The organism is Micromonospora sp. CNB394 (assembly GCF_000374985.1).
Taxonomy (GTDB): domain Bacteria; phylum Actinomycetota; class Actinomycetes; order Mycobacteriales; family Micromonosporaceae; genus Micromonospora; species Micromonospora marina.
In genome coordinates, this window is sequence record NZ_KB895827.1 from 1 (window position 1) to 227,913 (window position 227,913).

Below are 227,913 nucleotides of genomic sequence, written 5' to 3' on the forward strand. Positions count from 1 at the left end.
CACCGCGGCGGGCACGGGGATCCGGCAGGTCGGCCAGCGCTGCGGGCAGTCCAGCAGCGGTTTCGGGCACGGTGACATCCGGTGCGCTGGACACAGACGATATCAGCGATGATGGCAGGGCGGGCATGACTCACTTCGGACGATCAACAAGGCGTAGAGAACCTCGATGATCATTTAAACGAGTCATGCCCGCCCTGCTACCACCAGCACGGGCGCGTCTACACCAAGCGGATCAAGCCGGACACCCTCACGACTTTGCCGGGGCCCTGCCCGGACCCCCAACCCGTCCCACCGGCCGCCGTACACGGCCCCCGGCGCGGTCACGGCCGGCAGGCCGATCGCGCAACGCACCGCCCCGGTGCCGCCGACCTGTCGGGGCGCCCGGCTAGGCTCGCTCCGGCGCGCCGCGCCCGGCGATCATCGTTAGGGGATCACACGGTGAACGGCACCACACCGCCGAGACCTGGGAGTACGACCAGTTGACCGCACAGCCTGAGACCCTCTACGGGGCCGACGACCTGACGCATCTGGAGGGCCTCGACGCCGTCCGCAAGCGCCCGGGCATGTACATCGGCTCGACCGACAGCCGTGGCGTGGGTCACCTCGTCAATGAGATCCTCGACAACTCGACCGACGAGGGTGTCGCCGGTCACGCCACGACCGTCGACGTGATCCTGCACGCCGACGGGTCGGTCCAGGTCGACGACGACGGCCGGGGCATCCCCACCGACGTGCACGCCAAGTCCGGCATCTCCGGCGTCGAGCTGGTGCTGACCCGCCTGCACGCCGGCGGCAAGTTCGGCGGCTCCGGCTACAAGACCTCCGGCGGCCTGCACGGCGTCGGCGCGTCAGCGGTCAACGCACTGTCCCGCCGCTTCGACGTCACCGTCCGGCGCGGCGGCAAGGTCCACGCCATGTCGTTCCGCCACGGCGTGCCGGGCGTCTTCGACGGCGACGGGCCGGACGCGCCGTTCACCCCCGGCCCCGGCCTCCAGATCGTCGGCGCGATGAAGCGCGGACAGCGCACCGGCACCTCGATCCGCTGGTGGCACGACCCGCGCTACTTCGAGACCGGCGCCGCGCTCGACACCGAGGCCGTCCGGCTCAAGCTGCGCAACACCGCGTTCCTCGTCCCCGGCGTGGCCTACCGGCTGCGCGACGAGACCGGCGAGGAAGCCGTCGAGGAGCGCTTCCACTTCCCCGCCGGGCTCACCGACATGGTGGAGTTCCTCGCCCCGGCCGGCGACCGGCCGGTCTCCGGCACGCTGCTGGTCACCGGCGAGGGCACCTACCGGGAGAACGCCGCCGACGCCAACGGCGTGATGCAGTCCAACGTGCAGCGCCGCGCCGAGGTCGAGGTGGCGTTCCGCTGGGGCACCGGCTACGAACGCACCGTCGAGTGCTTCACCAACACCATCCGCAACGCCCACGGCGGCACCCACCGCAAGGGCTTCGAACGGGCGCTGGCCCGTACTCTCGCCGAGGCCGCCCGCAACGCCCGCGGCCTGCTCAAGCCCAAGGAGGACGCGCCCACGCTGGACGACGTCCTGGAGGGCATGACGGCGGTGGTGCACGTGCGCATCCCCGAGCCGCAGTTCACCTCGCAGACCAAGGACGAACTGTCCACCGCCGGCATCACCAAGGTGCTCCAAGGGCTCGTCGAGGCGCACCTCAAGAGCTGGCTGGACGACCGCCGGACCAAGGCCGAGGCCCGTACGGTGCTGCAGAAGATCGTCGACGCGGCCCGGGTCCGGCTCACCCAGAAGCAGCAGAAGGACGCCGCCCGCCGCAAGACCGCGCTGGAGGGCGCGGCCATGCCGGCCAAGCTCGTCGACTGCCGGGCCGCGGGCATCGAGAGAAGTGAGCTGTTCATCGTGGAGGGGGACAGCGCCCTCGGGACGGGGCGCCTCGCGCGGTCCTCCGAATACCAGGCGCTGCTGCCGATCCGCGGCAAGATCCTCAACGTGCAGAAGGCCAACCTCCAGCAGGTGCTGGACAACGCCGAGTGCGCCGCGATCGTGCAGGTGCTCGGCGCCGGCTCGGGCCGCACGTTCGACCTGTCCGCCCTGCGCTACGGCCGGGTGCTCATCATGGCCGACGCGGACGTCGACGGCGCCCACATCCGTACCCTGCTGATCACGCTGTTCGCCCGCTACATGCGGCCGCTGATCGAGGCCGGGCGGCTCTACGCGGCGATGCCGCCCCTGCACAAGATCACCACGAAGGGGCGCAGCCCGCAGACCGTCTACACCTACACCCAGGCCGAGATGGAGGCGACTGTCCGCAAGCTGGAGAAGGTCGGCAAGCAGATCGTCACGCCGATCCCGCGCTTCAAGGGCCTCGGTGAGATGGACGCCGACGAGCTGTGGGAGACCACCATGAACCCGGCCACCCGGGCGGTCCGCCGGATCACGCTCGACGACGTCGAGGCCGCCGAACGGATCCTCGAACTGCTCATGGGGGAGAAGGTCGAGCCCCGCCGCAACTGGCTGATCGACTCCGCCGACCGGGTCGACCGCGACGCCATCGACGCCTGACCAACGGGTTCGTCTGGAAGGAAACGCACACCATGGCACGCCGCAAGGACGACCGCACGAAGGCGGACCTGGCCGCCTTCGACCAGGCCGGCGCCCGCGTCTTCGACAACCCGCTGGTCACCGAGGTCTCGGACTCCTACCTGGAGTACGCGTTCTCGGTCATCCACTCCCGCGCCCTGCCCGACGCGCGCGACGGGCTCAAGCCGGTGCACCGGCGCATCCTGTGGTCGATGTACGAGCAGGGCCACCGCCCGGATCGCAGTCACGTCAAGAGCGCCCGCATCGTCGGCGACGCAATGGGCAAGTACCATCCCCACGGCGACACCGCCATCTACGACGCGATGGTGCGGCTGGCCCAGGACTTCTCGCTCAACGTCCCGCTCATCGACGGGCACGGCAACTTCGGCAGCCCGGATGACGGCCCGGCCGCGGCGCGCTACTGCGTCGTGGGTGACACCCGGATCCGCTTGGCCGACGGCAGCAGCCCACGGATCGGGGATGTGGTCGACCTGCCGCCGAACAGCGAGGCGGAGGCCGATTTCGAAGTCCTTGACAAGGACGGCAAAGCGGTCCGGGTCAACAAGGTCTTCAACTCGGGCGTCCACCCGACGCTCCGCATCACGACTGAGACCGGATTCTCCCTGCGTGGTAGTGAGAATCATCTGGTTCTCTGCCTCGAAGCTCCGGTGGGCGTCCCTGTCTTCCAGTGGCGTCGGCTCGACGAGGTGACGCCGGGCTCGGTGGTCTGTATCGCTCGGAACGCATGGAACCAGGTCGTCCCCGCCGCCCGTGAGTACATGCTCGGCGTGCTCGGTGGTGCCTGGGTCTCTGAAGGCTTCGCGAGCGAGTCGCGGGCAGGATTCAGCAATACCGACGAGCACTTCTTCGGCGAGGTCCTGCATGCCTACGACCATGTCGTGGCTGGACGACGCTACGTCAGCGACCGGCACACGCGCCGAGACCGTCGCCGCATATACGAACTCGACGTCCAGGACGTCGCCGGCGGGATGGAGGCCTTCCGAGCGAGTCCACTCGCCGAGCTCATCGGTCACCAGGCGAGGGACAAGTTCGTGCCCGAGTTCGTCTGGGCAGGGGGTTGGGGCATCAAGCGGGCCTTCCTGATGGCCCTCTTCGAAGGTGACGGCGGAGTCCGCGTCGCCAACAACAGCTTCACCATCCAGTACACGAGCTATAGCGAGCGTCTGACTCGGGAGGTTCAAGAACTGCTCGCGGAGTTCGGTGTGATCGCCTGTCGGCGCCACTACACCCGGCCCAGTGGCTCGGTGGAGCACCGCTTGGTGATATCCGGGACGCGAAACATCGGGGCGTTCGCAACTCGTGTCGGCTTTCTCCGTACCAAGCAGGCGGTGCTGGCCAAGATGCTGCGGCACGCGCCGCTGCGCCCGCATCGGCTCAGTCAGGACCATGTCCCCTTTGTGGCCGAGTACGTACGCAGCAGCATCGACTTCGATCGTCGGGGCAGCGGACGTAAGTGGCTCACCAGCCACAACTTCGATCGTGTCGAGCGGTGGGAGACCGAACGACTCCGCATCATCGATCGCATCAAGGACACCGAGATCCTTGCCACGATCCTGCCCGTCATGGATGCGGGCTATCGGTACGAGAAGGTCGCCGCGGTCTCTTCCGACGAGCCGGCGGAGGTCTATTCCGTTCGAGTCGAATCCGCCGACCATTCCTTCCTGGCCGGTGGTTTCGTCAACCACAACACCGAGGCCCGGATGTCCCGGGAGGCGATGCTGCTCGTCGGCGAGCTGGGTGAGGACACTGTCGACGTCGAGCCGAACTACGACGGCTCGCTGACCCAGCCCACGGTGCTGCCGGCGGCGTTCCCGAACCTGCTCGTCAACGGCGCGTCAGGCATCGCGGTCGGCATGGCCACAAACATGATCCCGCACAACCTCGGTGAGGTGGTCCAGGCCGCCCGCTGGCTGATCAACCACCCGGACGCCACGCTGGACAAGATCATGGAGTTCGTGCCCGGCCCCGACCTGCCCACCGGCGGGTTGCTGCTCGGCCTGGACGAGGTGCGCCGCGCGTACGAGACCGGGCGCGGCGTGGTGCGCATGCGCGGCCGGGTGGAGATCGGCCCGCTGGAGGGCAGCCGCGGCCGGCAGGCCATCACGGTCACCGAGTTGCCGTACGGCGTCGGCGCCGAGAAGGTCATCGCGGCCATCACCAACGAGGTGAACAAGACCAAGCGGCTCACCGGAATCGCCGACGTCAAGGACCTCACCGACCGGGAGAACGGCACCCGGCTGGTGGTGGAGTGCAAGGTCGGCGTGAACCCGCAGGCCCTGCTGGCCGACCTCTACCGGCTCACCCCGCTGGAGCAGTCCTTCGGCGTGAACAACCTGGTGCTCGTCGACGGCCAGCCCCGCACGCTGGGGCTCAAGGAACTGCTCGACGTGTTCCTGGCGCACCGCTACGAGGTGGTGACCCGGCGCAGCGCGTATCGCAAGCGCAAGCGGGAGGAGCGCCTGCACCTGGTCGACGGTCTGCTGATCGCCCTGCTCGACATCGACCGGGTGGTGAAGCTGATCCGCGCCAGCGAGGACGCGCAGGCCGCCAAGGACGGCCTGATGCAGAAGTTCAAGCTCTCCGAAATCCAGGCGAGCTACATTCTGGATACTCCGCTGCGCCGGCTGACCAGGTACGACCGGCTGGAACTGGAGGCCGAGCAGGAGAAGCTGCGCGGCGAGATCGCCGAGCTGTCGAAGATCCTGGACGACGACAGGGTGCTGCGGAAGGTGGTCTCCGACGAGCTGGCCGCGGTGGTCAAGCAGTTCGGCGCGCCGCGGCGCACCACGCTCGTCGACGGTGACCTCAAGGAGGTGCTGGCCGCCTCGGTGCCCGCCGGTCCGCTGGAGGTCGCCGACGACCCGTGCCAGGTCATCCTCTCCGCCACCGGGTTGGTGGCACGCACCGCGGCCGAGTCGGAGGAGGCCGCCGAGGCGCGGCGGCGCAGCGGCCGGGTCAAGCACGACGCGGTACGCGCGATCGTGCACTCCACCGCCCGCGGCCGGGTGCTGCTGGTGACCAGTGCCGGCCGCGCGTTCAAGATCGACGTGCTGCCGTTGCCGGTGCTGCCGGAGCAGTCCGGCACGGTGTCGCTGCGTGGCGGCATGTCGGCGGCGGAACTGGCGCCGCTGGAGCCGGGCGAGACGGTGGTCGGGCTCGCCCCACTGGGTCCGTCCGCGCAGGGGTCGCCCGGCCTGGCGCTCGGCACCCGGGCGGGCGTGGTGAAGGTGTGCGCCCCGGACTGGCCGGTCCGCTCCGACGAGTTCGAGGTGATCTCGCTGCGCGACGGCGACGAGGTGGTCGGCGCGACGTGGCTGACCGACGGCGCCGAGACGTTGGCGTTCGTCTCCTCGGAGGCGTCGCTGCTGCGCTTCGCCGCCTCCGTGGTACGCCCGCAGGGGCTCAAGGGCGGCGGCATGGCCGGCATCAACCTGCCAGGCGACGCCCGGGTGGTCTTCTTCGGCGCGATCCGCACCGACGACACGAAGCACGGTGAGCCGATGGTGGTCACGTCGACCGGCGCCACGGTGAAGGTGACGCCGTTCAAGGCGTATCCGGCGAAGGGGAGGGCGACCGGCGGCGTACGCGCGCAGCGGTTCCTCAAGGGTGAGATGGAGCTGTCGGTGGCGTGGATCGGCCCGCGGCCGGTGGGTGCGACGGCCACCGGCGACCCGGTGGAGCTGCCCCCGGCCGACCCGCGCCGTGACGGCTCCGGTTTCGCCGTGATGCTGGGCCCCACCGTGGTGGGCCACCACATCGACCGCGACTGACGAGGTGGGGGCGGGGCGCCTGGCCCCCGCCCCACCGCGCAGTCGCGCCCGCTCGTCTTTCGCCCTCGCCCGCGCACCCGGCCCGGCGGCCCAGCCTCCGGCCCCGACCTGCCGGCCTGCCCTCCTGACCCGACCCCACCCGTCTCGGCCCTGCCCGACCCGGTTGATCAAGGAGTTTGCGGCCCTTTCCCGGCTCCCGCCGACCACAAACTCCTTGATCACCGCAGCGGGTGCGGGTGCGGGTGCGGGTGCGGGGTGAGGGGTCAGAGTTCGGGGGCGGGGGACTGGCGGGACTCGGGGGTGGTGCCGCGCAGGCGGGCGATCAAGCGCATCCCGTGGTAGATGACCAGGGCGGCGGCGGTACCCAGCGCGATGCCGTTGAACGACAGGTCACCGGCGGCAAGCGTGTAGTTGGCGGCGCCGATGATCACCGCCACCGCGGCGGTGAACAGGTTGATCGGGTCGTGGAAGTCGACCCGGCTCTCGATCCAGATGCGGGCGCCCAGGATGGCGATCAGGCCGTACAGGGCGGTGGTGGCGCCCCCGAGCACACCGGCCGGCACGGTCAGGATCAGCGCGCCGAACTTCGGGCAGAGCCCGAGCAGGATCGCGGTGCCGCCGGCCACCCAGTACGCGGCGGTGGAGTAGACGCGGGTCGCCGCCATCACGCCGATGTTCTCCGCGTACGTGGTGGTGCCGGAACCGCCGCCGGACCCGGCCAGCACCGTGGCGACGCCGTCGCCGAGCAGCGCCCGGCCCATGTCGCGGTCCAGGTTGCGGCCGGTCATCGCGGCGACCGCCTTGACGTGCCCGGCGTTCTCCGCGATCAGCACCAGGATCACCGGGATGACCAGTACGACGGCGCGCGCGTCGAAGCTCGGCGTGTGGAACTCGGGGAATCCGATCCAGTCCGCCTGGCGCAGCCCGCTGACGGCCTGCTGGTCGAGGTTGCCGGTGAACGCGGCGACCACCCAGCCGACCACCACGCCGACGAGGATCGACAGCCGCGCCGCGAAGCCGCGGAACAGCACAGTGGTGAGCAGGATCGCGGCGAGGGTGATCACGGCGATCAGCGGCTGGGCCTTCACGCCGGTGCCGGAGCCGTCGCCGTCCCAGGCGACCGGCGCGAGGTTGAGGCCGATCAGCATGACGATCGCGCCGGTGACCACTGGCGGCATCAGCGCGTCGATCCAGCGGGAACCGGCCACCTGCACCACCACGCCGACGATCGCCAGCGCGACGCCCGCGACGACGATGCCGCCGAGGGCCGCGCCGATGCCGCCGTCGGTCTTCGCCGCCAGCACCGGCGCGATGAACGCGAACGACGAGCCGAGGTACGAGGGCAGCCGGTTGCCGGTGATCAGCAGGAACAGCAGCGTGCCGAGCCCGGAGAACAGCAGTGTGGTGGCGGGCGGGAACCCGGTGATCAGCGGGACGGTGAAGGTGGCGCCGAACATGGCGACCACGTGCTGCACGCCCACGCCGATGGTGCGCGGCCAGGAGAGCCGTTCGTCGGGCGCGACCACGTCGCCGGGGCGTACCTGGCGGCCGTCGCCGTGCAGGGTCCACGGGGACCAGCGGGGGGTGGGGGACTGGGTCATCGGTCGCCCTTCGCGTCATCGGGTGACGGGGGCGTGATCGACCCTGGGAGTTGTTTCTAGCACGTACCCTGCCCGGATGTGGGCCCGCCCCGGGCTCAGGCGACGCCGGTGGGACGGAACTGGACACTGACCCGGGGGCCGACCGGCCGGGTGGTCTTCGGCACGGCGTGCTCCCAGGTGCGCTGGCAGGAGCCGCCCATCACCACGAGGTCGCCGTGGCCGAGCGGGAACCGCAGGCCGCCGCCTCCGTCACGAGGTCGCAGCAGCAGCGCGCGCGGGGAACCGAACGAGACGATCGCCACCATGGTGTCGGTGTGCGCGGAGCGGCCGTGGGTGTCGCCGTGCCAGGCCACGCTGTCGCGGCCGTCGCGGTAGAGGCACATGCCGGCGGTCACGAACGGTTCGCCCAGCTCGGGCGCGTAGTGGCGGGTGAGCGCCTCCCGGGCCGCGGTGAGCACCGGGTGCGGCAGCGGGCGGCCGGCGGCGTACCAGCAGAGCAGCCGGGGCACGTCGACCTCGGTGTCGTACATGGTCCGGCGTTCGGCCCGCCACGGCACGTCGTGGCGCAGCGTGTCGAGCACCTCGTCGGAGCCGCGTACCCAGCCGGGCAGGTGGTCGACCCAGGCGCCCCGGCTCAGCTCGTGCCGGCGCAGCGCCCCGGCGAGCGGGCCCAGGGCCGGGCCCTGCTCGGCCAGGTCGAGCATCGAGGGCTGGTACGCGTCGGACACGCAGCCGATCGTACCGTGCCCTCGAACAGGCGTACGACGATCAGCGTCGCAGCATCCGGCGGACCGTGCCCGGGACGGCCTGCTTGATCCGCTCCCGGAGCTGCTGCGAGCGGACCGCGTCGACGGTGGCGGTGAGCTTGGCGTTCTCGTCGCGCAGCCGCTCGATGCGGGTCAGCAGCTCGGCCGGCGGGGTGGCGGCGGCGGGCCGGACGGCCGGCGGGAACACCGTCTCGGCCACCCGGCGGTCGAAACGCGCGGCGCTGTCGCCGTCGCCGAACGAGGTGCCGAGGTCGTGCTTGGCCAGGAACGCGGTGATGGTCTCGAAGCGGGCCTTGTGGCCGTCGTTGAGCGCGGTGTAGTCGGCCTCCGCGTAGAGGTCGGCGGCGTCGACGTCGGCCGGCACGTCCCGCATGATCCGGTGCGGGATGCCGAAGTAGCGGGCCAGTTCCAACGTGCGCGAGTCGTGGGCGAACAGATAGCCGGGCGTGCCGGCGACGAGCGCCGTGATGGTGCCGTGGATGCGGGTGCCGAACGCGAAGTCGTACCCGGACAGGTGCGACATCCAGGTCCACGGGTCGACGAACATGCGCACCTTGTCCTCGGCGAACAGCGGGTGCGAGGTGTGCAGCGGGATGTCGCTGCTCTGGCCCCGGTGCTCGGGCGCGTCGCCGTAGAGCAGGGTGCCGAGCGTCCGCAGGTCCTGCGGGATGTAGCAGAGGTTCGGGTAGCGCTCCTGGTGGTGGCGGACCACCGAGGCCATCGAGCGGACGTACGGGGAGATGGTGAGCGCGACCTTCGAGTCGGCGGTCAGCTCCGGCCGGGTCTTCTCCAGGCGGAACTCCTCGCCGTGCAGGAACATCGACGGACAGCCGATCTGCTCCACCGCGGAGAAGCCCAGCGCGTTGAGGTAGCTCTCGGTCACCTCGCCGCGTACGCCGATGCTGTGCGACCGGTCCAGCACGGCCTTGCAGAACGCGCGGACCGGCTCGTCGATCGGCCGCAGGTACTCGCGGTCGCCGTCGACGTTCGTCTGCACGCCGACGCCGAGCACCACCACCGGGATCTTCAGCCGCTCGATCAGTTTGGTCAGCGGCGTCAGGCGGTGCACGAAGCTGCGCCGGAACGCGTTGGCGAGCGGTACGACGAACACGTCGTGCCGCTCGTTGATCTCGTCGGCGAGGCGCGGCCCGGCCGGGCTGCGGGTCGCGGTGATCTCGGCCGTGGAGGTGGCGAGCAGCTTGTGCGCGGCGTGGCTGAAGACCAGGTTGCCGCTGTTGTCCCCGATCCAGTTGCCGGCGAACGTCTCCTCCGGTGTGAGGACGTCGAACGGGCCCTTGCGGGCGCGGAGCAGGATCCGCTGGTGCATCCGGTTCGCTCACCTTCCGTACGGCCCGGTGTGCGGGCGGGAGCCGGGTGGGCTCCGGCGCGTGCAGGAACAGGAATCCTATCCGCCGCCCCGGCGGAGCCGAGCGGACGTCGGCTCGCCGGGAACGTCCCTGTTCTCCCGGGGTAGGGTGCCCGGAATGACCAGCGCGCCGACCGTCACCCGTGCCCCACGACTGCCGTCGCTGACCGGATTGCGGTGGGTCGCCGCGCTGCTGGTCTTCGGCTTCCACGCCGGCACCATGGGGATCGTCGCCGAGCCGCACCTGAAGACCGTGGTGGACAAGGCGTTCAGCCTGGGCCTGTCCGGCGTCGAGTTCTTCTTCATCCTCAGCGGGTTCGTGCTGGTCTGGTCGTACCGGGACGGGGAGCGCGCGTGGACGTTCCTGCGCCGCCGGTTCGCCAAGATCTACCCGAACCACGTGGTGACGTTCGTCGCGGCGCTGGCGGTCGCGGCCTGGTTCGCCGACCCGGTGGTGCCGTGGGCCGCGATCGCCAATTTCTTCCTGGTCCAGGCGTGGATCCCGCTGGGCGGCTACTTCTACAGCGTCAACAACGTGAGCTGGTCGCTCTCCTGCGAGCTGGCCTTCTACCTGTGCCTGCCGCTCGTGGTGCCGTGGCTGCGCCGGGCCCGTACCGGCGTGCTGCGCACCGTGCTGGTCGCGGCGCCGCTGCTCATCCTGGCGCTGTGGCCCGGCCAGCACCTCGTGCCGGAGGAGCAGCGGTGGTGGTTCACCCAGATCTTCCCGGTGACCCGGTCGCTGGAGTTCTGGATGGGCGTGGCCGCCGCCGAGCTGATGCGCCGGCACCGCTGGCGCGGACCGAACCTCGCCGCCGCCACCGGGATCTTCGTCGCCACCTGGGTGGTCGCCGCGCTGTGGATCCCGGCCGAGTTCTGGGCGGCGCTGCTCGCGGTCGCGTACCTGCTGGTCATCGCCGCCGCGGCGGACGCCGACGTGCGTGGCCGGCGCACCCCCTGGCGGTCCCGGGCGATGGTCTGGCTCGGTGAGGTCTCGTTCGCCTTCTACCTGGTGCACGTGCTGGTCATGGTCACCGTGCTGCGGCTGACCGGGCACTGGGGGACCGGGCTGCCCGGCTGGCGCGGCCCGGTCGCGGTGCTCGGCTTCCTGGTGGTCACGCTCGCGCTGGCCGCCGCGCTGCACCGCTGGGTGGAGGTGCCGATGATGCGCCTGCTCGGCCCGTCCCGCCGGGCCCGCGCGGCGTCGCGCGCACCGGCCGTGCCGGCTCCGCGCGAGCCCGCCGAGGCAACCGCCGGCCCGGCCGCCGACGACGGCGCGAGGCCCGTCACCGGTCCGGCCGAGGGCATCGAGTACGCCGGGCGGCGTCGCCCGGACTGACCCGCGCACACGTCCGCCGGTCGATCCGCGACACGCCGTGCGGCGGTGTGCTCGTGAGGGATCGGCGGTAGTTTGTACCCGTGCTTCCGATCGCGCTCACCTGCCCCGTGTGGTGGGTGGCGCGCTGGACCGCCCGGATGCTCGCCAGTCTCGCCGTGGTCGTCGCCTGTTCGTCCGGCGCCGCCACGCTGCCGGCCGGTGTCGCCGCTGCCGCCCCGGCTCCGGCGGTCGCCGCGTCGGCGTACCCGGTCGTGGACGCCCCGACCGCCGCGCGGCCGGAAGTCGACCGCGTCGCCGAGCGGCACGCCGGTCCCGCCGGGGTTCCGGGGCCCGCGCCCCGGGCCGCCGCCCCGGCCGTCGCGGAGCCGGTCCCGGCCGGCCGGACCGCCGCGCCGGCCGGCCCACGGGCCCCGCCCGCCCGCTGATCCGCCCACGGGCCGCGCCCGTTCCCCGCACCCACCGAACTCATCTCCGCACCCGCCCCCGGCGCCCTTGCACCGGCCGCCCGGCGAGGTCGTGCGGGCCCTCCCGCCAGGTCCTTCCGATGAGGTGCCGACCATGTCGCAGACCGCTCTGTACCACTTCCTCACCTCCGTGCCCGAGGCCGCCGCCATCTGGTCCTTCCTGCTGCTGCTCGCCCTCGGCCTGCTCGCCGCGCTCGTCGCCCGCCCCGAACGCGACCCCGTACCGGATGCCGTCGCCGAACCGGCCGACGCCGACGCCGCCCGCCGCGACGACCTGGTCCGGTACGCCGAGGAGGTGGCGGTGGCAGCCGCCGGGGCCGCCCAGACGGCCGGTCGCCGCCGGGAGCGGTGGCTGGCCGAGCAGGACGAGGCGGACCGGGCCTGGACCGCGTACGACGAGGCGGACGCCGCCGCCCGCCGCCTGGCCGGCGCCGCCGCGCTGGCCGCCCCGCGCACGCCTCGCACCCCGGCGGAGTACGCGGCCCGGGAACGCTGGCTGCACCACGCCGCCATGACCGCGCACTGGCGGGGCGACCTGACCGCCCGCCAGCTCGCCGACGTGCTGGCGGGCCGCAACGGGTGGGATCCGCGCCGGCACCCGGCCGAGCAGGAGATCGTGCTGGCCCGGACCATCAGGGACGGGCGCCGGGCCGGATGGGAGAGCGCCGCCGCGCGGGAGCGGGCGGCCTGGCGGGACGCGGAACTGGCTGCCGAGGCCGCCCGGACGCTCGCCGCCGAGGCGTACGCGGCCGCGGCGGCGCTGCGGCCCGCCCCGGCGTACGAGAGCGCGACGACGAGCCCCGTGCCGGTGCCCGCGTCGGTCCGCAACGCCCGGTGGCGCCCGGCCCGGGTGGGCTGAGACGGCCGTCTCGACCGAATCGTTACCCGGAAGGTGGTGAGCCCGGTCACCCGCGTTACCGAAACGGGCGCCGGGCGCAGAACGGGTCATCGAGTCGCGCAATTGCCGGCCCGGTGGTCGCGGTCTGTCCGCTTTTCGCCGCGCGGTGCCGTCGAAACTGCTTGTCCCATTGAGTGAAGTGAGTAACAGGGTGTTCCGAAATCCGTTACCGCAGATCACGTTTACCCAGGTGGGAGCGCTTGGCATCGGACATACCCACCGGTAGTGTCGGCGCGGTCCGATGCGGTAATCGATCGCCGACGGCGACGCCGCACCGACCCGCCTAATCGTGTTCCACGAACCGGGGACCCACGAGCAACATCGGGGTGAATCCGCGAGCCCACGGCCCGCGGTAGGGCGTACTTCCCGCCCGAATCCGTCAGCTAACCCGGTCGGCGGCCACGGAAGGAGTACCCCTCGTGCCCATCCCTCGATCGTCCCCCCGCCTCCACGGCGACGCGGTGCCCGCGCCGGCCTGACGCGCGACCGGCAAAACCGCCCCCTCGGGCGCCCGGCATCACGGGCGTTCCCGATCCCCCGGCCATCCGGCCCATTCAGCACGTGTGAGTTCCTCCGCGTGCCGGGCCGGCCTGCGCCACACACCCCGTGGAGGATTTCGTGAAGCACCACCTGAAGCGTCAACTGCGACGGATCGTCACCGAACGTCCGTACCGGATCATCGCCGGATCGGCCGCCGCGCTGGTGCTGGCCGCCGGCGCCGGCACCGTCGCCACCGCCGGTGACGACGCCCCGGTCCAGGAGAACACCGCGGCGGTCGCCGATCTCGGCGCCGCCCGCCTCGGCGAGCAGCCCGCCGCCCGCAGCGAGGCCCGCATCGCCGTACCGCAGGCGTCGCCCAGCGTCTCCGCCGCGCCCAGCGCCTCCGCCGTGCCCAGCGCGTCGCCGACAACCGCCCGGCCGGCCAAGGCCGCGGCCGACCCGGACACCACGCCCGAGGCCGAGCCGAAGCCGCCGTCGAGCAAGTCGCTCGACTACGACTACCAGGCGCAGATCAACTACTTCTACTGCGGCCCGGCCGCCGTGCGCAACGCGCTCAGCGCCGCCGGCATCGAGCGCACCCAGGACGCGCTCGCCGGCCCGCTCGGTACCACCGAGATGGGCACCAACTCGGCCGAGGACACCACCCGGGTGCTCAACCAGCAGGTCAATGGCAACCCGTACCGGACCCGGATGATTCCCGGCTCGGCCACTCCGGCCCAGATGGACCGCCTCCAGGCCGACGTGGTCGAGGCGATCAACGACGGCCGCGGGATCGTCGCGAACGTCGCCGGTACCGCCACCGACACCAACGGCGGCTGGCACTCGTTCCCGGGCGGCCACTACGTCGCGGTGGTCGGCTACAAGGACGACGGCCGGACCGTGCGGATCGCCGACTCGGCCGACCCGTCGCTGCCGTCGTACTGGGTGACCACTATCGACCTGGCGCACTGGATCGCCAGCCGCGGCTACTCCGCCTGACCGTCCTGACACGCCGGAGGCCGGCACCCCGTTCCGGGGTGCCGGCGCGGCCCTCGCACGCGCCCTTGCGCGCCGATCTTGGACTTGTGGCGCCCAGTGTGTCCGGCTCGCCCGCGATGGAAGGTGCCACAACTCCAAGATCGCAGAGGTTTCGGGGCGGCCCTGGGCGCAAGATGGGATCGGTGGAGATCTTGGTGGAAAAGGGCCCCTATGCGGGCCGTTTGGTACCAAGATCTCTCGGAGCCGGGAGCCCTTGACAACTCCACTCACAGGCCGATGGTGAGGGTGGAGCGTGGGCGGGGCGGGCGGGTTCGGTCTCGCCTGACCGGTGCGGGCGGTGGCAGACTGCGCCAATGGGCGATACGACGGGGAAGCGGCACCTGATTCTCCTGCACGGCATGGGCGCCACCGGCGAGGTGTGGCTGCCCTGGGCACCGCTGCTGGAGCGCCGCTGGCCCGGCCGCTGGCTCGCCCCCGACCTCGCGGGTCACGGCTGGTCGCCGCCGCTGCCCGGCTACTCGTTCGAAGCCCTGGCCCAGCGCGTCGCCGACGGGCTCGGCCCGGTCCGGCTCGGCCCCGACGACCGGCTGGTGGTGCTCGGGCACTCGCTCGGCGGGGTGGTGGCACTGGCGCTCGCGGCCCGGCAGCGGGGACATCCGGTCGACGCGGTCGTGGGGCTCGGCATCAAGGCGGTCTGGTCCCCGGCCGAACTGGCGAAGTCGCAGGAGCTGGCCGCCCGGCAGGTCACCTGGTTCGCCACCCGGGACGAGGCGGCTCGCCGCTACCTGCGGGTGTCCGGGCTCGCCGGGCTGTTCGCCCCGGACCACCCGGTGGTGGAGGCGGGGCTGCGGCGGGAGGACGGCCGCTGGCGGCTCGCCATGGACCCGGCCGCGTTCGCGGTCGGCGAGCCCCGGTTGCCGGTGCTGCTGGCCGCCACCGACGTGCCCGTCCTGCTGGCCCGGGGCGAGCTGGACCCGATGGTGACCGACGCGCAGCTCAAGGAACTGGGCGCACCGGTGGCCACGCTGCCCGGGCTGGGCCACAACGCGCACGTCGAGGACCCGGAGGCGGTACTCGCCCTGCTCGACCCGTACCTCTGAGCGGGCCTACACCTCGGCGCGCGGCGCCGGGACCGCCCAGTCGGGTTCCAGCTCGCGGCGGGCGGCGGCGAGGAACGCCTCGGCGTACCCGTCGGCGGGGAAGTCGCCCAGGTAACGCGTCCGGGCCGCCCAGCGTTGCGCCGCCTTCGGGTCGGCGTCGAGCAGGCCGGTGAGCACGTCGTCCACGTTGGACATGTCCCGCCGCAGCACGTAGCCGGACGCCGCGAGCGGGAACCGCTCGACGAAGTGCTCGCCGTCGGCACCGGTGTCGGTGACCGCGTACGGCTTGCCGGAGTAGAGCCAGTCGGAGATGACCCCTGATACGTCGGAGACCAGCGCGTCGGCGCGGTTGACGCACTCGGTGAGCGTCAGCGCGCGGCTCGCGGCGGCACCGAACAGGTGCGGCCGGCCGGTCTTCGCCCGGTCGGCGGCGAGCAGTTCGGTGAGCCGGGCGAGCTGGCGGGCCGAGGCCGGGTTCTTGTCGGTGTACGGGTGGGCGCGCAGGATCACCGCGGCGCCCCGGTCGATCAGCCGGCGGATCAGCGTCTCGGCCACCGGCAGCGAGCAGTAGTTGGCGTCGGCGTGGTGCCCGGTCCAGGTCGGGGTGTAGAGGACCGTCGGGTGCGCCGGCGGGGTGACCGGCTCCCGGCGTACCTCGATGGCCTCGACCTGGGGGCGGCCGACCACGACGAACTTGTCGGCGGGGATCTCCACGCCGGCGCGGGCGTACCTGTCGATCGCCGCCTGCCCGGCCACGAAGATCTTGTCGAAGATGGCCGAGACCGGGTTGGCGCTTGGCGCCTTGTCGCTGTCGCCGTGGTGCAACTGCACGTGGGTGAGCTGGTTGAACCGGATCACGTGGGCGTTCTTCGCGCCGTGGTTGACGTAGAACGCCACCCGCAGGCTCGGCACCAGCGCCTCGTCCAGCGCCTTCAGCGTGGGGCAGAGGACCACCGGGGCGCTGGTGGCGGCGGCCACCGTCGCCAGGAACTCCGGCTCGCGCAGCACCACCACGAACGGGCGGCCGATCCGCTCCAGGTACGGCAGCCACATGGTGACCTGGTACTCCGAGCCGGGCGGGGCGGAGAAGTGCAGCAGGAACTCGGGCTGGTGGCGGCGCAGCGCCCGGCCGACCGGTCCACCTCCGGCGGGCGGCCGGAACCGGCGCCGGGCGAGGTCCAGCGCGACCGCACCGCATCCGGCGCCGACGAGCAGCGCGGCGGCGAGCGCCGTCCAGGCGGGAAGTGCCAGGGCGGCGGCGAGCGCCACCACGGCGAGCAGCACCAGCAGCGCGTCGCCGAGCCGGGCGGCGACCACGGGTGTCCACGTACGGACCGGGAGGTTCGCCGCGCGGATCTCCAGCGCGCCGGCCTGCCGCAGCGGGCCGACCAGCAGCACCAGGCCGAGCAGGACCAGCGCGGTGGCGGCCAGCGCCGGGTCGAAGCCGTCGTCGAGGCGACGCGCGTAGCCGACCAGGATGCCGGCGGCGACGAGCACCGTCTCGGCGAGCCCGTCGGCCGACGGCCGGACCCGGCGCTCCCAGGCGGTGGCGGCGAGCGCCGCCACCGCCAGGGCCAGGCCCCAGCCGGTGGCCCCGGTGAGCGCCACGACGAGGAAGGCCAGCACCGCCAGCCCGGTGGTCAGCACCCGGGCGAGCAGCTTGCGGACCAGGTCACCACGCATCTGGTACGTCCCGTTGGATTCAGGCGTCGGCGGACAGCGCGGACCGGTCCGGGCCCGGCTGGGCCGGTACGGCGGCCACCTGCTCGCCGGGGGCCCGGCGCACGTCGACCACCTGGCCGGTCAATTCGGAGATCAGCACGTCCAGGGACGCCTGCGCGACCGCCTCGGAGGAGAGCAGCGTGTGCTCCGGCTCCTCGCCGAACGCCCGCGTCCGCATCGGGGTGGCGGTGCGTTCCGGGTTGACGCAGTTGACCCGGACGCCGAACTCGGCCCACTCGTCGGCGAGCGCCTGCGTCAGGTTGACCAGCGCGGCCTTGGTGGCCGAGTACAGCGCGTAGCGGGCCCGGCCCCGGGTGTAGGAGCTGGACGTGTAGAGCAGCAGCTGACCCTTTGTCTGCTGGAGGTACGGCAACGACTGGCGCGCGATGGTGACCGGGCCGACGAAGTTGACGTGCAGGAGACGGTCCATCGTCTCGGAGTCCATCTCGGCCAGCGCACCCTTCTCCAGGATGCCGGCGGTGACCACGACGTGGTCGATCCGGCCGGTCGCCTCGAACGCGGTCTTCAGCGCGGCGGCCACGTCCTCGGCGCGCTCGACGTGCGTGCCGGTGGTGGAGCGGCTGAACGGGAAGACCTGGGCGCCGTAGCCGCGGGCCAGCTCGGTCAGGTCGTGGCCGATGCCGTAGCTGCCGCCGAAGACCACGATGGTCCGGCCGGTCAGCTCCTCGGCGTAGCTGCGGTGGTCGGTCAGGCGGGGCGCCTGGGCGGCGGCGAGCTGGAACAGCTTGTCGGCCAGGTGCACGTCGACCGGGTGGGTGACCTTGATGTTCTCGTCCGAGCCGTCGATCACCTTGATCGGCGTGCCGGGCAGGTAGCGCAGCACCACGCCGCAGTCGTCGGTGGCGGCGAAGTCGGGGTCGCCCTCGGCCCGGCGGTACGCCTCGCGGATGGTGCCGGAGCGGAACGCCTGCGGGGTCTGGCCGCGGCGCAGCCGGGAGCGGACCGGGATGTCGGTGATGCAGTCGTCCGCGTCCACCTGGATGATCGTGTCGGCGGACGGGATGGCCACGTCGACAGCCGAGTACGTCCAGAGCGCGTTCACGCACTCGCGCACGATCCGGGCGCTGACCAGCGGGCGGACCGCGTCGTGGAAGAGGATGTTGACGTCGCCCTCGCCGACCGCGTCGAGCGCGATCCGGGTGGTGTCGTTGCGGGTCTCGCCGCCCTCGATCACCTTGGTGACCTTGCGGAAGCCGGCGTCGGCGACGATGCGCTGCGCGTCCGGCACGTGCCCGGTGGCCATCAGCACGACGATCTCGTCGATCTCGGGTGCGGCCTCGAAGACGGCCAGGGTGTGCTCGATGATCGGCTTGCCGGCGATCTTGAGGAGCTGCTTCGGGATGCCCAGCCCGAGGCGCGTGCCGGTCCCCCCGGCGAGGATCACGGCCACCGTACGCGCGGGGCGCCAGGGTGCCGGGCTCGCCGGCGCGGCGTCCGGTGCGGTGGTGTGGTCCTGCGTCATTGCCGTACCTCACTCTGGGTGAAAGGGGATGGGTCCGAAAACCTTAACGCGTACGCGGGAGCGCACCGCTCCGGGCGGAACCCGGTGCGGTGCGCTCCGGGGCGCTACTTCTGGTTCTCGTACGCGTCGCAGACCTCCTTGGTGGGGCCGTCCATCTTCAGGACGCCGCTCTCCAGCCAGATGGTCCGTTCGCAGGTGTCCCGGATCGAGCCGATCGAGTGGCTGACCAGGAAGACGGTGCCGGCGCTGTCGCGCAGCTCGCGGACCCGCTGCTCGCTGCGGACCCGGAACTTGCGGTCGCCGGTGGCCAGCGCCTCGTCGATGAGCAGCACGTCGTGCTTCTTCGCCGAGGAGATCGCGAAGCGCAGCCGCGCGCCCATGCCGGAGGAGTAGGTGCGCATCGGCAGCGAGGCGAAGTCGCCGCGCTCGTTGATTCCGGAGAACTCGATGATCTCCGGGGCGATCCGCTTGACCTCGTCCGGGTGCATGCCCATGGCGAGGCAGCCGAGCACCACGTTGCGCTCGCCGGACAGGTCGTTGAGCAGCGCGGCGTTGACGCCGAGCAGCGACGGCTGGCCCTGGGTGTAGACGGCGCCGCGGGCCGGCGGGAGCAGCCCGGCGATGGCGCGCAGCAGCGTGGACTTGCCGGAGCCGTTGCTGCCGATCAGGCCGATCGCCTCACCCTCGTACGCGGTGAAGCTGACGCCCTTGACCGCGTGCACCTCGCGGATGTTCGGCGCCTTGGTGCGGGAGACGATCCGCTTGAGCGCGGAGACCGCGGTGGTGCCGCCGCTCGCGCCCTTGTGGATCCGGTAGATCACGTGCACGTCGTCCACCACCACGGTGGGGACGCGGCCCGAGTCGACAACCGGGCCGGCGTTCAGCGGCAGGGTCTGCTCAGCCACGGCCGTACTCCTTCTCTCCGCGCCAGAAGTAGACGAATCCGCCGACGCCCATCACGATCGCCCAGAGCAGGCCCATCGCCCACAGCTTCAGCGGGGAGCTGATCAGGTTCGCCTGGTGCGATTCGAGCAGCGCGTAGCGGGCCAGCTCGATGAAGACCAGCGGCGGGTTCCACTCCAGGATGTTGGCCGCCCAGCTCGGCAGGTGCTCGCGGATGAGCGCCACCGGGTAGAGCACGCCGGAGGCGTACAGCCAGGTGCGCATCACGAACGGCATGACCTGCTTGAGGTCGGCGGCCTTGGAGCCGAGGCGGGCCATGACCATGCTCAGCCCGACGTTGAAGATCGTCTGGAGCAGCAGCATCGGGACGATCAGGACCCAGCGCAGGGTGATCGGCTCGCCGGTGATCAGCACGATGGCGGCCAGCACGACCATCGACATGAGTAGCTGCTGGAGCTGGACCAGCGTGACGGTGATCGGCAGCGCGGCCCGGGGGAACTGGAGCGCCCGGATCAGGCCCAGGTTGCCGGTGATCGCGCTCACGCCGTTCGTCGCCGCCGTCTGCGTGAAGATGAAGACGAAGACGCCGGTGCACAGGTACGCGATGAAGTTCGGCACGCTCCGGCTCTGGGCCAGGATCAGGCCGAAGATCAGGAAGTAGACGGCCGCGTTGGTGAGCGGCGTCAGCACCTGCCAGAGCTGGCCGAGCTGGGTGTTGCTCAGCGAGGAGGCGACCTTCGCCCGCGAGTACGCGGTCATGAAGTGCCGGTACGCCCACAACCGGCGGGCGTACTCACCCAGAGCCGGTCGTTCGCCGGCCACCCGTAGCCCGTACCGCTGGGCCAGCTGGGCCCTGGTCAGTCCGGATTCGGGGTCGGCCACCGCGGTGTTGGCCATGTTCAGGCGCTCCGATCTTTCGTGCTGATGGGGAGCAGTGCGGTGAGATCCAGCGTGGCCGGGCGGGGAGGAGCCGCCTCGCTGCTGCATGGAAGGTAGTCCACCGAACGTCGGGACGCAACCGTACCGTCGTTGCGCTACATTGTTCCACGTGACGACCGAGAAGAGGCGTGCCCCGGCCGGTGCGGCGGTGCTGCGCGGGGAGATCACCAGTGCCATCCGCGCCGCCGTGATGCAGGAACTGGCCGAGGTGGGCTACGGTCGCCTCTCCATCGAGGCGGTGGCCCGCCGGGCCGGTGTGAGCAAGACCGCCATCTACCGCCGCTGGCGTTCGAAGCTCGACCTGGTGCTGGACATGGTCTCGGCGGTGGCGGGGCGCAACATCCCGCTGCTGGACACCGGCAGCCTCCTCGGCGACCTGGAGATCCTGTTGCACGTGATGGCGCGCGCGTTGCGTCACCGGCTGGCCGCGCAGATCATCCCGGACCTGCTGGCCGAGGCGGCCCGCAACCCGCAGATCGCGGAGAAGCTGCAGGCCGCCCTGGACGACTACCAGCAGGCCGTGGGCCGGATCCTGATCGGCCGGGCGGTCGAACGCGGTGAGCTGTCCCCGGACACCGACCGGCGCGCCGCCGTCGATCTCATCGTCGGCCCGGTCTACTGGCGGATGGCGATCTCCCGGGCCCCGCTGGAGCCCGCCGAGGTGCCCCGGATGGCGGCCGCTATCGTCGCCGCGCTGCGGGTAGCATGCGTGGGGCCTGTGCGCGACGAGGTGGAAGTGTGAGCCCCGGGCCACTCCCGGAGGTCCGTCGCCGATCATGAACAGAAGGTCACAACCCGTCGGACAATCAGTGCGAACGGCTGGTTTTCCCGACAGAGCGGTACCATCCCCCGAAATGTCTCCCATGAACCACGTGTCGACAGGAGGAAGCCCCATGGCCGGGCCGCATCCAGAGTTCATTCCCCCCGCACGGCCGATCATCGGCGAGGCCGAGATCGAGGCGGCCGTCCGGGTGCTGCGGAGCGGCCGGGTCGTGCAGGGCCCCGAGGTCGCGGCGTTCGAGGAGGAGTTCGGTGACCTGGTCGCCGGCCGGCACTGCGTCGCCGTCAACTCCGGCACCTCCGCGCTGCAGCTGACGCTGATGGCGCTCGGCTTCGGCCCGGGCGACGAGGTCATCGTTCCGTCGTTCTCCTTCGCCGCCAGCGGCAACGCGGTCCGGCTGGTCGGCGCCGAGCCGGTCTTCGTGGACATCGAGCCGGGCAGCTTCTGCGTCGACCCGGAGGCCGTCGCCGCCGCCGTCACGCCGAAGACCGTCGCGATCATGCCGGTGCACCTCTACGGCCACCCGGCCGCGATGGACCGGATCATGGAGATCGCGCAGCAGCACGGCCTCGCCGTGGTCGAGGACGCCGCGCAGGCGCACGGCGCCGAGCGCAACGGCACCCCGGTCGGCGCCTTCGGCACCGCCGGCTGCTTCAGCTTCTACCCGACGAAGAACATGCACTCCCTCGAGGGCGGCATGATCACCACCGCCGACGCGGACCTCGCCCGCACCCTGCGGCTGCTGCGCAACCAGGGCATGGAGCAGCGGTACGCCAACGAGATCGTCGGCGCCAACATGCGGATGACCGACGTGGCCGCCGCGATCGGCCGGGTGCAGCTCACCCAGCTCGCCGAGTGGACCGAGCAGCGCCGCGCCAACGCCAAGTTCCTCGACTCGGCGATCACCGGCATGGTCACCCCGCCGGTCGCCGACGGCGCCAAGCACGTCTACCACCAGTACACCGTGCGGGTGCGGGGCGACCGCGACGCCGCCCAGGCGCGCCTCACCGAGCTGGGCATCGGCAACGCGGTCTACTACCCGACCCCGATCCACCGGCTCAAGCCGTACCTCACCGCCGACGGCAAGCCGGGCCCGTGGGACCTGCCGGAGACCGAGCGGGCCGCCGCCGAGGTGGTCTCGCTGCCGGTGCACCCGTCGCTGAGCCAGGCCGAGCTGGAGCGGATCGCCGAGGGCGCGAACCTGGCCGCCGGTGCCCGGTGAGCGCGAGGAGTGAGCCGGGTCCGCGAGCCCCGCAGTCGCGAACGAAGGAGAGCGCAGTGAGTGGACGGAAGCTGCGGGCCGGTCTGATCGGCCTCGGCGCGATGGGCCGCAACCACGCCCGCGTGCTGTCCAACCTGGACGGCGTCGAGCTGGTCGGCGTGGTCGACCCGGCCGGCGACGTGACCGGCACGCTGCGCGCGCCCGTCGTACCCGAGCTGAGCGACCTGCTCGCCCTCGGCGTCGACTACGCGGTGGTGGCCTGCCCGACGGCGCTGCACGAGCCGATCGGCATGGAGCTGGCCGCCAACGGCGTCTGCGCGCTCATCGAGAAGCCGCTGGCCCAGTCCGTCGACGCGGCCACCCGGTTGGTCGAGGCGTTCGAGAACGCCGGCCTGGTCGCCGGCGTCGGGCACATCGAGCGCTACAACCCGGCGCTGCAGAGCCTGCGTACCCGCCTGGAGGCGGGCGAGCTGGGCGAGGTGTTCCAGGTCGTCACCCGGCGCCAGGGCCCGTTCCCGCACCGGATCGCCGACGTCGGCGTGGTGATGGACCTGGCCACCCACGACATCGACCTGACCGCCTGGGTGACCGGCCAGCAGTACAGCTCGGTCGCCGCCCGCACGGTCTCGCGCAGCGGCCGGCTGCACGAGGACATGGTCGCCGTGGTCGGCCAGCTCGCCGACGGCACGATGGTCAACCACCTGGTGAACTGGCTCAGCCCGCTCAAGGAGCGGTCGACAGTCGTCACCGGTGACAAGGGCTGCTTCGTGGCCGACACGCTCACCGCCGACCTGACGTTCTACGCCAACGCCGCCATCGACACCGAGTGGGAGGCGCTGCGCGCGTTCCGCGGCGTGGCCGAGGGCGACATGGTCCGCTACGCCATCCCGAAGCGGGAGCCGCTGCTGGTGGAGCACGAGCGCTTCCGGGACGCGGTGGAGGGCAAGCAGAGCGACATCGTCACGCTGCGGCAGGGTCTGCGTACCGTGCAGGTCGCCGCCGCTCTGCTGGAGTCGTCCGCCGACGGCAAGGTCGTGTCCGTCGCGGCCAGCGGCAGCGACGCGGAGCCGGCACTGCGATGAGCCCGGCGCCGGTGCGGCGGACGGTCTCCGCGGTGCGACGGCGGATTCCCCGGCGGTGGCGCATCGCGCTCCGCCGGGCTGCCGCCGGCGCGCGGCCCTGGCAGACCCCTTCGGTACGCGAACTGTGCGAACTTCCCGCCGGCACACCGCTGCTGGTGCACGCCGGCGGGATCACCGGCGACCGGGCGCTGGACGGCGTGCTGCGGGTGGTCGCCGCCGACAGTCGGGTGGCGCGCGAGCACCTCGCCCGGCACGGCGGCGGCGATCTCTTCGCGCCCGGCTCGCTGCCCTCCTTCGCCCAGGCGGTGGAGCGGGCCCGCCAGCGCGGCGGCGACGAGGTGTCGCCGGAGCAGGAGCCGCCGGTCGCGCCGGTCGAGGCCGGCACACCGGGCCGGTGGCGCGCGCTCGGCGCCGGGCCGGTCCGGCTGGGACTGGGCACGGCGAACTGCGCCGGGCAGCTCTCCGCCCTCGCCGTGGCGATCAGCGCGGCGCGGGCGGACGTCGGCATCGAGCTGGTCGTGGCCAAGCCGCCGGCCACCTACCGCTACCCGGCCGACCACTACCTGCACTTCCCCGGCGAGCACCGGCTCGACGTGCAGATGCAACAGGCCGCGCGGGTGCTCGGCTGGTACACGCACCTGATCGTGGACGCGTTCCGCCCGGTCCTCGGCCGCGCCAACGGCGACGACATCGCCGCGGACCTGCCCGCGCTGCGCCGGGCCCGGGTCAAGGTCGCGCTGCTGGCACACGGCAGCGAGATCCGCCATCCCGGTGCCCACCTGGAGCGGCACGCGGAGTCCGCGTTCCGGGACGCGCCGGAGGAGCTGCGCGAGCGGCTCACCGCGGTGGCCGAGCGGAACCGGCGCACCGCCGAGGAGAGCGGACTACCGTTCTTCGTGACCACGCCCGACCTGCTTCGGCACCTTGTCCTGCGAGGGGATGGCCGCCGGCCGGGTCGTGGTGGCATACCTGAGCGAGGGGCCGCACCGGGTCGCCGGGGTCCGGCCGCCGATCGCCGACGCCACCCCCGGCACGCTCGTCAAGACCATCGAGTCGCTGCTCGACGACAGATCCGCCGCTGCCGCCCTGGCCGCGGAGGGCACCCGCCACGTCCGTGACCACCACGACGGGCGACGCACCGCCGAGGTCTTCGACACCTTCCTCCGGTGACCCACCCACCACTCACACAAGCACCGTCGACGAGGAGAAACACCCGATGCAAGCTGGCGCTAACAGCGATGGCCGACCGACCCGGGGCCGGGTGGTGATGCTGGTCGACAACGGCGTCCACGGCGACTCCCGGGTGCAGAAGGCAGCGCGCTCGGCCGCCGACTCCGGCTGGGAGGTCTTCCTCCTCGGCATCCGCAACGCCCGCTCCGACGTGGACACCTGGCGCATCGGCGGCGCCGAGGTGCGGCTGCTGCGGGTGCCCAAGCCGCTGCACCGGCTGCCCCGGGAGTACAGCCGGTCGCTGCGCCGGCCGCTGGCGTACGCGTCCACCACCAAGGCCGCGTACCGGGTCCAGGAGATCAAGGCCTGGCAGGCCGATCTGTACGAGCGCCGCGTCCGCGCCCAGGCGCTGGGCGGCGGGGTGCCGGCCGCCGTGGGACGGGCGGCCCAGCTGCCGTCCCGCGCCGCCGCCACCGCGCTCGCCCGCTGGGTACGGTTCCGCAGCGGCGAGACCCGCCGGCTGCGCAAGGCGCAGACCGACCCGGAGGCGCTGTTCAGCCGCCTGCCCGTGCGGTTCTGGCAGGGGCTGCTGGGCGACCGCGCCTGGCGCCGGCTGGACCCGGGCCTGTGGGACTTCGAACTGGCCTTCCGGAAGACCCTCGACGAGCTCGAGCCGGACATCATCCACGCCAACGACTTCCGGATGCTCGGCATCGGTGTGCGGGCGACGCTGCGGGCCCGGGCCGCCGGCCGGCGGACCAAGCTGGTCTGGGACGCCCACGAGTTCGTCGGCGGCGTCACCGGCCGGGCCGACAACCCGCGCTGGCTGCCGGCCCAGATCGCCTACACGGCCGAGTACGCCGCCTACCCAGACGCCGTGGTGACCGTCTCCGACACCCTCGCCGACCTGCTCCAGGAGACCCACCGCCTGCCCGACCGGCCGGCCGTGGTGCTCAACGCGCCGATGGTGCCGCCGGCCGAGGCCGACGGCGACGTGCCGGACCTGCGGGCGCTGTGCGGCGTCGACGACCGTACGCCGGTGCTCGTCTACTCCGGTGCGGTGAACCCGAGCCGGGGCTGCCAGATCATGGTGGAGGCGCTGCCGGAGCTGCCCGACGTGCACGTCGCGTTCGTGACCATGAACCCCAACGGCGACAACCATTTTTCCGAGGCGCTGCGGGAGCGCGCCGCCGAACTCGGCGTCGCGGACCGCGTGCACCTGCTGCCGTACGTGGCGCACTGGCAGGTGGTGCCGTTCCTGTCCGGCGCGGACGCCGGGGTCATCCCGATCCACCACAAGCCCAACCACGAGCTGGCGCTGATCACGAAGTTCCTGGAGTACTCGCACGCCCGGCTGCCCATCGTGGTCAGCGACGTCAAGACCATGGCGCAGACCGCGCGGGCCACCGGGCAGGGTGAGGTGTTCACCGCCGAGGATCTGGCCGACTACGTCCGGGCCGTCCGGGCCGTGCTCGCCGACCCGGAGCGCTACCGGACCGCCTACGACAAGCCCGGCCTGCTGGAGGGTTGGACCTGGGAGGCTCAGGCGCGGATCCTCGACGAGGTGTACGGCTCGCTGCTGGGCACGCCCGCCGGGAGTGGGGCGCGTCTTCCGGCGTCCCGGCGTCCCGGCGACGAGCGGGAGTACGCGGCCACCGCGCGCTGACTCCCGGCACGGAACGGTTCGGCCGGCTCCCCGCGAAGGGGAGCCGGCCGAACATGTCAACGGCGGTCAGGCGGACGCGGCCGGCGGCTCCAGCAGCAGCCGGTCGAAGTCCTTCTGCGTCACCGACCAGTCCCAGGTGCTCAGCACGTGCGACGCCGCGGCCCGGCCCGCCTCACGCCAGACCTCCTCGGTGGCGGTGAGGGCCAGGATCCGCTCGGCGGCCTCCTGTGGCGTACCCACCACCCAGTCGCTCGGGAACAGACTCCGGGCGCTGTGCGGGCGGCCGGCGAAGAACGGCCAGTCGCGCACGACCGGTACCGCGCCGCTGGCCGCGCCCTCGACGAGCGCACAGTGGAAGCTCTCCCGCAGCGAGGTGCTGAGGATGACCCCGACGTCGGCGAGCGCACCGGGGACGTCCTCGGTACGGCCGGTCCGCACCACCGCGCCGGACGGCTCCAGCTCGGCCAGCTCGGCGTCGAGTTCCCGGACGTAGGCCCCGATCGCCGGGCTGAGCTCCGGGTTGAGGTCGTCGCCGACCAGCTTGAGGCGGTACCGCTCGTCGTGCCGGCGCAGCTCCCGCAGCACCGCCAGGGCCCAGCGCGGGTCCTTCGCGAGCGAACTCAACCCGACCAGCCCGAGCGTGAACCGGCTGTCGGCAAAGACCTTCGGCGCCACGTACCGGTGCAGGTCCATCGCGTTGCTGATCATGTGGGTCCGCGGGCCCTGCGGCGCGCGCAGTCGCGGCACCGCGGCCAGCGCCAGGTCGCGCAGGTGCTCGGAGACGAAGACCACGTCGTCCACACGCGACCAGTCGGTCAGGTGCGGCCACCAGCTGAACGCCTCGAAGCTGTGCAGGCGGACGATCACCCGGGTGGTGCCCGGGTCGATCATCGTCAGCATCGCGGCCCCGAGGTTGCACCAGTCCACGAAGACCGTGTCCGCCCACTCCAGGTGGGGGCCCCACGCCTCCTGGACCTCCCCGGCCCGCTTGGAGGCGCCGGCGAGCATGTGGAGCGTCACGTTGGTGCGGCCGTTGCTGAGCACCGGGAGGATCGACTCCTCCATCAGGTTCAGGCGGCGGACCTCCACCCCGGGCATGGCCTCGTAGCGCTCCAGGATCGGCCCGAGGAAGTTGTCGTTCAGTCCGGTGAAGAAGAGCATCCGGTGCGGCCGGCCGGCGGGCGGGAACGCCGCCGGGCTCTGCCGCCCGCGCGGCGTCGCCATCGCCCGGCCGGCCTCGCTGCTGTGCAGCGGCGCGAGGAACTTCTCCGGATCCTCGGCCAGCGGCGAGGTGGTGCGGTCGAACTGCACGATCCGGTGGAACATCAGGTTGAACGCGCGCAGCACGTGCGGGGCGGCCTTGCCCGGGTTGCGCTTCTTCAGGTAACCGTCGGCCAGCTTGAGCTGGCCCCGAACCACTGTCATCAGATGCTCGGGCACCTTGCCCTGGCTGAGTTCCGCGTCCACGATCGGGCCGAGGAGCTGCCCCTTGGTCGCCGGGCTCTTCAGCCGGCCCTGCGCCGCCAGCGCCAGCCGCTTCGCGCTGGCGCCGTGCCCGGTCTTGAGCATGTTGCCGGTGACCCGCCGGGCGATCTTGCCGCGGTGCCGATCCGGGAGGCCGGGCGCCGTGACGGCGGACTGCCAGAACCAGCGCACCGGGCCGAGCTTCATGGCCCGCTTGCCGGTGCTCATCTCGAACATCCGCTTGGCCAGGTCGACGGTCTGGTTGCGGGTGGCGCTCGCCAGCACGGTCGGGGCCGGGCCGACGGTGTTCAGCCGGGGGCGGCGGTAGCGCGCCGGGTCGGCGGACCGCTTCTCCACCGCCCGCAGCGCCGGGGCGATGCCGTAGACGGCGTCGGCCCGCCGGTAGCGCTGGGCGAGCTGCCAGATGGTGTGCAGGGCCTGCGCGTCGAGCGCGACCAGGACGTCGGCCTGCTTGGCGTGCCGGCGTACCCACGGGTCGCGCTGGGCGCGCAGCCACGGGCGCCGGGCCGGGGCCGCCCGCTTGACCGCCCGGCCGAAGCGGGGGCCCAGCTCGGTGGCGGTGGGCAGCAGGTGCACCTCGGCCAGTTCGGTCGCCGCCGGGATCTTCTCCACCGGGTCGAAGGTGGTGGCCACCCGTACGGTGACGCCCCTGTCGCGGAACTGCTGGAGCGCGTCGGTCAGGACCGCCACCCGTCCGGGGACGGTGCCCATAACCATCAGGACCTCGATCATGACCTACCTTCTCGGGCCAGGACGCGCGCGCCGGCGGGGGAGGGCTGTGGGGTGCCGGTCGGACCGCCGGCGCCCAGCACCAGCTCGGTCACCTCCCGGACGGCGGGGATGAGCTGCTCCTCGCGGGCATACTGCCGCGCCTCGGCGCGGGCCTTCTCCCGCTCGGCCGCGTCGGCGGTACGGGCCATCGCGGCGGCCCGCCGGAAGGCGCCGGCCAGCTCGGCCGGGTCCAGCCCGACCGCGCCGGTCCAGAGTGGATAGGTGGACAGCACCGTGGAAGCGTCGTGGTCGGCCTCGTGGGCGGAGACCACCGGCAGGCCGGTCGCCATGTACTCGTAGACCTTGCCGGAGGTCATGTACCGGCCGCCGGTCACCATCAGCACCACCGCGTCCCAGCGGGAGTAGAGGTCGACCACCTCCGCCTTGGGCACCGAGCCGCCGACCAGCACGCCGTCGACGGCGGCGGCCCTGAGCAGCTCCGCGTGCGCGTTGTCGCCGCGCGCCCAGGCGGCACCGATGTGTCCCCGCACCTCGAAGCGGGCGTCGGCCAGCGCCGGGTCCTCGGCGCGTGCCGTGCGCCAGCCCTCCAGCACGGCGCTCAGCAGCGGTACGGGAAGGTTCAGCGCACCGAGGTAGCCGAAGGTCAGCGGCCGGTCCGGCGGGGCGGGGCGCACCTGGGCCGGGATGCTCGCCGCGTCGTAGCCGTTACGCACGATGCGCATCTTGTGCGCCAGCTCCGGGTAGCGCTCGCGGTACCAGCGGGAGATCGGCTCGTTGACGTTCCAGATCGCGACGGCGTTGGTGAGCAGCTTGATCTCCCACTGCCCGGAGACCGACTCCCGGGTGAACGCCTCACCGTTGTTGATCACGTCGACCGACCAGCCGTCGCGGAAGTCAACCACGTACGGCACCTGGTGCGTCTCCCACAGCTTCCAGGTCGCGGACAGGTTGACGTACGGCGCGCAGGTGGTCACCAACAGGTCGACGTGCCGCTCCCGGTGGATCCGGAGCAGGGCCTTCTCCAGCGCCGGACGCCAGCCGCCGAAGACCGGCTCGGGGAAGACCTTCAGGTTCTGCTTGCGCAGGTCGGCCAGGTAGTCCTTGTGCGCCAGGGCGCGCTGCTCGGTGAACGTGCGGATGTCGGTCTCGAGGTCGTCCCGGAACAGCGGCAGCTTCACCACGCGCACGCTGGGATCCACCCCCTGGGAAAGGGTGTGGTCGAGTCCGTACTCCCGTTCCCAGGCCTCGTCCGCGATGGTGACCGCGGTCACGTCCCAGCCCGCGGCGGCGAACTGGTTGGCGGTCTCCCGCATGCGGTAGGCGCAGCTCTTGGCCGCCGGTGGGAAGCCGATCGCGAGGTAGACCATGTGCGGCCGGGACCCGGACCGTCGCGGCCGGGGGAGTTTCAACGAGTCCCAGAGAGTTCGCCCGTTGTTCATCGATTCCGATCCTGGGGAGGTGGGGAGATGCCGCGTCGCGGCCTGGACGGCTCGGCCGGACGCGGTACCTGCTGTGCCGGTGGCCGCAGAACGACCGCCGGAGCGCCTGCGGACACTACAATAACGCCGTTGCGCGCGCCGGACCTGCCGCCGCCCGGCGGCCCGCGGGTGCGCCGTGCTTCGGATCACGGCGGTCCCGCCCCGATGTGAACACGCCGTCTCGGCCGGTCCTCGACCGCGGCCTCCGCTTTCGTAGACTCCTACGCCATGACCGCGCCTGCGCCCGATACCCGAGACCGTGAGCCCGCCCCCACCGGCGGCGACGGTTCCGCGGCCGACGACTCGTCCGATCCGGGGTCGTCCACCCCGAACCCGACGACGACTGCGGCAGCGGAGCAGCCGGAGCCGGACACGGCGACCGAAAAGCGGCGCCGCGGCCGGTGGCGGCGGGCCGACGCGCTGGTGGCGCTGGTCTGCCTCGCCGGAGCGTTCTGGGTCACCGCCCGGGGCTGGCGCGACCACGACGGCCGGCTGCTCGGCAGCCGCCCGAACGACCAGGGCTTCAACGAGTGGATGCTGGCGTACGCGGCGCACGCGGTCACCAACCTGGAGAACCCGTTCTTCACCACGCTCCAGAACGCCCCGGCCGGCGTGAACCTGATGACGAACGTCGGGATGCAGCTGCCCGGCCTGGTGCTCACCCCGGTCACGCTGCTCTTCGGCGCCTCCTTCTCCTATCTGCTGTTCATCACCCTGAACCTGGCCGGCACCGGGTACGCCTGGTACCACGTACTGTCCCGGCACGTGGTCGACTCCCGGGCCGCCGCGTTCGTCGGCGGACTGTTCTGCGCCTTCGCGCCCGCGCTGATCTCGCACAGCAACGGCCACCCGCACATCACCGCGCAGTGGCTGGTGCCGTTCATCGTCTGGCGGGTGGTCGCGCTGTCCCGCGGCGAGCGGGTGGTCCGCGACGGCCTGATCCTGGGCGGGCTGGTGGTGGCCCAGTTCTTCATCAGCCTGGAGATCCTCTTCCTGACCGCGCTCGGCTGCCTGATGCTGGTCCTGGCCTACCTCGCCTTCCGGCCCCGCGACGCGGTACGCCGGCTGCGCCCGCTGCTGTCCGGCCTGGCGATCACCGCCGTGCTCGTGTCGGCGGCGGCGGCGTACCCGCTGTGGATGCAGTTCGCCGGCCCGCAGCACCGGGTCGGCCACCCCGGTACCCCGGACCTCTACGCCCTCAAGCTCGGCTCGTTCGTCGAGTTCGCCACCAAGTCGATCGCCGGCGGCCCGACCAGCGCGATCGGCTGGGCGCCGAACACCACCGAGCAGGCCAGCTTCTACGGTTGGTCCCTGGTGGTGCTCGCGGCGGGGGTGCTCTGGTGGCTGCGCCGGGAGACCACGGTCCGGGTGCTCGGGGCCGTCGGCCTGGTGTCGGCGCTGTTCTCCATCGGCACCACCTGGACCGTCGGCACCCGGCGCACCGACGTCCCCGCGCCGTTCGCCCTGGTGCAGGACCTGCCCGTGTTCGACTCCGTGGTGGTGTCCCGGTTCGCGCTGATCACCACGGTGGCGCTCGGCGTGCTGCTGGCGGTCGCCGGTGACCGGCTCGCCGCCCGCCGCACCGAACCGTCCGGCCGGCTGGCCGCCCGCGTCGGGGCTGTAGCGGTGGCCGCCGCGCTGCTGCCGATCCTGCCGATGCCGCTGGACGCCAAGGGCCGCACCCCGGTTCCGGACTTCGTCACCGCCGGCACCTGGCGTGACCACGTGGCGCCCGGCCGCACGCTGGTGCCCGTGCCGGTGAACGGAATGACGTCGCTGTACTGGAGTTCCGCAGCGGTGGCCGGCTTCGCCGTCCCCGAGGGCTACTTCCTCGCACCGGTCTCCGCCACCGACAACACCGGCCGCTGGGGCGTCGATCCGCAGCCCACGGCGAAGCTGCTCACCGCCGTCTCGCTCCGCGAGCGGGACACCACCGTCGGCCAGGCCGACGTCGACCAGGCGCGCGCCGATGTCCGCTACTGGAAGGCCGACGCCGTGGTGCTGCCCGACCGCGGTGCCCGCCGCCACGACGACCTGAAGACCGTGCTGGACGCGTTCTACGGCCCGGGGGAGCGGGTCGAGGACGTCTGGGTGTGGGACGTCCGGCCGTTCACCCGCTGACCGGTCACGGCGACTTCGTCCAGATCAGCAGCAGGTAGCCGCCGAAGTAGGCGGAGAACGCCACGAGCGTGGCCAGCACCGTGCCGGCCCGGGCCCATCCGGCCCGGGCCAGGCCCACGGCGGCCGGCAGCAGCAGCGGGAACGCCGGCAGCAGGAACCGCGCCTTGGAGTGGTAGTAGCCGGCCGCGCCGAGCGTGGTGACGAGCAGCAGGCCGCTGTAGAGCAGCAGCTGCCACGGCTGCCGGTCGATCACGCTCAACGCGAAGAACATGATCGACAGCAGCGCCACCACGGTGACCACCAGCAGCGGCAGCGCGGCCACCTGCACCAGCGCCTGCTGACCCCGGTCGACGGTGTAGACGCCGAAGTCGAACGTCGTCCCCCACCCGGCGGACTGGATGTGGAACCAGCCGTCCAGGCGGCCGGTCCGGGTACCCACCCAGGCCAGGTAGCCCAGCCAGCCGGCCGGGGCGAGCAGCAGCGCCGCCCACGGCCGCCAGCCATCGCGCCGCCTGACGACCGCCAGCAGCGCGGCCAGCCCCACCACCGGGATCAGCGACGAGGCGGTGGGCCGGGTCAGGCCGGCGAAGAGGCACACCACACCGGCGGTCACCCAGTGCCGGCGCAGCAGCGCGTACAGCGACCAGGCGGCCAGCGCGGTGAACAGGGCCTCGCTGTAGCCCATCGACTCCACGACGGCATGCGGCACGGCGCCCCAGAGCGCGGCGAGAAGGATGCCGGTGCGCCTGTCGTGCAGGTGCCTGCCGATGGCGTACAGACCCCAGGCGGCGGCCAGCGCGGCCAGCCACCCCACGACCAGCGCCGACTCGCGCGGGCTGAACGGGGAGAGCCGCTCCAGGGCCGCGGTCAGGCCCGGGTAGAGCGGGAAGAACGCCATGTTGCTCTGGGTCTTGTCGTACCCGTCGTAGCCGTGCTGCGCGATCCCGAGGTACCAGTTGCCGTCGGCCCGGGTGAGTTGCTCGACGGGGGACATGCCGACGCTGCGGGCCCACAGGTAGACGACGACCACGCCGATCAGCCGGATCACCGCGTACACCGCCAGCGCGGGCGCCGCGTCCCGGGCGGCGTCGCGTAGCCGCCGGACGGGGCCGGGCCGGGCGCGGTCGGCTGTGGCCGGCCCGGACAGCGGGGCCGGTGCGGGCCGGCTGGGTTCCTCGGTGGTCACCACGTCCATTGTGCGGTCCCGTTCGCGCTGAGCTGCGGTTGGCCGAAGGCCCGCGTGGCGCGGCCGGCGACCCGGCGAACGACCCGGAGCGGGCGCCGGTCGTTGAACAGGGTGGAGGGTAGCAACAGTCACAGCAGGTCGGGGGGCACCGGCGGCGGCGGGCGTCCGGGCCCGATCCGCTGTCGTAGACTCGCTCGGGTCCGCGGGCGCGGTGCTGGCGACGACGAAACGGGCAGGAATGGGATCTGACGGCACGACCGCAGCGGCGGGCACCCGGGGACGGGTCGTGATGCTGGTGGACAACGGGGTCATCGGTGACTCCCGGGTGCAGAAGGCGGCCCGCTCCGCCGCCGACGCCGGCTGGGACGTCGTGCTGCTCGGCCGCGCGCCGGTCGGCAGCCCGCAGACCTGGCGCCTCGGTGCCGCCGAGGTACGCCTCGTGCCGATGCCCGAACCGCTGTCCCGCCGCCGGCACGAGTTCCGCCGGGCCTGGCTGCGGCATCCGCTCGCCTACCCGCCCAGCGGCATCGCGGCGCACCGTACCCAGGCGGTCAAGGCCTGGCGCGCGGACCTGGCGGTACGCCGCGCGGCGCTCACCGTCGCCGCCCGGGAGTCCGGTGCGGGCCGGCCGGGCGGGCTGCCCTGGGCCGCGCTGCGCGCCGAGGAGAAGCTGTCCGGCCTGACCCGCAAGTGGGTCGGTTTCCGCAACCGTCAGCTCACCCGGGCCCGCAAGGGCCGCAAGCTGGACGGCCCCTGGGACCGCGCGTACACGCTGTTCTGGCGCAGGCTGCGCGGCGACGGCGCGTGGCGGCGCCTGGAACCGGGCCTGTGGGACTACGAGCTGGCCTACGGCCCGGTGGTCGACGAGCTGGCGCCGGACCTGATCCACGCCAACGACTTCCGGATGCTCGGCGTCGGCGCCCGCGCGAAGGTCCGGGCCGCCGCGAAGGGCCGGCGGATCGCGCTGCTGTGGGACGCCCACGAATACCTCCCCGGCGTGCAGCCGTGGCGCGACAACGCCCGCTGGCTGCCCGGCAACGTGGCGCACGAGCGGGAGTACGTGCCGTATGCCAACGCCACCATGACCGTCTCCGGCGGCCTGGCCGACCTGCTGCGCACCGAGCACGGGCTGGCCGAACGACCGGCGGTCGTGCTCAACGCCCCGGCGGTCGGCGAGCTGCCGCCGGATCCGGCCGACCCGGCGCCGGACATCCGCGCCCGCTGCGGGCTCGGGCCGGACGAGCCGCTGCTGGTCTACAGCGGGGTGGCCGCCGCCAAGCGCGGTCTCGGGGTGATGGTCGAGGCGCTGCCCCGGCTGCCCGGCGCGCACGTCGCGTTCGTGGTCAACAAGCCCGACTCGGCGTACGTCAGGGGCCTGGTCACCCGGGCTGGTGAGCTGGGCGTGGCGGACCGGGTGCACGTGCTGCCGTACGTGCCGCACCACCAGGTGGTCCGGTACCTCGGCGGCGCGCAGGTCGGCGTCATCCCGATCCAGCACTGGCCGAACCACGAGATCGCGCTGATCACCAAGTTCTTCGAGTATTCACACGCCCGCCTGCCACTGGTCGTCTCCGACGTGCGCACCATGGCCGAGACTGTCCGGGAGACCGGTCAGGGCGAGGTGTTCCGCGCCGAGGACGTGGCCGACTTCGTCCGCGCGGTGACCGCGGTGCTCGCCGACCCGCAGCGGTACCGTGCCGCGTACGACCGGCCGGGCCTGCTGGCCGGCTGGACCTGGGAGGCGCAGGCGCGGGTCCTCGACGAGGTCTACTCCGGGCTGCTGCCCGACGCGCCGCCCCGGCCGACGCCGCCGGCGCACGCCCCGGTGGAGCCGGCACAGGTGGAGGTGAGCGCGTGACCGGGCCGGACGTGACGGTGGTGGTCGCCGTCTACAACACCATGCCGTACCTGACCGCCTGCCTCGACTCGCTCGTCGGGCAGACGATCGGCCGGGACCGGCTGGAGGTCGTCGCCGTCGACGACGGCTCCACCGACGGCAGCGGCGCCGAACTGGACCGCTACGCCAAGCGTTACCCGGACACGGTCCGGGTGCTGCACCAGGCCAACTCCGGCGGCCCGGCGGCGCCGAGCAACCTGGCGCTCGACCACGCCCGCGGCCGGTACGTCTTCTTCATCGGCTCGGACGACCACCTCGGCCCGGAGGCGCTGGAGCGTCTCGTCGAAGCCGCCGACCGGTGGGACTCCGACGTGGTGCTGGGCCGGATGGTCGGCACCAACAAGCGCTACGTGCACCAGGCCGTCTACGCCACCACGCAGGAGCGGCTCGACCTGTTCGACAGTGACCTGCCGTGGTCGTTGTCCAACACGAAGCTGTTCCGGCGGGAGCTGATCGAGCGGTACGGCCTGCGGTTCCGCACGGACATGCCGATGGGCAGCGACCAGCCGTTCACGCTGGAGGCGTGCTTCCGGGCGAAGAAGGTGTCGGTCCTCGGCGACTACGAGTACTACTACGCGGTCAAGCGGGACAACGCCCAGAACATCACGTACGCCAGCCGCTTCGAAGAGCGGTTGCGCTGCGCCGAGGAGCTCGTCGGGTTCGTCGCCGGGCTGATCGAGCCCGGCCCGCGGCGGGACGCGGTGCTGGTGCGCCACTTCACCTGGGAGGTGGCGAAGCTGCTCCGCGCGGAGTTCCTCGCCCTCTCCCCGGACGTGCAGCGGCACGTCCACGACCGGATTCGCAAGCTGGCCGAGGCGTACCTGACCGACGGGGTGACCGCCCGGATGGCGTCCGAGGAGCGGCTGCGGGTGGCGGTGGCGCGGGACGGCGACCTGGACGCGCTGTGCACGCTCATCGGCCAGCAGTCCGACCGGTCGCTGCCCGGGGTGGTCGTCGACGGCGACCGCTGGTACGCCGGCCACGTCGGCTTCCGCGACCCGGCGTTCGGCTACCCGGACGACTGGTACGACGTCACCGGGCGGGCCGCCGCGATACTGGCCAAGCTGACCGCGACCGGGCTGGCCTGGGGACGCGACGCCGCCGGGGCACGAGCCCTGGTGGTCACCGCGCGCAGCCGCTGGGCCGAGCTGGCCGAGCTGCGCGCGGAGGCGCTGCGGGTCGGTGTGGGCGACCTGGCGGGTGTCACGTCGGTCGAGTCCTCCGGCACCGGTACCGTCGTACGGACGGACTTCGCGGTGGACCGGTTGCTGGCGGTCGTCGCGGGGACAGGCGAGCGTCGTATCGTACGCGCCGAGGTCTCCGCCCTGGGCGGGACGGGTTCGGCGCCGTTGCGCACCGACCGCCCCGTCGCCGCACCCCGGCTGGTGGCCCGGCGCGGTGTCCGCTGGCATCTCGTCACACCCACCACGAACCACAAGGGCCAGGTGATCGTCGCGATCACGCCGGTGACCCCCGGTCGGTTCCTTGCCCGCCTGCGCCGAATCTGGCCCTCTGGAGGAAAGTAGTTCATGAACATCTGCGTCGTCGCGCTCGGCAAGATCGGTCTGCCGCTGGCCGTGCAGTTCGCGTCCAAGGGGCACCGGGTGATCGGCGCCGACGTCTCCGAGCGGGTCGTCCAGCTGGTAAACGACGGTGCCGTGCCCTTCCCGGGTGAGGCCGACCTGGACGTCAAGCTCAAGGAGACGGTGGCCGCCGGCCTGCTGTCGGCCACCACCGACACCGCCGCCGCGGTCGCCGAGTCGGAGGCCGTCGTCGTGGTCGTGCCGCTGTTCGTGGACGCCGAGGGTGTGCCGGACTTCGGCTGGATGGACGACGCCACGCGGTCGATCGCCCGTGGGCTGAAGCCGGGCACGCTGGTCAGCTACGAGACCACGCTGCCGGTCGGCACCACCCGTGACCGGTGGGCGTCGATGCTCGCCGAGGGCTCCGGCCTGACCGCCGGCACCGACTTCCACCTGGTGTTCAGCCCGGAGCGGGTGCTCACCGGCCGGGTCTTCGCCGACCTGCGCCGCTACCCGAAGCTGGTCGGTGGCATCGACGAGGCGTCGGCCGCGTACGGCGTGCGGTTCTACGAGGCGGTGCTCGACTTCGACGAGCGCCCCGACCTGGACCGCCCCAACGGCGTGTGGGACCTCGGCTCGGCCGAGGCGTCCGAGCTGGCCAAGCTCGCCGAGACGACCTACCGGGACGTGAACATCGGCCTGGCGAACCAGTTCGCCCGCTTCGCCGACACCGTCGGCGTGGACGTCACCAAGGTCATCGAGGCGTGCAACACGCAGCCGTACAGCCACATCCACTCGCCGGGCATCGCGGTCGGCGGTCACTGCATCCCGATCTACCCGCGGATGTACCTGTGGAACGACCCGGCCGCCACGGTGGTCCGCTCCGCCCGCGAGGCCAACGCGGCCATGCCGGAGTACGCGGTCGACCTGCTCGCCGCCGCCTACGGCGACCTGACCGGGGTGGGCGTGCTGGTGCTGGGCGCCGCCTACCGCGGTGGCGTCAAGGAGACCGCGTTCTCCGGCGTCTTCCCGACCGTGGAGGCGCTGCGCCGCCGGGGCGCGGTGCCGTACGTCTCGGACCCGATGTACACGAACGAGGAGCTGGTCGCGCACGGCCTGCCCGGCTACGACGGCGAGCCGGTCGGCGCCGCTGTCATCCAGGCCGACCACGCGGAGTACCGCACCCTCGCCCCGGCCGACCTGCCGGGCGTGACAGTGCTCGTCGACGGCCGCCGGGTCACCGACCCGGCGCGCTGGACCGGCGTGCGCCGGGTGGTCATCGGGGGCTGAATCCACCGGCTCCACGGGCCCCGGTCGTCTGGGACGGCCGGGGCCCGTCGCGTGCCGAGGCCGGGGTGACGCCGTCCGGCGTTCACCTGCCGGACACCCCGGCAATACTTGTGTCACGCGACCCGTTTAAGGTCGCAGCCGTCGGAGATCGACTCGCACCGACATCGGTGCGGCGGACAGGGAGTGTCGTTGTTCAGCAGAGTACGAAGCCAGCAGGGTCTCGCCGCGGTCGGCGCGACGCTCCTCGGCTACGCGGTCATGGTCCTCGCCGGAGTCCTCGGCCTGGTGGTCCCGTACGCGGTGGCCGCGGTGGTCGCCGTCGCCGGTGAACTGGCCCTGGCCGGGCGGCACACCGGGACCGCCACGCTGCTCGACAAGGCCGGTCTCGGCGCGACCTTCCGGCGACTGGTGCGTGACCTGTCGGTGGCCCTGCTGGTGATCGCCGTGGTGCGCCCCGGCGTGGCCGGCACCGTCGCTGTCCTGCTGCTGCCCGCCGCGCTGTGGACCGTTGCCGTCGCCACAGGCGCGCTGACCAAGGTGATCGACGGCCGGGTCGACCCCCCGGCGTACACCCGCAACATCGACCTCGGCGCGCTGCGGCGGGTTCCGGTGCCGCCGGCCTGGGCGCAAGGGCTGGCCGGGCTGCGCATGCCGCTGCTCAACGTGCTGCTGGTGCCGGCCGCGGTGGTGGCCGCCGCGCTGGACCGGGTCGCCCCCGTGGTGGTCACCGGCCTGGTCACGCTCGCCGCCGGTCTGGTCATCGCCGCGGTGCTGACGCTGACCGCGCTGCGCGGCCGGGGCAGGGCCCCGGGTGTGCTGCCCGCCGTGCACGACTGGATGGCCCGGGAACGGCCCGAGGTGGCGCTGTACTTCGCCGGCCCGGCCAAGGACGTCTACCAGGCCAACATGTGGCTCGCGCCGGTGGAGGCGACCGGCCGTCGCGCGGTCGTGCTGCTGCGCGCCGCGGACGCGTTCGAGCAGCTCGCCGACACCCGGCTGCCGGTGATCTGCGTGCCGGCCGGCGTGGACTTCATGAACCTGGACCTCGGCTCGCTGCGCGTGGCGCTGTACGCCGCCAACGTCGGCGCCAACATCCACCTGCTGCGGGAGCCGGGCGTGAAGCACGTCTTCGTCGGCCACGGCGACAGCGACAAGCAGGCGAGCGTGAACCCGTACAGCAAGGTGTACGACGAGGTCTGGGTGGCCGGGCCGGCCGGGCGGGAACGGTACGCCCGGGCCGACGTCGGCGTGCTCGACCGCGACATCGTGGAGGTCGGCCGGCCGCAGCTCGCCGGGGTGCACACGTTCGGCTCCGGCGACGCCGGCCACCGTTTCACGGTGCTGTACGCGCCGACCTGGGAGGGCTGGCTCGACGGCGACCCGTACCACACGTCGCTCGTGCTGATGGGGGAGCGGATCGTGTCCGGTCTGCTGGCCGCCGGGGACGTGCGGGTGATCTACAAGCCGCACCCGTTGACCGGGACGCGCTCGCCCAGGGCCCGCGCCGTGCACGAGCGGATCGTGGCCCAGATCAAGGCGGCCGGCGGCGAGACCGATCCGTCCTCGCTGGACGGCGCCGCGCACCTGGTGGTCACCGGCCGCACGCCGGGGCTGTTCGACTGCTTCAACGTCACCGACCTGCTGGTCAGTGACGTGTCAAGCGTGGTCTCCGACTTCGTGCAGAGCGAGCGCCCGTACGTGGTGGCCAATCCGGCCGGTCTGCCCGAGGACGAGTTCCGGCGGCAGTTCCCGACCGCGCGGGCGGCGTACCTGCTCGCGGCGGACTGCGGCGAGCTGACGAAGATCCTCGACGTGACCCGGGCCGGGGACGACCCGATGACCGGGGCGCGGCGGGACCTGAAGGAGTACCTGCTCGGCCCGGCCGGGTCGAACCCGATGGACCGGTTCCGGGACGAGATCGGCCGGCTCTGCGGCTGAGGCGTACCGGAAAGGGGCGACGACCGGCGCGGTCGTCGCCCCTTCTCGTCTGCTCAGCCCTGGTGCGGCGGGTTGTCGACGTCGCGGGAGACGACCTCGCCCTTGGCGTCGACCCATCCCTTCGGGCGGGCCGGGTTGCCGGCCACCAGCTGGTACGGCTTGACGTCGCGGGTCACCACCGACCCGGCGGCGATCATCGCGTACTCGCCGACCTCGATGCCGCACACGAGCGTGGCGTTCGCGCCGATCGACGCGCCCCGGCGGACGAGTGTCGGGGTGATCGTCCAGTCCGGGTTCTGGGCGCGCGGGCGGAAGTCGTTGGTGAACACCGCGCAGGGGCCCACGAACACCTCGTCCTCGATGGTCACGCCCTGGTAGACCGAGACGTTGTTCTGGATCTTCACCGAGTCGCCGACTGTGACGCCCGCGTCGACGTAGACGTTGCGGCCGATCACGCAGCCGGCACCGACCTGGGCGCTGGACCGGATGTGCGCCAGGTGCCAGACCTTGGTGCCGTCGCCGACCTGGGCGCCGGACTCCACGTCGGCCGTCGGGTGGACGAAGACGGAGGCGGACCGGTCGTTGCTGTCAGTCATCTCAACTCGCATCATGCCAGGGCGCGTCGCGCCGTCGGGCGGGCTCGACGCAGCATAACGAGCGCTCACCCGAGCAGTTCGGCCACCGCTTCGGCGGCGGGCCGGTCGGCCGGGAGCGGATGCGCGGCGACCACCGCGTCCACCGGCAGGGCCGCGTACAGGTGCGGGAACAGCGCCCCGCCGCGGGACGGCTCCCAGCGCAGCGCGTCACCGAGCCGGTCCTCGTCGACGGCGAGCACCGTCAGGCCGGTGACCCCGGCGAAGAACCTGCGCGCGGTCTCCACCACCTGGCCGGCGGCGGAGAGGTGGACGTAGCCGTCCTGCCGGTCCATCGCGGTGCCGGCGAACCGCCCGTCCGCCCGCGCCTGCGCCCACTCGTCGTCGGCGAGAATCTTGTAGATCACGGCAGCAGCCTAGAGCGGCCTCGCGCCCGCGCGGCGCGTCTGCCACCATTCGCAGGGCAAAACGTCGAACGGAGGGGAGGCACGGGTGCGCATCCTCCTGGTCGAGGACGACCGCCGGGTCGCCGCGGCGTTGTCGTCCGCGCTGACCCGGCGCGGCTACCAGGTGGAACACGCCGCGACGGTGGCCGCCGCGCTCTCCGCCGCCCCCTGCGACCTGGTGCTGCTCGACCTGGGCCTGCCCGACGGCGACGGCACCGACCTGTGCCGCGAGCTGCGCCGGCGCAGCAGCCGGCTCGGCATCATCGCGGTCACCGCGCGCGGTGAGGAACGCGACCGGGTGCTCGGGCTGCGGCTGGGCGCCGACGACTACGTGGTCAAGCCGTTCTCGATGGTGGAGTTGCAGGCGCGGATCGAGGCGGTGCTGCGCCGGGCCGCGCACACCGCGCCGCAGCGCAACCTGATCGAGGCCGGCGCGGTCCGCATCGACGTGGGCGGCCGGACGGTGAACGTGGCCGGCCGGGACGTCACCCTCACCCGCAAGGAGTTCGACATCCTGTTGTCCCTGGCCCGCCAGCCGGGGGTGGCGGTGCCGCGCGAGCGGATCCTGCTCGACGTGTGGGGCACCACCTGGGCCGACCGGCACACCGTGGAGGTGCACGTCGGGTCGCTGCGCGGGAAGCTCGGCGACCCGACGCTCGTGGAGACCGTGCGCGGGGTCGGCTACCGGCTTCGCGACGCCTGAGGAGGGGCCCGTGCGCCGCCGGTTGGTGATCAGCTATCTGCTGCTGATGGTGCTGGTCCTACTCGCCCTGGAGACCCCGTTGGCGGCCACGCTCGCGACCCGGGAGACCGACCGGGTACGCGCCGACCGCCTCGCCGACGCCACCCGCTTCGCCTCGCTGGCCGGGCCGGCGCTGCGGGGCGGCAGTCCCGGCCCGTTGGACGGGGAACTGGCCGCCTACGACGCGCTCTACGGCATCGGCGCGGCGGTGGTGGACCGGGAACGCCGTACCGTGGTGGCCTCGTCCGGCTGGGAGCCGGGCGCGGGCGCCGGCCCGGCGCTCGACACCGCGCTGTCCGGACAGCAGTTCAGCGGCCCGGAATCGGTCTGGCCCTGGGTCGGCGGGCCGGTGGTGACGGCCGTGCCGATCAACGACGGCGGCGAGGTGCTCGGCGCCGTGGTCACGACCAGCCCGGCGGACGAGGTGCGCCGCACCGTCACCGTGTGGTGGCTGCTGCTCGCCGGCATCGGCCTGCTGGCGGTGCTGGCCTGCGTCTCGACCGCGTTCGGGCTGGCCGGCTGGGTGCTGCGCCCGGTAACCGAGCTGGACGCGGTGACGCACGAGATCGCCGAGGGCCGCCGCGCCGCGCGGGTCCGCGCCCGGCTCGGCCCGCCCGAGCTGCGCCGGCTGGCGACCAGCTTCAACGACATGGCCGACGCGGTCTCCGACGTGATGGACCGGCAACGCGCCTTCGTCGCGCACGCCAGCCACCAGCTCCGCAACCCGCTCACCGCGCTGCGGCTGCGGGTGGAGGAACTCGGTCCCAGCCTCACCGACCCGGACGGGCGCGCCGAGCACCGGCTGGCGCTGGAGGAGACCGACCGGCTCGCCACGGTGCTCGACGCGCTGCTCACCCTGGCCCGTGCCGAGCGGGAGGAGAACCAGCGGGTGACTGTGGACGCCACCGCCGCCGCCGCGTCCCGGGTGACTGCCTGGCTGCCGCTGGCCCGGCACCGTGAGATCACGCTCCGCCTTGACGCCGAGGACGCGCCGGTGCACGCCCGGACCGTGCCGACCGCCATCGACCAGGCGCTCGACGCCCTGATCGACAACGCGGTGAAGTTCAGCGGCAGCGGGGGAGAGGTGACGGTGACCGTACGCGCCGCCGGCGGCGGGACGGTGCTGACCGTCGGCGACACCGGCCCGGGCATGACGGCGAGTCAGCTCGACCAGGCCACCGAGCGTTTCTGGCGGGCGCCGGACGTGCAGAACGTGGACGGGGCGGGCCTCGGGCTGACCATCGCGGCGGTGCTCGTGGACGCCTCCGACGGCCGGCTCACCATGCGCCAGGGTGAGCCCCGGGGCCTGGTCGCCGAGCTGTGGTTCCCGGCGCACGACGACGAGGCCATCCGGCGCTGACCCGGCGTCAGGGCTTCGCGGCGCGATACCACTGCGCCGCGCCCGGATGCAGCGGCAGTGGGGTGGTGACGATCGCCGACCGGGGACTCATCCGACCCGCCGCCGGATGCGCGGCGGCCAGCTCCTGCCTGCGGTCCATCAGCAGCCGGGTCACCTCCCGCACCAGCGCGGCGGGCAGGTCGGCGCGGACGATCAGGTAGTTCGGGTTCGCCACCGTGCTGACCGGGTCGGCCCGGTACACCGAGCGCGGCACGTCCCGGGTCACGTAGACCTGCCCGTACGCCCGGCGCAGCGGCTCGGTCCAGTCGCCCAGGTCCACGATCCGCAGCGAGGTCCGCCGGGCCAGCTCGGCGACGCCGCGCACGGGCAGCCCGCCGGAGAAGAAGAACGCGTCGATCCGCCCCTCCCACAGGGCCGCCACCGACTCGTCCAGTCCCAGGTGTTCCTGACGTACCCGGTCGCCGCCGAGCTGGGCCACCGCCAGCAGACGGGTGGCGGTGATCTCCGTGCCGGAGCCGTCGGCGCCTACCGACACCCGCTGCCCGCGCAGGTCACCGAGCGTGCGGATCGGCCCGCCCGCGCGGGTGACCAGGTGCAGCAGGTCGTCGTACACCCGGGCCACCGCCAGCACCGACGGATGCTCGGGCTCGCGCGGCGGCAGCACGTCGGCCTGGGTGAAGCCCAGCTCCGCCTCCCCGGCGCCGACCAGCCGGACGTTCTGCGCCGAGGCGGCGGTGACCACCACCTCGGCCCGTACCCCTTGCACCTCGCGGTTGAGCAGCGCCGCGAGCGACTGGCCGAAGGCGTGGTAGACGGCGGTCGGACTGCCCGTGGCGATGCGGATGCGGGTCGGCTCGGACGGCTCGTCCCGGCACCCGGACAGCCCGGCGACGAGCAGCAGCACCAGCACGAGCGGGGCGGCGGTGCGCACAGGCCAGTGTCGGCTCACGGGCTGCACTCTGCGCCGTGCACCCGCCGCGGCGCAAGCCCACGCGGTGCAGGACACCGCCGTGCAGGGATCGCCGCGCCGGCCCGGGCCGGGCGCGTCAGCTCGCCGGGGCCAGCTCCGCGCTCTCGGTGATCCGCTCCCGGTACTCGCCGTTGGGCACCACCACGAGGAAACAGCCCGAACCCGGCCGCAGCGCCGCCGGCACGTCCAGCAGCGCCGCACCGCGTACCAGCACCGCCGCCAGGTCCCGGTCGGCGAGCCGGATGCCGAGGCAGTGCCGACGGACGTGCCGGCCACCCGCCAGCAGCGCCGCCCGCCAGGCCGCCGCCGCCAGCCGGGGCCGCCACAGCCGCCGTGCCGACGACGCGCCCGGGAACGGCCCGGCGAGCAGCTCCCGGCGGCCCTGCCGCCAGCCCACGCTCAGCAGATTCGCGTACGCCGCCCGGTGCTGCGGCGGCACCGACAGCCGGTGCAGCTCGTAACGGCGGCGCAGGCCACCGGTGGTCAGCTCGTGCTCCACCGGCACGTCGAGGCGGCCCAGCAGTTGCCGCATCCGCTGCGCCGCGTCCTCGCGGTTGAACTCGGCGATCCCGCCCCGGTGCGGTCCGGAGCCGACGCGGCGCGCGTCGGCGGCCGGCGGCGGCGTGCAGCGCAGCATGCAGGCGATCTCGAAGGCGTCGGTCAGGGTCAGCCAGTCCAGCGGCGGCGACGGGCGCGAGTGGTCGAGCAGCGTGGTGAGCATCGGCGCGGCTCCTCGGTCAGGATCGGGGTGCCTCTACCGTTGCCGCCGAGCGCCGGGCCGGGAACCGCTGCGCCCGAGCCTTGAGCAAAAATTGCGCGAAGCCCGCGACTCAGAGGTCGGTGACCACCAGGTCGACCTGCCGGGGCCGGCCGGTCGCCCGGGGCGCCTCCTCGACCGTGTACTTCAGCTCCCGCAGCGCCCCCACCAGCGCGTCGGCGGTACGCGGCCGGGCACCGGCGAGCAGCAGATCCCGCACCAGCCGGCCCTTCGTCGCCTTGTTGAAGTGGCTCACCACCGACCGGCCCGCCGTGCCGTCCACGATCCGCTCGTGCAGCACCCGCACGGTCACCGTGCGTTCGGCGAGCGCGCCGCGCGGCGTCCAGGTGGCCGCGTACGCGCCGGAGCGCAGGTCCAGCACCGGGCCGCGCCCGGCGGCCGGCTCCAGCACCGGGCCGAGCGCCGCCCGCCAGTACGCCGACAGCGCCCCGAGCCCCGGCAGCCGCGCCCCGATCGGGCAGCGGTACGGCGGGATCCGGTCGGCGAGGCGTACCGCGCCCCACAGGCCGGAGCTGATCAGCACCTGGCGGCGGGCCGCGCGCTGCGCGTCCGGGGGCAGCGTGTCCAGGCCGAGCGCCTCGTAGAGCACCCCGGTGTAGAGCCGCCCGGCCGGGGCGGTCGCCGCCTCCCGCAGCCGGGCGTTGCGCCGCAGCTCGCCGCGCTGCCCCTCGGTGAGGCCCAGCGCGGTCCGGGCCGCCGTCTCGTCCGGCCCGGCGCACAGGTCGACGAGCGCGGACAGGACCGCCTCCCGGGCCGGGTTCAGCTCGGTCAGGGACAGCCGGGACGGGTCCAGCCGCCGGCCGGTGCCGGCCTCGGCCTTCCCCTCCGACGGAGGCAGCAGGATGAGCACCGGCACAGCGTACGGGCCGGGGTCAGCGCCACGGCCGCACGGCACGGTCGGGGTGGTACACGCGACTGCCGCCGACCTCGGCCACCACCGCCGCGTCGGCGCGGTCGCCCAGCAGCCGCCGCAGGGTTCGCTCGGCGGGGGAGCCGACGGCCACCACGTACCCGGGCCGCTCCGCGCGCGCCACCCGCTGCCAGTACGCCGGATAGCGGTTCTGCCCCGGCGTCAGCGCGCCGTCGAGCACACCGCAGGCCACCGTCTCCCCGGTGTTGAAGATCAGCCGGTTGCAGATCCAGTAATCCCCGTACACCTCGCGCAGTCCGGCGTCCCGCACGGTTTCGGCCAGGCGGCGGGCGCTCAGCTCCTCGTCGCGTACGCCCGGCATCCCGGCCAGGAACGCCACGGTCCCGGCGACAGTCGCGGCGGTCAGCCCGGCCAGCACCACCGCCGCGGCGGCGCCGCCGAGCCGGGCGGCCCACCCGGCGGTGCCCCGCAGCGCGTGCGCGGCGGCCAGCCAGAGCGGCCACAGCACGGCCGGCAGCGAGATCTGGAGCACCGACAGGTAGCGGGCGTTGCCGAGCGGGTCGGTCGCGGCGAGCGGGCTGCGCACGTACGCCAGAAGTGTCAGCGCCGCGCCCGCGACCAGCGCGAGGACCGCCACGGCCCGGACCCGCGCGGCGTGGTCGGCGGCCCGGCGGTACGCGACCAGCCCGAGCCCGGCGGCGGCCACCAGCAGCAGCGGGTAGAGCACACCGAACCACTGCGCCCAGCGCGCGCAGCCGTCCATCGGGCACAGGCCCGACGCCAGCGGCACCCCCTCCAGCAGTCCGCCACGCAGCCGTTCGGTGAGCGACGGCGCGACCCCCTCCTTGGTGCTGATCTCGCGGAACACCGACAGCGAGTCCTGGCCGGGCGGCGCGACGAGGTTGTCCTTGACCATCGGGGCGACCCCGGCCAGGAAACCCGCCACCAACAGCACACCCGGCCAGCCGATCAGGTCCCGCGGCACGGCCACGGCGAGCACCACGCCCGCCACCAGCAGGTAGGGCGCGATCAGCCAGTCCGACCAGAGCGCCAGCCCGGCGAGCAGCCCGAACGCGCCGGTGGCCGGCCAGTGGTGCCGGACCCGCCGGCTGCCGAGGGCCACCGCGATCAGCAGCATCGCCAGCACGGCCGGTTTGACCTCCGGACGGCCGCCGACCACCGTGAGCTGGTCGCGGACCACCCGCTCCGAGCCGAGCGCCAGCAGGCCCACCACGATGACCGCCAGCCAGGGGGTGAACAGGCGGCGGGTCAGCCGGTACGCCAGCCACAGGAAGACCGCGAAGAGCGCGAGCATCGGCAACCGCAGCACCGGCCAGCTCGGCCCGGCCCAGCCGACCAGCGGCGCGGCGAGGTACGACTCCAGCACGCCCATGTAGCGCTGGCCGTAGAGGAAGACCGGCCGCTCCCGACCGGCGGCGATGTGCAGTGCGGCCAGGCCGAACGTGGCCTCGTCGCTGTTCGACGCGGGCACCGTGAGCAGCGTCAGCACCAGCCGGTACCCGACCCCCGCGACGCCGAGCAGCAACGCCACCAGCGCCGGCGCGTCCGGTCGCCGTCGTGCCGGGTCCCGCTTCGTCGTCGACACGACCAACGCCCCCGTCGTCGTCCCGACCGCAGTCTGTCACGGCGGCGCCCGGCGCCGGGGCGGATCGGCGTGGATCACTCGCGTGGCCCGGCCGCTGCGGTTGTGGCACTGTTGCCGTGTGCCGCCCACACCACCGGACCAGTTGGCCATTCCGCAGCTGCACCGCGCCGCGCGCTTCGAGGACGCCGTGCACGGCCTGGTGGAGCGCCGGTTGCGGCGCACCGGGTGGCAGCCCAACATCATCGCGTACGCGGGCTACGGCGCCCCGGGCTGGGCGCGCGTGCTCTGCCGGGTGCTGCTCGGGCGTCCTGACACGCGGCGGCGGGGCCGGCTGGACAAGGTGCGGGGCTGGCGCAGCTTCGCCACGCTGCCCGCCAAGCACGTCACCGTGACCATCGAGGCCGACGGCGTACGCCAGGAGGTGACCGCCGACCGCAGCGGCTTCGTCGACACCGTGATCGAGGCCGACTTCGCCCCCGGCTGGGGCTGCGTACGCCTCAGCGTCGCCGACGCCGAGCCGGTGGAGGCACTGGTCCGCGTCCTGGACCCGGCCGTGCGCTTCGGCATCATCTCCGACATCGACGACACCGTCATGGTGACCGCGCTGCCCCGGCCGCTGCTCGCCGCGTGGAACACGTTCGTGCTGGACGAGCACGCCCGCAACGCCGTGCCGGGCATGGCGGTGCTGTACGAGCGGCTGGCCACCGCCCACCCGGGCGCGCCGGTCTTCTACCTGTCCACCGGCGCCTGGAACGTCGCGCCGACGCTCACCCGGTTCCTGTCCCGGCACCTCTACCCGGCCGGGCCGCTGCTGCTCACCGACTGGGGGCCGACCGCCGACAGGTGGTTCCGCAGCGGCCGGGAACACAAGCGGGCCACGCTGGCCCGGCTGTCCCGGGAGTTCCCCGAGGTGCGGTGGCTGCTGATCGGCGACGACGGGCAGCACGACCCGGAGATCTACCGGGAGTTCGCCGCCGCGCACCCGGACAACGTCGCGGGGGTGGCGATCCGGCGGCTGTCCCCGACCCAGTCGGTGTTGGCCGGTAGCCTGCCCGCGCCGGCGGGACGGTCGTCCTCGGGCCCGGTGGGCCAGAAGTGGCTGAGCGCCCCCGACGGCGCCGGTCTCTGGAAGCTCCTCCGCGAAGCCGACCTGGTCTGACAGTTCCCCCTCTCCCGATAGTGCATCCGGGAACCGTTCCCAGCCCTTTTCACGCCTTTGGTGAGAGCCAGAGGACGCCCAGCGGGGGGACGCGCAGCGCCACCGACGCGGGCAGGCCGTGCCACGGCACGTTCTCGGCGTGCACCTCGCCCAGGTTGCCCACACCCGACCCGCCGTAGTGGTGGGCGTCGGTGTTCAGCGCCTCGGTCCACGTACCGCCGGCCGGCAGACCGATCCGGTAGTCCTCCAGCGGGGTCGCGGAGAAGTTCGCCACGCACACCAGCGTCTGCCCGTCCGGGGCGATCCGGATGAACGACACCGTGTTGTTGGCGACGTCGTCCCCGGCGATCCAGCGGAAGCCGGCCGGGTCGGTGTCCTGCGCCCACAGCGCCGGGCTGGCCCGGTAGGCCCGGTTCAGGTCGGCCACCAGCCGCTGCACGCCCGCCCGGGCCGGGTCGTGGGTGAGGTACCAGTCGAGGCCGCGCTCCTCGCTCCACTCCCGGTCGTCGGCCAGCTCGCAGCCCATGAAGAGCAACTGCTTGCCCGGGTGCGCCCACATGTACGCCAGCAGCGCCCGCACGGTGGCCAGCCGCTGCCACGTGTCGCCGGGCATCTTGCCGGCGAGGGAGCCCTTGCCGTGCACCACCTCGTCGTGGCTGATCGGCAGCACGTAGTTCTCGCTCCACGCGTACGCCAGGGAGAACGTGAGCTGATGGTGGTGGTGCTGCCGGTAGATCGGGTCCTTCGAGGTGTAGAGCAGGGTGTCGTGCATCCAGCCCATGTTCCACTTGGACCCGAACCCGAGCCCGCCCTCGGAGGTCGGCCTGGTGACGCCGGGCCACGCGGTGGACTCCTCGGCGATCATCAGCACGCCCGGGTGGTGCCGGTAGACGGTGGCGTTCACCTCCTGGAGGAGCGCGATGGCCTCCAGGTTCTCCCGGCCCCCGTGCACGTTCGGCGCCCACTGCCCGTCGGACCGGGAGTAGTCCAGGTAGAGCATCGAGGCGACCGCGTCCACGCGCAGCCCGTCGATGTGGAACTCGTCGAGCCAGTAGAGCGCGTTGGCGACCAGGAAGTTGCGGACCTCGTTGCGGCCGAAGTCGAAGACGTACGTGCCCCAGTCGGGGTGCTCGCCCCGGCGCGGGTCGGGGTGCTCGTACAGCGGGGTGCCGTCGAAACGCGCGAGCGCCCACTCGTCCTTCGGGAAGTGCGCCGGCACCCAGTCCAGGAGTACACCGATGCCGGCGGCGTGCAGCCGGTCCACCAGGTGACGGAAGTCGTCCGGGTCGCCGAACCGGGCGGTCGGCGCGTAGTAGCCGGTGACCTGGTAGCCCCACGAGCCGCCGAACGGGTGTTCCATCACCGGCAGGAACTCCACGTGCGTGAAGCCCATCTCCAGCACGTACGCGGTGAGCTGCTCGGCCAGCTCCCGGTAGCCGAGGCCGGGCCGCCAGGAGCCCAGGTGCACCTCGTACACGCTCATCGGCTCCTGGTGCGGTGCCTGCCGGGACCGGCGCGCGAGCCAGTCCGCGTCGCCCCACTCGTACCGTGACTCGTGCACCACCGACGCGGTGGCCGGCGGCACCTCGGTGCGCGCGGCCATCGGGTCGGCCTTGTCCCGCCACCGGCCGTCGGCGCCCAGGATGCGGTACTTGTAGCGGCTGCCCACCGGCAGGCCGGGCACGAAGATCTCCCACACGCCGCTGGACCCGAGCGACCGCATCGGCCATCCGTCGTCCGGCGCCCAGCCGGTGACGTCGCCGACGAGCCGCACCGCGCGGGCGTTGGGCGCCCAGACGGTGAACGCGACGCCCTCGTCGAACACGCGGGCGCCGAGGGCCGCCCAGAGCCGCTCGTGCCGGCCCTCGCCGATCAGGTGCAGGTCGAGGTCGCCGAGCGTGGGCGGATAACGGTACGGGTCGTCGTGCGTCGTGCCGTCCACCTCGACCCGGTAGTCCAGCACCTCGCCGGGTAGCACCGCCTCGAAGACACCGGCGTCGTGCACCCGCTTCATCGGGTGCCGTTCGCCGTCGGCGAGCACCGTCACCTCGCCGGCGCCCCGGCGTAGCGTCCGGATCGTGGTGCTCCCGTCGGCCGGGTGCGCGCCGAGCACGGCGTGCGGGTCGTGTACCTCGCCGGCGATCAGCTGGTCCATCGGGCGTCGTCCTTGTCGGCCGGTGCGGTCGGGGCGGTGCCGCCGGAGAGGTCGGCGGGTACGTCTTCCACTGTGAGGTCGGGCGCGGCCGGGTGCTCCGGTTCGGCCGGGGCCGGTGCGTCCGGCTGCGCCGGCTCGGGTGCGGCCGGCCGGCGCACGGTGAGCACGTGCGCCGGTTGCAGGTACGGGTCGAGGCGTACCGCGTTGCGCTGCCCCCAGTCGTACTCGGCGCCGGTCAGTTCGTCGCGCACGGTGAACCGTTCGTGCCAGTCCAGGCCCAGCGCCGGCATGTCGAGCGTGGTGTTGCCCCACTGCACCTCGCGGGAGTCGAACGAGCAGACCACGATCACCGAGTTGCCGGTCTCCGGGTCGTGCTTCGACCAGCACAGCAGCGCCGGGTTGTCGATGTCGTGGAACCTCAGGTTACGCAGCTGCTGCAGGGCGGGGTTGTCCCGGCGTACCCGGTTCAGCGTGGTGATGAACGGCGCCAGCGACCGGCCCTGCGCCAGCGCGGCGTCCCAGTCGCGGGGCCGCAGCTCGTACTTCTCGTTGTCCAGGTACTCCTCCGCGCCCGGCCGGGCCACGTGCTCGAACAGCTCGAACCCGGCGTACATGCCCCAGGAGGGGGACAGCAGCGCCGCCAGCACCGCCCGGATCTTGAACATCGGCGGGCCGCCGTGCTGCAGCGACGAGTGCAGGATGTCAGGCGTGTTGGGCCAGAAGTTCGGCCGCATCCAGTCGACCGAGGCGACCAGCTCCTCGCAGTACTCCCGCATCTCGGCCGCCGTCGTGCGCCAGGTGAAATAGGTGTACGACTGGGTGAAGCCGATCTTGCCGAGCCCGTGCATGATCGCCGGCCGGGTGAACGCCTCGGCCAGGAACAGCACGTCCGGGTCGACCTGCTTGACCTCGGCGATCAGCCAGTGCCAGAAGTCGAACGGCTTGGTGTGCGGGTTGTCGACCCGGAAGATCCGCACGCCCTCGCCGACCCAGTGCAGCACCACCCGCAGCACCTCGGCCCGGATGCCGTCGGGGTCGTTGTCGAAGTTCAGCGGATAGATGTCCTGGTATTTCTTGGGCGGGTTCTCCGCGTACGCGATGCTGCCGTCGGCCCGGGTGGTGAACCACTCCGGGTGCTCGGTGACCCACGGGTGATCCGGCGCGCACTGCAACGCCAGGTCCATCGCCACCTCTAGCCCCTGCTCGGCGGCGGCCGCGACGAAGTCGCGGAAGTCCTCCGGCGTACCCAGATCGGGGTGGATGGCGTCGTGGCCGCCCTCGGCCGCGCCGATCGCCCACGGCGAGCCCACGTCGTCCGGCCCGGCGGTGAGCGCGTTGTTGCGGCCCTTGCGGTTGACCCGGCCGATCGGGTGGATCGGCGGCAGGTAGAGCACGTCGAAACCCATCGCCGCGACACCCGGCAGCCGCTGCGTCGCGGTCGCGAACGTGCCGGACCGGGCGGGCGCGTCGACGGTGGCCGCTGTCGCGCCCTCGGAACGGGGGAAGAACTCGTACCAGGCGGAGAAGAGCGCCCGGGGCCGGTCCACCCACAGCGTGCGCTCCTCGCCGGTGGTGACCAGCTCACGCACCGGGTGCTCCCACAGCAGGTCGGCCAGGTCCAGCGCCGCGCTCACCCGCCGCGGCAGCTCCAGGTCGTCGTCGGCCAGCGCCCGCGCGGCTTCGCGTACGCGGTCACTGTCGGCCTTCGGTACCAGGTCGAGCGCGGCGGTCAGCACCCGTACGCCCTCGGCCAGGTCGTTCGCCAGTTCGGCCGCGCCCTGGCCGGCGGCGAGCTTCTTGGTGACCGCGTTCTGCCAGGTCAGGTACGGGTCCTGAAACGCCTCGACGGCGAAGCGCCACAGGCCCACCGCGTCCGGGCGGATGGTGGCGTGCCAGCGGTCCTGGCCGGGCTCGCCGGGGCGCATCCGGGTGAACGGCCGGGCCGTGCCGTCCGGGCCGAGCCAGACCACGTTGCAGCCGAGCGCGTCGTGGCCCTCGCGGTAGGCGCGCGCCGACACCGGTACGACCTCGCCGACCACCGCCTTGGCCGGGTAGCGACCGCAGGAGACGACGGGGGAGACGTCTTCGATCGGGAACCGTCCAGTCACCCGCTCAACCTACTGCGCGAGATCGTCTCGCGCTCGGCGACTTCACCTCAGAAGCCCCGCGTCGACGAGGGCGCCGGGCCCGGTGCCGCTCAAGCACGCATGCCGTACCACCGAACGGGTGGCGTTCAGGTTGACCGCTCGGCGATGAACACGAACTCCCGGCCGGGGCGGTCGGGGGCCTCGCGCACGTCTGTCAACCGGTATCCGGAGGCGGTCAGGCTCGCCTCGATCTCGTCGCGGTCGCGGAACCGCAGCGTGGAGTCCGACGTGAGGACCGTGCCGTCGCGCAGGAACCGGTACGTGTGCCGGAACGAAACCAGTGGCAGGTCGACCGCGGTGACCTGGAGGCGCTGCTCCACCGGCCCGACGCCCGGCACGTCCCGCAGGACAGGCGCGGTGTCCGCCCACTCCTCCCACGCGCGGCGCTCGGGGCGGCGGGTCTCGAACACGAGGCGCCCGCCGGGCCGCAGCGCGGCGTGCACGCCGCGCAGGGTCCGCTCCCAGTCGTCGTCGGTGACGAAGACCTGCGCCACGTTCCCGGTCATCGTGGCCAGGTCGGCGCGCAGCGGCGGCAGCGTCGTGGCGTCGCCGTGCAGCCAGCGGACCCGGTCCGCGCCGTCCTTGGCCCGGGCGACATCAAGCGACGCCCCGGCCGGGTCGACCCCCACGACGGTACGGCCGTGCCGCGCGAGCAGGAGGGCCAGGCTCCCGGTGCCGCACCCGAGATCGAGCACCACGCGTGCGTCCAGCTCGTCGGCGATCGCGAGGTACGCGGCCAGGTCGTCCCGGTCGCCGTCGAACGCGTCGTAGACCGGCGCGAGGCGAGGATGGGCGAAGATCGCATCCGGCATCCGGCGACTGTATCCGCCGCCCCCGCGACCGGACGTCGTGCCGTCAGCCGAGGTCGTGCTCGACCGGGGTGGTGTTGAGGACCCAGGCGAGCGGCATCGTCGCCCGGACCCGGTAGTCCGCGCCGTCCAGGCGGTGCATCGTGACGGTCTGCGCCGCGTCCTGCTCGACGACCCAGTACTGCGGGATGTCCGCCGCGGCGTACTCGCCACGCTTGGTCACGGTGTCGATGCCCTCCGAGCCGGGCGAGACGATCTCGACCACGAGAAGCACGTCAGCGGGCGGCAGCCACACGCTGTCGGCCTGCGTCTTGCTCCAGACCACGAGGTCGGGGATGCGTCCACCGACCCCGCCGTGCCGACCCGGGATGCGCAGCCCGACCGCCTGGGCGACGTGATCCGCCGGTACGCCGCCCTGGGCGAGCCACACCATGAGCCGGGTCGCGATGATCGCATGGGCGTATCCCGGCGGCGGGATGATCGAGAGAACTCCCTCAGGGCTGATCTCGTATCGATGGTGCTCGTCCGCGGCCATCATCGCGGTCAGGTCGTCGAGCGACACGGTCGACGGCATGGATCTGCCCACCGCCTCTGCGCTCATGCCGGAATCGTACCGGCCACGGCGGAGCCGTGGTGGGCACGGACACGCCCCGAGCCCACCCGTTAAGAAGGGGCCCTTCCTCTACCGGAGGCGTTAACAGGGTGCCCTTCCTTACACCCCCACCGAGCGGTACACCTCGAGCGTCTGCCGGGCGATCGCGTCCCACGAGAAGTGCTCCACCGCCCGCCGCCGCCCCGCCGCGCCGAACGCCGCGATCCGGTCCGGGTCGGCCAGCAGCTCGTTGATCCGCGCGGCCAGGTCGGCGACGAAACGCTCCGGGTCCAGCGGGGTGCCGGAGCCGTCACCGGCCTGCTCGACCGGCACCAGCAGCCCGGTCTCGCCGTCGGCCACCACCTCGGGGATGCCGCCGGTGGCGGTCGCCACGACGGCGGTCTCGCAGGCCATCGCCTCCAGGTTGACGATGCCCATCGGCTCGTAGACGGACGGGCAGACGAACACGGTGGCGTGGGTGAGCACCTGGATCACCTCGGGCTTGGGCAGCATCGCCGCCACCCACACCACCCCCGACCGCTTCGCCCGCAGCTCGGCGGCCAGCTCCTCCACCTCGGCGGCGATCTCCGGGGTGTCCGGCGCGCCGGCCAGCAGCACCAGCTGGACGTCGGCGGGCAGTTCGCGGGCGGCGCGCAGCAGGTACGGCAGGCCCTTCTGCCGGGTGATCCGCCCGACGTAGACCACGCTGGGCCGCCCCGGGTCGATGCCGAGCCGGTCGAGCACGTCGGTGTTCCGGTCCGGGGCGTACTGCGCGGTGTCGATGCCGTTGTAGACCACGCGCACCCGGTCGGGGTTCACCGCCGGATACGCGGTCAGCACGTCCCGGCGCATGCCCGCGCTCACCGCGATGATCGCGTCGGCCGCCTCGAAGGCGGTCCGCTCGCACCAGGAGGAGAGCGCGTACCCGCCGCCGAGCTGCTCGGCCTTCCACGGTCGCAGCGGCTCCAGGCTGTGCGCGGTCACCACGTGCGGCACCCCGTGCAGCAGCTTCGCGGTGTGCCCGGCCAGGTTGGCGTACCAGGTGTGGCTGTGCACCACGTCGGTGCCGGTCGTCCCGGCGGCCATCTCCAGGTCGACGCCCATGACCCGCAGCGCGGCGTTCGCGCCGGCCAGCGCGGCCGGTTCGGCGTACGCGGTGACACCTTGCTCGTCGCGGGGCGCGCCGAAGCAGTGCACCCGCACGTCGGCGAGCCGGCGCAGCTCGCGGGCGAGGTATTCCACGTGCACCCCGGCGCCGCCGTACACCTCCGGCGGGTACTCGCGGGTGAGCAGGTCGACGCGCATCGGTGCCATGCCCGCACCCTAGTGCAGAGCGCCGTGTCGCACCCGGTACGCAAGTGTGGGCGTCCGAGTGGTGAAGTCGGTTCCGGGTGGTTAGCGTCTGAGCATGGCTGCCAAGGTGCTCGCGATCGTCCTGGCCGGCGGGGAGGGCAAGCGCCTGATGCCCCTGACCACCGACCGGGCGAAGCCCGCCGTCCCCTTCGGTGGGATGTACCGTATGGTCGACTTCGTCCTGTCCAACCTGGCGAACGCCGGCTTCCTCAAGATCGTCGTGCTGACCCAGTACAAGTCCCACTCACTGGACCGCCACATCACCAAGACCTGGCGGATGTCGACGCTGCTGGGCAACTACGTCACGCCGGTGCCCGCGCAGCAGCGCCGCGGCCCGTGGTGGTTCGCCGGCTCGGCCGACGCGATCTACCAGAGCTTCAACCTGATCAACGACGAGCAGCCCGACTACGTGATCGTCTTCGGCGCCGACCACATCTACCGGATGGACCCCCGGCAGATGGTCGAGGACCACATCGCCTCCGGCGCCGGAGTGACCGTGGCCGGCATCCGGCAGCCGCTGTCGACGGCCGACCAGTTCGGCGTGATCGAGGTCGGCGAGGACGGCAAGCGCATCCGCGCGTTCCGGGAGAAGCCCACCGACGCGGTCGGACTGCCCGACGCGCCGGACGAGATCTACGCCTCGATGGGCAACTACGTGTTCACCACCCGGGCGCTGTGCGAGGCGGTCGAGCGCGACGCGGCGGACAAGACGAGCAAGCACGACATGGGCGGCAGCATCATCCCGATGCTCGTCGAGCGCGGCGAGGCCAACGTCTACGACTTCAAGGACAACGAGGTGCCCGGCAGCACCGACCGCGACCGCGGCTACTGGCGGGACGTGGGGACGCTCGACTCGTTCTACGACGCGCACATGGACCTGATCAACGTGCACCCCGTGTTCAACCTCTATAACTTCGAGTGGCCGATCTACACCGAGCAGCCGCCGTACCCGCCGGCCAAGTTCGTGCACGCCTGGGGCGAGCGGGTCGGCCGCGCGGTCAGCTCGATGGTCTCGCCCGGCTCGGTGATCTCCGGCTCGCTGGTGGAGAACTCGATCGTGGCGCCGAAGGTGAAGGTGCACTCCTGGGCGCACGTCGAGGGCGCCGTGCTGATGGAGGGTGTCCAGATCGGCCGCCACGCGGTCGTCCGGCGCGCGATCCTGGACAAGAACGTCCACGTCCCGGAGGGCGCCGAGATCGGCGTCGACCTGGAGAAGGACCGTCAGCGCTACACCGTGTCCGACAACGGCATCGTCGTCATCGGCAAGGGCCAACGCGTCGAGCCCTGAGCAGTCCCCACCGCATCACCGAGGAGGATCCCGCAGTGGCCCACCCCCGTGCCGGTCAGCCCGCGCAGCCCGCCGACCTGGTCGACGTGCCCCGGCTGGTCACCGCCTACTACGCCGAGCACCCGGACCCGGACGACCCGGCGCAGCAGGTCTCCTTCGGCACCTCCGGGCACCGCGGGTCCAGCCTGCGCAACGCCTTCAACTCCGACCACATCCTGGCCGTCACCCAGGCGCTCTGCGACTACCGGCGCGAGCAGGGACTCGACGGGCCGCTGTTCCTCGGCCGGGACACCCACGCGCTCTCCGCGCCCGCCGAGGCCGACGCGCTGGAGGTGCTCGCCGCAAACGAGGTCACGGTGCTGCGCGACAGCCGTGACGGCTACACCCCGACCCCCGCCGTCTCGCACGCCATCCTCACCCACAACCGGGGGCGCACCGGCGGCCTCGCCGACGGCATCGTGATCACCCCGTCGCACAACCCGCCGTCCGACGGCGGGTTCAAGTACAACCCCACCCGCGGCGGGCCCGCCGACACCGACGCCACCAGGTGGATCCAGGACCGCGCGAACGCCATCCTCGCCGCCGGGCTCAAGGAGGTGAAACGCATCCCGTACGCGCGGGCGCGCGCCGCCGACACCACCGGGGAGTACGACTTCCTCGCCCGGTACGTCGACGACCTGCCCGCCGCGCTGGACATCGACGCGATCCGCGACGCGGGGGTGCGCATCGGGGCGGACCCGATGGGCGGGGCGAGCGTGGCGTACTGGGGCGAGATCGCGCAGCGGCACCGCCTCGACCTCACCGTGATCAACCCGCTCGTGGACCCGACGTGGCGGTTCATGACGCTCGACGGCGATGGCAAGATCCGGATGGACTGCTCGTCGCCGAACGCGATGGCCTCGCTGATCGCCGCCCGGGACGAGTACGCGGTCTCCACCGGCAACGACGCCGACGCCGACCGGCACGGCATCGTCACCCCCGACGGCGGGCTGATGAACCCCAACCACTACCTGGCCGTGGCGATCGGCCACCTGTTCCGTACCCGGGAGCAGTGGGGCCCGGCCGCGGCGGTGGGCAAGACGCTCGTCTCATCCTCGATGATCGACCGGGTCGCGGCCGACCTCGGCCGCCCGCTGCTGGAGGTGCCGGTCGGGTTCAAGTGGTTCGTGCCCGGCCTGCTCGACGGCACCGTCGGCTTCGGCGGCGAGGAGAGCGCCGGGGCGTCGTTCCTGCGCCGCGACGGCGGCACCTGGACCACCGACAAGGACGGCATCCTGCTCTGCCTGCTCGCCGCCGAGATCATCGCCACCACCGGCCGTACGCCCAGTGAGCACTGGACCGAGCTGGCCGACCGCTTCGGCGCGCCCGCGTACGCCCGGATCGACGCGCCGGCCGGGCGGGCGGAGAAGGCCGTCCTGGCGAAGCTGTCGCCGGACCAGGTCACCGCCACCGAGCTGGCCGGTGAGCCGATCACGGCGATCCTCACCACCGCGCCCGGCAACGATGCCGCGATCGGCGGCCTCAAGGTGACCACCGAGTCGGGCTGGTTCGCCGCCCGCCCGTCCGGCACCGAGGACGTCTACAAGATCTACGCCGAGTCGTTCCAGGGGGCGGACCATCTGGCCCGGATCCAGGAGGAGGCCAAGGCGCTGGTCGACGGGGTGCTGGCCACCGCCTGACCCGGCTCACTTGGGCGGGGGCAGCTCGCGGCGGTCGAGCTGCTCCCGCAACCCGTCCGGCAACAGCTCGCGCAACTGGTCCGGCAGCAGCGGCAGGTCCAGCAGGCTCAGCTTGAGTTGGCTGCGCTCCTGGTAGCGGCGCGGGTCGAGGCGGACCACCCGGCCGGCGTCCCTGACGTACCGGACGTGCACCGAACCCTCGGTCGCCGCCTGCCGGATCAGCAGGCCGTCCATCTCCACCGCCACCGGCGCCGAGTCCGCGCGCAGCTCCAGATGCACCGTCTCGTGCGCGGAGAGCAGCACCGATCGGGAGATCCCGGCCATCGGCGCCGACGGCGTCACCACCATCGCCTCGGTGGCCGGTGAGATCAGCGGCCCACCGGCGGCGTAGCTGTACGCCGTCGAACCGGTCGGCGTGCTCACCACCAGCGCGTCGCACCGGTAGTAGCCGTACCGCTGGCCGTCCACCGCCAGCGTGGCCGCGACGAAGCCGGCTCCGGGCTGCCGGACCAGGGCGATGTCGTTGAACGCCACCACGTCGTCGCCGCAGACGTCACAGGCCAGGCAGGCGTGCGACTCGACTGTGAAGTCGTGCTCCACCAGCCGTTCCAGGGCGCGGGGCAGGTCCGGCGGCTCCACCTCGACCAGGAAGCCGAGCTTGCCCAGGTGGACGCCGAGCACCGGCTTCGGGTCGCGGACGGCCATCCGCAGCGCGCCCAGCATGGTGCCGTCGCCGCCGATGCTGATCAGCGCGGCGCAGCGCCCGGCAAGCTCGTCCGCGGCGAACGCCTCCACCGAGGCCGGTACGCGGGCGCGGTCCTCGGCGCGTACCGCGAGCGTGATCCGGTGCCGGGCCGCCCAGTCCGTGATGATCCGCACCACCTCGGAGACGTCCCGGGTCGGGTGCAGCACCAGCCCCAGCACATCGCCCGCCACCGCTACAGCTCACCACACGGACAGCGAGCGCGGTGGGCGTACGAGCGAGTGGTGACGCTTGTCCCGAGCGAACGGGTCCGAGCGCACCCGTCGGTTGCGTGGCGACACCCTGCCGGCGTTGCTTCGTTGAACCTCAGGAGCTGATCGGCCGGAAGGGCGGACATGGCACGGGTTGGGCACGGCACCGCCTTCGTCCGCGAAGGGCCGAGTGGCGCCCCGTTGCCGCGGTACCGGACTGGCACCCGCTCCGGCGCAGCCCTCCGCACAGCCGGTCACCTGTCCACCGCGCAGCTCACCGTCGCCGCGGTGAGCCTGGTCATCAATGTCGTCGCCGCGCGTACCCTCGGCCCTGCCGGTCGCGGCAACATAGCTCTCCTCCTGCAACTCGGCTATCTCGTCAACATGCTCGGCCTCGCGGGCGTGGATCGCGCCTATCCGGTATACGTCCCCGAGGGCCGCACGGCTCGGTCCGCCACCCTGGACATGCTGCGCCTCGCCGGTCCCGGTGGCGTCCTGGTGCTGATCACCGTCCTGCCACTGGTCTGGTCGATCGGCGCTGGCAGCAGTTCCGGACCGGGCCTGACCGTCATCGCGTTCACGCTGGCCGCGATCGCCCTGGTCGCCGGTGGGGCGGTCCGGTCCGCCGCAGCGGCGTCCGGCATCACCGGTCCGTTCCTCGCGGGTACGGTCGCCGCACAGGTCGTCCTGCTCGCCGCCGGCGCCCTGCTGGCGGCGTTTCGTGTCGACGATCCGAGCATCTGGCTGCTCGCCTACGCCCTCGCGCTCGCCGTCGCACCCGGACTGTCCTGGGCGTTGGTGTGCCGGCGGCGCGCCGGGAAGACCGGTACCGACACGGCGCACCTCGCGAGGTCCCGTCACCTCGGTCTCCGGCTCCTACCGGCTGGTGTCGCCAGCATGGTCATGCTGCGCGCCGACCGGTTGCTGCTGCCGTGGCTCGGGTCGTACGAGCAGCTCGGCATCTACATCGTCGTCGCCACCATCGCGGAGATGGTCGCGTGGCCCGTGCAGGCGTGGGTGGACGCACGCGCCGCCGGTTGGCACCGACGGCACGTCGCCGGTGAACTGGGTATCTCCCGACCGGTACTGTGTGTTGCCGCGTACGGCCTCGTGACCGGCGCTGCCATGGTCGGATGCGGCCGTCTCGTCATCGGGCCGGTGTTCGGCGAGGACTACCGCGACGCCACACGGCTGCTCCTGCCGCTCGCCATCGGCGCGGTGGCGTACTGCGTCAGCCGGGTCGCCGTCGGGCTGAGCGTCGCAACCGGCAGGGCACGCATCGCCCTGACCACGGACGTCTCCGCCATGGCGGTTGCGCTGGCCTGTTACCTGGCACTGATCCCCAGGTGGGGTGCGTACGGTGCTGCCGTCGGCTCCGCGATCGCGTACACGACGGGCGCATCACTGGCGGTCATCGCTCTCCTCGCGAGTACCCGCCGCTCTCACCAGGTGGCCGCGAACGCGTCCGCACTGCCCGCAACGAACGACTCGGTAGGCGCGCATGGCACATGACAGCACGCGTTCGATGACGGTGACCGGCGGTGGGAGGCAGCCACGGCGTTCGCCCGAGATCACGCCGACCGAGGCCGCCGACTCGTCTCCGACGCTGCTGACCGCCCTGTTCCTGATCGCGCTGGCCGGTCGCATCACCCCGGAGCGAGTCGGTCTGCAGGCTCTGGGAGTCGAGGATTTTCGCCGGCCGACCTACGCGATTCTTGCCGGTGGTGTCCTTATCTGGCAGCTGCGTCTGGTCAGGCGCGGTGGTGTCCGGCCGTGGCCACGGTTCCTCCTTCCGTTCACCGCCCTCATCGCGCTGCAGCTCACGTCCGCGCTGTGGGCCCCTTGGCCGGCTCGGATGCAGCAGGCAACGGAGGATCTGGTCCTCCTCTGGCTACTCGTGGTGTGCACCGCGGCTCTGACCGCCGGGAACCCCCGCCGCGCCGCTCGCGTCCTGCTGGCTCTGATGCTCCTCGCGGGCCTCGCGTACGCCGTCGCCGGCCTGAACGCGGGTGCTCAACTCCAGGGCCGCGTGTCGGCGTTCGGTGGCGGCCCCAACGTGTTCGTACGCGTTGTCTGCCTCGCCGCGATCGCTGCCGTCACCCTCGCCGTGGCGCGTCGTCGCTGGTGGTTGCTCGTACCGGTGCCTGTCCTGGCGGTAGCGGCGGTGCTGTCCGGCTCGCGAGGTGGCCTGGTGGCCGGTGTCGGCACCGTGACGGCGTTCTTCCTGTTCTTCCTCAGGCGTCGGCGCGTCGTCGTTCTCGCCAGCACTCTGGTTGTGGGCGGCGCGGCGACCTGGTTGGTGTGGCAGGTCATGGGCGGCGCGATCGCCGGGTTGGCCGCCACCCGCTACAACGCCGGTGTCCTGGAGGCCAACGGCTACTCCGCGCGACCCGAGCTGCTCGACGTCGCCTGGCAGTTGTTCCGGGACAACCTGATCGCCGGCGCCGGGATGGACGCGTTCAACGTGGCCACCGGCATGGGTTACCCGCACAATCTCGTCGCCGGTCTCGCCGCGGAGGCGGGCCTTCTCGGGCTCGGGCTCTTTGCCTGGGCAGTTGTCCGCTGGTGCCGCGACGGGGTTGCGTGGAGCACGGCGACACCCGAACAGATCGGTTGTGCGGTCTGCGCCGTGTACGTGCTTCTCGCCAGCATGTTCTCCGGCGACTACTACGATGCGCGTTTCATGTGGATCTTCGCGGTGGTAGCCGTGTCCCGGCCGCGGCCGAGCGTCGCCGGACCCGGAAGGCGGAAGGCCGTCGACCAGCCGTACGCACGTCATCCCGGCCGCCGCGCGACGGAGCGGGCGTGGCATCCGGCAGGCTGAGGGGATTCAGCCTTCTTCGACCAGAGCGTCCAGCAGGCGTTGGAGCTTGGACGCCATCACCGTCCGCGACCGATTCCCCGCCACGTAGCTGCGTCCGCGCCGGCCCATTGCCGCGAGCTTCTCGGACTCCAGTTCGGCCAGTTCCCTCAGCCCGGCGGCGAGATCATCGGTGGAGACGGTGCAACCGGCATCGGCGGCGCGCAGGATGTCTTCGGGTTCCCCAGGGCAGTTGTTGACGACCGGCAAGCCGGCCGCCATGTAGTCGTAGAGCTTGTTGGGGCTTGCGCCGAGGTCGTAGACCGGGGAGTGCGCGAGAACATGGATGCCGACGTCCGCGCCACCGAGTATGCCGCGTAGCTCCTGCTTGGATACCCCGTCCAAGAAGTGCACATTTGATAGATCCTCGGCGGCTGCCCGAGCCATCAGGGCGGGTTTCTCCAGGCCGTCACCGATGAGTACGAAGGTGTGCTCCGGCACTTCCGCGATCGCGTCCAGCAAGCGGTGCAGGCCGTTGATGGCACCATGCGAGCCCGCGAACACGAGCAGCTTGCCTTTGACCGGCACGCGCTGCCGTAGTGTGCGGTACTGGTCAGGGCGGGGCTCGAAGTCCTCCGGTTCCGCGCCGTTACTGATCCACTCGATCTTGTCCGTCGGCACACCCGTCTCGGCGAGGTGGGCATGCCAGCCGGCGGCCACGATGACGATGCGGTCGGCACGTCGGTAGAGCCATCGTTCCAGCGCCCGCAGCGCGCGATGGGTCGGAGAGTTCCGGCGAAGAAAACCGGTGCTGACCATCGCCTCGGGCCAGAGGTCGCGAACCTCGAGTACGAAGTGGCATCGCCGTAGCCGTGCGGCGGCCCACCCGGCCACCGGGGCGAGGATGTGCGGTGAGGAGGCGTACACGACATCGGGGCGGGGGCCACGCACGACCAGGCGGGCGGCATTCCAGCCGTAGGTGAGCCAGCTGAGCACGCGCCGGTGGTCGTTACTGCGGTACCGCGTTACCGGCACAGGCACGAAGTGCGTGTCGTCGACGGGAAGCTCGCGGTGGCTGAAGTGATCCCACGACGCGGTGATGATGGACCATTCCCAGCCGTGCAGCCGGCTGAACAGCTCCACGTGGCGGGTGCCCCCGGCACGGGAAAGGGGCTGCGCGTACTGGTTGAGAACGATCACTCGTGGACGACGGTGCTGGTTGGGCATGGTGAACCTTGGGAGTCAGAGGGAGGTCGCCCGGCCGTCGGCTGTTCCGCCGACGTGAGACGGCCGTGCCCGGGGAAAACCGGCCTTCGCGTCGTGTCTCGGCCCGTCGTGCAGGAAGTCGTCGATCTCCGCGCACACCCTGTCCGCTTGTTCCGTGCTCATGCCGGAGCCGCTGGGCAGGGTCAGACCGGTGGCGAAGAGCCGTTCCGCGACACCGTTGAGGACAGCATCCGCGTCGGCGAACACGGGCTGCAGGTGCATCGGTTTCCAGACCGGCCGGGTCTCGATGCCGGCTGCGGCCAAGTGGGCGGCCAGATCGGCGGACCGCCAACCGGACACCTCCGGGTCGACGACGATGCTGGTCAGCCAGCAGTTCGCCGCTTGGTCCCCGCTGCCGAGGATCCGCACACCCGCGGTTGCGCCGAAGACCTCCGCGTAGCGCGATCGGTGTGCGCGTCGTCGCGCCATCATCGCGTCAAGCCTTCGTAGCTGCGCTCGGCCAACGGCGGCGAGCAGGTTGCTGAGCCGGTAGTTGTAGCCGGTCTCGGTGTGTTCGTAGTGAGGCACCGGTTGTCGCGCCTGAGTTGCCAGGTAACGGCATCGCTCGACAAGGATGTCGTCATCGGACACCAGCATCCCGCCACCGGAGGTGGTGATGATCTTGTTGCCGTTGAACGACAGCACCCCGGCCCGTCCGAAAGATCCGGCGGGGCGCCCCTCGTGGCTGGCGCCGAGGGCCTCGGCGGCGTCCTCGATCACCGGCACGCCGGCTGCCGCACAGATCGGCAGGATCCGATCGTAGTCAGCGCAGGAGCCGAACATGTCCACCGGAAGCACTGCCGCGACCCGTCGGCCCGACGCGCTCAACTTGCGCAGGGTGCGGTCGAGCAGTTCCGGGTCGAGGTTGCCGGTGTCCGGCAGGCAGTCGACGAACACCGGTTCGGCGCCGGTGTAGGTGACCGCGTTGGCCGTCGCCACGAACGTGAGTGTGGGAACGACGACGGCGTCACCCCGCTGGATGCCGAGGGCGACCATCGCCAGGTGCAGCCCGGCCGTGCCGGACGAGAGGGCGACCGCGTGGCGGGTGCCGACCCGCTCGGCGATCTCCTGCTCGAACGCGTCGATGTCGGGGCCGATGGGAGCAACCCAGCCCGACCTCAGCGCGCGTAGCAGATAGGACTCCTCCAGCGGCCCGACATCCGGTGGTGAGAGCAGCACCCGATCCGGCCCCGCGCCGGTCGTCTGTCGAGCATCGGCATGTAGGTGTACCGCCATTCTCGGCCCTCCGGATTGTCGGCGGGCGAAGTTCCGCTCGCCACCGAGGGTTCAACGGCTGCCGCTCATCCGAAGTTCTGCCCTGAACAGAACGAATATCCGTTTCACCTATGTTGTTGCTCGCGGTGAGGGCCCGGCACCGCCTAGCGCCAGTCGTCGCCCGCGTCGAGGCGTCGGCTGAGCAGCGTCGCCAGCGGCACCGACTCGCCGTCGCGCCCGCCCCGGCCGACCACCAGCGGCGGCGCGCTGGGCCGCGGGTCGGCCCCGAGCAGCCGCGAGCGCAGGCCGGGCGGCACGGTGAGCAGATAGAAGCGCCCGTCGGTGTCCACCGCGCGGCTGTGCGCCCGGTCCACGTACCAGCCGGTGATCCGCGTGCGGTAGCGCCCGCGACCGTCGTGGCCGGTCGCGGTCAGCCGGTCGGCGCGCAGCCCGCGCCGCAGCGCCTCGGCGGCGAACCGGGTCACGAGGTCGGCGGCCTCCGCCTGCTCCGCGGCGCGCTCCCGGTCGGCGGCCTCCGCGTGCGCCCGCACCGCGCGGCGCCGCCGCTCCCGCCACCGCTCGTCGTCCTCACCGCCCACGACCGTGAGGGTACGCGGAACCGGCGCCGCCCGGCGTGATCAACTCCAGGCCGCCGAGGTGGTGGTGTCGCGGAGCCTCCGATGCCACCACCTCGGCGAGACTGTGTTGATCAAGGGTGGTGTCAGGCCAGTCCGGCGCGGCGCAGCGCCTCCGCCATTGCGTCGTTGACCGGGGCACCGCCACCGCGCCCGGGCCGCTGCTGCTGGGCACCGCGCGACGCGCCGCCCTGCCCGCCACCGCCCTGTCCGTCACCGCGTTGCCCGCCGCCGCCCGAGCCGCCGCGTTGCCCGCCGCCGCCCTGCCCGCCGCGCTGGCCGCCCCGCCCCTGGCCGCCCGGCCGAGGGCTGGCGCCGCCCCGGTCCCGTCGGCCGTCGCCGCCCGCCGGGCGTCCGCCACCGGCGGGCGCCTCGTCGTCCAGCCGCAGCGTCAGCGAGATCCGCTTGCGCGGCACGTCCACGTCGAGCACCCGGACCTTGACCACGTCGCCGGACTTCACCACGTCGCGCGGATCCTTGACGAACGTGTGCGACATGGCCGAGACGTGCACCAGGCCGTCCTGGTGCACGCCCACGTCGACGAACGCGCCGAACGCGGCCACGTTCGTCACCACGCCCTCCAGCACCATGCCCGGCGTCAGGTCGCTGATCTTCTCCACGCCGTCGACGAACGTGGCGGTGCGGAACTCCGGGCGCGGGTCGCGGCCCGGTTTCTCCAGCTCGGCCAGGATGTCGGTGACGGTGGGCAGGCCGAACGTGTCGTCGACGAAGTCGGTCGCGCGCAGGCCGCGCAGGAGGGCCGACCTGCCGATCAGCGCGCGCAGGTCCTGCCCGGTGGTGGCGAGGATGCGGCGCACCACCGGGTATGACTCGGGGTGCACGCTGGAGGAGTCGAGCGGGTCGTCGCCGCCGGGGATGCGCAGGAAGCCGGCGCACTGCTCGAACGCCTTCGGTCCGAGCCGCGGCACCTTCTTCAGCTCCCCACGGGTGCGGAACGGCCCGTTGGCGTCGCGGTGCAGCACGATGTTCTCGGCCAGCCCGGCGCCGATGCCGGAGACCCGGGTGAGCAGCGGCGCGGAGGCGGTGTTGACGTCGACGCCGACCGCGTTGACGCAGTCCTCGACCACCGCGTCGAGCGAGCGGGACAGCTTCACCTCGGACAGGTCGTGCTGGTACTGCCCGACGCCGATCGACCGCGGGTCGATCTTCACCAGCTCGGCCAGCGGGTCCTGGAGGCGGCGGGCGATCGACACCGCGCCGCGCAGCGAGACGTCCAGGCCGGGCAGCTCCTGCGAGGCGTACGCGGACGCGGAGTAGACCGACGCGCCGGCCTCGGAGACCACCACCTTGGTCAGCTTCAGCTCCGGGTGCCGCTTGATCAGGTCGCCGGCCAGCTTGTCGGTCTCCCGGCTGGCGGTGCCGTTGCCGATCGCGACCAGTTCGACGCCGTGCGCGGCGGCGAGCGTGGCGAGCGTGTGCAGCGACGCGTCCCACTGCCGGCGCGGCTCGTGCGGATAGATGGTGTCGGTGGCGACCACCTTGCCGGTGGCGTCGACCACCGCGACCTTCACACCGGTGCGCAGGCCCGGGTCCAGGCCCATCGTCGCCCGCGCCCCGGCGGGCGCGGCCAGCAGCAGGTCACGCAGGTTGGTGGCGAAGACCCGCACGGCCTCCTCCTCGGCCGCCTGCCACAGCCGCATCCGCAGGTCCGCGCCCAGGTGGATCAGGATCCGGGTACGCCAGGCCCAGCGCACCGTGTCGGCCAGCCACCTGTCGGCGGGCCGTCCCTGGTCGCTGATGCCGAAGCGTCCGGCCACGGCCGCCTCGTAGCGGCTGGGGTCGGGGTTCGCGTCGGCGTCCCCGTCGGCCTCCGGGTCCATGGTCAGCTCCAGCACGCCCTCCTTCTCACCGCGGAACATGGCGAGGATGCGGTGCGAGGGCAGCTTCGGGTACGGCTCGGCGAAGTCGAAGTAGTCCGCGAACTTCGCCCCGGCGGTCTCCTGGCCGTCGCGTACCCGGGAGACCAGCCGGCCCCGCGACCACATCTGCTCGCGCAGCGTGCCGATCAGGTCGGCGTCCTCGGCGAAGCGCTCGATCAGGATGGCCCGCGCCCCGTCCAGGGCGGCGGCGGTGTCCGCGACGCCCCTGTCCGGGTCGGCGAACCCGGCGGCGACCGTCTTCGGGTCCTGGGCCGGATCGGCCAGGAGCGTGTCCGCGAGCGGCTCCAGTCCGGCCTCGCGGGCGATCTGCGCGCGGGTGCGTCGCTTCGGCTTGTAGGGCAGGTAGATGTCCTCCAGGCGGGACTTGGAGTCGGCGGCGAGGATCTGCGCCTCGAGCGCCTCGTCCAGCTTGCCCTGGCTCCGGATCGACTCCAGCACCGCCGCGCGCCGCTCGTCCAGCTCGCGCAGGTAGCGCAGGCGCTCCTCCAGCGTGCGTAGCTGCGCGTCGTCGAGCAGGCCGGTGGCCTCCTTGCGGTAGCGGGCGATGAACGGCACCGTGGCGCCGCCGTCGAGCAGCTCGACTGCCGCCCGTACCTGCCGTTCGGCGACGCCGAGTTCTTCGGCGATCCGCTTGTGCACAGACTGGGTCACGATTGTCATCCGCCTTCTCGGGTGGTTTCCGCCCTGCATTGTGCCGTTCGCCTCCGACTGCCTGTGCCCGGCCCGCCGTCGGCTGCGCTAGCGTGGCGATCATGGAGGTACCTGCGGATCCGCGGGCCCGGCGGCTGTTCGGTGGCAGCGCCCGGGCGCTCGGCGACCTGGCCGCCGGCCCGTTCCGGGCCGACCGGGACCGGATCGTCGGTTCGCCGTTCTTCACCCGGCTGGGCGGCGTGACCCAGGTGATCAGCCCGGGTGGTTCCGGGCTGCTCGTGCACAACCGGCTCACCCACAGCCTGAAGGTGGCCCAGGTGGCCCGGGCGATCGCGGAGCGGCTGACCGCCGACCCGGCGCACCGGGACCTGCTGGAGAAATTCGGCGGCTGCGATCCGGAGGTGGTGGAGGCCGCCGCGCTCGCGCACGACCTCGGGCACCCGCCGTTCGGGCACCTGGGGGAGCGGGTGCTCGACCGGCTGGCCCGGCAGCGGCTCGGGCTGGCCGACGGCTTCGAGGGCAACGCCCAGTCGTACCGGATCGTCACCAGCACCGAGATCCGCGGCGCGGCGACCACCGGGCTGGATCTGACCGCGGCGGTCCGGGCGGCCATGCTGAAGTACCCGTGGACCCGGCTGGACCATCCCGACCCGCACCCGCGTCACCTGGACCCGGCGCCCCGGGGCGCGGCGGCCCCGCCGGAGGATCCGGAGAGCGGGTCGGTCAAGTTCGGCGCGTACCGCACCGAGCTGGACGACCTGCGGCAGGCGCGGGAGCCGTTCGCCGGGCGGATCCCGGACTGGCAGCAGACCCCCGAGGCGTCGGTGATGGACACCGCCGACGACATCGCGTACGCGATCCACGACGTGGAGGACTTCTACCGCGTCGGGGTGCTCCAGCAGGGCGCGGTGGCGGCCGAGCTGATGGCCTGGCAGCGCGAGTGCGGTCACCTGCGGTCGATCACGGCGCCGGCGCTGGAGGGGGCGGGCCGGCGGCCCGGTGCGGCGATCGAGCGGCTGCGCCGGCAGTTGCACCGCAAGGACGGCTGGATCGCCGACGACGAGGCGTTCGCCGCCGCCGTCGAGCACGTCCGCGAGGAGCTGGTGGAGGGGCTGCTGGCGCTGCCGTTCGACGGCTCGATCGAGGCGGAGCAGTACGTGGCCCGGTTCTCCGCCCGCTGGTCCACCCGTTTCGTGGACGCCATCACCGTCACCCCGGAGCCGGACGTCCGCTCCGGGTACGTGCTGCTGGCGAAGGCGCAGTGGCACGAGGTGCAGGTGCTCAAGTTCGTGCACCACCGGTTCGTGCTGGCCCGCCCGGACCTCGCCCTGCACCAGCGCGGTCAGGCCCGGCTGCTGGGTACGCTGGTGGAGGCGCTCTGGGAGTGGCTGCTGGACCCGGACGAGGAGTCCCGGCTGCCGCGCCGGCTGCACGACCTGGTGGAGCTGGCCGAGGCGGAGTTGCACCCGCGTACCCCGGACCGGATCGGCCGGGCCCGGGGCCGGGCCATCATCGACTTCGTCGCGCAGCTCACCGACGGTCAGGCGGTGGCGATGCTGGACGCGTTGTCGGGGCGTTCGGGCGCCCTCTGGACGGACGCCTTCGTGCTCTGAGGACCGCTCAGCGGGCCGGCACGCCCTTGACCACGATCTCCGGCGGTACGTCGCGGACCACGCACGCACCGGCGCCGACCGTCGCGCCGGTGCCGACCCGCAGTCCCGGGAGCACCACGGCACCCGCGCCGATCAGTGCGGCGGTGTCGAGGCGGCAGTCGCCGGAGACCGCCGCGAGCGGATGCAGGGAGACGTGGTCGCCGACCACGCAGTCGTGCGCGAGGGTGGCGTTCTGGTTGACGTGCAGATGCCGTCCGGCGGTGACGTTGGTGGTGATCCGGCCACCGGCGAACACCACCAGGCCCTCGGCCGACACCAGGTCCGGGCCGACTGTGGCATCCGGGTGGACGAGACTCGCCGCCGGCCTGCCGTACGCGTCGACCTGCGCGCTCACCTTCTGCCGGACGCGTGGGTCGCCCAGTCCGAGCACGACGTGGGTCTCCGGCGGCAGCTGCCCGAGCGCCGTCACGGTCCCCAGGTACGGGGCGCCGAACGACTCGGCGCGTTTGCGGTTCCGCTCGGACGGGTTGTCGTCGACGAAGCCGACCAGCCGCCACGGCGGCCGGATGGAGGCGTCGTTGACCGCTGCCACGATCTGGGCGATCTCCCGGCCGTGGCCGCCGCAGCCGACGACGACGAGGTCGAGGGTCACCGCGACCCGCGTCCCGCGGTCGCGGGCACCTGCCGTTCGCCGGCGGTACCGCGGAACTCGTGCGCGGTGGCGGTGCCGGGCGCGCTGATGCCCTGCCGGCGGAGCACTGCCACCGCGGTCCGGGCCAGGATGCGGGCGTCCAGGAGGAGGCTCCAGCGCTGCACGTAGTGCAGGTCGTAGGCGAAGCGCTCCGCCCAGCCCAGCTCGTTGCGGCCGTTCACCTGCGCGAGGCCGGTCAGACCGGGCCGGACGTCGTGCCGGCGGAACTCGTCCGGCGTGTAGAGGTCGCGGTAGCTGGTCGGGAACGGGCGCGGACCCACAAGGCTCATGTCGCCGCGCAGGATGTTCCAGAGGCTGGGTAGCTCGTCCAGGCTGGTCGCCCGCAGCCACCGTCCCAGGGGCGTCAGCCGCGCCTGGTCGTCGCCGGGGGAGAAGCGGTCGTCACCACCCGCCATGGACCGGAACTTCAGGATGGTGAACTCGCGGCCGTACCGGCCGATCCGCTGTTGACGGAAGATGATCGGGCGGCCCATGCCGAGCAGGACCGCGACCGCGACCACGGCCAGGATCGGCGCTGCCGCCAGCAGGGCCGTGGCCGAGACGGCGACGTCGACGCCCCGCTTGAGGGCCGCGGCGACACTCGCCTGTGAGGTGGGTGTGTGTAGATCTTCCACGCCTGGGGAGAGGCGAACCTGCATGCTGTCCTCCGGCCGCTGACTTGTCAGCGAACAGAGTACGCAAATATGCGCAGAAGCATGCCTTGTCCGAATTTTTCGGCGTGGTTCAGGCGATCGACTGCCACCACCCGTCCACCGACGGCGGCTCGTCCACCACGACCCGCTCGCCGGGACGCGGCACCGCGAGCCGCACGTCGCGCGCCTTCGCCTCCGCCCAGAGCCGGTCCACCGGCTCGGACCAGTCGTGCAGGGCCAGGTTGAACGTGCCCCAGTGCACCGGCACCAGCAGCCCGCCGCGGACGTCCAGGTGGGCGGCGACCGCCTCCTCCGGGAACATGTGGATGTGCGGCCACGCCCTGTCGTACGCGCCGATCTGCATCAGCGTCACGTCGAACGGGCCGTGTTCGGCGCCGATCGCGGCGTACCCGTCGAAGTAGCCGGAGTCGCCGGTGTAGAAGACCCTCCGGTGCGTACCGGTGATCGTCCAGGAACTCCAGAGCGTGCCGTCGCGGCGCAGCCCGCGCCCGGAGAAGTGCTGCGCGGCGGTCGCGGTGAGCGTCAGCCCGCCGGCCCGGTGGCTCTCCGACCAGTCCAGCTCGACGATGCGGTGCTCGGGTACGCCCCAACGGGCCAGGTGGGCGCCGACGCCGAGCGGCACCACGAACGGCGCGGACTGGAGGTCGGCCAGCCGGCGCACGGTCTCCATGTCCAGGTGGTCGTAGTGGTCGTGCGAGATCAGCACCGCGTCCAGCGGGGGCAGCTCGGGCAGGCGCACCGGCGGCTCGTGGATGCGCCGCGGCCCGACCAGCCCGGACGGGGAGCACCTGTCGCTCCACACCGGGTCGAGCAGCACCCGGTGTCCCTCGATCTCGACGAGCGTGGAGGCGTGGCCGTACCAGATCACGTTCAGTTCGCGGACCGGGTCGGCGGCGGGCGCGGCACCGGGGCGCAGCAGCGGCACCTGGCTGCCCGGCCGCCGCTTCTGCTTGCCGAAGATCAGCTCCCGGACGAGGTTACGGCCCGGGTCGGCGACCATCGTGGCGGTGGCGCCGGCCGGATTGTGGAAGGTGCCGTCGCGGAAGCGCGGTGACCGGGCCGCCCGTTCCGCCCGGGTGCCGGTGAGCCGGCCGCCGAGTTGGGCCGGGACGTCCCGCGCCACCCAGGCCAGGCCGGCGACGGCGGCCAGCCCGGCGAGCTTCCAGACCCGCCCGCCGCGCGTCCGGTCCGGTTCCCGCCCCGTCGATTCCCGCATGCTCGTCCCCTCCGCCGTGTCCCGTCGTACACGGTAACCACCCGGTTCCGGCCCGCCCGCGCGACGGTCAGGGCAGCCGGCGGCGTACCGCCGACGCCACGGTGGCGGCCCGCCCGCCGACCGCGCGTACCACCCGGGCCGGGTCCGGCAGCCATCCGCCCCGGACCGCCTCGCCGGCGGAGTTCGGCGTGAACACGACGCCCTCGTGCGGGGCGACCGGCGTCCGGGTCAGCCCGGCCAGGCGCATCAGCGGCCCGACCAGCACGTCGTACACGCCGGGCAGGACGGTGAAGCCGAAGCGCATGACCACGTTGAGCCGTCCCACCGACACCTCCCGGCGGGGCCGGTCGAGGCAGTGCGCGATGGCCCGGGCCACCCGTTCGGGCGACGCGATCGGGGGCGGCGGGCGGCCGATCCGCCCCAGGTAGTTGGCCGCCTGCCGGTAGACGGGTGTGTCGACGCTACCCGGGTTGACCAGGCAGATCGCGACGCCGGGCGTCTCCCGCGCCTCCTGCTGGAGCGTGCGGGCCAGCCCCTGCAGGCCCCACTTGGCGGCGACGTAGCCGCTCATGTAGGGCGCGGTGATGTGCCCGAGCACCGAGCCGGTGAGCACGAGCGTGCCGCCGCCGGCGTCCCGGAACCGGCGCAGCGCCTCCCGCGCCACCGTGGCGGCGGCCAGCAGGTCGGTGCGGACCACCTGCTCGAACACCTCGGCCGGGGTCTCGTCGAAGCGGCCGTAGGACATGACCGCGGCGGTGTGCACCCAGGCGTCCACGCCGCCGAACTCGGTCCGCGCCGCGTCCGCGAGCGCGGCCACCGCGCCGGGCTCGGTCACGTCCATCGGTACGGCGATCGCCCGCGCGCCCGCCGCCCGGCACTCGTCGCGCACCTCGTCGAGTGTGGCGGGGGAGCGGGCCGCGAGGACCAGCCGGTCCCCGCGGCCGGCCAGCTCCCGCGCGGTCGCCCGGCCGATCCCGCTGGTCGCGCCGGTGACGACCACTGTCCGGGTCACGGCGCGAGCACGACCTTGACGCAGCCGTCCTCCTTCTTCTGGAACATCTCGTACGCGCCCGGCGCGTCGGTCAGCGGCAGCCGGTGGGTCCGCAGGTCCTCCACGCCCAGCGGGTCGTCGTCGCGCTCCAGCAGCGGGATGATCTCGTCAACCCAGCGCCGCACGTGGCACTGCCCCATGCGCAGCTGGATACCCCTGTCGAACATCTCCATCAGCGGCATCGGGTCCTGCTCGCCGCCGTACACGCCGGAGATCGACACGGTGCCGCCGCGCCGCACGGCCTTGACCGCGGCGTGCAGCACCACCAGCCGGTCCACGCCGGCCTTGTCGGTCATCGCCTGGGCCAGCTTGTCCGGCAGCAGCCCGGCGGCGGTCTGCGCCACCTTGCCCAGCGGCGCGCCGTGCGCCTCCATGCCGACCGCGTCGATCACCGCGTCCGGGCCGCGCCCGTCGACCAGGTCGATGAGCGCGCCGGGCACGTCGTCGAGCTGGCTGACGTCGAGCACCTCGATGCCGTGGCGCCGGGCCATCTCCAGCCGCTCGGGCACCAGGTCCAGCCCGATCACCCGGCCGGCGCCCAGGTGCCGGCCGATCCGGGCGCTGAACTGCCCGACCGGGCCGAGCCCGAACACGGCGAGCGTGCCGCCGGGCGGGACGTCCGCGTACTTCACGGCCTGCCAGGCGGTGGGCAGGATGTCGGACAGGTAGAGCCAGCGCTCGTCCGGACCGCTGTCCGGGATCGTGATCGGGCCGAACTGGGCCTGCGGTACGCGCAGGTACTCGGCCTGGCCGCCGGGGACCGAGCCGTACAGCGAGGTGTAGCCGAACAGGGACGCGCCCTTGCCCTGGCTGGTCACCTGCGTGGTCTCGCACTGCGCGTAGAGTTGCCGCTCGCACATCCAGCACGAGCCGCAGGAGATGTTGAACGGGACGACCACCCGGTCGCCCTTCTTGAGCCGGGTCACGCCGGGCCCGACCTCCTCGACGATGCCCATCGGCTCGTGCCCGAGGATGTCGCCGGGCTTCAGGTACGGCCCGAGCACCTCGTACAGGTGCAGGTCGGAACCGCAGATCGCGGTCGAGGTGATCCGGACGATCGCGTCGGTCGGCTCCTCGATCCGGGGATCCGGGACGTCCTCGACCCGAACGTCCCGCTTGCCGTGCCAGGTCAGTGCCTTCATGCCTGTGTGTCCCCTCTCCGGTGCCGTCCATCGGACTGCTACCCGCGAGAGGCGGGTTGAATCGGCGGCGCGCCGACGCCGGCGGCCTGATACCCCTGGTCAACGGCGACCGCCGCGCCCCCGGGTGCGGGGCGCGGCGGTCGCGTGGGTTCGTCCGGCGGCGGTCAGGAGCCGGGCGTGCCCGAGCGCTTGGCCGTCGCCTTCAGGTAGTCCCGGTTGAGGCGGCCGATGGTGTTCAGCGGGATGCCCTTCGGGCAGGCCGAGGCGCACTCGCCGACGTTGGTGCAGCCGCCGAAGCCGGCCTCGTCGTGCGCGTCCACCATGCCGATCACCCGGGTGTAGCGCTCCGGCTGGCCCTGCGGCAGCAGCGAGAGCTGGGTGATCTTCGCGGCGGTGAACAGCATGCCGGAGCCGTTCGGGCAGGCCGCCACGCAGGCGCCGCAGCCGATGCAGGCCGCCGAGGAGAACGCCGCGTCCGCGTCGGCCTTCGGCACCGGCACCGAGTGCGCCTCCGGGGCGCTACCGGTCGGCGCGGTCACGTAGCCGCCGGCGGCGATGATCTGGTCGAACGCGTTGCGGTTGACCACGAGGTCCTTGACGACCGGGAACGCGCGGGCCCGCCACGGTTCGATGTCGATCGTGTCGCCGTCGGAGAACTGCCGCATGTGCAGCTGGCAGGCGGTGGTGCCGCGCTGCGGCCCGTGCGCCTCGCCGTTGATCATGAGGCTGCACGCGCCGCAGATGCCCTCGCGGCAGTCGTGGTCGAACGCGACCGGCTCCTCGCCGTCGAGGATGAGCCGCTCGTTGAGCACGTCGAGCATCTCCAGGAAGGACATGTCCGGGGACACGTCCTGCACCGGATAGGTCACCATCCGACCCTTGTCCTCGGGGCCGTGCTGGCGCCAGATGCGCAGGGTCAGGTTCACTTGTAGCTCCGCTGCGTGGGGTGGACGTATTCGAAGGTCAGGTCTTCCTTGTGCAGCACGGGCTCACCGGTGCCGGTGTACTCCCAGGCCGCCACGTAGGCGAACCGGTCGTCGTCGCGCTGCGCCTCGCCGTCCGGGGTCTGGTACTCGGCCCGGAAGTGCCCGCCGCACGACTCCTCGCGGTGCAGCGCGTCGATGCACATGAGCTCGGCCAGCTCGAAGAAGTCGGCCACCCGGCCGGCCTTCTCCAGCGACTGGTTGAGCCCCTCGCCGTCGCCCGGCACGCGCACCCGCTGCCAGAACTGCTCGCGCAGCGAGCGGATCTCGTCGATCGCCTTGCGCAGCCCGGCCTCGGAGCGCTCCATGCCGCAGTGCTCCCACATGATCTGGCCCAGCTCGCGGTGGAACGAGTCCACGGTGCGGTCGCCGTTGATCGCCAGCAGCCGCTTGATCCGCTCCTCGACGTCGGTCCGCGCCGCGACCGCCTCGGGGTGGCTGGCGTCGACCTGGTCCAGCGGGCCGGAGGCCAGGTAGTTGGCGAGCGTGTTCGGCAGCACGAAGTAGCCGTCGGCCAGGCCCTGCATCAGCGCCGAGGCGCCGAGCCGGTTCGCGCCGTGATCGGAGAAGTTGGCCTCACCGATCACGAACAGGCCGGGGATCGACGACTGGAGGTCGTAGTCGACCCAGAGGCCGCCCATCGTGTAGTGCACGGCGGGGTAGATCCGCATCGGCACCTCGTACGGGTCCTCGCCGGTGATCCGCTCGTACATCTCGAAGAGGTTGCCGTACTTGGCCTCGATGGCCTTGCGGCCGAGCCGGTTGATCGCGTCGGCGAAGTCCAGGTAGACGCCGAGGCCGGTCGGGCCGACGCCGCGTCCCTCGTCGCACACGTTCTTCGCGGCGCGGGAGGCGATGTCGCGGGGGACCAGGTTGCCGAAGGACGGGTAGATCCGCTCCAGGTAGTAGTCCCGCTCGTCCTCGGGGATGTCCCGCGGGCTGCGCTGGTCGCCCTTGGCCTTGGGCACCCACACCCGGCCGTCGTTGCGCAGCGACTCGCTCATCAGGGTCAGCTTCGACTGGTGGTCGCCGGAGACCGGGATGCAGGTCGGGTGGATCTGCGTGTAGCAGGGGTTCGCGAAGTACGCGCCCTTGCGGTGCGCCCGCCAGGAGGCGGTGACGTTGCAGCCCTTGGCGTTCGTGGAGAGGTAGAAGACGTTGCCGTAGCCGCCGGAGGCGAGCACGACCGCGTCGGCCATCTCGGTGCTGATCTCACCGGTGACCATGTCGCGGACCACGATGCCGCGCGCCCGGCCGTCGACGATCACCAGTTCGAGCATCTCGTGGCGGGCGTTCATCTCCACGTTGCCCAGGCCGATCTGCCGCTCCAGGGCCTGGTACGCGCCGAGCAGCAGCTGCTGGCCCGTCTGGCCCCGGGCGTAGAAGGTGCGCTGCACCTGGGCGCCGCCGAAGGAGCGGGTGTCCAGCAGGCCGCCGTACTCCCGGGCGAAGGGCACGCCCTGGGCCACGCACTGGTCGATGATGTTGACCGACACCTCGGCCAGGCGGTGCACGTTCGACTCGCGGGAGCGGAAGTCGCCGCCCTTGACCGTGTCGTAGAACAGGCGGTGCACCGAGTCGCCGTCGTTGCGGTAGTTCTTGGCGGCGTTGATGCCGCCCTGCGCGGCGATCGAGTGGGCCCGGCGCGGGCTGTCCTGGTAGCAGTAGGACCGCACCCGGTAGCCCTGCTCGGCCAGCGTGGCGGCGGCGGAGCCGCCGGCCAGTCCGGTGCCGACCACGATCACCGTCATCTTCCGGCGGTTGGCCGGGTTGACCAGCTTCATCTCGAAGCGGTGGCGGTCCCACCGCGTCTCGATCGGGCCGTCCGGGGCCCGGGTGTCGGCGATCGGGTCGCCGGAGGTGTAGAGATCCATGTCAGGCCACCAATCCGGTGATCACGGCGAACGGGACCAGCAGGTAGCCGCCGACGAGCGCGACGGCGAAGACGAGCGCGGCGATCCGGGCCCGGCGTTCGCCCTTGGGAGTCTGCTGGCCGAGGCTGCGGAACGCGCTGAAGGCGCCGTGGCGCAGGTGGAAGCCGAGGGTCACCAGCGCGAGGGTGTAGAAGAGCGTGACGTACCAGCGCTCCGGCGCGAAGTCGGCGACCACGTTGCCGTACGGGTTGGCCGGGTCGCCCTGCGGGTTCAGGTGACCCGTGGTCAGGTCGAGGATGTGGTAGATCACGAACAGCAGGATGATCACACCACCCCAGCGCATCGTGCGGGCCGCGTAGTTCACGTGGATCTTGCGGCGGTGCGCGTACGGCACCGGGCGGGCGGCCCGGGACCGCTTCGCCAGCACGACGGCCGCGCCGATGTGCGCGAGGACGGCCACGGTGAGCGCCGCGCGCTGGATCCACAGGAACCAGGTCGTGGGCAGCAGCGGCGTGCCGATGTCCCGCAGCCAGTGCGCGTAGTGGTCGAACGACGTCTCGCCCGTGAAGATCTTCAGGTTGCCGAGCATGTGCGCGATCAGGAACAGCACGAGGATGATGCCCGTCACCGCCATGACGGCCTTGAGACCGACGTTCGAGCGGATGGGCGATCGAGTTTTCGTGATTACCACAGGCTCGACGCTAGGAGCACTTCGATCAGGCGTCCAATGCATCGAAATCGCAGCGTTGATAGCCGTAGGCTATGTAGATGCAGCTCCATCAGCTTCGGTACTTCGCAGCGGTCGCCGAAGTACGACATTTCACCCAGGCAGCCGATCTTGTCGGCATCACCCAGCCCTCGCTGAGTAAGCAAATTCACGCTCTGGAGACCGACCTGGGGGCACCGCTGTTCGAGCGGGTAAGGGGCAACATCACACTCACCGCGGCCGGTGAGGTGCTGCTGCCGCTGGCCAAGCGGATCCTCGCCGACGTGGAGACGGCCACCCGTGAGGTGCAGGAGCTGGTGGGGCTGCGCCGGGGCCGGGTCCGGCTCGGCGCCACGCCCAGCCTGGCCACCTCGCTGGCCCCGCCGGTGCTGCGCCGGTTCCGCGACGCGTACCCCACGGTCGACCTGCGCGTGGAGGAGGGCGGCTCGCAGGACCTCGTCCGGGACCTGCTCCGCGGCGACCTCGACCTCGCCCTGATCATCATGCCGGCGGCCGGCGCCGACCCGGGGCTGCGCGCCGACCCGATCCTGCGCGAGAGCCTGGTGGTCGCCTCGGTCGACCCGCTGCCGGGCACCTCGCCCGCCGGGGAGCTGCGCATCACCGACCTGCGCGACCAGCCGCTGGTCATGTTCCGCGAGGGTTACGACCTGCGCGACGCCACGCTCCAGGCATGCCGGGCGGCCGGGTTCGAGCCGACCCTGTCCGTGGACGGCGGGGAGATGGACGCGGTGCTCAGCTTCGTCGAGGCCGGGCTCGGCGTCGCGCTGGTGCCCGGCATCGTGGTGGCCCGCCGCGCCGGCATCCGGGTCACCCGGCTCGTCCCGCCCGGCGTCCGCCGGACCATCGCGGTGGCCCGCCGCCGCGACGTGGTGCCCACCCACGCCGGGCGCGAGCTGCGCCGCATCCTCCTGGAATACGTCCACGACGCCACCGCCACCGCCGAACTCCCCCCGGGCGTGGAGCCGTTGTAGCCCCGCCCCGCCGCCCCGTCGATCTTGCACATTCGGCCCCGGAGAAAGGTGCGAATGCCCTTGCGCGGGGGCGCAAAGTGCAAGATCGGCGCGTAGGGTCAGCGGGCCTCGGCGTCGTCCATGGCTCGGTAGATGCGCTGCTCCGAGACGGGGTAGGGGGTTCCCAGGGCCTGGGCGAAGACGTTCACCCGCAGCTCCTCGATCATCCAGCGGATCTGGCGGACCGCCGCCTCCTGGCGTCGCGGCGGCGGCAGCGCGGCCAGCATGTCCTGGTACTCCTTCTGCACCACGGCGATCCGATCCTGCTGCTGCTTGTCCCGCTGCGGGTTGCCGGGCAGCCGGTCCATCCGGCGCTCGATCGCGGTCAGGTAGCGCAGCACGTCGGGCAGGCGTGCGTACCCCGTCTCGGTGATGAAACCCCTGTGCACCAGGCCGGTGAGCTGGTTGCGGATGTCGGCCAGGGCGGCCACCACCGCGAGGTTCCGGGTGGCGCCGAGCCGCTGCTCCACCGCGTACGCGGACGCGAGCACCCGGCGTACCCGCTCCATCACCTCGACGACCGTGTCCACCAGATCGGCCCGCACCCGGTCGCGCAGCGCGGCGAAGCCCTCGGCGTCCCAGGCGGGACCGCCCGCGTCGCCGATCAGCTTGTCGATCGCCGCGCCGGCCGCGTCCTCGATCAGCTCCGGCACGCTGCCGTGCGGATTGCGGGACAGCGCCAGCTTCGCCTCGTTGCTCAGCCGCCCCTGCAGGAACTTCGCCGGTGACGGCAGCGTCAGCCGCAGCAGCCGCCGGGTGCCGGCCCAGTGCGCGGCCTCCTGCTCGGCGGCCGAGTCGAACACCTTCACCCCGACCGTCGCGCCCTCGTCCACCAGCGCCGGGTACGCGGTCACCGCGAATCCGGCGCGTACCTGCTCGATGGTGCGCGGCAGCGCGCCGATCGACCACCCGGTCAGCCCGGTACGGGCGACGTCCGGCGCGGCGGCGGCCACGACCTGGCGTACCTCCTGGCGCAGCTCGCGTTGCAGCGCCGGCAGGTCCTTGCCCTCGGCGACCGGCTTGTCGTCGTCGCCGAGCACCCGGAACGTGACCCGCAGGTGCGCCGGCAACCGGCCCAGGTCCCACGCGTCCGCCGGGACGGTCACGCCGGTCATCCGGCGCAGCTGCCGGGTCAGCGCCGCCAGCAGCGGCTCCTCACCCGGGGTGATCGCGGCGAGCGCGGCGCGGGCGTAGTCGGGCACCGGCACGAAGTTGCGCCGTACCGGCTTGGGCAGCGACCGGATCAGCGCGATCACCAGCTCCTCGCGCAGCCCCGGCACCTGCCAGTCGAAGCTCTCCGCCGGCACCTGGTTGAGCAGCGGCAGCGGGATGTCCACAGTGACGCCGTCGGTGGGCGCGGCCGGGTCGAACGTGTACGTCAGCGGCAGCGTCACGCCGTCGGCCCGCCACTCGTCCGGGTAGTCCTCCTCGTCCACAGCGCCCCGGCCGTCGTTGACGAGCAGCTCGCGGGTGAAGGTGAGCAGTTCGGGCCGCTCCCGGCGGGTCTTCTTCCACCACGTGTCGAAGTGCCGGCCGGAGACCACATCGGCGGGGATGCGCTGGTCGTAGAAGGCGAAGATGGTCTCGTCGTCGACCAGGATGTCGCGGCGCCGGGCCCGGTTCTCCAGCTCCTCGATCTCGGTCAGCAGCTTCTGGTTGCCCCGCCAGAACTGGTGGTGGGTCTGCCAGTCGCCCTCGACCAGGGCGTGCCTGATGAACAGCTCCCGGCTCAGACCTGCGTCGATCCGCCCGAAGTTCACCTTGCGTGAGGTGACGATCGGGATGCCGTACAGCGTGACCTTCTCGTAGGCCATCACCGCGGCCTGCTTCTTCTCCCAGTGCGGCTCGCTGTAGCTGCGCTTGACCAGGTGCTGTGCGAGGGGCTCGACCCATTCCGGCTCGACCCGTCCGGCGACCCGGCCCCACAGCCGGGACGTCTCCACCAGCTCGGCGGCCATCACCCAGCGCGGCGGCTTCCTGAACAGGGCTGACCCGGGGAAGATCGCGAACTTCGCGCCTCGCGCGCCGAGGTACTCGTGCTTCTGGGCGTCCTTCAGGCCGAGGTGCGACAGCAGGCCGGGCAGCAGCGACTGGTGCACCTTCGGGGTGTCGATCTCCTCGGGCAGGTCCGCGCCGGCGCCGCGCCGGCCCTCACCCTTGTCGGAGGTACGGAGCACCTGGCGCAACTGGCTGACGATGTCCTGCCACTCGCGTACCCGGAGGTAGTTGAGATATTCGGCCTTGCACATCCGGCGGAACGCGCTGGACGACAGTTCCCGCTGCCTCTCCCGCAGGTGACGCCACAGGTTCAGGTACGCGACGAAGTCGGACTCGGAGTCGGCGAACCGGGCGTGCGCCTGGTCGGCCTGGGCCTGCTTGTCGGCCGGGCGTTCGCGCGGATCCTGGATGGACAGCGCGGCGGCGATCACGACCACCTCGGTGGCGCAGCCGTTGCGCTCGCCTTCGAGCACCATCCGGGCCAGCCGGGGGTCGACCGGGAGCTGGGCCAGCCGCCGCCCCAGCGCGGTGAGCCGCTTCGCCGGGTCGGTCTCGGCCGGGTCGAGCGCGCCCAGCTCGTGCAGCAGGTTGACGCCGTCGGTGACGTTGCGCCGGTCCGGCGGGTCGATGAACGGGAACGCCGCCACGTCGCCGAGCCCGATCGAGGTCATCTGGAGGATGACCGAGGCCAGGTTGGTCCGCAGGATCTCCGGGTCGGTGAACTCGGGGCGGGAGTCGAAGTCCGACTCGTCGTAGAGGCGGATGCAGATGCCGTCCGAGGTACGCCCGCAGCGGCCCTTGCGCTGGTTGGCGCTGGCCTGGGAGACCGGTTCGATCGGCAGCCGCTGGACCTTGAGGCGGCTGGAGTAGCGGGAGATCCGGGCCGTGCCCGGGTCCACCACGTACTTGATGCCGGGCACCGTCAGCGAGGTCTCCGCGACGTTCGTGGCCAGCACCACCCGGCGGTTGCTGTGCGCGGCGAAGACCCGGTGCTGCTCGGCGGTGGACAGCCGGGCGTACAGCGGCAGGATCTCGGTGCCGAGCAGCGAGCGCTTGGACTGCACCAGCTTGCCCAGCGCGTCGGCGGTGTCCCGGATTTCCCGCTCGCCACTGAGGAACACCAGGATGTCGCCCGGCCCCTCGGCGGCCAGTTCCTCGACCGCGTCGCCGATGGCCTGGATCTGGTCCCGAACGTTCTCCTCGTCGGCCTCGTCCTCCTCGTCGGCCCCGGTGACCTCGACCAGCGGCCGGTAGCGGACCTCCACCGGGTAGGTGCGCCCGGACACCTCGACCACTGGTGCCGGGTTGCCCTCGGCGTCGGCGAAGTGCTTCGCGAACCGGTCGGTCTCGATGGTCGCGGAGGTGATGACCACCTTGAGGTCGGGCCGGCGGGGCAGGAGCTGCCTGAGATAGCCGAGGATGAAGTCGATGTTCAGGCTGCGCTCGTGCGCCTCGTCGATGATCAGCGTGTCGTACTGCCGCAGCATCCGGTCGGTCTGCAGCTCGGCCAGCAGGATGCCGTCGGTCATCAGCTTGACCAGGCTGTTGTCGCCCACCTGGTCGGTGAAGCGCACCTTGTAGCCGACCACGTCGCCCAGTTCCGTGCCGAGTTCGTCGGCGATCCGGTCGGCGACCGTACGGGCGGCGAGCCGGCGGGGCTGGGTGTGGCCGATCAGGCCGGTGACGCCGCGCCCCAGCTCCAGGCAGATCTTGGGGAGCTGGGTGGTCTTGCCGGAGCCGGTCTCGCCGGCCACGATCACCACCTGGTGGTCGCGGATCGCGGCGGCGATGTCGTCCTTACGTTCGCTGACCGGCAGCTGCGGCGGATAGGTGAGCGCCGGCACGGCCGCGTGGCGTGCCGCCAGCCGCGCCTCGGCCCGGGTCACCTCGGCCCCGATCTCGGCCAGCGCGGCCTCCCGCCGCTGCGGGTCGCGCAGCCGCCGCACGCCGTCGAGCCGCCGCTGGAGCCGCCGCTGGTCGCGGAACATCAGGGGGGCGAGGCGGCGGTGCAGGTCGCGGGCGGTCTCGGGGGCGGCGGGTACGGCTGGATTCTGCATGTCGTCGCCAAGGATAGGCAGCCGCGCGGCGGACCGCCCCCGGGTTACCGGCGTCGGGCGTGCCCTCCCTGTCCGGGCCGTCCCCGCCGGATAGGGTTGCCGCCGACGAGGCCGACGGACGAGGCCGACGAGGGGCGGGGATGATCATGCGGGACACCGACCGGGCGCTCGTGCAGGCCGCCACCGCCGTCGCGAAGCTGCGCTGCCGCAGCGACAACCACACCGTCGCCGCCGCCGTACGCAGCACCGACGGCCGGGTGTTCAGCGGGGTGAACGTCTACCACTTCACCGGCGGCCCGTGCGCCGAGGTGGTGGCTCTCGGCGCCGCCGCGACCCAGGGCGCCGGTGAGCTGGAGACGATCGTCGCGGTGGGGGACCGGGGCCGGGGCGTCCTGCCGCCGTGCGGGCGCTGCCGTCAGGTGCTGCTCGACTACTTCCCGTCGATCAAGGTGATCGTCGGCCCGCCCGACGGGCTGCGCGCGATCCCGGTCGCCGACCTGCTGCCCGAGACGTACGTCTGGTCCGACCAGCAGGTCGAGGTGCCGGTGGCCGCCCGCGCCGGCGTGTGGCCGACGCCGGTCGTGCCCGGCAGCAGGCAGGCCCCGGAGGACTGAGCCGCCTCAGTCGCCGGACGCCGCCTCCAGCATCGAGCGGGGGACCGGCACCTGCTCGAAGCGGACCTGGCCCTCCGGCACCATCCAGCTGCTCACCTGCGCGACCAGCCGTCCCGCCCGGACCGCGGGGTCGTTCGCGTACAGCTCACGGGCCATCTGCGGGTCCACCGACAGCACCACGAAACCGCGGACCCGCCCGTCGTCGCCGTCCAGGAACGGCCCTGCCGCGAGCACCGCGCCCTGTTCCACCAGCCCGGCCTGGTGCGCCAGGTGGGCGTCCTGGATCCGGTCGAGTGCGTCCTGCGGCAGGTCCGGCGCGTCGTCCGGGCGGACCAGGAGCACCACCGTGTGCCTGTCGAATCGCATGTCCTCAGGCTAGGCGCTGCCAGGCATCGACACCGGCGGGTTAGGTACGGCCCTCGTGACGCTCCGGCTCGGGTCACGCTCCGGCCCGCTCCCCCGGGACGGCGAACGGCCGCCCCGGGGGAGCGGGACGGCCGTCGGCCGGGCGGCGGCCCGGTTCGCCGGATGGCAGGTCGCGGCGGTCGGTCAGGCGGCGGTGGACCAGATGGCCCGGAACGCCGCTGCCTCACCGGCCAGCCACTGCTCGATCTGCTCGGGCTTGACGTCGGCGGGCATCCGGTGCGCCTCGCCTCGCCGCACGTCGACCAGTACCGGCTCGGCATGCGGCAGCACCGCGTCCATGTGCCGGGCCATCAGGTGCAGCGTGGCGAGCGTCGCCTCCTCGCTCGGCGGCGCCTCGTCGAAGTGCAGCCGGATCGCCTCGGCCCGGCCGTCGGCGTACCGGACGCCGAACTGCGGGTTGATCTTCACGGGCAGGTCGCCCAGCATGGCCAGCGCGTCGCGGGTCTGGGCCAGGTCGACGCCGGCCGGCTCGCCGAGCGACTGCAGCCAGCGGGTCGCGCCCGGCACGAGCGCCTCGTGGAGCGGACGCCAGCGCGGCTTGACCAGATCGGCGACCTGCGCGAGGTGGGTGCCGCCGGTGTGGAAGGCGACGTCGGCCTTGAGGGCCTTGACGAACTGGCCGTGCGGGTTGAAGCCGTGCCGGCTGGCCCGCTGCCGGCGCAGCCCGCCGACGAAGGTGGCCTTGGTGGGACCGGTGCGGTCGACGTACCGGGTGAATCCGAGGAGGGTGGCGTAGGGGGTGACAGGGGTCGCGGAGGTGGGCGCAGTCACGAGCATCCTCCCAGTTCAGAAGCTCGATTAGTACACACATTCTAATCGACGGGTCTGACATCGCCCAGGGTGCGAAAGGGGTATAGCCGGCCCGTTCGCCGCCGGCCTGCCGACCCGACGGGACACCTTGAAGATCAAGTCGACGCCGGGTACCGACGGCACGATCGTGGTCGACGGCGCCACGTCCTCGACCGAGTCGAAGCCGGAGAACAACACCGCGCGCATCGTCGTCGCCGTCGGCAACGGCGGCCCGGGCACCGGTGACTCCGGAGACGGCACCGGCGGCACCGGCGGCGGCCTGCCGATCACCGGCGCGCCAGCGGCCACGCTCGCCGGGGTCGGCACCGTCGTGCTCGCGGCCGGCGCGGTCCTGTTCGTCCTGTTCCGCCGTCGTCGCGTGGCGTTCCAGGCACCGCGCGACTGATCCGGCACTGTCGCGGGGGCGGAACCGGACCGGTTCCGCCCCCGCGGCGTACGTCAGCCGGGCACCACTACAACTGGCCGACGTCGGTGATCCGGACCACCGCCGCGCCGGTCTCGTCCGAGGCGGCCAGGTCGACCTCGGCGCTGATGCCCCAGTCGTGGTCGCCGTCCGGGTCGTCCAGGATCTGCCGGACGGTCCACCTGTCGCGGCCCTGCTCGATCATCAGCAGCGCCGGCCCGCGTGCGTCCGGCCCCACGCCGATCGCGTCGTACGACTCGAAGTACGGCTCCAGCGCGTCGGCCCAGGCGTCGGCGTTCCAGCCGTCGCCCGCGTCCAGCTCGCCGAGCAGGTCCCAGCGGCGCAGCGCGGCCAGCTCGACGCGGCGGAACATCGCGTTGCGCACCAGCACCCGGAACGCCCGCGCGTTGCGGGTCACCGCCGGCGGCCGGTCGTCCAGCGAGGCGGCCAACTCGGCCACGTCCGACGGGTTGCGCAGCCGCTCCCACTCGTCGATCAGGCTGGAGTCGACCTGGCGGACCAGTTCGCCCAGCCACTCGATGAGGTCGACCAGTTCCTCGGTCTTGGCGTCCTCGGGGACGGTCTGCCGCAGCGTCTTGTACGCGTCGGCGAGGTACCGCAGCACCAGTCCCTCGGACCGGGACAGCCCGTAGAACTGGACGTACTCGGGGAACGTCATGGCCCGCTCGTACATGTCGCGGACCACTGACTTGGGGGAGAGCTGATGGTCGGCGACCCACGGGTGGCCCTGCCGGTACATCTCGTACGCGGACTCCAGCAGCTCGGCCAGCGGCTTGGGCCAGGTCACCTCGTCGAGCAGTTCGAGGCGCGCCTCGTACTCGATGCCCTCGGCCTTCATCGCGGCGACCGCCTCGCCGCGGGCCTTGAACTGCTGCGCGGACAGCACCTGACGCGGGTCGTCCAGGATCGACTCGATCACGCTGAGCACGTCGAGCGCGTACGAGGGCGACTCGCGGTCGAGCAGTTCGACGGTGGCCAGCGCCAGCGGTGACAGCGGCTGGTTCAGCGCGAAGTCGAGCTGGAGGTCGACGGTGAGGCGTACCCGGCGGCCGGTCTCGTCCGGTTCGGGCAGTTCCTCGACCACGCCGCCGGCGCGCAGCGCCCGGTAGATCGCGATGGCCCGGCGGATGTGCCGGCGCTGGGCGGCCGGATCCTCGTGGTTGTCGGTGAGCAGGTGCCGCATCGAGGCGAACGCGTCGCCGGGGCGGCCGATCACGTTGAGCAGCATGGAGTGGCTGACCTGGAAGCTGGAGGTGAGCGGCTCCGGCTCGGCCTCGACCAGGCGCTGGAACGTCGGCTCGCCCCAGCCGATCGAGCCCTCCGGCGGCTTCTTCTTCACCACCTTGCGGCGCTTCTTCGGGTCGTCACCGGCCTTCGCGAGTGCCTTGGAGTTCTCGATCACGTGCTCGGGGGCCTGCACCACGACCCGGCCCAGCGTGTCGAACCCGGCCCGTCCGGCCCGTCCGGCGATCTGGTGGAACTCGCGGGCCTTCAGCAGGCGCGTCCGCTCCCCGTCGTACTTCGAGAGGCCGGTGAATAGCACCGTACGGATCGGCACGTTGATGCCGACGCCGAGCGTGTCCGTACCGCAGATGACCTTGAGCAGGCCGGCCTGGGCGAGCGTCTCGACGAGGCGGCGGTACTTCGGGAGCATGCCGGCGTGGTGTACGCCGATGCCGTGCCGGACCAGCCGGGACAGCGTCTTGCCGAAGCCCGAGGTGAACCGGAAGTTGCCGATCGCACTCGCGATCATGTCCTTCTCCGCGCGGGTGCAGACGTTCACGCTCATCAGCGCCTGCGCCCGTTCCAGCGCCGCGGCCTGGGTGAAGTGCACGACGTACACCGGGGCCTGCTTGGTCTCCAGCAGCTCCTCCAGGGTCTCGTGCAGCGGCGTGGTCGCGTACGAGAAGAGGAGCGGCACCGGCCGCTCGGCCGAGCGGACGACGGCGGTCGGCCGCCCGGTGCGCCGGGTCAGGTCGTCGACGAAGCGGGTGGTGTCGCCGAGCGTGGCGGACATCAGCACGAACTGGGACTGCGGCAGTTCGATCAGCGGGACCTGCCACGCCCAGCCCCGGTCCGGCTCGGCGTAGAAGTGGAACTCGTCCATGATCACCTGGCCGACGTCGGCGCGGCGGCCCTCGCGCAGCGCCAGGTTGGCCAGGATCTCCGCGGTGCAGCAGATGATTGGCGCGTCCGCGTTGACGCTGGCGTCGCCGGTGAGCATGCCGACGTTCTCCGCGCCGAAGACCTCGCAGAGCGCGAAGAACTTCTCCGAGACCAGCGCCTTGATCGGCGCGGTGTAGAAGGTCGTCCGGTCGTCGGCCAGCGCCGCGAAGTGCGCCGCGATCGCCACCAGGCTCTTGCCCGAGCCGGTCGGCGTATTCATGATCACGTTCGCGCCGGAGACGATCTCGATGACCGCCTCCTCCTGATGGGGATAGAGGTCGAGGCCGCGCTCGGACGCCCAGGAGGCGAACGCGTCGTAGAGGGTGTCGGGATCGGCGGTCTTCGGCAGCGCGGCGGTGAGAGTCATGGCGGCTCCCATCGTGCCTGGATCACATCACGCCGCGCCAACCGGGTTCAGCGCAACGGGTTCAGCGCCGCCGGTGGATCAGGTCGAAGACCTCCCGGCCCGCGGTCAGTGCGCGCCGCTCGAACTTCGTCACCGGCCGGTGCGTCGGACGGGGCGCGTAGCCGCCGTACACGTCGACCAGCTCCGGGTCGGCGGTGAGCGTCTGGCGCATCGACTCGGCGTACTGCGCCCAGTCCGTCGCGCAGTGCAGCGTGCCGCCCGGCGCCAGCCGGGACCGCAGCAGCGCCACGTGCGCCGGCGCGATGATCCGCCGCTTGTGGTGGCGGGTCTTCGGCCACGGGTCCGGGAAGTAGACGTGCACCGCGTCCAGGCAGCCCTCCGGCATGGCCCGGACCAGGTCCAGCGCGTCCCCCTCGGCCACCCGCACGTTGTCCAGACCGTGGCGTTCCACCAGGTCGAGCAGGTTGGCGATTCCCGGCGTGTGGACCTCGACCGCCAGATAGTGTCGGTCCCGGTCGGCCGCCGCCATGGCGGCGGTGGCGTCGCCCATGCCGGAGCCGATCTCCAGCACCAGCGGCGCCCGTCGTCCGAACAGCACCGCCGGATCGCACGGCCCGTCGAGGGCGGCGATCTCGAGGCCGTACGCGGGCCAGAGCCGGGTGAGCGCGTCGCGCTGCCGCTCGCTCATCCGTCCGCGACGCGGATGGAAGGTGCGGATGCGGCTGGCGGCGATGTCGGGAAGGGTCACAGCGACCCGAGCCTAGCCCGCATCGGATGTGATGTGCGGCCAGGGGTGAGAGGATTCATCCCGTACGCCGGGAGGGGTCATGGGGTCGTTCAGGGTACGTGAGGCGCTGCTGGTCGCGGTCGCCGCGTGCGCCGCCCCGCTGGTCGGTGCGGTGGCCGCCCAGGCCGCGCCGCGCGCCGCCGAACCGGTGCCGGACCAGCCCCCGGCCGACGTGATCTTCGTGGAGGTCACCCCGGGCACCGTCTCGCCCGGTTACCTCGTCGGCATCCGGGCGAGCTGCCGGAACAACACCGTACCGGCGATCGTGACCTCGGACGCGTTCGGCAAGATCCAGGTGCAGCCGCAGCGCGGCCTGCTCACCGCCACGCCGATGGTCCACGAGCGCACCCGGCCCGGCAACTACCGGGTCAAGCTGGAGTGCCCCGGTGGGGAGACCGCCTCGACCATGCTCCAGGTGGTGAAGCAGGGACAGCCCACCCGGCAGCCGAGCCACGGGCCCAGCCATCTGCCCAGCCGCGGCCCGGCGACCGGCTTCGGCGGCACCGCCGGTCCCGACCTCGGTGGCCTGCTGGTGCCGGTGGGGCTGGCGGTGACTGTGGTCGGCGCCGGGCTCGGCGTGGCCGCGTCCCGCCGGCACGCCCGCGGCGCCGCCGGAGGCTGAGGCCCGCCATGGCCGAGCACGTCGTCCCGCCGCCCGCCGGATCCCGGCGCTCCGGCCGGTCGTTCCTGGCCCTGCCCCCGCCCGCCGCGCCACCCACCGACGCCGCCCGCCCGTCCCGGACCGGCCCTCCCACCGCGCCGTCCACCGAGGCGGCCCGGTTGTCCCGGGCTGATCCGGCCGCCGCGCCCCGTGCCGGCTCGCGGCCGGGAAGTGGGCCTGCCGCCGGGACGGGGTCGTCAGTCGTGCCGTCGTCAGGGGCGCGGCCGGGTGGCGGCCCGGCTTCCGGCACTGATCCGGCTGCCCGGACCGGCTCGTCGGCCGTGCCGGTCTCCGGGTCGCGGCCGTGGATGCCGCCACCCGCCGCGTCGCGACCGTGGTACCCGCCGTCGGCCGAGCCACCGGCCCTGCGCCCACGGCCCGCCGGGCCGCCGCTGGTCGAGCCGCCACCGGCGTCGCCGGGCAGGGGCGACCGGGGGCGGGGCTCCTGGTCGAAGCCGCTGGCAGTGGTGCTGGTGCTGGTCGGCGTGTTCGCCACCGGCGCCGGGCTCGGTCGCACGGCCGGGCCGTTCGACTTCGCCGACGCGTCGACCGAGTCGAGCCGGTCGAGCGGGACGGGCGCGGGGGCGGCGCCGGCGAGTGCCGCCGCGCCGGTCCGGAAGCCCGCGAGCCGGCCGGTACGCCTGGCGGTGCCGGCCATCAAGGTCAACGCACCGGTCACGCCCGTCGGGCAGGCGAGGGACGGTTCGGTGGACGTGCCGCCGCTGACCGAACACGACCAGACCGGCTGGTACGACAGGGGAGCGGTGCCCGGCGACCCGGGCCGGGCGATCATCGTGGGTCACGTCGACACCAAGAGCGGCCCGGCCGTGTTCTACCGGCTGCGCTCGCTCAAGCCCGGCGCCAAGATCCAGGTGACCCGTGCGGACCGCAGCGTGGTGAGCTTCACGGTGGACAGCGTCGAGTACTTCGACAAGGCGAACCTGCCGGCCGCGCGGGTCTACGGCGACTCGGGCCCGGCCGAGTTGCGCCTGATCACCTGCGGTGGCGAGTGGGTCGGCGGCCGGACCGGCTACCAGGACAACGTGATCGTCTTCGCGTCCCTCACCCGCTGACCACTCTCACCCGGCCGCCCCCGCCCGGGGTCGCCCTGACCGCGTCGATCATGAGGTTAGCGGCCCCGGGTGCCCGTTTCGTCACCGCCAACTCCATGATCGCCGCGCGGAGATCCGGAGCGCCAGGTCCGTGGGAGATCTTGGTAGGAAACGGCCCCTATGGGGGCGCGAATCTTCCAAGATCTCCGCGCGTCCTGGCCCTGCGCCCGTCGATCATGAGGTTGGCGGTGACGAAACGGACGCCTGGTGCCGCCAAGTTCATGATCGACCGAAAGGGAAGGTGGGTCAGGGCTTGGCGGGGACCTGCTGGACCACCTCGAACTCCAGCAGGGTGGCGCCGGTGGCGACGGGCTTGCGGGGTTCGCCGCCCTCGGCGTGCGCGGCCCGGGACGGGCCCTGCGCCCACGCCTGGTACGCCTCCTCGCTTTCCCAGCGCGTGTACACGAAGTAGCGGGTGTCTCCGGCGACCGGACGCAGCAGTTCGAAGCCGAGGAAACCGGGGGAGTTCTCCACCGCGCCGGCCCGGGCCGCGAACCGCTTCTCCAGCTCCTCGCCGGCGCCGGACGGGACGTCGATCGCGTTGATCTTCACGACAGCCATGCGTACACCCTAACGAGCGCCGCCCTCAGAACGTCTCGACAGCCGGTGCCAGGTCCGCGTCGACCACGATCGGGGCGTGGTCCGAGGGCCCCTTGCCCTTGCGGGCCTCCCGGTCCACGTACGCCGAACGGACCGCGCGGGCGAACGACGCGCTCGCGTACACCAGGTCGATCCGCATGCCCTTGTTCTGGTGGAACATCCCGGCCCGGTAGTCCCAGTAGGTGAACGGGTGCGGCCCCTTCATCGGGGTGGGCACCACGTCCTCCAGCCCCAGGTCGCGCAACGCGGCCAGGGCGGCCCGCTCGGCCGGGGTGACGTGGGTGGAGGTGGCGAACAGTGCGGGATCCCAGACGTCCGCGTCCGTGGGCGCCACGTTGAAGTCACCGCAGACGGCCACCGGCAGCGCGCCGCCCACCTCCGGTTCGAGCGCGTCGCGCAGCGCCGCGAACCAGGCCAGCTTGTACGCGTAGTGCGGGTCGGCCGGCGCGCGGCCGTTCGGCACGTACACCGACCAGACCCGCAGCCCGTCGCAGGTGGCCGAGATGGCGCGGGCCTCGGGGTCGGGGAACCCGGGCTCGCCCGGGAAACCGACCGCCACGTCGGCCAGCCCGACCCGGGACAGCACGGCGACGCCGTTCCACCGCCCGTCGCTGTGGCTGGCCACCTCGTAGCCCAGCTCGCCCACCTCGGCGACCGGGAACGCCCCGTCGGGGCACTTGGTCTCCTGCAGGCACACGACGTCGGGCTTCGTGGTGGCCAGCCAGTCGAGCAGCCGGGGCAGGCGGGCCTTCACCGAGTTCACGTTCCAGGTCGCCAGGCGCATGTCCCCAGCCTGCCGCATCCCCGCCCGCCCCGCCGCCTCAGCGCTCCGGGGTGTCGCCGGGGCGGGTCTGCTCGGCGAGGAAGCGTTCCAGCTCGGCGCCGAGTTCGTCGGCGGTGGGCAGCGGCCCGGTCTCGCCGGCGAGCAGGCTCTTCTCGCCCCGGCCGCGGGCGAACGCGTCGTACTGCTCCTCCAGCGCCTGCACCAGCGTCGCCGCCTCCTCGGTCTGGGTGACCTGGCGGTCGATCTCCACCCGGACCGCCTCGGCCGCGGTCCGCAGCTCCTCGACTGGCAGCAGCAGGCCGGTGCTGCGGGACACGGCGGACAGCAGCGCCTCGGCGGCGGCCGGGTACTCGGCCTGGGCGACGTAGTGCGGCACGTGCGCGGCGAAGCCGAGGGCGTCGCGTCCCTGCTCGCCGAGGCGGTACTCCAGCAGGTGACCGACGCCGGCCGGCACCTGCACCTTCTGCAACCACGGCTCGTGCCCGGCGACCAGTTCCCTGCGGGTGGCGTGGGCGGTGACGCCGCTGGGCCGGGTGTGCGGCACCGCCATCGGGATCGAGTTGAGCCCGACGGTGAGCCGGACGTCGAGGCGGGCGCTGAGCCCGGCGACGGCGGCCACGAAACGCTCCCACTGCAGGTCCGGCTCGGGGCCGGTGAGCAGCAGGAACGGGGTCTCGTCGTCGTCGTGCAGCAGGTGCAGCTCCAGCGCCGGGGCGTCGTAGGACTCCCAGTGGTCCTCGACGAACGTCATCACCGGGCGGCGGGAGCGGTAGTCGAACATCTGGTCCACGTCGAAGCGGGCGATCACCTGGGCGTCGAGCGAGGTGAGCAGCTGTTCCCGGGCCAGCCGGGTGGCGTTGCCGGCGTCGACGAAGCCGGTGAGCGCCTGGATCAGCACCGGCTGGCCGAGCTCGGGCAGCTCGTCGGTGAGTTCGTAGAGCTCGTGTGGATCGAGCACCGGTGGGGTCCTCCCTGTCGACGCGTTCGGGGAGCGCCGAGCGTGCGGCCTCCCGGTTCGGCAAACGTACCGGGGCGGGTGGTCCATTCCGTTACGGCCACGTCCGATGCCCGAATGATGATCACGATTCGGCTACGCCCTGGTCCGCCGACCCATATCCGGATCGTCCGAACGGACGAGTTAGTCGATCTTCGGGCGGGAGCGGGAGGTCTGGGGCGTTCCTGCCCGGCTCGATTCGCGTGCCGTCGCCCGGGTGATTGGTCCGGTCTCCGAGGTCCGTGGTCCGCCGTCCCGGGCTGGGGCGGGCGGTCCGGTTCGGATCGGCGGAAGTGTGGTGAGGGCCACCCTTTCGGCCTGGGTGATCCCGGTTTGCCCTGCCTAGCCTCGTCGGATGCGTAACGACGGCAACCTCGACGACCCGTTCGGCTCCGGCCGCCCGGCTGACCGTTCGGACGATACTCCATCCACCGACCGGTTGGCCACACTCCGGGGACTGGCCCGGCGTACCCGCTTCCGGACACCCACGAACCCCCGGCCCGGCCGGACGAAGCTGGCGGTCGCCACCGGCGCGGCCTGCTGCCTGGGCCTGGTCGGCTTCACCCAGGCCGGCTTCGGCGCACCGGACCGCGCCGCCGGCCCGGCGCCCTCGGCGGAGGTCGCCGAGCGCGCGGTGGTCGACCGGGCCTCCCGGGCCATGGCCCGGCCGAGCACCGCCCCCGCCACCCCCAGCGCCAGCCCCTCCGCGACGGCCAGCCCGAAGGCGACCGCCGAGCCCAAGCCGACGAAGACGGTCCGGCGGATCGTCCCGGTCGCCGGCCTGGACCGCACCCAGATGAACAACGCCGAGAAGATCGTGCAGGCCGGCAAGGAGATGGGCATGCCGCGCCGTGCCCTGGTCATCGCGGTGGCGACGGCCATGCAGGAGAGCACCCTGCTCAACTACGCCAGCGGCGTGCTGCCCGAGTCGCAGGACTACCCTCACCAGGCGATCGGCTGGGACCACGACTCGGTCGGACTGTTCCAGCAGCGTCCCAGCAGCGGCTGGGGCACCGTCGGGCAGCTGATGGACCCCGAGTACGCGACGAAGGCGTTCCTGTCCGCGCTGGCGGAGATCCCCGGCTGGCAGAACCTCCCGCTCTCGGTGGCCGCCCAGGCGGTGCAGATCTCGGCGTTCCCGGACGCGTACGCCCAGCACGAGTGGCGGGCCGGCGAAGTGGTGGCCGAGATCCTGGGCTGACCGGACGGGTGGTTGCCGGAGGGCCGATTCGGGTATCAGGGGCTTGCCGGTCCCAGGTACACATGAAGGGGACCGCGGGATGGAGGATCTCATGTCGCTGATGCAACGAATCACCGCCTTCCTGCGGTCGCCGCGCGGCCAGCAGTTGGTCGACCGCGGCCGGCGTGAGATGTCGAAGCCGGAGAACCAGGCCCGGTTGCGGCAGATCGCGAACCGGCTGCAGTCGCGCCGGCGCTGACCCGCGTCACCCCCTGCCGCACGAGCCTCCGGAGCCCTTCGTGACCGACCCCGCCCCCGTCGACGGGGAGCCCGACGCCGTCCCCACCGCTCCCGTCCCGCCGCCGGTGGAGGCGCCCGGAGCGCCACCGGCCAAACTGTGGGACCGGATGCGGGACGACCCGCACTACGCGCCGGAACACCTGGCCCTGGAGGCGGTACGCCGGCTCGGCCCGGAGGCCGCGCAGTGGGCCGCCCGGGAGCGGGCGCTGCGGCCCGACGCGCCGCCGGAGCATCTCGCCGACCAGGCGGTACGCAAGTTCGTCAACCACGCCCGGCTCTCCGGCGCGGTGTCCGGCGCGGCCGGGCTGCCCGGCGCGGTGATCGACGTGGGCGTGCTGGCCTGGACCCAGGCCCGGCTGGTGCTGCACGTCGCGGCCGCCTACGGCGCCGACCCGACACACCCCGACCGGGCCACCGACCTGCTGGTGCTCCAGCGGGTGCACAAGGTCGCCGAGACGGCCCGCCTGGCGCTCGGCGTGGCCGCCGGCCGGGAGCGGGCCGGGGCGCTGTTCGGCTCCGCCGGTGACCGGGCGCTGGGCCGGGTGATGCTCCAGCTCGGGGTCCGGCTGGCCCGGATGGCCGGGGTGCGCGCCGCCAAGCGGATGTTCGCCAAGGTCGTGCCGGGCGCGGCGATCGTGCTCGGCACCTGGGCCAACTCGTCGGCGACGAAGGAACTGGCCGACCGCACGCGAGCCCTCTATCGGGCCGCCGGCCCCCGGCAGCTACCCGGTCCGCGCCGGCCCTGACCGGCCACTCGCCGACCGCTCCACCGGGGCGGCCGGCTCCGGCCGGTCAGTCCGCCCAGCCGGAGGCGTTCCAGGCCACCTCGGCCAGCCGGCCCTGACCGGCGGCGTTCGGGTGGAACCAGTCGAGCGAGTTGACCTGGTCCAGGTCGAAGCGGTGGCGGTGCACCGCGCCGCCGTCCCAGCGGCAGCGTGACCCGTACGCCCGGCAGGCGGCGCGCAGCTGCCCGTCGTACGCCTCGATCCGGTCCCTGACGCGGGCCCGGCGGGCGACCGCGGCGGGCGCGGTCGACGTGGCGTCGGCGAGCAGCGACGGGCAGACGCCCCGCGACCAGGCTCGCACGGCGCGGGGTTCGGTGTGCCCGACCTGCCAGAGCCGGTACAGGTCCGGGATGCTGACCACCAGCACCCGGGCCTTCGGCCGGCCCTCGCGCAGCACCGCCAGGGCCGCGTCGACCTGATCGCGGAAGGTCGCGACGGGCGTCATGTCGCCGACGTCGCCCCGGCAGGCGTCGTTCGCGCCGATCAGCACGGTGACCAGGTCGGCCTGGTCGCGGACCGCCGATCGGGCCTGGCCGGCCAGCGCGGCAGCGCGGGCCCCGGGCACCGCCCGGTTGGACGCACGTAGCCCCGGCGCGTCGGCGCGCAGCCGCCGGTAGAGGCTCTCCACCCGCAGGCCGTCCCCGGTCGACCAGGAGTTGCGTTCGCAGCTCACCAGCAGCAGGCAGGAGCCGTAGCCGCTGGTGACCGAGTCGCCGAGCGCGGCCAGCACCCGGGGTTCCCCGGGGCGGGGTGTGCCGGACGGTCGGGGCGACGCCTCGCCGGAGCCGTCACAGGCGAGCGCGACGAGCGCCGCCAGGCAGGCCAGCGCGGCGATCCAGCGTCTCATCGGTCCCCCGTCCAGCGGCGGCAACGGGCGCGTCGACCCTATGCCCCGGCCGGGCCCCGGTGGCGGTTCTGTCGGCTATCGGCATCGACCCCGGTCGTTCACATCTGTCGTGTTGGCGCAGGCCGGCCGTGCAGCCAGCGGTGCAGCGCCCGGGTGATCCGGGGCAGCACCAGGTAGGTCATCAGCGGGGTGAGCACGAGCGTCATCAGCAGCGTCCGCCCGGCCAGCGGCACACCGGCGAGGAACCGGGTGGTCAGCAGCGTGGCGGCCAGGCTGAGCGGGAAGAACGCCAGCCAGATCGTGACCGCCTGCTTCCAGCGCGGCGGTGCGGCCGGCTCGGGCTCGGGCTCGCCGAACGTCTCGACCACGTGGTCCACCGGCGGGTCGAACCACCCCTCGATGCCGGTGCGCCGTTCCACCCGGGTGTGCTCGACGATGCCCTGCGCCGAGCCGAGCCACCAGCGCCGCTGCGGCGAGTCCTCCCAGCCGCGCAGCGTGTCCGCGTCGGCGAAGCGGTACATCACGTGCCACTCGCCGGAATCGCGGGCGCTGCGGACGAAACCGGCGCCGAGGAAGCCCGGGAAGCTCTCCGCGAGCGCCGTTCCGGCCCGCATCCACGCCACCACCTCGTCGGTACGCGCCGGGTCGGCGCGCCGGGACACGGCGACGGTCACCGGTACGGCCTGCATCGTGGTCATGCCATCCTCTCCACCGTCCGCGGGATCTCCGCCGGTACCGGCACACCGATGTAACGCACCCGCCCGCCGGGCGCATCCGGCGGCTGCCCCCGGGGTGTCCCGGATCACCGGTGTTCCCGCCCCGGCCGGTTATCCCCGCCCGTGCCGGGGTAGGCCGCAGGAATGACCCGATCACAGCCCCGCCGCGCCCGCGGCACGGTCGGCCACGCCAACAGCGCCCTGAACCTGCGGCTCGCGCTCGCCACCTTCGGTCTGGTCGTGATGACCGTCTTCGCGGTGCTCGCGTTCGCCGCGGAGATCGTCTGGCTGGGTGTCGTGTGCGTGCTGCTCGCCGTGGTGGCGGTGGTCGACCTGGTCGTGATCCAGCGCCGCCGAGCCGCGCGCCGCCGGGAGGAGCCGGGCGTGCGGCACTCGCTGTTCGAGTGACAGGAGTACGACATGCCCATCGCCACCACCAATCCCGCCACCGGACAGGTGCTCAAGACGTACGAGGCGATGTCGGACGAGCAGATCGACGCCGCGATCGAGCGGGCCGACCTCGCCTTCCGGCAGTTGCGCGACACCACCATCGCGCAGCGGGCCCGGTGGCTCACCGCCGCCGCCGACCTGCTCGACGCCGAGCGCGACGACACGGCCCGGCTGATGACCACCGAGATGGGCAAGACGTACGCCGCCGCGAAGGCGGAGGTCACCAAGTGCGCGACCGCCTGCCGCTTCTACGCCGGGAACGCGCCCCGGATGCTCGCCGACGAGCCGGCCGACGCCGCCGCGGTCAAGGCGAAGCGGGCGTACGTGCGCTACCAGCCGATCGGCCCGGTACTCGCGGTGATGCCGTGGAACTTCCCGCTGTGGCAGGTGATGCGGTTCGCCGCCCCGGCCCTGATGGCCGGCAACACCGGCCTGCTCAAGCACGCCTCCAACGTGCCGCAGACCGCGCTCTACCTGGAGGACCTGTTCCGCCGGGCCGGGTTCCCCGAGGGCGCGTTCACCACACTGCTGGTCGGCTCCGACGCGGTCGACCGGATCCTCAGCGACCCCCGGGTCCGCGCCGCCACGCTCACCGGCAGCGAGCCGGCCGGCCGGTCCATCGCCCAGATCGCCGGCCGGGAGATCAAGAAGACGGTGCTGGAGCTGGGCGGCAGCGACCCGTTCGTGGTGATGCCCTCGGCCGACCTGGACGCCGCCGCGGAGGTCGCCACCACCGCCCGCTGCCAGAACAATGGGCAGTCCTGCATCGCCGCGAAGCGGTTCATCGTGCACACCGACGTCTTCGACGCGTTCGCCGAGAAGTTCGCCGCCCGGATGGCGGCGCTGCGCGTCGGCGACCCGATGGACGACGGCACCGACGTCGGCCCGCTGGCCAGCGAGCGCGGCCGCGACGAGGTGCACGCCCAGGTCGCCGACGCGGTGGACCAGGGCGCCACGGTGCTCTGCGGCGGCGAGAAACCGGCCGGGGACGGCTGGTACTACCCGCCGACAGTGGTCACCGACCTGCGCCCGGAGATGCGGATGTGGGCCGAGGAGGTGTTCGGGCCGGTCGCCGGGCTCTACCGGGTCGGCTCGTACGACGAGGCGATCGCCGTCGCCAACGGCACCAGCTTCGGCCTCGGCTCCAACGCCTGGACCAACGACCCGGCCGAGCAGGAGCGCTTCGCCGTCGACCTGGACGCGGGCAACGTCTTCATCAACGGCATGACCACGTCCTATCCGGAGCTGCCGTTCGGCGGTGTGAAGAACTCCGGGTACGGCCGCGAGCTGTCCGCCGCCGGCATGCGCGAGTTCTGCAACACCAAGACCGTGTGGATCGGCGAGGGCGAGGCCGGCGCGGGTGCCGGCGCGCACTCCGAGTAGCGGTGTTAACAGGGGCCCCTTCCTCTACCGGAGGCGTTAAGAAGGGGCCCCTGCTTACATCTCCCTCGGGGTGGGTAGGAGTGGCGACCATGACGGCGTTCGGCTTCCACGCATCCCACGAGCAGATCCACCCGGCCCGGCTGCTGGAGGCGGTGATCCACGCCGAACGCGCCGGGTTCGACGCGGCCATGTGCTCCGACCATTTCTCACCGTGGAGCGAGCGGCAGGGCCAGTCCGGGTTCGCCTGGTCCTGGCTCGGCGCCGCGCTCCAGGCCACGAACCTGTCCTTCGGTGTGGTGAACGCGCCCGGCCAGCGCTACCACCCGGCCGTCATCGCGCAGGCCATCGGCACGCTCGGCGCCATGTACCCGGGCCGGTTCTGGGCCGCGCTGGGCACCGGCGAGGCGTCGAACGAGCACATCACCGGCCAGGGCTGGCCGCGCAAGGACGTCCGTAGTGCCCGGCTGCGCGAGTGCGTGGACGTGATCCGGGCGCTGCTGGCCGGCGAGGAGGTCAGCCACGACGGCCTCGTCACGGTGGACCGGGCGAAGCTGTGGACCCGGCCCGAGGAGCCGCCCGCGCTGGTCGGCGCCGCCGTCAGCGTCGCCACCGCGCGCTGGTGCGCCGGGTGGGCGGACGGGCTGATCACCGTCAACGCGCCCGTGGACCACCTGCGGCGGATGATCGACGCCTACCGGGACGCGGGCGGACGCGGCCCGCTGCACCTCCAGGTGCACGTGAGCTGGGCGCCCGAGCAGGAGCAGGCCGAGGCGATCGCGTACGAGCAGTGGCGCAGCAACGTGTTCGCGCCGCCGATCTGCTGGGACCTGGAGACCCCCGAGCATTTCGACGTGGCGAGCGCCGACGTGCCGATGTCAAAGGTCGCCGAGACCGTGAACGTCTCCGCCGACCTGGGCCGGCACACCGGCTGGCTGGAGGAGTACGTGGCGCTGGGCTTCGACCAGATCGCCCTGCACCACGTCGGGCAGGAGCAGCGCGCGTTCATCGACGCGTTCGGCGCCGAGGTGCTGCCGAAGCTGCGCTCCGCCGCCTGATCACACTTCGGCCCGCCGGCGGCCAGGCTCGTCGTTCGTGGAAGCTCCGTTCGAGGTCGTGGTCTTCCCGGCCATCGCGACCTTAGGTGCGGCGCTGGCCCGCCGGCTCGGCCTGCTGGCGACGCTGGGAGGAGACCGGCCGACTCAGCCGACCCGGCGCTCCAGCACCTGCCCGGTCCACGTCGGGCGGCCCGGCCGCTCCACGACGAACGGCTCGGTGGAGGTGAACCCACAGCGCTCGTAGAACCGCACGAGCGCCCGGTCCGGGCTGCGGAAGCAGTCCACTCGCAGCAGGCCGACGCCCCGTTCGCGGGCCAGCTCCGCCGCGTACGCCAGCAGCCGCTCCCCGACCCCGCGCCCCGCGTACGCCCGGTCGGTGACCAGCAGGTTCACGTACAGCTCCGGCTCGGTGGCCGGCGGCACGTACTCGGTCGCCGCGCCCACCACCAGCGCGCCCACCACAGTCGCGTCGATCTCCGCGAGGTACAGGCCGTCGCCGGCCGCCCACGCGTCGGCCTGGGCGATGCGGCGCGGGTCGATCGACGCCGGCTCGGTGCCCCACTGGTCGGTACGCCCGCGCTCGGCCAGCCAGGCGGTGGCGCTGTCGAGCAGCCGCAGGAGCGTGGGGGCGTCGCCGGGTCCACCCGGGCGGATGGTGATGCTCTGCTGGTCGGTCATGCCGCCATGCTGCTACACGCCGCTCACCCGGGCACCCCGGCGGGCCGGGTCTCCGGGACCGGCCGGTTCGCGATCGCCCGGCGGGCGAGCGCCGGGGCGGCCAGCCCGGCGGCGGCGAAGACCCCGCCGAGGACCAGCCAGCCGGCCGGACCGCCGCTGAGCACCAGCAGCGTGAGCAGGCCCCGGCCGAGTGCCTGGGCCAGCGCGCGTTCGTCGGGTCGCTGACCACCTCCGTGCCGCGCACCGTGGAGACGATGCGGTGCTGGCTGACCGGCGCGACGGCGGCGCAGGTGCCGAGGGGCGCCACCGGCGACAACTCCAGCCCGGCCACATCCGACGGCAACAACGACCAGATCCGCCCCTCCACCCGGGACAGCGCACGGAGGTCGGCCGCCGACGGCCGGACGAACCGGTCCTCACGCCAGCGCCGCAACACCTGCGCCGGACGGACGGCCGCCGCGCGGTCATGGGCGACGTCGAGGAGCAGCGTTCGCAGGTCCGCGGCCGGGAGCGCAGCGAGCGCGTCGCGGCTACCGGCTGGCATTGCCGCCCACACCCGACGTTCCGCGTCGCCGCTCACGAGGGTCACGGTCGCGCACCCGCTGACGTGAGTCCAGCCGATTCTCTAGGCAGCCGGACGCGTAGCGGACGGCGCTCGCGTCGGCCTGGCTGCGCGATGGCGGCCGGCAGTTCCCGCCGAAAGAAGGGTGAGCTTCCGAGCGGTATGACTCTGAGGCATAAATATGACCGGGAGTCATACCGTCGGACGGACGCCTCTTCTGTGCCGAGGCGACGCGCCGTGCGCCGGAGAAGCGCCGTTAACCGGTCGACCGGGGGCGCCTGCCGTGCCACGATCGCGCGGTGCCCGCCTCCGTGACCGCCCTGCTGCGCCGGCAGTTCGACCTGACCTGGGCGCTCGCCGAATACCACCTCGACCGGCTGGAGCCGGCGGACTTCCTCTGGGAGCCGGCCGCGCTCTGCTGGACGATGCGCCAGGACCCGGACGGCGGGTGGCGTCCCGACTGGGCCGACACCGAGCCGGATCCGGTGCCGGTGCCCACGATCGCCTGGCTGACCTGGCACGTCGGCTGGTGGTGGTCGGTCGCCGCCGACCACGTGCGGCAGCGCCCGGCCCGGGACCGCGACGCCATCCGGTGGCCCGGGCCGGGCGACGACACGGTCGCCTGGCTGCGGGAGCTGCGGGCGGAGTGGACCGACGCGCTGGACGGGCTGACCGAGGCCGACCTGGACCGGCCGTCCGCGTACCCCTGGCCCGCCGACGCGGGGTTCACCGTCGCGGACCTGGCCGCGTGGGTGAACGCCGAGCTGATGAAGAACGTGGCCGAGATCGGGCAGCTCCGGCTGCTGCGCGCGGCGGGGCGGCCGGGCTGAGCCCCGCCGCGCTCAGTGCGCGCCGCCGAGGTTGAGCACCACCACCCCGGCGATGACGAGTGCCGCCCCGACCACCTTCGTCACGCTCAGCGGCTCACCCAGGAACGCCGCGCCGATCGCCACGATGGCGGCGGTGCCGAGGCCGGACCAGACCGCGTACGCGACGCCGACCGGGATGTCCTTCACTGCGAGCGAGAGCAGCCCGAACGCGGACAGGTACGCCACGGCGAGGCCGAGCGTGGGCCAGAGCCGGGTGAAGCCGTCGGTGGCCTTTAGCAGACTGGTGCCGATCACCTCGGCGGTGATCGCGCCGAGCAGGAACAGGTACGCCATCGCAGGACCGTACCCGGTCCTGCGATGGCGCCCGGTCGGAGCGGGAAAGCCGGTCAGGAGACCGTGCAGGCCTTGCCGTTCAGGGTGACCAGCCCCGGATCCGGGTTGGGGAAGCGGGACGCGGTGCCGTTGAAGCCGAACGTGGTGGACGCGCCCGGCGCCAGCTTCGCGTTCCAGGACAGGTTCTTCGCGGTGACCGTGGCGCCGCTCTGGCCGAGCTGCGCCGACCACGCCTGGCTCACCTTCTGGTCGCCGAGGAAGGCCCAGCGCAGGTTCCACCCGTTCACCGCCGTCGTGCCGGTGTTGCGCACCGTCACCTGGGTGGTGAAGCCGGACGGCCAGCTCCCGTGCGTGGTGTAGGCGACCGCGCAGGACGGCGCCGGCACCGCACCGGCGTCACCCTGGTCGGCCAGGAACGACGCGAGCCACGCCAGCGCCGAGTTCCAGTTGATCGCCACCTCGTTCGTCGCGTACGAGTTGATGTCGTCGATGTAGCAGAACATCGGCGCGCATCCGGCGAGCAGGTTCGCCGCGAACGGGTCCTGCAGGGCGGCGTTCGGGCCACCGGCGAGCGAGCCGGCCGGCGGGCGCGGCAGTTCCGGGTTCAGCTGGTGGCCGAAGATCCGGCTGTGCTGGTTGCGGGCGTGCTGCTCGCCCCACCCGGTCACGTACGACATGTTCAGCGCGTTGCGGCCGAACAGGTAGTCGGCGGCCTGCACCGCGCCGTCCCGGTACTTCGCGTCCCGGCTCAGGTCGAACGCGGTGGCCAGCACGATCGCGTTGTTGACCAGGTTGCTGTTGCTGCCCCAGACGTACGCGTCGGCGCTGCCCGGGAAGGGCAGCCCGTACGCCTGGCCGGCGATCGTGGCCAGGTAGCTGTCGGCGGCGGCGGTGATCGACTCGCGGATGCGGGTCTTCTCCGCGGCCGGCAGCGTGTTCGGCACGGTGGCCAGGTCGAGGCGGCCCAGCGCGGCGACGCTCTGCCAGCCGAACGCGCCGCTCGGGGCGAACACGTCGGCGGTGTGCAGCGGCGAGCCGGTGACGTCGGCCAGGTACGCCTTGTCGCCGGTGGTCAGCCACAGCTCCGCCGCGGCCCAGTAGAACTCGTCGGTGACGTTCGTGTCGTCGTACGCGCCGCCGCCGGTGCTGTCGCTGGCCGGGGCGTAGATCGCCGGGTTGGCCTTGGCCGCCGCGTACGCGGTCTTCGCGGCGGTGCCGCAGCGCGCGGCGAACGCGGCGTCGTACGGGGCGTACAGCCGCTGGCACTGCGCCGCGACGGCGGCCAGGTTCAGCGTGGCGGCGGTGGACGGCGCGTGCAGCTCGCGCGGCTGCGGGTCGTCCTCGGGCTGCAGCGGCAGGCCGGTCCAGTTCCGGTCGTGGATCTTGTGGTGGACCATCCCGGCCAGGGGCTTGCCGGCCGGCACCTGCATGCGCAGCAGGAACTCCAGCTCCCAGCGGGCCTCGTCGAGCACGTCCGGCACGTCGTTGCCGCGCTCGGGCAGCCGCAGCGTGGAGTCGCCCAGGGCGGCACCGCCGTCGGCGGTCTCCGCGGTCTTGGTCCGCTCGAAGGTGCTCAGGAGCTGGTGGGTGGCGATGCCGCCGTTGACGACGTACTTGCCGTGGTCACCCGCGTCGTACCAGCCGCCGCGCACGTCCAGCGAGTAGTCGCAGACGCCGGCCTGGCACGGCACGTCGGTGTCGCCCTGGTTCGGCGCGACGCCGAGGTGGCCGGCCGGGCGGGCGTACTCCTCGCCGATCAGGTCGCCGTCGATGGCGATACCGCTGCGCTGGGCGTAGAAGAACTGCAGCGAGTCGGCGCGCAGCCGGTCGTAGAGCGCGCCGGAGATGTCGAACGGGTGGCTGGTCTCGCCGTCCACGGTCAGCGTGTAGCCGGTGCCCGGCGTGCGGTACGCGGAGAAGTCGGCGGTCTGCACGTTCTGCGCGGAGGCGGCGTCGGTGCCGCGCGGCGTGGTCTGCCCGCTGGCGACTACCGCGCCGCCGGCCGACTTGAGCTGCCACGGCAGCGCCTCGGTGGCCTCGGTGACGACGGTGGCGTGCTTGGGCCCGCCGGGCAGGTAGCCGACCTGGTTCACCCGCACCCGGGGCCCGGTGTCCGGCTCGTACGGCGGCGCCGGCTCCCCGCCGCGCAGCGACACGTCGTCCAGGCAGAACGTCTGCGCCTGGGCGCTGCCGCCGACCTGGAAGATGAGCTGGGCGGTGGGGTTGTCGGCCGGGGAGGTGAACGTGGCGGTGACGCGCTGCGCGGTGCCGGTGGCTGTCGCGTCGACACTGGCGTACGTGGTGTAGGGGGCGCTGCCGAGCTGGAGCACGGCCTTGACGGCCGCGCCGGGGGTCGCGGAGACGTCGAAGGACAGTTCGTACTCGGCGCCCTGGGTCAGCGGCACCGCGTCCTGGCCGATGCCGGCGTCCCACGGGTTGGCGGTGCCCGCCGCCACGGAGGTGCAGAGGCGGCCGTCGACGACCGCGAGGTCGCCGGTGCCGTACGAGAACCAGGGTGAGACACCGGCGCTGAAGTCGCCGTTGCGGAGTTGTTCGGGCGCGTCCGGCGGCACCTCGGCGCTCGCCGGGCCGGCGGTGAGGCCGGTGAGCGCCAGCGTGGTGGCCGCGAGCGCGGCGAGCCGACGACGGGATCGGGTCACGGATGTTCCTTCCGTGCTCGGGGGTGGTGGGGGAGACCGGAAGCTGGGAGCGCTCCCAATATCAGCCCGATGTTTCCACCGCGTTCCGTCCCTGTCAATCGATCCGGCCCGATGAGGGCTGCGCGCCCGCGCGCGGCGGGATTCGGCGCGCCACGTACGATGTCAGTGATCTCCTAGAGACATCCGAGCCCTCGACCTGGCAGGCTGCGACCCATGACCCTGAAGCTTCGTTCCGTCGGAGCGAGCGACCGTGGGCTGATCCGCAGCGGCAACCAGGACGCACAGCACGCCGGCGCCTGGCTCGTCGCGGTCGCCGACGGCATGGGCGGCATGGCGGCCGGCGACCTGGCCAGCCGCATCGCCATCGACGCGATCGTCCCGCTGGACGTGGAGACGCCGGAGGACGCCCTCGTCGCCGCGCTCCAGGGCGGGATCGAACTGGCCACCTCGCGGATCCGTCAGGCCGTCGAGGAGGACCCGGAGCGCCAGGGCATGGGCACGACGCTCACCGCGCTGCTGTTCGCCCGCACCGGCAGCTGCCTCGCGCTGGCGCACGTCGGCGACTCCCGGGCCTATCTCTACCGCGAGGGCGTGCTCAAGCAGGTCACCCGCGACGACACGTTCGTGCAGATGCTCGTCGACCAGGGCGTCATCACCGCCGAGCAGGCCAGCAGCCACCCTCGCCGCGCGGTGGTGACCCAGGCGTTGCAGGGCGACGAGGTGTCCCCGTCGTACGCCACGATGGTGCCCCGGGCGGGTGACCGCTGGCTGCTGTGCAGCGACGGTCTCTCCAACGTGGTGCGCGCGGACACGCTCACCGAGGTGTTCAGCGAGCAGCCGGAACGCGACGCCTGCGCGACCCGGCTGATCGACCTGGCACTACGGGCCGGCGGCCCGGACAACATCACCGTCGTGATCGCCGACGTCGTCGAGGAGTAGGCGGTCACCGCCGGCGTGGCGCCGCCCGCCGGGTCGGCTCGGCGGTGGTCGGATCCTCCGGCCAGGGATGACGCGGGTAGCGTCCGCGCAACTCCGCCCGCACCTGCGGATATCCGGTGCGCCAGAACGACGCCAGGTCGGCGGTGACCGCCACCGGCCGCCCGGCGGGGGAAAGTAGGTGCAGCAGCACCGGCACCCGCCCGTCGGCGATGCGCGGCACGTCCCGCCAGCCGAACGTCTCCTGGAGCTTGACCGCCAGCACCGGGGCGGCCGGGTCGGCGTAGTCGACCCGGATCCGAGACCCGCTGGGCACCGCCACCCGCTCCGGGGCCAGCTCGTCCAGCCGCGCCGCCTGCCGCCAGTCCAGCAGCCGCCGCAGCGCCGCCGCCACGTCCACCCGGTGCAGGTCGGCCCGGCGCCGGGCGCGGGCCAGCTCCGGGCCCAGCCACTCCCCGGCGCGGGCGAGCAGCGCCGCGTCGGAGACGTCCGGCCAGCCGTCGCCGAGCGCCTGGCGGCAGAACGCCAGCCGGCGGCGCAGCCCGGTCGCGTCCGGCGTCCAGCGCAGCAGCCCCGGCCCCTCCTGCCGCAGCCCGTCCAGCAGCGCCGCCGCGACCAGCTCCGGGTCCGGCGCGGTGAGCGGCCGGTCGACCAGTTCGACAGCGCCGAGCCGGACCACCTCGCGGGCCACCACGTCACCGCCGGACCAGGCCACCTCCCGTGCGGCGTCCAGCAGCGCCGCCCCGGCCTCCCGGGCGGTCGCCTCGTCGATCGGCGCGGCCAGCCGCACCCGGGCGGCGGGCGCACCGGGGGAGCGGTCGGCCACCGCGACGGCCAGCCACGCCGCTCCGGCCAGCCCCGACCCGGGCGCCAGCTCCGCGGCGGTCCCGCCGGCCATCAGGTACGCGGACCCGCCCGGCCGCCGCGCCCGGGCCAGCCGTTCCGGGTACGCCAGCCCGGCGAGCAGCCCCGCGGCCAGATCGTCCGGCAGACGCTCCCGCTCGTCCGCGCCGTCGGTGGGCAGGGCGGCGCGCAGGCGGCGTACCTCGGTGCGCCAGCGCGCGGTGGCGGCCGGATCGGCGCCGTCACGCAGTCGCCGCCAGCGGGCGGGCAGGTCGTCTCCCGTGCCGCCCAGCGTGTCCTCGCCGAGGATCGCCACCACCTGGGCGGCCCGCTCGGCACCCACCCGGACAGCACCGTCCAGCAGAGCCCGTGCCAGCCGGGGATGCGTACCGGCCGCTGCGACCGCCCGCCCCCGGGCCGTGATCCGGCCGTCGTGGTCCACCGCGCCGAGCGTGGTGAGCGTCTCCCGCGCCACTGTGAGCGCGGCCGGCGGCGGTGGGTCGGGCAGCGCCAGCCCGGCACCGTCCGGTGTGCCCCAGGCCGCCAGTTCCAGCGCGAACCCGGTCAGGTCGGCGGTGGCGATCTCCGGTTCGGGCTGCGGGGCGAGCCGCGCGTGCGTCGCCTCCGACCAGCAGCGGTAGACCGCCCCGGGGGCCTCCCGTCCGGCCCGGCCGGCGCGTTGGGTGGCGCCCGCCCGCGACACCGGCACTGTGACCAGCGAACCCAGCCCTCGGGCCAGGTCGGTGCGGGGCACCCGGCTCAGTCCGGCGTCCACCACCACCCGTACGCCGGGCACTGTCAGGCTGCTCTCCGCCACCGCTGTCGCGAGCACCACGCGCCGCCCGGCGGCAGGGGTGAGCGCCGCGTCCTGGGCGGGCCCCGGCAGCCGTCCGTGCAACGGCAGCACCACGACCTCGCGCAGACCGGCCAGGCGGCCCGCGACGGCGGCGATCTCACCCGCGCCGGGCAGGAAGACGAGCACGTCGCCGTCGCGTTCACGCAGCGCCCGGCGCACGGTGGCGGCCACGTGGTCGAGCAGCGCCGGATCGACCCGCCCGGCACCGGGCGGCGTCACCGGGCGCGGCGGTGGTGCCCACACCCGCTCGACCGGATGCAGCGCTGCCTCGGCGCGTACCACGGGGGCGGGTCCGCCGGTGCCGAGCAGCGCGGCGAAGCGGTCCGTCCGCGGAGTGGCCGACATCGCCAGCAGCCACAGGTCCGGGCGCAGCGTCGCGCGGGCCTCGACGCTGAACGCCAGCGCCAGGTCGGCGTCGAGGTGCCGTTCGTGGCACTCGTCGAGCAGGACCGCGTCCACGCCCGGCAGCTCCGGATCGTGGTGCAGGCGGCGGACCAGCAGGCCGGTGGTCACCACCTCGACCCGGGTACGGGGTCCGGTCCGGCGCTCGCCGCGCACCGCGTACCCGATCCGGTCGCCGACCCGCTCGCCGAGCAGGGCGGCCATCCGGTGCGCGGCGGCGCGGGCGGCCACCCGCCGAGGCTGGGCGATCACCACGCGGCCGGTGACCGCGTCGGCGACGGCGAGCGGCGCGGTGGTGGTCTTGCCGGTGCCCGGCGGCGCCACCAGGACGGCGGCGCCGCGCTCGCGCAGCGCGCCGACGAGCGCCGGCAGGACCGGGCGCACCGGCAGGTCGAGCGGGATGTCGGCGAGCACCGGCCCACTCTCGCACCGCGCCGCCGGACGGTCCGCGTCACCCCCGGGACGCGGAACGGCCCGGCCGGCGCACCGCCGACCGGGCCGGGTGGGCCGCCGCACCGGGTCCGCCGACCCGGCCGCCGCCCTCCTTGCTAGTACGTCCCGTCGAGCTGCCCGCGCAGCTTGGTGAGGGCCCGGGCCAGGAGCCGGGACACGTGCATCTGCGAGACGCCGATCTGCTCGGCGATCTGCGACTGGGTCAGGTTGCCGTAGAAGCGCAGCGTGAGGATCTTCTGCTCGCGCTGGTCGAGCGTGGCGAGCGCCGGGCCGAGGGCCACCCGCATCTCGGCCAGCTCGAACTCGCCGTCTTCGCCGCCGAGCAGGTCGCCCAGCTCGGTGGCCCGCTCGCCGTCGCCGGTCGGGGTGGACAGCGACACCGCATTGTACGCGCGGGCGCCCTCCAGGCCCTCCAGCACCTCTTCCTCGGTGAGCTTGAGGTGGGCGGCGATGTCGGCGACCGTCGGCGAGCGGCCGAGCGTCTGGAGCAGTGTGCTGTTGGCGTCGGAGATCGCCAGGCGCAGCTCCTGGAGCCGGCGCGGCACCCGGATGTCCCAGGTGCGGTCGCGGAAGTGGCGCTTCAGCTCGCCGATGATGGTGGGGATGGCGTAGCCGGCGAAGTCGACGCCGCGTGACGGGTCGAACTTGTCGATCGCCTTGATCAGGCCGATCGCCGCGGTCTGCGCCAGGTCGTCGTTGGGCTCGCCCCGGCCGCTGTAGCGGTGGGCCAGGTGGTTCGCCAGCGGCAGCCACGCCTCGATGGCGCGGTCGCGCAGCGCCGGCCGGGACGGGTGGTCGGCGGGCAGCGCGGCCATCGCGGCGAGCAGGTCGGCGGCGCTGTCGGTGAGGGAGCGGGGGGCGAGCTTCGCGGAGGCGGCCGGCGTGGTCGCCGGGGCGCTGATCGTGGGAGCGGTCATGGGTGGTCCTCCCTGCACCTCGTCCACGGAAGAAAAAAGACGTGACGCTTAGGTTTAGGTGTCGGTCGTACGTTCGGAAGTCACCATAGCCCGATCGTCCTGCGGAAATCTAGCCGAAAGTACGATGCACTTAAGGTGTAAGCGGCCAGAAAAGGACGTGAATGGGTCTATATCACGCTCGGCGGGGCGGCGGATGACGTCGACCGGTCGGCCTCGGTCGTACCCCGACCGGTCAACGTGGAATCCGACAGGGCGGGCGAAGTGTCGCCTTTCTGTCGTTGTCCCGCCGACAGGGCCGCCCGTAGCGTCCGTAGCGACACGTCAACGGAGGCACCGTGCTGGATCCCGCCGCGCCACAGCTCGTCATCAACGCCCGGACCCTGCTGTTCAGTTGGCTCCCGGCGGACCCCGGCGCGGTCGACACACTGCTGCCCGCGGGTCTGCGCCCGCACCCGCAGCGCCAGGTGTTCGTCAACCAGTACGTGGTCGACGACGAGACGCAGACCTCGGGCTTCGGGGCGTACTCGCTGACCTACCTGGGAGTCTCACTGGCGGACATGGACCCGCCCGACGGCGAGACGCCGGGCGGCTGGTGGACGCACTACCTCGCCTCCAGCGAGCGGGTCCGGCGGTACGCCGCCGCACGAGGCGTACCGGCCGCGGCCGGAGAGACCCGCCTCGACCTGCGGGGCGACCAGCTCACCGCCGAGACCCGCGCCGCCGACGGCACGCTGCTGATCCGGGTCACCGCCCGGGTCGGGCACACCGGCACCGCGGCGCACTACGGCCACCACCGCTACCTCACCCGCCACGACGGCGAGCTGATCGTCACCGACTACCCGTACGTGGCCGAGCCGGTGTCGCCGTTCGAGGTCGAGTCGGTGGAGTTCCCGGTGCCGGAGCACCCGGTCCACGCGCTGCGGCCGGCCAACCCGCTGCACATCTGCTGGGGCTTCTACTCGCCGCGGGTCTCGTTCGCCTACCCGGCCCGCCCGGACGTGCCGCACGAGCCGGCGGACCTTCACCAGGTGCCGGCCCGCCGGGCCGGTAGCGGCCTGCCGTCCGGGTCGTAGACCAGCCGGTACGCGGGCAGCGCCCAGAGCCGCGTACGCCAGGGCAACCGCTCCGGGCGGTGCGGCCGCAACCGGCCCGGCGGACGGGGACCGGTCCGGCCCCCGGCGTGCCAGCGGTCCAGCTCGTCGGCCGCCGCGGTGACCGCCGCCACCGCGTTCGCCGGGTCCAGCAGGTCGTCGTCCTGCGCGCCGCCGGGATCGCGGTCCAGGTGCTCGCGCCACAGCCGCAGCCGCAGGTCGCGGGCGAACACACGGGCGCCGTCGCCCAGCCCGGCCGGGTCGGCCGGCGCCCGCTCGTCGCGGGTGTCGTCGAGCACCGCGCAGGACAGCTCGCTGTCGTGCGTCCAGGACCGGCGGTTGAAGTTGTCGCTGCCCACGCTGGCCCAGACGTCGTCCACCACGCAGACCTTGGCGTGCACGTACACCGGCGTGCCGTCGTGGTTCTCCACGTCGAAGACGTGCACCCGCTCCGGCGCGGCCCGGTGGCACAGCGACAGCGCCTGCTCCCGGCCGACCGTGTTCGGCGGCAGCGCCAGCCGGCCGTCCACGTCGGGGTGCCGGGGCACGACCGCCACCAGGTGCAGGTCCGGATGCTCGTGCAGCGCCTGCGCGAACAACTCCGCCACCTCGGTCGACCAGAGGTACTGGTCCTCCAGGTAGATCAGCCGCCGGGCCCGGCGTACCGCCTTGGTGTAGCCGCGGGCCACCGTGCGCTCGCCGTCCGGGGCGAAGGAGTAGCGGGGCCGCACCGCCGGGTAGGTGCGCAGCACCTGCACGTGGTGCGGCCCGCAGGGCGGCGGGTCGGCGGGCTGCTCGGGCAACGGGTCCGGGCGCAGGTCGGAGCCGCGCAGCCGGTCCCGCAGGTACGCGATCGGGTTCTCCGAGTCCAGCGGCATCGGGTCGGTCCACCGCTCCCGGAACGTGGTGTCGAGCGCCCCGACCACCGGCCCGCGCACCGCGAGCTGCACGTCGTGCCAGGGCGGGGTGGGGCCGTACCGGGGCGACATGCCGACCGGCTGCGGGTCGCCGGAGTGGCTCGCGTCGTCGCGACGGCTGTGGCACAGGTCGATGCCCCCGGCGAACGCGATGTCGCGGCGCGGGTCGCCGGGACGGCGCAGCACCACGAGCTTCTGGTGGTGTGAGCCGCCGCGCCGGACCCGCTGGTCGAGCAGCACCTCGCCGCCGGCCGCGCCGATCGCCTCGCTGAGGTCGCGGTTCTCCGCCTCGCTGTAGGAGAGCGTGTCGAGGTGGGAGCGCCAGATCAGGCCCTTGACGATCACCCCGCGCTGGGCGGCCTGGGCGAACAACTGCGCCACCGTCGGGCCGTCGGGGCGCAGCCGCTCGTCCGGGTCACCCCGCCAGTCGGTGAAGAACAGGTGGTCGCCCGCCGAGAGCGACTCCACCTCGCTGACCAGGCGTTCGAAGTACGCGGCACCGTGAATCAGCGGCTCGGCGAGGTTTCCATCGGCCCAGACGGGTAACTCAGATGCCGGGTTGGCGCGTTCCTGTGCGGTGAGGAACCAGTCCCGCAGAGTCACGCTTCACCCCCGAGGTCGACGACGTCCTCACACGGTAGGACCCCCGGCAGGGCCCCGCACGTCGAGCAGCAGGTCGGCGTCGGTGCGCGTCAGGGGTGCGCCGGACCCCTGGATCGCGAACCGAGGAGGCACCGCATGCCCGCCGAGACGACGAACACCGTGACCGACGACCACCGGCAGGCGGTGGAGGGGGAGCGGGGTGCGCTGGTGGCGGTCCTGTTGATGGTGATCCTCGGGGTGGCCGGCATCTTCGCCGTGTCCTGAGGCCGCGCCCGGGGCGCCCGGAGCAGGTCAGGGCCGGCTCCGGTGGTCGGCCCATTGGCCCATCCAGGCCGCGAGGTCGTGTATCCATCCGTCATTGTTCTGCTCGGCCTTGGCCTTCCACTTCGCGGCGTTCACGGCGGCGAAGGAGTCGAGAACCATGCTGCGGACGGAGGGCCACGCGGGAAATTGGCCCAGCCACTCCTCGGCCTGCGCCGGGCTGTGGCCGCTGCCGATCAACCACGGCGCGAGTAGAGCCAGCTCCACCCATGCGGCGGCCTTGGTCATCCATGCCCAGTCGACGATCCGTAGGCCGCCCGAGGTCAGAATGAGATTGGTCGGGTTCATGTCGGAGTGGACGAGCGCCCCGCCTTCCATCTCCGGAAGGGCGAGTCCGAGGCGGCCGGCCGGGGTGAACCAGGTTCCGGTCGGGGCCGGTGTGTCTTGAAGGGCCTTCAGGGCCGCCTGGAGGAGATCCAGGTCCGGGCTTCCGGGAGCCAGGTCGGGGTGAGGGCCGTCCAGATGTTCGACCCCCACCACGAACCAGCCGTTGCACTCGAAGTGCCACAGGACGGCCGGCGGGAACCAGTTGACCGCTCTGGTCGCCACCAGCTCGTAGCGCAGCGTTTGTACGCCCAGCCCGTTCGAGGCGGCCTTGACGAAGACCTTGCCGGACGAGCCGACGACGGTCGATGCGATCTCCGCATGGTTGCCCGTCGGAGCCGGGTTCACGGCGACGACACCGCCGACTCGCTCGGCGATCTCGGTCCTTACCCCCTTGGGCAGAGCAGACCATTCGCTGCGCATGGGTTACCTCTCGGGAGTTACCTGCCGCCGCCGGCCTGCGGCGGGTTGGGCGGGCAGCACGACTCGGCCTCGCCGTACCAGAATTCCATGTCGACCCGGAAGCCGGTCTTGTGCAGGGCCGCCAGCGTGAAGGTCGCAGCGGTGCCGTCCATCATCCCTTCGGTCAGGACGGGGATGTGGTGGACGAAGCCTCCGGCGATCTGCTCGCACGCGGCGGCGTACGGGACGGTGTGCTGCAGCACGGAGTGCCATACGGCGTCGACCGGGAGGGTCGGCACGACGCGACCGATCGACCCGTCCGGCAACGGCATCCCGAAGCCCTCGCTCGTCACGTTGTCGGCATGCGCCTTCAAGAAGATCAGGAACTGCTCGACGGCCTGTTCCGCGTAGGCCCGGGTGACGTGCGTGTCGGCGGCGAAGTAGTCGACCAGCTTGCCGAACGTCTCGGCGTCGACCAGCGTTTGAGGGTCGGCGGCGATCGTCGCCGACGTGCTTGTGGTGACAGTCATTGCGGTCCCTTCCGGTGCTCTCGTTGTGCGGAGATGGATGTCCGCTCCGATGGTTCCTGTGCGGGGGTGGTGCTTGTGCACCCGTCCGTCGCCGCTTGGTCGGGCCGGCAGCAGGCGGGAATCTATGCGCGATCAGCCGACGGCCTCGGCTCGGTTGCGGGCTTACGGAACGGACCCCAGGAGACGAAGCGGTCGAACATCTCGCGCGGGCTCTGCCCGTCGTGCGGGTTGAGGTGATACAGGTCGCGCATCGCCTCGAACATCAGCCCGGTCAGGTAGATCGACAGGCCCGGTGGGTTGTCCTCGTACTCGGCCCGGAGCAGCAGGCGGGCGTCCGGGCACGGCCACGGGTTGCCGCACGACCGGCACGCCCACACCGGGCGCAGCGGTGTGTGCGGCGGGACCGTCTCGGTTCGGTAGCGCGGCCGGTCAGGTGTGGGGCCGGGGGACGGCAACGGCAGCATGGACGAGATCACGACCGGCCCCCGTTCGCCCGGTACATCTGGGCCGGTGTCAGGTTGCCGGCGCGGCCGGGACACGTGGTCGGGAAGACGTCGGTCGGGGCGGTGGCCCAAGCCGGGCGCTGTGGTGCCGGGCGCGGGCCGGGCCTCGGCGAATCGGGGTCACGGTGCCAGAAACGGACTCGCACGAGTGGTCTCCTTCGGGTCGATGAGCGTGCGGAGCCGCCCCGCCCCTTCCCGGGACGGCTCCGCCCGGTTCCGCCCCCGGCTTGTGCTCCGCAAGCGGTTCCGCTGGTGACACTCTGGTGTGGAGGCCGCTACCCTCGGAAGGCCCTTCGCGCAGCTGGGCAGGGCCGGGCGGCCAGCTGCCGACCTGTAGAGGCGTGAATAGTTGATCTCAAGGTTTGAGGACCGCTGATGGCTGACTTGCCGCACCCGCTCGCGCTGTTCATCGTCACCGAGATCCGCCGGGCCCGAGGGGCGGCCGGGATGACGCAAGAGGCGTTCGGGCGGGCCGCAGGCTTCAGCGCTTCGCACGTCAGCGCGGTGGAAGGCGGAACGCGTGCCCTCACTATGGACTTCATCAAGGGCGGCGACCGGGCCCTCACCACGGGCGGGATGTTTGAGCGCATGGTGGAGAAGCTGGGCGTACCGTCGTGGTTTCTGCCTTGGCTCGACGCGGAGCGCACCGCTACGCAGCTCCGGTGCTGGCAACCGTCGCTCGTCCCCGGCCTGCTGCAGACGGCGGATTACGCGCGCGCCGTCATCCGATGCGACGACACGCTCACCGATGACGAGGTCGACCGCAGGCTAGCCGATCGGATGGAACGGCAAGTGATCCTCACCGGGGGTAACGCGCCGCAGTTCATAGCCGTCATCGCCGAGGCGGTGCTACGCCGGGCGGGCGAGGACTTCCGGCAAGTCATGGCGGCCCAGATAAAGCACTTGATAGCGCTCGCGGAACGACCGAACATCAGCGTGCACGTACTGCCAGACGACATCAGTATGCACGTCGGCTTGACTGGGCCCTTCAGTCTCGCGCGCTCGCCAGAGCACACGTGGCTAGGGGAGATGGAGAACCAGCTCGGCGGGGTGGTCATCGAGAAACCAGCCGATGTGGATACTCTGATGACGAGGTGGGAGACGGTCCGCAACGAGGCCCTGCCCCGCCGCCACTCGATCGAGCTGATGAAGGAAGTTGTGAACTCGTGGACCTGATCGGCGCTCACTGGCGCAAGTCATCCCGCAGCGGCTCCGGCGGCGGTAATTGTGTGGAGGTAGCGGACAACCTGCCCGGCATCGTCGGCGTGCGGGACTCCAAGGACCCGGCAGGGTCGGCGCTCGTCTTCAAGCCGGCTGTCTGGCAAGGCTTCGTAGACCTCGCGAAGCGCATCGGTCCGGTCGGCTGACCCAGCACAGACGAAAGCCCCTACTCACGCCGGGGGGTCGCCGTCGCCGAACACCGTGACCGACCGCGAGTAGGCGGTGGAGGGGGAGCCGGGCGCCCCGGCGAACCGGGGCGCCCGGAGCAGGTCAGGGCCGGTCACCCTGGCCGTCGGTGTGCGGCACCCGCCCGGTCGGGATCACTCCGAGCCGACCGGCCTGGAAGTCCTCGACCGCCTGGATCAGCTCGGCGCGGGTGTTCATCACGAACGGGCCGTAGTGCGCCACCGGCTCGCGGATCGGCCGGCCGCCCATCAGGTACAGCTCCAGCGCCGGGGCGTTGGAGTCCTGCGTCCGGTCGGCGGTGATCCGCAGCGCCTCACCGGGCCCGTGCACGGCGAGCTGGCCGAGGTGGATCGGCCGCCGGTCGGTGCCGACGGTGCCACGACCGGCCAGGACGTACACCAGCGCGTTGAAGTCCGACCGCCACGGCAGGCTCAGCTCGGCACCGGGCTGCAACGTGACGTGCGCGATGGTGATCGGCGTGTGCGTCGAGCCCGGACCCTGGTGCCCGGCCACCTCGCCGGCGATGACCCGGATCAGGCCGCCACCGTCGGGCGTGGTCAGCAGCGCCGACTCCCGGCCGCGGATGTCCTGGTAGCGGGGCGCGCTCATCTTGGCGACGCTGGGCAGGTTGACCCAGAGCTGCAGGCCGTGGAACAGCCCGCCGCTCGTCACCAGGTGCTCCGGCGGCGCCTCGATGTGGAGCAGGCCACTGCCGGCCGTCATCCACTGGGTGTCGCCGTCGGTGATGGTGCCGCCGCCCCCGGTCGAGTCCTGGTGGTCCATGATCCCGTCGATCATGTAGGTCACCGTCTCGAAGCCGCGGTGCGGGTGCCAGGAGGTGCCCTTCGGCTCGCCCGGCGCGTAGTCGACCTCGCCCATCTGGTCGAGGTGGATGAACGGGTCCAGCTCGGTCATCGGCACCCCGGCGAAAGCCCGGCGGACCGGGAAGCCTTCGCCCTCGTACCCGCTGGGGGCGGTGGTGACCCGGCGGACCGGGCGGTATTCGGTGGCCTCGCCGAGCTGCGGCAGGCGGGGCAGGACGAGGACGTCGTCGACGGTGATCGCGGGCATCGCGGGGCTCCCTACTTGTCGGCCGGGGTGGACGACGCGGTGTGGTCGGCGCGCAGGCGCCGGCCGAGCCGCTCGAAGACCCGGGTGAGGCAGGCGACCTCGGCGTCGTCGAGGTCGTCGATCAGGTGGGCGCGGACGGAGCGCAGGTGGTGCGGCGCGGCCTCGCGCAGGGCGAGCAGGCCGGCCGCGGTGAGCACGGCCTCGCTGCCGCGCCGGTCCGCCGGACAGGCCTCCTTTGCCACCAGGCCGCGCTTGCGCATCGTGGTGATCTGGTAGGTCAGCCGGCTCGGCGAGAACACCAGCCGGTCGGCCAGCTCACCCATGCGTCTCCGCTGGCCGGGTGCCTCGGAGAGCAGGACCAGCACGTGGTAGTCGGCGAAGCTCAGGTCGCTGTCGGCGCGCAGGTCGTCCTCGATCCGGGTGAACAGCCGCTGGCTCGACTCGATGTACGCGCGCCAGCAGGCCGTCCGCTCGGCGTTCAGGCTCTCCGTCATGACTCCGAGAGTAGCACTAGTTAAAATCTAAACAAGTGCTCCTGGCGCGTGCGGAAGGCCAGGCTCGGTCGACTCTTCGAAAATTGAACTGGTGGCTCGGCTAGGGTCGGGGGATGGACGATCTCGACCTGCTCGACTGGCGGGAGCGGGTGGCCCGGCTCTACCTGTCCGACCTCGACCTGACCGGGTTCCGGGCCGCGCGCGACGAGCTGTTCCGCACCCACCCCAGCAGCCCGGTGCCGCCCGCCGACCGGCCCGGCTTCACCGGACTGCGCTGGTACCCGCCCGACCCGTCGGCGGTGGTGGAGGCGCCGTTGCGCCAGGCCTCCGGCGAGCTGCGCATCGACACCGGCGGCCCGGACGGGGTGGTCGCGTACCGGCGGGTGGCGGTCGCCGAGACGCCGTGGGGGCCGCTGACGCTCTGGTGGATCGAGGCGTACGGGGGCGGACTGTTCCTGCCGCTGCGCGACGGCACCTGCGGCGACGGATCGTACGGCGGCGGCCGGTACCTCACCGACACGGTCAAGGGCACGTTCGGCCGCGGCCTGACCGTGCTGCCCGGCGGCCGGGTCCGCCTGGACGCCAACTACCTCTACAACCCCAGTTGCGCCTACGACGACGGGTGGGCCTGCCCGCTGGCCCCGCCGGAGAACCGGGTGGACGTGCCGCTGCGGGCCGGGGAACAGGCGTACCACTGACGCGAGGGAGGCCCCGCCGGGGCCTCCCTCGCGTCGCGTACCGCCGGTCAGCGGGCGGTGGCGCCGGTCGGTGTCAGGTGCATCCGGCTGAGCATCTGCTGGGCCTGACCGGCCAGCTCCGCGTCCACGGTCACCGCGTACTGGGCGGCCCGCAGCGAACTGGCCGACGTGAAGTCACGTTGCCCACCGGTCATCGCGTGCGCGACCGCGCCGAACACCGCACCCCAGATCGCACCGATCACCAGCCCGACCAGGATCACCGCCAGCCAGTTCCCGGCGGTGAAGATGCCGAACAGCAACCCGATGAACAAACCGAACCAGGCGCCGGTGCCGGCCCCGAGCAGGGCCGCCCGGCCCGTGGTGAGCCGTCCCATCACGGTCTCCACGAGCGTGAGGTCCGTACCGACGATCGAGGTACGTTCCACCGGGAACCGGTTGTCGGCCAGATAGTCCACCACGCGCTGGGCGGACGGATAGTCCGGGTACGAGCCGATCGTGACGGTCGGCGATCCGGCGTGCGGGCCGTGCCCGTCCCCGCTCGGCGGGGTCGGGCGACCGCCCGGGCCGGACGGGAGGTTGTCGCTGCCCGGCATTCCGGGTTGCCAGGCCGCGGTCGGAGTCGAGGGTCTGGTCATGAGCATCCTCCTTCGTCAACTCGCCGCGTTCCCGCCGCCGGGCAGCGGTAACGTGCCGACCGGGACCGATTGTCGCGAGGCATGGCGGCACCCGGGCTGGGTAGGCACTGTCGTGCCGACCCGACGGATCAGCGAGCACGGGTTCCTCGCCGACGGGCGCAGCGCGGCCCTGGTCGACACCGACGGCGCGGTCAACTGGTGGTGCCCGCCCCGGTTCGACGCGCCGTCGGTGTTCGGGCGCCTGCTCGACGAGGATGCCGGGTACTGGAGCATCCGCCCCGAGGGCGCGGCCACCAGTAGCCGGTCCTACCTGGACGACTCGCTGGTGCTGCGTACCGTCTTCACCACGGCGACCGGCGCGGTCGCCGTCACCGACGCGCTGGCGCTGGAGTCCGGCGCGCGCGGCCACGAGATCGGCAAGCGCTCGCCCCGGGTGCTCGCCCGCCTGGTCGAAGGGCTCACCGGTGAGGTGCCGATGCGCGTGGACTACGTGCCGCGTTTCGAGTACGGCCGGGTCGGCGCCTACCTGTCCGAACGCGACGGCGTGGTGGCCGCCGCCGCCGGCGCCCACCGGCTGGAGCTGCGCGCCGACGTTCCGCTGACCCTCGTCGAGGGGGCCGCCGCCGGACGGTTCACCGCCCGCGCCGGCAGCGCCCACCGCTTCACCCTCGGGTACGCCCCGGCGTACACCGGCGCCGCCCCGGCGCTGCCGGACGCCGCCGAGGTGGTGGACGAGACGGTCGCCGGGTGGCGGTCGTGGTCGGCGCTGCACGACTACCAGGGCGAGTACCGCGACGAGGTGCGGCGCAGCGCGCTCGCGGTGCAGGGCATGACGTACGCACCCAGCGGCGCCGTCGTCGCGGCGGCCACCACCTCGGTGCCGGAGCGGCTCGGCGGCGACCGCAACTACGACTACCGCTACGTGTGGCTGCGCGACTTCAGCCTCACCCTCCAGGCGCTGTGGCGGGCCGCCTGCCCGGACGAGGCGGACCGGCAGTTCACCTGGGTGGCGCGGGCGATGGGCCGGATCGGCGACGAGCCGGTGCCGGTCATGTACGGCGTCGAGGGGGAGCGGGACCTCACCGAGCACGACCTCGACCACCTGGCCGGGTACGAGCACAGCCGCCCGGTGCTCGTCGGCAACGACGCCTGGCGGCAGCGGCAGAACGACGTCCTGGGCGAGGTGCTCGACGCCGCCTGGCTGATGCGCTACTACCTCGACCCCATGTCGCCCGAGGTCCGCGATCTGCTGCGCACGCTCGCCGACCAGGCCGGGCGCGGCTGGCGTCGGCCCGACGCGGGGATGTGGGAGGGGCGTGGCCCGGAGCGGCACTACGTGTCGTCGAAGGTGCAGTGCTGGACCGCGCTGGACCGGGCCGTCCGGTTCGGCACCCGCATCGGCGAGCCCGCCGACGTGGCGCGCTGGGCCGCCGCGCGCGACGAGGTACGCGCGGCGGTGCTCACCCGTGGCTGGAACGAGCGGGTCGGCGCGTACACCGGGGCGTTCGACTCCGACGACCTGGACGCCTCGGTGCTGGTCATGCCGCTGGTCGGTTTCCTGCCGGCGGGCGATCCGCGGATGCGCGCCACGATGGACGTGCTGGAGCGGCGGCTGTCCCGCGACGGGCTGCTCCTCCGCTTCGACGGCGACCCGGCCGGGTTCGTGATCTGCTCGTTCTGGCTGGTCGCCTGCCTGGCTGAGGCGGGGGAGCTGGACCGGGCCCGGCGGCTGTTCGAACGCCTGGCCGCCCGCACCAACGACCTCGGCCTGTACACCGAGCAGATCGACCCGGTCACCGGCGAGCAGGTCGGCAACTTCCCGCAGGCGTACTCACACATCGGTCTGATCACCGCCGCCGGCCGCATAACGGACGCCGCCGCCCGCGCTCCCGCCCCCCAGTCCGCCGCCTCCTCGCGTCGATCATGAGGTTGACGGCGAAGTCGATCTCCCTGGGTGCCGTCAACATCATGATCGTCTCGGCAAGGGAGCGGGGTGGGGGAGGATGAGGGGGTGGAACTCGTGATCATGGCGGACACCCATGTGCCGAAGCGGGCGCGGGATCTTCCGGCGCCGCTCTGGGCGGCGGTGGAGGCCGCGGACGTGGTGGTGCACGCCGGGGACTGGGTGGACGTGGCGCTGCTGGACGCGCTGGAGACGCGGTCGCGCCGGCTGATCGCCGTGTACGGCAACAACGACGGCCCGGCGCTGCGCGCCCGGCTGCCCGAGGTGGCCCGGGCCGAGCTGGACGGCCTGCGCGTCGCCGTGGTGCACGAGACCGGCCCGAAGACCCGCCGCGAGGAGCGTTGCGCCGCCGCGTACGGCGACCGCGACCTGCTCGTCTTCGGGCACTCGCACATCCCCTGGGACACCGTCGCCCCGGGCGGTCTGCGCCTGCTCAACCCCGGTTCACCCACCGACCGGCGGGCGCAGCCGTACGCGACCTACCTGACCGCCCGGGTGGCGGCGGGGCGGCTCGACCGGGTCGAGCTGCACCGCCTGCCCCCGCGCTGACCTCAGCGGCCCCGGCCGGTCTCCGCCTGGAGCTCGTCGATCCGCCGGGACGCCTCGGCCTTGGTCAGGTCCTCCGGCACCGGCTCGCCCGCCTCCTGGGCCAGGGTGTGCAGGTACGACTCCTGGGCGGCGGTGGGCGGCTCGTCGCCGGTGACCCAGTCGTCCGGATCCTTGACGGCGGCGTCCGGGTTCACGTTCCTGCCGTTGGTGCTGGCGCGGTCGGCCATGCTGATCACCTCTCCTCGAACAGGTGTACCACTACCCCCGGCCCGGCGGGTTCATGCCGCCCGCCGCCTACGATCACCTGGTGACGGCGGAGCGGGCAGGCGTGGTGGTGGTCGGTGCGGGCATCGCCGGGGTGGCGTGCGCGACCGAGGTGGCGCGGGCCGGTGTCCCGGTACGGCTGCGCGAACGGGCCCGGGTCACCGGCGGGCGGATGGCCAGCAAGCGCTTCGACGGCCGCCCGGCCGACCTGGGCGCCGCGTACCTCACCGTGGACGACCCGGACTTCGCCGCCGTGGTGCAGCGGTGGCGGGCCGCCGGACTGGCACGGGAGTGGACCGACACGCTCGTCGCGTACGGGCCGGGCGGCCGAAGGCAGGTCAGCGGGCCGATGCGCTGGGCCGCCCCGCGCGGGCTGCGCTCGCTCGTCGAACACCTGGCCGAGGGCCTGCCGGTGACGCACGACCGCCTGGTGATGACGGTCGAGCCCGGCCCTCGCGTGGACAGCACCGAGGCCGAGGCGGTCGTGCTCGCCATGCCCGGCCCGCAGGCCGCGCTGCTGCTGGACCCGGCGCTGGCCGAGGCGACCCGGGCGGCGGCCGCGCAGCGCTGGTCGTCGGCGCTGACCGGGGTGCTGCACTTCCCGGCCCGCCGCTGGGCGGACTTCCATGGCGCGTTCGTCAACGGCCACCCCGTACTCAGCCTGGTCTGCGACGACGGTGATCGCCGCGGCGACGGCGCGCCGGTGCTCGTCGCGCACACCACCGCCGAGTTCGCCGCCGGGCACCTGCGCCAGCCCACCGCCGCCCGTGCGGCGATCGAGCAGGCGGTCCGCGACCTGCTTGGACTGCCCGAGCCGGCGGTGTCGACGCACGTGCACCGCTGGACGTACGCGACCCCGGCGGCGCACGCCGGGGAGGCGACGTTTCACCTGGACGACGACGGGATCGGCCTGGCCGGTGACGCGTTCGGTCGCCCCCGCGTGCAGACCGCCTGGCGCTCCGGCCGGGACCTGGGCCGCGCGCTCGCCGCCCGGCTGGGCTGACTGCCGCCGCCCCGGACGCTCAGCCGGTGGCGCCCACCGGCGCAGCCGCAGACCCGGCAGGCGCGTCCTTGCCGCTGGTGCGTTCGCCCTCCCGGTCCAGCAACTGCATGACCGGTGTGGCGGCGATGCCGTGCGCCACCACCGACACCACCACCACGAGACCGACCATGGCCCAGACCAGATCCGCCTGCGGGAAGTCGGTCTTGCTGGTGGCGTACGCCAGGTAGTAGAACGAGCCGACGCCGCGGATGCCGAACAGCGAGATCACCAAGTGCTCGGCCGGCTTGCCCGGCGCCCCGCGCAGCGACAGCCACCCGGCCAGCGGCCGGATCACCAGCACCAGGGCCAGCCCGACCAGCGCCGCCGGCCAGGTCAGCGGCGCGAGCAGCCCGCCGATCATGGCACCACCGAACAGCAGCAGCAACAGCACCGTGAGTAGCCGCTCCACCTGCTCGGCGAAGTCGTGCAGCACGGAGTGGAACTCGTGCGTACGCTCGGCGGCCCGGATCGCGCGGGCGGCCACGAACACGGCCAGGAAGCCGTACCCGCCGATCACCTCGACCAGCCCGTACGCGAGGAACGTCGCGGCCAGCGCGAGGAAGCCCTCGGAGTGCCGGGCCAGCCGCAGTTCGCTCGGGGCGCGGAAGAACAGCTTGCCGAGCAGCCACCCGACGAGCAGTCCGCCGCCCACCCCGGCGCCGAGCTTGTAGACCACGTCCACGGCGAGCCACTCGGCCAGCCAGCCGGACGGGGCGAGCCCGGTGGTGGCGATCGCGATGGCCGCGTACACGAACGGGAAGGCGAGCCCGTCGTTGAGGCCCGCCTCCGAGGTGAGCGCGAAGCGCACCTCGTCCTCCGAGTCCTCGACATCGGTCGGTTCGCCCACCTGCACGTCGGAGGCGAGCACCGGGTCGGTGGGCGCGAGCGCCGCGCCGAGCAGCAGCGCCGCGGCCGGCACCAGGCCGGCCCACCACCAACCGAGCAGCGCCACCGCGGCGATGCACAGCGGCATGGCGATCGCCAGCAGCCGCCAGGTCGACGACCAGCGGGCCCAGCTCAACGGACGGTCGATCTTCAGGCCGGCACCCATCAACGCGACGATCACCCCGACCTCGGTGAGGTGGGTGGTCAGTTCCGGCCAGCGCAGCGGGTCCGGCGTCGGCAGGCCGGTGGGCAGCACGAACACGAGCATGCCGAGCCCGAGGAACGCGATCGGCATGGACAGCGGCCGTCGCTCCAGCACCCGGGGCAGCACCCCGGCCAGCAGCGCACCGACGCCCAGCAGAGCGAACGCGACATCGACCGGTTCCACGACACCACCCTTCCGTCGCCCGTCGGCCGGGCGGTGGAGTCCAGCAGTGCCCCGAAGCGGGCCCGGCTAAGCCTGCGCGTGCCAGCCGGTTGTGCAACCGGTCAACCGAGTGCGGCGATGGCGCTGTCCGGCAGGGCGTGCAGCAGCTCCGCCGGGTCGTCGTAGACGGCCACCGCGCCCGCGCCGGCCAGTTCCGCGCGGCCGGTGCCGCCGCAGGTCAGGCCGATGCAGGGGATGTCCAGCTTGCCGGCGGCGGCGACGTCCCAGACCGAGTCGCCGACGAACACCACCCGCTCGGCGGCCAGCCCCGACTGGTCCAGTGCGGCGACCAGGATGTCCGGCGCCGGCTTGCTCTCCTGCGCGTCGGCCGACGAGGTGACCGAGTCGATCACGTCGTCCGCGTCCAGCGCGGCCCGCAGCGCGGTCACCTCGTGCTCGGCCGCCGAGGTAGCCAGCACCACCCGCAGCCCGCGCTCGGCGCAGGCGCCCAACAGTTCCCGGGCCCCGGGCAGCGGCGCCAGCCGTTCCCAGTACTCGGCGTAGAGCGCGTCGTGCGCGTCGCGCAGCCGGCCGTCGGCGTCCCGGTCCCGCTCCGCGCCGAGCAGATGGTCGAGCAGCTTGTCCGAGCCCATGCCGATGGATCTGTGGATCCGCGTCATCGGCACCCGGTGGTCGGCCTGGCGCAGCGCCTCCCACCAGCTCACCGTGTGCAGATACGTGGTGTCGACCAGGGTGCCGTCCACGTCGAAGAGGACACCGCGTCGCTTGTCGTCGGCCATGCCCGGCTCCTACCCGTCCCGGGCGTCGCCGACGCGCGACCGGCCCGCCGGAATGAGGATCTCGAACCAGACCGTCGAGCCGCGTACGGTCGGATCGGTGCCCCAGGCGTCGCTCAGCTCCTCGATCAGGCCGAGCCCGCGGCCCCGGCTGCTGAGCGTGTCGGTCTGCGCCCGGGTGACCTGACCCCGGGTGCCCGAGTCGGCCACCGACACCAGCAGCCGCTCCGCGGACAGGTCGACCTCGACCCGGGCGGCGGTCCCGGCGTGCAGCAGCGCGTTCGTGGTCAGCTCGCTGGTGCACAACACCGCCGCGCCGATCACCGCCTCGGGCACCTGCCACTCGCCGAGCTGTGCGGTCATCCAGTGCCGGACCCGGCTCGGCGCGGTCGGCTCGGCCGGCACCTCCATGCTCGCCGACCGGCTGGGCCGCACCGCGTACTCCACCGCCAGCACCGCCACGTCGTCCTCGGTGGCGCCCGGCACCGACGCGGTCGCCACCGCGCACAGCGCGCGCGGATCGCCGCCGGCCGCCCCGCTCACCGCCGCGCCCAGCCCGGCCATCCCGGCGGCCAGGTCCTGCCAGCGCCGCTCCACCACGCCGTCGCTGTAGAGCAGCAGGGTGTCGCCCGGACGGAACGGCACAGCGGCGGTACGCGCCCGCCCGCCCAGGCCCAGCGGAGGGGCGGGCGGCACGTCGACGAACTCGGCCACCGCCGCGCCGGGTCCGGAGCGCCGGATCAGCGGCGCGGGATGCCCGGCACTGGCCAGCGTGATCAGCTCCCGGTCCGCCTCTACCACGCCGAAGATCACTGTCACGAACAGCTCCTGGGTGCCGCCCTCGACGCCGAGGCTGCTGACCAGCCGGTCCAGGCCGTCGAGCACCGCGTCCGGGCGGGGGTCGACCAGGGCGAGCGCGCGCAGCGCCGCGCGTACCTGGCCCATCCGGGCGGCGGCCTGCACGTCGTGCCCGGCCACGTCGCCCAGCACCACGCCCAGCGCGCCGGTGGGCAGCAGGAACGCGTCGTAGAAGTCACCGCCGGCGGCGTTGCCGTCCACGCCCGGGTCGTAGCGGGCGGCGATCCGCAGCCGGGGCAGGTCCGGCAGCCGCTCCGGCAGCATGCTGCGTTGCAGCATCTGGGCGGTGCCGTGCTGGGTCTCGAAGCGGCGGGCCCGCTCGGCGGCCTGGCCGACCAGCTCCGCGGACGCGGTCAGCAGCGCCCGTTCGGCAGGGGACCAGGGGCGCGGTGCCCGGTAGCCCACCGTCAGCGAACCCCGGACCACTGTGGTCCGCAGCGGCAGGGCGGCCAGCGCGCGGATCTTCTCGTCGTGCCGGTCCACCGCGACGCCGCGCAGCGGCTGTCCGTCGGCGGTGAACGAGGCCACGCCACTGCGGGCGGACACCACCGCCGGCAGCGCCGTGTCGGCGGACATCCGCCGCCACAGCGGCGGCAACCGCTCGTCGGCCTCGTCGAGCAGTTCGCCGCGGATGCGGCGGACCAGCCGCCACGCGCTGCCCTCGTCCACCGCGAAGGACACCCGGTCGGCGTCGAAGGAGTGCAGGCAGTAGCGCAGCGTCACCCGTGCCACGTCGTCGAGCGTGAGCGTGCCGGCCAGCGCCGCCGCGAAGTCGCTCAGGCTCTGCAACTGCTGGGTGAGCTGGGTGGTCTGCGCCGAGACGGTGAGCACGCCGACGATGCGGCCGGTGGAGTCGCGGACCGGGCAGTGGCCCCGGGTGAACACGGCCGGCTCGGCCGGGCCCTGCCGGTCGGCCGGCAGCACCGCCTCCCGCTGCAGGAACGGCTCGCCGTGCCGGTAGACCCGCTCCAGCGCCTCGCCGGCGCCCGGGTCGCGCCACACCTCGGCGAACGCCTCGGCCGCCGGCCGGCCGAGCGCGTCCGGGTGCCGCTCGCCGATCAGTTCGGCGTACCCGTCGTTGTAGAAGACCACCAGGTCGTCGCCGAGGAGCAGGGCCATCGGCACGGGGGAGGCGAGCACGACGTCGGTCACGGCGCGTACCGCGGGATCCCACGTGTGCGGGGCGCCCAGCGGCGTGCCGGCCCAGGGGTGGGCGGCCCCGGCCGCCTGCCCGCCGACGACGGGATCGGTGGGCGCTCCCGGTGCGGGGGCGGACGGTGTGGGAACCCGACCGACGGTGCCTGGCATGACCGCAGCCTAACCGGAGCGTGGCCGGCTGGTTCCGATCATGCGTCCGTGGCGGGTGCGGCTGTCCTGCGGAGCGGACGTTCGGGCAGGTCAGGACCGGTTCGGCGGGCCTTGTCGGGAAATTGCCCCGGTCCGGCCCGGCGTGCTGCCCAGGCCACCGGGTATGCGGGCGGCGCAGTTCACGCGACAGGAGGGACATCATGCCGAAAACCCTCGCGGTCGGACAGGTCGACATCAGTGCGGCCTGGACCGACTTCTGGAGGTCGGTGCTGCTCTTCGTACCGCGGGCGATCGCGTTCATCGCGATCCTCGTCGTGGGTTGGCTCATCGCCCGAGCCGTCCTCAAAATCGTGGACGCGGCACTGGAACGGGTCGGGTTCGACCGCGCCGTCGAACGTGGCGGCGTCAAACGGGCCCTGGAACGCACCAAGTACGACGCCAGCGACATCCTGGCCAAACTGGCCTACTACGCGGTCCTGCTGTTCACCCTGCAGTTCGCCTTCGGGGTGTGGGGGCCCAACGCGATCAGCGACCTGATCCGCGGGGTGGTGTCCTGGCTGCCGCGGGCCTTCGTGGCGATCGTGATCGTGGTGATCGCGGCCGCCATCGCCAACGCCGTCCGGGACCTGGTCTCCGGCGCGCTCGGCGGGCTCTCGTACGGCCGGGTGCTGGCCGACGTGACGGCGGTCTTCATCCTGGCGCTCGGCGTCATCGCCGCGCTGAACCAGGTGGGCATCGCCACCACGGTGACCACACCGGTGCTGGTGGCGTTCCTCGCCACCGTGGCCGGCATCCTGATCGTCGGTGTCGGTGGTGGTCTGATCAAGCCGATGCAGGACCGCTGGGACGGCTGGCTGCACCGGGCCGCGGAGGAGTCCCGGGCGTTCCGGGAGCAGCGGCAGGCGCAGCAGGCCGGCCGGGGCGACTACGAACGCCGGATGGCCGACCGGGGTGGGCAGCCGACGCCGGCGTCGCAGCAGCAGTCGTCCATGTCGGGCGCGGGCACGTACCGCTCCGGCGAGGCGGGCGACGAGACGCAGCAGTTCCGTCGGCCGGGCGGCTGACGGCAGCGGCTGACGGGGTGTCCGCGGGGCGATCGCGGACGCCCCGTAGCCGTGTCCGGCTCAGGCCAGGTGGCGCGGGTCCAGCCCGCGGACCAGCAGGCAGACCGCGAGCAGGCGGGTGAGCGTCCAGTCCGGCTCGGACCAGTCGACCGGCTCGGCCGGCGGCGTCCAGCCGTGCTCGGCCGCCGCCTCGCGCAGCCCTTCGGCGTACCCGGCGAGCGCCGCCACCGTGAGCGGGCGGCGGTCGCCGTGGAGGCTGTCGCGTACCCCGGCGGCGTGCTGGTCGACCTCGGCGAGCAGCCCGGGGTTCGCGTGGGCCGCGGCGAGGCCGGCGGTGCCGACGGCAGCGGTCAGCGTGGTGAGGGTCGTCCGCGCGGCCACCGCCGCGGAGCGGGTCGCGACCCGGTTGTTCGGCACGCGCATGGTGTCCGAGGCTAGCGCCGGGAGCGGCGGGCCGGTCTCGGCCGAGTGGCGGATGCCCGGGTCGTCCGGGGGAGGTCCGGCCTCGTCCGCCGGGATTGAGTCGCCCGTGCGGGGGCAGAAGTCCGGCAAGCAGACTACGCGACCAGGCCACGGAGGGACACGATGGGACAGCGGGCCGACGAACCGGACGGGGCGCACCGGCGCCCGGCGGGGGTGAGCGACGCCACGGTCGAGGCGCTCGGCAAGCTCAGCGAGGCCCTGGAGTGCGTCGAGCGGGCCCGCGGCCACCTGTACGAGCTGCACCAGCTCATCGGGCACGCCGACCTGATGCTCGACGACGCGGTGGAGATGTTCCGCGCCGCCGGTCATCCAGGGCTCGCCGAGCGGATCGACCGGGACCTGCTCGGCCGCAACGTCATCGCCGGGCAGTGGACGTTCCAGATCGTCGAGGACTTCGACGACGGGTACTACGCGCTCTTCCGGAAGCTGGACCGGCAGGCCCGCGACGAGCTGGTCGAGGGCCGGCGGCACCTCTACGAGGCGGAGATGAAGGAGCGCCGCCGCAGCCGGGGGGTGCCGGGGCACGAGGCGCGCCCCGGCACGAGCTGAATCAGTCGGAGGAGCGTGCCTCGGCCGGGCGACGGCGGGCGCCGTCGTCGGCGATGATCACGGTCGCGACCATCAGCGCCACCACCAGGCTGAACAGCCAGGAGCTGTCCTCGGTGAACCGGGCGGAGACCGGAGCCTGGATCGCGGCGAGCAGGAAGCCCAGCCAGGCGAGCTTGCGCTGACGGTTGGAGAGGAAACCGGAGCCCTGTTGCATCCCGAAAGTCTTGCGCGCGTCGGGGGGAGTGCCGTCAGCCGTTCGGCCGATTCTAGATGGGCTGTCCGTTTTCCCGGCCGTCCGTACCGCGCTTCTTGTCGTTTCGGCCGAGCATGAAGCCGGCGGCTGCGGGCACTGGCACCGATGCCCGCAGCCACCGGCATCACATGCTGTCCGGGCCGGTCCGCCCGATCGTCGACGGCCGGTAGGCCCGGTCCGCATCGGTCATCTCACGCCGCTCGGCCTCCGGGCCGGCGCCCCGGTCCACCGCCTCCGGGCCGTGGCCGAACGCGGCCTCCTGGCCGGCGTCGTTGGCGGTGATGTCGTCGCCCTGGCCGTCCGTGGCCGACCGGGCGACGGCCTGGTCCAGCTCGTGCAGGGGAGTACGGTCCTCGTCGCGCCACACGTGGCGGTCGTTGTCGGTCATTCCCCTGCGGTACCCGGACGGGATGATCGCAAACGGCCGGACCCGGCGATGGCCGCCGGGGAACCGGCGGCCATCGGGACTGGGGTACGGGGGGACGGGTCAGGGGGTCGGCCGGTCGACCGAGCCGCGCCAGGCGCCGGTCTCCTGACCGCGCCGTTCGATGAACTGCTTGAACCGCTCCAGGTCGCCCTTGGCGCGCCGGTCGACCACGCCCAGCTTGTCGCCGGCCTGCTCGACCACGCCGTGCGGCTCGAACTCCATCTGGAGCGTGACCCGGGTGTGCCCCTCGTCGAGGCGGTGGAAGGTCACCACGCCCGCCTGCTGGGTGCCTCCGGTGGAGCGCCACGCCACCCGCTCGTCCGGCAACTGCTCGGTGATCTCGGCGTCGAACTCGCGCTTCACGCCCGCGATCTCGACGGTCCAGTGGGTCATCCTGTCCGAGAGCTGCCGGACTTCCTGCACACCCTCCATGAAGTGCGGGAACTCCTCGAACTGGGTCCACTGGTCGTACGCGGTCCGGATCGGTACGTCAACGTCCACGTGCTCGGTAACGCCGCTCATGTCGGGGTTCCTCCTCTTCCGCCGGTCTGTCTCGTGCGGGCCGTGGGCCGGCCCGCTCACCAGCGCGTCGTCTCGTTCCTGTGCCCGAGTGCGGCCCACACCTCGGAGATCGTCTGGTAACGGGTGCCTTCGGGCAGGGCTTCCAGGGCGGCGACGATGTCCGTCGGCGCCTCGTTCTCCCGCGCGTTGGCCAGCAGCGCCTCCCGGTCACCGGGCAGGGCGGTCATCGTGATGAACCGTCCCAGGCGGCTGCGCGCCTCGACGTCCTCGGAACTCATGCCCTGCGGCGCGCCGCTGCGCAGCTCCCCGGCCGGGGCCGTGGTGGCCTCCGGCTGGTCCTCGCCGGCCGGTTCGGGGATCCGGAACTCCTCGGCCCGCGAGCCGCCGGTGCCCGATCCCTGGACGAGACCGCTGACCTCGCTGCTCATCTGGTCGTCGACCCTGGGCGAGTGCTTGCTGCTGCCACGTTCCATGCCTTGGGAGATGCCCCGGGGGACCGCCGGTAAACCGGTGCGGGCCGGGGAGCCGGTCATCCGGGCGGCAACCGGTCGGCCGCCTTCCCCGCGTGGACCTTCTCGTCGCCGGTCTCGTCGCCGGTCTCGTCGTCGTCGGCGGGAGCGCGCGGCGGCAGCACCGGATCGTCCGGCTCCTCGACCCCGGCCTGCATCGCCCGGCCGCGTTGCAACTCGGCGTTGACCTGCACGCCGAGCATCAGCGCGCAGTTGGACAGGTAGAGCCACACGAGGAACGCGATGACCGCGCCGAGGCTGCCGTACGTGACGTCGTACGAGCCGAAGTTGGCCACGTACAGGCCGAAGCCGAAGGAGACCAGCACCCAGGCCACGAGCGCCAGCGCCCCGCCCGGGGTGAGCCAGCGGAACCGCGGCTGGCGGACGTTCGGCGCGATCCAGAACAGCAGCGACAGCAACGTCATGGCGACCATGGCGAGCAGCGGCCACTTCGCCACCGACCACGTCGTACGGGCCACCGTTCCGGCGTTCAACAGGTCGCCCAGCGCGTCGGTGACCGGGCCACTGACGATCAGCCCGGTGGCCACCACCGCGAGCAGCACGATGGTTACCGCTGCCATGCCGATCTGCAACGGGCGCAGCCGGTAGAACGGCCGGCCCTCCCGCACCGCGTAGATCGCGTTGGAGGCGCGGGTGAACGCGCCGATGAACCCGGACGCGGACCAGAGCGCGCCGAGCAGACCGAAGCTGAGCAGCACCTTCGCCGAGCCCTGCTGCTCGACCACGTTACGCACCACGCCCACGAACGCGTCGTTGCCGACGACCGAGCCGGCGCCGATCTCCCGGGCCAGATCGATCACGGTGTCGACGGTGCGCGGGCCGTCGGAGACCAGGCCGACCAGCGCGACCACCACGATCGTGGACGGGAACAGGGCCAGCACCCCGTAGTAGGTGAGCGCCGCCGCCCAGTCGGCGCAGTTGTCGGTGACGAAACCCTTGCCGCTGCGCACCAGCACTCCGCGCCAGGTGCGCCAGTTGAGCTGGCGGATCCGGCGGGGCAGGCGCGACCGCGTCCGGCCGCCGGCCGTCCGGGGTGTCGTCACGGTCATGTCCGCCTCCTCCAGGCCCGCCACCGGGTGTGGGCGGGCGGTACCCCCGGGGAGAAATCGACAAACCGGGTGCCGGTTTGCCCGTCGGGCGGGAGGGAACCACAGCAGATACCGGACCGAGACTCCAGGAGGACGAGATGCCCGGGCGCGAGGTACTGCCCAGCACGCTGCGGCGCTCCCCGGCAAAGGCGCAGCGGACCTGGGAGAAGACGCACGACTCGGCGGTCGAGACGTACGGCGAGGGGGAGCGGGCGCACCGCACCGCCTTCGCCGCGGTCAAACACGAGTTCGAGAAGGTGGGCGACCACTGGGAGCCCAAGGGCCGCAAGGGGCCCAGCGACAAGCAGGCCGCCGGTGGCGGCCCGGCCCGGCGCGCCGACACGGCCGGCGGGGTGGACGCCAACGCCAGCAAGGACCACCTCATGGAGGTGGCGAAGAAACTGGACGTGCGCGGCCGGTCCCGGATGACCAAGCCGGAACTGGTCGAGGCGATCGAGAAGGCCAACAACAACGCGACCCGCAAGGCCCGCGGGGGTCGCTGACCTCCGGGGGTACGCGTCGAGCCCGGGACCGCCCCGGTCCCGGGCTCGCTTCGTGCCGTCTCACCAGTGGCCGCCGCCCGGCGCCTCCAGGTGCACCGCCTTCACGGTGCTGAACTCGTCCAGCAGCTCCGGGCCGTACCCGAATCCGTGGCCGCTGCCCCGGCGCGGCTGGGCGGCGCCGCCCGGCGCCCCGCCGAACACGGAGTTGATCTTCACGGTGCCGACCGGCAGTTCCCGCCAGGCGCGCTGGGCGTGGCTCATCGACCCGGTCAGCACGGTGGCGGCCAGGCCGTACGGGGAGTCGGCCGCGCACCGCAGCCCCTCGGTGAACGAGTCGACCACCACCACGGGGGCGACCGGCCCGAACGTCTCCTCGCGGACCAGCGTCATGTCGTGGCGGCAGCCCTCGACGACGGTGGCCGGGTAGAACGCGCCGGGCCCGTCCGGCAGCGCGCCGCCGGTGCGTACCCGGGCCCCGTCGGCGAGCGCGGCGGTGACCTGCCCGTGCACGTGGTCCCGGTGGCGCCGGTCCACAAGCGGCGCGAGCTGCGTGCCCGGGTCACGACCGGGGCCCACGGTGAGCGCCTCGGCGCGCGCCACGAGCGCGTCCAGGAAGCCCTCGGCGACGTCGCGGTGCACGTAGATCCGCTCCACCGCCACGCAGATCTGACCGGCGTTGGCGAAGCAGCCCAGCGCCGCCTGTCCGGCCGCCCAGACCGGGTCGACGTCCGCATCCACCACGAGCGGGTCGCTGCCGCCGTTCTCCAGCAGGACCTTCGCCCCGGTACGTGCGCCCGCGGCGGCGATCGCCCGGCCGGTGGCCGTGGAACCGACGTGCGCGATCACGTCCAGTTCCTGCCCGGCCAGCGCGGCGCCCACCTCGCCGCCGCCGGTGAGCAGCGACAGCACCCCGGCCGGTAGCGCCGAGTCCAGCGCCCGGGCTAGCAGCCACCCGGTGGCGGGGGTCCGCTCGCTCGGCTTGTAGACCACCACGTTGCCGGTGACCAGTGCCGCGCCGAGCAGGCCGCACGACACCGCCACCGGGTCGTTCCACGGAGTGATCGCGGCGACCACGCCGCGCGGCCCGGGGGCCATGAAGTCCAGCGCGTCGTGCGCGCCGTGCAACGTCCGGCCGCCCCGCACCGGGGCCAGTTCGGCGTACTGTCGCAGCGTGCCGACGCCCGCAGCCACCCCGCCCCGCGCGTCGTCGAGCGGCTTGCCCATCTCCGCTGTGGTCGCCTCGGCCAGTTCCCCGGCCGCCGCCTCGACCGCGTCCGCCGCCCGGTGCAGCGCCGCGGCCCGGTCCGCCGGTGCGGTCGCCGCCCACTGCGCCGCCGCGCCCCGGGCCGCCTCCACCGCCTTGGCCACCTCGTCGGCGGTGGCCACCGGTGTACGGGTCACCGGCGAGGAGTCCGCGGGATCGTGGACGACCAGTTCGCCGCCCTCGCCGCCGGCACCCCACACTCCGCCGATGAGCTGCGCAACCGTGTACATGCGGCCGTGGTTGCCCAGGCAAGGGCGGAGCAAACGCGTTTCGCCCGGTGACCGGCCGGGTAGGCGAACCGGATGACCTCGACTGCCGACGCCGTCGTCATCGGGGCCGGACACAACGGGCTGGTGGCCGCGAACCTGCTGGTGGACGCCGGCTGGGACGTCGACGTCCTGGAGGCCACCGAGGCGCCCGGCGGGGCCGTCCGCTCCGCGTACGTGACCGCGCCCGGTTACCTCAGCGACCTCTACAGCTCCTTCTACCCGCTCGGCTACGCCTCCCCGGTCCTCGACGGGCTGGGCCTGGAACGGCACGGCCTGTCCTGGACGCACGCGCCGGACGTGCTGGCGCACCTGCTGCCGGACGGGCGGGCCGCGGTGGTCAACCGCGACCTGGACACCACCGCCGCGTCGATGGAGGCGTTCGCCCCCGGCGACGGGGAGCGCTGGCGGCACGCGTACGCCGACTGGTGCCAGGTCGCGGAGCCGATGCTGCGGACCATCACCACGCCGTTCCCGCCGGTACGCGGCGGGCTGGGCCTGCTGCGGCAGCTGCGGGTCGGGGGTGCCCTCCGGCTCGCCCGCCGCCTCGTGCTCCCGGTCCGCAAGCTCGGCGCGGAGCTGTTCGAGGGCGAGGGCGGCACGGTCCTGCTGGCCGGATGCGCCCTGCACACCGACCTGTCCCCGGAGGAGGCCGGCTCCGGCGTGTACGGCTGGCTGCTCGCCATGCTCGGCCAGCAGGTGGGCTGGCCGGTGCCGGTGGGCGGCGCCCAGCGGATCACCGACGCGCTCGTCGCCCGGCTGGTCGAGCGGGGCGGGCGGATCACGTACGGCGCCCGGGTCGAGCGGGTGCTCACCGCCCGGGGCCGGGCGATGGGCGTACGCACCGCGGGCGGCACCGACTGGCGGGCCCGGCGTGCGGTGCTCGCCGACGTGCCAGCGCCCGCGCTCTTCCTCGACCTGGTCGGCGCGGCGGCGCTGCCGCCCCGGATGGTCGAGGACCTGGCGCACTTCAAGTGGGACGGCTCGACGCTCAAGGTCGACTGGGCGCTGTCCGCGCCGGTGCCGTGGCGGAACCGCGACCTGGCCGGCGCGGGCACCGTGCACCTGGGCGCCGACCTCGACGGACTCACCACGTACGCGGCCGAGTTGGCCCGCGGCGAGCTGCCGCGGGATCCGTTCCTGCTGGTGGGTCAGATGTCGGTGGCGGACCAGAGCCACTCACCGCCCGGCACCGAGTCGCTCTGGTCCTACACCCATCTGCCGTTCCGGCGGAACTGGCGGGCCGAGGAGGTGGCGGGGCACGTGGAGCGGATGGAGGAGGTGCTGGAGGCGGCGGCACCGGGTTTCCGGGCGTCGATCGTCGGGCGGCACGTGGCCGGACCGGCCGACCTGGAGGCCGCCGAGCCGAGCCTGGTCGGGGGAGCGCTGGGTGGTGGCACCGCCGCCGCGTACCAGCAGTTGTTCCTGCGGCCGATCCCCGGCCTGGGCCGGGCCGACACCCCGGTGGACCGGCTCTATCTGGCCAGCGCCTCCGCTCATCCCGGCGGCGGCGTCCACGGTGCGCCGGGGGCGAACGCGGCGCGGGCTGCGCTGGCCCGCGACCGGGCCGTCACCGGCGCGGTCTACGCCCGGACGATCGCCGCCGCCCACCGCACCGTCTACCGCTGACCCGGCCCGTCCGCGTCGCCGCCGCGCCCGCTGAACGCCGCCCGCGCCCAGTCGCGGAGCCCTCGTAGGTCTTGGTACGAAAGTGCCCCTTTGGGGGCCGTTTCCTACCAAGATCGTGGGCGGGCCCGAGACGAGGCGCGGTGACGGCGACGGAGCGTGAGGGCGCGGTGGAGGTGCAGGAGTGGTCAGGAGTCGAGGTTGCGGTGCCGGCTGCGCAGCTTGAACGGCATCAGCGCACTCTCGATCTTCGTGGCGGTGGTCATCTTCGAGTCGCCGTCGCGGCGCTCCTCGAAGCGGATCGGCACCTCCAGGATCGTGTGGCCGAGCTTGGTGGCGAGATAGTGCATCTCCACCTGGAAGCTGTAGCCGTTGGACTGCACCCGGTCCAGCCCGATCGCGCGCAGCGCGTCGGACCGCCAGATCTTGAAGCCGGCGGTGAGGTCGCGGATGCGCACCCGCAGCAGCGTGTGCACGTACAGGTTCGCCCAGCCGCTGAGCGCACGCCGGTACAGCGGCCAGTTCTCGTCCAGCTCACCGCCGGGCACGTAGCGCGAGCCGATGACCACCGAAGCCTGGGTGGACAGCAACGCGCCGAGCATGCCGGGCAGCGCCTCCGGCGGGTGCGACAGGTCGGCGTCCATCTGCGCGACGAAGTCCGCGCCGTCGTCGAGGGCCCGGCCGATGCCGTCCACGTACGCCCGGCCGAGGCCCTCCTTGCCCGGGCGGTGCAGCACCGTCACCCGGTCCGGGTGCTCGATGGCCAGCTTGTCGGCGACCTCGCCGGTACCGTCCGGGGAGTTGTCGTCGGCGACCAGCACCTTCAGCCCCGGCAGCGGCAGCGCGAGCAGGCGCTCGACCAGCGTCGGGAGGTTGCCCGCCTCGTTGTAGGTCGGAACGACGACGGTCAGGCGCGCATCCCCCCACGGGGAGGGTAACTGCACGGGTTCGATCATCACGGACATCCTCGGTCAGCCGACAGGTTCACCTGAGAGGGTAGCCAGTCCTTCGCGGCGCAGCCGCACGGACGCCCCGCCACCGATCGATCAACGCTCCGGCTTCTGCCTCGTCGCGATGTCGGACAGCCGGGCCAGCGTCTCCCGGTTGCGCATGTGCAGCACCAGGTCGTTGAGCTTGGTCCGGACCCACCGCAGCGGACCGGCGGCGAAGTCCTCGCCGATCGTGACCCGGGTCCGGCCGCCGTCCAGCGGCTCCAGGACGAACGCCACGATCGCCTCCCCGGCCGGCCACAGCCCGGCACGCAGCACCAGCCGGTGCGGGGCCTGGCACTCCAGCACCGTCGACCTGTCCTGGAGCGAGAACGGCCACGGACCGGCCCGGTGGTGGAGGTTGCTGCCGACGCGCGGCCACGTGTCGTCCACGTCCCGCACGTGCACCGTGCCCACCACCCAGTCGCTGTACGTCCACCCGTCCGCGAGCACCTCGAAGACCTGCTCCGGGGGAGCGTCGATCACCTTCTCCACAACCGCCATCACCGAGCGGTACCCCGGTGCGGGCCGTCGCTAACGGCGATCCGGGTTAGCTTCTCCGGGACGGCGGGTATCGCCGGACCGGGCCGGTGGTGGCAGGCGTGCACCCGGCTGGGCGGCACCGGCGCGGGGCCTGGCGCCGACGACGACGTTTACTCCTCGGGGCCTCGGGAACCCGCCGCCCGTGCGACGGGACCAGGAGCGGGATCAGTGCAGGTCAGCCCGGGTTGACCCGGGTGCTGACCGGATCCCGTCCGGCCTGTACGACGCGGTGCTGCTGGACCGCGACGGCACGCTGGTGGAGGACGTGCCGTACAACGGCGATCCGGAGAAGGTACGGCCGGTGCCGGGCGCCCGGGAGGCGCTGGACCGGTTGCGGGCGGCCGGGTTGCGGCTGGCCGTGGTCACGAACCAGTCCGGCCTGGCCCGGGGCTGCTTCACGGCGCACGACCTGCGCCTGGTCAACGCCCGGGTGGAGGAGCTGCTCGGGCCCTTCGACCACTGGGCGATCTGCCCGCACGCCGAGGCCGACGGGTGCGCCTGCCGCAAGCCCGCGCCCGGCCTGGTGCACGAGGCCGCAACCGCGCTCGGGACCACGCCGACCCGGTGCGTGCTGATCGGGGACATCGGCGCGGACACGGCCGCCGCCGCCGCGGCCGGCGCCGCGGCGATCATGGTGCCCACGCCCGCCACCCGGGCCGCCGAGGTGGCCGCCGCGCCGACGGTCGCCGCCGACCTGCCGGACGCGGTGGGCATCGTGCTGGCCCGGATGCGCCTGACGGCCGCGCCGCAGCCGGTGCGCCGGTCGCGCCGCGGCACGGTGCTCGTGGTGCGCAGCGACGCGGCGGGCGACGTACTGGTGACCGGGCCGGGCATCCGGGCGGTCGCGTCCGGGGCCCAGCGGGTGGTGCTGCTGTGCGGGCCACGGGGCCGGGCCGCCGCCGAACTGCTCCCCGGCGTGGACGAGATCATCGAGGCGCCGCTGCCGTGGATCGACGCGCCGGCCCCGCCCGTCGACCCCGGTGCCGTGCGCGCGCTGACCGACCGGCTCGCGGCGGTACGGGCCGGCGAGGCGGTCGTGTTCACCTCCTTCCACCAGTCCGCCCTGCCGCTCGCCCTGCTGCTGCGCCTGGCCGGTGTGCCCCGGATCAGCGCGATCAGCGACGACTACCCGGGCAGCCTGCTCGACGTGCGCCACCGCGTCCCGGCCGGCGTACCCGAACCCGAACGCGCCCTGTCCCTCGCCGCCGCCGCCGGTTTCGCGCTCCCGGACCACGACGAACCGGCGTTGCGCATCCGCACCGACCGGCTTCCGGCGCCCGCGGCCGACGTAGGGGCGCCCGGCTACGTGGTCCTGCACCCGGGATCCTCGGTGGAGACCCGCGCCTGCCCGGAGGAGCTGGCCGCCCGGGTGGTCCGGGTGCTCGGCGCCGCCGGCTACCGGGTCGTGGTCACCGGCGGGCCGGACGAACGGGAGCTGACCGCGCGGGTCGCCGCGGCGGGCGGCGTCGACCTGGGCGGGCGGACCGGGCTGGACGACCTGGCGGCGGTGATCGCCGGAGCCGGCGCGCTGGTGGTCGGCAACACCGGCCCGGCGCACCTGGCCGCCGCGCTCGGCGTGCCGGTGGTGAGCCTGTTCGCCCCGACTGTGCCGTTCGGGCAGTGGGGGCCGTACCGGGTGCCGACCGTGCGGCTCGGCGACGCGGGCGCGCCCTGCCGGGACACCCGCGCCACCGCCTGCCCGGTCCCCGGGCACCCGTGCCTGTCGGCGGTCGAGCCGGGACGGGTGCTGGAGGCGTTGCGGCTGCTCGGCGTGCTGGCGCCGGTGGCGGGCGGGGTGGCCGGATGAACATCCTGCTGTGGCACGTCCACGGGTCGTGGACGACGTCCTTCGTGCACGGCAAGCACCGCTACCTGGTGCCGGTAACCCCCGACCGGGGGCCGTACGGGTTGGGCCGGGCGCGCACCTACCCCTGGCCGGACAGCGCCGTCGAGGTCACTCCCGAGGACCTGCGCGACACCGACGTCGACCTGGTGATCCTGCAACGCCCGGAGGAACTCGACCTGGCCGCGGAGTGGCTCGGCCGCCGGCCCGGCCGCGACGTGCCGGCGATCTACGTCGAGCACAACACGCCGAAAGGCGACGTGCCGAACACCCGGCACCCGATGGCCGGCCGCGACGACCTGCTGCTGACCCACGTGACCGCGTTCAACGAACTGTTCTGGGACAACGGCGGCACCCGGACCACAGTGGTCGACCACGGTGTCGTGCCGCCGGCGGTCGGGTGGACCGGCGAACTCGACCGCCTCGCCGTGGTCGTCAACGAGCCGGTACGCCGCTGGCGGGTCACCGGCACCGACCTGCTCGCCCGGTTCGCCGCGCTGGCGCCGCTGGACGTCTACGGGATGAGGGTGGACGGTCTCGCCGCCCACCTCGGCCTGCCCGAGGACCGGCTGACCAGCCACGACGACGTACCCCAGCACGCCATGCACGCCGAACTCGCCAAACGGCGCGCCTACCTGCACCTGTGCCGCTGGACCTCACTCGGCCTCAGCCTGATCGAGGCCATGACCATCGGCATGCCCGTGGTGGCACTGGCCACCACCGAGGCGGTGGAGGCGGTGCCACCGGCCGCGGGCGCGCTGTCCACCCGCGTCGACACGCTCGTCGACGCCGCCCGTGGCCTGCTGGACGACAGGGAGTCCGCCCGCCGGGCGGGCGCCGTGGCCCGGGCCGCCGCCCGGGACCGCTACGGACTGGAGCGATTCCTCGCCGACTGGGACCGGCTGCTGGAGGAGGAAGTATGCGCATCGCGATGATCTCGGAGCATGCCAGCCCGCTCGCCGTCCTCGGCGGGGAGGACGCCGGTGGCCAGAACACGCATGTCGCGGAGCTCTCCGCCGCGCTCGCGGCCGCCGGTCACGACGTGCGCGTCCACACCCGGCTCGACGCGGTGGACCTGCCGGTGAGCGTCCGCACCCCGGACGGGTACGAGGTGGTGCACGTACCGGCCGGGCCGGCCGAACCGGTGGCCAAGGACGACCTGCTGCCGTACATGCCGGCGTTCGGGCAGTGGCTTGCCGACCGGTGGCGCACCGGCGACTGGCAGCCCGAGGTGGTGCACGCGCACTTCTGGATGAGCGGGCTGGCGGGTCTCGCCGCGGCCCGCCGCGCCGGGGTGCCGATGGTGCAGACGTACCACGCGCTCGGCACGGTCAAGCGCCGCCACCAGGGCGTGCAGGACACCAGCCCGCCGGGCCGGGTCGAGCACGAGCGGAGGCTGGGCCGCTCGGTGGACCGGGTGGTCGCCCAGTGCCAGGACGAGGTCGCGGAACTGGTCCGGATGGGTGTGCCCCGGTCCCGGATGACTGTCGTGCCGTCGGGGGTGAACCTGACGACGTTCTCCCCGCTCGGCCCGGTCGCCGACCGCGACGGCGGCCGGGCCCGCATCCTCACCGTCGGCCGGCTGGTCGAGCGCAAGGGCTTCCAGGACGTCGTCCGGGCCGTCGCCGAGGTGCCGGATGCCGAGTGCGTGGTGGTCGGCGGGCCGCCGGCCGGGCTGCTGGAGACCGACCCGTACGCGCTGCGCCTGCGCGCGCTGGCCCACTCGCTCGGCGTCGCCGACCGGGTACGGCTGGTCGGCGCGGTCCCCCGGGAGGAGATGGGCCGCTGGTACCGGTCGGCGGACGTGCTCGTGGCCGCCCCCTGGTACGAGCCGTTCGGGCTCACCCCGCTGGAGGCGATGGCCTGCGGCGTACCCGTGGTCGCGACGGCGGTCGGCGGGCTGATCGACACGGTGGTCGCCGGACGCACCGGCGACCTGGTGCCGCCCCGGGAGCCGGCGGCCCTCGGCGCGGCGATCCGGGGTCTGCTCGGCGACCGGATCCGCCGCTTCGCCTACGCCACGGCCGCGCTGGAGCGGGCCCGCACCCGCTACTCCTGGGCCACCACCGCGGACCGCCTCACCGAGATGTACGGCGAGGTGGCCGCCGTGCGCCGCCCGACCCGGGTGGTCGCCTGATGACGGCGGCCACGCCGGGCACCGGCGCGACGGTGCTGGAGGACCACCTCAGCCTGCTGGCGGCCGCACTGCTGCCGCTGCGGGCGGCGGAACAGATGCTGGCCCGCTGGGGTGAGGAACTGGCGCAGCGGCTCGCCGCCGGTGGCCGGCTGCTGGTGGCCGGCAACGGCGGCAGCGCCGCCGAGGCCCAGCACCTCACCGCCGAACTCGTCGGCAAGCTCCGCCACGACCGGCAACCCCTGTCCGCCATCGCCCTGCACGCCGAAACCAGCGCCCTCACCGCCATCGCCAACGACTACGGATACGACGAAGCCTTCGCCCGGCAGGTCCGCGCCCACGGCCGCCCCCGCGACCACCTCCTCCTGATGTCCACCAGCGGCACCAGCTCCAATCTCCTCACCGCCGCCCACGCCGCCCGCCAGACCGGCATCCGCTGCTGGGCCTTCACCGGACCCGCACCCAACCCCCTCGCCGACCTCTGCCACGAGCATCTGGCGATCGACTCACCGGACGGGCAGGTGGTGCAGGAACTGCACCTGGTGGCCTCGCACGTGCTCTGCGAGTACGTCGAGCTGGCGCTGCCCGCCGCGCTCGCCGCCGAACCGGCGGCCGGGCCGGTACGCGCCGGTGTCGAGGTCGTCGTCGGCGAGCCGGCCCTCACCGAGCCGGACCCGACGGCCCCCGCCGGCGGGGGAGGCCCGGCATGAGCGGACCGGTGGTGGTGCTCGGTGACACGCTTCTGGACCGGGACGTGGAAGGTCTGGTGAACCGGCTCTGCCCGGACTCCCCGGTGCCGGTGCTGGACGAGACCGTGTCCGTCGACCGGCCCGGCGGCGCCGGGCTGGCCGCCGTCTTCGCCGCCGCGCAGGGCGCCGAGGTCGCGCTGGTCACCGCCGTCGCCGACGACGCGGGCGGAGCCCGGCTGGGCACGCTGCTCGCCGCCGCCGGGGTCCGGTTGTACGCGCTTCCGCTGGCCGGCGCCACCCCGGAGAAGATCCGGCTGCGGGCGCGTGGCCGGGTACTGCTGCGCCACGACCGGGGCGGGAGCACCGGCGCGCCGGGCGAGCCGAGCGACGCCGTGCTGCGGCTCATCGCCGGCGCGTCCGCGGTGCTCGTCAGCGACTACGGCCGGGGCGTGGCGGCGCATCCGGCGCTGCGTGCCGCGCTGACCGCCACCCGGGCGCCGGTGGTCTGGGATCCGCATCCGCGCGGGCCCGGCGCCGTACCCGGGGTGCACCTGGCCACGCCGAACGAGCCGGAGGCCCGCGAGCTGGCCAAGACACCGCCGGGCGGCTCCCGCCTGGCCGTCGCGTCCCGCAGCGCGCACGCGTTGCGCCGCCGCTGGCAGGCGCGCGCGGTGGCGGTGACGCTCGGCGGGGACGGTGCGCTGCTCAGCCACGCCGGGTCGACGCCACTGGTGGTGCCGGCGCCGCCCGCCGAGGGGGACACCTGCGGGGCCGGCGACCGGTTCGCGTCCACCGCGACGCTGGCCCTGGCCCGGGGCGCGCTGGTGTCCGAGGCGGTGCAGGAGGCGGTCGTCGAGGCGTCGGCCTACGTGGCCGGCGGCGGCGTGGCCGCCGCGCTGCCCGCGCCGGTGCGGGCGGTCGCTCCGGCGGTCGTGACCGGCGGCGGGGACCGGATCGGCGCCGGGGCGGCCGGCGAGGTGGTGGCCCGGGTACGCGCGGCCGGCGGGACCGTGGTCGCCACCGGCGGCTGCTTCGACCTGCTGCACGCCGGGCACGTGGCGACGCTCCAGGCGGCCCGGCAGCTCGGCGACTGCCTGGTGGTCTGCCTGAACTCCGACGCCAGCGTGGCCGGGCTGAAAGGTCCGGAGCGTCCGGTCGTGCCGCAGGGCGACCGGGGGCGCCTGCTGGCCGCGCTCGGCTGCGTCGACGCGGTGCTGATCTTCGACGAGCCGACCCCGGAGGCGGCGCTGTCCTGGCTGCGCCCGGACATCTGGGTCAAGGGCGGCGACTACGCCAGCGGTGGCGGCCCGGAGACGCTGCCCGAGACGGAGATCCTGGCCCGCTGGGGCGGTCACACGGTGGTCGTGCCGTACCTCGACGGGCGCTCGACGACCGACATGATCGCGGCGGCGCGGGCCGGGCGGGGCAGCGGCTGGCCGGCCGCGCCGGCTGACCCGGCCGCCGCGCAGGTCCGGTCCACGGCGAAGGGAGCACGATGAACGAGCGACTCATCCGACCCGGCGCGGCCGCGCCCGCCGGTCCGACGGTGGCGGCGTGAGCGCCGGCGCGCCCGGAGCCGGGCCGACCGTCCTGGTCACCGGCGGCTCCAGCGGACTCGGCGCGGCTGTGGTCGCCGCGGTGGCCCGCGCCGGCGGACGTCCGCTTGTGCTGGACCGGCAGCGCCCCGCCGACGGGGTGCCCTGGGCCGAGTGCGACCTGGCCGACACCCGCGCCGCCGAGGCCGCCACCCGCGACCTCGCGGAACGTTCCGGTGGGCTGGACGCCGTGGTCACCGCCGCCGGGATGGACGTCCCCGGGAAGCTGGCCGACATCCCGGCGGAGACCTGGGAGCGGATCGTCACCGTGGACCTGCTCGCCACCGCCGCGGTGATCAGGGCCGCGCTGCCCTGGCTGGAGGCGTCCCGGGGCAGCATCGTCACGGTCGCCTCCACGCTCGGGGTGAAGGCGGTCAGCGACGCGACCGCGTACTGCGCGGCGAAGTTCGGGGTGGTCGGCTTCACCCGGGCGCTCGCCGCCGAACTGGCCGGCGCGGTCGGGGTGACGCTGCTGATTCCGGGCGGGATGCGGACCGCGTTCTTCGACGAGCGGGACGCGCAGTACAAGCCCGGCCCGGACGCGGTGCTCAACGAGCCGGCCGACACCGCTGCCGCCGTCATGTTCGCGCTGTCCCAGCCGGCCGGCTGCGCGGTACGCGAGATGGTGGTCTGCGCCGCGCAGGAGTCCTCGTACCCGTGATCCTGGTGCTGCGGGCGCTCGGGGTCGGCGACCTGGCCACCGCCGTGCCGGCGCTGCGTGGCCTGCGCGCCGGGTTCCTGGGCCGGGAGCTGGTGCTCGCCGCGCCGGGCTGGCTGGCGCCGCTGGCGGAGCTGACCGGGGCGGTCGACCGGGTACTGCCCACCACCGGACCGGGTCGGATCGCCTGGACCGGTCCGCCCCCCGAGCTGGCGGTCAACCTGCACGGCCGCGGGCCGCAGTCGCACCGGGCGCTGGCCGCCGTACGCCCCGGCCGGCTGCTCGCCCACCGCAACCCGGGTGCCGGACACCCGGACGGCCCGGCCTGGGACGACGACGAGCACGAGGTCCGCCGCTGGTGCCGGCTGCTGCACGCGTACGGGCTGCCGGCCGACCCGGGGGACCTGGCGCTGCGGCGCCCGGCGCTGACCGGCGTACCGGCGGGGGTGACGCTGCTGCACCCGGGCGGCAAGATCCCGGCGAAGCGCTGGCCGGCGGACCGGTTCGCCGGGCTGGCCCGGGAACTGGCCGCGCGCGGGCACCGGGTGGTGGTCACCGGCTCGCCGGACGAGCGGGAGTTGGCCGAGTGCGTCGCCCGCGACGCCGGGCTGCCGCCGGAGGCGGTGCTGGCCGGCCGGACCGGGCTGGCCGAGCTGGCCGCGTTCGTCGCGGGCGCGCGACTGGTGGTCAGCGGGGACACCGGCGTGGCCCACCTTGCCACCGGCTACGGCACCGCGTCGGTGGTGCTGTTCGGGCCGGTGCCCGCGGCGCACTGGGGCCCGCCGCCGGACCGGCCCCGGCACCGGGCGTTGGGTGCGATCGGCCACACGACCGTCAACCCGGATTTGACCGGGTCGGGCGGGGTAGGAACCCACCCGACATTGGACGCCATCGGGATCGACGAGGTGGTGGCTGCGGTGGCCGACGTGGAACGGGTCTCCGGTGCGGTTGCGGCGTAGCGATCCCGGCCGGCCGGGGTACGCGCGCCGCCGGCGGGGCAAGGGCTGGCTGTTCCTCGACCCGGCCGGCGAGCCGGTGCGCGACGCCGGCGAGCTGGCCCGGCTGCGTGAGCTGGTGATCCCGCCCGCCTGGCGGGACGTGTGGATCTCGCCGTACCCGAACGGCCACATCCAGGCCACCGGCGTCGACGCGGCGGGCCGCAAGCAGTACCTCTACCACCCGGACTGGCGGCGCAAGCGCGACGAGGCCAAGTTCGACCACGTGCTGGAGGTGGCGCACCGGCTGCCGGCGCTGCGCGACCGGGTCACGCACGACCTGGCGCTGCGCGGCCTGCGCCGGGAGCGGGTGCTGGCCACCGTCGCCCGGCTGCTCGACATGGGCGCGTTCCGGGTCGGCAGCGACCAGTACGCCACCGGCGAGGACCCCACGTTCGGGGTGGCCACGCTGCGCCCCGAGCACGCCCGCTCCCGGGGCGGGTGCGTGGTGTTCGAGTTCCCGGCCAAGGGTGGCATCGACCAGGTCCGCCGGATCGAGGACGCCGAGCTGTGCCGGGTGCTGCTCAACCTGCGCCGTCGCCGGCGGGCCCAGGAACGGCTGTTCGGCTACTGGGACGGCCGCGCCTGGCGCGACGTGCGCAGCGACGAGGTGAACGACTACCTGCGCGACGCCAGCGGCGGTGAGATGACCGCGAAGGACTTCCGTACCTGGCACGCGACGGTGCTGGCCGCCGCCGAACTGGCCACCGTCGGCCCGCAGCGCTCCGCCACCGCCCGCAGGCGTGCCGTGGCGGCGGTGATGCGTTCGGTCGCCGAACTGCTGGGCAACACCCCGACGGTGGCCCGGACCTCGTACGTGGATCCGCGTGTGGTCGACCTCTACCACGACGGGGTGCTGGCGCCGGTGCAGCCGGAGATGCCGCGCGAGGCGGTGGAGAAGTCGGTGCTGGCGCTGCTGGAGGAGGCCGGCTGACCGCCGACCGGCCCCGTCGGTTCTGGGGGAAACGCGACGGAGCCGGAAATCTCGGTCGCCGATGCGGTTCCGGGGGCTGGCTGTCTACCGGGCGGGGCCGTCCGCGGCCGGGACCGCCGCGGACGGCACGCCCGGCCCCCCGATATCCGTGGGCCCACCGCGAGCGGTTCCGGCCCGGGTTTCAGTGTGTACGGGACAGGTTGACGGCGGATGCCGAGCTGTTGACGATCCGTGCCGATTCCAGGTGACGGGCCCGGTACGCCTGCGGTGTCTCACCCTGCGTGGCCCGGAAGACGCGGCTGAAGTGCGCCTTGTCCCGGAAACCCCAGCGGGCCGCGATGACCTGGATCGAGCGGTCGCTCAGCACCGGGTCGGCCAGGTCACGGCGGCACCGGGCCAGTCGCTCGTCCCGGATGTACGCGGCCACAGTGGTCTCCTCGTCCTCGAAGAGCCGGTGCAGCGAGCGCACCGAGATGTGGTGCGCGTCGGCGACCGCGCCCGGGTCGAGCGTGGCGTCGCCGAGGCGCCGGCGCACGTACGCGCGTACCTGGGACAGCAGGGCGCGCCGCCGGACCTCGGTGGGCACCGCGTCCTCGGAGACGAGGTTGCGGCCGAGCAGCGTGGCGACCAGGTCGAGACCGACGGCGCCGAGGCGCTCCGCGTCGGCCGCGTGGTACTGCTCGGGGTTAGAGGTGATCCGGATGAGGAAGTCGGCGACCAGCCCGCCGACGCCGTCGTTGCCGGACATCCGGCCGGCGAACAGGGGAGCGAGCCGGCGGGGCGGCAGCGGCAGCGCGTCGTACGGCATCAGGGCCACGATCGAGTGCGCGTACCCGGGCCCGGCGGGGTCGGCGTGGTGGCTGACCTCGTACGGGCGGGAACAGTCGTAGAAGGTCAGGTCGCCGGGTCGGCACCGGGCGCGCTGCCCCTCCTGGTCGGCCTGGCTGGTGCCGCTGAGCGTCAGCGCGAGCAGGTAGTAGTCGGGGTCGGAGCGCTGGATCAGTTTCGAGGGGCGCGCGCAGTCCACCGACGGGTAGCGGTAACGGATGAGCTGCATCCGGCCCAGGCCGACGAACTCCGCCCGGGCGACGAAGTCGTCGGCGTGCGCGGTGCGTACCCGCAGCGGCGTCGGGATGCTCGCCATCAGGTCCAGCCACATGCCGAAGCGCTCCTGCGGCGGCAGCGCCTGCGTGTCGAGGACCTGCCGGTGCAGCTTCCCGTCCATCAACGACTCCCGTGCTCGTCACACCCCTGCACGAACAGGACGCCCCACGGGGCCGAAAAGAGCCACCCGTGGGGCCGTGACGTCCGTCATTGACGGAGCCGCGCAGGTTCTGTTAGGAGTCCGTTCAGTCGTTCAGCACCTGGGACAGCCGGTCCCGGAAACGGCGCTCGGAATCGGTCACCGCGTCGCCGCCCAGACCCAGGATGCCGCCCGTGGAGGCCGCGCCCACCACCTGCTCGGCGATGTCCACCAGCCAGTGCCGGTACGCCCCGGCCTGCCCCTCGTCCACCCGCGCGGCGAGCAACGCGGACGCCTGCCCGGCCCGGGCCAGCACGTCCTCGATCACCGCCTTCGGGTCCGGCGGCGTGATGACCGGCAGTTCCGCGCCGGTCTCCGGGTCGCCCACCCGGTCGACGACCTCACCGGCCACCGCGGCGACCAGCGGGCTGGCCGACTCACGGCCGGCGGCGATGGTCTCCAGCCCGGCGGCGTTCTCGGCCATGGTGCGGCGGGTGCCGTCGGACTCGGCGGCGGCCGCCGCGGTGAGGACCGACTGCGGCAGCCCCACAAGCAGTCCCCACTCCTCGTCGGAGACGCCGAACCGGGTGTACGCCGGCTGCTCGATCACGATCAGGCCCCTTTCGCCGTGGTCGTCGTTGTCGACGGGCGCCCCCGCGGCGCCCGGGTCAGGCTAGTCCAGCTCCAGCAGGCCCTGTTCGGACACCACGCGCACGGACAGCGTCTTGTAGCCCACCTCGTCGAAGAGCACGGTCATCCGGTCCTCCTCGTAGCTGAGCACCAGGCCGGCGCCCCACTCCGGGTGGCGCACCTGGCTGTGCACCGGGAACGGCCCGACCGCGCCGTCAGCCGCCACACTGGTGCCCGCGTGGCAGTTGTCGCAGTGCCCGCAGACCTCGTTCATCTGCTCACCGAAGTACGCCAGCAGGGCCTGTCCCCGGCACCCGGTGGTCTCGGCGAACGCGCGCATCATGTCGGTACGCGACCTCGTCACCGTCTGCTGCCGTTCCGCCTCGGCCAGCGCGGCGCGGCCGGACTCGGCGGCCGCCGGGGCGTACCGGGGCGCGCCGATGCGCTGCTTGGCCCGTGGTTCGGCGGCGCCGACCTGCTCCAGCAGGGACAGGTACTGCCCCAGCTTGCGCGGACCGAGACCGGTCAGCTCGCGCAGCTCCTTGCGGTTGCGGGCCTTGCCGCGCAGTACCGCGGCGAGCTCGGTCAGTTCCTTGGCGTCGGGCAGCCCGCCGCTGAAGTAGCGCTGCAGGCCGACGTCCTCGGAACGCCACAGCAGCAGCACCCGGGACGGCGAGCCGTCGCGCCCGGCCCGGCCGATCTCCTGGAAGTAGCTGTCCGGCGAGTCGGGCAGCGCCATGTGCACCACCCAGGCGATGTTCGGCTTGTCGATGCCCATGCCGAACGCCGAGGTGGCCACCATGATCGGCACCCGGTCGGCCAGGAACGCCTCGTGCAGCTCGTGCCGGGCGGCGGTGGGCATGCCGCCGTGGTAGAACTCGGCCGGGAAACCGGCGCCGGTGAGCCGCTCGGCCAGTTCCTCGGCCGCCCGGCGGGTCGGCACGTAGATGATGCCGGGCCGCTCGTCGTCGCGCAGCAGCGCGAGCAGCCGCCGCCACCGGTAGTCGTCGGTCGGGCAGTGGGCCACCTCCAGGAAGAGGTTCGGCCGGTCCAGCCCGGAGACCACCACCTCCGGCTCGCGCAGCCGCAGCCGGGCGATGATGTCGTCGCGTACCGGCGGGGAGGCGGTCGCGGTGAGCGCCACCACCGGCGGCCGGCCCAGGCCGTCGATCAGGTGACCGAGCGCCAGGTAGTCCGGCCGGAAGTCGTGGCCCCACGCCGAGATGCAGTGCGCCTCGTCGATCGCCACCAGCGCCGGCTTCAGCTCACGGACCTCGGCGAGGCGGTCCGGGTTGCTCAGCGCCTCCGGCGTGATGAACAGGAACTCCGCGCGCCCGGCGCGGATGTCCTCGATCGCCTCGGCCTGCTGGGCGGCGCTCTCGTCCGAGCTGACCCGCACCGCGCGCAGCTCCGGGCGCTGCCGTTCGTTGAGCGCGGCGATCTGGTCCTGCTGCAACGCCAGCAGCGGCGAGATCACCACCGTCGGGCCGGGGATCAGGCTGGCCGGGATCTGGTAGATCGCCGACTTGCCGGCGCCGGTGGGCAGCACCACGAGGGCGTCGCGGCGCTTCATCACGGCGCGCATGGCGGCGAGCTGGTTGGGCCGCAGCGCGGTCCAGCCGAACAGGTTCCGCGCCGCCCGGCGCAGGCTGGAGGAGTGCGTGGTCAGTTTCATCAAGCGCCTCAGCTACCCCCGGTGATCCCGCGCGAAACCGTCCGCCCCGTCACCGGAGCCGGGGCAGGACCTCGAGCCGGTACAGGTCGAACAGGCCCTGCCAGTGCGGGCCGGTGTTCGCCACGTAGACCTCGTCGAAGCCGGCCTTGGCGTACTCGTCGATCATCGCCAGGTGGGCGTCGGGGTTCCGGCCGCAGACGAACGCCTCCCGTACCTGCTCCGGCCGGACCAGCTCGGCGGCCTGCTCGAAGTGCCGGGGGGAGGGGAGCACCTGGGACAGCTCGCCCGGGACGCCCGCGTTGGGCCAGCGCTCGTACGCGATCCGCGCGCCCTCGTCGGCGGTGTCGGCGTACGCGGCCTTGAAGCCGCCCTGGCACGGCTTGTCGCCGCCGCCGGACTCGCGGAACCGGCGCACCATGCCGGCGTCCGGCATGGTGCTGACGTAGCCGTCGCCGATCCGGCCGGCCAGCTCGATCGACTTCGGGCCGAACCCGGAGACGTAGATCGGCGGGGGCGTGTCCGGCCGGGTGTAGATCCGGGCGTGCTCGACTGTGTAGTGCTTGCCGTGGTGGTTGACGAACCCGCCGCGCCACAGCTCGCGGATCACCTCCACCGCTTCCTCAAGCATCTCCAGTCGCACGTCGGTCTGCGGCCAGGCGTCGCCGAAGATGTGCTCGTTGAGCGCCTCGCCGGTGCCCACGCCGAGCACGAACCGGCCCTCGTGCAGGACCGCGCTGGTGGCCGCGGCCTGCGCGATGACGGCCGGGTGGATGCGCATGGTCGGGCAGGTGACAGCAGTGGTCACCGGCAGCCGGCAGACCTGGCTGAGCGCGCCGATGGTGGACCAGACGAACGGGCTCTGACCCTGCGCGTCGACCCACGGGTGGTAGTGGTCGGAGATCCACAGTGCCTCGAAGCCGGCCTGCTCGGCGCCGCGCGCCTGGGCCAGCAGTTCGGCCGGGGTGTACTCCTCGCTGGACAGGAAGTAGCCGATCTTCATTGGTGTGTGCCCTCTCCGCCGTGACCGGCGGGGTGCGCCGGTGACCGGACGGCTCTGTCGCGTCCGGAGACGGCAAGCCCTACCCCCGGCGGCGGGCTCCAACCCGGGGGCGCGGGATCAGCGCCGGAACATGGCCCGGATCGCGATCAGCAGGAACAGGCCGCCGACCACCAGGCCGAGCAGGCGCACGCCGGGGATGTCGGCGGCGCTGGTGGCGTCGGCGAGCGGCAGAGCGGACATGTGGGAACTCTCCCACGGCCTGCCGCCGGACGCCACCGGCTAACAGTAAGGATTGTTGACTATTTAGCTGCGCGGTGTGACCATGTCAGCACCCGCCGGCCCCGGCGGGTCCGTGGGGGAGACGGGGGTACGACAGCAGATGAGCGAGCGGACCGTGGGATCGACCGGAGACCTGGCGGCGCTCGCCGCCGCCGTCCTGCAACCGGGGTTCGTCGGCACCACACCGCCGCCCTGGGTGTGCCGCTGGCTCGGCGAGGGCCTCGGCTCGGTCGTCCTGTTCGCCCGCAACGTCGTCGACCACGAGCAGGTCGCCACGCTCACCGCGAACCTGCGCGCCGAGCGGCCCGACGTCATCGTGGCGATCGACGAGGAAGCCGGCGACGTCACCCGGATCGAGTCCGCCCGCGGCAGCTCCCGCCCCGGCAACTACGCCCTCGGCGCGGTGGACGACCCGGCGCTGACCGAGGAGGTCGCCCGCGACCTCGGCGCCGAACTCGCGGCCGTCGGCGTGACGCTGGACTACGCCCCGGACGCCGACGTCAACTCCAACCCGGCCAACCCGGTCATCGGGGTGCGCTCCTTCGGCGCCGACCCGGACCTGGTCGCCCGGCACACCGCCGCCTGGGTACGCGGCCTGCAGTCCGGCGGCGTCGCCGCCTGCGCCAAGCACTTCCCCGGGCACGGCGACACCCGGGTCGACTCGCACCACGACCTGCCCCGCATCGGCGGCGACCGGGCCCGCCTCGACGCGGTCGAGCTGGCCCCGTTCCGTGCCGCCGTGGCCGCCGGGGCGCAGGCGGTGATGACCGGTCACCTGCTGGTGCCGGCCCTGGACCCGGAACTGCCCGCCACGCTCAGCCCACGCGTGCTCGGCGGCCTGCTGCGCGAGGAGATGGGCTTCGGCGGCGTGGTGGTCACCGACGCGGTGGAGATGCGCGCGGTGGCCGACCGGTACGGCTTCACCGGCGCCGCGGTGCGCGCGCTCGTGGCCGGCGCCGACGCGATCTGCGTCGGCGGGGAACGGGCCACCGAGGCCGACGCCCGCGAGCTGCGCGACGCGATCGTCGCGGCGGTGATCAGCGGGGAACTGCCTGAGGAACGGCTCGCCGAGGCGGCGAAGCGCGTCGGTCAGCTCGCCGCGTGGAGCGTCGCCGCCCGCGCCCGCCGGGCCACCGGCACGCCGCCCGCGAACGGCTCACCGATCGGGCTCGCCGCCGCCCGCCGCGCGGTCCGGGTCACCGGCGACGCCGGGCTGCTGCCGCTGACCGGGCCGGCCCACGTGGTGGAGTTCGCGCCCCCGCGCAACATCGCCATCGGCGAGGAGACACCGTGGGGCATCGCCGCGCCCCTGGCCCACCTGGCGCCCGGCACCACCACCGCCCGCTACGCCGCCGACGCCGTACCGGCCGACCCGGGCGCGGCGCCCGCCGGCCGGCCGCTGGTGCTCGTGGTGCGCGACCTGCACCGCCACGACTGGATGCGGGACGCGGTGCGACGGGCGCTCGCCGCCCGCCCCGACGCGGTGGTGGTCGAGATGGGCGTGCCCGAACTGGTCACCGGCGCGGTGCACCTGGCCACCCACGGCGCCACCGCCGCCGCGGCGCGGGCCGCCGCCGAGATGCTGACCGGGGCACGCTGACTCCCGGCCCGGCCGGGCGGGAAGGCCCCTCGGCCGGGCCGGGCCTCACGGCTCGCCGGCCACCAGGTCGGCGTACTCCGGGTGGCGCTCGATGAACGAGGCCACGAACGTGCACTGCGGCACCACCCGGCCGCCCTGGGCGCGGACCTGGTCCAGCGCGCCCCGGACCAGCGCCGCGCCGACGCCCTGACCCTGGAACCGGTCGTCGACCTCGGTGTGCGTGAAGACGAGCGTCTCGCCCCGGGGCGCGTACGCGGCGAACCCGGCCAGCGCGTCGTCCACCAGGATCTCGAAGCGGCGCTCGGCGGTGTTCTCCTCGACCAGAAAGCTCACCGGATCATTCTCCCTCCGGGCCCGGCCAGCCGGTCCAGTTCGGCCAGCAGCCGGTCCACCTCGTCGACCGTGTTGTAGTGGTAGACACTGGCCCGCACGGCGCCGCCGCTCCCCCGCAGGCCCATGCCCTCGAAGTACTCGTAGGCGTAGTAGTCGCCGTGCGACAGGCACAGGCCCGCCTCGCCCAGCGCCTCCGCCGTCCGCGCCGGGGTCAGGCCGGCCACCCGGAACGACACCGTCGGGCAGCGCCGGGCCGGTGCGCCGTACACGGTCACGAACGACCTGTCGGCGAGCCCGGCGAGCAACCGGTCGAAGACCGCCTCCTCGTGCGCCTGCGCGGCGGCCAGCCCGGCGCGTACCCGCTCGCGCCGGTCGCCGGTCGCCGCCGGGTCCAGAGCGGCCAGATGGTCCACCGCGGCGGTCACGCCGGCCAGCAGCGGGAAGCTCGGCGTGCCGTACTCGAACCGGTCCGGCACACCGTCGGCGGAGGGGACCAGCTTCGCCGGGCGCAGGGCCGCCCAGCGCGCCGGGTCGGCGACCATCGCCGCCAGGTGCGGACCGGACCACTTGTACGCGCTCGTCACCAGGAAGTCCGCGCCGAGCGAGGCCAGGTCGGTCGGGCCGTGCGGCACCGAGTGCACGCCGTCCACGCAGACCAGCGCGCCGGCGGCGTGCGCGGTCTTGGCGATCGCCGCCACGTCCGGCACGGTGCCGATCGCGTTGCTGCCGGCGGTCACCGCCACCAGCCGGGTGCGCTCGGTGACCAGGTCGGCGTACTGGCCGGGGGGCAGCTCACCGGTCGCCGGGTCGAACCCGGCCCAGCGCACGGTGGCGCCGGCCGCCTGCGCGGCCTGCACCCACGGGCGGACGTTCGCGTCGTGGTCCAGCCGGGAGACCACCACCTCGTCGCCCGGACGCCAGCCGGCGCCGAGCGTCCGGGCCAGCGTGTAGGTCAGCGCGGTGGCGCTCGGCCCGAGCACCACGCCGGACGGCTGCGCGCCGAGCAGGTCGGCCACGGCGGCCCGCGCCCCGGCGACCAGATCCAGCGCCCGGCGGCCGGGCCGGAAGGCGGTGCTGCGGTTGCCCGTCGCGGCGCGCATCGCCCCGGCCACCGCCTCGACGACAGCTTCGGCGGTCTGGGTGCCCCCGGCGCCGTCGAAGTGGGCGAAACCCTCGCCCAGGGCAGGGTAGGCGGCCCGGACCCGGGCGACGTCGAAAGCCATTCCGGCACCCTAGCGCGCACCCCGGACACCCCGCCCGGCGTGCGCCACCGCGCCCGCCCGCCCGCGCGGGCGCGGTGGCGCACGCCGCCTATCCTTGGGCGGGTGACGATCCGACGCGCCACCTCCGTCCCCGCCCGCCGCGCCGCCGGTCTGCTCGCCGGCCTCGCCCTCGGCGCCGCACTGCTCGCCGGATGCAGCTCCGAAGGTGCCGAGACCGACTGCGGCCTCGACGCCTGCACGGTCACCTTCGACCGCGGCGTGGAGGCCAGCGCCCGGATCCTCGGCATCGAGGCGAAGCTGATCGGCGCCGACGGCGACCAGGTCACCGTCGAGGTCGCCGGGGAACAGCTCTCGCTCACCGTCGGCCAGCAGGCCACCGAGGTCGCCGGCTTCCAGGTCAGCCTGGACAGCGTCACCGAGCAGCAGGTCGTGGTCCGGGTCGCCCGCGACCTCAACGGCTGATCCGTTTCGGCCGTCCCGCCCGGCGGGTGGAGACGTTTGGAAATCCGCCCGCCGGGAGACTGAGGGCTCATGTCTCTCACCCGGAATGCCGGAGCCACCGCCGCCCAGGCTCGTAACAGCCGGTGGCTCGAACTGTTGACCCGTGCCGGATTCATCGGATACGGGGTGGTGCACCTCCTCTTCGCCTGGCTGGCGCTGCAGATCGCCTTCGGTAACTCGGGCGAGGAGGGGAACCAGAACGGCGCGCTGCGCACCCTCGGCGAACAGCCGCTCGGGAAGTTCGTCCTGATCGCGGTGGCGGTCGGCCTGTTCGCCATGGCGATCTGGCAGGCCTTCGAGGCAGCGATCGGCCACGTGTCCAAGACCGGCAAGGAACGGATCTTCGAGCGGATCGCCTCGGTGGTTCGGGTCGTCGTCTTCGTCTGGCTGGGCTGGACCGCGATCAGGGTGGTCCAGGACGCCAGCGCCAACGCCTCGAACCGGCAGGAGCAGCTCTCCGAGAGGCTGATGGCCTCCGACGGCGGCCGCTGGCTCGTCGCACTGGCCGGACTGGTGCTCGCCGCGGTCGGCGTCGGCATGGTGATCTACGGCCTGAAGAAGAAGTTCGAGCGCAACCTCAAGACCGGCGAGATGAGCCCGAAGACCCGGCAGCTCACCCGCCGCCTCGGCACGGCCGGGTACGCCGCCCGGGGTTCCGTGTTCGCCATCACCGGCCTGCTGATCGTGGTCGCCGCGGTGAACTACGACCCGGAGAAGGCGCGTGGCCTGGACGCCGCCCTGCGGACGCTGCGCGACCAGCCGTACGGGCCGTGGCTGCTGGCGGTCATGGCGCTCGGCATCGCCGCGTTCGGCGTCTACTGCTTCTTCCAGTCCCGTTACCGCAAGGTCTGATCCTGGTCGATACCCGGGCAGCCGGGCACGATTGGGCCTTTGCCCGATTGCCGCCCGGGCGGGAGGAGAGAGAGTTCGTGCAGAGTTACGTCGTGACCATCGCCGCCGCGCTCGCCGCGGCGGCGGTGGCGTTGGTGCTGGCCCAGGTGGTGCACCGGGTCACCCGCCGCCTCGGCCGCCGGTCGCTGCTGATGACCGAGCTGACCGAGCACGCGCACCGCGCGTTCCAGGTCGCGCTCACCGTGGCCGCGGTGCAGTTCGCGGTCCGGTTCACCACCGGGTACGCGGTCGGCAGCCCGTGGCGGCAGTTCGTCCTCCACACGCTGGTGCTGGCGACGATCGCCGCCACGGCGTGGCTGGTGGCCGCGCTGCTGGTGGTCGCGGAGGACACCGCGCTGGCCCGGTTCCGGGTCGACGTGCCGAACAACAGGCACGCCCGCCGTGTGCGTACCCAGGTCGTGCTGCTGCGCCGGCTCACCATCGCGGTGATCGTGATCCTCACGGTCGGTGTGATGCTGATGACGTTCCCGGCCGTACGCGGCATCGGCGCCGGTGTGCTCACCTCCGCCGGTGTGATCGCCGCGGTCGCCGCGCTGGCCGCGCAGAGCCTGCTCGGCAACGTCTTCGCCGGTCTCCAGCTCGCGTTCAGCGACGCGGTACGCCTGGACGACGTGGTCGTGGTCGAGGGGGAGTGGGGCCGGATCGAGGAGCTGACGCTCAGCTACGTGGTGGTGCAGGTCTGGGACGACCGCCGGCTGATCCTGCCCACCTCGTACTTCACCAGCCGGCCGTTCCAGAACTGGACCCGTACCGAGGCGGCCGTGCTCGGCACCGCCGAGTTCGACCTGGACTGGGCCATACCGGTGCAGGCGATGCGGGAGGAGCTGCGCCGCCTGTGCGAGGGCACCGAGCTGTGGGACGGGCGGGTCTGCGTGCTCCAGGTGACTGACGCGACCGGCGGCCTGGTCAAGGTCCGCGCGCTGGTCAGCGCCGCCGACGCGGGCAGTCTGTGGGATCTGCGCTGCCTGGTCCGCGAGCACCTGGTGACCTGGGTGCGCGACCAGCGCCCGACCGCCCTGCCCCGGCTGCGCGCCGAGGTCGGCGACGCCACCGGCCCGCTGCCCTGGCATGCGGTGCAGCCGCGCCGCCCGGTACGCCGCGCGGCCGACACCGAGGCGCCCGACGACGCACGGGTCTTCGGCGGCAGCGACGACGGCGAGGCCCGCAGCGAGGTGTTCGTGGGCCGGGAGGAGCACGTCGAGGCGCGTCGCTGATCCCGTACCCCCGACCGGAACCCCGGCCGCCCACGGCGGGCGGGGGTTCGGCGCGTACGGGCGGCTTTCCGGCCGGACTGGTTTGGCCGGGCGGTGGCGGGGGACGTGGTGCGCACGCCCCGGATCCGGTGCCCGGCACCGGGTCGCGGCGGCGCGCGGCCGGGCGGACCGGCCGCGCCGCGCAGGATTGACGGGCGGCGACTCCGGGCATACAGCGCGGTGATGACGAAAGGAGGACAGCATGGCTGACGTCGCGAGTCGCAGCACGTCGCGGACCGGGAGCGAGCCGTCCACCGCCGAACTGGTACAGCGCGCCACCGAGCAGGTCACCCGCCTGGTGCGGGACGAGCTGGCCCTGGCCCGTGCGGAGCTGACCCAGAAGGGCAAGCACGCCGGGATCGGGATCGGGCTGTTCGGCGGCGGCGGGGTGATGGCGCTCTACGGCGCCGGAGCCCTGGTCGCCACCGTGATTCTGCTGCTGGCGCTTGTCATGCCGGCGTGGCTGGCCGCCCTCATCGTGGCGGTGGCGCTGTTCCTGCTCGCCGGGATCCTGGCGCTGGTGGGTAAGAAGCAGGTCAGCCGTGCCGTCCCGCCGGTGCCGGAGGCGGCGGTCCGCAGCGTTCGGGCGGACGTCGACACGGTCACCGCCGCGGTGAAGGACGGGAGGCGGGCATGACCGGTAACGGGACCGGGGACGTGGCGGCGCTCCGGGAGGAGATCCGCCGGACCCGGGTGGAACTCGGTGAGACGATGGAGCTGCTCGCGGCCAGGGCCGATCCGAAGGCGCTGGTGCGGCACTCCGCCGAGCAGGCGAAGGCGCGGATGCGTGAGCAGGCGTCGCTGACCGCGGCCCGGATGCGCGGGCGGGCGGCCGAGCGGGCCCGGCTGGTCCGGGCGCAGGCGTACGAGAAGAGCGAGGCGGTCGGGCGCAACCCGTTGCCGTGGGCGGCCATCGCGGCCGGCGCGCTGGTGACCGCGGTGGTGCTGGTGATCGTCCGAGGGAGGCACAGGTGAGTGGGAAGATCGGCAAGGCGGCGTACCGGCCGGTGGGGGTGCTGCTCGGCCTGGCCGCAGGTGCCGTCGCCGGGGCGATCTTCCGCCAGGTCTGGAAGGTGACGGCGGGCGACGGCGAGGCGCCGAGCGCCACCGACGAGGACCGTGGCTGGGGCGAGGTGCTCGCCGCCGCGGCCCTGCAGGGGGCCATCTTCTCGGCGGTGCGGGCCGCCGTCGACCGGGGTGGAGCGGTCGGCGTACGACGGTTGACCGGTCACTGGCCGGACTGACGAAAAGCCGGAAAGGCCCCTTTCCCGAGCGTGGGGGAGGGGCCTTCGGCATGGCTCCGGCGGGACCGCGCACCGCCGCCCGCGCGACCTTCAGGTCACATGTCGGAGAATTTCGTCCGCAAGGCTGTGCGAAGTTTTGGCGTACGTGGTTTGCTGTCTCACGCTGTTGAGAGACGCGTGGGTTGAGAGAAGTCTCCTGCATTGGGGGCCGCCTCAGGCGCCGCTGCTCGAAAACGGCCAATCGGCCGCACGGCGTGCTCGGCCGCCAGTTTTAGAAGGAGATACACATGGCGCAGGGAACCGTGAAGTGGTTCAACGCTGACAAGGGCTTCGGCTTCATCACCGTCGACGGCGGGGGTGCTGACGTGTTCGTCCACTTCTCGGCCATCCAGACCAGCGGCTACCGCACGCTGGAGGAGAACCAGCGGGTGGAGTTCGAGATCGCCCAGGGTCAGAAGGGTCCGCAGGCCGAGCAGGTCCGCCCCATCTGAGCTGACCGCACCGGCCGCGCCGGCCGGTGCCGGAAGCCCCGCATCCCGTCCGGGAGGCGGGGCTTCACCATGACCGGCGCCTCAGCGCCGCCGCGCCCGCATGCCCCACCAGAGCGCGGCCAGTCCGAACAGGACGAGCACCGGGCCGGCCATCGCCCAGATCCGCTGGTCGCTCAGCACGCTGCCCTCGACGAAACCGAGGCCCAGCACCGTCCACAGCGCACCGAGCACCACGGCGAGCAGCCCCAGGGTGAGCCGGAACCAGCCCCTCATCGTTCCCCCTCCGACGACAGTTCCGCTCCAGCATGCCCGCCGCGGCGAGCGCCCGCCGGCGCCGCGCCGCCCGGCCGGCTCACCACCGGTCGTGTACCTGCGGGCGGATCAGCTCGTCGTAGGTGGCCCGCACCGCGGCCAGCTCCACCTCGGTCAGTGCCGGCTGCCCGGCCGCCTCGGCGTTGCGCCGTGCCTGCTCGGCGGAGCGGGCGCCGGGGATCACCACTGTCACGCCGGGCTGGTCGAGGATCCACCGCAGCGCGAACTGCGCCATCGTGCGGTCGTCGCCGACCAGCGGCGCGAGCCGGCGCACGGCGGCCAGGCCGCTGTCGTAGTCGACGCCGGAGAACGTCTCACCCACGTCGAACGACTCGCCGTGCCGGTTGAACGTGCGGTGGTCGTTCGCCGGGAACGTGGTGTTCTCGTCGTACCGCCCGGAGAGCAGGCCGCTCGCCAGCGGCACCCGGGCGATGATCCCGACCCCGGCGGCAGCGGCGGCGGGCAGCACCTGCTCCAGCGGCTTGTGCCGGACCGCGTTGAGGATGATCTGGACGCTCGCCACCCCGGGCCGGGCGATGGCGGTGAGCGCCTGGTCGCAGGTCTCCACGCTGACGCCGTACCCGGCCACGCGTCCCTCGTCGACGAGCGTGTCGAGCGCGTCGAAGACCCGGTCGTCGGCGAAGACGGCGGTGGGCGGGCAGTGCAGCTGCACCAGGTCGAGCGTGTCGACGCCGAGGTTGGCCCGGGACCGGTCGGTCCAGGCCCGGAAGTTGTCGAGGGTGTACGCCTCCGGCGTCTGCTCCACCCGGCGGCCCATCTTGGTGGCCACGGTGAGCCCGTGCCCGGGGCGGGAGCGCAGGAACCGGCCGATCAGCGCCTCGCTGCGGCCGTCGCCGTACACGTCGGCGGTGTCCAGGAAGGTGACGCCCGCGTCGACGGCGGCGGCGAGCACGGCGAGCGCGTCGTCCTCGCTGACCTCGCCCCAGTCCGCGCCGAGTTGCCAGGCGCCGAGTCCGATGATGCCGACGTGCCGGCCGAGCCGGTCGAAGCTGCGCTGTTCCACCCGGTCGAGCCTAGTGAGCGGGTTGCCGGGGCGCGCGCCGGGCCGTGCCGTCCGACAAGACGCACGTACGGTTCCGAGGTTGTCAGGTGGGATCCGCACACCTGTCCGCGCTACGGCGACGAGCGCTCCCGACCGTTCCACGACCTGCTGGCCCGCGTCGGCGCCGCGCACCCGCGCGCCGTGGTCGACCTGGGCTGCGGCCCCGGCAGCTGCTGCGCGCCGTCGCCGCGCAGGACCGGTGGCGCGACGCGCTCGCCGGCAAGCTGCGCGAGGCGCCCGTCGACGAGCCGGTCGGCTACGCCACGCTGCTGACCGGCGCTGGGTGCGCGGTGGACGCCTGGGAGACTACGTACGTGCATCTGCTGCCCGCCACCGGCGCCGACCACCCGGTGCTGGCCTGGACGGAGGGCACCGCGCTGCGCCCGGTCCGCGCCGCGCTGGACGCCGCCGGCTGGGCCGCCTTCCGCGCCGAGCTGGGGGTACGGCCCGCGCAGGCGTACCCGGCGCGGCAGGGTCAGGTGTACTTCCCGTTCCGCCGGACCTTCACGGTGGCCCGTACCGGCGCCCGCGCAGAGGAGAACTCGTGACCGACCTGCCCACCTTCATCGCCGGACTGCCCAAGGTGGAGCTGCACGTGCACCACGTCGGCTCGGCCTCGCCCCGGATCGTCGCCGAGCTGGCCGCCCGGCACGAGGGGCGCAGTCCCGTCCCGGCCGACCCGGAGGCGCTCGCCGACTACTTCGCGTTCCGCGACTTCGCCCATTTCATCGAGGTCTACCTCAGCGTGGTGGACCTGATCCGCGACGCCGACGACGTCTGGCTGCTCACCCACGAAGTGGCCCGGGAGCTGGCGCGGCAGCAGGTCCGGTACGCCGAGCTGACCGTCACGCCGTACTCGCACGTCAGCCGCGGCATCCCGGCGCCGGCGTTCGGCGAGGCGATCGAGGACGCCCGCAAGCGCGCCGAGGCCGACTTCGGCATCGCGCTGCGCTGGTGCTTCGACATCCCCGGCGAGGCCGGCCTGCCCGCCGCCGAACAGACGTTGCGGATCGCGCTCGACGAACGACCGGACGGGCTGATCAGCTTCGGCCTCGGCGGCCCCGAGATCGGGGTGCCCCGACCGCAGTTTAAGCCGTACTTCGACCAGGCCCGGGCGGCCGGGCTGCGCTCGGTGCCGCACGCCGGTGAGACCACCGGCCCGGAGACGATCTGGGACGCGCTGCGCGAGCTGGGCGCCGAGCGGATCGGCCACGGCATCTCCGCCGCGCAGGATCCGGCGCTGCTGGCCTACCTCGCCGAGCGGCGGATCCCGCTGGAGATCGCCCCGACCTCGAACGTGCGCACGCGGGCCGTACCGAGCCTGGACGCGCACCCGCTGCCCCGGCTGGTCGAGGCCGGTGTGCCGGTCAGCATCAACTCCGACGACCCGCCGATGTTCGGCACCACGCTCAACGACGAGTACGCGGTGGCCGCCCGGCTGCTGCGACTCGGCCCGGACGGGGTGGCCGCGCTGGCCCGCGACGCGGTCGCCGCGGCGTTCCTGGCACCGGCCGAACAGGCCCGGATCACCGCCGAGATCGACGCGTACCTGGCGAGCGCGGCACGCTGAGGCGCCGCGCGGTCAGCAGCACCGCCGTCAGCGCGATGAGCGTGGCGGCGTGACCGGGACCGGCGGGCGCCGGCCGGGCGGGACCGTGCGCGAGCACCGGGTCCTGCCACACCGCGAGCGTGAGCGCGATGCCCAGGCCGATGACGGCGGCCCAGCGGAGCAGACGACTGACGGCCGGTGGCATGGCGGTCACCTCACGCCCGGGTTCGACGGGAGAGCGCGCGCGACGGGAGCGAGGTGTGGGGGGACCGGACTCCCGCCGCGCGCATGATCCGTCGGCCGGAAGGTCTTACGGGGCGTCCCGGCCGGCGGAACTGATGGGTTCTGTCATCGATCCTGGCAGTTCACGCCGGTTTCGCGGCCATCGTTAAACCACCTTTAAGGAGAACTTGCGCCCGTACACAGCCACGGGTCAGCGCGGGCGCGGCCAGCGCCGCCCGGGCCGCGGCTCGCGTACCTCCCGGGCCATCCGCCCGACCAGCCCGAACCGGTTCACCGGCCGGGGTGCCGCATCCGGGTCGGCCAGCAGCATCACCACGCTCGCCCCGCCGAGCCGGGCCCGGTCGATGCTCACCGAACCGTTCGCCTGCAACGCGACCCGCTTGGCGATGTCCAGCCCGAGCCCGGTGGACCCCCTGTCGCTCTCACCCCGGCGCAACGCCCGGTCCGGGTCGGCGATGCCCGGTCCGGCGTCGTCGATGCGGATCGCCACCCAGCCGTCCCGGCGGCTCACCGCCACCTCGAACGCGGTGCCCTGCGGCGTGTACCGGAACACGTTGCCGATCACCGCGTCCAGTGCGGCGGCCAGCTCGGCGCGGGGCACCGGCGCCGGGATCCGCAACTGCGCCCCGAGCACCCGGTGCGGCCGGTTCTGGTCACCCGCCAGCGCCGACCAGAAGACCATCCGGTCCCGGACCACCTCGCTCACGTCGCACGACGCCGGCGCCGTCTCCTGGGCCACCGCCTTGCGGGTCGTCTTGATGAGCTGGTCGATCTCGCCCTCCAGCGTGACGATCGCCTGCCGGATCCGCCGGATGCCGCGCCGCCGGTCCAGCTCCGCCTCGCTGAACGTGCCGATGCTCGTGTCGTCGGACTCCAGCGCCTCGGCGTCCAGCCGCAGCGCGGTCAGCGGCGTGCGCAGCCGGTGCGACAGGTCGGCGACCAGTTCGTGCTCGTCGGCCCGCAGCGCCACCAGCCGTTCGGTCATCCGGTTGAACGCGTGCCCGGCCTCGGCCAGCTCACGCGGACCGGTCGGCTCGACCCGTACCCCCAGCTCGCCGTCGCCCACCGCGAGCGCCGCCTTGACCAGGTCGCCGGTGGCGTCCACGGCCCGGGCCGCCACCCGGTCGACCACGGCGACCGCAGCGCCGACCAGCGCCAGGCCGATCGCGAGCAGCAGCAGCCACCGTCCGCCGCCGCCGGAGTCGAGCACCTCGTCGGGGACGAAGACCTCCACCACGGCGACCCGGTCACCGAGCACCACCGGGTCCAGCCGCAGCACCCCGCCGTCCACCTCGGTCACCACCGACCGCCGCTGCGCGGCGGCGTCGGCCAGCACCCGCGGGTCGGCGCGCCCGGCTGACTCGTCGGCGCCGATGCCGTGCACGACCGGCCGCAGGGCCGGATCGTCGCCGGCCGCGGCGGCCACCGCCCGTTCGATCGTCGCGGTGTCGGTGCTGACCGCCAGCGCGCCGGTCACCAGCGCGGCCCGGCGGGCGGCGTCGGCCAGTTCCGCCTCCCGGGCCCGGTCGGCGAGGGTGAGCCCGAGCGGGACGAGGAAGGCGAGCGCGATCAGGCCGCACAGGCCGGCGGTGAGCCCGGCGAGCGTGAGCCTCAGTCCGGTGCCACCAGCCGGAAGCCGACCCCCCGCACGGTGCGCAGGTAGCGCGGCTTCGCCGCGGACTCGCCCATTTTGCGGCGGAGCCAGTACAGGTGAACGTCGATGGTCTGGTCCTCGCCGACCGATGGCTGCCGCCATACCTCCTCCAAGAGTTCCCGCCGGGACACTACCCGGCCGGGACGCGCGGCGAGATACGCCAGCAGGTCGAATTCCTTGCGGGTCAGGGCCAGGGACTCCCCGTCCAGCACCGCGCTGCGCTCACCCACGTCCACCCGCAGGCCGCCGACGGTGTGCACGGCCGGTTGCACGGTACGGCTGGCCCGGCCGGCCCGGCGCAGCACGGTGGTGATCCGGGCGTCCAGGTGCGCCCCGGTGAACGGCTTGACCATGTAGTCGTCCGCGCCGGCGCGCAGCAGCCGTACCACCGACTGCTCGTCGTCGCGGGCGGTGGCGATGATGATCGGCACGTCGGTGATGCCGCGTAGCATGCGCAGCGCGTCCGAGCCGTCCAGGTCGGGCAGGCCGAGGTCGAGCACCACCAGATCCGGTGTCTCCGCGGCGACCCGGCGCAGCGCGTCCAGCGCGGTGCCGACGGCGTGCACCGCGTGCCCCCGGTCGGTCAGCGAGCGCAGCATGGCGCCGCGCACGACGTGGTCGTCTTCGACCAGCAGGACGGTTGCCACGTCAGCACCGTACTCGGCATGGCAAGCCGGTCGCGTTGCGGCGGTCCGGCCAACCGGGCAAGCTGGGACGGCGATGACGTTCACGCTCTTCCCCGACACCCGCCTCACGCTCGCCCGCGACGCGCTGGCCGGCCTGTCGGTGGGCGACGCCCTCGGCTCCCAGTTCTTCGTCCCCGGCCGGCACCCGGACGACCTCGCCGCCGGGCGGCTGCCCGCGCCGCCGTGGGAGTGGACCGACGACACCGAGATGGCCTGCTCGGTGGTGGCCGAACTGGCCGCCGCCGGCCGCATCGACTCCGACCGGCTGGCGCTGGCGTTCGCGCAGCGCTGCGAGCCGTACCGGGGGTACGGGCCGGGCGCGGTGACCGTGCTGCGGCTGATCCGTACCGGCACGCCGTGGCCGGTGGCCGCCGCGTCCGCGTTCGACGGGCAGGGCTCCTGCGGCAACGGCGCCGCGATGCGTGTGGCGCCGCTCGGCGCCTGGCACGCCGACTCCACCCGGCGCGCCGCCGAGCAGGCCCGCGACTCCGCCGAGGTGACCCACGCACACCCGGAGGGCGTGGCCGGCGCGGTGGCGGTCGCGGTGGCCGCCTCGCTCGCCGCCCGGGCCCGCCTCGACGGCGACCGGCCCGACCCGGCCCGCCTGCTCGCCGCGGTCGCCGCGGCGCTCGACCCGGCCGGTGAGGTGCACCGCGGGGTACGCCGGGCCGCCGCGCTGCTCGGTCACCCGGCCGCTGCGACGGCCGACGCGCTCGGCAACGGCTCGCGGGTCACCGCGCAGGACACCGTGCCGTTCACGCTCTGGGTCGCCGCCACGCTGCTGCACGACTACCCAGCCGCGATCCGGGCCTGCGTCGAGGCGGGCGGCGACGTGGACACCACAGCGGCCATCGTGGGCGGGATCGTGGCCGCGTACACCGGGGTCGGCGTGCCCGGCGGCGTACCGGAGGGCTGGCTGACCGCCCGCGAGCCGCTGCCCGGCTGGCTCACCGCCGCCTGACCGCCCGCCCGCCCTCGCCGGCTGTGGTGGTCGTGGGTGCGCGCCCCAGTTCGGGGAAGTGGCGGGGTCGGCGGGGGAGGGATGCAGCCACCTCGGCGAGCTGGAGTCGATCATGCGTGCCAGCGCGTACCACCAGCGGGGACGGGCTCGAGGGGCGCGGGGGTGTCGGCGGCGGGAGCAGGGGCCGGCTCGGAGGAGTCGGAGCGGGGGTCCGTGTCCGGACGTCCGGTGGCGGCGGGCACGTCGGGGGTTGGGCTGTCGTCGTGCGGGAGGGTCATGGTGTCGCGCCGGCGGCGGTTGAGCAGCCAGCCGATCGCCGCGCCGCCGGCCAGCCCGGCCAGCAGGCCGCCGCCGAGCAGCAGGTCCGCGCTCGGTCCGTCGTCGGCCACCGGTGCCGCGCCGCCCGCCGCACCGCTCTGCGCCCCACGGGCCGCGCCGGGGCCGCCCGCCGCGCCGTGACCGCCGTGCCCGGCGCCGTTCGCGCCGGGGGCGCCGTCGTGCGTCACGGTGCCGGGCAGCGGCGGCAGCAGGTCGACGGTCGGTGCCGGGTGCGCGCCACCCGCCGGGTCCGCCCACCGGACCACGGTGCCGTCGTCGTACGTCTGCACGACGGTGAACGTGAGCCGGTCGGTGGCGGGCATCGGTCCCATGCCCAGCGGCAGCCGGGCCGGCCCGGTGCCGGTGCCGGGCATCCGCAGCCAGCTCACCGAGTGGGTCACCTGGTTCAGTTCGGACGCGTGCATGCCGGGGATCGGCTGGTCGAGCGTGCGGGTGGTGATGGTCGGCGCCCAGTCCGGCACCGACAGCGGGTACACCTCACCGATCGGGGCGTCCGAGGGCATCGTCAGCTCGATCCTGGTGGTGCGGCTGCCCGGCCGGTCCGCCGGCACCACCACCGACAGTTGGATCGCGTCGCCCTGGCGTACCTGGGCGGGTGAGGTCGTGACTGTCACCCCGGCCGCGTTCGCCGCGCCCGGCCAGCCCACCGCCCCGGCGAGTACGGCCGCCAGCAACGCCGCCGCCCACCGGCCCCGACGGGTCATCCTCATGGTCGTCCCCATCCTTCTCGACTGGGGCCGGCACCGGCTCCGGCCCCACCTGGTAGTTCGGGCGGCGGGGCGAAAAGGTTCAACACCGCACGGAACTCGCCGGAGACGGGGCACCGGCGTCGGCGGCGGTCCGGGTCCGGGCGACCGATAGCATCGCAGGGGCCGGTCACCGGCCCTTCGTACCGTCGACGACAGGAGTCACCGTGTCCGCACCCCGTACCCCCGTCGTGGCCGACCCCGTCGTCGTCGCCGCCGGGACCACGGCGGCCGACGCGGTGGCCGCGGCCGGCCTGCCGATGAGCGGGCCGAAGGCGACCGTGGTGGTCCGCGACCCGCAGGGCCAGCTCCGCGACCTGGACTGGCGCCCGGCCGAGGACGTCGCGGTCGAGCCGGTCACCCTGGACAGCCCGGACGGGCTGAACGTGCTGCGTCACTCCACCGCCCACGTGCTGGCCCAGGCGGTGCAGGACGTCTTCCCGGACGCGAAGCTGGGCATCGGCCCGCCGATCGAGAACGGCTTCTACTACGACTTCGGCGTCGACAAGCCGTTCCAGCCGGACGACCTGGCCAAGCTCGAGAAGCGCATGCAGGAGATCGTCAAGTCCGGCCAGCGGTTCCGCCGCCGCCGGTTCACCGACCTGGACGAGGCCCGGGCCGAGCTGGCCGCCGAGCCGTTCAAGCTGGAGCTGATCGAGGTCAAGGGCGAAGGGCTGGACTCGTCCGAGGTGATGGAGGTGGGCGGCGGCGAGCTGACCATCTACGACAACCTCGCCGCGAACGAGGACAAGGTCTGCTGGTCGGACCTGTGCCGCGGCCCGCACCTGCCGAACACCCGGCTGATCGGCGCGTTCAAGCTGATGCGCTCGGCCGCCGCGTACTGGCGCGGGTCGGAGCGCAACCCGCAGCTGCAGCGCGTGTACGGCACCGCCTGGCCGACCCGGGACGCGCTGAAGGCGTACCTGAAGCTGCTGGAGGAGGCCGCCCGCCGCGACCACCGCAAGCTCGGTGCTGACCTCGACCTGTTCAGCTTCCCCGACGAGATCGGCTCCGGCCTGCCGGTCTTCCACCCCAAGGGCGGCGTGCTCAAGCGGGTGATGGAGGACTACGTCCGGGCGCGGCACATCGAGGAGGGCTTCGACTACGTCGGTACGCCGCACATCTCCAAGGAAGGTCTCTTCCACACCTCGGGACACCTGCCCTACTACAAGGACACGATGTTCCCGCCGATGGAGATGGAGGGCAGCGACTACTACCTCAAGGCCATGAACTGCCCGATGCACAACCTGATCTACCGGTCGCGCGGGCGGTCCTACCGGCAGCTGCCGCTGCGGCTGTTCGAGTTCGGCTCGGTCTACCGGTACGAGAAGTCGGGCGTGATCCACGGGCTGACCCGGGTGCGCGGCTTCACCCAGGACGACTCGCACTCCTACTGCACCGAGGAGCAGGCGCCGGCCGAGATCAAGCACCTGCTCGGCTTCGTGCTCAGCCTGCTGCGCGACTTCGGCATCGACGACTTCTACCTGGAGCTGTCGACCCGCGACGACTCCCGGCCGGACAAGTTCGTCGGCACCGACGCCGACTGGGCGACCGCGACCGCCGTGCTGGAGCAGTGCGCGCTGGAGACCGGCCTGGAGCTGGTGCCGGACCCGGGCGGCGCGGCGTTCTACGGCCCGAAGATCTCCGTGCAGGCCAAGGACGCCATCGGCCGGACCTGGCAGATGTCGACCATCCAGTACGACTTCAACCAGCCGAAGGGCTTCGGGCTGGAGTACCAGGCCGCCGACGGCACCCGGAAGCAGCCGGTGATGATCCACTGCGCGAAGTTCGGGTCGATCGAGCGGTTCATCGGAGTGCTCACCGAGCACTACGCGGGCGCGTTCCCGGCCTGGCTGGCGCCGGTGCAGGTGGTCGGCATCCCGATCCGTGACGAGCACGGCGACTACCTGGTCGACTTCGCCGCCACGCTGCGCCGGCACGGCATCCGCGCCGAGGTCGACCTGGGCGACGACCGGATGCAGAAGAAGATCCGTAACGCGCAGCAGCAGAAGATCCCGTTCATGGTGATCGCCGGCGACGACGACGTGGCCGCCGGCACCGTGTCGTTCCGCTACCGGGACGGCTCGCAGCGCAACGGCGTCCCTGTCGACGAGGCGGTGGCGCACGTCCGCGAGGTGGTGGAGTCGCGCACGAACGCCGGACCCACCGCCACCGCCGCCGAGTAGGCGGTCCGCCGAACCGCGCCGCCCTGGCGGCGCGGTTCGGGGCCGGATCGTAGGATCGCCTGTGTGACAGGGGCGGAGCGGCACACCGGGTACGGCGGCGACGACGGTCTGGCGGACGGGCTGGACCGGCTCTGGACGCCGCACCGGATGACCTACATCTCCGGCGAGGACCGTCCCGAGGGCGGCTACGAGAAGCCCGCCGGCTGCCCGTTCTGCCTGGCGCCCGGCCTGCCGGCCGAGGAGAGCCTGGTGGTGGCCCGCGGCGAGCACGTCTTCGCGGTGCTCAACCTCTACCCGTACAACCCCGGGCACCTGCTGGTCTGCCCCTACCGGCACGTGGCCGACTACACCGAGCTGGACGAGCCGGAGACGGTCGAGCTGGCCGCGTTCACCAAGGCCGCCATGCGTGTGATCAGGCACGTCTCCAGCGCGCACGGCTTCAACCTGGGCATGAACCAGGGCGGCGTGGCCGGCGCGGGCATCGCCGCGCACCTGCACCAGCACGTGGTGCCGCGCTGGGGCGGCGACGCCAACTTCATGCCGGTGATCGGCCGGACGAAGGTGCTGCCGCAACTGCTCGCCGACACCCGGGAACTGCTCGCCAAGGCGTGGGCGGCGGCCTGACGGCGGCCCGCTCCGACAGTACGATCTCGCGCATGGCTCTCCTGCACCGCGCGGAACTGCGCCCCTCGAAACTGGAGTTGCTCGCCGGCTGGCTTCCCGGCCGGTCCTGGTTCGCCGGGGAGGCGGGCGCGGAGGTCAGCCGCGTCGCGGCGTACCGGTTCGACGACCCGGCCGGCGAGGTCGGCGTCGAGACGCTGCTCGTCCGGGCCGGTGCCGGGCCGGTGCTCCAGGTGCCGCTGACCTACCGGGGCGCGCCGCTGGCCGGGGCCGACGAGCACCTGGTGGGTGTCATCGAGCACTCGGTGCTCGGCCGCCGCTGGGCGTACGACGCCTGCGGCGACCCGGTGTACCCGCCGCTGCTGGCCGCCGCCGTTCTGGCTGACGCCGGGCAGGCCGAGGAGTACTTCGAGGTCGACGGGAAGCGTGAGGTGCGCCCGGCGAGCATGACGCTGACCGGCAGCCGCACCGGCCGTGCCGTCCCGACCGGCCCGGTCCCGGCTGCTCCGGTCCCGGCCGGCCCGGGTGACAGCGGTGTGACGGTGGTCCGGGTCGGGGACGTCGAGCTGGCGGTGGTCCGGCGGCCCGTGCCGGCCGAGGCGCCGGGCCTCGGCGGGCTCACCGGCACCTGGCCCGGCCAGGACGAGCCGGTGCTGCTGGCCCACGCCCGCTGAGGGCAGACCGTCATGCCTGAGAGGCATGTTCATGACTCTCAGGCATGACGAGTCCACCGCTACCGCCCACCGCATGGCGTCACGTGGCGTGATCGTGATCGGGCTCCTCGGCGACGAACCGGCCCGCGGTCGCCGGTGAGGTGACAGGATGCGGCGGTGACAGTCGAGAAGCGACGGTTGGGTCGCAGCGGCATCGAGGTGAGCGCCCTCGGCATGGGGTGCTGGGCGATCGGCGGCCCGTGGGCCGAGGGAGCCCGCCCGCTGGGCTGGGGTCGGGTCGACGACGACGAGTCGGTACGCGCCGTCCGTCGCGCGCTCGACCTCGGCGTCACGCTGTTCGACACCGCCGACACGTACGGCGCCGGGCACGGCGAGCGGGTGCTCGGCCGTGCGCTCGCCGGCCGGCGCGACGAGGCGGTGATCGCCACGAAGTTCGGCTACACCTTCGACGAGCGGACCCGGCAGGCCACCGGCGAGAACGCCTCCCCGCACTACCTGCGCCAGGCGGTCACCGACTCACTGCGCCGGCTCGGCACCGACCGCATCGACCTGTACCAGCTGCACCTCGGCGACCTGCCGCTGCCCCGCGCCGAGGCACTGATCGGCACGCTCGACGACCTGGTCGACGCCGGCCTGATCGGGGCGTACGGGTGGAGCACCGACCGGGCCGACCGGGCTGCCGCCTTCGCCCAGGTGGCGCGCGGCGCCACCGCCGTGCAGCACGCGCTGTCGGTGCTCCGGGACGCCCCGGCCATGCTCGACGCCTGCGTCAAGCACGACCTCGCCGGCCTGGCCCGGGGGCCGCTCGGGATGGGTCTGCTCACCGGCAAGTACACGCCGGAGTCCACACTGCCCCGCGACGACGTACGCGGACTCGGGCCGACCTGGCTGGAATGGTTCCGCAGCGGCCGGCCCGCCCCGGAGTGGCTGCGCCGGGTCGCCGCCGTGCGCGACGCGCTGACCGCGGACGGCCGCACCCTCGCCCAGGGCGCGATCGGGTGGATCTGGGCGCGCAGCGACCGGGCGGTGCCGATCCCCGGCGCCCGGACGGTGGCCCAGGTCGAGGAGAACGCGGCCGCGCTGGCCCGGGGCCCGCTCACGCCGGACCACTTCGCCGAGGTCGAGCGGCAGTTGGCGGCGGTACGCTCGGCGGCCCTCCGCGACGCCGACCGCCCCCACTGGCCGATGCCCCCCGTCCCCGCCGTCCGCCCCTGACCCGCGCTCCCGCGCCCTGACCTCCTCGTCACCCGCGCCCTCCACGACGCCGCGCCTCGCTCCCGCTGCCCACCTGCTCGTGCAGTTGGTGCCGGCGGGTAGGCGAAATGCCCCTTTGTCGGGACGAAAGTGCAAGATCGCGGCGGTGGAGGGCGGGGGTCAGCGGGAGGTGGACTCCTTGCGGGCCTGGTCGGCCAGGTGGGTGGGCATGGGCTCGTGGCGGGCGAACTCGCGGCGGAACGAGCCGGTGCCGGCCGTCATCGAGCGCAGCTCCACCGCGTACCGCAGCAACTCCGTCGCGGGCACCTCGGCGCGGACCAGCGTGCGCCCTTCGGCGTCCGGGTCCGGCTCGGTGCCGAGCACCCGGCCGCGCCGTCCGGACAGGTCGCCCATCACCGCGCCGACCGACGGGTCGGGCACCCGAACGGTGATCTCGTCGACCGGCTCCAGCAGCGCCGGCTGGCCCTTCTCGGCGGCGTCGCGCAGCGCCAGCGCGCCAGCGGTCTGGAACGCGGTGTCGGAGGAGTCGACGCTGTGCGCCTTGCCGTCGACCAGCGTCACCCGCACGTCCACCACCGGGTAGCCGGCGACCAGGCCGCGTCCCATCTGCGCCCGTACCCCCTTCTCCACCGACGGGACGTAGTTGTGCGGGACGGCGCCGCCGACCACCCGGTCGACGAACTCGAAACCGGCGCCCCGGGGCAGCGGCTCCACCTCGATGTCGCAGACCGCGTACTGGCCGTGGCCGCCGGACTGCTTGACGTGCCGGCCGTGCCCGCGCGCGGCGGCGGTGAACGTCTCGCGCAGCGGCACCCGCACCGGCTCGGTGTCCAGCTCGACGCCGCCACCGCGCAGCCGGTCGAGCACCACGTCGGCGTGCGCCTCGCCCATGCACCAGAGCACCAGCTGGTGGGTCTCCGGGTTGCGGTCGAGCCGCAGCGTCGGGTCACCGGCGACCAGCCGGGACAGGTTGCGGGCCAGCGCGTCCTCGTCGGCCCGGCTGCGTGCCACGATCGCCACCGGCAGCAGCGGCTCGGGCATCTCCCACGGCGCGATCAGCAGCGGGTCGTCCTTGGCCGAGATGGTGTCGCCGGTCTCGGCGCTGCCCGACTTGGTGATCGCGCACAGGTCACCGGCGACGCAGGCGGCCACCTCGCGCAGCGTCGCGCCCAGCGGGCGGTAGACGTGGCCGACCCGCTCGTCGGCGTCGTGGTCCGGGTGGCCGCGCTCGGCCAGGCCGTGTCCGGACACGTGGATCACCTGGTCGGGGCGCAGCGTGCCGGAGAAGACGCGGACCAGTGAGACCCGCCCGACGTGCCGGTCGACTGTCGTCTTGACCACCTCGGCGACGAGTGGGCCGTCCGGGTCGCAGGTGAGCGGCGGGCGGGGCGAGCCGTCCACGCCGGTGACGGCGGGCAGCTCGTGCTCCAGCGGCGACGGGAACGCCGCGACCAGGCCGTCGAGCAGCGCGTCCAGGCCGACGCCGGTCTCCGCGCAGACCGGCACCACGGGGTAGAAGTGGCCGCGCGCCACGGCCGTCTCCAGGTCGGTGATCAGCACCTCGGGGGCGATCTCCTCGCCGCCGAGGTAGCGGTCCATCAGGGTCTCGTCCTCGCTCTCCGCGATGATCCCCTCGATCAGCTCGTTGCGGGACTCCTGGATGGCCGGCAGGTGCTCCGGGTCCGGCTCGCGCACCGCCGCCGGCAGCCCGTCGGAGTAGTCGTACACCCGGCGGGTGATCAGCCCCATCAGTCCGGCCACCGACTCGCCGTCGTCGCCGAGCATGGGCAGGTAGAGCGGGAGCACGTTGTCGCCGAAGACCCGCTGGCACAGCGCCACCGCCTCGTCGAAGTCGGCGCGCGGGTGGTCCAGCCGGGAGACGGCCACCGCCCGGGGCATGTCGACGGCGGCGCACTCCTCCCAGAGGGCGGCGGTGGCGGCGTCCATGCCGTCCACGGCGGAGACCACGAACAGGGCCGCGTCGGCGGCGCGCAGCCCGGCGCGCAGCTCACCGACGAAGTCGCCGTAGCCCGGCGTGTCCAGCAGGTTGACCTTGACGTCGCGGTGCGTCAGCGGGGCGCAGGCCAGGCTGACCGAGCGCTGCTGGCGTACGGCGGCGGGGTCGTGGTCGCAGACGGTGGTGCCGTCGGTGACGGCGCCGGCCCGGCTGATCGTGCCGCCGGCGGCGAGCAGCGCCTCGACGAGCGTCGTCTTGCCGGCGCCGGAGTGCCCGACGAGCACCACGTTGCGGACCCTGCCGGGCTCGGTCACCACCGGCGCGCCGCCGGGGACACCCTTCTCGTTCTTCTGCGCCATCGCGGCGCACCTCCCTCAACCGGTGGTGGTGGCGACCGCCGCGGGCGACGGGGGAGCGGACCCGGGACGGGCGCCGCGGCGATATCTTCCGGTGATCTGCTGCTGGACGGGAACGCGGACCGGTGATCCGGTGAGCTGGCTCACCTCCTGGCTCGATCTCACACCCGCGGCGGTGCCCGCACAAGGGCCGCCGGGCGGGTCGCACGCCCGGCTGTGTCCCCGGCGGTTGCGGGCCGTTATCGTGGGACCGCCATGGCGAAGATCTTCCAAGTGACGGCCCGCGCGGGCATGACCCGCGTCGTGGAGCCGATCGCCCGTACGCTGCTGCGTGCGGGCGTGTCCCCCAACGCGGTCACCGTGACCGGCACCGTCGGCGTGCTCGTGGGCGCGCTCGGCTTCGGCGCGCGCGGCCACCTGGTCGCCGGCGCGCTGATCGTCACGGTCTTCGCCCTCACCGACCTGCTCGACGGCACGATGGCGCGGATGAGCGGCGGGTCCACCCGGTTCGGGGCGTTCCTCGACTCGAGCATGGACCGGGTCGCCGACAGTGCGGTGTTCGGCGCGGTCGCGTACTGGCTGGCCACCGAGCACGACTACTCGGGCGTGGCGGCGGCGCTGATCTGCCTGGCCGCGGGCGGTCTGGTCTCCTACGTGAAGGCCCGCGCCGAGGGCCTCGGGATGACCTGCAACGTGGGCATCGCCGAGCGCACCGAGCGGCTGCTCATCGTCGGCGTCGGCGGTCTGCTCACCGGCGTCGGCGTCCGTCCCGCCCTGGAGATCGCGCTCTGGCTGCTCGCCGCGGTCTCGATCTTCACAGTGGGCCAGCGGATGGCCCACGTGTACCGGCAGGCCCAGCGGGTCGGCGTCGAGTGAACCTCACCGAGGCGGGCTTCGTCGCGGGCTGGCGCCTGGTCCGGGCGCTGCCCCGGCCCGTCGCGGTCGCGGCCTTCCGGGCGGGCGCCGACCGCGCCCACCGCAAGGACGGCGGGGGTACGCGCCGGCTGCGCGCCAACCTGCGCCGGGTGGTCGGCCCGGAGATGCCCGACGCGGAACTGGACGTGCTGGTGCGCGACGGGCTGCGCTCGTACGCCCGGTACTGGATGGAGGCGTTCCGGCTGCCCGGCCTGAGCCGGACGGACATCCTCGCCGGGTTCCGCCTCGACGGGCAGGAACTGCTCGCCGCCGACGTGGCCGCCGGGCGGGGTGCGGTCGTGGCGCTGCCGCACGCCGGCAACTGGGACGCCGCGGGCGCCTGGGTGGCGGCCACCGGCTGGCCGATGACCACTGTCGCCGAGCGGCTGCCGGACGGCGTCTACGAGCGGTTCGTCGGGTTCCGGGAAGGGCTGGGGATGGAGATCCTGCCCAACCACGGCGGGCCGCGTCCCGCGTTCGACGTGCTGGTGGACCGCCTGCGCACCGGCTACGTGGTGCCCCTGCTCGCCGACCGGGACCTGTCCGCCCGGGGCGTGGAGGTGGACTTCTTCGGCGGCCGGACCCGGATGCCGGCCGGTCCGGCACTGCTGGCGATCCGTACCGGCGCTCCGCTCTACGCGGCCTCGATGTGGTACGAACCGGACGCGGCGTGCGCCTCGATCGAGGGGCCGCTGCCGCTGCCGGATCCGGACAGCGCGCCACTCGACGAGCGGGTCCGGGCGGTGACGCAGCGGGTTGCCGACGGTCTGGCGGCGGGCATCGCCCGGCATCCGCAAGACTGGCACATGTTGCAGCGGATGTGGCTGGACCAGGGCCGGGACGGCACGCCCAGGTCGGCGCCACCGGCCACCACCGGGACGGTCTAGGGGGGCGCAGTGCGTATCGGCATCGTGTGCCCGTACTCGTTCGACGTGCCGGGCGGCGTGCAGAACCACGTCATGGACCTGGCCGAGGCGCTGCTCGGGCTCGGCCACGAGGTGAGCGTGCTGGCGCCCGCCGACGAGGACTCGGCGCTGCCGCCGTACGTGGTGTCCGCCGGGCGGGCGGTGCCGCTGCCGTACAACGGGTCGGTGGCCCGGATCGCCTTCGGCCCGGTCTCCACCGCCCGGGTCCGCCGCTGGATCACCCGGGGCGACTTCGACGTGCTGCACGTGCACGAGCCGTTGACGCCGAGCCTGTCGATGCTGGCCGTGCTCTGCGCCCGTGGCCCGGTGGTGGCCACCTTCCACACCGCGATGACCCGCTCCCGGGTGCTGTCGGCCGCGCAGGGCGTGCTCCAGATCGTGCTGGAGCGGATCACCGCCCGGATCGCGGTGAGCGCGCTGGCCCGCAAGGTGCAGGTCGAGCACATGGACGGCGGCGCGGTGGAGATCCCGAACGGGGTGGCGGTGGCGAAGTTCGCCGGGGTGCCGCCGCTGCCGGGGTGGCCGGGGGAGTGCGTGCCGGGCGGCGGCGGAACACTGGGGTTCCTGGGCCGCTTCACCGAGCCGCGCAAGGGCTTCCCGATCCTGCGGGACGCGTTCGTCGCGCTGGCGCCGCACCGCCCCGGCCTGCGCCTGCTGGTCGCCGGGCCGGGCGACGCCGACGAGTTGTACGGGCGGTTCCCGGCCGGTCTGCGCGACCGGGTCACGTTCCTCGGCCTGGTCTCCGAGGCGGACAAGGCACGCATGCTGCGCAGCGTGCACCTCTACGTCGCACCGAACACCGGAGGGGAGTCCTTCGGGATGATCCTCACCGAGGCGCTGGCCGCCGGCACCACTGTCGTCGCCAGCGACCTGGACGCGTTCCGCCGGGTGCTCGACGGCGGGCGGGCCGGCCGGCTGTTCCCGACCGGCGACGCGACCGCGCTCGGCGCCGCGCTGTCCGATCTGCTCGACGACGACGGCTGCCGCGCCGGGCTGACCGCCTGCGGCGACCAGGTGGTGGCGAATTTCGACTGGCCCGTGGTTGCCCGCCGCGTTCTGGAGGTATACGCAGCCGCGATCGAGGCCACCGACGGCCGGGTCATGGACCAGGAGTGGGCGGGTCTGGGCTGACCGCTGTGGCCGCTGCGGCCGCTGTGACGAGCGCGTCGACCGGTGCACCGTGCCGGCCGGCCGGGATGAGGAGCAGCACTACGATGCCGGGCATGTGGTGGGTGGTGGGCGCGGTCGCGGTGCTCGGGCTGCTCTCGGCGTACCTGATCTGGACCTCCGGCCGGGTGCAGCGGCTCCAGGTCCGCGCGGACTCGGCGGCCCGCGCGCTCGACGCGCACCTGCTGCGCCGCGCGGCCGCCGCCGCGGTCCTGGCCGAGCAGCGGTACGGCGTGGAGTTGTACGCCGCCGCCCGCATCGCGCTGGACGCCGCCCCGGAGGAACGCGAGGCGGCCGAGAACGACCTGACCCGGCAGTTGCGCGCGGTGCGGCTGGACCCGGACGACCAGGCGTGCGCGGCGGTGATCGCGGCCAGCAGGCGGCTGGCACTGGCCCGGCAGGTGCACACCGACCTGGTTCGGGACGCCCGCTCGGCGCGGGGGCGTCCGGTGGTGCGGTTGTTCCGGATGGGGCGGGGGCGGGAGTGGCCGCGCTACTTCGACGTCGACGACCCCACGCTGGCCCCGCACGCGGACGTGACCACCGGCTGACCTACCGGGCGTGACGGGTGCCACACGGCAGGCCACCGGGGGTTCGATTGGCGCTCGGATCGGCGGCGCGCCGGTCGTAGCATTCCTGCGCAGTCACCTCCCCAGCATGCCGAGGAGCGATGTCCCGTGTCTGAATCCGCAGCCCCGACCACCGCCACCGCCGTCGGCACCGCCCGCGTGAAGCGCGGCATGGCCGAGATGCTCAAGGGCGGTGTGATCATGGACGTGGTCACCCCCGAGCAGGCGAAGATCGCCGAGGACGCCGGCGCGGTCGCCGTCATGGCCCTGGAGCGCGTGCCGGCCGACATTCGCGCGCAGGGCGGTGTGTCCCGGATGAGCGACCCGGACATGATCGACGGCATCATCTCCGCCGTCTCGATCCCGGTGATGGCCAAGGCCCGCATCGGCCACTTCGTCGAGGCGCAGATCCTCCAGGCGCTCGGCGTCGACTACGTCGACGAGTCCGAGGTGCTGACCCCGGCCGACTACGCCAACCACATCGACAAGTGGGCGTTCACCGTCCCGTTCGTGTGCGGGGCGACGAACCTGGGCGAGGCGCTGCGCCGGATCACCGAGGGCGCCGCGATGATCCGCTCCAAGGGCGAGGCCGGCACCGGCGACGTCTCCAACGCCACCACGCACATGCGGCAGATCCGGCAGGAGATCCGCCGCCTCCAGACGCTGCCCGCCGACGAGCTGTACGTCGCGGCCAAGGAGCTCCAGGCCCCGTACGAGCTGGTCAAAGAGGTCGCCGAGCAGGGCAAGCTGCCGGTCGTGCTGTTCACCGCGGGCGGCATCGCTACCCCTGCCGACGCGGCCATGATGATGCAGCTCGGCGCGGAGGGCGTCTTCGTCGGCTCGGGCATCTTCAAGTCCGGCAACCCGGCCCAGCGGGCCGCCGCGATCGTCAAGGCGACCACTTTCCACGACGACCCGGACGTGCTCGCCAAGGTCTCCCGCGGGCTGGGCGAGGCGATGGTCGGTATCAACGTCGACGAGATCCCCCAGCCGCACCGCCTCGCCGAGCGCGGCTGGTGATTGTAAGGAGGGGCCCCCTATTAACGCCTCCGGTAGAGGCGGGGCCCCCTTTTAACACCGCGGAAGGAGCATCGTGGCCGTACCGGTGATCGGTGTGCTCGCCCTCCAGGGCGACGTACGCGAGCACGTCGCCGCGCTCGCCGGGGCGGGCGCCGACGCCCGGCCCGTGCGGCGGCCGGGCGAGCTGGACGCGGTCGACGGCCTGGTGGTGCCCGGGGGCGAGTCGACCACGATCAGCAAGCTGGTCGACATCTTCGAGATGCGTGAGCCGATCGACAAGCGGATCGCCGCCGGCATGCCGGTCTACGGCTCCTGCGCCGGCATGATCATGCTGGCCGCCGACGTGCTGGACGGCCGCCCCGACCAGCGCGGCTTCGCCGGCGTCGACATGACGGTGCGGCGCAACGCGTTCGGCCGCCAGGTCGACTCGTTCGAGGCGCCGGTGGCGCTCACCGGCGTCGACGGCGGCCCGTTCCACGCGGTGTTCATCAGGGCGCCCTGGGTCGAGCGGGTCGGCCCGGACGTGGAGGTGCTCGGCCGGGTGACCGAGGGCCCGGCCGAGGGCCGGATCGTCGCGGTGCGGCAGGGCAACCTGCTGGCCACGTCGTTCCACCCCGAGCTGACCGGCGACCTGCGGCTGCACCGGTCCTTCGTGGAACTCGTCCGGGCCGCTTCCTGAGTATCCGGTCCGTCCCCGGTTGTGCCGTTCGTGCGGTCCGGACGGGGCGCTGCCGTGCGGCGCGTGACAGTCACCCGCTGGTCGCCGGTAGGATTGCCGGGATTCGGCAGGGCCATCAGCCCGCCGGCTCCCAGCGAAGATCACGGCACCTCGACGTGCGCCGGCGGGGGAGCGGGGCGTGTGCGGTGCGGTCGATGCAGACGGCGGGTAGCAACGGAGGTAACAGATGTCCGGCCACTCAAAGTGGGCGACGACCAAGCACAAGAAGGCGGTCATCGACGCCAAGCGCGGCAAGATGTTCGCCAAGCTGATCAAGAACGTCGAGGTGGCGGCCCGTACCGGCGGCGGCGACCCGGCCGGCAACCCGACTCTCTACGACGCCATCCAGAAGGCGAAGAAGAACTCGGTTCCGAACGACAACATCGACCGCGCGGTCAAGCGCGGCTCCGGCCTGGAGGCCGGCGGCGCCGACTGGCAGACGATCATGTACGAGGGCTACGGCCCCAACGGCGTGGCGATGCTGATCGAGTGCCTCACCGACAACCGCAACCGTGCCGCCACCGAGGTGCGTACCGCGCTGACCCGCAACGGCGGCTCGCTGGCCGACGCCGGCTCGGTGTCGTACATGTTCTCCCGCAAGGGCGTGGTGCTCGTCCCCAAGACCGGCACCAGCGAGGACGACGTGATGATGGCCGTCCTCGACGCGGGCGCGGAAGAGGTCAACGACCTCGGCGAGGCGTACGAGGTGGTCTCCGAGCCGGGTGACCTGGTCGCGGTCCGCACCGCGCTGCAGGACGCCGGCATCGAGTACGAGTCGGCCGAGTCCTCCCTCATCCCCAGCGTGAACGTGCCGCTGGACGAGGAGGGCGCGCGCAAGATCTTCAAGCTGATCGACGTGCTGGAGGACTGCGACGACGTGCAGAACGTCTACGCCAACTTCGACGTGTCCGACGAGGTCATGGCCGCCGTCGGCTGACCCGCGGTGCCGGAACGACGGAGGGGGCTCCGACATGGAACCCCCTCCGTGTTGCTGCATGCTGTCAGGACGTCGGCCGTACCGACCCGAGGCATGTGCCCCCGCCACCCATCTCCGATGTCCGGATGGTCGTCGGCGCGGACACGCCGCGAACGTGTCCAGGACTTCGGTCACCTGCGTGCATCGACGCCATTCCCGCAAGTCGGGCGGCGTGGCTGGGTCTCGGTGTGTGCGGGCGGCGCTCTCGCTCGGCTCGTACTGACATGCGAAGGCCGCCGCAGCCCTGCCGGTTGCACGAAGATGGTGCGCCGGGCAACGGCTTCGCCCCGCGCGTCGAGTTCGTAACCGTCGAGCCAGGCCCACCCGTCGTACGTCGTCCAGTCGAGGGCTCTGATGACTCGGAACCGAATAATCCGAGCAACGAGCCTTGGCCAGGCGGCAACACGTCACAGCTCTACAGCCTCGGTCACACGATCACCGCCGTTCGTGAGCAGGTTCGCGCAAGGATGCCGAACAGCGCCGAGTCGGCGACGTTGCGCATACCTGGAGGTGTGCCGGTTGTGATCATCACCAGGCAGACATACGTAGAAGATCGAGTAGTAGAGGTTGCTGAGATCACCATCCCTGCCGATCGCGTCAGTCTGGACTACCGCATCGACCTGACCTGAGCCGTTCCCCGCGCGCTTGCCGTCTCACCCGGTCAGCCGATCGGCTCGCGCTGCCGCCACGCCGCCCGCACCGAGGTCCGACCGTTGGTGCGCAGCAGCGAGCCCTCGTAGATCCGCGCCCCGGCGAGCAGGAACCCGGCCGCCGTGAGCAGCAGCAGCGCCAGCGACACGATCGGCTCCCAGGCCGCCGCGTCGCCGGTGAACAGCCGTACCGGCATCGCTGTGGGCGACGAGAACGGCAGGTACGACAGGATCCGCATCGCGCCGGCGTTGTCGTTGAGGAACACCACAGCGAAGAACGGCGCCATCACCGCGAGTTGGACCGGCATGGACGCCCCGGCGATGTCCTCCTGCCGGTTCACCAGCGCCCCGGCGGCCGCCCACATGGCCGCGAGCAGCAGGAAACCGCACAGGAAGTACGGCACGAACCAGCCGACGGCCGGTGCGATCAGCCCCAGCAGGTCGCCGCCGCCGGTCAGGCGCATGCCGATCAGCGCGGCGGCCGCGATCAGGGCGATCTGTCCCAGCGCCAGCGCGCCCGCGGCGAGGATCTTGCCGGCCAGCAGCGCCCGGACCGGCACGGCGGCGACCAGGATCTCCACGATCCGGGTCTGCTTCTCCTCGGTGACGCTCTGCGCGATCTGCATCCCGAACGTCTGGGACATGAAGAAGAAGACGAACGCGAAGGCGAACGGCACCAGGTACGCGACGAGCGGGTCGACCGCGTCAGGGTCCAGCAGCTCGATCTGCGGTGCCGCGCTCAGCGCGGTGACGACGTCGTCCGGGGCCCGCTCGTCGGCGACCACGACCGGACCGGTCACCACGGCGGCGTCCGCATCACCGTCTCGTACCGCCTGCTCGGCCGTGCCGTCGTCGGCGACCAGCATGACGTCCAGCCCGGCCGCGCGCAGCGGTTCGGCTCCGGCCGCGGTCACCGCCACTGTGGACGGGCCACTGTTCAGCATCGCCGGCGCCACTGTGGCGACGACCGCGAGCAGCAGGAAGATCAGCGTGCTGTAGAGGAACGTCTTGTCGCGGAGCTTGACCTTGATCTCGCGGGCGGCGACCAGCCGGGTGGCCTGAAGCGTGTTCACTGGTTGACCTCTCGGAAGATCTCGGCGAGGGACGGGGTGACCGGACCGAACGCGCGCACCGGTCCGCGGGCCAGGGCGGCGCGCAGCACCGACTGGTCGTCGGCGGGCGGGTCCAGGTCGAACACGGCGCGCGCGCCGTCGAGGTCGACCAGCCGCACGCCGGGCTGGTCCCGAAGCCAGCCGGCGTCGCCGTCGACCACGAGCGAGAAGCGGGGCCGGGTGTACGCGGAGCGCAACTCCTCGCGGGCGCCCGCGGCCCGGATCGTTCCGGCCGCGATGAGCACCAGGTCGTCGCAGAGCCGTTCCACCACGTCGAGCTGATGGCTGGAGAACAGCACCGGCGCTCCGGCGGCGGCGCGTTCCCGCAGCACCGCCACCACCATGTCGACGGCGAGCGGGTCGAGCCCGGAGAACGGCTCGTCCAGGATCAGCACCTCCGGGTCGTGCACCAGTGCGGCGGCGATCTGCGCGCGCTGCTGGTTACCCAGCGACAGCGTCTCCAGCAGGTCGTCGGCCCGCTCGCCGAGACCGACCCGTTCCAGCAGCGCGTCGGTACGCCGGCGCGCCCCGGCGGCGTCCAGCCCGTACAGGCGGCCGAGGTGGACCACCTGCTCGCGGGGCGTCATCTTCGGGTAGAGGCCGCGTTCCTCAGGCATGTAGCCGAACCGGGCCCGGGCCTCGCGCGCGAGCGGTCGCCCCCGCCACGTCACCTGCCCGGCGTCCGGGGCGAGCACGCCGAGGATGATCCGCATGGTGGTGGTCTTGCCGGCGCCGTTGCCGCCGACGAATCCGGTCATGCGCCCGGCGGTCACGTCGAAGGAGACGTCCTTGAGCACCTGACGGTCGCCGAAGCTGCGGTCGACGCCGTCGAGGCGGAGCACGCTGGTCATGATCCGGACGCTACGGCCGGCCGTCGCGCCCGTCGTCCCACCACGGGGCGATCATGGGGTCCGTCGCGCGGCGGACGGGCGTCATCCGCCGGGTCGCACCACCCCGTGCTCGTACGCGAACACCACCGCCTGCACCCGGTCGCGCAACCCGAGTTTGGCCAGCACCCGGCTGACGTGGGTCTTCACCGTCGCCTCGCCGACGCGCAGGACGTCCGCGATCTCGGCGTTGCTGGCCCCGCGCGCGACCAGTTCCAGCACCTCCCGCTCGCGCGGAGTCAGGTCGGCAGTGGCCGCGTCGTGCCGGGGGTCCGGCGGCACCGCCCCGGGACGGGCGAACGTGGAGATCACCCGCCGGGTGAGCGCCGGCGCGATCAGCCCTTCGCCGCGCGCCACCACCCGGACCGCCTCGATCAGGTCCTCCGGGGTGCCGTTCTTGAGCAGGAAGCCGCTCGCCCCGGCACGCAACGCGGCGAAGAGGTAGTCGTCGCGGTCGAACGTGGTGAGGATCAGCACTGCCGGCCCGCCCGGCGTCGCGTCAGCGGTGATCCGGCGGGTGGCCTCCAGCCCGTCGAGCACCGGCATCTCCACGTCCATCAGCACCACGTCCGGCCGCAGCGCGGTCGCCATCGACACGGCGCGCTGCCCGTCGGCGGCCTCGCCGACCACCTCGATGTCGTCCTCGACCTCCAGGATCACCCGGAAACCGGTCCGGACCAGGTGCTGGTCGTCGACGAGCAGCACCCGCACGGGCGCGCTCACGCCGCCCGCCCGGCGGCCTCGACGGGAATCGGCATCCGGGCCCGGACCCGGAACCCGCCGCCGGGACGCGGCCCGGCCTCCACCTCACCACCGTGCGCGGCGACGCGCTCCCGCATGCCGATCAGGCCCAGTCCGTCCCCGACTGCGGGTACGCCGCCGTGTCCGTCGTCACTCACGTCGATCTCCAGCTCCCTCGCCAGATAGCGGATCCGCACGTCCAGCGTGGTGGCGTGGGCGTGCTTGACCACGTTCGTCACCGCCTCCTGCACGATCCGGTACGCCGCCTGCGACACCGAGCGGGGCAGCGGCACCGGTTCCCCGTACACCCCGAGGTCGGCCCGCAGGCCGGTGTCCCGGGCCCGGTCGACGAGCGCGGAGACCTGGTCGATGCCGGCGGTGTCCTCCGGCGTGGTCGCGCCGGCCACGGCGTCCGGGTCGCGCAGCACGCCGAGCATGCGGCGCAGCTCGTCGACCGAGGTGCGGGCGGTCTCCTCGATCGCGGCCAGGGCGGTGCGGGCCTTGTCCCGGTCGCGGTCGAACACGCGCCGGCACGCGGCGGCCTGCACGCCCATCACCGACACGTGGTGGGCGATGACGTCGTGCAGCTCGCGGGCGATGCGGACCCGCTCGCCCATCACCGCGCGCTCGCGCGCCTCGACCTGGGAGCGGCGCAACTGCTCGGCCTGCTCCCGCAGTTCGTGCCGGCGGCGCGCGGCCACCCAGGAGGTCTGGCCGGAGTAGTAGGCGAACCCGAAGAACAGCACGTTGTAGAACACGCCGTTGACCACGGCGGCGAGCACCGGCGGCACCGGGCCGGCGGCGTCGGTGAAGGAGGCCGCCGAGATCTGGTCGGCCCGCAGCGCGAGGGACAGCGCGAGCCAGCCGAACATCGCCACGATGATGCCGGCCCGCAGCCGCCCGGCCAGCCGCCGGTCGGCGCCCCAGGCGCCGAGCGTGAACAGGGCCGCGAACAGCGCACCCGACGGGAGCTGGGCGAGCGGGATCGCCCGTGCCTGCCCGGCGACGAAGGCGATGGAGATCACCACCGAGACGGCGGCCGGCCAGCGCCGCCGTACGGCCAGCGGGGCGGTCACCGCGACCGTCCACCAGACCTGCTCGGCGACGCTCGGCGGCGGCCCGAGCAGGAAGGCCCCGGTGCTGTGCGCCAGGGTCAGCTCGAACAGGGCCAGCACGGTGACCGCGAGCCCGACCCAGAGGTCGGCGCGGAACTGCGCGGCCGTGGGGGCCGGCCGGCGCCAGGCGGTGGTGGGTGCGGTGCTCACCGTACGACCATGCCACCGCTGCCGCCGGTGCGGTGCCCGGGGCGGAAACGGGTGGGCCGGGCGACAGGGGCGACGTAGCCTGCCGGGATGTTCGTGCCCGATCTGCCGTTGCGCACCGAGCGCCTGCTGCTGCGCGCCTTCACCGCCGACGACCTCCCCGTGCTCCGGGACTACCGGGGCCGCCCGGAGGTGACCCGTTACCTCTACCACGAGCCGTACGACGACACGGCCGCCCGGGCCTCGATCGACCGGCTGGTCCGGCGGACCGCGTTGCGCGCTCCCGGCGACATGCTCAACCTGGCGGTGACGCTGGCGGACACCGGCGAGTTCGCCGGCGACGTGCTGCTGAGCTGGACCAGCGGGGAGCACCGGCAGGGCGAGATCGGGTACGTGGCGCACCCCGCGCACACCGGCCGGGGGTACGTCACCGAGGCGGCCCGGGAACTGCTGCGGATCGGCTTCGAGGAGCTGGGGCTGCACCGGATCGTCGGCCGGCTGGACGCCCGCAACACGGCCTCGGCCCGGGTGCTGGAGCGGCTGGGCATGCGCCGGGAGGCGCACCTGCGGGAGAACGAGTTCGTCAAGGGGGAGTGGACCGACGAGGTGGTCTACGCGCTGCTGGCCCGCGAGTGGCGGGCGGCGGCCTGACTGCCCGCGTACCCGGAAGGCCCGGCCCGCCCTCGACGGGGCGTGCCGGGCCGTGCCGGCTCAGGCGGCGCGGCGGGCCTTGACCGCGCTCTCGGTCACGTCCCAGATCGCGACGAGCACGACCACGGCGGCGGTCACCCGGGCGACCTGGTCCGTGCCGCCGTCGCGCAGCCAGGCGAACCGCTCGACCAGCTCGGGGTTGAGCAGCCGGTCGGTGCCGAGCAGCCAGAGCACCGGGGCGGCGAAGGCCACGTTGAGCACCGCGTTGACGGCGACCAGCGGCCAGGTCCACCGCCCGGCCCGGTACTTGGCGATCTCCAGGCCGACGGTGGCCAGCAGCACCACGATCAGGGCCGGCAGCCAGAAGCTCCAGAGCGCCGGGTCGAGCACCGCCATCCGGGAGCCGTCGTCGGTGGTCCAGCGCTGGTAGTGCTGACCGATCAGGAAGCCGACGGTGGCGAGCAGGAACACCGCCGAGGCGATGCTGTCGGAGTGGCTGATCTGCCGTTCCCGGCTCTCCTCGGGGAGCTGGTCGACGGTCCACTCGGGCAGGCCGAGCGGTGTGCGGGTGCGTTCCAGCACGGCGAACACCAGCGTGACCCAGAACGCGATCTGGACCGCGGTCTGCATCGCGGCCACGACCGCCGTGCCGATCGCCGCGCCCGGCTCGCCGTCGAGCAGCGCCTTGGCGAGGCCGGAGAGCACACCCACGATCGCCGGGATGTACGTGAGCAGCTGCCGCAGCAGCCGCCACCAGAGCAGGTAGTAGCGCGGGCCGATCAGTTGCAGGGTGCGGTCGCTGTAGCGCGCCGCGAGCTTCTCCGGGTGGCCCAGCTCGGTGAGCACCTCGCGCTCGGCGGAGGCGTGGTCCTGCCCGCCCGAGGTCCGGTCGTCGATCATGTCGGCGATGGAGCCGCGCAGCTCCTCGGCGAGTTCCAGACGGCGTTGCGCGGGCACGGCCCGCATGGTGGCGGCGACGTAACGGTCGGTCAGGGAACTCATCGTTCCGCTCCTTCGATCAGGTCGGTGACGGACGTCCGCACCGCGGTCATGTCGTCGAGCAGCCGGTTCAGGACGGTCTCGCCGTCGTCGCTGGTCCGGTAGAACTTGCGCGGCCGGCTCTCCTCGGTGTTCCACTCGCTGGTCAGCAGGCCCTGGTCCTCGAGTCGGCGCAGCAGCGGGTAGAGCGTGTTGGCGTCGACCGCGAAGCCGTGTGCGGCCAGCCGTTGCAGCAGGGCGTATCCGTAGTCGGGGCGGCGCAGGGCGACCAGGCTGGCCACCACCACGGTGCCGCGTCGTAGCTCCTGGAGGTGGGTCCGGAGGACCTCGTCGCTGACCATGCTCAACACGATAGTGTGTGGCACACACTATTGCAAGAGGGTAGAACATCGCGCGCCGCACATCGGCCGGCCGGAGAGACCCGCGCCACCCCCGGTGTGGACGGTGGAGCCCGCACGACCACCTCGGTAGGGTGGGCCGGTCGACTCCGACGCAGCTTGATCCACAACCCGGGGGGCGCCACGCATGGGCGATTCGTTCGCGCATCTGCACGTACACACCGAGTACTCGATGCTCGACGGGGCGGCCCGGCTCAAGGACCTCTTCGCCGAGGCGGCGCGGCTCGGCATGCCGGCGGTGGCGATCACCGACCACGGCAACATGCACGGCGCGAACGACTTCTACAAGCAGGCCATGGACGCCGGGGTCAAGCCCATCCTCGGCGTCGAGGCGTACGTCGCGCCGGAGTCGCGCTTCCACAAGGCCCGGGTCAAGTGGGGCCGCCCCGAGCAGAAGAGCGACGACGTCTCCGGCAACGGCGCGATCACCCACATGACCATGTGGGCGGCCGACCGCGACGGCCTGCACAACCTGTTCAAGCTCAACTCCCGCGCCTCCATGGAGGGCCACTACGTGAAGTGGCCCCGGATGGACATGGAGCTGATCGCCGAGCACGCCGAGGGCATCATGGCCACCACCGGCTGCCCGTCCGGTGCGGTGCAGACCCGGCTGCGGCTGGGCCAGTTCGACGAGGCGCTCAAGGTCGCCGCCGCGTACCAGGACATCTTCGGCAAGGACAACTACTTCCTGGAGATCATGGACCACGGCCTCGACATCGAGCGCCGGGTCCGCGACGGGCTCACCGAGATCGCCCGCAAGCTCGACATCCCGCCGGTGGTCACGAACGACTCGCACTACACCCACGAGGCGCAGGCCGAGGCGCACGACGTGCTGCTCTGCGTACAGACCGGCAGCAACGTGGCCGACCCGAACCGGTTCCGGTTCGAAGGCGGCGGCTACTTCGTCAAGTCCGCCGACCAGATGCGCGCCGTCGACTCCTCCGAGCTGTGGCAGCAGGGCTGCCGCAACACGCTGCTGGTGGCCGAGAAGGTCGACCCGGCCGGCATGTTCACGTTCCACAACCTGATGCCGCGGTTCCCGATCCCCGAGGGCGAGACCGAGGAGTCCTGGTTCCGCAAGGAGACGTTCGCCGGGCTGGCACGCCGCTTCCCCGACGGCATCCCCGAGGGTCACGTCGTCCAGGCCGAGTACGAGCTGGGCGTCATCATCCAGATGGGCTTCCCGTCGTACTTCCTCGTGGTCGCCGACTTCATCCAGTGGGCCAAGAGCCAGGGCATCGCAGTCGGCCCGGGGCGTGGCTCGGCGGCCGGCTCGCTGGTGGCGTACGCGCTGGGCATCACCGACCTCGACCCGATCCCGCACGGCCTGATCTTCGAGCGGTTCCTCAACCCCGAGCGCGTCTCCATGCCGGATGTCGACATCGACTTCGACGAGCGCCGGCGCGGTGAGGTCATCAAGTACGTCACCGACAAGTGGGGCGAGGACAAGGTCGCGCAGATCGCCACGTTCGGCACGATCAAGGCGAAGGCCGCGATCAAGGACTCGGCCCGGGTGCTCGGCTACCCGTACGCGGTCGGCGACCGGATCACCAAGGCCATGCCCCCGGCGGTGATGGGCAAGGACATCCCGCTGTCCGGCATCTTCGACCCCAAGCACCCCCGCTACGCCGAGGCGGGCGAGATCCGCGGCCTCTACGAGTCCGACCCGGACGTCAAGAAGGTCATCGAGACCGCCAAGGGCATCGAGGGCCTGATCCGGCAGACCGGTGTGCACGCCGCCGGCGTCATCATGTCCGCCGAGCCGATCATCGAGCACATCCCGCTGATGCGGCGCGACTCCGACGGCGTCATCATCACGCAGTTCGACTACCCGACCTGCGAGTCGCTCGGGCTGCTGAAGATGGACTTCCTCGGCCTGCGCAACCTGACGATCATCGACGACGCGGTGAAGAACATCCAGCTCAACCACGGCCGGGAACTGGACCTGCTCGGCCTGCCGCTTGACGACAAGGCGGCGTACGAGTTGCTGGCCCGCGGCGACACGCTCGGCGTGTTCCAGCTCGACGGCGGGCCGATGCGCTCGCTGCTGCGGCTGATGAAGCCGGACAACTTCGAGGACATCTCCGCCGTCCTGGCGCTCTACCGGCCCGGGCCGATGGGCGTGGACTCGCACACCAACTACGCGCTGCGCAAGAACGGGCTCCAGGAGATCACCCCGATCCACCCGGAGCTGGAGGAGCCGCTGCGCGAGATCCTCGCGCCCACGTACGGCCTGATCGTCTACCAGGAGCAGGTGCAGCGCGCCGCGCAGATCCTCGCCGGCTACACGCTCGGCCAGGCCGACCTGCTGCGCCGGGCGATGGGCAAGAAGAAGAAGGAGATCCTCGACAAGGAGTTCATCCCGTTCCGGGACGGCTGCCGCGAGCGCGGCTACTCCGACGAGGCCATCCAGGCCGTGTGGGACGTGCTGGTCCCGTTCGCCGGCTACGCCTTCAACAAGGCACACTCCGCCGCGTACGGCCTGGTCTCCTACTGGACCGCGTACCTCAAGGCGCACTACCCGGCCGAGTACATGGCCGCCCTGCTCACCTCAGTCGGTGACGACAAGGACAAGATGGCCATGTACCTGTCCGAGTGCCGCCGGATGCGCATCCAGGTGCTCCCGCCGGACGTGAACACCTCCGCCGGGCCGTTCACCCCGGTCGGCAAGGAGATCCGCTTCGGTCTCGGCGCGGTGCGCAACGTCGGCGCGAACGTGGTCGCCTCGATCATGCGGTGCCGCGAGGAGAAGGGCGACTACGCCGACTTCTACGACTTCCTGTCCAAGGTCGACGCCGTGGTCTGCAACAAGAAGACCATCGAATCGCTGATCAAGGCCGGGGCGTTCGACTCGCTCCAGCACCCGCGCAAGGGCCTGCTGGCGGTGCACGCCGACGCGATCGACGCGTACGCCGACGTCAAGCGCAAGGAGGCGGTCGGCCAGTACGACCTGTTCGGCGCCGGCTTCGGCGAGGCGGAGACCGGCGGCACCACCACTGTCATGCCGGTCATCGGCGAGGGGGAGTGGGACAAGCGCGACAAGCTCGCGTTCGAGCGCGAGATGCTCGGCCTGTACGTCTCCGACCACCCGCTGTTCGGCCTGGAACACGTGCTCGGCGCGGCGGCGGACACCACGATCGCCGCGCTGTCCGAGGAAGGCACCGTGCCCGACGGCGCGGTCGTCACGCTCGCCGGCATCCTCTCCGGCGTGCAGCGGCGGGTCACCAAGCAGGGCCGCGCCTGGGCGTCGGCCACGCTCGAAGACCTGGCCGGTGGCGTGGAGACGCTGTTCTTCCCGAACACGTACGAGGTGATCGGGCAGTACATCGCCGAGGACGCGATCGTGGTGGTCAAGGGCCGGGTGGACCGGCGCGACGACACCCCGCGCATCATGGCGATGGACATGTCCATGCCGGACATCAGCAGCAACCCGGCCAACAAGCCGGTCACGCTCACCATCCCGGTGCACCGCTGCACGCCGCCGCTCGTGGAACGGCTCAAGGAGACGCTCGTGCTGCATCCCGGCGACACCGAGGTGCACGTCAAGCTGCTCAACGGCGGCAAGGTGACCACGCTGCGCCTCGGCCCGTTCCGGGTCGCGCCGACCACCGCGCTGATGGGTGACCTGAAGAGCGTCCTCGGCCCGGCCAACGTGAGCTGACCCGTACCGTCGCGATCTTGCCCGGCGCGCCACGGCCGGGCAGCATCGTGCGGATGCCGCCCACCGACCTGCTGCGCGTCCGCGACCTGGTGCCCGACTTCCTCGCGTGCGCCCGGAGGTCCGGCCCGCCGGAGTCGTGGACCTCCCGCTACCTGGCCGGGCACCCCGACGTGGTGCGGGCGCTGCGCCGCGACGGCGACTGGTCCGACGCCACCGGCGTGGCATCCGTCCTGGACGGGCTCCGCGACCGCGCCGCCGACCTGGCGGCGAGAGCCGAGACGGTACGCGCGGCGCTGCCCGACGCTGTCGCGGCGGTGGCCGGCGCGCTCGGCTGGTCCGGCGACGGCGGGCCGGTCGAGTGCGTCGTGCTGGTCGGGCTGAACCAGGCAAACGGCTGGGCCGGTGAACTGAACGGCAGGTACGCGCTCTTCCTCGCCGTGGAGCAACTCGGGCCGCCGGAGGACCTCGACCTGCTGGTCCGGCACGAGGCGGCGCACGTGGTGCACGACCGCGGCGCCGCGATCCGCGACTGGCCCGAGCACGGGGTGGCGAACGCGTTGTTCACCGAAGGGCTCGCCACGCAGGTCACTGCGGAACTCGACACCGGCCGGCCGGACGAGGCGTACCTCTGGTTCGGCCGCCCCGGCCACCGGCGGTGGCTCGACGAGTGCCGCCGCCGGTGGCCGGAGATCCTGCGCCGGGTACGCGCCGACCTCGGCGCCACCGACGCCGACCACCACGCCCCGTACTTCCTGATGCGGGACTCGCCGCTGGCCGGCCTGCCCAAGCGCTGCGGCTACCTGGTCGGCCTGACCGCGGTACGGCGCCTGCGCCGCCATTACACCCTGAAGGACCTGTCCACCTGGCCCCTGCCGAGGGTACGAGCCGAGATGGCCGAGGCCCTGACCGACCTCCCCCCGCCGCGACGATCATGAAGTTGGCGGCGACAGATCGGACCACGAACGCCGCCAACATCATGATCGTCCGGGCGAAGGCGCTGGGATGGCGGCCTCCGGCACGCCGCCGCACCCCGCGATCTCGCGCTTTCCGCCCACCCACCCCGCCCGCTCCCCCTACTCCGCGATCTTGCAGTTTCGGCCCCGCGTCTGGCGGCTTTGCACCATTCGCCCGGGCCGAAACTGCAAGATCGTGAGGGGGTGAGGGGGTGAGGGGGTGGATGGGGCCACGGGGGTGGGATTGGCGGTGTCGGGGGCGGGGCGGGGGTGGTTAGCGTCGGGCCATGGAGCTGGAGCAGGCGCGGAAGTTGTGGCAGCCGGAGCCGGGCTGGTTGAACACGGCCACCTACGGACTGCCGCCGGAGCCGGTGTGGGACGCCGTGCAGCGGGTGCTCGCCGGCTGGCGGACCGGGCGGGTGTCGTTCGAGGTGTGGGACGAGTCGGTGGACCGCTCCCGGGCCGCCTTCGCCCGACTGACCGGTGTGGACGCCGCCGATGTGAGCGTCGGCGCCAGCGCCTCGCAACTCGTCGCGCCGATCGCGGCCGGGCTGCCGGCGGGCGCGACGGTGGTGGTGCCCGAGACCGAGTTCACCTCGATCCTGTTCCCGTGGCTGGTCCAGCGGGACCGCGGCGTGCGGGTACGCACCGTGCCGCTGGCCGGACTGGTCGACGCGATCGACGCCGGCACGGACCTGGTGGCGTTCAGCGTGGTGCAGTCCGCCGACGGCACCGTGGCCCCGTACGACGAGATCGTCGCGGCGGCCCGGGCGCACGGCGCGTTCGTGGTGGCCGACGCGACGCAGGCGTGCGGGTGGCTGCCGTTCGCGGCGGACCGGGCGGACGCGGTGGTGGTGGGGGCGTACAAATGGTTGATGTCGCCGCGCGGCTCGGCCTTCGCCTACCTGGCCCCGGCGTTGCGCGAGCGGATGCGCCCGGACGCGGCCGGGTGGTACGCCGGGCGCGAGCCGCACGCCTCGTACTACGGGCTGCCGCTGCGCCTGGCCGACGACGCGCGCCGGTTCGACATCGCGCCGCCGTGGCTCAGTTACGCGGGCACCGCCCCGGCGCTGGAACTGCTCGCCGACCTGGACCTTGAGGCGGTGCGCGCGTACGACGTGGGGCTGGCCAACCGGTTCCTGGCCGGGCTGGGCCGGCCGCCCGGCGACAGCGCGATCGTCACGGTGGACGTGCCGGACGCGCAGGAGCGGCTGGCCCGCGCCGGGGTACGCGCGGCGGTGCGGGCCGGCCGGGTCCGGGCCTCGTTCCACCTCTACACGACCGAGGCGGACGTGGATCGCGCGGTCGAGGCGCTGACCGGCTGACGCTCAGGCCAGGTGGCCGCCGATCTTCGTGTACCCGCGCAGCAGGTCGCGGGAGATGATCAGTCGCTGCATCTCGTCGTGCCCTCGAAGATCCGCGCCGCCGGCATCTGCCACTCCGACCTGGCCATGGTGGACGGCACGCTGGCGCCCGCGTACCCGCTGGTGCTGGGGCACGAGGCGACGGGCGTGGTGGCCGAGGCCGGGCCCGGTGCGACGCTCGCGGCCGTGCTGCGCTCCTCGGTGTACGGCTCGACCGACCCCGACCGGGAGGTGCCGGAGTTGGCCGCCGCGCTCGCTGCCGGTGACCTGGACCTGGCGCCGCTGGTGAGCGGCACGGTGTCGCTGTCCGAGGCGCCCGCGGCCCTGGACCGGCTGGCAGAGGCCATCGGGCTGGTCACCGGCGGCATCTTCGTCCTCGTCGTGCTGCTGTTCCGCCCGGGTGTCGGGGGCACGGTCACCTGGCCCTCTGCGGGGCGGCGGCCCGCCGGGACCGGTTCGGCTGATCCGGCGTACGCGGGCGGCACCGCGACGAGGGTGGCGCGCCGGTACCCCCCCGCATGACGCGGAGCGACGCTATGATCCCCGACTCATGACCGTTTCTCGCCTTCGTGCGCTCGCCGCCACGGTCCCCGCCGGCCGTCCGGCGCCACGACCGGTCACGCTGCCGTCCTGGTTGCTCCTGCCCGGTCTGCTGGCACTGGCCGGGTCCCTCACCGCGTATGCCGTCTTCCTGGATCACGACCCGCTGCGCGGCACGGACCTGTGGATGTACGTCGGTGGCGCGCGGGCCTTCCTGGACGGCGAGCCGGTCTACCGGCTGGGTTACACGACGCTGAACCTGCCCTACACCTATCCGCCGATCACCCTGCCGCTCATGACGCCCCTGACGCTGCTCGACGATCGGGTGGCCCTGTACGTGTGGACCGTGGGGGGCCTGCTGGCGATGCTCGCGGCACTGTGGTTCACCACCCGGATGCTCGGGTACCGGGGCGCTGCCGGTCGGCTCGGCCTCGCCGCGGCGGTGCTCGCCGTCCTCGTGTGGAGCGAGCCGCTGCACCGCACCTTCTTTCTCGGTCAGATCAACATCTTCGTCCTGCTGCTGGTGGTGGCGGACCTGGCGCGGCCGGACCGGAGCCGGTTCAAGGGTGTCGGCATCGGCGTCGCCACCTCGATCAAGCTGCTTCCGGGCCTGTTCGTGGTCTACCTGCTGCTGACCCGCCGGATCCGGGCCGCCGTGGTGGCCGGGGCGACGTTCGCCGGGCTCACCGTGCTGGGCGCGATCATCCAGCCGGGCGGTTCGTACGACTACTGGATCGACGGCCGCGGGTTCGACTCGTCCCGGCCGCTCGCGACCTCCGGCCCGCGGTACGTCGGCAACCAGTCCCTCCAGGGTTTCGTGGCACGAGTGCTCGGCAGCGACGAACTGAACAGCGGGTCGTGGCTGCTGGCCGCGGTGCTCGCCGGGGTGGCCGGCCTGGCGCTCGCTGTCGCGCTGCACCGGCTGGGTGAGGAGGCGGCCGCGATGGTGATGGTCGGTTTCACCACGCTCGCCGTCTCCCCGGTGAGCTGGTCGCACTACTGGATCTGGGCCGGCCCGATGGCGCTGGTCCTGATCGATCTGGCGCGGCGTGCCCGCGGTCCGGCCCGGGTGCCCGCAGCCGCCCTCGCGGTGGCCGCCGTGCTGCCGTTCCTGCTGTGGCCCGGCCCCGACCGCACCGGCGCGACGGTCCCCCGCGGGCTGATCTGGAGCTCGGGCCATATGGAGGGGACGGCGAAGTCGCTGGCGGCCGACGCGTACCTGCTGACAACGCTCGCCCTGGGTCTGATCGCGGTGGCGTGGCTGCTGCTGCGCCGCCGGCCCGTCGCCGCAACGGAGCCCGGGCCGGTGAAGCCCCTACCGACGCAACCCGCTCCGGCTGAGCGCGAGCCGGTGGAGCGCGAGCCGGTGTGATCCGCCCCACCGGCCCGGTGCGGGATCGCATCCCGGCCGGACCGGTTCGGCCCGAGCGCATCCAAACCGCACCGCCGCGCCGAACCCCGGGTAGTGACCGTCTACCCGGGAGGTGCTTCTGGTGGTGTCCGAGGCGATGCCGGGCGACGCCGTCGAGGACGTCCGCAAGCACCTCACGCTCGCCGCGGAGGACCTGGACGGCAACCGGGTCGCGGCGCTGGTCGTCGAGGCCGCGGGCCGGTGGGGCGTGACCGCGCTGTGGGAACGGGTCTGCGCGCCGATGTTGGCCGCGCTGCCCGGGCGCAGCGCCGTCGAGGTGGCGGTGGAGCACGCGTTCTCCGAGGGGATCCGGTCCGGCCTGGACGCACTGCTGCGGGAGCCGGGGCGGACGTCGCCGGGCGGGGGCATCCTGCTGGCCGCGGCGGAACAGGAACTGCACTGTCTCGGCCTGCACGCGCTCGCCGCCGCGCTGCGGGAAGCGAACCTGGGCAGCCTGTTGCTGGGCGCCGCCCTGCCCTGGCCCGCGCTGGCCAGCGCGGTGCGCCGTAGCAGGCCGCACACGGTTGTGGTGTGGTCGCAGACCCCGGTGACCGGACGGGCGTACCGGATGGCCCGGTTCGCGCGGGAGTTCCCGTCGGTGTGGGTGCACAGCGCCGGACCGGGCTGGATCATGCCGCCCGCCGGGCACCTGACGAGCCTGTCCGACGCGCTCGGCACCTGTCGTGAGGCGGCCGGCCGCCGCGCCGGTCGGACCTAGGCGGACGGGCCGGCGCGGAAGCCGTGCAGCAGCGCGGCGACGGCGGCTTCCGGGTCGACGTCGTCGTCCGGAGACACGAGCTGAATGCCCAGCAGGCCGTCGATGAGTGCCAGCAGCATCGGGAAGTGGGCCGCCGGGTCGGTCGAGCCGAGCGTGGCCAGAAGCGGCTCCCCCAAGCCGGCCAGTCGTGCCCGGGCGGCGTCGATCGCCGGGCGCAGGCCGGGCCGTACGGCCGCCTCGACGAACAGCGCGTACCGGGCCAGCGTGACCACCCGCTGCTTGCCGGTGAACTCCCGGATCAGCCGGCCGACGACGGCGGCGAACGCGGCCACGTCGCCCGGTGCCAGGTCCACGGCGAGCCGCTGCCAGGCTGCGGTCTCCACCTCGACCAGCCGCTCGAAGACGCCGGCGACCAGCGCCTCCCGGGTGCGGAACCGATTGGAGGCGGAGCCCTCGGGCAGTCCCGCCTCCGCGTCCACGGCCCGGTGGGTGAGCTGCCGTGTTCCCCGGGTGCCGAGCACCCGGACGGCCGCGTCGAGCAGGAGCTGCCGGCGATCGGTCACCCGGCCAGACTACAGGCGTAGTGCAGTTAACTACACCTGTAGTACGGTGACGGCGTGGGCGGACACGCGGTCGTGGTCGGGGGCGGGATCGGCGGGCTCGCGGTGGGCATCGGCCTGCGCGCGGCGGGCTGGGAGGTGACGGTCCGGGAACGGTCCGCGGCGTTGCCGCAGACCGGCACCGGGCTCGGCATCTGGCCCGAAGCGATGCGTGCCCTGGACGCGCTCGGCGTCGGCGACGAGGTGCGCCGCCGGGGCAGCCGCCAGGCCGGCGGGTCGATCCGGCGCCCGGACGGCAGCCGGATCGCCACCATCGACGTCGACCGGCTGGAACGCCGGCACGGCGAGCCGGTGCACCTGGTCACCCGGCCGGTGCTGCTCGCCGTCCTGGCCGGCGCGCTGCCCGGCCCGGCGCTGCGCCTCGGCGAGCCGGTGACCGACCCGCTGCCGCTGCGCGACGCGTACGACCTGGTGGTGGGCGCGGACGGGATCAACAGCGTGGTGCGCGCGCAGATGTACGGCGGGCGGTACCCGTTGCGCTACGCGGGCGCGGTGGCCTGGCGCGGTGTGGTCGACCTGGATCTGACCGAGGGCGGCGAGACCTGGGGGCGGGGGCGCAAGTTCGGGCTGACCCCGGCCGGGCCGGGCCGCACCAACTGGTACGCCGCGGTGCGGCTGCCCGAGGGGCACCCGGCGCCGCCCGACGACCGGGACGAGCTGCGGCGCCTCTTCGGCGACTGGCACCGGCCGGTGCCGCAGGTGCTCGACGCGCTCACCGGAGAGGGGATCCTGCGGCACGAGATCCACGACCTGACGCCGCTGCCGTCGTACGTGTCCGGCCGGACGGCGCTGCTCGGGGACGCCGCGCACGCGATGACACCGGATCTCGGGCAGGGTGCCTGCCAGGCGCTGATCGACGCGGTCACGCTCGCCGACTGCCTGCGCGGCACCGGCGACGTGCCGGCCGGGCTGCGCGCGTACGACGGGCGACGCCGGCGGCCCACGCAGCGGATCGCGGCGGGCGCGCGGTGGGCGGGGCGGCTGGCCGGCGTGCGGCGGCTGCTGCCGGTGCGGGACGCGCTGCTGCGGCTGGCGCTGGCCGCCGGACCGCCGGCGTGACCTGAGACACATCCGATACGAACCCGTTCCGTATCGAAACCCTCTCACCTACGCTCGGTTCCGTTACGAGTCTTACCCGTATCGTATTCCGACGCGGGGTGAACCGGGGGGAGCACGGACGTGGAACCACACGGGAACACCGGACATCCGAGGAGGTGGGCGATCCTCGGGGTGCTGGTGATCAGCCTCCTCGTCGTCGTCCTCGACAACACCATCCTCAACGTCGCGTTGCGCACCCTGGCCGACCCGGTGCACGGCCTCGGCGCCACCCAGGGCGAGCTGGAATGGGCGATCAACTCCTACACGCTCGTCTTCGCCGCGCTGCTGTTCACCTTCGGCGTGCTCGGTGACCGGCTCGGCCGCCGCCGCTTCCTGATCCTCGGGCTGGCGGTGTTCGGCCTGTCCTCGCTGCTGTCCGCGTACGCCCAGGACCCGGGCCAGCTCATCGCGGCCCGTGCGCTGATGGGCGTCGGCGGCGCGGCGATCATGCCGGTGACGCTCTCGATCATCTCCATCGTCTTCGACCCGCGCGAGCGCGCCAAGGCGATCGGCGTCTGGGCCGGCGCGGTAGGCCTCGCGGTGGCGATCGGCCCGGTGCTCGGCGGTGCGCTGCTGGAGCACTTCTGGTGGGGTTCGGTCTTCCTGATCAACGTGCCGGTGGTGGCGCTCGGCGTGGTGCTCGTCGCGGCCCTGGTCCCCGAGTCCCGCGACCCCAGGCCGGGCCGGGTCGACCTGCTCGGCGTGCTGCTGTCGGTGGTCGGCCTGGTCGCGCTCACCTACGGCATCATCGACGGCGGCGAGCACGGCTTCGGCCGCCCGCAGGTGTGGGTGGCGGTGCTCGGCGGCCTCGCGGTGCTCGGCTGGTTCGTCGCCCACGAGCTGCGCAGCGACCACCCGTCGCTGGACGTGCGGCTGTTCCGGGTGCCCCGCTTCGCCGCCCCGGTGGCCCTGGTCGGGCTGGTCTTCTTCGCCGCCATGGGCGTGATGTTCTTCGGCGCGTTCTACCTCCAGCTCGTCCGCGGCTACAGCCCGCTGGAGAGCGGCCTGCTGTTCCTGCCGTTCGCCGCCGCCCAGCTCGTCTTCGCGCCGCGCAGCGCGGCGATGGTCCGCCGCTACGGCGGCCGGGCGGTCGCCGCCGTCGGGCTGCTGCTCACCACCGTGGCGCTCGCCGCGTTCGTCTTCATCGACGCGGACACCCCGATCTGGATCTTCTCGGCGCTGGGCTTCCTCCAGGGCGCCGGGATGGCGAACATCATGCCGCCGGCCACGGAGTCGATCATGTCCGCGCTGCCCCGGGAGAAGGCTGGCGTCGGTTCCGCGGTCAGCAACACGGTGCGCCAGGTGGCCGGCGCGCTCGGCGTGGCGGTGCTCGGTTCGGTGCTCTCCGCGGTCTACCGCGACCAGGTCGCCCCGGCGGTGGCGGCCCTGCCCGCCCCGGTGCGCGACGCCGCCCGCGAGTCGGTGTCCGGGGCGTACGCCGTCGCCGGCCGGCTCGGCCCCGACGCGCCGCGACTGATCGACGCGGCCAACGACTCGTTCGTCTCGGCCATGCACTGGGCGGCGGGCGTCTCCGCGGTGGTGGCCGCGCTCGGCATCGTGATCGTGCTGCGCTGGATGCCGGGCCGGCCGGTCGTCGCCCCCGACGCGCCGCCGGTCACCGACAGGGAGTTGGCCGGTACCGCGTAGGTTCGTGGACAATGTCTGACATGACTTCCACGGCGGATGCTCCGCGGTCGCCCGGGCGACCGCGGAGCACCCGCGCGGACGAGGCGATCGTCGACGCCACCCTCGACCTGCTGGCCGAGGGCAGCACCATAGAGTCGCTGTCCATCGAGGCGATCGCGGCCCGCGCCGGCGTCGGCAAGGCCACCATCTACCGCCGCTGGCCGGGCAAGGACGCGCTGCTGCTGGACGCCTTGCGCACGCTCAAGGGGCCCGCGCCGCACACCGCCGGGCACTCTGTCCGCGACGACCTGGTGCTGCTGGTCGGCGCCGTGGGTCAGCACGCCGACCCCCGGGTCCGCAAGATCATGCCGTGCCTGGTGCCGGAGGTGAACCGCAGCTCGGCCCACCGGCAGGCGTACGAGGCGATCATCGAGCCCCGGCGCGCGGCGATGCGCGAGGTGCTGCGCGGCGCGATCGACCGCGGCGAGCTGCGCGCCGATCTCGACATCGAGGTGACCATGTCGCTGCTCACCGCGCCGATGCTCACCCAGCGGATGCTGCGCTGGCACCCGGAGCGCGACGAGCGGATGCTGCCCGAGCGGATCGTGGACACGGTCCTGGACGGCCTGCGCACCCGCTGACCCGCGCCCGGGCCGGCGCGCGCTCAGCGGGCCGGCGTGCGCAACCGGTGCAGGCGCAGCGCGAGCTGCACCTCCAGCGCCCGCTCCGGCCGCTGCCAGTCCGTGCCGAGCAGCTGCCCGACCCGTTCCAGCCGCTGGGTCACCGTGTTCACGTGCACGTGCAGCTGCTCGGCGGCCCGGGCCAGGCTGCCGCCCACCCCGAAGTACGCCTCCAGCGTCTTCACCAGCGCGGTGCCCCGCCGGGCGTCGTAGTCCAGCACCGGCCCCACGGTGGTGGCGAGGAACCGGGCCACGTCCCGGTCCCCGGCGTCACCGACGGCGCCCAGCAGCAGCCCGACGAACCCCAGCTCGGCGGTGCTCGCCCCCTGCCCCGCCCGGCCCAGCGCGCCGAGCGCGGACAGGCAGCGCTCCGCCTCGGCGAACGTGACGGCCAGCGACGCCGGACCGGTCGACGGCCCGCTCGCCCCGGCGGTCACCGGGCGGCCGGTCACCCTCGACAGGTCCCGGGCCACCGCGCGGGCCGCGCCACCGGCGTCCTGACCCGGCAGCATCAGCACCACCCGCCCGTCGCGCGCCGCGGCCAGGCCGCCCCGGGCCGAGGCGTACGTGGTGGCCCAGGACAGCACCCGCTGCCGCGCCGAACCGGTCTCGGCGAACGCGTCGTCGCCGACCGCCACCAGCACGTGCGGGGCGTCCAGGTCCACCCCGATACGGCGGGCCCGTGCACGCAGCGCGTCGGTGTCACGCAGCGGCCGGGCGATCAGATCGTCCAGCAGCTCGCCGCGTACCCGCCCCTCCGCCTCGGCCACGGTCCGGCGGAACAGCAGCAGCAACGCGGTCACCAGCGCGGCGCGCTCCAGGATGCGCTGGTCCGCGTCGACCAGCTCGTCGTCCGGGCGCAGCACCAGCGCGCCCAGGTTCTCCGCACCCGCCACCACCGCGGCGTACCAGAGCGGGCCCCGGCGCACGCTGCGCCCCTCGGTACGGGACGCGGCGACCGCCTCCACGATGTCCGCCCGGTCCGGCTCCTCGATCTCGCCGACCCGGGCCAGCCGCCGGCCCTCGGCGTCCAGCGCCAGCAGCGCGCCGCCGAGCACCTCGGTGACCGCCGCCGCCACGTCCTCCATCCCGCCGCCGCGCACCACCAGTGCGGTCATCCGGTCGTGCGCCGCGGCGGCCCGCTCCACCGAGCTGCTGTGCGCCCGGATGGTGCGGTTCGCCGCGGACAGCTCCGCCAGCGCCGCCCGGGTCTCGGCCAGCAGCCGCGCGGTGTCGATCGCGACCGCCGCATGCGCCGCCAGCGACACCAGCAGCGACACCTCCTCGCGGGCGAACGGCCGGGCCGAGCGGTTCGCCGCGTACAGCACGCCGATCACGCTGGACCCGAGCCGCAGCGGCACGCCGAGGATGGCCACCAGGCCCTCCTCGCCCACCCCGCCGTCGATCTCGCCGGTGTGCCGGAACCGCTCGTCCTCCTGGTAGTTGGAGGTGACGTACGGGGTGCCGGTCTGCGCGACCAGCCCGCCGAGCCCGTCGCCCAGCTCCAGGCGCAGCCGCTGGAACCGGGCCGAGATCGAGCCGTCGGTGACCCGCATGTACGTGTCGCCGCGCTCGTCGTCGTTGAGTGTCATGTACGCCACGTCGGTGCCGAGCAGGATTCGCGCCCGGTGCACGATCGCGCGCAGCACGTCGTCCAGGTCGCGCAGCCCGGCCAGGTCGCTCGCGGTGTCGTACAGGCCGGACAGCTCGGTCTCCCGGCGGCGCCGGCGGGCCAGCAGCGCCCGTACCCGCAGCGCCACCACCTTCGCCTGCTCCAGCTCGGCGAGCCGTTCGGCGGGCAGGCCGGCGGCGCGCGCGGCCACCAGCGGGCCCTCGAACTCGACCGCGGCGGCCTCGCGCGCCAGCAGCTCCAGGAACTCGACCGGCGACGACATGACCGACATTGTGCGCGGGCCCACTAGTTCGCCGTCCAGCCCCCGTCGAGGGCGATCGAGGTGCCGGTGAGGAACGCGGCCGGCGGCGAGCACAGGTACGCCACCAGTTCGGCCACCTCCGCCGGCTCGATCAGCCGCTTGATCGCCGCCCGGGCCAGCATGATCTTCTCGACCACCTCGTCCTCGCCGATGCCGTGGGTGGCCGCCTGGTCGGCGATCTGGCTCTCCACCAGCGCGGTGCGCACGTACGCCGGGTTGATGCAGTTGGCCGTGACGCCGTGCGCGGCGCCCTCCAGCGCGACCACCTTGGACAGGCCCTCCAGTGCGTGCTTGGCCGAGACGTACGCGGCCTTGAACGGCGAGGCGCGCAGCCCGTGCACCGAGGAGATGTTCACGACCCGGCCCCAGCCGTTCGCGTACATCCGGGGCAGCGCGCGGCGGATCAGCAGGAACGGCGCCTCCACCATCACCCGCTGGATGTACTCGAAGCGCTCGACCGGGAAGTCCTGCACCGGCGCGACGTGCTGCAGCCCGGCGTTGTTGACCACGATGTCGGCGTCGGCGTCGAGCCGGTCCACCGCCGCCGGGTCGGCCAGGTCGATCCCGACCGCCCGGCCGCCGGCCTCGGCGGCCACCTTCTCGGCTGCCGCCACGTCGCGGTCCAGCACCACGACCGTCGCGCCGGCCGCCGCCAGGCGCAGGGCACAGGCCCGCCCGATGCCGCCGCCACCACCTGTGACCAGCGCGGTGCGACCGGTCAGGTCGACGTGTACGACGTGGGGGACCGCCACGGGTTCTGCCGTCATGGCGCATGAACGTACGAGCCGGGTGCCCCCTGGCACATGGGGCGGCGACACATACTCCACCGCCTGCGTGTGTGGTGCGCCGCGTCACGGCCGCGCCCGGCGTGTCCGGCCGCCCCGCTCCCGGCGGGCACCAGTAGGGTGTGTCGAACACACGTACTGCTGGCGGCTCGGGGAGGAGGCGGCGTGCGCGTGCTGGGCGTCGACCCGGGCCTGACCCGGTGCGGGGTCGGCGTGGTCGAGGGCAGGCCCGGCCGTCCCTGTGCGCTCGTGGCCTACTACGTGGTCTACACCGACCCCGAGGACGACCTGGCGCTGCGCCTGCTGCACCTGGACCGCTCACTCGGCGACCTGGTCTCCGAGCACCGGCCGGACGCGGTCGCGGTGGAGCGCGTGTTCAGCCAGCACAACGTCCGCACCGTGATGGGCACCGCGCAGGCCAGCGGCGTCGCGGTGCTCGCCGGGGCCCGGGCCGGACTGCCGGTGACGACGTACACGCCGAGCGAGGTCAAGGCCGCGGTGACCGGCTCGGGGCAGGCGGACAAGAAGCAGATGACCACCATGGTCACCCGGCTGCTGCGGTTGCCCGAGCCGCCGAAGCCGGCGGACGCCGCCGACGCCCTGGCACTGGCCATCTGTCACGTGTGGCGCGGCGGCACCCGGTCCAAGCTGGCCGAGGCAGCGCAACGGGCCCGACGAGGAGGGACGCGATGATCGCGAGCGTACGCGGCACGGTGACCGCCACCGGCCCGGATCACGCGGTGGTGGAGGTGGGCGGCGTCGGCCTGGCCGTGCAGTGCGCCCCCGGCACGCTCGCCGACCTGCGCGTGGGCCAGCCGGCCCGGCTCGCGACCAGCCTGGTGGTCCGGGAGGACTCGCTCACCCTCTACGGCTTCGCCGACGACGACGCCAAGCAGTTGTTCGAGCTGCTGCAGACCGCCAGCGGCGTCGGTCCCCGGCTGGCTCAGGCGGTGCTCGCGGTGCACACGCCGGACGCGGTCCGCAAGGCCATCGCCAACGCGGACACCGCGGCGCTGACCCGGGTGCCCGGCATCGGCAAGAAGGGCGCCGAGCGGCTGGTGCTGGAACTGCGCGACCGGGTCGGCCCGGTGCCGGTGGGCGCCGACGGCGCGGCCGGGGTGACCGCCGGCGCCTGGCCGGACCAGGTCCGCCAGGCGCTGGTCGGGCTCGGCTGGTCGGCGGCCCAGGCCGAGCAGGCGGTGGCCGCGGTGGCGGAGACCGTGGACGGTGCGACCCCGCCGGTGCCGGTGCTGCTCAAGCAGGCCATCCGTCTCCTGGGTCGCAGCCGATGAGCGGGGAGAACCTGGTCTCGGCGTACGTCGACGACGGCGAGCTGGACGCGGAGGCCAGCGTCCGGCCGAAGCGGCTCGACGAGTTCATCGCTCAGCACCGCGTCCGCGACCAGCTCGACCTGCTGTTGCAGGGCGCGATGCGGCGCGGCTCCCCGCCGGACCACATCCTGCTGTCCGGTCCGCCCGGCCTCGGCAAGACGACCTTGGCCAACATCGTCGCCGCCGAGCTGGGCACCGGGATCCGGGTGACCAGCGGCCCGGCCATCGAGCGGTCCGGCGACCTGGCCGCGATCCTGACCAGCCTCGCCGAGGGCGACGTGCTGTTCATCGACGAGATCCACCGGATCGCCAAACCGGCCGAGGAACTGCTCTACAGCGCCATGGAGGACTTCCGGGTCGACGTGGTGGTGGGCAAGGGGCCGGGCGCCACCGCCATCCCGCTCGACGTGGAGCCGTTCACGCTTGTCGGCGCCACCACCCGGTCCGGCCTGCTGACCGGCCCGATGCGCGATCGGTTCGGCTTCGTCGCGCACCTCGACTTCTACGCGCCGGCCGACCTGGAGGCGCTGCTGCACCGGTCGGCCCGGATCCTCGGCGTGCCGATCACCGCCGACGGCGCGGCGGAGATCGCCGGCCGGTCCCGGGGCACTCCGCGGATCGCCAACCGGCTGCTGCGCCGGGTCCGCGACTACGCCGAGGTACGCGCCGACGGCGTGGTCACGCTGGAGACCGCGCAGGCCGCGCTGACCGTCTACGACGTGGACGCGCTCGGCCTGGACCGGCTCGACCGGGCGGTGCTGACCGCGCTCGTCGACTCGTTCCGGGGCGGCCCGGTGGGCCTGTCCACCCTCGCGGTGGCGGTCGGCGAACAGCCGGACACGGTCGAGGAGGTCTGCGAGCCGTTCCTGGTGCGGGCCGGGCTGCTGGCCCGTACCCCGCGCGGGCGGGTGGCGACCGAGGCCGCCTGGCGGCACCTGGGGCGGACGCCACCGAATGGTACATTTGGCGCAGAAGCGCCTCCGGGGCCCGATCTCTTCTCGGTGCAGACCGATCAGCCGTGATCCGTTCGTGATCTGTGCCGCATTCGGTCTTCTCAGGAGCAGGGACTAGACTTCGCCGCGGTTTGTACAGGACGTGAGAATCCGCTTCCGCTGCGGTGCCCCCGGGTGCCGGGACGGAGGCCAACCGGAAGGTCTACACCGTGCTTTACGCAGCAGCGAGTGGCGGGGGAGCCGGCAGTCTGACGCCGATCCTCATGATCGCTCTGCTTTTCGTCGTCATGTACTTCATGATGATCCGTCCGCAGCAGAAGCGCCGCCGCGAGGCGGAGCAGATGCAGTCCGCCCTCGCCCCGGGCGACGAGGTGGTCACCATCGGCGGCCTGCACGGCACCGTCACCGCGGTCGAGGACGAGACGGTCCTGCTGGAGGTCGCCCCGGGCGTGCAGACCCGGTACGCCCGCCCCGCCGTCGCGCGGGTGATCAAGCGCGCCGAGGCGCCGGCGGCCGAGACGATCACCGAGGAAGCCGAGCCGGTCAAGGAGTGACCACCCGTCCCGGACGGGGCAGCGGATTCATCAGCACAAGTGGATAGTTGGGGTCGGCGCGCGGCGCCGGCATCCGGCCGGGCCGTGCGGCGCCCCCGCGCCGCGCTCCAGCCGGCGTGCCGTCCTCCGGTGCCGACCTGCCGGAGCAGTCGGGCGGACACCCCCGGCCCGACAGTTGTCGCCGCCGTGGAAACGGCGCGACCGTACAGGGAGACAGGACAGCCGTGGCACCACCTCAGGGACAGATGCGGCCCGGACGGCAGCTCGCCGTGCTTGGGCTCATCTTCGTCGTCCTCTATCTTTTGGTGTTCTTCTCGGGCGGCGCCAGCGGCGGCTGGAAGGACCGGTTGGAGCCCCGGCTCGGCCTGGACCTCGTCGGCGGCACCCGGCTGACGCTCGAGGCCACCAACACCGTGGACGGCAGGCCCCCGACCGCCGACAACCTCGAGGAGGCCCGCCAGATCATCGAGAGCCGGGTCAACGCCTACGGCGTGGCCGAGGCCGAGGTGGTCACCGAGGGCAACCGCAACATCGTCATCTCCCTGCCCGGCCAGAACCGGGATCTGACGGACGTCGGTGAGGCTGCCGAGCTGCGCTTCCGCAAGGTGCTCAAGGCCACCGACGGCAGCGGTGCCGTGGCCGCGCCCGCGCCGACCCCGAGCGCCACCCCGTCCGGTACCGCCAGCCCGGCGCCGTCGGACAGCCCCAAGGTCAGCGCGTCGCCGAGTGCGGGCGGACAGGGCGGCATGGCTCCGGCGTCGCCCTCGGCCTCGCCGAGCGCCAGCGCCCCCGCGTCCCCGTCCGCCTCGCCGAGCGCCAGCGCCGAGCCGGTGCCGCAGAGCATCGAGCAGCAGCGCAAGGCCGTCGAGCAGAAGGTCGGCGCGGCCGCCTGGGCCGCCGCCTCGGGCCTGCAGGCCCCGGCGGACCTGACCGCCGACCCGTCGCTGGCCGACAAGCTCAAGCCGTTCGGCACGCTCTCCCCGCAGGAGGTCGCGGTCCTGCCGGTGGAGATGCAGTTCAACGTCCCGACCATCACCTGCGCCCAGCTCGACAAGCGGCCCGCCGCCTCGATTAAGGACGAGAAGCAGAAGGCGGTGGCCTGCGAGACCGGCGCGAAGTACCTGCTGGACGTGGCCAAGGTGCTCGGCACCGACGTCAAGAACGCCTCCGCGCAGCTCGACCAGACCAGCTCCTGGGTGGTCAGCCTCAACTTCACCGGTGACGGCCAGGAGAAGTGGACCGCGCTGACCCGCGAGGCGTTCAACAACGAGGGCCAGGCCTGCGACCAGACCGCGCTCGGCCAGGACGGCAAGTGCCGGGTCGCCGTGGTGCTGGACAACGAGATCGTCTCGTCCCCGGAGATCCAGGGCGTGCTGACCGGTGACTCGCAGATCACCGGCAGCTTCGACAACAAGGCCGCGAACGCACTCGCCAGCCAGCTCCGCTACGGCGCGCTGCCGGTGACGTTCGAGCCGCAGGAGCAGCAGAACGTGACCGCCACGCTCGGCGACAGCCACCTCAAGGCGGGTCTGCTGGCCGCCGGCATCGGCATGCTGCTGGTCATCATCTACTCGTTCTTCTACTACCGGCTGCTCGGCTCGGTCATCTTCCTGAGCCTGGTGCTCTCCGCACTGCTCGTCTTCGGCGCGCTGGTGGTGCTCGGCCGGTCGATCGGCTTCACGCTCACGCTCGCCGGCATCGCCGGCATGATCGTTTCGCTGGGCGTCGCGGCGGACTCGTTCGTCATCTACTTCGAACGATTGAAGGACGAGATCCGGGAGGGCCGCAGCCCACGGAGCGCGGTGCCGCGCGCCTGGATCCGGGCCCGCCGGACGATCATCTCGGCCAACGCGATCACGCTGATGTCGGCAGTGGTGCTCTACATCGTGTCGGTCGGCGCGGTGAAGGGCTTCGCCTTCGCGCTCGGCCTGGCCACAGTGCTGGACCTGGTCGTCGTGTTCCTCTTCCGCCACCCGATCATGACGATGTTCGCCCGCACCCGGGCGTTCCTGTCGCCGCGGGTCAGCGGTCTGGGCCGGGCGCTGCCGGCCCGGTCGGCCGAGCCGGGCACCGCCCGCAACCCGCGTGTGAAGGAGGCCTGAGATGGCTAAGAGTGGTCTGGCCGCCCGGCTCTACCGGGGCGAGGCGGATCTCAACATCGTCGGCCGCCGCAACCTGTGGTTCGGCGTGGCGGGCGTGCTCGTGGTGGTCGCCGTGCTGAGCTTCGCGATCAGCGGCTTCAAGCTGGGCATCGAGTTCGCCGGCGGCAACTCGTTCCAGGTGCCGGCCAGCGTCGGCACGCTGGATCGGGCCGAACAGGTCGTCGACGAGGTGCTGGCCGACGAGGCGGCCGGCGTCGAGGTGGTCAGCGCGCAGAAGGTCGGCGGCACCAGCGGCGAGTTCTACGAGATGCGTACCGGGCAGCTCTCCGCCGAGCAGGCCAACGCGGCCAAGACGGCGATGGCGCAGGAGTTCGGCATCCCGGCTGACCAGATCAGCGGCAGTCAGGTCTCCGAGGCGTGGGGCAGTCAGGTCACCTCGCGGGCGCTGCTCGGCCTGCTGATCTTCATCGCGGTGGTGTCGATCTACCTGGTGCTGCGCTTCGAGTGGCGGATGGCGGTCGCCGCGATCGTCTCGCTGCTGACCAACCTCGTCCTGACCGCCGGTATCTACTCGCTCATCGGCTTCGAGGTCACCCCGTCGACGATCATCGGCTTCCTCACCATCCTGGGCTTCGCGCTCTACGACGTGGTGGTGGTCTTCGACAAGGTGCAGGAGAACACGCGCGGCATCACCGCGAACAACAACATGACCTACGGCGAGGCGTCCAACCTGGCGCTCAACCAGAGCCTCATGCGTTCGCTGAACACCTCGGTGGTGGCGCTGCTGCCGGTCGGCGGTCTGCTCTTCATCGGTGCCGGCCTGCTCGGCGCGGGCACGCTGAAGGACCTGGGCCTGGTGCTGTTCGTCGGTATGGCGGTGGCGTTCCTGACCTCGATCATGCTGGCCACGCCGCTGCTGGTGCTGCTGAAGAACATGGACCCGCGGATCAGCGCGCACACCAAGCGGGTGCTGTCCCGCCGGGTCGCGATCGCCCGGGGCGAGATCACCCCGAAGGGCCCGCGTGCCGCCGCTCCGGCCGCCGACGCGCCGATCGACCCGGAGTCGGCAGCGCTCGCCGGCGCCGCCCCCAAGGTCGGCGCCCGGCCGGCCGGCAAGCGCCCCAGCGGCGCCCGCGGCGGCCGTCCCGCCGGGGGCGGCGGCAACCGGCCCGGCGGCAAGCGCCGCTGACCGCAGGGCCGGACGGAATCGATTCGACGGCGTCCGTCATGCTGATGTCACGGCATGACGGACGCCGTCGTCGTTTCGAGAGGACATGGGACGAACCGTGACGGAGACCCACACCACCGCGGTACGGGGAGACAGCGGCCCGGAGGTCGCCCAGCTCGTCGCCAGCCGGTTGCTGGACGTGCCGGACTTCCCCAAGCCGGGTGTCGTGTTCAAGGACCTGATGCCGCTGTTCGCCGACGGTGTGGCGTTCCGGGCGGTGATCGACGGCATCATCGCGTACCACGGGCGGGACTCGTTCGACACGGTCGCCGGCATCGAGGCGCGCGGGTTCGTGCTGGCGGCGGCGGTCGCGTACGCGACCGGCGTCGGTGTGGTGCCGGTGCGCAAGGCGGGCAAGCTGCCCGGGGCCACCCACTCGGCCTCCTACGCCCTGGAGTACGGCGAGGCGACGCTGGAGGTGCACCAGGACGCCTTCACCGCCGGCCACCGGGTGCTGGTGCTCGACGACGTGCTCGCCACCGGCGGGACCGCCGAGGCCACGCTCGACCTGGTGGAACGGGCCGGTGGGACGGTGGCCGGGTTCACCGTGCTGCTGGAGCTGGGCTTCCTGGCCGGCCGTCAGCGGCTGGCCCAGCGCCCGGTGCATGCCCTGTTGACCGTTTGACCAGGCCGGCCCGTCGGGCCGGTCGGCGCGGACCGTCCGGGGGAGCGGTGGCGTACCCTGCGTACGGGTAGCATTGCCCTTTGCCCGACCCGGCCGAGCTGTCCGGGGCGGCGAAGGCGCCGGGGCCCGGCCCCGGCGACCGCGTGGAACAACACTGGCCCCCGGGCCGGTTGAACCAGACGTCGGCCGGACGGCCGGCGCATCCCGGCGAGCGGTGAGGAGGCCGGTGTCCCACGATGTCGTCCCTCCGGTGGAGGGCACGGTGCACCCGACAGGCGATGCGGACGGCTCGGTGACCGAGCGCAGCGGCAACCCGCCGGTCCGGGCGACCGGTGCCACCGGCGGCGTGTCCGACGCGACGGCCGACGGCGGGGCGGTCGTGGTGCCGTTCCCGACCGAGGGCAACGAAGCCACGCCCGGTAGCGGTTTCGCCCTCTCCAACGCGCCCACCGGCCGGCGGGTACGCGCCCGGCTGGCCCGGTTCAACGCGCCCTGGCAGACCTCGCAGGTCAGCGAGGTGCTGGAGCCGCTGATCGCGACGCACCGGGAGAACCACCCGAAGGCCGACGCGCGGCTGCTCCAGCGCGCCTTCGACACGGCCGCGCGGTGGCACTCCGGGCAGTACCGCAAGTCCGGCGACCCCTACATCACGCACCCCCTCGCCGTGGCGACCATCCTGGCGAACCTGGGCATGGACACCACCACGCTGGTCGCGGCGCTGCTGCACGACACCATCGAGGACACGGAGTACACGCTCGACCAGATGCGTGGTGACTTCGGCGGTGAGGTGGCGCTGCTGGTCGACGGTGTCACCAAGCTCGACAAGGTCAAGCTCGGCGACGCGGCCAAGGCCGAGACCATCCGCAAGATGGTCGTGGCGATGGCGAAGGACCCACGCGTCCTGGTGATCAAGCTGGCCGACCGGCTGCACAACATGCGGACCCTCACCTTCCTGCCCCGCCCCAAGCAGGAGCAGAAGGCCAAGGAGACGTTGGAGATCCTGGCTCCGCTGGCGCACCGCCTCGGTATGAACACGATCAAGTGGGAGTTGGAGGATCTCGCCTTCGGCACGCTGTTCCCGAAGCGGTTCGAGGAGATCAACCGGCTGATCGGGGAGCACCAGCCGCAGCGGGAGGCGCTGCTGCGCCAGGTGACCCGGAAGGTGTCCACCGACCTGAAGGCCGCCAAGATCAAGGCGGAGACCACCGGGCGGCCGAAGCACCTCTACTCGATCTACCAGAAGATGATCGTGCGGGGGCGCGACTTCAACGACATCTACGACCTGGTGGGTGTGCGGATCCTGGTCGACACGGTGCGCGACTGCTACGCGGCGCTGGGGGTCATCCACGCCAACTGGCAGCCGGTGCCGGGCCGGTTCAAGGACTACATCGCCATGCCCAAGTTCAACATGTACCAGTCGTTGCACACGACTGTCATCGGGCCCACCGGCAAGCCGGTGGAGATGCAGATCCGCACGTACGCGATGCACCGCACCGCCGAGTTCGGCATCGCCGCGCACTGGAAGTACAAGGAGCACAAGGGCACTCCGGTGGTGGGCCCGCCGGCGCACATCGACGAGATGACGTGGCTGCGGCAGCTGCTGGACTGGCAGCGTGAGGCGGCCGACCCGAGCGAGTTCCTGGACGCGCTGCGGTTCGACCTGTCCAGCCAGGAGGTGTACGTCTTCACGCCCAAGGGCGACGTCATCCCGCTGCCGACCGGGTCGACGCCCGTGGACTTCGCGTACGCGGTGCACACCGAGGTCGGGCACAAGTGCATCGGGGCGCGGGTCAACGGCAAGCTGGTGCCGCTGGAGTCGACGCTCTCAAACGGCGACGTGATCGAGATCTTCACGTCGAAGTCCGACACGGCCGGGCCGACGCAGGACTGGCTGGGTTTCGTCAAGAGCCCGCGGGCGCGTACGAAGATCCGCCAGTACTTCAACAAGGAGCGGCGCGAGGAGGCGATCGAGGCCGGCAAGGACGCGATCGTCAAGGCGATGCGCAAGCAGGGCATGCCGTTGCAGCGGATGCTCACCTCGGACGCGCTGATGGCGATCGCCCGGGACCTGCACCTGGCCGACGTGGCCTCGCTGTACGCGGCGGTCGGCGACAGCCAGGTGTCCGCGCAGTCTGTGGTGCAGAAGCTGATGGCGTCCTACGGCGGCGAGGAGGGGGCGGCGGAGGACATCGCCGAGACCGCCGTCGCCACCCGGCCGCCGCGCAGCCGGCAGAGCAGCGCCGACCCGGGCGTGGTGGTCCGCGGCGTCAGCGACGTCTGGATCAAGCTGGCCCGCTGCTGCACGCCGGTACCGCCGGACTCGGTGTTCGGGTTCGTCACCCGCTCCGGCGGGGTGAGCGTGCACCGGGACGACTGCGCCAACGCCGAGGACCTGCGCGCCCAGCCGGAGCGGGTGGTCGAGGTGAGCTGGAAGCTCACCTCCGCCTCCACGTTCCTGGTCGCCATCCAGGTCGAGGCGCTGGACCGGCACAAGTTGCTCGCCGACGTGACCAGGGTGTTGTCCGAGGAGCGGGTGAACATCCTCTCCGCGACAGTCACCACCACCCGGGACCGGGTGGCGGTCAGCCGGTTCAGCTTCGAGATGGCCGACCCGAAGCACCTCGGGCACCTGCTGGCCGCGGTCCGGAAGGTCGACGGCGTGTTCGACGCGTACCGGGTCACCTCGGGGGCCTGAGGCGCCACGCACGCGAGAGCGCCCGCCGGCTGCGATCAGCCGGCGGGCGCTTCGTCGTCGTACGGGTGGATCAGCCGCCCTCGACCGGGCTCATCGTCACCTTGGTCATGGTGATCTCCTTCTTCGGGTGACCACCGCCGGCCTGCTGGGCGAACGCACCGTCGTCACCCGCCTTGGCCACGTCCTTGACGATGTCCATGCCACCGGTGATCGTGCCCAGCACCGTGTAGTTCGGGTCGAGCGGCGAGTCGCCGTACACGATGAAGAACTGGCTGCCGGTGCTGCCCGGCTGGCTGGAGTTGGCCATCGCGATGACACCCTCCGGGTACGGCGGGCGCTTGTCCGTCGGCAGGTTCTCCTCGGCCAGGTTGTACGACGGCCCGCCGGTGCCGTCGGTGTCCCGCCAGCCCGTGCCGGTGGCGCTCGGGTCGCCGCACTGGAGCACCTTTATGCCCTCGGTGACCAGCCGGTGGCACTTGGTGTTGTCGAAGAAGCCCTTACTCGCCAGGTGCGTGAAGCTGCCGGCGGTGCAGGGCACCTTGGCGCGATCGATCTTGGCGGTGATCGGACCCAGGTTGGTGTCGATGGTCATCGTCTGGGTGCCCTTGCCGGCCTGCTGGGCCGGCGGCAGGCCGACGTCCTTGATCTGCGGCGGCCGGCCCTCCTTGGGCACCTCCGTGTACGCGCACTGGACGGCCCCGGCGGCGGCGGTCGTGCCGTCCTGCTCGTCGTCGTCGCCGAGCGCGGCGACGAGCCAGACCGTGCCGGCCACGACGAGCACCAGCACCGCCGCGGCCCCGACGATCGCCTGGGTCTGCCGGCGCTTGCGGGCCCGGCCGGCCCGTTCCGCCATCTCCCGCTCGAGCTTGGCCCGCGCCGCCGCGCGCTGGCGGTCTCTGGTGGACGTCACGGTCACTCCTCACCTGCTGCGTATGGGGTCGGCGCGCGTCGCCGCCGGGTCAGCCGACGGCCCGCCGCCTGCTCGCCTGTGTTCTCAGCCCGCGCTGGCGCTGGGCGACGGCGCGGGACTGTCGGCCGGAGCCGCGCCGGGCTCGCCGACGGTGACGCTCTGGACCAGCACCTGCGTCTTCGGCTTGACCTTGGCGCCGTTGCCATTGTCCACCGTCGGCAGGGCGCCGATCTTCTCCACCACGTCGAGCCCGCCGGTGACCTTGCCGACCACCGAGTAGGCCGGCTTGGCCGGGCTGGCGTCCTTGAAGAAGATCAGGAACTGGCTGGCGTTGCTGCCGGGCGGGTTGCCGATCATGGCGACCGTGCCCTTCGGATACGTCGCCGGCTGCCCGGGCGCCGGCGAGGCCGACGGGCTCGGCTCCGGCGCGGCCGGGACGTTCTCGTCGTAGAACGAGTAGGTCGGGCCGCCGAGGCCGGTGCCGGTCGGGTCACCGCAGCGCAGCGCGCCCTCGGCGGTGATCTCGTGGCAGGTGGTGTTGTCGAAGAACGACCGGCCGGCCAGGTAGCTCAGGCTCGCCGCGCCGCACGGCGCGTCGGTCTGGTCCAGCTCGACCGTGATCGGACCGCCCTGGTTGGTGGTGATCGTCATCGGGCGGGTGCCCGAGGTCGGCAGGCCCGTGGTGGGCGGCTCGCCGACGTCCTTCAGGTTGGTGTTGACGGCGCCGTCCTCAGCGGCCCAGAGGCAGACGTCCTCGGCGGCAGTCTTCTCCGGCTCGGAGTCGAACGCGCCGAGTGCCCAGGCGGAGCCGGCCACGATCAGCACGAGCACCACCGCGGCGCCCACGCCGGCCCGGATCTGCCGGCGGCGCTTCGCGGCCGCCGCCCGCCGGGCAAGCTGCCGGTCGAGCTTGGCGCGCGCCAGTTTGCGCTGCCGGTCCCTGCTGGAAGCCACGCGCGCTCCCCTTCCTCTGCCTGATCGCCGCCGGCGCCGGGCGCCGTCCGCCGTTCCGATCGGGGTGCGCCACGCCACACGCCCGCCAGAGTGTACGGGTACCGACTGTGAATGTGGTGTACGAGGTCCCGCCGTCTCGGTGCGGCCGGGCGGACGGGGGCGGTGGCGGACGGAACTCGCTGGCCGTTACGACTAGGCTGCAGGCAGACGACGACCGGACGGAAAGGGGAGCGACGTGCTCGTGGCCGGCTTTCCCGCGGACGCCTTCGGCACCAACTGCTACGTGGTGGCGACCGGGCCGGGGGAGCAGTGCGTGGTGGTCGACCCCGGCATCGGGGTGCTCGACCGGCTCGACGCCGTGCTCGCCGAGCACCGCCTGCACCCGGCCGCCGTGCTGCTCACCCACGGCCACCTGGACCACACGTTCTCCGTCGCCCCGGTCTGCGGCGCGCGGGGCATCCCCGCCTACGTCCACCCGGACGACCGGGAACTGCTGGCCGACCCGAGCAAGGCGCTGTCGATGGACCTGACCGAGCTGTTCGGCGGCCGGCTGCCGTACGCCGAGCCGGACGACGTGGCCGAGCTGACCGACGGCGCGGCGCTGTCGCTCGCCGGGTTGGAGATCACCGTCGACCACGCCCCCGGCCATACCGGTGGGTCGGTGCTGTTCCGGCTGCCCGGCGCCGGCTCGCCCTGGGAGGCGGAGCAGATCTGCCTCTCCGGTGACGTGCTGTTCGCCGGCTCGATCGGCCGCACCGACCTGCCGGGCGGCAGCATGCCCCGGATGCTGTCCAGCCTGCGGGACAAGGTGCTCCCGCTGGCCGACGACACGGTCGTCCTGCCCGGCCACGGCCCCGCGACAACGATCGGCCGCGAGCGCGCGACCAACCCGTACCTCGTCGAGGTGGCGGGCACCGGCGGCGCGCGCCCGGCCGCGCCCACCCGAGGCCTCTAGACCTCACCCGCGCCCGCGCGGGTTCTCAAGGAGTACGCCATGAGCAAGCCCACGCCCATCTCCGGTTTCCCCGAGTGGACGCCGGCACAGCGGATGATCGAGCAGTTCGTGCTCGACCGGATCCGCGCGACGTTCGAGTTGTACGGTTTCGCGCCGCTGGAGACCCGCTCGGTCGAGCCGCTGGACCAGTTGCTGCGCAAGGGGGAGACCTCCAAGGAGGTCTACCTACTGCGCCGGTTGCAGGCCGACGCCGACGGCCCGTCCGGCGACGACGCGCTCGGGCTGCACTTCGACCTGACCGTGCCGTTCGCCCGGTACGTGCTGGAGAACGCCGGCAAGCTGCAGTTCCCGTTCCGCCGCTACCAGATCCAGAAGGTGTGGCGCGGTGAGCGCCCGCAGGAGGGCCGCTACCGGGAGTTCCTCCAGGCCGACATCGACATCGTCGACCGGGACACCCTGCCGGCCCACTTCGAAGCCGAGATGCCGCTGGTCATCGGTGACGCGCTGCGGTCGCTGCCGATCCCGCCGGTGCGTATCCAGGTCAACAACCGCAAGATCTGCGAGGGCTTCTACCGGGGCATCGGGCTCACCGACGCCGAGGCGGCGCTGCGCGCCGTCGACAAGCTCGACAAGATCGGCCCGGCCGGGGTGACGGAACTGCTGGCGAGCACCGCCGGGGCGAGCGAGGCGCAGGCCAAGGCCGTGCTGTCGCTGGCCGAGATCTCCGCGCCTGATGCCTCCTTCGCCGACGCGGTGCGCGGCCTCGGGGTGAGCGACCCGCTGCTGGACGAGGGCGTCGCGGAGCTGACCGCCGTGGTGGAGACCGCCGCCGCGCACGCGCCCGGCCTCTGCGTGGCCGACCTGCGCATCGCGCGGGGCCTGGACTACTACACGGGTACGGTCTACGAGACGCAGATGATCGGCTACGAGCGGTTCGGCTCGATCTGCTCCGGCGGCCGGTACGACAACCTGGCCAGCTCCGGCAACGTCCGGTTCCCGGGGGTGGGCATCTCGATCGGGGTGACCCGGCTGCTCGGCCTGTTGTTCGGCGCCGAGGCGCTGTCGGTGTCCCGCTCGGTGCCGACCTGCGTGCTGGTGGCGGTCTCCGCCGAGGAGGACCGGGCGGCGAGCGACGCGGTCGCGGCGGCGTTGCGGTCGCGGGGTGTGCCCACCGAGGTGTCGCCGTCGGCGGCCAAGTTCGGCAAGCAGATCCGGTACGCCGAGCGGCGCGGCATCCCGTACGTCTGGTTCCCCGGCGCGGACGGCGACGAGGTCAAGGACATCCGTTCCGGCGAGCAGGTGCCCGCCGCGGCGGGGGAGTGGACACCGCCCCGGGCGGACCTGAAACCGCTGGTCGGCCCGGCCGGCACTGGCGTCTGATGACGTTTCGACCTACGGTGGCGTAAGTTACGCCACCGTAGGGAGAACGTCGTGACCGTGCTCAGCCAGACCGCTCTGCTCACCGAACTCGAGCCGGTGGTCGAGAAGAACCTCGACCGCCACCTGTCGCTGGCCAAGGAGTGGTTCCCGCACGAGTACGTGCCGTGGAGCGAGGGCCGCACCTTCGACGGCCCGCTGGGCGGCGAACCCTGGTCGCCGGAGGACTCGACGCTGCCCGAGGTGGCCCGTACCGCGCTGATCGTCAACCTGCTCACCGAGGACAACCTGCCCTCGTACCACCACGAGATCGCCACCCTGTTCGGGCGCGACGGCGCGTGGGGCACGTGGGTGCACCGGTGGACCGCGGAGGAGGGGCGGCACGGCACCGCGATCCGCGACTACCTCACGGTGACCCGGGCGGTGGACCCGGTGGCGCTGGAGCGGGCCCGCATGGTGCACATGTCGGCGGGCTACCAGAACACGCACGACCAGGAGATGCTGCACTCGCTGGCGTACGTGTCGTTCCAGGAGTTGGCGACGCGCATCTCGCACCGCAACACCGGCCGCGCGACCGGCGACCCGGCGTGCGAGGCGCTGCTGGCCCGGGTCGCCGCGGACGAGAACCTGCACATGGTCTTCTACCGCAACCTGCTCGGCGCGGCGTTCGAGCTGGCTCCGTCGCAGGCGATGCGGGCGGTGGCCGACGTGCTGGCCGACTTCCAGATGCCGGGTGTGGGCATCGAGGGCTTCGCCCGCAAGTCGGTGGCGATCGCGCTGGCCGGCATCTACGACCTGCGCCAGCACCGCGACGAGGTGGTGATGCCGGTGCTGCGCCAGTGGAACCTGTTCGACGTGACCGGCCTGAATGCCGACGGCGAGACCGCCCGCGACCAGATCGCCGCCCACCTGGACACCCTGGAGACCCAGGCCTCCCGCTTCGAGGAGCGCCGGGCCGCCCGCGCGGCCCGCGTATCAACCCGCACCGCCTGACTCCCGCCCTCTCCCGCGCGAACTTGCACTTACGGCCCCCGCAAATGCCGCAGACACGGCGCAGCGGGGGCCGCAACTGCAAGATCGCCGGGGACCGGTGAGGAGGGCCGGGGAGGGGGAGGATGAGGCAGGTCGAGGTGGCGTGGGCCACCAGGCGGCCGGCCGCGCCACGAGTACCGGCTCACCGAGATGGGTCTGGGCCTCTGGCCGGTGCTCGTCGCGGTGCTCGGGTGGGGTGACCGCTACCCTCGCCGCTGAGCGTGGCGCACCGCGACTGCGGCGCCGAGGTCCGGGTCGCGTTGCGCTGTGCCGAGGGGCACGAGATCACCGGGGCGCGCGACGTGCTGCCCCGCCCGGGCCCGGGTGCCCGCCGCCGCCCGCCGCCGCTCTGACAGATGGTGTCGGTGTTGTTGCTCAGGTGTTACATCGGGCGCTGGCGCGAACCCGGGCAAAATCTTGTCTTGCTTACGATCTTAAATGTGTGAATACTTTGGTCACTCGGGCGGTTTCCCCAGGTCGCCCGGGTTGTCCTCGGGCGCGCCCCCATGACAGCGCCCGTTCACCCCCTTTCGGAGGTTGTTACATGCGACCCACGAGGTCCACGCTCCGCCGCGCCGCTGCCGTCGCTCTGGCCGGCACCCTGGCCACCGGCTCTCTGCTCGGTGCCCCCGCCCAGGCGGCCCCCGCCGCCGCCACGCCCGACGCCGCCGCCACGCTCGTGGCCAAGCTCGGCGACCGCGCCGCCGGAGCGTACGCCGACGCCAGCGGCAAGATGGTCGTCACGGTGACCGACGCCGCCGCTGCCCGGCAGGTGCACGCCGCCGGCGCCACCCCGAAGCTGGTCACCCGGGGCGCCAAGCAGCTCCGGGCCGCCACCAGCGAGCTGGAGCGCTCCGCCAAGATCCCGGGCACCGCCTGGTGGACCGACCCGGCGACCAACCAGGTGGTCGTCTCCGTCGACAGCACCGTCACCGGCGCCAAGCTGGAGCGGGTCAAGGCCGCCGCCGCCCGCACCGGTGGCGCGGTCCGGATCGAGGCCGAGGCCGGCGTGCTGAGCACCCGGATCTCCGGCGGCCAGGCCATCTACGCCGGCGGCGGAGGCCGTTGCTCGCTCGGGTTCAACGTCCGCAGCGGCTCGACCTACTACTTCCTCACCGCGGGTCACTGCACCAACATCTCGTCGAGCTGGTACAGCAACTCCTCGCAGACCAGCCTGCTCGGCACCCGCGCCGGGACCAGCTTCCCGGGTAACGACTACGGCATCGTCCGCTACAGCAGCGGCTCGCAGCCGGGGAACGTCTACCTCTACAACGGCAGCTACCGCGACATCACCGGCGCCGGCAACGCCTACGTGGGCCAGAGCGTGCAGCGCTCCGGCAGCACCACCGGCCTGCGCAGCGGCAGCGTCAACGCGCTCAACGCGACCGTGAACTACGCCGAGGGCAGCGTCTCCGGCCTCATCCGCACCAACGTCTGCGCCGAGCCCGGCGACAGCGGCGGCTCGCTCTTCTCCGGCAGCACCGCGCTCGGCCTCACCTCCGGCGGCAGCGGCAACTGCTCCTTCGGTGGCACCACCTACTTCCAGCCGGTCACCGAGGCGCTCAGCCGCTACGGCGTCAGCGTCTACTGAACCACCGCACGCGAACGGGCCGCCGGGTGACCGGCGGCCCGTTCCGCGTACCCGGTCAGGCGCCCGCCTCCCGGCGGCCCGGACCGACCGCGAGCGCGGCCACAGTGGCCACCACTGACCGCCGCCGCCGGGCTCTGCCGCGCCCCGGGACGGGCCGGGCTCGACGGGTGCCGGGGAGCGGGCCCGCCCGCCCTGACAGAATGCGGGGGAGCAGTGAGTGGACCAGATTGAGGAGACGCCAGCCGTGATCCGTACCCACAATGCCGGAAGCCTGCGCGCGGCGGACGCCGGCTCGACGGTGACGCTCGCCGGGTGGGTGGCCCGCCGGCGCGACCACGGCGGTGTCATCTTCGTCGACCTGCGCGACGCCTCCGGCGTGGTGCAGGTGGTCTTCCGCGAGGAGGACGCGCACGCGCTGCGCAACGAGTTCTGCGTCAAGGTCGTCGGCGAGGTGACCCGCCGCCCGGAGGGCAACGAGAACCCGGATCTGCCCACCGGCGAGGTCGAGGTGACCGCGACCGCGCTGGAGGTGCTCTCCGAGGCCGCGCCGCTGCCGCTGCCGGTGGACGACCAGATCGAGGCCGGCGACGACATCCGGCTCAAGTACCGCTACCTGGACCTGCGCCGGGGCGGCCCGGCCAAGGCCATGCGGCTGCGTTCGCGGGCCAACCAGATCGCCCGCGGCGTGCTGCACGAGCGGGACTTCCTGGAGATCGAGACGCCGACGCTGACCCGCTCCACCCCGGAGGGCGCCCGGGACTTCCTGGTGCCGGTACGCCTGCAGCCGGGGAGCTGGTACGCGCTGCCGCAGTCGCCGCAGCTGTTCAAGCAGCTGCTGATGGTCGGCGGCATGGAGCGGTACTACCAGATCGCCCGCTGCTACCGCGACGAGGACTTCCGCGCCGACCGGCAGCCGGAGTTCACCCAGCTCGACATCGAGATGTCGTTCGTCACCGAGGACGACGTGATCGACCTCGGCGAGGCGATCGTCTCGGCGCTGTGGAAGGACCTCGCCGGCTACGAGATCGCCCGGCCGATCCCGCGCATCACCTGGCACGACGCCATGTCCCGCTACGGCTCGGACAAGCCGGACCTGCGCTACGGCGTCGAGCTGACCGAGCTGACCGGCTACCTGCGCGGCACCGGGTTCCGGGTGTTCGCCGGCGCGATCGACGCGGGCGGCTACGTCGGCGCGGTGGTCATGCCCGGCGGCGCGTCCCAGACCCGCAAGGAGCTGGACGGCTGGCAGGACTGGGCCAAGGCGCGCGGCGCGCGCGGCCTGGCGTACGTGGTGCTGGACGCCGAGACCGGCGAGCCGCGCGGCCCGGTGGCGAAGAACCTGTCCGAGGAGCACCTGGCCGGCCTGGCCGACGCGGTCGGCGCGAAGCCCGGTGACGCGGTCTTCTTCGCCGCGAGCACGGACACCCGCGAGGCGCAGGAGCTGCTCGGCGCGGCCCGGATCGAGATCGCCAAGCGGGCGAACCTGGTCGACGAGAGCGCCTGGGCGTTCTGCTGGGTGGTCGACGCGCCGATGTTCGAGAAGACGGACGACGGCGGCTGGACCGCCGTGCACCACCCGTTCACCTCGCCGAACGCCGAGTGGGTGGAGAAGTTCGAGGAGGCGCCGGACCGGGCGCTGGCCTACGCGTACGACATCGTCTGCAACGGCAACGAGATCGGCGGCGGCTCGATCCGTATCCACCGGGGCGACGTGCAGCAGCGGGTGTTCGACCTGCTCGGCATCACCGCCGACGAGGCGCAGGACAAGTTCGGCTTCCTGCTGGAGGCGTTCAGGTACGGCGCCCCGCCGCACGGCGGCATCGCCTTCGGCTGGGACCGGGTCTGCATGCTGCTGGCCGGCGCCGACTCGATCCGCGAGGTGATCGCGTTCCCGAAGACCCGCGGCGGCTTCGACCCGCTGACCGGCGCGCCCACCCCGATCACCGGGCAGCAGCGCGCCGAGGCGGGCATCGACGCCAAGCCGAAGGCCCCGGCCGGTGCGCACGCCGGCACCGCCGGCCCGGCCGCCCCGGTGGCCGACCCGACCTGATCCTCGCTTCCGGAGAGGCCCGCGTCATGATGACGCGGGCCTTTTCGATCTTCAGGGGGACGCATGCATCTGCTCGTGGTGGGAGCCAGCGGCTTCCTCGGCGCCGAGGTGTGCCGGCAGGCGGTCGCCGCCGGGCACCGGGTGGCCGGCACGTACCACTCCACCGCCGTCGCGGTGCCCGGCGTCGCGCCGCACCGGCTCGACGTGACCGACCGCGCCGCCGTGCGCGAGCTGCTGATCCGGGTACGCCCCGACGCCGTCGTCGCCACCCCCTACCGGTACGACGACTGGACGGTCACCGCGGACGGGGCGGCCCACATCGCCGTCGCCGCCGCCGAGGTGGGCGCCCGGCTGGTGCACCTGTCCAGCGACGCGCTGCACGCCGGGCGGCCCACGCCGTACGCGGACGAGGACGTGCCCACGCCGCTGCACCCGTACGGGGCGGCGAAGGCGGCGGCGGAGACGGCGGTGCGGGCGGTGGACCCGGGCGCGGCGCTGGTGCGGACCTCGCTGATCGTGGGGGAGGGCAGCAAGCAGATCCAGCTCTGCCGGGACGCGCTCGCCGGCCGGGCCACGCTGTTCACCGACGAGCTGCGCTGTCCGGTGCACGTCGCCGACCTCGCCGCCGCGGTGCTGGAGCTGGTGCCGGGCGACCACGCCGGGCTGCTCAACGTGGCCGGGCCGGACGCGGTGAGCCGCGCCGGGCTGGGCCTGCTGGTGGCCCGGCACGACGGGGTGGACGCGAGCGGGCTGCGGACGACCACGATCGCCGCCGCCGGGCTGCGCCGCCCGGGTGCTGTGGTGCTGGACTCCACCCGTGCCGCGGGGCTGCTGCGGACCCGGTTGCGTGGCGTGGCGGAACTGTACGGCTAGTCGCACAGATTCTTTGCAAGCATCTTGTGCATGGAAAGTGTGCACAGATATTGTGCATCTCATGGAGGAGAAGAAGCGCCCCGCGGACCGCGCCGTCCGCATCGACCACCGGCAGGTGCGGGCCCTGGCCCAGCCGCTGCGCATGCGGCTGATCGGGGCGCTGCGCCTGGGCGGTCCGGCCACCGCCACCACGCTGGCCGAACAACTCGGCACCAACACCGGCGCGACCAGCTACCACCTGCGGCAGCTCGCCGAGGTGGGTCTCGTGGTCGAGGATCCGACCCTCGGCACCGGCCGACAGCGCTACTGGCGGGCCGCGCACGATGTCACCAACTGGGAATCAAGCGACTTCGACGACGACCCGGACGCGCGCGCCGCCATCGAGTGGATCGAGGCGGACTACGTCCGCTTCTTCGCCCAGCACGCCGAGCGGTGGTTCGCCCAGCGGCACCGGTGGTCGCCGGCCTGGCGTGACGGATTCGGCATGGGCGACTTCTTCATGCGCATCCCGGTCTCCCGCCTCGAAGCGATCAAGGAGGAGGTCTTCGCGGTCTTCGAGCGGCACCGCGACGAGACCGCTCCCGACGACCCCGACGCCGAGACGGTGCAGTTCTACCTCGCCGCCCTGCCGATGGACGCCGCATACCCGCGGTCCGCCCCGCCGTCCGCCGAGGGGAAGCCGTGAGCGCGCTGTCCGTACGCCAGATCCGGTTCCGCTACCTCACGCTGTACGGACTGCGCTGGCTGCCCACCGGCCTGCTCATGCCGGTGATGATCCTGCTGATGCAGGAGCGCGGGCTCACGCTGTCCCAGATCGGCCTGGCCGCCACCGCGCAGGGACTCGTCGTGCTGGCGCTGGAACTGCCCACCGGCGGTTTCGCCGACGCGCTCGGCCGCAAACCGGTGCTGGCCGCCGCCTGGGTGGTCGGCCTGGGCTCACTGGTGCTGATGGCGGTGGCCGACTCGTTCTGGATGTTCTTCCTGGTCTGGGCGTTGCAGGGCGTCTACCGGGCGCTCGACAGCGGCCCGCTCGAATCCTGGTACGTCGACGCCACGCTGGCCGCCGACCCGACGGCCGAGTACGAGCGCGGCCTCGGCTGGGCCGGCACCGTCATCGGTGTCGCCATCGGCGCGGGCGCGCTGCTCAGCGGCGGCCTGGTCGCGCTCGGCCCGGTCGGCCCGGTCGGCGCCCTCGCACTGCCGGTGATCGTCGCCGCCGTACTCCAGGCCGTCTCCATCGTGGCCCTGCTGTCGCTGATGGCCGAGCGGCGACCCGCGTCCGGCCCGGGCGCGCTACGCGCCTCGGTGGTCGGCGCGCCCCGGATGGTCGGGCAGGCCGTCGGGCTGCTGCGCCGCAACCGGGTGCTGCTGGCCCTGGTCGCCGTCGAACTGTTCTGGGGATTCGGCATGATCACCTTCGAGTCGCTGCTGCCGGTACGCCTCGCCGACGTCATCGGTGACCCGGGCCGCGCGGCGGCGCTGCTCGGCCCCGCCAGCACCGCGGCCTGGCTCGCCAACGCCGCCGGCGCCGCGCTCACCCCGTTCCTGCTGCGCCGCCTCGGCGCCGCCCCGGCCGCCGCGCTGATGCGGATCCTCCAGGGCGTGACAGTGGTCGGCATGGGCCTGCTGGCCGGACCGGCCGGCATCCTCATCGCCTACCTGGCCTGCTACGCCGTGCACGGCGCGTCGAACCCACTGCACATGGGCCTGCTGCACCGGCAGGTCGACGGCCCGTACCGGACGAGCGTGCTGTCGCTCAACTCGATGGCCGCCCAGCCGGCCGGCGCGCTCGGCGCGGTGACGCTGACCGCGCTGGCCGACGCCACGAGCGTCAGCGTCGCCATGATCGTCGGCGCGGTGACGCTCGCCGTGGCCGCGCCGCTCTACCTGCCGGCCTGGCGGGCCGCCCGCCGGACCCCGCCGGACGTGCAGGTGGGACCGGAGGGGACGGGTGGCGGACCCGGTCACTCCGGCCTGGCGTACGAGCCCGCCGGTCCGTCCCTCGACGCCGCGATCGATCGGGACGGGGCCGTCGGCCGGGGTGGGCCCGTTGGCCGGGGCGAGGCCGAGCCGGTGGTCGTGCCGACGGCCCGCGACTGACCCGTGCCCGTGCCCGCTCGCACCCGCTAGCGCCGGCCGCCGGGTGTGACCGGGCGTTCGTCGCCCGGGAGCAGGTCCGGCGCGACCCCGTCGACCGCTCAGCCACCGCGTGGGCCGCACGCCACCCGGGCGCGGCCCACGCCCGGCCCGCCACCCGGCTCGGTGGAACGCCACAGGTGTCTCCGCCCCCGTTTGACACCCATGACGTTCCACTCACGCGATCCAGTGCTGCTGGCAGCCTCAGCGAGGCCTCGGTGGGCCGTTGCGTACCGGGATCACGGGTGCGGGTGCGGACGCCGCGTCAGGCGAGCTTGACGGAGGTGCGGTGCTCGGTGGCGGTGAAGCCGAGCCGGCGGTACAGCCGGATCGCGCCCACGTTGTCCGGGTAGACGCCCAGCGCCACGGCGTCGTACCTGCCGAACAGGGCACACGTCATCCCGGCGGTCAGCGCCGCGCCCAGCCCCAGGCCGCGCTGCCCGGGCGCGACCGTCAGCCCGGCCAGGAAACCGATGCCGCCGCGGCTGCGATCGGCGCCGCAGGCGACCAGGCGGTCACCGTCGCGGATGCCGTACCAGTCGACGACGCCCGGGTCGCCCGGCCGGGAGGTGGTGCCCGGGAACGCCTCCTCGATCAGCGCGGCCAGCGCGGGGTGGTCGGCCTCGGTGAGCCGCACCACCCGCTCCTGCTCCGGCTGGTGCGGGGGCGGGCCGGTGGTCCAGAGGAAGTCCCAGTCCGACAGCCGGGCCACCGGCAGACGCGCGGCCACCTCGTCGGGATCGGCCCGGGACAGGTTGACCGACTGGCCGGCCCGCAGCGTCCCGTCCGCCCGCTGGGCGGCGAAGACGTCGAGCGCCGGGCCGGGCGGGCCGACCGCGCCGCCGGCCGACCACTCGCCCGGCGGGAGCAACCATCCCACCGCGCCGCCGTGCCGCCATCCGTGCACGGCCTCGCCGGGCCGGAGCGCGTGCCGGGCGAACGGGTGGTCACCGGCCGCGGTGAGCAGCGTCTCCCGCCCGCTCAGCGCCTCGTCGACCGTGATCATGTCGCCAGCCTATGGGCACCGCCGGGCCGTACCGGTGGCCGGGCCACCGCCTGTTCCACGGTGGAGATTGACGAACAGACCGATTGGGTACATCCGTCGCCGACCTGCTGGGAACCCCCACCGGAGGAACGACATGCTCGCCATTCTCGCGGCCATCGTGTTCGGTTTCGCGCTTCTGCTCGACTTCATGAACACCGACCTCGGCGCCCCCGATCTGTTCAGCACCTCGACCCTCATGCTCATCGGCTTCCTGCTGCTCTCGCTCTACCTGGCCGGGGTCGGCTCCGGCCCGCGCGGCGGCGGTGGCGGCCGGTGGTACCGGGGCCGGCGGCCGGGTCGCGGCTGACCGGAAAAGACCACCCGGGTCGGGGCGGCGGCGCGATTCCGGCGTCGTCGGCCCGGCCCGGTACTGTTCTCGTGATGGAATCGGACGCCCTCTTCACCCTCGGCGAGCCGGCCGGCGCACCCGCGGGCGCGGGCGGCGCCGACGGCTTCACCGACGCCCGGGCGGACTCGCCCCTGCCGGTGCGGATGCGGCCGGCCGGCATCGACGAGCTGGTCGGGCAGGAGCACCTGCTCGCGCCGGGCGCGCCGCTGCGCCAGCTGGTCGAGGGTGCGGCGCCGATGTCGGTCATCCTGTGGGGGCCGCCGGGCAGCGGCAAGACCACCATCGCCCACCTCGTGGCCCGGGCCACCGACCGGCGGTTCGTGGCGATGTCCGCGCTGACCGCCGGCGTGAAGGACGTCCGCGCCGTGATCGACACCGCCCGGCGGCAACGCCGGTCCGGCGGCCCGCCGACGGTGTTGTTCATCGACGAGGTGCACCGGTTCAGCAAGACCCAGCAGGACTCGCTGCTCGCCGCCGTCGAGGACCGCACGGTCACGCTGCTCGCGGCGACCACGGAGAACCCGTACTTCTCGGTCATCTCGCCCCTGCTGTCGCGCTGCGTGCTGCTCACCCTCCAGGCGCTCGACGACGACGACGTACGCGGGCTGCTGCGCCGCGCGGTGGCCGACGAGCGCGGGCTCGGCGGCTCGCTCGTCCTGGCCGAGGAGGCGGAGGACCACCTGGTCCGGCTCGCCGGCGGTGACGTGCGCAAGGCGCTCACCGCGCTGGAGGCGGCGGCGGCCACCGCGACCGCGCTGGGCACCGGCCGGATCGACCTGGCCGTGGCCGAGCAGGCGGTCGACGTGGCGGCGGTGCGCTACGACCGGGACGGCGACGCGCACTACGACGTGACGAGCGCGTTCATCAAGAGCATGCGCGGCTCCGACGTGGACGCGGCACTGCACTGGCTGGCCCGGATGCTGGTGGCCGGCGAGGACGCTCGGTTCGTCGCCCGCCGGTTGGTGATCTTCGCGAGTGAGGACGTCGGCATGGCCGATCCCACCGCGCTGACGGTGGCCACCGCCGCCGCCCACGCGGTCGAGTACGTGGGCCTGCCGGAGGCACAGCTCAACCTGGCCCAGGCCGTCATCCACCTGGCGACCGCACCGAAGTCGAACTCGGCCACGACAGCGATCGGCGCCGCCGTCGCCGACGTACGTGCGGGGCGGGGCGGCGCGGTGCCGCGCGGGCTGCGCGACGCCCACTACTCCGGCGCGCGGGGCCTCGGCCACGGGGCCGGCTACCGCTACCCGCACGACGACCACCGGGGGGTGGTCACCCAGCAGTACGCTCCGGACGACCTCGTCGGAACCGACTACTACCAGCCCAGCGGACACGGCGCGGAGCGGGCGGTGGCCACCCGGCTGCCGCTGCTGCGCCGGATCGTGCGCGGGCTGCCGGCTCCGGCGACCCGTGCGGAGGCCGGCGCCCCGGCCGTCGCGACCGGGGCCCGGGTGGGGGGCGGCGAGCAGGCCGGCGGGGCGAGTGAGGGCGGCAGCGACGCCGCCGAGGGGGGTCAGTAGTGATGGCGCGTGGTCCGGAGCGGCCGGCGGACGGCCCCGACGAGCGGCGCGACCCGCGCGGCAAGGGCCGCCGGTGGGGACGCGGCCGGGCCGAGCCCGAGCTGGACCCGACCGTCGTCGGCGAGGAACTCGGCTGGATCGACGACCTGCGTACCGCCAAGCAGCAGGGCGGTGAACTCGGACCGGACGAGGGCGGCCCCGCGCCGCGGCCCGACGCCGAGCCCTCCTGGCCGGACGGCGAGCCGTCCCGGCCACCCCGCCCGGCCGCCGCACCCGGCCCCGGCCCCGGTATGCCGCCCGCCGGTCGGCAGGCTGCGCGGCCCCCGGCACCGGGCCCGCAGGCGCCGCCGCCCGGCCAGCCGGCTCCGCCACCCCCGTCCGCCGGCCGGCCCGGCACTCCGCCGACCGGCGGACCCCAGGCTCCCGGCCGGGCCGCTCCGCCCCCGGCTGCCCCGCCGCAGTCGCCCGGCCGGCCCGTTCCGCCGCCGGCCGCCGCGCCGCACACGCCCGGCCGGCCCCATCCGGGTGGGCCCGTTCCGGTCGGCCGAACCGACCCGACGCTGCCGCCCGTGACCGGCCGTCCCGGCCCGGCCGCGCCCCCCGCCGCCGACCGTCCCGGCGGACCGGTCACCGGACGACCCGGTACCGACCTGCCCCCGGCACCGGGCCCTCAGGCGCCCCCGCCCGGCCAGCCGGCTCCGCCACCCGGGCGGTCCGGCGTGGGCACCGCCCCGCCACCCGGGCGGTCCGGCGTGGGCACCGCCCCGCCACCCGGGCGGTCCGGCGTGGGCACCGCCCCGCTGCCCGGCCGGCCCGGCGTGGACACCGCCCGGCCGTCGGGCCGGCCCGGCACCGACACGCCCCCGGCTCCCGGGCGTCCGGCCGCGGACACGCCGCCAGGTGTCCGCCCGCCGGCCGTGGACGCGCCCTCCGGTGGTGGCCGTCCCGGCCCGGAGACACCGTCCGGCGGTGCCCGGCCCGGCCCGCGCCCGCCGGTCATGCGCCGCCCCGACGCGCCCGGTCCGGCCGCGCCGCCGGTGCGACCCGGCGGTCCCGAGACCGGTGCCCCGCGCCGGGCCGGCGACGGTCCCTGGCCGGGCGGCCCCGAAGCCGGCGCCCCGAGCACGTCCGGGGGTCGGATCACCGACAGCACCGCGCGCTCGCGCCGCCCCGTCGACGGTCCGTGGCCCGGTGTGCCCGAGGCGCCCCGTCCGGCCGACGCGCCGTACCGCCGCCGGGTGGACGGACCCACCGGCCAGCAGCCGCCCGTCGCCGGCACCCGCGTACCGCCCGGCGCGCCGACGTCCGGCCCGGGCCGGGCACCCGTCGACGGCGACACCCGCGTACCGCCGACGCCCCGGGGTCGACACGGCGCCGGGCCGGCGGCCCTGCACCAGGCCGACCCGACGGTCCCGCCGCCCTCCGGCGGCCGGCGGGCCGGGCCGGACGACACCGCCGGCATCCCGCCGGTCTCCGGTGGTGGCCGCCGGGTCCGCGCCGAGGACACCGACGCCGTCCAGCCCGTTCCCGGGGGAGCACGCCGGGCGCGGCCCGACGACGTGGCCCCCGGTGCGCAGCCCGTCTCGGGGGCGGGTCGCCGGTCCCGCGCCGACGACGTACCGCCCGGCACCCGGCCGGTCTCCGGCGCGGGTCGCCGGGCCAGGGCCGACGACGTGGCACCCGGCACGGAACCGGTCTCGGGGGCGGGCCGCCGGGCGCGGCCCGACGAGGTGGCCCCCGGAACCCGGCCGGTCTCCGGTGCGGGCCGTCGCGCCGCGCCGGAAGGCGCCGTACCCGGCGAGCCGGCCGGACGAGGCGTTCCGGACGCCGTCCCGGTCTCCGGTGGCGGGCGACGCGCCCGGCACGACGAGGCCTCCGGCGGTCACCACGTGCCCGCCCCCGGTGGCCGATCCGCAGCCGTACCCACGCCGGGCGCCGGCGGACCGGAACGCTCCCCGACCGTCCCGCGCAGCGGGACCGCACCGGACATGCCTCGCGCGCCCGTCTCCGGCAGTCCGGCGACCGGCCCGACCCCGCCCCCCGGCCGCCGCGGCGCGACCGCCGGCCGCGGTGCCACGCCCGACGTCCCGGGCGGCCGGCGGGCCGCGCCCGACGAGCCGGTCGGCCCCGGCACGGCCGCCGAGACGGCCGGTCGCCGGGCCGCCCGTGACGACACCGGGGAGCCGCGGCCGCAACGGCCCGACCGGCCCGCCGACTGGCTGCGGCAGGCGGGCCGCGCGCCGCACGCCGACTCCGCGATGCCGGTCACCCGCCGTCCGGGCGGCCCTCCGGCCGACCAGCCGTCCGGCCGTTCCGAAGCGCCCGCCGGCCGGGCCGGCGTCGCCGTCCCGCCGGCGCGTCCCGAGCCGGGGACACCGTCCCGGCGGCCCGGAGCGCCCGGTCCGGATGTGCCGGCGCGCGCCGAACCGGCGGCCCGCCCCGGCCGGCCCGGCCCGGAGGTGCCCCCGGCCAGGCCGCAGTCGTCCGACCCGTCGCCCGCAAGGTCCGGTCCGGCCCGTGGGGCGGCCCGCCCCGGTCCGGCGCCCGCTCCCGGCCCGGCCGGCCCCGGTTCCCGCGGCGACCTCGATCGCACGGGCGGGATGCCCGCGGGGGGTGGCCGTCCGGGTGGTGGCCCGGCCGGCCCTGGTCCGCGCGGCGACGCCGAGCGCACCGGTGGGATGCCGGTCGGTGCGGGCCGCCCCGGAGCCGGCCCGGTGCCGCCCGGTGCGCCGGTGACCGCCCGCGCGGCAGCCGGTGTCGCCCGCCCGGTCGCGCCGGACGAGCGGACCACCGGACGCGCGACGCCACCCGGATCGGAGCCGGACCGGCCCGGACCGGGCAACGCGGCGACACCGGCGGAGGCCCGGGCGGCTGTGGTCGTACCCCCGGGGGAGCCCGCGGGGCCACGGCCCGCCGGTCCCGGACGGGACGACGACGGCGGCGCGGAGGCCGGTGGGCTGCGCGGCGCACGATCCGAGCTGCGCCGGCAGGTGCGCGAACGCAACCGGCTGCGGCTGGGCATCCTCGCCCTGGTCAGCCTCGTGCTGTTGGGCGCGGTGCCGATCTACTTCGGGATGCGGACGCTGAGCCGCGATCCGGTCTTCGACACCCTCGACGGGCTCGCGGTGCCCGCCTGGGCGCAGAGCAACGTGGTCGACAACGTCAGCGGCAGCCGTTGGTGCCTGCAGGACTGCCGGCTGCGTGAACGTTCCCTCGAGTCGGAGCAGGGGTGGAAGGAGACCGTCCCGGTCTACGAGCAGGCGCTGGCCGGGGACGGGTGGCGGCGCTGGAAGGTCGACCGCTGCCCGGACGAGAAGGTTCCGGGCAGCTACACCTGCTGGCGGCGGGACGAACTGACGCTCGACCTGTGGGTACGCGACCGCACCTGCACGCCTCCGCCGGTGGAC

At 73.4% G+C, this 227,913-nt stretch carries 205 protein-coding genes, 6 pseudogenes and 1 riboswitch (1 of these 212 only partly in view); of the genes and pseudogenes, 114 read left to right on the forward strand and 97 right to left on the reverse strand.

What is annotated here, in order from left to right; all coding sequences use genetic code 11:
* Positions 1-479 precede the first annotated feature (479 nt).
* The 4 genes and pseudogenes from C569_RS0105830 to C569_RS34960 form a co-directional block, all read left to right on the forward strand.
* Entirely contained in the window at positions 480-2,537 is a 2,058-nt protein-coding gene (locus C569_RS0105830; RefSeq protein WP_018784856.1) for a DNA topoisomerase IV subunit B, read from the forward strand.
* A gap of 32 nt (positions 2,538-2,569) precedes the next feature.
* Positions 2,570-3,196 (forward strand): annotated as a pseudogene (locus C569_RS34950) (DNA gyrase subunit A); the annotation flags it as partial.
* 81 nt (positions 3,197-3,277) lie between these two features.
* Positions 3,278-3,871 (forward strand): annotated as a pseudogene (locus C569_RS34955) (LAGLIDADG family homing endonuclease); the annotation flags it as partial.
* A gap of 393 nt (positions 3,872-4,264) precedes the next feature.
* A pseudogene (locus C569_RS34960) lies at positions 4,265-6,346 on the forward strand (DNA gyrase subunit A); the annotation flags it as partial.
* Positions 6,347-6,609: 263 nt separating this feature from the next.
* Here C569_RS34960 and C569_RS0105840 read toward each other — a convergent pair.
* The 3 genes from C569_RS0105840 to C569_RS0105850 form a co-directional block, all read right to left on the reverse strand.
* A complete protein-coding gene (locus C569_RS0105840) occupies positions 6,610-7,947 on the reverse strand; it encodes a uracil-xanthine permease family protein (RefSeq protein ID WP_018784858.1) in 1,338 nt (445 codons plus the stop codon).
* A 95-nt stretch (positions 7,948-8,042) separates the two neighbouring features.
* Positions 8,043-8,675 (reverse strand): alpha-ketoglutarate-dependent dioxygenase AlkB, encoded by a 633-nt coding sequence (locus tag C569_RS0105845; protein WP_018784859.1) that lies wholly within the window; start codon positions 8,673-8,675, stop codon positions 8,043-8,045.
* A gap of 40 nt (positions 8,676-8,715) precedes the next feature.
* Complete coding sequence (locus C569_RS0105850; protein WP_018784860.1) at positions 8,716-10,041, reverse strand: polysaccharide pyruvyl transferase family protein; 1,326 nt, start codon at positions 10,039-10,041, stop codon at positions 8,716-8,718.
* A 157-nt stretch (positions 10,042-10,198) separates the two neighbouring features.
* On the opposite strand from C569_RS0105850, the gene C569_RS0105855 reads away from it, so the two are divergent.
* The 5 genes from C569_RS0105855 (at position 10,199) to C569_RS0105875 (ending at position 15,357) form a co-directional block, all read left to right on the forward strand.
* On the forward strand, positions 10,199-11,416 hold the full coding sequence (locus C569_RS0105855) for an acyltransferase (protein WP_018784861.1): 1,218 nt from the start codon (positions 10,199-10,201) through the stop codon (positions 11,414-11,416).
* Between the two features lie 80 nt (positions 11,417-11,496).
* Positions 11,497-11,841: a hypothetical protein gene (locus C569_RS0105860; protein ID WP_018784862.1), complete on the forward strand. Its 345-nt coding sequence runs from the start codon at positions 11,497-11,499 to the stop codon at positions 11,839-11,841.
* A gap of 133 nt (positions 11,842-11,974) precedes the next feature.
* Positions 11,975-12,739: a hypothetical protein gene (locus tag C569_RS0105865; RefSeq protein WP_026267752.1), complete on the forward strand. Its 765-nt coding sequence runs from the start codon at positions 11,975-11,977 to the stop codon at positions 12,737-12,739.
* 309 nt (positions 12,740-13,048) lie between these two features.
* A riboswitch (cyclic di-AMP (ydaO/yuaA leader) is annotated at positions 13,049-13,191 on the forward strand.
* Between the two features lie 205 nt (positions 13,192-13,396).
* Positions 13,397-14,257, forward strand: coding sequence for a C39 family peptidase (locus C569_RS0105870; protein WP_018784864.1), 861 nt, complete (start codon positions 13,397-13,399; stop codon positions 14,255-14,257).
* 353 nt (positions 14,258-14,610) lie between these two features.
* Positions 14,611-15,357 (forward strand): alpha/beta fold hydrolase, encoded by a 747-nt coding sequence (locus C569_RS0105875; protein WP_026267753.1) that lies wholly within the window; start codon positions 14,611-14,613, stop codon positions 15,355-15,357.
* A 6-nt stretch (positions 15,358-15,363) separates the two neighbouring features.
* Here C569_RS0105875 and C569_RS0105880 read toward each other — a convergent pair whose 3' ends face one another.
* From C569_RS0105880 to C569_RS0105895, 4 genes are all read right to left on the reverse strand, one after another.
* Positions 15,364-17,040, reverse strand: coding sequence for a CDP-glycerol glycerophosphotransferase family protein (locus C569_RS0105880; RefSeq protein ID WP_018784866.1), 1,677 nt, complete (start codon positions 17,038-17,040; stop codon positions 15,364-15,366).
* Between the two features lie 19 nt (positions 17,041-17,059).
* Positions 17,060-18,562, reverse strand: coding sequence for a bifunctional cytidylyltransferase/SDR family oxidoreductase (locus C569_RS0105885; protein WP_018784867.1), 1,503 nt, complete (start codon positions 18,560-18,562; stop codon positions 17,060-17,062).
* A gap of 104 nt (positions 18,563-18,666) precedes the next feature.
* Complete coding sequence (locus C569_RS0105890; RefSeq protein ID WP_018784868.1) at positions 18,667-19,467, reverse strand: ABC transporter ATP-binding protein; 801 nt, start codon at positions 19,465-19,467, stop codon at positions 18,667-18,669.
* Positions 19,460-20,362 (reverse strand): ABC transporter permease, encoded by a 903-nt coding sequence (locus C569_RS0105895; protein WP_018784869.1) that lies wholly within the window; start codon positions 20,360-20,362, stop codon positions 19,460-19,462. Before C569_RS0105895 ends, C569_RS0105890 begins: the two co-directional genes overlap by 8 nt.
* A 151-nt stretch (positions 20,363-20,513) precedes the next feature.
* Here C569_RS0105895 and C569_RS0105900 point away from each other — a divergent pair, with 151 nt between their 5' ends.
* From C569_RS0105900 to C569_RS29870, 5 genes are all read left to right on the forward strand, one after another.
* Positions 20,514-21,146, forward strand: coding sequence for a TetR/AcrR family transcriptional regulator (locus C569_RS0105900; RefSeq protein WP_018784870.1), 633 nt, complete (start codon positions 20,514-20,516; stop codon positions 21,144-21,146).
* Positions 21,147-21,297: 151 nt separating this feature from the next.
* The gene (locus C569_RS0105905; protein WP_018784871.1) at positions 21,298-22,407 is read left to right on the forward strand and encodes a DegT/DnrJ/EryC1/StrS aminotransferase family protein; all 1,110 of its coding nucleotides are present in this window, start codon (positions 21,298-21,300) and stop codon (positions 22,405-22,407) included.
* Positions 22,408-22,463: 56 nt separating this feature from the next.
* Positions 22,464-23,489 carry a Gfo/Idh/MocA family protein gene (locus C569_RS0105910; RefSeq protein WP_013285263.1) on the forward strand — a complete coding sequence of 342 codons (1,026 nt, stop codon included), beginning with the start codon at positions 22,464-22,466 and terminating at the stop codon, positions 23,487-23,489.
* 32 nt (positions 23,490-23,521) lie between these two features.
* Complete coding sequence (locus C569_RS29865; RefSeq protein WP_231394728.1) at positions 23,522-24,607, forward strand: hypothetical protein; 1,086 nt, start codon at positions 23,522-23,524, stop codon at positions 24,605-24,607.
* A gap of 98 nt (positions 24,608-24,705) precedes the next feature.
* The gene (locus tag C569_RS29870) at positions 24,706-26,325 is read left to right on the forward strand and encodes a glycosyltransferase family 4 protein (RefSeq protein ID WP_051090450.1); all 1,620 of its coding nucleotides are present in this window, start codon (positions 24,706-24,708) and stop codon (positions 26,323-26,325) included.
* Between the two features lie 66 nt (positions 26,326-26,391).
* On the opposite strand, the gene C569_RS0105925 is transcribed toward C569_RS29870, so the two are convergent.
* Together C569_RS0105925 and C569_RS0105930 are read right to left on the reverse strand one after the other, a co-directional pair.
* Complete coding sequence (locus C569_RS0105925; protein WP_018784873.1) at positions 26,392-28,542, reverse strand: glycosyl transferase; 2,151 nt, start codon at positions 28,540-28,542, stop codon at positions 26,392-26,394.
* Positions 28,539-29,981, reverse strand: coding sequence for a glycosyltransferase (locus C569_RS0105930; RefSeq protein WP_026267754.1), 1,443 nt, complete (start codon positions 29,979-29,981; stop codon positions 28,539-28,541). Before C569_RS0105930 ends, C569_RS0105925 begins: the two co-directional genes overlap by 4 nt.
* 267 nt (positions 29,982-30,248) lie before the next feature.
* Between C569_RS0105930 and C569_RS0105935 the strand changes: the two genes are divergently transcribed.
* On the forward strand, positions 30,249-32,141 hold the full coding sequence (locus C569_RS0105935) for a hypothetical protein (RefSeq protein ID WP_018784875.1): 1,893 nt from the start codon (positions 30,249-30,251) through the stop codon (positions 32,139-32,141).
* Positions 32,142-32,145: 4 nt separating this feature from the next.
* Here C569_RS0105935 and C569_RS0105940 read toward each other — a convergent pair whose 3' ends face one another.
* Positions 32,146-33,336, reverse strand: a complete 1,191-nt coding sequence (locus C569_RS0105940; RefSeq protein WP_018784876.1) for a glycosyltransferase family 39 protein — start codon at positions 33,334-33,336, stop codon at positions 32,146-32,148.
* A gap of 229 nt (positions 33,337-33,565) precedes the next feature.
* On the opposite strand from C569_RS0105940, the gene C569_RS0105945 reads away from it, so the two are divergent.
* The 4 genes from C569_RS0105945 to C569_RS0105960 all read left to right on the forward strand — a co-directional run bounded on the left by C569_RS0105945 (position 33,566) and on the right by C569_RS0105960 (position 39,975).
* On the forward strand, positions 33,566-35,185 hold the full coding sequence (locus C569_RS0105945; protein ID WP_018784877.1) for a glycosyltransferase: 1,620 nt from the start codon (positions 33,566-33,568) through the stop codon (positions 35,183-35,185).
* A complete protein-coding gene (locus C569_RS0105950; RefSeq protein ID WP_018784878.1) occupies positions 35,182-36,750 on the forward strand; it encodes a glycosyltransferase in 1,569 nt (522 codons plus the stop codon). The genes C569_RS0105945 and C569_RS0105950 overlap by 4 nt, the downstream gene beginning before the upstream one ends.
* Positions 36,751-36,753: 3 nt before the next feature.
* The gene (locus tag C569_RS0105955) at positions 36,754-38,037 is read left to right on the forward strand and encodes a nucleotide sugar dehydrogenase (protein WP_018784879.1); all 1,284 of its coding nucleotides are present in this window, start codon (positions 36,754-36,756) and stop codon (positions 38,035-38,037) included.
* Between the two features lie 189 nt (positions 38,038-38,226).
* Positions 38,227-39,975 carry a CDP-glycerol glycerophosphotransferase family protein gene (locus tag C569_RS0105960; RefSeq protein ID WP_026267756.1) on the forward strand — a complete coding sequence of 583 codons (1,749 nt, stop codon included), beginning with the start codon at positions 38,227-38,229 and terminating at the stop codon, positions 39,973-39,975.
* A 53-nt stretch (positions 39,976-40,028) separates the two neighbouring features.
* Here C569_RS0105960 and C569_RS0105965 read toward each other — a convergent pair whose 3' ends face one another.
* The gene (locus C569_RS0105965; RefSeq protein ID WP_018784881.1) at positions 40,029-40,571 is read right to left on the reverse strand and encodes an acyltransferase; all 543 of its coding nucleotides are present in this window, start codon (positions 40,569-40,571) and stop codon (positions 40,029-40,031) included.
* 65 nt (positions 40,572-40,636) lie between these two features.
* Complete coding sequence (locus C569_RS0105970; RefSeq protein WP_018784882.1) at positions 40,637-40,975, reverse strand: DUF952 domain-containing protein; 339 nt, start codon at positions 40,973-40,975, stop codon at positions 40,637-40,639.
* Positions 40,976-41,060: 85 nt separating this feature from the next.
* Between C569_RS0105970 and C569_RS0105975 the strand changes: the two genes are divergently transcribed.
* Both C569_RS0105975 and C569_RS0105980 read left to right on the forward strand, forming a co-directional pair.
* The gene (locus tag C569_RS0105975) at positions 41,061-41,717 is read left to right on the forward strand and encodes a response regulator transcription factor (protein ID WP_018784883.1); all 657 of its coding nucleotides are present in this window, start codon (positions 41,061-41,063) and stop codon (positions 41,715-41,717) included.
* Positions 41,718-41,727: 10 nt separating this feature from the next.
* The gene (locus C569_RS0105980; RefSeq protein WP_018784884.1) at positions 41,728-43,116 is read left to right on the forward strand and encodes a HAMP domain-containing sensor histidine kinase; all 1,389 of its coding nucleotides are present in this window, start codon (positions 41,728-41,730) and stop codon (positions 43,114-43,116) included.
* 7 nt (positions 43,117-43,123) lie between these two features.
* Here C569_RS0105980 and C569_RS0105985 read toward each other — a convergent pair whose 3' ends face one another.
* The 4 genes from C569_RS0105985 to C569_RS0106000 form a co-directional block, all read right to left on the reverse strand.
* Positions 43,124-44,074, reverse strand: a complete 951-nt coding sequence (locus C569_RS0105985; protein ID WP_026267757.1) for a TAXI family TRAP transporter solute-binding subunit — start codon at positions 44,072-44,074, stop codon at positions 43,124-43,126.
* A gap of 88 nt (positions 44,075-44,162) precedes the next feature.
* The gene (locus C569_RS0105990; protein ID WP_018784886.1) at positions 44,163-44,807 is read right to left on the reverse strand and encodes a hypothetical protein; all 645 of its coding nucleotides are present in this window, start codon (positions 44,805-44,807) and stop codon (positions 44,163-44,165) included.
* Between the two features lie 109 nt (positions 44,808-44,916).
* On the reverse strand, positions 44,917-45,720 hold the full coding sequence (gene yaaA / locus C569_RS0105995; RefSeq protein WP_081635913.1) for a peroxide stress protein YaaA: 804 nt from the start codon (positions 45,718-45,720) through the stop codon (positions 44,917-44,919).
* Between the two features lie 16 nt (positions 45,721-45,736).
* Positions 45,737-47,341: a hypothetical protein gene (locus C569_RS0106000; protein ID WP_026267759.1), complete on the reverse strand. Its 1,605-nt coding sequence runs from the start codon at positions 47,339-47,341 to the stop codon at positions 45,737-45,739.
* Between the two features lie 82 nt (positions 47,342-47,423).
* On the opposite strand from C569_RS0106000, the gene C569_RS0106005 reads away from it, so the two are divergent.
* Positions 47,424-48,500 carry a phosphatase domain-containing protein gene (locus tag C569_RS0106005; protein ID WP_051090454.1) on the forward strand — a complete coding sequence of 359 codons (1,077 nt, stop codon included), beginning with the start codon at positions 47,424-47,426 and terminating at the stop codon, positions 48,498-48,500.
* 49 nt (positions 48,501-48,549) lie between these two features.
* Here C569_RS0106005 and glgB read toward each other — a convergent pair whose 3' ends face one another.
* The 5 genes from glgB to glgA all read right to left on the reverse strand — a co-directional run bounded on the left by glgB (position 48,550) and on the right by glgA (position 55,517).
* Complete coding sequence (glgB, locus tag C569_RS0106010; RefSeq protein ID WP_018784890.1) at positions 48,550-50,655, reverse strand: 1,4-alpha-glucan branching protein GlgB; 2,106 nt, start codon at positions 50,653-50,655, stop codon at positions 48,550-48,552.
* Entirely contained in the window at positions 50,643-52,763 is a 2,121-nt protein-coding gene (locus C569_RS0106015) for an alpha-1,4-glucan--maltose-1-phosphate maltosyltransferase (RefSeq protein WP_018784891.1), read from the reverse strand. The genes glgB and C569_RS0106015 overlap by 13 nt, the downstream gene beginning before the upstream one ends.
* A gap of 125 nt (positions 52,764-52,888) precedes the next feature.
* Positions 52,889-53,614 carry a class I SAM-dependent methyltransferase gene (locus C569_RS0106020; protein ID WP_018784892.1) on the reverse strand — a complete coding sequence of 242 codons (726 nt, stop codon included), beginning with the start codon at positions 53,612-53,614 and terminating at the stop codon, positions 52,889-52,891.
* A 43-nt stretch (positions 53,615-53,657) separates the two neighbouring features.
* A complete protein-coding gene (locus C569_RS0106025) occupies positions 53,658-54,212 on the reverse strand; it encodes a Uma2 family endonuclease (protein WP_026267761.1) in 555 nt (184 codons plus the stop codon).
* A 111-nt stretch (positions 54,213-54,323) separates the two neighbouring features.
* Positions 54,324-55,517: a glycogen synthase gene (glgA, locus tag C569_RS0106030; protein WP_018784894.1), complete on the reverse strand. Its 1,194-nt coding sequence runs from the start codon at positions 55,515-55,517 to the stop codon at positions 54,324-54,326.
* Between the two features lie 94 nt (positions 55,518-55,611).
* On the opposite strand from glgA, the gene glgC reads away from it, so the two are divergent.
* Both glgC and pgm read left to right on the forward strand, forming a co-directional pair.
* Positions 55,612-56,844 (forward strand): glucose-1-phosphate adenylyltransferase, encoded by a 1,233-nt coding sequence (gene glgC / locus C569_RS0106035; RefSeq protein WP_018784895.1) that lies wholly within the window; start codon positions 55,612-55,614, stop codon positions 56,842-56,844.
* Positions 56,845-56,879: 35 nt separating this feature from the next.
* Positions 56,880-58,523, forward strand: a complete 1,644-nt coding sequence (gene pgm / locus C569_RS0106040) for a phosphoglucomutase (alpha-D-glucose-1,6-bisphosphate-dependent) (RefSeq protein WP_018784896.1) — start codon at positions 56,880-56,882, stop codon at positions 58,521-58,523.
* Positions 58,524-58,529: 6 nt separating this feature from the next.
* Here pgm and C569_RS0106045 read toward each other — a convergent pair whose 3' ends face one another.
* Positions 58,530-59,459: an NAD(+)/NADH kinase gene (locus C569_RS0106045; protein ID WP_018784897.1), complete on the reverse strand. Its 930-nt coding sequence runs from the start codon at positions 59,457-59,459 to the stop codon at positions 58,530-58,532.
* A 306-nt stretch (positions 59,460-59,765) separates the two neighbouring features.
* On the opposite strand from C569_RS0106045, the gene C569_RS0106050 reads away from it, so the two are divergent.
* Both C569_RS0106050 and C569_RS29875 read left to right on the forward strand, forming a co-directional pair.
* Positions 59,766-60,989 carry a lipopolysaccharide biosynthesis protein gene (locus C569_RS0106050; protein WP_155945506.1) on the forward strand — a complete coding sequence of 408 codons (1,224 nt, stop codon included), beginning with the start codon at positions 59,766-59,768 and terminating at the stop codon, positions 60,987-60,989.
* Between the two features lie 13 nt (positions 60,990-61,002).
* The gene (locus tag C569_RS29875) at positions 61,003-62,301 is read left to right on the forward strand and encodes an O-antigen ligase (RefSeq protein WP_018784899.1); all 1,299 of its coding nucleotides are present in this window, start codon (positions 61,003-61,005) and stop codon (positions 62,299-62,301) included.
* A gap of 6 nt (positions 62,302-62,307) precedes the next feature.
* Here the strand turns inward: C569_RS29875 and C569_RS0106060 are convergent, their stop codons facing one another.
* The 4 genes from C569_RS0106060 to C569_RS0106075 all read right to left on the reverse strand — a co-directional run bounded on the left by C569_RS0106060 (position 62,308) and on the right by C569_RS0106075 (position 67,945).
* Positions 62,308-63,504: a glycosyltransferase family 4 protein gene (locus tag C569_RS0106060; protein ID WP_026267763.1), complete on the reverse strand. Its 1,197-nt coding sequence runs from the start codon at positions 63,502-63,504 to the stop codon at positions 62,308-62,310.
* A gap of 15 nt (positions 63,505-63,519) precedes the next feature.
* Positions 63,520-64,722, reverse strand: a complete 1,203-nt coding sequence (locus C569_RS0106065; RefSeq protein WP_018784901.1) for a DegT/DnrJ/EryC1/StrS aminotransferase family protein — start codon at positions 64,720-64,722, stop codon at positions 63,520-63,522.
* A 200-nt stretch (positions 64,723-64,922) separates the two neighbouring features.
* A complete protein-coding gene (locus tag C569_RS0106070; protein ID WP_018784902.1) occupies positions 64,923-65,357 on the reverse strand; it encodes a hypothetical protein in 435 nt (144 codons plus the stop codon).
* Between the two features lie 122 nt (positions 65,358-65,479).
* Positions 65,480-67,945, reverse strand: coding sequence for a Tex family protein (locus C569_RS0106075; RefSeq protein ID WP_026267764.1), 2,466 nt, complete (start codon positions 67,943-67,945; stop codon positions 65,480-65,482).
* Between the two features lie 101 nt (positions 67,946-68,046).
* On the opposite strand from C569_RS0106075, the gene C569_RS0106080 reads away from it, so the two are divergent.
* On the forward strand, positions 68,047-69,558 hold the full coding sequence (locus C569_RS0106080) for a deoxyguanosinetriphosphate triphosphohydrolase family protein (RefSeq protein ID WP_026267765.1): 1,512 nt from the start codon (positions 68,047-68,049) through the stop codon (positions 69,556-69,558).
* A 7-nt stretch (positions 69,559-69,565) separates the two neighbouring features.
* Here C569_RS0106080 and C569_RS0106085 read toward each other — a convergent pair whose 3' ends face one another.
* The 8 genes from C569_RS0106085 to C569_RS0106120 form a co-directional block, all read right to left on the reverse strand.
* Positions 69,566-70,210, reverse strand: coding sequence for an acetyltransferase (locus C569_RS0106085; RefSeq protein WP_018784905.1), 645 nt, complete (start codon positions 70,208-70,210; stop codon positions 69,566-69,568).
* Complete coding sequence (locus C569_RS0106090; protein WP_018784906.1) at positions 70,207-70,884, reverse strand: sugar transferase; 678 nt, start codon at positions 70,882-70,884, stop codon at positions 70,207-70,209. The genes C569_RS0106085 and C569_RS0106090 overlap by 4 nt, the downstream gene beginning before the upstream one ends.
* A gap of 109 nt (positions 70,885-70,993) precedes the next feature.
* Positions 70,994-72,139, reverse strand: a complete 1,146-nt coding sequence (locus tag C569_RS0106095) for an MBL fold metallo-hydrolase (protein WP_018784907.1) — start codon at positions 72,137-72,139, stop codon at positions 70,994-70,996.
* Between the two features lie 67 nt (positions 72,140-72,206).
* Complete coding sequence (locus C569_RS0106100; protein WP_018784908.1) at positions 72,207-73,151, reverse strand: SDR family oxidoreductase; 945 nt, start codon at positions 73,149-73,151, stop codon at positions 72,207-72,209.
* Entirely contained in the window at positions 73,148-74,332 is a 1,185-nt protein-coding gene (locus tag C569_RS0106105) for a zinc-dependent alcohol dehydrogenase (RefSeq protein ID WP_018784909.1), read from the reverse strand. The genes C569_RS0106100 and C569_RS0106105 overlap by 4 nt, the downstream gene beginning before the upstream one ends.
* A gap of 164 nt (positions 74,333-74,496) precedes the next feature.
* Positions 74,497-75,258, reverse strand: coding sequence for a succinate dehydrogenase/fumarate reductase iron-sulfur subunit (locus C569_RS0106110; RefSeq protein ID WP_018784910.1), 762 nt, complete (start codon positions 75,256-75,258; stop codon positions 74,497-74,499).
* Positions 75,255-77,189 carry a fumarate reductase/succinate dehydrogenase flavoprotein subunit gene (locus C569_RS0106115; RefSeq protein ID WP_018784911.1) on the reverse strand — a complete coding sequence of 645 codons (1,935 nt, stop codon included), beginning with the start codon at positions 77,187-77,189 and terminating at the stop codon, positions 75,255-75,257. The genes C569_RS0106110 and C569_RS0106115 overlap by 4 nt, the downstream gene beginning before the upstream one ends.
* Position 77,190: 1 nt before the next feature.
* On the reverse strand, positions 77,191-77,922 hold the full coding sequence (locus tag C569_RS0106120) for a succinate dehydrogenase cytochrome b subunit (protein WP_196806683.1): 732 nt from the start codon (positions 77,920-77,922) through the stop codon (positions 77,191-77,193).
* Positions 77,923-77,957: 35 nt separating this feature from the next.
* On the opposite strand from C569_RS0106120, the gene C569_RS0106125 reads away from it, so the two are divergent.
* Entirely contained in the window at positions 77,958-78,887 is a 930-nt protein-coding gene (locus C569_RS0106125; RefSeq protein WP_018784913.1) for a LysR family transcriptional regulator, read from the forward strand.
* Positions 78,888-78,985: 98 nt separating this feature from the next.
* On the opposite strand, the gene hrpA is transcribed toward C569_RS0106125, so the two are convergent.
* On the reverse strand, positions 78,986-82,981 hold the full coding sequence (hrpA, locus tag C569_RS0106130; RefSeq protein ID WP_018784914.1) for an ATP-dependent RNA helicase HrpA: 3,996 nt from the start codon (positions 82,979-82,981) through the stop codon (positions 78,986-78,988).
* Between the two features lie 140 nt (positions 82,982-83,121).
* Here hrpA and C569_RS0106135 point away from each other — a divergent pair, with 140 nt between their 5' ends.
* Positions 83,122-83,595 (forward strand): cytidine deaminase, encoded by a 474-nt coding sequence (locus C569_RS0106135; RefSeq protein ID WP_018784915.1) that lies wholly within the window; start codon positions 83,122-83,124, stop codon positions 83,593-83,595.
* Between the two features lie 6 nt (positions 83,596-83,601).
* Here the strand turns inward: C569_RS0106135 and C569_RS0106140 are convergent, their stop codons facing one another.
* Positions 83,602-83,961: a YciI family protein gene (locus tag C569_RS0106140; protein ID WP_018784916.1), complete on the reverse strand. Its 360-nt coding sequence runs from the start codon at positions 83,959-83,961 to the stop codon at positions 83,602-83,604.
* Positions 83,962-84,144: 183 nt separating this feature from the next.
* Positions 84,145-84,792 (reverse strand): hypothetical protein, encoded by a 648-nt coding sequence (locus tag C569_RS0106145; protein ID WP_026267767.1) that lies wholly within the window; start codon positions 84,790-84,792, stop codon positions 84,145-84,147.
* Positions 84,793-84,919: 127 nt separating this feature from the next.
* Between C569_RS0106145 and C569_RS0106150 the strand changes: the two genes are divergently transcribed.
* Positions 84,920-85,216 carry an LPXTG cell wall anchor domain-containing protein gene (locus tag C569_RS0106150; protein WP_026267768.1) on the forward strand — a complete coding sequence of 99 codons (297 nt, stop codon included), beginning with the start codon at positions 84,920-84,922 and terminating at the stop codon, positions 85,214-85,216.
* A 67-nt stretch (positions 85,217-85,283) separates the two neighbouring features.
* On the opposite strand, the gene C569_RS0106155 is transcribed toward C569_RS0106150, so the two are convergent.
* The gene (locus C569_RS0106155) at positions 85,284-87,788 is read right to left on the reverse strand and encodes an RNA helicase (RefSeq protein WP_018784918.1); all 2,505 of its coding nucleotides are present in this window, start codon (positions 87,786-87,788) and stop codon (positions 85,284-85,286) included.
* A 61-nt stretch (positions 87,789-87,849) separates the two neighbouring features.
* Positions 87,850-88,476, reverse strand: a complete 627-nt coding sequence (gene trmB / locus C569_RS0106160; protein ID WP_231394732.1) for a tRNA (guanosine(46)-N7)-methyltransferase TrmB — start codon at positions 88,474-88,476, stop codon at positions 87,850-87,852.
* Between the two features lie 139 nt (positions 88,477-88,615).
* Between trmB and C569_RS0106165 the strand changes: the two genes are divergently transcribed.
* Entirely contained in the window at positions 88,616-89,197 is a 582-nt protein-coding gene (locus tag C569_RS0106165) for a hypothetical protein (RefSeq protein WP_018784920.1), read from the forward strand.
* A 431-nt stretch (positions 89,198-89,628) separates the two neighbouring features.
* On the forward strand, positions 89,629-90,309 hold the full coding sequence (locus C569_RS33615) for a class F sortase (protein ID WP_196806688.1): 681 nt from the start codon (positions 89,629-89,631) through the stop codon (positions 90,307-90,309).
* A gap of 285 nt (positions 90,310-90,594) precedes the next feature.
* On the opposite strand, the gene C569_RS0106175 is transcribed toward C569_RS33615, so the two are convergent.
* The 3 genes from C569_RS0106175 to C569_RS0106185 are packed head-to-tail and all read right to left on the reverse strand — an operon-like array spanning position 90,595 to position 92,690.
* Positions 90,595-90,909 carry an antibiotic biosynthesis monooxygenase gene (locus C569_RS0106175; RefSeq protein WP_018784922.1) on the reverse strand — a complete coding sequence of 105 codons (315 nt, stop codon included), beginning with the start codon at positions 90,907-90,909 and terminating at the stop codon, positions 90,595-90,597.
* Between the two features lie 25 nt (positions 90,910-90,934).
* Positions 90,935-91,732: an exodeoxyribonuclease III gene (locus tag C569_RS0106180; protein ID WP_018784923.1), complete on the reverse strand. Its 798-nt coding sequence runs from the start codon at positions 91,730-91,732 to the stop codon at positions 90,935-90,937.
* 37 nt (positions 91,733-91,769) lie between these two features.
* The gene (locus C569_RS0106185) at positions 91,770-92,690 is read right to left on the reverse strand and encodes a proteasome assembly chaperone family protein (protein ID WP_018784924.1); all 921 of its coding nucleotides are present in this window, start codon (positions 92,688-92,690) and stop codon (positions 91,770-91,772) included.
* Between the two features lie 391 nt (positions 92,691-93,081).
* Between C569_RS0106185 and C569_RS0106190 the strand changes: the two genes are divergently transcribed.
* The 3 genes from C569_RS0106190 to C569_RS0106200 all read left to right on the forward strand — a co-directional run bounded on the left by C569_RS0106190 (position 93,082) and on the right by C569_RS0106200 (position 94,952).
* Complete coding sequence (locus C569_RS0106190; protein WP_018784925.1) at positions 93,082-93,927, forward strand: hypothetical protein; 846 nt, start codon at positions 93,082-93,084, stop codon at positions 93,925-93,927.
* Positions 93,928-94,027: 100 nt separating this feature from the next.
* Positions 94,028-94,165 (forward strand): hypothetical protein, encoded by a 138-nt coding sequence (locus tag C569_RS33055; RefSeq protein ID WP_167361535.1) that lies wholly within the window; start codon positions 94,028-94,030, stop codon positions 94,163-94,165.
* 40 nt (positions 94,166-94,205) lie between these two features.
* Positions 94,206-94,952: an EcsC family protein gene (locus C569_RS0106200; protein ID WP_018784927.1), complete on the forward strand. Its 747-nt coding sequence runs from the start codon at positions 94,206-94,208 to the stop codon at positions 94,950-94,952.
* A 46-nt stretch (positions 94,953-94,998) separates the two neighbouring features.
* Here the strand turns inward: C569_RS0106200 and C569_RS0106205 are convergent, their stop codons facing one another.
* Positions 94,999-95,838 carry a GDSL-type esterase/lipase family protein gene (locus C569_RS0106205; protein WP_018784928.1) on the reverse strand — a complete coding sequence of 280 codons (840 nt, stop codon included), beginning with the start codon at positions 95,836-95,838 and terminating at the stop codon, positions 94,999-95,001.
* 98 nt (positions 95,839-95,936) lie between these two features.
* Positions 95,937-96,536, reverse strand: coding sequence for an antibiotic biosynthesis monooxygenase (locus tag C569_RS0106210; protein WP_018784929.1), 600 nt, complete (start codon positions 96,534-96,536; stop codon positions 95,937-95,939).
* A 162-nt stretch (positions 96,537-96,698) separates the two neighbouring features.
* Between C569_RS0106210 and C569_RS0106215 the strand changes: the two genes are divergently transcribed.
* The 3 genes from C569_RS0106215 (at position 96,699) to C569_RS0106225 (ending at position 99,442) form a co-directional block, all read left to right on the forward strand.
* Entirely contained in the window at positions 96,699-96,962 is a 264-nt protein-coding gene (locus C569_RS0106215; protein WP_018784930.1) for a DUF6343 family protein, read from the forward strand.
* 12 nt (positions 96,963-96,974) lie between these two features.
* Positions 96,975-98,387, forward strand: coding sequence for an NADP-dependent succinic semialdehyde dehydrogenase (locus C569_RS0106220; RefSeq protein WP_018784931.1), 1,413 nt, complete (start codon positions 96,975-96,977; stop codon positions 98,385-98,387).
* 89 nt (positions 98,388-98,476) lie between these two features.
* Entirely contained in the window at positions 98,477-99,442 is a 966-nt protein-coding gene (locus C569_RS0106225; protein WP_026267770.1) for a TIGR03885 family FMN-dependent LLM class oxidoreductase, read from the forward strand.
* 144 nt (positions 99,443-99,586) lie between these two features.
* Here C569_RS0106225 and C569_RS0106230 read toward each other — a convergent pair whose 3' ends face one another.
* Together C569_RS0106230 and C569_RS32090 are read right to left on the reverse strand one after the other, a co-directional pair.
* Positions 99,587-100,120, reverse strand: coding sequence for a GNAT family N-acetyltransferase (locus C569_RS0106230; RefSeq protein WP_018784933.1), 534 nt, complete (start codon positions 100,118-100,120; stop codon positions 99,587-99,589).
* 23 nt (positions 100,121-100,143) lie between these two features.
* A complete protein-coding gene (locus tag C569_RS32090) occupies positions 100,144-100,284 on the reverse strand; it encodes a hypothetical protein (protein WP_018784934.1) in 141 nt (46 codons plus the stop codon).
* A gap of 697 nt (positions 100,285-100,981) precedes the next feature.
* Here C569_RS32090 and C569_RS0106240 point away from each other — a divergent pair.
* Positions 100,982-101,512 carry a DinB family protein gene (locus tag C569_RS0106240; RefSeq protein ID WP_018784935.1) on the forward strand — a complete coding sequence of 177 codons (531 nt, stop codon included), beginning with the start codon at positions 100,982-100,984 and terminating at the stop codon, positions 101,510-101,512.
* Positions 101,513-101,524: 12 nt separating this feature from the next.
* On the opposite strand, the gene C569_RS0106245 is transcribed toward C569_RS0106240, so the two are convergent.
* Together C569_RS0106245 and C569_RS0106250 are read right to left on the reverse strand one after the other, a co-directional pair.
* Positions 101,525-101,845 (reverse strand): multidrug efflux SMR transporter, encoded by a 321-nt coding sequence (locus C569_RS0106245; protein WP_018784936.1) that lies wholly within the window; start codon positions 101,843-101,845, stop codon positions 101,525-101,527.
* Between the two features lie 53 nt (positions 101,846-101,898).
* Positions 101,899-104,505 carry a glycoside hydrolase family 9 protein gene (locus tag C569_RS0106250; RefSeq protein ID WP_018784937.1) on the reverse strand — a complete coding sequence of 869 codons (2,607 nt, stop codon included), beginning with the start codon at positions 104,503-104,505 and terminating at the stop codon, positions 101,899-101,901.
* Between the two features lie 213 nt (positions 104,506-104,718).
* Between C569_RS0106250 and C569_RS0106255 the strand changes: the two genes are divergently transcribed.
* Positions 104,719-105,444 (forward strand): PP2C family serine/threonine-protein phosphatase, encoded by a 726-nt coding sequence (locus C569_RS0106255; RefSeq protein WP_018784938.1) that lies wholly within the window; start codon positions 104,719-104,721, stop codon positions 105,442-105,444.
* 4 nt (positions 105,445-105,448) lie between these two features.
* On the opposite strand, the gene hrpB is transcribed toward C569_RS0106255, so the two are convergent.
* Positions 105,449-107,956 carry an ATP-dependent helicase HrpB gene (hrpB, locus tag C569_RS0106260; protein WP_018784939.1) on the reverse strand — a complete coding sequence of 836 codons (2,508 nt, stop codon included), beginning with the start codon at positions 107,954-107,956 and terminating at the stop codon, positions 105,449-105,451.
* Positions 107,957-108,090: 134 nt separating this feature from the next.
* Complete coding sequence (locus tag C569_RS0106265) at positions 108,091-108,912, reverse strand: SigB/SigF/SigG family RNA polymerase sigma factor (RefSeq protein WP_018784940.1); 822 nt, start codon at positions 108,910-108,912, stop codon at positions 108,091-108,093.
* Positions 108,913-109,247: 335 nt separating this feature from the next.
* On the opposite strand from C569_RS0106265, the gene C569_RS0106270 reads away from it, so the two are divergent.
* Positions 109,248-109,985, forward strand: a complete 738-nt coding sequence (locus tag C569_RS0106270; protein ID WP_018784941.1) for a hypothetical protein — start codon at positions 109,248-109,250, stop codon at positions 109,983-109,985.
* Here C569_RS0106270 and C569_RS0106275 read toward each other — a convergent pair.
* On the reverse strand, positions 109,934-111,523 hold the full coding sequence (locus C569_RS0106275; protein WP_018784942.1) for a phospholipase D-like domain-containing protein: 1,590 nt from the start codon (positions 111,521-111,523) through the stop codon (positions 109,934-109,936). The genes C569_RS0106270 and C569_RS0106275 overlap by 52 nt on opposite strands.
* 135 nt (positions 111,524-111,658) lie before the next feature.
* Here C569_RS0106275 and C569_RS34720 point away from each other — a divergent pair, with 135 nt between their 5' ends.
* Positions 111,659-111,787, forward strand: coding sequence for a hypothetical protein (locus C569_RS34720; protein ID WP_018784943.1), 129 nt, complete (start codon positions 111,659-111,661; stop codon positions 111,785-111,787).
* Positions 111,788-111,814: 27 nt separating this feature from the next.
* Here the strand turns inward: C569_RS34720 and C569_RS0106285 are convergent, their stop codons facing one another.
* The 3 genes from C569_RS0106285 to C569_RS0106295 all read right to left on the reverse strand — a co-directional run bounded on the left by C569_RS0106285 (position 111,815) and on the right by C569_RS0106295 (position 113,564).
* Complete coding sequence (locus C569_RS0106285; RefSeq protein ID WP_026267771.1) at positions 111,815-112,591, reverse strand: aminoglycoside phosphotransferase; 777 nt, start codon at positions 112,589-112,591, stop codon at positions 111,815-111,817.
* Positions 112,592-112,608: 17 nt separating this feature from the next.
* Positions 112,609-113,100, reverse strand: a complete 492-nt coding sequence (locus tag C569_RS0106290; protein WP_018784945.1) for a hypothetical protein — start codon at positions 113,098-113,100, stop codon at positions 112,609-112,611.
* A 122-nt stretch (positions 113,101-113,222) separates the two neighbouring features.
* Positions 113,223-113,564, reverse strand: a complete 342-nt coding sequence (locus C569_RS0106295) for a hypothetical protein (protein WP_036345285.1) — start codon at positions 113,562-113,564, stop codon at positions 113,223-113,225.
* Between the two features lie 414 nt (positions 113,565-113,978).
* Here C569_RS0106295 and C569_RS0106300 point away from each other — a divergent pair, with 414 nt between their 5' ends.
* Positions 113,979-114,779 carry a helix-turn-helix transcriptional regulator gene (locus C569_RS0106300; protein WP_018784947.1) on the forward strand — a complete coding sequence of 267 codons (801 nt, stop codon included), beginning with the start codon at positions 113,979-113,981 and terminating at the stop codon, positions 114,777-114,779.
* Positions 114,770-114,970 carry a DUF397 domain-containing protein gene (locus C569_RS0106305; protein WP_018784948.1) on the forward strand — a complete coding sequence of 67 codons (201 nt, stop codon included), beginning with the start codon at positions 114,770-114,772 and terminating at the stop codon, positions 114,968-114,970. The genes C569_RS0106300 and C569_RS0106305 overlap by 10 nt, the downstream gene beginning before the upstream one ends.
* Positions 114,971-115,094: 124 nt before the next feature.
* Here the strand turns inward: C569_RS0106305 and C569_RS0106315 are convergent, their stop codons facing one another.
* Together C569_RS0106315 and C569_RS0106320 are read right to left on the reverse strand one after the other, a co-directional pair.
* Complete coding sequence (locus C569_RS0106315; protein ID WP_018784950.1) at positions 115,095-116,081, reverse strand: pirin family protein; 987 nt, start codon at positions 116,079-116,081, stop codon at positions 115,095-115,097.
* 11 nt (positions 116,082-116,092) lie between these two features.
* Complete coding sequence (locus C569_RS0106320) at positions 116,093-116,575, reverse strand: MarR family winged helix-turn-helix transcriptional regulator (protein WP_018784951.1); 483 nt, start codon at positions 116,573-116,575, stop codon at positions 116,093-116,095.
* A 113-nt stretch (positions 116,576-116,688) separates the two neighbouring features.
* Between C569_RS0106320 and C569_RS0106325 the strand changes: the two genes are divergently transcribed.
* A complete protein-coding gene (locus C569_RS0106325; protein WP_018784952.1) occupies positions 116,689-117,273 on the forward strand; it encodes a DUF1684 domain-containing protein in 585 nt (194 codons plus the stop codon).
* Positions 117,274-117,320: 47 nt separating this feature from the next.
* On the opposite strand, the gene C569_RS0106330 is transcribed toward C569_RS0106325, so the two are convergent.
* Positions 117,321-117,908 carry a general stress protein gene (locus tag C569_RS0106330; protein WP_026267772.1) on the reverse strand — a complete coding sequence of 196 codons (588 nt, stop codon included), beginning with the start codon at positions 117,906-117,908 and terminating at the stop codon, positions 117,321-117,323.
* A gap of 112 nt (positions 117,909-118,020) precedes the next feature.
* On the opposite strand from C569_RS0106330, the gene C569_RS0106335 reads away from it, so the two are divergent.
* Together C569_RS0106335 and C569_RS0106340 are read left to right on the forward strand one after the other, a co-directional pair.
* The gene (locus tag C569_RS0106335; RefSeq protein ID WP_018784954.1) at positions 118,021-119,835 is read left to right on the forward strand and encodes a glycoside hydrolase family 15 protein; all 1,815 of its coding nucleotides are present in this window, start codon (positions 118,021-118,023) and stop codon (positions 119,833-119,835) included.
* An 84-nt stretch (positions 119,836-119,919) separates the two neighbouring features.
* Positions 119,920-120,420 (forward strand): metallophosphoesterase, encoded by a 501-nt coding sequence (locus C569_RS0106340; RefSeq protein ID WP_018784955.1) that lies wholly within the window; start codon positions 119,920-119,922, stop codon positions 120,418-120,420.
* Between the two features lie 2 nt (positions 120,421-120,422).
* On the opposite strand, the gene C569_RS0106345 is transcribed toward C569_RS0106340, so the two are convergent.
* Positions 120,423-120,647, reverse strand: coding sequence for a DUF3072 domain-containing protein (locus C569_RS0106345; protein ID WP_026267773.1), 225 nt, complete (start codon positions 120,645-120,647; stop codon positions 120,423-120,425).
* A gap of 53 nt (positions 120,648-120,700) precedes the next feature.
* On the opposite strand from C569_RS0106345, the gene C569_RS0106350 reads away from it, so the two are divergent.
* On the forward strand, positions 120,701-121,687 hold the full coding sequence (locus C569_RS0106350; protein ID WP_196806690.1) for an NAD(P)/FAD-dependent oxidoreductase: 987 nt from the start codon (positions 120,701-120,703) through the stop codon (positions 121,685-121,687).
* 19 nt (positions 121,688-121,706) lie between these two features.
* Here the strand turns inward: C569_RS0106350 and C569_RS0106355 are convergent, their stop codons facing one another.
* The 3 genes from C569_RS0106355 to C569_RS0106365 form a co-directional block, all read right to left on the reverse strand.
* The gene (locus C569_RS0106355) at positions 121,707-122,999 is read right to left on the reverse strand and encodes a sodium:proton antiporter (protein WP_018784958.1); all 1,293 of its coding nucleotides are present in this window, start codon (positions 122,997-122,999) and stop codon (positions 121,707-121,709) included.
* A gap of 101 nt (positions 123,000-123,100) precedes the next feature.
* The gene (locus C569_RS0106360) at positions 123,101-123,778 is read right to left on the reverse strand and encodes an HAD family hydrolase (RefSeq protein ID WP_018784959.1); all 678 of its coding nucleotides are present in this window, start codon (positions 123,776-123,778) and stop codon (positions 123,101-123,103) included.
* Positions 123,779-123,787: 9 nt separating this feature from the next.
* Positions 123,788-125,941 (reverse strand): SpoIIE family protein phosphatase, encoded by a 2,154-nt coding sequence (locus C569_RS0106365; RefSeq protein WP_018784960.1) that lies wholly within the window; start codon positions 125,939-125,941, stop codon positions 123,788-123,790.
* A gap of 200 nt (positions 125,942-126,141) precedes the next feature.
* Here C569_RS0106365 and C569_RS0106370 point away from each other — a divergent pair, with 200 nt between their 5' ends.
* A complete protein-coding gene (locus C569_RS0106370; protein ID WP_018784961.1) occupies positions 126,142-127,005 on the forward strand; it encodes a hypothetical protein in 864 nt (287 codons plus the stop codon).
* A gap of 60 nt (positions 127,006-127,065) precedes the next feature.
* Here the strand turns inward: C569_RS0106370 and C569_RS0106375 are convergent, their stop codons facing one another.
* Positions 127,066-127,428 (reverse strand): DUF6401 family natural product biosynthesis protein, encoded by a 363-nt coding sequence (locus C569_RS0106375; RefSeq protein ID WP_026267775.1) that lies wholly within the window; start codon positions 127,426-127,428, stop codon positions 127,066-127,068.
* Between the two features lie 162 nt (positions 127,429-127,590).
* On the opposite strand from C569_RS0106375, the gene C569_RS0106380 reads away from it, so the two are divergent.
* Positions 127,591-128,037 carry a hypothetical protein gene (locus C569_RS0106380; RefSeq protein ID WP_018784963.1) on the forward strand — a complete coding sequence of 149 codons (447 nt, stop codon included), beginning with the start codon at positions 127,591-127,593 and terminating at the stop codon, positions 128,035-128,037.
* A 1-nt stretch (position 128,038) separates the two neighbouring features.
* On the opposite strand, the gene C569_RS0106385 is transcribed toward C569_RS0106380, so the two are convergent.
* From C569_RS0106385 to C569_RS0106405, 5 genes are all read right to left on the reverse strand, one after another.
* On the reverse strand, positions 128,039-128,251 hold the full coding sequence (locus tag C569_RS0106385; RefSeq protein WP_018784964.1) for a hypothetical protein: 213 nt from the start codon (positions 128,249-128,251) through the stop codon (positions 128,039-128,041).
* Positions 128,252-128,414: 163 nt separating this feature from the next.
* On the reverse strand, positions 128,415-128,678 hold the full coding sequence (locus tag C569_RS0106390) for a hypothetical protein (protein ID WP_018784965.1): 264 nt from the start codon (positions 128,676-128,678) through the stop codon (positions 128,415-128,417).
* A 99-nt stretch (positions 128,679-128,777) separates the two neighbouring features.
* Positions 128,778-129,239: an SRPBCC family protein gene (locus C569_RS0106395; protein WP_018784966.1), complete on the reverse strand. Its 462-nt coding sequence runs from the start codon at positions 129,237-129,239 to the stop codon at positions 128,778-128,780.
* A gap of 56 nt (positions 129,240-129,295) precedes the next feature.
* A complete protein-coding gene (locus tag C569_RS0106400; RefSeq protein ID WP_026267776.1) occupies positions 129,296-129,712 on the reverse strand; it encodes a DUF2795 domain-containing protein in 417 nt (138 codons plus the stop codon).
* A 56-nt stretch (positions 129,713-129,768) separates the two neighbouring features.
* The gene (locus tag C569_RS0106405) at positions 129,769-130,818 is read right to left on the reverse strand and encodes a YihY/virulence factor BrkB family protein (RefSeq protein WP_026267777.1); all 1,050 of its coding nucleotides are present in this window, start codon (positions 130,816-130,818) and stop codon (positions 129,769-129,771) included.
* Positions 130,819-130,955: 137 nt separating this feature from the next.
* Here C569_RS0106405 and C569_RS0106410 point away from each other — a divergent pair, with 137 nt between their 5' ends.
* Positions 130,956-131,360 carry a ChaB family protein gene (locus C569_RS0106410; RefSeq protein ID WP_018784969.1) on the forward strand — a complete coding sequence of 135 codons (405 nt, stop codon included), beginning with the start codon at positions 130,956-130,958 and terminating at the stop codon, positions 131,358-131,360.
* A gap of 60 nt (positions 131,361-131,420) precedes the next feature.
* Here the strand turns inward: C569_RS0106410 and C569_RS0106415 are convergent, their stop codons facing one another.
* Positions 131,421-132,854, reverse strand: a complete 1,434-nt coding sequence (locus C569_RS0106415) for an aldehyde dehydrogenase (RefSeq protein WP_026267778.1) — start codon at positions 132,852-132,854, stop codon at positions 131,421-131,423.
* A 72-nt stretch (positions 132,855-132,926) separates the two neighbouring features.
* Here C569_RS0106415 and C569_RS0106420 point away from each other — a divergent pair, with 72 nt between their 5' ends.
* On the forward strand, positions 132,927-134,519 hold the full coding sequence (locus C569_RS0106420) for an NAD(P)/FAD-dependent oxidoreductase (RefSeq protein ID WP_018784971.1): 1,593 nt from the start codon (positions 132,927-132,929) through the stop codon (positions 134,517-134,519).
* Positions 134,520-134,704: 185 nt separating this feature from the next.
* On the opposite strand, the gene C569_RS0106425 is transcribed toward C569_RS0106420, so the two are convergent.
* Together C569_RS0106425 and C569_RS0106430 are read right to left on the reverse strand one after the other, a co-directional pair.
* On the reverse strand, positions 134,705-135,472 hold the full coding sequence (locus C569_RS0106425; RefSeq protein WP_026267779.1) for a polyprenol monophosphomannose synthase: 768 nt from the start codon (positions 135,470-135,472) through the stop codon (positions 134,705-134,707).
* Positions 135,473-135,562: 90 nt separating this feature from the next.
* Positions 135,563-136,009, reverse strand: coding sequence for an SRPBCC family protein (locus tag C569_RS0106430; RefSeq protein WP_026267780.1), 447 nt, complete (start codon positions 136,007-136,009; stop codon positions 135,563-135,565).
* Positions 136,010-136,190: 181 nt separating this feature from the next.
* Here C569_RS0106430 and C569_RS0106435 point away from each other — a divergent pair, with 181 nt between their 5' ends.
* Genes C569_RS0106435 through C569_RS0106470 form a run of 8 tightly spaced genes read left to right on the forward strand, consistent with a single transcriptional unit; the run spans position 136,191 to position 144,896 of the window.
* Positions 136,191-137,855, forward strand: coding sequence for an HAD-IIIA family hydrolase (locus C569_RS0106435; protein WP_036345264.1), 1,665 nt, complete (start codon positions 136,191-136,193; stop codon positions 137,853-137,855).
* Entirely contained in the window at positions 137,852-138,826 is a 975-nt protein-coding gene (locus C569_RS0106440) for a glycosyltransferase (protein WP_018784975.1), read from the forward strand. The genes C569_RS0106435 and C569_RS0106440 overlap by 4 nt, the downstream gene beginning before the upstream one ends.
* Positions 138,811-140,028: a glycosyltransferase gene (locus C569_RS0106445; RefSeq protein ID WP_018784976.1), complete on the forward strand. Its 1,218-nt coding sequence runs from the start codon at positions 138,811-138,813 to the stop codon at positions 140,026-140,028. Before C569_RS0106440 ends, C569_RS0106445 begins: the two co-directional genes overlap by 16 nt.
* Positions 140,028-140,735: an SIS domain-containing protein gene (locus tag C569_RS0106450; protein WP_018784977.1), complete on the forward strand. Its 708-nt coding sequence runs from the start codon at positions 140,028-140,030 to the stop codon at positions 140,733-140,735. The genes C569_RS0106445 and C569_RS0106450 overlap by 1 nt, the downstream gene beginning before the upstream one ends.
* Entirely contained in the window at positions 140,732-142,213 is a 1,482-nt protein-coding gene (locus C569_RS0106455; RefSeq protein WP_018784978.1) for a PfkB family carbohydrate kinase, read from the forward strand. Before C569_RS0106450 ends, C569_RS0106455 begins: the two co-directional genes overlap by 4 nt.
* A 55-nt stretch (positions 142,214-142,268) precedes the next feature.
* Positions 142,269-142,970, forward strand: coding sequence for an SDR family oxidoreductase (locus tag C569_RS0106460; RefSeq protein ID WP_018784979.1), 702 nt, complete (start codon positions 142,269-142,271; stop codon positions 142,968-142,970).
* Positions 142,967-143,926, forward strand: a complete 960-nt coding sequence (locus tag C569_RS0106465) for a glycosyltransferase family 9 protein (protein ID WP_018784980.1) — start codon at positions 142,967-142,969, stop codon at positions 143,924-143,926. The genes C569_RS0106460 and C569_RS0106465 overlap by 4 nt, the downstream gene beginning before the upstream one ends.
* A complete protein-coding gene (locus C569_RS0106470) occupies positions 143,910-144,896 on the forward strand; it encodes a DNA topoisomerase IB (RefSeq protein ID WP_018784981.1) in 987 nt (328 codons plus the stop codon). The genes C569_RS0106465 and C569_RS0106470 overlap by 17 nt, the downstream gene beginning before the upstream one ends.
* Before the next feature lie 181 nt (positions 144,897-145,077).
* Here the strand turns inward: C569_RS0106470 and C569_RS0106475 are convergent, their stop codons facing one another.
* From C569_RS0106475 to C569_RS34725, 5 genes are all read right to left on the reverse strand, one after another.
* Positions 145,078-146,121: a helix-turn-helix domain-containing protein gene (locus C569_RS0106475; RefSeq protein ID WP_018784982.1), complete on the reverse strand. Its 1,044-nt coding sequence runs from the start codon at positions 146,119-146,121 to the stop codon at positions 145,078-145,080.
* Between the two features lie 124 nt (positions 146,122-146,245).
* Positions 146,246-146,749: a hypothetical protein gene (locus C569_RS0106480; RefSeq protein ID WP_018784983.1), complete on the reverse strand. Its 504-nt coding sequence runs from the start codon at positions 146,747-146,749 to the stop codon at positions 146,246-146,248.
* 63 nt (positions 146,750-146,812) lie between these two features.
* Complete coding sequence (locus C569_RS0106485; protein WP_018784984.1) at positions 146,813-148,444, reverse strand: ATP-dependent DNA helicase RecQ; 1,632 nt, start codon at positions 148,442-148,444, stop codon at positions 146,813-146,815.
* A 49-nt stretch (positions 148,445-148,493) separates the two neighbouring features.
* Positions 148,494-149,444: a TIGR03557 family F420-dependent LLM class oxidoreductase gene (locus tag C569_RS0106490; protein WP_018784985.1), complete on the reverse strand. Its 951-nt coding sequence runs from the start codon at positions 149,442-149,444 to the stop codon at positions 148,494-148,496.
* A gap of 117 nt (positions 149,445-149,561) precedes the next feature.
* The gene (locus C569_RS34725; RefSeq protein WP_013285408.1) at positions 149,562-149,684 is read right to left on the reverse strand and encodes a hypothetical protein; all 123 of its coding nucleotides are present in this window, start codon (positions 149,682-149,684) and stop codon (positions 149,562-149,564) included.
* Positions 149,685-149,823: 139 nt separating this feature from the next.
* Here C569_RS34725 and C569_RS0106500 point away from each other — a divergent pair, with 139 nt between their 5' ends.
* Positions 149,824-151,323, forward strand: a complete 1,500-nt coding sequence (locus C569_RS0106500) for a glycoside hydrolase family 3 protein (RefSeq protein WP_018784986.1) — start codon at positions 149,824-149,826, stop codon at positions 151,321-151,323.
* A 45-nt stretch (positions 151,324-151,368) separates the two neighbouring features.
* On the opposite strand, the gene C569_RS0106505 is transcribed toward C569_RS0106500, so the two are convergent.
* Complete coding sequence (locus C569_RS0106505; RefSeq protein WP_018784987.1) at positions 151,369-151,656, reverse strand: GNAT family N-acetyltransferase; 288 nt, start codon at positions 151,654-151,656, stop codon at positions 151,369-151,371.
* Positions 151,653-152,879, reverse strand: coding sequence for a cysteine desulfurase-like protein (locus tag C569_RS0106510; protein ID WP_018784988.1), 1,227 nt, complete (start codon positions 152,877-152,879; stop codon positions 151,653-151,655). The genes C569_RS0106505 and C569_RS0106510 overlap by 4 nt, the downstream gene beginning before the upstream one ends.
* Before the next feature lie 102 nt (positions 152,880-152,981).
* On the opposite strand from C569_RS0106510, the gene C569_RS0106515 reads away from it, so the two are divergent.
* From C569_RS0106515 to C569_RS0106545, 7 genes are all read left to right on the forward strand, one after another.
* Positions 152,982-153,341, forward strand: a complete 360-nt coding sequence (locus tag C569_RS0106515; protein WP_018784989.1) for a hypothetical protein — start codon at positions 152,982-152,984, stop codon at positions 153,339-153,341.
* 69 nt (positions 153,342-153,410) lie between these two features.
* Entirely contained in the window at positions 153,411-154,232 is an 822-nt protein-coding gene (locus tag C569_RS0106520; protein ID WP_026267781.1) for a DUF1206 domain-containing protein, read from the forward strand.
* A 77-nt stretch (positions 154,233-154,309) separates the two neighbouring features.
* On the forward strand, positions 154,310-155,506 hold the full coding sequence (locus C569_RS0106525; RefSeq protein WP_026267782.1) for a mechanosensitive ion channel family protein: 1,197 nt from the start codon (positions 154,310-154,312) through the stop codon (positions 155,504-155,506).
* A gap of 241 nt (positions 155,507-155,747) precedes the next feature.
* On the forward strand, positions 155,748-156,182 hold the full coding sequence (locus C569_RS0106530; protein WP_013474843.1) for a phage holin family protein: 435 nt from the start codon (positions 155,748-155,750) through the stop codon (positions 156,180-156,182).
* Positions 156,179-156,520 carry a DUF3618 domain-containing protein gene (locus C569_RS0106535; RefSeq protein WP_018784992.1) on the forward strand — a complete coding sequence of 114 codons (342 nt, stop codon included), beginning with the start codon at positions 156,179-156,181 and terminating at the stop codon, positions 156,518-156,520. Before C569_RS0106530 ends, C569_RS0106535 begins: the two co-directional genes overlap by 4 nt.
* Positions 156,517-156,789: a DUF4235 domain-containing protein gene (locus tag C569_RS0106540; protein WP_018784993.1), complete on the forward strand. Its 273-nt coding sequence runs from the start codon at positions 156,517-156,519 to the stop codon at positions 156,787-156,789. The genes C569_RS0106535 and C569_RS0106540 overlap by 4 nt, the downstream gene beginning before the upstream one ends.
* Positions 156,790-157,076: 287 nt before the next feature.
* Positions 157,077-157,280 (forward strand): cold-shock protein, encoded by a 204-nt coding sequence (locus C569_RS0106545; RefSeq protein WP_007075740.1) that lies wholly within the window; start codon positions 157,077-157,079, stop codon positions 157,278-157,280.
* An 81-nt stretch (positions 157,281-157,361) separates the two neighbouring features.
* Here C569_RS0106545 and C569_RS0106550 read toward each other — a convergent pair whose 3' ends face one another.
* Both C569_RS0106550 and C569_RS0106555 read right to left on the reverse strand, forming a co-directional pair.
* Positions 157,362-157,553 (reverse strand): hypothetical protein, encoded by a 192-nt coding sequence (locus C569_RS0106550; protein ID WP_018784994.1) that lies wholly within the window; start codon positions 157,551-157,553, stop codon positions 157,362-157,364.
* A gap of 79 nt (positions 157,554-157,632) precedes the next feature.
* Positions 157,633-158,616 (reverse strand): aldo/keto reductase, encoded by a 984-nt coding sequence (locus C569_RS0106555; protein ID WP_018784995.1) that lies wholly within the window; start codon positions 158,614-158,616, stop codon positions 157,633-157,635.
* A 144-nt stretch (positions 158,617-158,760) separates the two neighbouring features.
* Here C569_RS0106555 and C569_RS29880 point away from each other — a divergent pair.
* Both C569_RS29880 and C569_RS0106565 read left to right on the forward strand, forming a co-directional pair.
* Positions 158,761-159,203 (forward strand): annotated as a pseudogene (locus C569_RS29880) (hypothetical protein).
* The gene (locus C569_RS0106565) at positions 159,200-160,225 is read left to right on the forward strand and encodes an adenosine deaminase (protein WP_018784996.1); all 1,026 of its coding nucleotides are present in this window, start codon (positions 159,200-159,202) and stop codon (positions 160,223-160,225) included. Before C569_RS29880 ends, C569_RS0106565 begins: the two are co-directional and overlap by 4 nt.
* On the opposite strand, the gene C569_RS0106570 is transcribed toward C569_RS0106565, so the two are convergent.
* The 3 genes from C569_RS0106570 to C569_RS0106580 all read right to left on the reverse strand — a co-directional run bounded on the left by C569_RS0106570 (position 160,182) and on the right by C569_RS0106580 (position 162,748).
* Positions 160,182-160,409, reverse strand: a complete 228-nt coding sequence (locus C569_RS0106570) for a hypothetical protein (protein ID WP_155945509.1) — start codon at positions 160,407-160,409, stop codon at positions 160,182-160,184. The genes C569_RS0106565 and C569_RS0106570 overlap by 44 nt on opposite strands.
* 228 nt (positions 160,410-160,637) lie before the next feature.
* Positions 160,638-162,029, reverse strand: coding sequence for a HAMP domain-containing sensor histidine kinase (locus tag C569_RS0106575; protein WP_026267783.1), 1,392 nt, complete (start codon positions 162,027-162,029; stop codon positions 160,638-160,640).
* A 29-nt stretch (positions 162,030-162,058) separates the two neighbouring features.
* Complete coding sequence (locus C569_RS0106580; protein WP_018784999.1) at positions 162,059-162,748, reverse strand: response regulator transcription factor; 690 nt, start codon at positions 162,746-162,748, stop codon at positions 162,059-162,061.
* A gap of 73 nt (positions 162,749-162,821) precedes the next feature.
* Here C569_RS0106580 and C569_RS0106585 point away from each other — a divergent pair, with 73 nt between their 5' ends.
* The gene (locus tag C569_RS0106585; RefSeq protein ID WP_018785000.1) at positions 162,822-163,748 is read left to right on the forward strand and encodes an ADP-ribosylglycohydrolase family protein; all 927 of its coding nucleotides are present in this window, start codon (positions 162,822-162,824) and stop codon (positions 163,746-163,748) included.
* A gap of 110 nt (positions 163,749-163,858) precedes the next feature.
* On the opposite strand, the gene C569_RS0106590 is transcribed toward C569_RS0106585, so the two are convergent.
* Entirely contained in the window at positions 163,859-164,797 is a 939-nt protein-coding gene (locus C569_RS0106590; RefSeq protein WP_026267784.1) for a YcnI family protein, read from the reverse strand.
* Between the two features lie 203 nt (positions 164,798-165,000).
* Between C569_RS0106590 and thrS the strand changes: the two genes are divergently transcribed.
* The 4 genes from thrS to C569_RS0106615 all read left to right on the forward strand — a co-directional run bounded on the left by thrS (position 165,001) and on the right by C569_RS0106615 (position 169,529).
* Positions 165,001-167,019 (forward strand): threonine--tRNA ligase, encoded by a 2,019-nt coding sequence (gene thrS / locus C569_RS0106595; RefSeq protein WP_026267785.1) that lies wholly within the window; start codon positions 165,001-165,003, stop codon positions 167,017-167,019.
* 63 nt (positions 167,020-167,082) lie between these two features.
* A complete protein-coding gene (locus tag C569_RS0106600) occupies positions 167,083-167,643 on the forward strand; it encodes an HIT domain-containing protein (RefSeq protein WP_018785003.1) in 561 nt (186 codons plus the stop codon).
* 32 nt (positions 167,644-167,675) lie between these two features.
* Positions 167,676-168,314, forward strand: a complete 639-nt coding sequence (locus C569_RS0106605) for a hypothetical protein (RefSeq protein WP_026267786.1) — start codon at positions 167,676-167,678, stop codon at positions 168,312-168,314.
* Positions 168,315-168,527: 213 nt separating this feature from the next.
* Complete coding sequence (locus C569_RS0106615) at positions 168,528-169,529, forward strand: aldo/keto reductase (RefSeq protein ID WP_051090455.1); 1,002 nt, start codon at positions 168,528-168,530, stop codon at positions 169,527-169,529.
* A 159-nt stretch (positions 169,530-169,688) separates the two neighbouring features.
* Here C569_RS0106615 and C569_RS0106620 read toward each other — a convergent pair whose 3' ends face one another.
* Positions 169,689-171,845, reverse strand: a complete 2,157-nt coding sequence (locus tag C569_RS0106620) for an elongation factor G-like protein EF-G2 (RefSeq protein WP_018785007.1) — start codon at positions 171,843-171,845, stop codon at positions 169,689-169,691.
* 252 nt (positions 171,846-172,097) lie between these two features.
* On the opposite strand from C569_RS0106620, the gene pgsA reads away from it, so the two are divergent.
* From pgsA to C569_RS0106655, 7 genes are all read left to right on the forward strand, one after another.
* Complete coding sequence (pgsA, locus tag C569_RS0106625) at positions 172,098-172,718, forward strand: phosphatidylinositol phosphate synthase (protein WP_018785008.1); 621 nt, start codon at positions 172,098-172,100, stop codon at positions 172,716-172,718.
* The gene (locus C569_RS0106630) at positions 172,715-173,644 is read left to right on the forward strand and encodes a phosphatidylinositol mannoside acyltransferase (RefSeq protein WP_018785009.1); all 930 of its coding nucleotides are present in this window, start codon (positions 172,715-172,717) and stop codon (positions 173,642-173,644) included. The genes pgsA and C569_RS0106630 overlap by 4 nt, the downstream gene beginning before the upstream one ends.
* Positions 173,645-173,653: 9 nt before the next feature.
* The gene (locus C569_RS0106635) at positions 173,654-174,814 is read left to right on the forward strand and encodes a glycosyltransferase family 4 protein (protein WP_018785010.1); all 1,161 of its coding nucleotides are present in this window, start codon (positions 173,654-173,656) and stop codon (positions 174,812-174,814) included.
* A gap of 83 nt (positions 174,815-174,897) precedes the next feature.
* Entirely contained in the window at positions 174,898-175,401 is a 504-nt protein-coding gene (locus C569_RS0106640; protein ID WP_081635906.1) for a hypothetical protein, read from the forward strand.
* 126 nt (positions 175,402-175,527) lie between these two features.
* Positions 175,528-176,439 carry a pyridoxal 5'-phosphate synthase lyase subunit PdxS gene (pdxS, locus tag C569_RS0106645; protein WP_018785012.1) on the forward strand — a complete coding sequence of 304 codons (912 nt, stop codon included), beginning with the start codon at positions 175,528-175,530 and terminating at the stop codon, positions 176,437-176,439.
* A gap of 73 nt (positions 176,440-176,512) precedes the next feature.
* The gene (gene pdxT, locus C569_RS0106650) at positions 176,513-177,118 is read left to right on the forward strand and encodes a pyridoxal 5'-phosphate synthase glutaminase subunit PdxT (RefSeq protein ID WP_018785013.1); all 606 of its coding nucleotides are present in this window, start codon (positions 176,513-176,515) and stop codon (positions 177,116-177,118) included.
* 226 nt (positions 177,119-177,344) lie between these two features.
* Positions 177,345-178,094, forward strand: coding sequence for a YebC/PmpR family DNA-binding transcriptional regulator (locus C569_RS0106655; protein WP_018785014.1), 750 nt, complete (start codon positions 177,345-177,347; stop codon positions 178,092-178,094).
* 170 nt (positions 178,095-178,264) lie between these two features.
* Here the strand turns inward: C569_RS0106655 and C569_RS34100 are convergent.
* Positions 178,265-178,510: pseudogene (locus C569_RS34100) on the reverse strand (hypothetical protein); the annotation flags it as partial.
* A gap of 57 nt (positions 178,511-178,567) precedes the next feature.
* Between C569_RS34100 and C569_RS34105 the strand changes: the two are divergent.
* Positions 178,568-178,762, forward strand: a complete 195-nt coding sequence (locus C569_RS34105) for a UTRA domain-containing protein (protein ID WP_369753122.1) — start codon at positions 178,568-178,570, stop codon at positions 178,760-178,762.
* Positions 178,763-178,794: 32 nt separating this feature from the next.
* Here C569_RS34105 and C569_RS0106660 read toward each other — a convergent pair whose 3' ends face one another.
* The 4 genes from C569_RS0106660 to C569_RS0106675 all read right to left on the reverse strand — a co-directional run bounded on the left by C569_RS0106660 (position 178,795) and on the right by C569_RS0106675 (position 182,788).
* The gene (locus tag C569_RS0106660) at positions 178,795-179,856 is read right to left on the reverse strand and encodes an ABC transporter permease (protein WP_018785015.1); all 1,062 of its coding nucleotides are present in this window, start codon (positions 179,854-179,856) and stop codon (positions 178,795-178,797) included.
* On the reverse strand, positions 179,853-180,746 hold the full coding sequence (locus C569_RS0106665; protein WP_018785016.1) for an ABC transporter ATP-binding protein: 894 nt from the start codon (positions 180,744-180,746) through the stop codon (positions 179,853-179,855). The genes C569_RS0106660 and C569_RS0106665 overlap by 4 nt, the downstream gene beginning before the upstream one ends.
* Before the next feature lie 81 nt (positions 180,747-180,827).
* Positions 180,828-181,505, reverse strand: coding sequence for a response regulator transcription factor (locus C569_RS0106670; protein WP_018785017.1), 678 nt, complete (start codon positions 181,503-181,505; stop codon positions 180,828-180,830).
* A complete protein-coding gene (locus C569_RS0106675; protein WP_018785018.1) occupies positions 181,502-182,788 on the reverse strand; it encodes a sensor histidine kinase in 1,287 nt (428 codons plus the stop codon). Before C569_RS0106675 ends, C569_RS0106670 begins: the two co-directional genes overlap by 4 nt.
* 87 nt (positions 182,789-182,875) lie before the next feature.
* Here C569_RS0106675 and C569_RS0106680 point away from each other — a divergent pair, with 87 nt between their 5' ends.
* The gene (locus C569_RS0106680) at positions 182,876-183,436 is read left to right on the forward strand and encodes a GNAT family N-acetyltransferase (protein ID WP_018785019.1); all 561 of its coding nucleotides are present in this window, start codon (positions 182,876-182,878) and stop codon (positions 183,434-183,436) included.
* 60 nt (positions 183,437-183,496) lie between these two features.
* On the opposite strand, the gene C569_RS0106685 is transcribed toward C569_RS0106680, so the two are convergent.
* The gene (locus C569_RS0106685; protein ID WP_018785020.1) at positions 183,497-184,438 is read right to left on the reverse strand and encodes a permease prefix domain 1-containing protein; all 942 of its coding nucleotides are present in this window, start codon (positions 184,436-184,438) and stop codon (positions 183,497-183,499) included.
* Positions 184,435-184,776: a PadR family transcriptional regulator gene (locus C569_RS0106690; RefSeq protein WP_018785021.1), complete on the reverse strand. Its 342-nt coding sequence runs from the start codon at positions 184,774-184,776 to the stop codon at positions 184,435-184,437. The genes C569_RS0106685 and C569_RS0106690 overlap by 4 nt, the downstream gene beginning before the upstream one ends.
* 184 nt (positions 184,777-184,960) lie before the next feature.
* Here C569_RS0106690 and dnaE point away from each other — a divergent pair, with 184 nt between their 5' ends.
* The 6 genes and pseudogenes from dnaE (at position 184,961) to C569_RS0106720 (ending at position 193,480) form a co-directional block, all read left to right on the forward strand.
* Positions 184,961-188,494, forward strand: a complete 3,534-nt coding sequence (gene dnaE / locus C569_RS0106695) for a DNA polymerase III subunit alpha (protein ID WP_018785022.1) — start codon at positions 184,961-184,963, stop codon at positions 188,492-188,494.
* A gap of 17 nt (positions 188,495-188,511) precedes the next feature.
* The gene (locus C569_RS0106700) at positions 188,512-189,429 is read left to right on the forward strand and encodes a hypothetical protein (RefSeq protein ID WP_231394730.1); all 918 of its coding nucleotides are present in this window, start codon (positions 188,512-188,514) and stop codon (positions 189,427-189,429) included.
* Between the two features lie 305 nt (positions 189,430-189,734).
* On the forward strand, positions 189,735-190,772 hold the full coding sequence (locus C569_RS0106705; RefSeq protein ID WP_018785024.1) for an aminotransferase class V-fold PLP-dependent enzyme: 1,038 nt from the start codon (positions 189,735-189,737) through the stop codon (positions 190,770-190,772).
* Between the two features lie 87 nt (positions 190,773-190,859).
* A pseudogene (locus C569_RS34965) lies at positions 190,860-190,997 on the forward strand (alcohol dehydrogenase catalytic domain-containing protein); the annotation flags it as partial.
* Positions 190,998-191,361: 364 nt separating this feature from the next.
* The gene (locus tag C569_RS29885; RefSeq protein ID WP_081635909.1) at positions 191,362-192,723 is read left to right on the forward strand and encodes a glycosyltransferase 87 family protein; all 1,362 of its coding nucleotides are present in this window, start codon (positions 191,362-191,364) and stop codon (positions 192,721-192,723) included.
* 121 nt (positions 192,724-192,844) lie between these two features.
* Positions 192,845-193,480, forward strand: coding sequence for a transcriptional regulator (locus tag C569_RS0106720; RefSeq protein ID WP_196806685.1), 636 nt, complete (start codon positions 192,845-192,847; stop codon positions 193,478-193,480).
* On the opposite strand, the gene C569_RS0106725 is transcribed toward C569_RS0106720, so the two are convergent.
* Positions 193,477-194,043 (reverse strand): TetR/AcrR family transcriptional regulator, encoded by a 567-nt coding sequence (locus C569_RS0106725; RefSeq protein ID WP_018785028.1) that lies wholly within the window; start codon positions 194,041-194,043, stop codon positions 193,477-193,479. The two genes, C569_RS0106720 and C569_RS0106725, sit on opposite strands and share 4 nt — an antisense overlap.
* Positions 194,044-194,097: 54 nt before the next feature.
* Between C569_RS0106725 and C569_RS0106730 the strand changes: the two genes are divergently transcribed.
* From C569_RS0106730 to C569_RS0106740, 3 genes are all read left to right on the forward strand, one after another.
* Positions 194,098-195,159 (forward strand): FAD-dependent monooxygenase, encoded by a 1,062-nt coding sequence (locus tag C569_RS0106730; protein WP_018785029.1) that lies wholly within the window; start codon positions 194,098-194,100, stop codon positions 195,157-195,159.
* Positions 195,160-195,279: 120 nt separating this feature from the next.
* Positions 195,280-196,845 carry an MFS transporter gene (locus tag C569_RS0106735; RefSeq protein ID WP_026267788.1) on the forward strand — a complete coding sequence of 522 codons (1,566 nt, stop codon included), beginning with the start codon at positions 195,280-195,282 and terminating at the stop codon, positions 196,843-196,845.
* 11 nt (positions 196,846-196,856) lie between these two features.
* Positions 196,857-197,465: a TetR/AcrR family transcriptional regulator gene (locus C569_RS0106740; protein ID WP_026267789.1), complete on the forward strand. Its 609-nt coding sequence runs from the start codon at positions 196,857-196,859 to the stop codon at positions 197,463-197,465.
* 23 nt (positions 197,466-197,488) lie between these two features.
* Here the strand turns inward: C569_RS0106740 and C569_RS0106745 are convergent, their stop codons facing one another.
* Entirely contained in the window at positions 197,489-199,408 is a 1,920-nt protein-coding gene (locus tag C569_RS0106745) for a helix-turn-helix domain-containing protein (protein ID WP_018785032.1), read from the reverse strand.
* Positions 199,409-199,422: 14 nt separating this feature from the next.
* The gene (locus C569_RS0106750) at positions 199,423-200,205 is read right to left on the reverse strand and encodes a 3-hydroxybutyrate dehydrogenase (RefSeq protein ID WP_026267791.1); all 783 of its coding nucleotides are present in this window, start codon (positions 200,203-200,205) and stop codon (positions 199,423-199,425) included.
* A gap of 183 nt (positions 200,206-200,388) precedes the next feature.
* On the opposite strand from C569_RS0106750, the gene ruvC reads away from it, so the two are divergent.
* The 8 genes from ruvC to C569_RS0106790 all read left to right on the forward strand — a co-directional run bounded on the left by ruvC (position 200,389) and on the right by C569_RS0106790 (position 209,711).
* Positions 200,389-200,916, forward strand: a complete 528-nt coding sequence (ruvC, locus tag C569_RS0106755; protein ID WP_018785034.1) for a crossover junction endodeoxyribonuclease RuvC — start codon at positions 200,389-200,391, stop codon at positions 200,914-200,916.
* A complete protein-coding gene (ruvA, locus tag C569_RS0106760) occupies positions 200,913-201,515 on the forward strand; it encodes a Holliday junction branch migration protein RuvA (protein WP_018785035.1) in 603 nt (200 codons plus the stop codon). Before ruvC ends, ruvA begins: the two co-directional genes overlap by 4 nt.
* The gene (gene ruvB / locus C569_RS0106765) at positions 201,512-202,576 is read left to right on the forward strand and encodes a Holliday junction branch migration DNA helicase RuvB (RefSeq protein ID WP_018785036.1); all 1,065 of its coding nucleotides are present in this window, start codon (positions 201,512-201,514) and stop codon (positions 202,574-202,576) included. The genes ruvA and ruvB overlap by 4 nt, the downstream gene beginning before the upstream one ends.
* A gap of 140 nt (positions 202,577-202,716) precedes the next feature.
* Positions 202,717-203,061, forward strand: a complete 345-nt coding sequence (yajC, locus tag C569_RS0106770; protein WP_036345294.1) for a preprotein translocase subunit YajC — start codon at positions 202,717-202,719, stop codon at positions 203,059-203,061.
* Between the two features lie 224 nt (positions 203,062-203,285).
* Positions 203,286-205,163, forward strand: coding sequence for a protein translocase subunit SecD (gene secD / locus C569_RS0106775; RefSeq protein ID WP_026267792.1), 1,878 nt, complete (start codon positions 203,286-203,288; stop codon positions 205,161-205,163).
* A gap of 1 nt (position 205,164) precedes the next feature.
* A complete protein-coding gene (gene secF, locus C569_RS0106780) occupies positions 205,165-206,352 on the forward strand; it encodes a protein translocase subunit SecF (RefSeq protein ID WP_018785039.1) in 1,188 nt (395 codons plus the stop codon).
* 97 nt (positions 206,353-206,449) lie between these two features.
* Positions 206,450-207,016 carry an adenine phosphoribosyltransferase gene (locus tag C569_RS0106785; protein WP_018785040.1) on the forward strand — a complete coding sequence of 189 codons (567 nt, stop codon included), beginning with the start codon at positions 206,450-206,452 and terminating at the stop codon, positions 207,014-207,016.
* Positions 207,017-207,242: 226 nt separating this feature from the next.
* On the forward strand, positions 207,243-209,711 hold the full coding sequence (locus C569_RS0106790) for a bifunctional (p)ppGpp synthetase/guanosine-3',5'-bis(diphosphate) 3'-pyrophosphohydrolase (RefSeq protein WP_026267793.1): 2,469 nt from the start codon (positions 207,243-207,245) through the stop codon (positions 209,709-209,711).
* A 70-nt stretch (positions 209,712-209,781) separates the two neighbouring features.
* Here C569_RS0106790 and C569_RS0106795 read toward each other — a convergent pair whose 3' ends face one another.
* Both C569_RS0106795 and C569_RS0106800 read right to left on the reverse strand, forming a co-directional pair.
* Positions 209,782-210,621 (reverse strand): peptidylprolyl isomerase, encoded by an 840-nt coding sequence (locus tag C569_RS0106795; protein WP_026267794.1) that lies wholly within the window; start codon positions 210,619-210,621, stop codon positions 209,782-209,784.
* Between the two features lie 84 nt (positions 210,622-210,705).
* Positions 210,706-211,575, reverse strand: coding sequence for a peptidylprolyl isomerase (locus C569_RS0106800; protein WP_018785043.1), 870 nt, complete (start codon positions 211,573-211,575; stop codon positions 210,706-210,708).
* Positions 211,576-211,810: 235 nt separating this feature from the next.
* Between C569_RS0106800 and C569_RS0106805 the strand changes: the two genes are divergently transcribed.
* The 10 genes from C569_RS0106805 (at position 211,811) to C569_RS0106845 (ending at position 221,553) form a co-directional block, all read left to right on the forward strand.
* Positions 211,811-212,530 carry an MBL fold metallo-hydrolase gene (locus C569_RS0106805; RefSeq protein ID WP_018785044.1) on the forward strand — a complete coding sequence of 240 codons (720 nt, stop codon included), beginning with the start codon at positions 211,811-211,813 and terminating at the stop codon, positions 212,528-212,530.
* A 39-nt stretch (positions 212,531-212,569) separates the two neighbouring features.
* Positions 212,570-213,910, forward strand: coding sequence for a histidine--tRNA ligase (hisS, locus tag C569_RS0106810; RefSeq protein ID WP_026267795.1), 1,341 nt, complete (start codon positions 212,570-212,572; stop codon positions 213,908-213,910).
* Between the two features lie 51 nt (positions 213,911-213,961).
* Positions 213,962-214,900 carry an acyl-ACP desaturase gene (locus C569_RS0106815; protein WP_018785046.1) on the forward strand — a complete coding sequence of 313 codons (939 nt, stop codon included), beginning with the start codon at positions 213,962-213,964 and terminating at the stop codon, positions 214,898-214,900.
* Positions 214,901-215,089: 189 nt separating this feature from the next.
* Positions 215,090-215,158 (forward strand): hypothetical protein, encoded by a 69-nt coding sequence (locus tag C569_RS34970; RefSeq protein ID WP_369753123.1) that lies wholly within the window; start codon positions 215,090-215,092, stop codon positions 215,156-215,158.
* 2 nt (positions 215,159-215,160) lie between these two features.
* Positions 215,161-215,292, forward strand: coding sequence for a hypothetical protein (locus tag C569_RS34975; RefSeq protein ID WP_018785047.1), 132 nt, complete (start codon positions 215,161-215,163; stop codon positions 215,290-215,292).
* 191 nt (positions 215,293-215,483) lie between these two features.
* Positions 215,484-216,530 (forward strand): S1 family peptidase, encoded by a 1,047-nt coding sequence (locus tag C569_RS0106825; protein ID WP_018785048.1) that lies wholly within the window; start codon positions 215,484-215,486, stop codon positions 216,528-216,530.
* A gap of 244 nt (positions 216,531-216,774) precedes the next feature.
* Positions 216,775-218,580, forward strand: a complete 1,806-nt coding sequence (aspS, locus tag C569_RS0106830; RefSeq protein WP_018785049.1) for an aspartate--tRNA ligase — start codon at positions 216,775-216,777, stop codon at positions 218,578-218,580.
* A 63-nt stretch (positions 218,581-218,643) separates the two neighbouring features.
* A complete protein-coding gene (locus C569_RS0106835) occupies positions 218,644-219,453 on the forward strand; it encodes a sugar nucleotide-binding protein (protein WP_018785050.1) in 810 nt (269 codons plus the stop codon).
* A gap of 61 nt (positions 219,454-219,514) precedes the next feature.
* The gene (locus tag C569_RS0106840; protein WP_018785051.1) at positions 219,515-220,138 is read left to right on the forward strand and encodes a helix-turn-helix domain-containing protein; all 624 of its coding nucleotides are present in this window, start codon (positions 219,515-219,517) and stop codon (positions 220,136-220,138) included.
* Positions 220,135-221,553 carry an MFS transporter gene (locus C569_RS0106845; RefSeq protein ID WP_018785052.1) on the forward strand — a complete coding sequence of 473 codons (1,419 nt, stop codon included), beginning with the start codon at positions 220,135-220,137 and terminating at the stop codon, positions 221,551-221,553. The genes C569_RS0106840 and C569_RS0106845 overlap by 4 nt, the downstream gene beginning before the upstream one ends.
* 301 nt (positions 221,554-221,854) lie before the next feature.
* Here C569_RS0106845 and C569_RS0106850 read toward each other — a convergent pair whose 3' ends face one another.
* Positions 221,855-222,595 (reverse strand): GNAT family N-acetyltransferase, encoded by a 741-nt coding sequence (locus C569_RS0106850; protein WP_018785053.1) that lies wholly within the window; start codon positions 222,593-222,595, stop codon positions 221,855-221,857.
* 133 nt (positions 222,596-222,728) lie between these two features.
* Between C569_RS0106850 and C569_RS0106855 the strand changes: the two genes are divergently transcribed.
* The 3 genes from C569_RS0106855 to C569_RS34980 form a co-directional block, all read left to right on the forward strand.
* The gene (locus C569_RS0106855) at positions 222,729-222,941 is read left to right on the forward strand and encodes a hypothetical protein (RefSeq protein WP_018785054.1); all 213 of its coding nucleotides are present in this window, start codon (positions 222,729-222,731) and stop codon (positions 222,939-222,941) included.
* Between the two features lie 74 nt (positions 222,942-223,015).
* Positions 223,016-224,506: a replication-associated recombination protein A gene (locus C569_RS0106860; protein ID WP_018785055.1), complete on the forward strand. Its 1,491-nt coding sequence runs from the start codon at positions 223,016-223,018 to the stop codon at positions 224,504-224,506.
* Positions 224,507-227,463: 2,957 nt separating this feature from the next.
* Positions 227,464-227,913: the 5' portion of a hypothetical protein gene (locus C569_RS34980; protein ID WP_026267796.1), read on the forward strand. Its footprint extends 201 nt past the window's final position; 450 of the gene's 651 nt are visible here — the first part of the coding sequence; it begins with the start codon at positions 227,464-227,466; its stop codon lies beyond the right edge, outside the window.

Bases quoted from the DNA above. Each gene is read 5' to 3' on its own strand.
- C569_RS0105840 (WP_018784858.1), bottom strand. From the start codon at position 7,947: ATGACCCAGTCCCCCACCCCCCGCTGGTCCCCGTGGACCCTGCACGGC.
- C569_RS0105850 (WP_018784860.1), bottom strand. From the start codon at position 10,041: ATGCACCAGCGGATCCTGCTCCGCGCCCGCAAGGGCCCGTTCGACGTC.
- C569_RS0105855 (WP_018784861.1), top strand. From the start codon at position 10,199: ATGACCAGCGCGCCGACCGTCACCCGTGCCCCACGACTGCCGTCGCTG.
- C569_RS0105865 (WP_026267752.1), top strand. From the start codon at position 11,975: ATGTCGCAGACCGCTCTGTACCACTTCCTCACCTCCGTGCCCGAGGCC.
- C569_RS0105875 (WP_026267753.1), top strand. From the start codon at position 14,611: ATGGGCGATACGACGGGGAAGCGGCACCTGATTCTCCTGCACGGCATG.
- C569_RS0105880 (WP_018784866.1), bottom strand. From the start codon at position 17,040: ATGCGTGGTGACCTGGTCCGCAAGCTGCTCGCCCGGGTGCTGACCACC.
- C569_RS0105885 (WP_018784867.1), bottom strand. From the start codon at position 18,562: ATGACGCAGGACCACACCACCGCACCGGACGCCGCGCCGGCGAGCCCG.
- C569_RS0105895 (WP_018784869.1), bottom strand. From the start codon at position 20,362: ATGGCCAACACCGCGGTGGCCGACCCCGAATCCGGACTGACCAGGGCC.
- C569_RS0105905 (WP_018784871.1), top strand. From the start codon at position 21,298: ATGGCCGGGCCGCATCCAGAGTTCATTCCCCCCGCACGGCCGATCATC.
- C569_RS29870 (WP_051090450.1), top strand. From the start codon at position 24,706: ATGCAAGCTGGCGCTAACAGCGATGGCCGACCGACCCGGGGCCGGGTG.
- C569_RS0105925 (WP_018784873.1), bottom strand. From the start codon at position 28,542: ATGATCGAGGTCCTGATGGTTATGGGCACCGTCCCCGGACGGGTGGCG.
- C569_RS0105930 (WP_026267754.1), bottom strand. From the start codon at position 29,981: ATGAACAACGGGCGAACTCTCTGGGACTCGTTGAAACTCCCCCGGCCG.
- C569_RS0105935 (WP_018784875.1), top strand. From the start codon at position 30,249: ATGACCGCGCCTGCGCCCGATACCCGAGACCGTGAGCCCGCCCCCACC.
- C569_RS0105940 (WP_018784876.1), bottom strand. From the start codon at position 33,336: ATGGACGTGGTGACCACCGAGGAACCCAGCCGGCCCGCACCGGCCCCG.
- C569_RS0105945 (WP_018784877.1), top strand. From the start codon at position 33,566: ATGGGATCTGACGGCACGACCGCAGCGGCGGGCACCCGGGGACGGGTC.
- C569_RS0105955 (WP_018784879.1), top strand. From the start codon at position 36,754: ATGAACATCTGCGTCGTCGCGCTCGGCAAGATCGGTCTGCCGCTGGCC.
- C569_RS0105965 (WP_018784881.1), bottom strand. From the start codon at position 40,571: ATGACTGACAGCAACGACCGGTCCGCCTCCGTCTTCGTCCACCCGACG.
- C569_RS0105990 (WP_018784886.1), bottom strand. From the start codon at position 44,807: ATGCTCACCACGCTGCTCGACCACTCGCGCCCGTCGCCGCCGCTGGAC.
- glgB (WP_018784890.1), bottom strand. From the start codon at position 50,655: ATGGACCAGCTGATCGCCGGCGAGGTACACGACCCGCACGCCGTGCTC.
- C569_RS0106020 (WP_018784892.1), bottom strand. From the start codon at position 53,614: ATGCCGGATGCGATCTTCGCCCATCCTCGCCTCGCGCCGGTCTACGAC.
- C569_RS0106025 (WP_026267761.1), bottom strand. From the start codon at position 54,212: ATGAGCGCAGAGGCGGTGGGCAGATCCATGCCGTCGACCGTGTCGCTC.
- glgA (WP_018784894.1), bottom strand. From the start codon at position 55,517: ATGGCACCGATGCGCGTCGACCTGCTCACCCGCGAGTACCCGCCGGAG.
- glgC (WP_018784895.1), top strand. From the start codon at position 55,612: ATGGCTGCCAAGGTGCTCGCGATCGTCCTGGCCGGCGGGGAGGGCAAG.
- C569_RS29875 (WP_018784899.1), top strand. From the start codon at position 61,003: ATGACGGTGACCGGCGGTGGGAGGCAGCCACGGCGTTCGCCCGAGATC.
- C569_RS0106060 (WP_026267763.1), bottom strand. From the start codon at position 63,504: ATGCCCAACCAGCACCGTCGTCCACGAGTGATCGTTCTCAACCAGTAC.
- C569_RS0106080 (WP_026267765.1), top strand. From the start codon at position 68,047: ATGGAGGTACCTGCGGATCCGCGGGCCCGGCGGCTGTTCGGTGGCAGC.
- C569_RS0106095 (WP_018784907.1), bottom strand. From the start codon at position 72,139: ATGCGGGAATCGACGGGGCGGGAACCGGACCGGACGCGCGGCGGGCGG.
- C569_RS0106105 (WP_018784909.1), bottom strand. From the start codon at position 74,332: ATGAAGGCACTGACCTGGCACGGCAAGCGGGACGTTCGGGTCGAGGAC.
- C569_RS0106115 (WP_018784911.1), bottom strand. From the start codon at position 77,189: ATGGATCTCTACACCTCCGGCGACCCGATCGCCGACACCCGGGCCCCG.
- C569_RS0106120 (WP_196806683.1), bottom strand. From the start codon at position 77,922: ATGCATTGGACGCCTGATCGAAGTGCTCCTAGCGTCGAGCCTGTGGTA.
- C569_RS0106125 (WP_018784913.1), top strand. From the start codon at position 77,958: ATGCAGCTCCATCAGCTTCGGTACTTCGCAGCGGTCGCCGAAGTACGA.
- hrpA (WP_018784914.1), bottom strand. From the start codon at position 82,981: ATGCAGAATCCAGCCGTACCCGCCGCCCCCGAGACCGCCCGCGACCTG.
- C569_RS0106135 (WP_018784915.1), top strand. From the start codon at position 83,122: ATGATCATGCGGGACACCGACCGGGCGCTCGTGCAGGCCGCCACCGCC.
- C569_RS0106140 (WP_018784916.1), bottom strand. From the start codon at position 83,961: ATGCGATTCGACAGGCACACGGTGGTGCTCCTGGTCCGCCCGGACGAC.
- C569_RS0106155 (WP_018784918.1), bottom strand. From the start codon at position 87,788: ATGACTCTCACCGCCGCGCTGCCGAAGACCGCCGATCCCGACACCCTC.
- trmB (WP_231394732.1), bottom strand. From the start codon at position 88,476: ATGAGCGAGCGGCAGCGCGACGCGCTCACCCGGCTCTGGCCCGCGTAC.
- C569_RS0106165 (WP_018784920.1), top strand. From the start codon at position 88,616: ATGGGGTCGTTCAGGGTACGTGAGGCGCTGCTGGTCGCGGTCGCCGCG.
- C569_RS0106175 (WP_018784922.1), bottom strand. From the start codon at position 90,909: ATGGCTGTCGTGAAGATCAACGCGATCGACGTCCCGTCCGGCGCCGGC.
- C569_RS0106180 (WP_018784923.1), bottom strand. From the start codon at position 91,732: ATGCGCCTGGCGACCTGGAACGTGAACTCGGTGAAGGCCCGCCTGCCC.
- C569_RS0106190 (WP_018784925.1), top strand. From the start codon at position 93,082: ATGCGTAACGACGGCAACCTCGACGACCCGTTCGGCTCCGGCCGCCCG.
- C569_RS33055 (WP_167361535.1), top strand. From the start codon at position 94,028: ATGCAACGAATCACCGCCTTCCTGCGGTCGCCGCGCGGCCAGCAGTTG.
- C569_RS0106205 (WP_018784928.1), bottom strand. From the start codon at position 95,838: ATGAGACGCTGGATCGCCGCGCTGGCCTGCCTGGCGGCGCTCGTCGCG.
- C569_RS0106210 (WP_018784929.1), bottom strand. From the start codon at position 96,536: ATGACCACGATGCAGGCCGTACCGGTGACCGTCGCCGTGTCCCGGCGC.
- C569_RS0106215 (WP_018784930.1), top strand. From the start codon at position 96,699: ATGACCCGATCACAGCCCCGCCGCGCCCGCGGCACGGTCGGCCACGCC.
- C569_RS0106220 (WP_018784931.1), top strand. From the start codon at position 96,975: ATGCCCATCGCCACCACCAATCCCGCCACCGGACAGGTGCTCAAGACG.
- C569_RS0106225 (WP_026267770.1), top strand. From the start codon at position 98,477: ATGACGGCGTTCGGCTTCCACGCATCCCACGAGCAGATCCACCCGGCC.
- C569_RS0106230 (WP_018784933.1), bottom strand. From the start codon at position 100,120: ATGACCGACCAGCAGAGCATCACCATCCGCCCGGGTGGACCCGGCGAC.
- C569_RS0106245 (WP_018784936.1), bottom strand. From the start codon at position 101,845: ATGGCGTACCTGTTCCTGCTCGGCGCGATCACCGCCGAGGTGATCGGC.
- C569_RS0106255 (WP_018784938.1), top strand. From the start codon at position 104,719: ATGACCCTGAAGCTTCGTTCCGTCGGAGCGAGCGACCGTGGGCTGATC.
- C569_RS0106265 (WP_018784940.1), bottom strand. From the start codon at position 108,912: ATGACCGCTCCCACGATCAGCGCCCCGGCGACCACGCCGGCCGCCTCC.
- C569_RS34720 (WP_018784943.1), top strand. From the start codon at position 111,659: ATGCCCGCCGAGACGACGAACACCGTGACCGACGACCACCGGCAGGCG.
- C569_RS0106285 (WP_026267771.1), bottom strand. From the start codon at position 112,591: ATGCGCAGCGAATGGTCTGCTCTGCCCAAGGGGGTAAGGACCGAGATC.
- C569_RS0106290 (WP_018784945.1), bottom strand. From the start codon at position 113,100: ATGACTGTCACCACAAGCACGTCGGCGACGATCGCCGCCGACCCTCAA.
- C569_RS0106295 (WP_036345285.1), bottom strand. From the start codon at position 113,564: ATGCTGCCGTTGCCGTCCCCCGGCCCCACACCTGACCGGCCGCGCTAC.
- C569_RS0106300 (WP_018784947.1), top strand. From the start codon at position 113,979: ATGGCTGACTTGCCGCACCCGCTCGCGCTGTTCATCGTCACCGAGATC.
- C569_RS0106315 (WP_018784950.1), bottom strand. From the start codon at position 116,081: ATGCCCGCGATCACCGTCGACGACGTCCTCGTCCTGCCCCGCCTGCCG.
- C569_RS0106320 (WP_018784951.1), bottom strand. From the start codon at position 116,575: ATGACGGAGAGCCTGAACGCCGAGCGGACGGCCTGCTGGCGCGCGTAC.
- C569_RS0106325 (WP_018784952.1), top strand. From the start codon at position 116,689: ATGGACGATCTCGACCTGCTCGACTGGCGGGAGCGGGTGGCCCGGCTC.
- C569_RS0106330 (WP_026267772.1), bottom strand. From the start codon at position 117,908: ATGACCAGACCCTCGACTCCGACCGCGGCCTGGCAACCCGGAATGCCG.
- C569_RS0106345 (WP_026267773.1), bottom strand. From the start codon at position 120,647: ATGGCCGACCGCGCCAGCACCAACGGCAGGAACGTGAACCCGGACGCC.
- C569_RS0106350 (WP_196806690.1), top strand. From the start codon at position 120,701: ATGCCGCCCGCCGCCTACGATCACCTGGTGACGGCGGAGCGGGCAGGC.
- C569_RS0106360 (WP_018784959.1), bottom strand. From the start codon at position 123,778: ATGGCCGACGACAAGCGACGCGGTGTCCTCTTCGACGTGGACGGCACC.
- C569_RS0106365 (WP_018784960.1), bottom strand. From the start codon at position 125,941: ATGCCAGGCACCGTCGGTCGGGTTCCCACACCGTCCGCCCCCGCACCG.
- C569_RS0106370 (WP_018784961.1), top strand. From the start codon at position 126,142: ATGCCGAAAACCCTCGCGGTCGGACAGGTCGACATCAGTGCGGCCTGG.
- C569_RS0106375 (WP_026267775.1), bottom strand. From the start codon at position 127,428: ATGCGCGTGCCGAACAACCGGGTCGCGACCCGCTCCGCGGCGGTGGCC.
- C569_RS0106380 (WP_018784963.1), top strand. From the start codon at position 127,591: ATGGGACAGCGGGCCGACGAACCGGACGGGGCGCACCGGCGCCCGGCG.
- C569_RS0106385 (WP_018784964.1), bottom strand. From the start codon at position 128,251: ATGCAACAGGGCTCCGGTTTCCTCTCCAACCGTCAGCGCAAGCTCGCC.
- C569_RS0106390 (WP_018784965.1), bottom strand. From the start codon at position 128,678: ATGACCGACAACGACCGCCACGTGTGGCGCGACGAGGACCGTACTCCC.
- C569_RS0106395 (WP_018784966.1), bottom strand. From the start codon at position 129,239: ATGAGCGGCGTTACCGAGCACGTGGACGTTGACGTACCGATCCGGACC.
- C569_RS0106400 (WP_026267776.1), bottom strand. From the start codon at position 129,712: ATGGAACGTGGCAGCAGCAAGCACTCGCCCAGGGTCGACGACCAGATG.
- C569_RS0106405 (WP_026267777.1), bottom strand. From the start codon at position 130,818: ATGACCGTGACGACACCCCGGACGGCCGGCGGCCGGACGCGGTCGCGC.
- C569_RS0106410 (WP_018784969.1), top strand. From the start codon at position 130,956: ATGCCCGGGCGCGAGGTACTGCCCAGCACGCTGCGGCGCTCCCCGGCA.
- C569_RS0106415 (WP_026267778.1), bottom strand. From the start codon at position 132,854: ATGTACACGGTTGCGCAGCTCATCGGCGGAGTGTGGGGTGCCGGCGGC.
- C569_RS0106420 (WP_018784971.1), top strand. From the start codon at position 132,927: ATGACCTCGACTGCCGACGCCGTCGTCATCGGGGCCGGACACAACGGG.
- C569_RS0106425 (WP_026267779.1), bottom strand. From the start codon at position 135,472: ATGATCGAACCCGTGCAGTTACCCTCCCCGTGGGGGGATGCGCGCCTG.
- C569_RS0106430 (WP_026267780.1), bottom strand. From the start codon at position 136,009: ATGGCGGTTGTGGAGAAGGTGATCGACGCTCCCCCGGAGCAGGTCTTC.
- C569_RS0106440 (WP_018784975.1), top strand. From the start codon at position 137,852: ATGAACATCCTGCTGTGGCACGTCCACGGGTCGTGGACGACGTCCTTC.
- C569_RS0106445 (WP_018784976.1), top strand. From the start codon at position 138,811: ATGCGCATCGCGATGATCTCGGAGCATGCCAGCCCGCTCGCCGTCCTC.
- C569_RS0106450 (WP_018784977.1), top strand. From the start codon at position 140,028: ATGACGGCGGCCACGCCGGGCACCGGCGCGACGGTGCTGGAGGACCAC.
- C569_RS0106455 (WP_018784978.1), top strand. From the start codon at position 140,732: ATGAGCGGACCGGTGGTGGTGCTCGGTGACACGCTTCTGGACCGGGAC.
- C569_RS0106475 (WP_018784982.1), bottom strand. From the start codon at position 146,121: ATGGACGGGAAGCTGCACCGGCAGGTCCTCGACACGCAGGCGCTGCCG.
- C569_RS0106485 (WP_018784984.1), bottom strand. From the start codon at position 148,444: ATGAAACTGACCACGCACTCCTCCAGCCTGCGCCGGGCGGCGCGGAAC.
- C569_RS0106490 (WP_018784985.1), bottom strand. From the start codon at position 149,444: ATGAAGATCGGCTACTTCCTGTCCAGCGAGGAGTACACCCCGGCCGAA.
- C569_RS34725 (WP_013285408.1), bottom strand. From the start codon at position 149,684: ATGTCCGCTCTGCCGCTCGCCGACGCCACCAGCGCCGCCGACATCCCC.
- C569_RS0106500 (WP_018784986.1), top strand. From the start codon at position 149,824: ATGAGCGAGCGGACCGTGGGATCGACCGGAGACCTGGCGGCGCTCGCC.
- C569_RS0106510 (WP_018784988.1), bottom strand. From the start codon at position 152,879: ATGGCTTTCGACGTCGCCCGGGTCCGGGCCGCCTACCCTGCCCTGGGC.
- C569_RS0106520 (WP_026267781.1), top strand. From the start codon at position 153,411: ATGTCTCTCACCCGGAATGCCGGAGCCACCGCCGCCCAGGCTCGTAAC.
- C569_RS0106530 (WP_013474843.1), top strand. From the start codon at position 155,748: ATGGCTGACGTCGCGAGTCGCAGCACGTCGCGGACCGGGAGCGAGCCG.
- C569_RS0106535 (WP_018784992.1), top strand. From the start codon at position 156,179: ATGACCGGTAACGGGACCGGGGACGTGGCGGCGCTCCGGGAGGAGATC.
- C569_RS0106545 (WP_007075740.1), top strand. From the start codon at position 157,077: ATGGCGCAGGGAACCGTGAAGTGGTTCAACGCTGACAAGGGCTTCGGC.
- C569_RS0106550 (WP_018784994.1), bottom strand. From the start codon at position 157,553: ATGAGGGGCTGGTTCCGGCTCACCCTGGGGCTGCTCGCCGTGGTGCTC.
- C569_RS0106570 (WP_155945509.1), bottom strand. From the start codon at position 160,409: ATGCCACCGGCCGTCAGTCGTCTGCTCCGCTGGGCCGCCGTCATCGGC.
- C569_RS0106585 (WP_018785000.1), top strand. From the start codon at position 162,822: ATGACGTTCACGCTCTTCCCCGACACCCGCCTCACGCTCGCCCGCGAC.
- C569_RS0106590 (WP_026267784.1), bottom strand. From the start codon at position 164,797: ATGAGGATGACCCGTCGGGGCCGGTGGGCGGCGGCGTTGCTGGCGGCC.
- C569_RS0106605 (WP_026267786.1), top strand. From the start codon at position 167,676: ATGGCTCTCCTGCACCGCGCGGAACTGCGCCCCTCGAAACTGGAGTTG.
- C569_RS0106615 (WP_051090455.1), top strand. From the start codon at position 168,528: ATGGGGTGCTGGGCGATCGGCGGCCCGTGGGCCGAGGGAGCCCGCCCG.
- C569_RS0106620 (WP_018785007.1), bottom strand. From the start codon at position 171,845: ATGGCGCAGAAGAACGAGAAGGGTGTCCCCGGCGGCGCGCCGGTGGTG.
- pgsA (WP_018785008.1), top strand. From the start codon at position 172,098: ATGGCGAAGATCTTCCAAGTGACGGCCCGCGCGGGCATGACCCGCGTC.
- C569_RS0106640 (WP_081635906.1), top strand. From the start codon at position 174,898: ATGCCGGGCATGTGGTGGGTGGTGGGCGCGGTCGCGGTGCTCGGGCTG.
- C569_RS0106655 (WP_018785014.1), top strand. From the start codon at position 177,345: ATGTCCGGCCACTCAAAGTGGGCGACGACCAAGCACAAGAAGGCGGTC.
- C569_RS0106665 (WP_018785016.1), bottom strand. From the start codon at position 180,746: ATGACCAGCGTGCTCCGCCTCGACGGCGTCGACCGCAGCTTCGGCGAC.
- C569_RS0106680 (WP_018785019.1), top strand. From the start codon at position 182,876: ATGTTCGTGCCCGATCTGCCGTTGCGCACCGAGCGCCTGCTGCTGCGC.
- C569_RS0106685 (WP_018785020.1), bottom strand. From the start codon at position 184,438: ATGAGTTCCCTGACCGACCGTTACGTCGCCGCCACCATGCGGGCCGTG.
- C569_RS0106690 (WP_018785021.1), bottom strand. From the start codon at position 184,776: ATGGTCAGCGACGAGGTCCTCCGGACCCACCTCCAGGAGCTACGACGC.
- dnaE (WP_018785022.1), top strand. From the start codon at position 184,961: ATGGGCGATTCGTTCGCGCATCTGCACGTACACACCGAGTACTCGATG.
- C569_RS0106705 (WP_018785024.1), top strand. From the start codon at position 189,735: ATGGAGCTGGAGCAGGCGCGGAAGTTGTGGCAGCCGGAGCCGGGCTGG.
- C569_RS29885 (WP_081635909.1), top strand. From the start codon at position 191,362: ATGACCGTTTCTCGCCTTCGTGCGCTCGCCGCCACGGTCCCCGCCGGC.
- C569_RS0106740 (WP_026267789.1), top strand. From the start codon at position 196,857: ATGTCTGACATGACTTCCACGGCGGATGCTCCGCGGTCGCCCGGGCGA.
- C569_RS0106745 (WP_018785032.1), bottom strand. From the start codon at position 199,408: ATGTCGGTCATGTCGTCGCCGGTCGAGTTCCTGGAGCTGCTGGCGCGC.
- C569_RS0106750 (WP_026267791.1), bottom strand. From the start codon at position 200,205: ATGACGGCAGAACCCGTGGCGGTCCCCCACGTCGTACACGTCGACCTG.
- ruvA (WP_018785035.1), top strand. From the start codon at position 200,913: ATGATCGCGAGCGTACGCGGCACGGTGACCGCCACCGGCCCGGATCAC.
- ruvB (WP_018785036.1), top strand. From the start codon at position 201,512: ATGAGCGGGGAGAACCTGGTCTCGGCGTACGTCGACGACGGCGAGCTG.
- secF (WP_018785039.1), top strand. From the start codon at position 205,165: ATGGCTAAGAGTGGTCTGGCCGCCCGGCTCTACCGGGGCGAGGCGGAT.
- hisS (WP_026267795.1), top strand. From the start codon at position 212,570: ATGAGCAAGCCCACGCCCATCTCCGGTTTCCCCGAGTGGACGCCGGCA.
- C569_RS0106825 (WP_018785048.1), top strand. From the start codon at position 215,484: ATGCGACCCACGAGGTCCACGCTCCGCCGCGCCGCTGCCGTCGCTCTG.
- C569_RS0106835 (WP_018785050.1), top strand. From the start codon at position 218,644: ATGCATCTGCTCGTGGTGGGAGCCAGCGGCTTCCTCGGCGCCGAGGTG.
- C569_RS0106840 (WP_018785051.1), top strand. From the start codon at position 219,515: ATGGAGGAGAAGAAGCGCCCCGCGGACCGCGCCGTCCGCATCGACCAC.
- C569_RS0106850 (WP_018785053.1), bottom strand. From the start codon at position 222,595: ATGATCACGGTCGACGAGGCGCTGAGCGGGCGGGAGACGCTGCTCACC.
- C569_RS0106855 (WP_018785054.1), top strand. From the start codon at position 222,729: ATGCTCGCCATTCTCGCGGCCATCGTGTTCGGTTTCGCGCTTCTGCTC.
- C569_RS0106860 (WP_018785055.1), top strand. From the start codon at position 223,016: ATGGAATCGGACGCCCTCTTCACCCTCGGCGAGCCGGCCGGCGCACCC.